The sequence below is a fragment of the Mesorhizobium sp. CNPSo 4661 genome (assembly GCF_057784215.1).
On sequence record NZ_JBWGIO010000014.1, the window covers coordinates 54,963 to 231,052 of the forward strand.

General features: G+C 64.4%; 162 protein-coding genes and 1 pseudogene (1 of these 163 only partly in view). 88 read left to right on the top strand and 75 right to left on the bottom strand.

Translation table 11 applies throughout. The features are described 5' to 3' along the window. From AC0YKC_RS21630 to AC0YKC_RS21660, 7 genes are all read left to right on the top strand, one after another. Positions 1-620, top strand: partial view of an aromatic/alkene monooxygenase hydroxylase subunit beta gene (locus AC0YKC_RS21630; RefSeq protein ID WP_488512477.1) — the 3' portion only. The gene continues 439 nt to the left of window position 1, outside the view; the window shows 620 of its 1,059 coding nt (coding positions 440-1,059); its start codon lies off the left edge, out of view; it ends in the stop codon at positions 618-620. Positions 621-637: 17 nt separating this feature from the next. Next, positions 638-1,006, top strand: coding sequence for an MmoB/DmpM family protein (locus AC0YKC_RS21635; protein ID WP_320297186.1), 369 nt, complete (start codon positions 638-640; stop codon positions 1,004-1,006). Positions 1,007-1,089: 83 nt separating this feature from the next. Next, the gene (locus AC0YKC_RS21640) at positions 1,090-2,112 is read left to right on the top strand and encodes an amidohydrolase family protein (RefSeq protein ID WP_320297185.1); all 1,023 of its coding nucleotides are present in this window, start codon (positions 1,090-1,092) and stop codon (positions 2,110-2,112) included. 5 nt (positions 2,113-2,117) lie between these two features. Further along, positions 2,118-2,915 (top strand): iron-sulfur cluster assembly protein, encoded by a 798-nt coding sequence (locus AC0YKC_RS21645; protein ID WP_488512478.1) that lies wholly within the window; start codon positions 2,118-2,120, stop codon positions 2,913-2,915. Between the two features lie 180 nt (positions 2,916-3,095). Further along, the gene (groEL, locus tag AC0YKC_RS21650; protein ID WP_488512479.1) at positions 3,096-4,727 is read left to right on the top strand and encodes a chaperonin GroEL; all 1,632 of its coding nucleotides are present in this window, start codon (positions 3,096-3,098) and stop codon (positions 4,725-4,727) included. 36 nt (positions 4,728-4,763) lie between these two features. Continuing rightward, complete coding sequence (locus tag AC0YKC_RS21655) at positions 4,764-5,807, top strand: NAD(P)-dependent alcohol dehydrogenase (RefSeq protein ID WP_320297182.1); 1,044 nt, start codon at positions 4,764-4,766, stop codon at positions 5,805-5,807. A gap of 68 nt (positions 5,808-5,875) precedes the next feature. Then, complete coding sequence (locus tag AC0YKC_RS21660; RefSeq protein ID WP_320297181.1) at positions 5,876-6,565, top strand: MIP family channel protein; 690 nt, start codon at positions 5,876-5,878, stop codon at positions 6,563-6,565. Positions 6,566-6,631: 66 nt separating this feature from the next. On the opposite strand, the gene AC0YKC_RS21665 is transcribed toward AC0YKC_RS21660, so the two are convergent. The 4 genes from AC0YKC_RS21665 to AC0YKC_RS21680 all read right to left on the bottom strand — a co-directional run bounded on the left by AC0YKC_RS21665 (position 6,632) and on the right by AC0YKC_RS21680 (position 11,086). Beyond that, positions 6,632-8,710, bottom strand: a complete 2,079-nt coding sequence (locus tag AC0YKC_RS21665) for a sigma-54-dependent Fis family transcriptional regulator (protein ID WP_488512480.1) — start codon at positions 8,708-8,710, stop codon at positions 6,632-6,634. Positions 8,711-8,809: 99 nt separating this feature from the next. Beyond that, entirely contained in the window at positions 8,810-9,283 is a 474-nt protein-coding gene (locus tag AC0YKC_RS21670) for a hypothetical protein (protein WP_320297180.1), read from the bottom strand. Between the two features lie 278 nt (positions 9,284-9,561). Beyond that, positions 9,562-9,978, bottom strand: coding sequence for a MaoC family dehydratase (locus AC0YKC_RS21675; protein ID WP_488512481.1), 417 nt, complete (start codon positions 9,976-9,978; stop codon positions 9,562-9,564). A gap of 91 nt (positions 9,979-10,069) precedes the next feature. Further along, positions 10,070-11,086, bottom strand: coding sequence for an aldo/keto reductase (locus AC0YKC_RS21680; RefSeq protein WP_488512482.1), 1,017 nt, complete (start codon positions 11,084-11,086; stop codon positions 10,070-10,072). Positions 11,087-11,245: 159 nt separating this feature from the next. Here AC0YKC_RS21680 and AC0YKC_RS21685 point away from each other — a divergent pair, with 159 nt between their 5' ends. Genes AC0YKC_RS21685 through AC0YKC_RS21700 form a run of 4 tightly spaced genes read left to right on the top strand, consistent with a single transcriptional unit; the run spans position 11,246 to position 15,213 of the window. Continuing rightward, the gene (locus tag AC0YKC_RS21685; RefSeq protein WP_488512483.1) at positions 11,246-12,391 is read left to right on the top strand and encodes an acyl-CoA dehydrogenase family protein; all 1,146 of its coding nucleotides are present in this window, start codon (positions 11,246-11,248) and stop codon (positions 12,389-12,391) included. Next, the gene (locus AC0YKC_RS21690) at positions 12,388-13,170 is read left to right on the top strand and encodes a 3-ketoacyl-ACP reductase (RefSeq protein ID WP_434723522.1); all 783 of its coding nucleotides are present in this window, start codon (positions 12,388-12,390) and stop codon (positions 13,168-13,170) included. Before AC0YKC_RS21685 ends, AC0YKC_RS21690 begins: the two co-directional genes overlap by 4 nt. Positions 13,171-13,195: 25 nt before the next feature. After that, positions 13,196-14,344: a dihydrodipicolinate synthase family protein gene (locus AC0YKC_RS21695; protein WP_488512601.1), complete on the top strand. Its 1,149-nt coding sequence runs from the start codon at positions 13,196-13,198 to the stop codon at positions 14,342-14,344. Between the two features lie 8 nt (positions 14,345-14,352). Beyond that, on the top strand, positions 14,353-15,213 hold the full coding sequence (locus AC0YKC_RS21700) for a sugar phosphate isomerase/epimerase family protein (RefSeq protein WP_488512485.1): 861 nt from the start codon (positions 14,353-14,355) through the stop codon (positions 15,211-15,213). A gap of 140 nt (positions 15,214-15,353) precedes the next feature. On the opposite strand, the gene AC0YKC_RS21705 is transcribed toward AC0YKC_RS21700, so the two are convergent. Continuing rightward, positions 15,354-16,124, bottom strand: a complete 771-nt coding sequence (locus AC0YKC_RS21705; RefSeq protein WP_488512486.1) for an enoyl-CoA hydratase/isomerase family protein — start codon at positions 16,122-16,124, stop codon at positions 15,354-15,356. Continuing rightward, a complete protein-coding gene (locus AC0YKC_RS21710; protein ID WP_488512487.1) occupies positions 16,121-17,692 on the bottom strand; it encodes an acyl CoA:acetate/3-ketoacid CoA transferase in 1,572 nt (523 codons plus the stop codon). The genes AC0YKC_RS21705 and AC0YKC_RS21710 overlap by 4 nt, the downstream gene beginning before the upstream one ends. Before the next feature lie 114 nt (positions 17,693-17,806). Between AC0YKC_RS21710 and AC0YKC_RS21715 the strand changes: the two genes are divergently transcribed. Continuing rightward, positions 17,807-18,628, top strand: coding sequence for an aldo/keto reductase (locus AC0YKC_RS21715; RefSeq protein WP_488512488.1), 822 nt, complete (start codon positions 17,807-17,809; stop codon positions 18,626-18,628). A 145-nt stretch (positions 18,629-18,773) separates the two neighbouring features. Here the strand turns inward: AC0YKC_RS21715 and AC0YKC_RS21720 are convergent, their stop codons facing one another. The 7 genes from AC0YKC_RS21720 to AC0YKC_RS21750 all read right to left on the bottom strand — a co-directional run bounded on the left by AC0YKC_RS21720 (position 18,774) and on the right by AC0YKC_RS21750 (position 27,595). Further along, complete coding sequence (locus AC0YKC_RS21720) at positions 18,774-20,378, bottom strand: GMC family oxidoreductase (RefSeq protein ID WP_488512489.1); 1,605 nt, start codon at positions 20,376-20,378, stop codon at positions 18,774-18,776. Next, a complete protein-coding gene (locus AC0YKC_RS21725) occupies positions 20,378-21,874 on the bottom strand; it encodes an aldehyde dehydrogenase family protein (RefSeq protein ID WP_488512490.1) in 1,497 nt (498 codons plus the stop codon). Before AC0YKC_RS21725 ends, AC0YKC_RS21720 begins: the two co-directional genes overlap by 1 nt. A gap of 66 nt (positions 21,875-21,940) precedes the next feature. Next, positions 21,941-22,972, bottom strand: a complete 1,032-nt coding sequence (locus AC0YKC_RS21730) for a zinc-dependent alcohol dehydrogenase (protein ID WP_488512491.1) — start codon at positions 22,970-22,972, stop codon at positions 21,941-21,943. Between the two features lie 8 nt (positions 22,973-22,980). Next, entirely contained in the window at positions 22,981-23,922 is a 942-nt protein-coding gene (locus AC0YKC_RS21735) for an ABC transporter permease (RefSeq protein ID WP_488512492.1), read from the bottom strand. An 8-nt stretch (positions 23,923-23,930) separates the two neighbouring features. Beyond that, a complete protein-coding gene (locus AC0YKC_RS21740) occupies positions 23,931-25,436 on the bottom strand; it encodes a sugar ABC transporter ATP-binding protein (protein ID WP_488512493.1) in 1,506 nt (501 codons plus the stop codon). Between the two features lie 7 nt (positions 25,437-25,443). Beyond that, on the bottom strand, positions 25,444-26,409 hold the full coding sequence (locus tag AC0YKC_RS21745; protein WP_488512494.1) for an ABC transporter permease: 966 nt from the start codon (positions 26,407-26,409) through the stop codon (positions 25,444-25,446). Between the two features lie 73 nt (positions 26,410-26,482). Then, the gene (locus AC0YKC_RS21750) at positions 26,483-27,595 is read right to left on the bottom strand and encodes a sugar ABC transporter substrate-binding protein (RefSeq protein WP_320297166.1); all 1,113 of its coding nucleotides are present in this window, start codon (positions 27,593-27,595) and stop codon (positions 26,483-26,485) included. Positions 27,596-27,834: 239 nt separating this feature from the next. Here AC0YKC_RS21750 and AC0YKC_RS21755 point away from each other — a divergent pair, with 239 nt between their 5' ends. Beyond that, positions 27,835-28,494 carry a TetR/AcrR family transcriptional regulator gene (locus tag AC0YKC_RS21755; protein ID WP_320297165.1) on the top strand — a complete coding sequence of 220 codons (660 nt, stop codon included), beginning with the start codon at positions 27,835-27,837 and terminating at the stop codon, positions 28,492-28,494. Between the two features lie 12 nt (positions 28,495-28,506). Here AC0YKC_RS21755 and AC0YKC_RS21760 read toward each other — a convergent pair whose 3' ends face one another. From AC0YKC_RS21760 to AC0YKC_RS21780, 5 genes are read right to left on the bottom strand one after another with little or no spacing between them, the layout of a single operon-like run. Next, a complete protein-coding gene (locus AC0YKC_RS21760; RefSeq protein WP_434723511.1) occupies positions 28,507-28,668 on the bottom strand; it encodes a hypothetical protein in 162 nt (53 codons plus the stop codon). Beyond that, the gene (locus tag AC0YKC_RS21765; protein WP_488512495.1) at positions 28,640-29,341 is read right to left on the bottom strand and encodes an RraA family protein; all 702 of its coding nucleotides are present in this window, start codon (positions 29,339-29,341) and stop codon (positions 28,640-28,642) included. The genes AC0YKC_RS21760 and AC0YKC_RS21765 overlap by 29 nt, the downstream gene beginning before the upstream one ends. Then, positions 29,341-30,456 (bottom strand): mannonate dehydratase, encoded by a 1,116-nt coding sequence (locus AC0YKC_RS21770; protein WP_488512496.1) that lies wholly within the window; start codon positions 30,454-30,456, stop codon positions 29,341-29,343. Before AC0YKC_RS21770 ends, AC0YKC_RS21765 begins: the two co-directional genes overlap by 1 nt. A 2-nt stretch (positions 30,457-30,458) precedes the next feature. Beyond that, positions 30,459-31,244: an SDR family NAD(P)-dependent oxidoreductase gene (locus tag AC0YKC_RS21775; RefSeq protein WP_488512497.1), complete on the bottom strand. Its 786-nt coding sequence runs from the start codon at positions 31,242-31,244 to the stop codon at positions 30,459-30,461. A gap of 13 nt (positions 31,245-31,257) precedes the next feature. Further along, positions 31,258-31,992, bottom strand: a complete 735-nt coding sequence (locus AC0YKC_RS21780) for a FadR/GntR family transcriptional regulator (protein WP_434723508.1) — start codon at positions 31,990-31,992, stop codon at positions 31,258-31,260. Between the two features lie 188 nt (positions 31,993-32,180). Between AC0YKC_RS21780 and uxuA the strand changes: the two genes are divergently transcribed. From uxuA to AC0YKC_RS21855, 15 genes are all read left to right on the top strand, one after another. Then, entirely contained in the window at positions 32,181-33,365 is a 1,185-nt protein-coding gene (gene uxuA, locus AC0YKC_RS21785; RefSeq protein ID WP_488512498.1) for a mannonate dehydratase, read from the top strand. Positions 33,366-33,548: 183 nt separating this feature from the next. Then, positions 33,549-34,628 carry an ABC transporter substrate-binding protein gene (locus AC0YKC_RS21790; RefSeq protein WP_488512499.1) on the top strand — a complete coding sequence of 360 codons (1,080 nt, stop codon included), beginning with the start codon at positions 33,549-33,551 and terminating at the stop codon, positions 34,626-34,628. Then, positions 34,628-35,479 carry an IclR family transcriptional regulator gene (locus tag AC0YKC_RS21795; RefSeq protein WP_488512500.1) on the top strand — a complete coding sequence of 284 codons (852 nt, stop codon included), beginning with the start codon at positions 34,628-34,630 and terminating at the stop codon, positions 35,477-35,479. Before AC0YKC_RS21790 ends, AC0YKC_RS21795 begins: the two co-directional genes overlap by 1 nt. Positions 35,480-35,506: 27 nt before the next feature. Then, positions 35,507-36,538: a sugar ABC transporter substrate-binding protein gene (locus AC0YKC_RS21800; RefSeq protein WP_434723505.1), complete on the top strand. Its 1,032-nt coding sequence runs from the start codon at positions 35,507-35,509 to the stop codon at positions 36,536-36,538. A gap of 224 nt (positions 36,539-36,762) precedes the next feature. Further along, positions 36,763-37,746: an ABC transporter permease gene (locus tag AC0YKC_RS21805; protein ID WP_488512501.1), complete on the top strand. Its 984-nt coding sequence runs from the start codon at positions 36,763-36,765 to the stop codon at positions 37,744-37,746. After that, entirely contained in the window at positions 37,736-39,268 is a 1,533-nt protein-coding gene (locus AC0YKC_RS21810) for a sugar ABC transporter ATP-binding protein (protein WP_488512502.1), read from the top strand. The genes AC0YKC_RS21805 and AC0YKC_RS21810 overlap by 11 nt, the downstream gene beginning before the upstream one ends. Before the next feature lie 63 nt (positions 39,269-39,331). Next, positions 39,332-40,327: an ABC transporter permease gene (locus AC0YKC_RS21815; protein WP_488512503.1), complete on the top strand. Its 996-nt coding sequence runs from the start codon at positions 39,332-39,334 to the stop codon at positions 40,325-40,327. A 1-nt stretch (position 40,328) separates the two neighbouring features. Beyond that, positions 40,329-41,114, top strand: coding sequence for an SDR family NAD(P)-dependent oxidoreductase (locus AC0YKC_RS21820; protein WP_488512505.1), 786 nt, complete (start codon positions 40,329-40,331; stop codon positions 41,112-41,114). Positions 41,115-41,132: 18 nt separating this feature from the next. Further along, on the top strand, positions 41,133-42,338 hold the full coding sequence (locus AC0YKC_RS21825; protein WP_488512506.1) for a CaiB/BaiF CoA transferase family protein: 1,206 nt from the start codon (positions 41,133-41,135) through the stop codon (positions 42,336-42,338). Positions 42,339-42,340: 2 nt separating this feature from the next. Continuing rightward, positions 42,341-43,129, top strand: a complete 789-nt coding sequence (locus AC0YKC_RS21830; RefSeq protein ID WP_488512507.1) for an enoyl-CoA hydratase/isomerase family protein — start codon at positions 42,341-42,343, stop codon at positions 43,127-43,129. After that, entirely contained in the window at positions 43,126-44,904 is a 1,779-nt protein-coding gene (locus AC0YKC_RS21835; protein ID WP_488512508.1) for a CoA-transferase, read from the top strand. Before AC0YKC_RS21830 ends, AC0YKC_RS21835 begins: the two co-directional genes overlap by 4 nt. A gap of 10 nt (positions 44,905-44,914) precedes the next feature. Continuing rightward, positions 44,915-45,763, top strand: a complete 849-nt coding sequence (locus tag AC0YKC_RS21840) for an SMP-30/gluconolactonase/LRE family protein (RefSeq protein ID WP_320297148.1) — start codon at positions 44,915-44,917, stop codon at positions 45,761-45,763. A 328-nt stretch (positions 45,764-46,091) separates the two neighbouring features. Then, a complete protein-coding gene (locus AC0YKC_RS21845; protein ID WP_488512509.1) occupies positions 46,092-47,075 on the top strand; it encodes an ABC transporter substrate-binding protein in 984 nt (327 codons plus the stop codon). A gap of 190 nt (positions 47,076-47,265) precedes the next feature. Further along, entirely contained in the window at positions 47,266-48,069 is an 804-nt protein-coding gene (locus tag AC0YKC_RS21850) for an ABC transporter permease (RefSeq protein WP_320297145.1), read from the top strand. A gap of 122 nt (positions 48,070-48,191) precedes the next feature. Then, the gene (locus tag AC0YKC_RS21855) at positions 48,192-48,950 is read left to right on the top strand and encodes an ABC transporter ATP-binding protein (protein ID WP_488512602.1); all 759 of its coding nucleotides are present in this window, start codon (positions 48,192-48,194) and stop codon (positions 48,948-48,950) included. Between the two features lie 305 nt (positions 48,951-49,255). Here the strand turns inward: AC0YKC_RS21855 and AC0YKC_RS21860 are convergent, their stop codons facing one another. Both AC0YKC_RS21860 and AC0YKC_RS21865 read right to left on the bottom strand, forming a co-directional pair. Then, positions 49,256-50,875 carry a GMC family oxidoreductase gene (locus AC0YKC_RS21860; protein ID WP_488512510.1) on the bottom strand — a complete coding sequence of 540 codons (1,620 nt, stop codon included), beginning with the start codon at positions 50,873-50,875 and terminating at the stop codon, positions 49,256-49,258. A gap of 20 nt (positions 50,876-50,895) precedes the next feature. Further along, positions 50,896-52,527, bottom strand: a complete 1,632-nt coding sequence (locus AC0YKC_RS21865; RefSeq protein WP_488512511.1) for an amidohydrolase — start codon at positions 52,525-52,527, stop codon at positions 50,896-50,898. A 291-nt stretch (positions 52,528-52,818) separates the two neighbouring features. Here AC0YKC_RS21865 and AC0YKC_RS21870 point away from each other — a divergent pair, with 291 nt between their 5' ends. The 5 genes from AC0YKC_RS21870 to AC0YKC_RS21890 are packed head-to-tail and all read left to right on the top strand — an operon-like array spanning position 52,819 to position 57,724. Beyond that, a complete protein-coding gene (locus tag AC0YKC_RS21870; protein ID WP_488512512.1) occupies positions 52,819-54,093 on the top strand; it encodes a flavin-containing monooxygenase in 1,275 nt (424 codons plus the stop codon). A 34-nt stretch (positions 54,094-54,127) separates the two neighbouring features. Continuing rightward, positions 54,128-54,544, top strand: coding sequence for a RidA family protein (locus AC0YKC_RS21875; RefSeq protein ID WP_320297141.1), 417 nt, complete (start codon positions 54,128-54,130; stop codon positions 54,542-54,544). 5 nt (positions 54,545-54,549) lie between these two features. Then, positions 54,550-55,224 (top strand): DUF1028 domain-containing protein, encoded by a 675-nt coding sequence (locus tag AC0YKC_RS21880; RefSeq protein ID WP_488512513.1) that lies wholly within the window; start codon positions 54,550-54,552, stop codon positions 55,222-55,224. A 23-nt stretch (positions 55,225-55,247) separates the two neighbouring features. Next, positions 55,248-56,738 carry an aldehyde dehydrogenase gene (locus AC0YKC_RS21885; protein WP_488512514.1) on the top strand — a complete coding sequence of 497 codons (1,491 nt, stop codon included), beginning with the start codon at positions 55,248-55,250 and terminating at the stop codon, positions 56,736-56,738. Between the two features lie 50 nt (positions 56,739-56,788). Beyond that, positions 56,789-57,724 (top strand): LysR family transcriptional regulator, encoded by a 936-nt coding sequence (locus tag AC0YKC_RS21890; RefSeq protein ID WP_320297138.1) that lies wholly within the window; start codon positions 56,789-56,791, stop codon positions 57,722-57,724. A 6-nt stretch (positions 57,725-57,730) separates the two neighbouring features. On the opposite strand, the gene argE is transcribed toward AC0YKC_RS21890, so the two are convergent. Beyond that, complete coding sequence (gene argE / locus AC0YKC_RS21895) at positions 57,731-58,888, bottom strand: acetylornithine deacetylase (protein ID WP_488512515.1); 1,158 nt, start codon at positions 58,886-58,888, stop codon at positions 57,731-57,733. Positions 58,889-59,158: 270 nt separating this feature from the next. Between argE and AC0YKC_RS21900 the strand changes: the two genes are divergently transcribed. The 6 genes from AC0YKC_RS21900 (at position 59,159) to AC0YKC_RS21925 (ending at position 66,306) form a co-directional block, all read left to right on the top strand. Beyond that, on the top strand, positions 59,159-61,228 hold the full coding sequence (locus tag AC0YKC_RS21900) for an oxidoreductase (protein ID WP_488512516.1): 2,070 nt from the start codon (positions 59,159-59,161) through the stop codon (positions 61,226-61,228). Positions 61,229-61,522: 294 nt separating this feature from the next. After that, a complete protein-coding gene (locus tag AC0YKC_RS21905; RefSeq protein ID WP_488512517.1) occupies positions 61,523-62,563 on the top strand; it encodes a proline racemase family protein in 1,041 nt (346 codons plus the stop codon). A 222-nt stretch (positions 62,564-62,785) separates the two neighbouring features. Further along, entirely contained in the window at positions 62,786-63,778 is a 993-nt protein-coding gene (ftsZ, locus tag AC0YKC_RS21910) for a cell division protein FtsZ (protein ID WP_320297134.1), read from the top strand. Between the two features lie 222 nt (positions 63,779-64,000). After that, positions 64,001-64,288 carry a YciI family protein gene (locus tag AC0YKC_RS21915; RefSeq protein ID WP_488512518.1) on the top strand — a complete coding sequence of 96 codons (288 nt, stop codon included), beginning with the start codon at positions 64,001-64,003 and terminating at the stop codon, positions 64,286-64,288. A 16-nt stretch (positions 64,289-64,304) separates the two neighbouring features. Next, positions 64,305-65,366: a maleylacetate reductase gene (locus AC0YKC_RS21920; protein WP_488512519.1), complete on the top strand. Its 1,062-nt coding sequence runs from the start codon at positions 64,305-64,307 to the stop codon at positions 65,364-65,366. A 31-nt stretch (positions 65,367-65,397) separates the two neighbouring features. Then, positions 65,398-66,306: an intradiol ring-cleavage dioxygenase gene (locus tag AC0YKC_RS21925; RefSeq protein ID WP_488512520.1), complete on the top strand. Its 909-nt coding sequence runs from the start codon at positions 65,398-65,400 to the stop codon at positions 66,304-66,306. Between the two features lie 303 nt (positions 66,307-66,609). Here the strand turns inward: AC0YKC_RS21925 and AC0YKC_RS21930 are convergent, their stop codons facing one another. Then, complete coding sequence (locus AC0YKC_RS21930) at positions 66,610-68,106, bottom strand: aldehyde dehydrogenase family protein (protein WP_488512521.1); 1,497 nt, start codon at positions 68,104-68,106, stop codon at positions 66,610-66,612. Between the two features lie 327 nt (positions 68,107-68,433). On the opposite strand from AC0YKC_RS21930, the gene fghA reads away from it, so the two are divergent. From fghA to AC0YKC_RS21945, 3 genes are all read left to right on the top strand, one after another. After that, positions 68,434-69,267, top strand: a complete 834-nt coding sequence (gene fghA / locus AC0YKC_RS21935; protein WP_488512522.1) for an S-formylglutathione hydrolase — start codon at positions 68,434-68,436, stop codon at positions 69,265-69,267. A gap of 163 nt (positions 69,268-69,430) precedes the next feature. Continuing rightward, complete coding sequence (locus tag AC0YKC_RS21940) at positions 69,431-69,883, top strand: DUF2231 domain-containing protein (RefSeq protein ID WP_320297128.1); 453 nt, start codon at positions 69,431-69,433, stop codon at positions 69,881-69,883. A 40-nt stretch (positions 69,884-69,923) separates the two neighbouring features. After that, positions 69,924-71,216 carry a PQQ-dependent sugar dehydrogenase gene (locus AC0YKC_RS21945; protein WP_488512603.1) on the top strand — a complete coding sequence of 431 codons (1,293 nt, stop codon included), beginning with the start codon at positions 69,924-69,926 and terminating at the stop codon, positions 71,214-71,216. A gap of 11 nt (positions 71,217-71,227) precedes the next feature. On the opposite strand, the pseudogene AC0YKC_RS21950 reads toward AC0YKC_RS21945, so the two are convergent. The 3 genes and pseudogenes from AC0YKC_RS21950 to AC0YKC_RS21960 form a co-directional block, all read right to left on the bottom strand. Next, positions 71,228-71,365, bottom strand: a pseudogene (locus AC0YKC_RS21950) (LysR family transcriptional regulator); the annotation flags it as partial. A 100-nt stretch (positions 71,366-71,465) separates the two neighbouring features. Then, on the bottom strand, positions 71,466-71,963 hold the full coding sequence (locus tag AC0YKC_RS21955) for a peptide deformylase (protein WP_434723482.1): 498 nt from the start codon (positions 71,961-71,963) through the stop codon (positions 71,466-71,468). 3 nt (positions 71,964-71,966) lie between these two features. Further along, the gene (locus AC0YKC_RS21960; protein WP_488512523.1) at positions 71,967-73,172 is read right to left on the bottom strand and encodes an ROK family transcriptional regulator; all 1,206 of its coding nucleotides are present in this window, start codon (positions 73,170-73,172) and stop codon (positions 71,967-71,969) included. 223 nt (positions 73,173-73,395) lie between these two features. Here AC0YKC_RS21960 and AC0YKC_RS21965 point away from each other — a divergent pair, with 223 nt between their 5' ends. From AC0YKC_RS21965 to otsB, 4 genes are all read left to right on the top strand, one after another. After that, positions 73,396-74,454: a glycosyltransferase family 4 protein gene (locus AC0YKC_RS21965; RefSeq protein WP_488512524.1), complete on the top strand. Its 1,059-nt coding sequence runs from the start codon at positions 73,396-73,398 to the stop codon at positions 74,452-74,454. A gap of 102 nt (positions 74,455-74,556) precedes the next feature. Then, a complete protein-coding gene (locus AC0YKC_RS21970) occupies positions 74,557-76,719 on the top strand; it encodes an amylo-alpha-1,6-glucosidase (RefSeq protein WP_488512525.1) in 2,163 nt (720 codons plus the stop codon). Positions 76,720-76,868: 149 nt separating this feature from the next. Next, entirely contained in the window at positions 76,869-78,659 is a 1,791-nt protein-coding gene (locus AC0YKC_RS21975; RefSeq protein ID WP_488512526.1) for an alpha,alpha-trehalose-phosphate synthase (UDP-forming), read from the top strand. Continuing rightward, positions 78,656-79,438 carry a trehalose-phosphatase gene (gene otsB, locus AC0YKC_RS21980; RefSeq protein WP_434723478.1) on the top strand — a complete coding sequence of 261 codons (783 nt, stop codon included), beginning with the start codon at positions 78,656-78,658 and terminating at the stop codon, positions 79,436-79,438. Before AC0YKC_RS21975 ends, otsB begins: the two co-directional genes overlap by 4 nt. 20 nt (positions 79,439-79,458) lie before the next feature. Here the strand turns inward: otsB and AC0YKC_RS21985 are convergent, their stop codons facing one another. The 15 genes from AC0YKC_RS21985 to AC0YKC_RS22055 form a co-directional block, all read right to left on the bottom strand. Then, positions 79,459-80,196 (bottom strand): ATP-binding cassette domain-containing protein, encoded by a 738-nt coding sequence (locus AC0YKC_RS21985; protein ID WP_320297121.1) that lies wholly within the window; start codon positions 80,194-80,196, stop codon positions 79,459-79,461. Positions 80,197-80,282: 86 nt separating this feature from the next. Beyond that, a complete protein-coding gene (locus AC0YKC_RS21990; RefSeq protein ID WP_488512527.1) occupies positions 80,283-81,482 on the bottom strand; it encodes an alanine racemase in 1,200 nt (399 codons plus the stop codon). A 12-nt stretch (positions 81,483-81,494) separates the two neighbouring features. Continuing rightward, positions 81,495-82,466 (bottom strand): ABC transporter permease, encoded by a 972-nt coding sequence (locus tag AC0YKC_RS21995; RefSeq protein WP_434723477.1) that lies wholly within the window; start codon positions 82,464-82,466, stop codon positions 81,495-81,497. Positions 82,467-82,509: 43 nt separating this feature from the next. Then, the gene (locus AC0YKC_RS22000) at positions 82,510-83,571 is read right to left on the bottom strand and encodes a substrate-binding domain-containing protein (RefSeq protein ID WP_488512528.1); all 1,062 of its coding nucleotides are present in this window, start codon (positions 83,569-83,571) and stop codon (positions 82,510-82,512) included. A gap of 64 nt (positions 83,572-83,635) precedes the next feature. Next, a complete protein-coding gene (locus AC0YKC_RS22005) occupies positions 83,636-84,697 on the bottom strand; it encodes a substrate-binding domain-containing protein (RefSeq protein WP_488512529.1) in 1,062 nt (353 codons plus the stop codon). A 32-nt stretch (positions 84,698-84,729) separates the two neighbouring features. Further along, positions 84,730-85,983, bottom strand: coding sequence for a M20 family metallopeptidase (locus tag AC0YKC_RS22010; protein WP_488512530.1), 1,254 nt, complete (start codon positions 85,981-85,983; stop codon positions 84,730-84,732). Next, entirely contained in the window at positions 85,980-87,194 is a 1,215-nt protein-coding gene (locus AC0YKC_RS22015) for an ROK family transcriptional regulator (RefSeq protein ID WP_488512531.1), read from the bottom strand. Before AC0YKC_RS22015 ends, AC0YKC_RS22010 begins: the two co-directional genes overlap by 4 nt. A 120-nt stretch (positions 87,195-87,314) precedes the next feature. Continuing rightward, positions 87,315-88,391 (bottom strand): ABC transporter ATP-binding protein, encoded by a 1,077-nt coding sequence (locus tag AC0YKC_RS22020; RefSeq protein ID WP_488512532.1) that lies wholly within the window; start codon positions 88,389-88,391, stop codon positions 87,315-87,317. Next, the gene (locus AC0YKC_RS22025) at positions 88,388-89,188 is read right to left on the bottom strand and encodes an ABC transporter permease (protein ID WP_434723471.1); all 801 of its coding nucleotides are present in this window, start codon (positions 89,186-89,188) and stop codon (positions 88,388-88,390) included. Before AC0YKC_RS22025 ends, AC0YKC_RS22020 begins: the two co-directional genes overlap by 4 nt. A 1-nt stretch (position 89,189) precedes the next feature. Beyond that, a complete protein-coding gene (locus AC0YKC_RS22030) occupies positions 89,190-90,050 on the bottom strand; it encodes an ABC transporter permease (RefSeq protein WP_488512533.1) in 861 nt (286 codons plus the stop codon). Positions 90,051-90,119: 69 nt separating this feature from the next. After that, a complete protein-coding gene (locus AC0YKC_RS22035; RefSeq protein ID WP_488512535.1) occupies positions 90,120-91,124 on the bottom strand; it encodes an ABC transporter substrate-binding protein in 1,005 nt (334 codons plus the stop codon). A gap of 59 nt (positions 91,125-91,183) precedes the next feature. Next, positions 91,184-92,659, bottom strand: coding sequence for an aldehyde dehydrogenase (locus tag AC0YKC_RS22040; protein ID WP_488512536.1), 1,476 nt, complete (start codon positions 92,657-92,659; stop codon positions 91,184-91,186). Next, a complete protein-coding gene (locus AC0YKC_RS22045) occupies positions 92,656-93,708 on the bottom strand; it encodes an LLM class flavin-dependent oxidoreductase (RefSeq protein ID WP_488512538.1) in 1,053 nt (350 codons plus the stop codon). Before AC0YKC_RS22045 ends, AC0YKC_RS22040 begins: the two co-directional genes overlap by 4 nt. 5 nt (positions 93,709-93,713) lie before the next feature. Then, on the bottom strand, positions 93,714-95,519 hold the full coding sequence (locus AC0YKC_RS22050) for an alpha/beta fold hydrolase (RefSeq protein ID WP_488512539.1): 1,806 nt from the start codon (positions 95,517-95,519) through the stop codon (positions 93,714-93,716). After that, entirely contained in the window at positions 95,512-96,099 is a 588-nt protein-coding gene (locus AC0YKC_RS22055) for an amino acid synthesis family protein (protein WP_488512540.1), read from the bottom strand. The genes AC0YKC_RS22050 and AC0YKC_RS22055 overlap by 8 nt, the downstream gene beginning before the upstream one ends. 239 nt (positions 96,100-96,338) lie before the next feature. On the opposite strand from AC0YKC_RS22055, the gene AC0YKC_RS22060 reads away from it, so the two are divergent. Continuing rightward, the gene (locus AC0YKC_RS22060) at positions 96,339-97,016 is read left to right on the top strand and encodes a GntR family transcriptional regulator (RefSeq protein WP_488512541.1); all 678 of its coding nucleotides are present in this window, start codon (positions 96,339-96,341) and stop codon (positions 97,014-97,016) included. A 15-nt stretch (positions 97,017-97,031) separates the two neighbouring features. Here the strand turns inward: AC0YKC_RS22060 and AC0YKC_RS22065 are convergent, their stop codons facing one another. Then, positions 97,032-98,063, bottom strand: a complete 1,032-nt coding sequence (locus AC0YKC_RS22065) for a hydroxyacid dehydrogenase (protein ID WP_434723464.1) — start codon at positions 98,061-98,063, stop codon at positions 97,032-97,034. A 145-nt stretch (positions 98,064-98,208) separates the two neighbouring features. Here AC0YKC_RS22065 and AC0YKC_RS22070 point away from each other — a divergent pair, with 145 nt between their 5' ends. The 5 genes from AC0YKC_RS22070 (at position 98,209) to AC0YKC_RS22090 (ending at position 103,079) form a co-directional block, all read left to right on the top strand. Then, the gene (locus tag AC0YKC_RS22070) at positions 98,209-99,285 is read left to right on the top strand and encodes a LacI family DNA-binding transcriptional regulator (RefSeq protein ID WP_488512542.1); all 1,077 of its coding nucleotides are present in this window, start codon (positions 98,209-98,211) and stop codon (positions 99,283-99,285) included. A 61-nt stretch (positions 99,286-99,346) separates the two neighbouring features. Further along, a complete protein-coding gene (locus AC0YKC_RS22075) occupies positions 99,347-100,336 on the top strand; it encodes a sugar ABC transporter substrate-binding protein (protein WP_488512543.1) in 990 nt (329 codons plus the stop codon). 127 nt (positions 100,337-100,463) lie between these two features. Then, on the top strand, positions 100,464-101,450 hold the full coding sequence (locus AC0YKC_RS22080) for an ABC transporter permease (protein ID WP_320297102.1): 987 nt from the start codon (positions 100,464-100,466) through the stop codon (positions 101,448-101,450). Next, the gene (locus AC0YKC_RS22085; RefSeq protein ID WP_488512544.1) at positions 101,447-102,223 is read left to right on the top strand and encodes an ATP-binding cassette domain-containing protein; all 777 of its coding nucleotides are present in this window, start codon (positions 101,447-101,449) and stop codon (positions 102,221-102,223) included. The genes AC0YKC_RS22080 and AC0YKC_RS22085 overlap by 4 nt, the downstream gene beginning before the upstream one ends. Before the next feature lies 1 nt (position 102,224). Beyond that, positions 102,225-103,079: a sugar phosphate isomerase/epimerase family protein gene (locus AC0YKC_RS22090; protein WP_488512545.1), complete on the top strand. Its 855-nt coding sequence runs from the start codon at positions 102,225-102,227 to the stop codon at positions 103,077-103,079. A gap of 57 nt (positions 103,080-103,136) precedes the next feature. On the opposite strand, the gene AC0YKC_RS22095 is transcribed toward AC0YKC_RS22090, so the two are convergent. The 9 genes from AC0YKC_RS22095 to pcaQ form a co-directional block, all read right to left on the bottom strand. Next, positions 103,137-104,798, bottom strand: coding sequence for an alkaline phosphatase family protein (locus AC0YKC_RS22095; protein WP_488512546.1), 1,662 nt, complete (start codon positions 104,796-104,798; stop codon positions 103,137-103,139). Positions 104,799-104,892: 94 nt separating this feature from the next. Next, positions 104,893-106,338, bottom strand: a complete 1,446-nt coding sequence (locus tag AC0YKC_RS22100) for an aldehyde dehydrogenase (protein ID WP_488512547.1) — start codon at positions 106,336-106,338, stop codon at positions 104,893-104,895. A gap of 39 nt (positions 106,339-106,377) precedes the next feature. Beyond that, positions 106,378-107,163, bottom strand: coding sequence for a coniferyl-alcohol dehydrogenase (locus AC0YKC_RS22105; protein ID WP_488512604.1), 786 nt, complete (start codon positions 107,161-107,163; stop codon positions 106,378-106,380). A 2-nt stretch (positions 107,164-107,165) separates the two neighbouring features. Then, positions 107,166-108,227 (bottom strand): branched-chain amino acid ABC transporter permease, encoded by a 1,062-nt coding sequence (locus tag AC0YKC_RS22110; RefSeq protein ID WP_488512548.1) that lies wholly within the window; start codon positions 108,225-108,227, stop codon positions 107,166-107,168. After that, on the bottom strand, positions 108,224-109,120 hold the full coding sequence (locus tag AC0YKC_RS22115) for a branched-chain amino acid ABC transporter permease (RefSeq protein ID WP_488512549.1): 897 nt from the start codon (positions 109,118-109,120) through the stop codon (positions 108,224-108,226). Before AC0YKC_RS22115 ends, AC0YKC_RS22110 begins: the two co-directional genes overlap by 4 nt. Continuing rightward, the gene (locus AC0YKC_RS22120) at positions 109,117-109,845 is read right to left on the bottom strand and encodes an ABC transporter ATP-binding protein (protein WP_488512550.1); all 729 of its coding nucleotides are present in this window, start codon (positions 109,843-109,845) and stop codon (positions 109,117-109,119) included. The genes AC0YKC_RS22115 and AC0YKC_RS22120 overlap by 4 nt, the downstream gene beginning before the upstream one ends. Further along, positions 109,842-110,573 (bottom strand): ABC transporter ATP-binding protein, encoded by a 732-nt coding sequence (locus tag AC0YKC_RS22125; protein ID WP_488512605.1) that lies wholly within the window; start codon positions 110,571-110,573, stop codon positions 109,842-109,844. The genes AC0YKC_RS22120 and AC0YKC_RS22125 overlap by 4 nt, the downstream gene beginning before the upstream one ends. Positions 110,574-110,601: 28 nt before the next feature. Beyond that, a complete protein-coding gene (locus AC0YKC_RS22130) occupies positions 110,602-111,918 on the bottom strand; it encodes an ABC transporter substrate-binding protein (protein ID WP_488512551.1) in 1,317 nt (438 codons plus the stop codon). Between the two features lie 179 nt (positions 111,919-112,097). Continuing rightward, the gene (gene pcaQ, locus AC0YKC_RS22135; RefSeq protein WP_320297093.1) at positions 112,098-113,015 is read right to left on the bottom strand and encodes a pca operon transcription factor PcaQ; all 918 of its coding nucleotides are present in this window, start codon (positions 113,013-113,015) and stop codon (positions 112,098-112,100) included. Between the two features lie 92 nt (positions 113,016-113,107). On the opposite strand from pcaQ, the gene pcaD reads away from it, so the two are divergent. Genes pcaD through pobA form a run of 6 tightly spaced genes read left to right on the top strand, consistent with a single transcriptional unit; the run spans position 113,108 to position 117,966 of the window. Further along, complete coding sequence (gene pcaD / locus AC0YKC_RS22140) at positions 113,108-113,920, top strand: 3-oxoadipate enol-lactonase (protein ID WP_488512552.1); 813 nt, start codon at positions 113,108-113,110, stop codon at positions 113,918-113,920. Continuing rightward, positions 113,913-114,311: a 4-carboxymuconolactone decarboxylase gene (pcaC, locus tag AC0YKC_RS22145; RefSeq protein ID WP_224522923.1), complete on the top strand. Its 399-nt coding sequence runs from the start codon at positions 113,913-113,915 to the stop codon at positions 114,309-114,311. The genes pcaD and pcaC overlap by 8 nt, the downstream gene beginning before the upstream one ends. Beyond that, the gene (gene pcaH / locus AC0YKC_RS22150) at positions 114,304-115,056 is read left to right on the top strand and encodes a protocatechuate 3,4-dioxygenase subunit beta (RefSeq protein ID WP_488512553.1); all 753 of its coding nucleotides are present in this window, start codon (positions 114,304-114,306) and stop codon (positions 115,054-115,056) included. Before pcaC ends, pcaH begins: the two co-directional genes overlap by 8 nt. Continuing rightward, entirely contained in the window at positions 115,056-115,670 is a 615-nt protein-coding gene (gene pcaG, locus AC0YKC_RS22155) for a protocatechuate 3,4-dioxygenase subunit alpha (RefSeq protein WP_320297090.1), read from the top strand. The genes pcaH and pcaG overlap by 1 nt, the downstream gene beginning before the upstream one ends. A gap of 11 nt (positions 115,671-115,681) precedes the next feature. Beyond that, on the top strand, positions 115,682-116,734 hold the full coding sequence (locus AC0YKC_RS22160; RefSeq protein ID WP_488512555.1) for a 3-carboxy-cis,cis-muconate cycloisomerase: 1,053 nt from the start codon (positions 115,682-115,684) through the stop codon (positions 116,732-116,734). A 59-nt stretch (positions 116,735-116,793) separates the two neighbouring features. Then, positions 116,794-117,966 (top strand): 4-hydroxybenzoate 3-monooxygenase, encoded by a 1,173-nt coding sequence (gene pobA / locus AC0YKC_RS22165; RefSeq protein WP_488512556.1) that lies wholly within the window; start codon positions 116,794-116,796, stop codon positions 117,964-117,966. 13 nt (positions 117,967-117,979) lie between these two features. Here pobA and pcaF read toward each other — a convergent pair whose 3' ends face one another. The 3 genes from pcaF to AC0YKC_RS22180 are packed head-to-tail and all read right to left on the bottom strand — an operon-like array spanning position 117,980 to position 120,843. Beyond that, positions 117,980-119,185, bottom strand: a complete 1,206-nt coding sequence (pcaF, locus tag AC0YKC_RS22170) for a 3-oxoadipyl-CoA thiolase (protein ID WP_488512557.1) — start codon at positions 119,183-119,185, stop codon at positions 117,980-117,982. Continuing rightward, positions 119,186-119,989, bottom strand: coding sequence for a CoA-transferase subunit beta (locus AC0YKC_RS22175; RefSeq protein ID WP_488512558.1), 804 nt, complete (start codon positions 119,987-119,989; stop codon positions 119,186-119,188). Beyond that, positions 119,986-120,843, bottom strand: coding sequence for a CoA transferase subunit A (locus tag AC0YKC_RS22180; protein WP_488512559.1), 858 nt, complete (start codon positions 120,841-120,843; stop codon positions 119,986-119,988). The genes AC0YKC_RS22175 and AC0YKC_RS22180 overlap by 4 nt, the downstream gene beginning before the upstream one ends. A gap of 105 nt (positions 120,844-120,948) precedes the next feature. Between AC0YKC_RS22180 and AC0YKC_RS22185 the strand changes: the two genes are divergently transcribed. The 13 genes from AC0YKC_RS22185 to AC0YKC_RS22245 all read left to right on the top strand — a co-directional run bounded on the left by AC0YKC_RS22185 (position 120,949) and on the right by AC0YKC_RS22245 (position 132,862). After that, a complete protein-coding gene (locus tag AC0YKC_RS22185; RefSeq protein ID WP_488512560.1) occupies positions 120,949-121,719 on the top strand; it encodes an IclR family transcriptional regulator domain-containing protein in 771 nt (256 codons plus the stop codon). 111 nt (positions 121,720-121,830) lie between these two features. Then, positions 121,831-122,556, top strand: coding sequence for a GntR family transcriptional regulator (locus AC0YKC_RS22190; RefSeq protein WP_320297083.1), 726 nt, complete (start codon positions 121,831-121,833; stop codon positions 122,554-122,556). A 2-nt stretch (positions 122,557-122,558) separates the two neighbouring features. Further along, positions 122,559-123,593, top strand: a complete 1,035-nt coding sequence (locus AC0YKC_RS22195; RefSeq protein WP_488512561.1) for an ADP-ribosylglycohydrolase family protein — start codon at positions 122,559-122,561, stop codon at positions 123,591-123,593. Continuing rightward, entirely contained in the window at positions 123,590-124,564 is a 975-nt protein-coding gene (locus AC0YKC_RS22200) for a PfkB family carbohydrate kinase (RefSeq protein WP_488512562.1), read from the top strand. Before AC0YKC_RS22195 ends, AC0YKC_RS22200 begins: the two co-directional genes overlap by 4 nt. Before the next feature lie 39 nt (positions 124,565-124,603). Beyond that, the gene (locus AC0YKC_RS22205) at positions 124,604-125,668 is read left to right on the top strand and encodes an ABC transporter substrate-binding protein (RefSeq protein ID WP_434723443.1); all 1,065 of its coding nucleotides are present in this window, start codon (positions 124,604-124,606) and stop codon (positions 125,666-125,668) included. Between the two features lie 27 nt (positions 125,669-125,695). Next, on the top strand, positions 125,696-126,565 hold the full coding sequence (locus tag AC0YKC_RS22210) for an ABC transporter permease (protein ID WP_488512563.1): 870 nt from the start codon (positions 125,696-125,698) through the stop codon (positions 126,563-126,565). Further along, a complete protein-coding gene (locus AC0YKC_RS22215; RefSeq protein WP_488512564.1) occupies positions 126,565-127,353 on the top strand; it encodes an ABC transporter permease in 789 nt (262 codons plus the stop codon). Before AC0YKC_RS22210 ends, AC0YKC_RS22215 begins: the two co-directional genes overlap by 1 nt. Next, positions 127,353-128,420, top strand: a complete 1,068-nt coding sequence (locus tag AC0YKC_RS22220; RefSeq protein ID WP_488512565.1) for an ABC transporter ATP-binding protein — start codon at positions 127,353-127,355, stop codon at positions 128,418-128,420. Before AC0YKC_RS22215 ends, AC0YKC_RS22220 begins: the two co-directional genes overlap by 1 nt. A 104-nt stretch (positions 128,421-128,524) precedes the next feature. Continuing rightward, complete coding sequence (locus AC0YKC_RS22225) at positions 128,525-129,613, top strand: Gfo/Idh/MocA family protein (RefSeq protein ID WP_488512566.1); 1,089 nt, start codon at positions 128,525-128,527, stop codon at positions 129,611-129,613. A 50-nt stretch (positions 129,614-129,663) separates the two neighbouring features. Continuing rightward, complete coding sequence (locus AC0YKC_RS22230; RefSeq protein ID WP_488512567.1) at positions 129,664-130,578, top strand: sugar phosphate isomerase/epimerase family protein; 915 nt, start codon at positions 129,664-129,666, stop codon at positions 130,576-130,578. 15 nt (positions 130,579-130,593) lie between these two features. Beyond that, on the top strand, positions 130,594-131,688 hold the full coding sequence (locus AC0YKC_RS22235) for a fatty acid desaturase family protein (RefSeq protein WP_488512568.1): 1,095 nt from the start codon (positions 130,594-130,596) through the stop codon (positions 131,686-131,688). A gap of 28 nt (positions 131,689-131,716) precedes the next feature. Continuing rightward, positions 131,717-132,031, top strand: a complete 315-nt coding sequence (locus AC0YKC_RS22240; protein ID WP_488512569.1) for a MocE family 2Fe-2S type ferredoxin — start codon at positions 131,717-131,719, stop codon at positions 132,029-132,031. A 27-nt stretch (positions 132,032-132,058) separates the two neighbouring features. After that, positions 132,059-132,862 (top strand): 3-methyl-2-oxobutanoate hydroxymethyltransferase, encoded by an 804-nt coding sequence (locus tag AC0YKC_RS22245; RefSeq protein WP_434723437.1) that lies wholly within the window; start codon positions 132,059-132,061, stop codon positions 132,860-132,862. Positions 132,863-132,880: 18 nt separating this feature from the next. Here AC0YKC_RS22245 and AC0YKC_RS22250 read toward each other — a convergent pair whose 3' ends face one another. Beyond that, positions 132,881-134,377, bottom strand: coding sequence for an HAL/PAL/TAL family ammonia-lyase (locus AC0YKC_RS22250; protein WP_488512570.1), 1,497 nt, complete (start codon positions 134,375-134,377; stop codon positions 132,881-132,883). Beyond that, entirely contained in the window at positions 134,374-135,375 is a 1,002-nt protein-coding gene (locus AC0YKC_RS22255) for an ornithine cyclodeaminase family protein (protein WP_320297071.1), read from the bottom strand. The genes AC0YKC_RS22250 and AC0YKC_RS22255 overlap by 4 nt, the downstream gene beginning before the upstream one ends. Before the next feature lie 112 nt (positions 135,376-135,487). Here AC0YKC_RS22255 and AC0YKC_RS22260 point away from each other — a divergent pair, with 112 nt between their 5' ends. The 7 genes from AC0YKC_RS22260 (at position 135,488) to AC0YKC_RS22290 (ending at position 144,848) form a co-directional block, all read left to right on the top strand. Beyond that, entirely contained in the window at positions 135,488-136,930 is a 1,443-nt protein-coding gene (locus AC0YKC_RS22260; RefSeq protein ID WP_488512606.1) for a DHA2 family efflux MFS transporter permease subunit, read from the top strand. A gap of 281 nt (positions 136,931-137,211) precedes the next feature. Beyond that, the gene (locus AC0YKC_RS22265) at positions 137,212-138,198 is read left to right on the top strand and encodes an ABC transporter permease (RefSeq protein ID WP_320297070.1); all 987 of its coding nucleotides are present in this window, start codon (positions 137,212-137,214) and stop codon (positions 138,196-138,198) included. 86 nt (positions 138,199-138,284) lie between these two features. Next, positions 138,285-139,310, top strand: a complete 1,026-nt coding sequence (locus AC0YKC_RS22270; RefSeq protein WP_488512571.1) for a sugar ABC transporter substrate-binding protein — start codon at positions 138,285-138,287, stop codon at positions 139,308-139,310. A 97-nt stretch (positions 139,311-139,407) separates the two neighbouring features. After that, positions 139,408-141,531: an ABC transporter permease gene (locus tag AC0YKC_RS22275; RefSeq protein WP_488512572.1), complete on the top strand. Its 2,124-nt coding sequence runs from the start codon at positions 139,408-139,410 to the stop codon at positions 141,529-141,531. After that, positions 141,528-142,577: an SMP-30/gluconolactonase/LRE family protein gene (locus tag AC0YKC_RS22280; protein WP_488512573.1), complete on the top strand. Its 1,050-nt coding sequence runs from the start codon at positions 141,528-141,530 to the stop codon at positions 142,575-142,577. Before AC0YKC_RS22275 ends, AC0YKC_RS22280 begins: the two co-directional genes overlap by 4 nt. Beyond that, positions 142,577-144,073: a sugar ABC transporter ATP-binding protein gene (locus AC0YKC_RS22285; RefSeq protein ID WP_488512574.1), complete on the top strand. Its 1,497-nt coding sequence runs from the start codon at positions 142,577-142,579 to the stop codon at positions 144,071-144,073. The genes AC0YKC_RS22280 and AC0YKC_RS22285 overlap by 1 nt, the downstream gene beginning before the upstream one ends. Before the next feature lie 367 nt (positions 144,074-144,440). Beyond that, positions 144,441-144,848, top strand: coding sequence for a carboxymuconolactone decarboxylase family protein (locus AC0YKC_RS22290; protein ID WP_488512575.1), 408 nt, complete (start codon positions 144,441-144,443; stop codon positions 144,846-144,848). A gap of 171 nt (positions 144,849-145,019) precedes the next feature. On the opposite strand, the gene AC0YKC_RS22295 is transcribed toward AC0YKC_RS22290, so the two are convergent. The 11 genes from AC0YKC_RS22295 to AC0YKC_RS22345 all read right to left on the bottom strand — a co-directional run bounded on the left by AC0YKC_RS22295 (position 145,020) and on the right by AC0YKC_RS22345 (position 155,255). After that, on the bottom strand, positions 145,020-145,907 hold the full coding sequence (locus AC0YKC_RS22295) for an amidohydrolase family protein (RefSeq protein ID WP_488512576.1): 888 nt from the start codon (positions 145,905-145,907) through the stop codon (positions 145,020-145,022). Continuing rightward, positions 145,907-147,043 carry a vWA domain-containing protein gene (locus tag AC0YKC_RS22300; protein ID WP_488512577.1) on the bottom strand — a complete coding sequence of 379 codons (1,137 nt, stop codon included), beginning with the start codon at positions 147,041-147,043 and terminating at the stop codon, positions 145,907-145,909. The genes AC0YKC_RS22295 and AC0YKC_RS22300 overlap by 1 nt, the downstream gene beginning before the upstream one ends. A gap of 226 nt (positions 147,044-147,269) precedes the next feature. Then, on the bottom strand, positions 147,270-148,151 hold the full coding sequence (locus AC0YKC_RS22305; RefSeq protein ID WP_488512578.1) for an AAA family ATPase: 882 nt from the start codon (positions 148,149-148,151) through the stop codon (positions 147,270-147,272). Positions 148,152-148,159: 8 nt separating this feature from the next. Continuing rightward, positions 148,160-149,164: a xanthine dehydrogenase family protein molybdopterin-binding subunit gene (locus tag AC0YKC_RS22310; protein WP_488512579.1), complete on the bottom strand. Its 1,005-nt coding sequence runs from the start codon at positions 149,162-149,164 to the stop codon at positions 148,160-148,162. Between the two features lies 1 nt (position 149,165). Then, positions 149,166-150,533 carry a xanthine dehydrogenase family protein molybdopterin-binding subunit gene (locus tag AC0YKC_RS22315; protein WP_488512581.1) on the bottom strand — a complete coding sequence of 456 codons (1,368 nt, stop codon included), beginning with the start codon at positions 150,531-150,533 and terminating at the stop codon, positions 149,166-149,168. 9 nt (positions 150,534-150,542) lie between these two features. Then, on the bottom strand, positions 150,543-151,025 hold the full coding sequence (locus tag AC0YKC_RS22320; RefSeq protein WP_488512582.1) for a (2Fe-2S)-binding protein: 483 nt from the start codon (positions 151,023-151,025) through the stop codon (positions 150,543-150,545). Positions 151,026-151,080: 55 nt separating this feature from the next. Further along, complete coding sequence (locus AC0YKC_RS22325) at positions 151,081-151,875, bottom strand: FAD binding domain-containing protein (protein WP_488512583.1); 795 nt, start codon at positions 151,873-151,875, stop codon at positions 151,081-151,083. A gap of 12 nt (positions 151,876-151,887) precedes the next feature. After that, on the bottom strand, positions 151,888-152,331 hold the full coding sequence (locus AC0YKC_RS22330; RefSeq protein ID WP_488512585.1) for an SRPBCC family protein: 444 nt from the start codon (positions 152,329-152,331) through the stop codon (positions 151,888-151,890). 127 nt (positions 152,332-152,458) lie between these two features. Beyond that, positions 152,459-153,286, bottom strand: a complete 828-nt coding sequence (locus AC0YKC_RS22335) for a helix-turn-helix domain-containing protein (RefSeq protein ID WP_488512586.1) — start codon at positions 153,284-153,286, stop codon at positions 152,459-152,461. 185 nt (positions 153,287-153,471) lie between these two features. Further along, positions 153,472-154,470, bottom strand: a complete 999-nt coding sequence (locus AC0YKC_RS22340) for an ABC transporter permease (RefSeq protein ID WP_320297056.1) — start codon at positions 154,468-154,470, stop codon at positions 153,472-153,474. A gap of 41 nt (positions 154,471-154,511) precedes the next feature. After that, positions 154,512-155,255: an ATP-binding cassette domain-containing protein gene (locus AC0YKC_RS22345; protein ID WP_320297055.1), complete on the bottom strand. Its 744-nt coding sequence runs from the start codon at positions 155,253-155,255 to the stop codon at positions 154,512-154,514. 450 nt (positions 155,256-155,705) lie between these two features. On the opposite strand from AC0YKC_RS22345, the gene AC0YKC_RS22350 reads away from it, so the two are divergent. Continuing rightward, positions 155,706-156,695 (top strand): sugar-binding protein, encoded by a 990-nt coding sequence (locus AC0YKC_RS22350; protein WP_320297054.1) that lies wholly within the window; start codon positions 155,706-155,708, stop codon positions 156,693-156,695. A 190-nt stretch (positions 156,696-156,885) separates the two neighbouring features. Here AC0YKC_RS22350 and AC0YKC_RS22355 read toward each other — a convergent pair whose 3' ends face one another. Beyond that, a complete protein-coding gene (locus AC0YKC_RS22355; protein WP_488512587.1) occupies positions 156,886-157,824 on the bottom strand; it encodes an NAD(P)-dependent oxidoreductase in 939 nt (312 codons plus the stop codon). Between the two features lie 146 nt (positions 157,825-157,970). Here AC0YKC_RS22355 and AC0YKC_RS22360 point away from each other — a divergent pair, with 146 nt between their 5' ends. Together AC0YKC_RS22360 and AC0YKC_RS22365 are read left to right on the top strand one after the other, a co-directional pair. Next, positions 157,971-158,867: an NAD-dependent epimerase/dehydratase family protein gene (locus AC0YKC_RS22360; RefSeq protein ID WP_488512588.1), complete on the top strand. Its 897-nt coding sequence runs from the start codon at positions 157,971-157,973 to the stop codon at positions 158,865-158,867. 102 nt (positions 158,868-158,969) lie between these two features. Continuing rightward, complete coding sequence (locus AC0YKC_RS22365) at positions 158,970-159,746, top strand: FadR/GntR family transcriptional regulator (RefSeq protein WP_320297051.1); 777 nt, start codon at positions 158,970-158,972, stop codon at positions 159,744-159,746. Positions 159,747-160,156: 410 nt separating this feature from the next. On the opposite strand, the gene AC0YKC_RS22370 is transcribed toward AC0YKC_RS22365, so the two are convergent. Beyond that, entirely contained in the window at positions 160,157-160,444 is a 288-nt protein-coding gene (locus tag AC0YKC_RS22370; protein WP_434723420.1) for a DUF3175 domain-containing protein, read from the bottom strand. Between the two features lie 156 nt (positions 160,445-160,600). Here AC0YKC_RS22370 and AC0YKC_RS22375 point away from each other — a divergent pair, with 156 nt between their 5' ends. From AC0YKC_RS22375 to AC0YKC_RS22405, 7 genes are all read left to right on the top strand, one after another. After that, complete coding sequence (locus tag AC0YKC_RS22375; RefSeq protein WP_488512589.1) at positions 160,601-161,833, top strand: MFS transporter; 1,233 nt, start codon at positions 160,601-160,603, stop codon at positions 161,831-161,833. A 162-nt stretch (positions 161,834-161,995) separates the two neighbouring features. Next, positions 161,996-163,024 carry an HTH-type transcriptional regulator GntR gene (gene gntR, locus AC0YKC_RS22380; protein ID WP_488512590.1) on the top strand — a complete coding sequence of 343 codons (1,029 nt, stop codon included), beginning with the start codon at positions 161,996-161,998 and terminating at the stop codon, positions 163,022-163,024. Between the two features lie 316 nt (positions 163,025-163,340). Beyond that, positions 163,341-164,465 (top strand): sugar ABC transporter substrate-binding protein, encoded by a 1,125-nt coding sequence (locus AC0YKC_RS22385; RefSeq protein ID WP_320297047.1) that lies wholly within the window; start codon positions 163,341-163,343, stop codon positions 164,463-164,465. 75 nt (positions 164,466-164,540) lie between these two features. After that, positions 164,541-166,085 (top strand): sugar ABC transporter ATP-binding protein, encoded by a 1,545-nt coding sequence (locus AC0YKC_RS22390; RefSeq protein ID WP_488512591.1) that lies wholly within the window; start codon positions 164,541-164,543, stop codon positions 166,083-166,085. After that, positions 166,082-167,062, top strand: coding sequence for an ABC transporter permease (locus tag AC0YKC_RS22395; RefSeq protein ID WP_488512592.1), 981 nt, complete (start codon positions 166,082-166,084; stop codon positions 167,060-167,062). Before AC0YKC_RS22390 ends, AC0YKC_RS22395 begins: the two co-directional genes overlap by 4 nt. Next, positions 167,059-168,045 carry an ABC transporter permease gene (locus tag AC0YKC_RS22400; RefSeq protein WP_320297044.1) on the top strand — a complete coding sequence of 329 codons (987 nt, stop codon included), beginning with the start codon at positions 167,059-167,061 and terminating at the stop codon, positions 168,043-168,045. Before AC0YKC_RS22395 ends, AC0YKC_RS22400 begins: the two co-directional genes overlap by 4 nt. Before the next feature lie 44 nt (positions 168,046-168,089). Beyond that, positions 168,090-168,593 (top strand): gluconokinase, encoded by a 504-nt coding sequence (locus AC0YKC_RS22405; RefSeq protein WP_488512594.1) that lies wholly within the window; start codon positions 168,090-168,092, stop codon positions 168,591-168,593. A 124-nt stretch (positions 168,594-168,717) separates the two neighbouring features. On the opposite strand, the gene AC0YKC_RS22410 is transcribed toward AC0YKC_RS22405, so the two are convergent. The 7 genes from AC0YKC_RS22410 to AC0YKC_RS22440 form a co-directional block, all read right to left on the bottom strand. Then, the gene (locus tag AC0YKC_RS22410; protein ID WP_488512595.1) at positions 168,718-169,863 is read right to left on the bottom strand and encodes a hypothetical protein; all 1,146 of its coding nucleotides are present in this window, start codon (positions 169,861-169,863) and stop codon (positions 168,718-168,720) included. An 88-nt stretch (positions 169,864-169,951) separates the two neighbouring features. Beyond that, a complete protein-coding gene (locus AC0YKC_RS22415; RefSeq protein WP_027167615.1) occupies positions 169,952-170,401 on the bottom strand; it encodes an RrF2 family transcriptional regulator in 450 nt (149 codons plus the stop codon). Positions 170,402-170,648: 247 nt separating this feature from the next. After that, complete coding sequence (locus AC0YKC_RS22420; RefSeq protein ID WP_488512596.1) at positions 170,649-171,635, bottom strand: sulfate ABC transporter substrate-binding protein; 987 nt, start codon at positions 171,633-171,635, stop codon at positions 170,649-170,651. A 206-nt stretch (positions 171,636-171,841) separates the two neighbouring features. Then, positions 171,842-172,882 (bottom strand): sulfate/molybdate ABC transporter ATP-binding protein, encoded by a 1,041-nt coding sequence (locus tag AC0YKC_RS22425; protein WP_320297040.1) that lies wholly within the window; start codon positions 172,880-172,882, stop codon positions 171,842-171,844. Positions 172,883-172,952: 70 nt separating this feature from the next. Beyond that, a complete protein-coding gene (cysW, locus tag AC0YKC_RS22430; RefSeq protein ID WP_488512597.1) occupies positions 172,953-173,837 on the bottom strand; it encodes a sulfate ABC transporter permease subunit CysW in 885 nt (294 codons plus the stop codon). Further along, complete coding sequence (gene cysT / locus AC0YKC_RS22435; RefSeq protein WP_320297038.1) at positions 173,830-174,681, bottom strand: sulfate ABC transporter permease subunit CysT; 852 nt, start codon at positions 174,679-174,681, stop codon at positions 173,830-173,832. Before cysT ends, cysW begins: the two co-directional genes overlap by 8 nt. Positions 174,682-174,746: 65 nt before the next feature. Beyond that, the gene (locus AC0YKC_RS22440) at positions 174,747-175,775 is read right to left on the bottom strand and encodes a sulfate ABC transporter substrate-binding protein (protein WP_320297037.1); all 1,029 of its coding nucleotides are present in this window, start codon (positions 175,773-175,775) and stop codon (positions 174,747-174,749) included. Positions 175,776-176,090: the final 315 nt, after the last annotated feature.

The window sequence follows — 176,090 nt, forward strand, 5'->3', positions numbered from 1 at the left end:
CGCTCATGCAGGCGCAGCGCTACGGCTACACGCAGATGATCAACAATGCGACGCTGACCAACTCCTCCTACAAGCTGCGGCTCGCACAGGACATCACGCTCTACCTCGCCGAGATCGGCATGGACATCGCCGGCTGGGACGACGAGCTCGGCAAGAAGCACTGGCTCGAGGACGGCGTGTGGCAGGGCACCCGCGAGGCGGTCGAGACCATCATGGGCACGGCCGACTATCTCGAGCAGTATTTCGCCATCAACATCGTGTTCGAGCCGCTGGTCGGCGAGTTGTTCCGCTCCGGCTTCCTCATGCAGGCGGCGGCGGCCAACCACGACTTCATCACGCCGCCGGTGATTTCGGCGGCCGAAGCCGACTACGAGCGCAACCTCGCCAACACCATCGACCTGATCTACCTGCTCGCCAACGACGAGAAGCACGGCGCGGCCAACAGGAAGCTGTTCCAGGGCTGGGCGAACAAGCACGGCGCGCTCGCCGACAAGGCAGCCACCGGCCTCCAGCCGATCTGGTCGATGCCGCATTCCAAGCCGGTTTCCTTCACCGACGTTCGCGCCCAATCCGAGGAACGGATCGGCCGGATCCTCGGCGAACTCGGCCTCAAGCGCTGAACAGGGGAGAAAAGATCATGTCAGTAGCAGCACGCGACGCCTCGCAGTCCAACATCTTCAAGGCGATGAAGGACATCACCTTCGAACAGACGATCTCGCACCAGTGCGGCGTCACCATGAACGACTCGGTCGAGGCCCGCGCCATCGCCGAATTCATGGGCAAGAAGCCGGGGGTCACAGTCACCTATCAGCCGGCCATGATCCGCATCGACGGCAACGGCAAGCTGATCTTCAAGATGGACGAAATCAGCGAGTATCTCGGCCGCGATATGACCGCCGAGATCTTCGAGGTCAACACCTCCACCCACTACGGCCGCATGGTGCGCATCGACGACAACACCGTGATCCTGTTCGGGAACATGGACGAGGTCTTCGAATACATCTGAGGAAGCCCCGGCGCGCTGCCTGGCGGCGCGCCGGCACCCGTCAACACGACGCCCCATCAACATGACGACTGCGGAGGCAAAAAATGTACAGGACACCTGAAGGCAAGGACATCTTCGTGGTCGACGGCCACACCCATTTCTGGGACGGCAGCCCGGAAAACCAGAAGAACATCCACGGCAAGCAGTTCATCGACTGCTTCTATGCCTATCACACGGGCCTGAGCCCGAAGGAACAGCTCTGGGAGAAGGGCAAGTTCGAGAAATACAGCGCCGACGATCTCTATCGCGACCTGTTCATCGATGGCCCGGACGACGTGGCGATCGTCCAGTCGACCTATCTGAAGGATTTCTACAAGAACGGCTTCAACACGATCGAGCGCAATGCCGAGGTCGCCAAGCGCTATCCGGAGCGCTTCATCGTCAACGGCGCCTTCGATCCGCGCGATGGCGAGAAGGCGCTTGAGTACATCCACTTCCTCAAGGAGACCTACAACGTCAAGGGCGTGAAGATGTACACGGCCGAATGGAATGGCGCCTCCAAGGGCTGGAAGCTCACCGACCCCGACGCCTACAAGTGCTTCGAGCTGTGCGAGAAGCTCGGCATCAAGAACATCCACGTCCACAAGGGCCCTACGATCATCCCGCTCAGCAAGGATGCCTTCGACGTGCATGACGTCGACCATGCGGCGACGGATTTCCAGGGCCTCAACTGGATCATCGAGCATTGCGGCCTGCCGCGCCTCGACGATTTCTGCTGGATCGCGACACAGGAAACCAATGTCTATGGCGGCCTGGCGGTGGCGCTTCCCTTCATCCACTCGCGCCCGCGCTACTTCGGCGAGGTCATCGGCGAATTGCTGTTCTGGATCGGGCCGGAGAAGATCCTGTTCGGCTCCGACTACGCGATCTGGACGCCTCGCTGGCTGGTCGAGAAATTCTGGGCCTACCAGATCCCGCAGGACATCGCCGCGGAACGCGGTGTGCAACTGACCGACGAGATCAAGGAGAAGATACTCGGCCTGAACGCCGCGCGTCTCTACAACATCGACATCGAAGCGAAGAAGAAGGCGCTGGCAAGCTCGCCTTTCAGCATCGCGGCGGAGTAGAGGCCATGGCAACCGCCAGTGTTTCCGACAGCCGCGAGAAGGAACTCTGGCGGCGCCTTGGCGAGGTCAACGACCCGGAACTCGACGAGCCGATCACCGAGATGGGCTTTGTCGAGCGGGCCGATATCATCGGTGACGGCGGCGTGGAGATCGACTTCCGCCTGCCGACCTACTGGTGCTCGCCCAACTTCGCCTTCCTGATGCTCGACGGCGTGCGCAAGGCGCTCGACCAGCTCTCCTGGTCGCCCGCCTATCGTGTCAGGCTGCACGATCACATGTTCGCCGAAGAGGTCAATCGCGGCATCGAGGAAGGCAAGACGTTCGGCGACATATTCGCCGGGCTCGCCGGCGATGAGGATATCGGCGCGCTGCGCGAGACCTTCAGCATGAAAGCCTTCAAGCGGCGCCAGGAAGCGGTGCTGCTGAACTTGAGAAGGCAAGGGCTGACGGATCGCGAGATCCTCGGCATGGACCTTGCCGCATATGATGCAGCCCGGCTCGGGCTCGGCGACGCGGCAAGGCAGAAGGCGAGATACCGGGCGGCGCTGGTCGAGCGCTTTCCGGCGCGGAGGCAGGGCGATCCGCTGTTCGTCACGTGGGAGGGGCAGAAAATCTCGCCCATGGCCCTCGATGCCTATCTCGCCGAACTGCGCAGCGTGCGCGTCAACATGGAGTTCAACGGCGCGCTTTGCCGTGGGCTCAAGCAGACCAGATACAAGGAGCTGGACGTGATCGACGGCGAGCCGACGCTGGTCGACTTCATCATGGACCGCGTGCCGGAGCGAAGCGCGCCGGCCACCTGATGCATGTCGCCCAAAAGTGCGCAGCGGTTTTGGGAGAACGACATGCATCAAAACAAAAGACTTAGAGCGCGCCGCCTGAATCCGTTTCTGCGCGACGCGCTTTAAGCAGAACCGAAGCAACGGCCTCCCTCGCACGAGGCCCCTAACCAACAACCCGCCCGTAAGGCGGAAGGAGGAGTCATGCCCAAAATTATGCTTCACAATTCCGAGGCCCGCCGTGCGCTGGCGCGTGGTGTCTTTCGGCTCGCCGCGGCCGTCGAGCCTACGCTTGGTCCCAAAGGCATGAATGCCATGATCGACCGGCCGATCGGCACGCCGATGGTGACGCGCGACGGCGTCAGCATCGCCTCCGAGATCGAGCTCCACGATCGCTTCGAGAATATGGGCGCGCAGGTCGTGCGCGAAGTCTCGATGCAAACCAACGAGGTCGCCGGCGACGGCACGACGACCGCCATCGTGCTCGCCAACGCGCTGATCCAGGGCGGCATCGCAGCGAATGAGCGCGGCGCGAAATCCGTCGATCTGTGCAAGGGCATCGAGCTTGCCGTAACGGCGGTTGTGGATGCTCTCAAGGCTTCGGCCAAGCCCGCCAAGGGCAATGGCATTCTCGCCTCCGTCGCCAACATCGCCGCGACCGACGCCAAGCTCGGCGCGCTGGTGGCGGAAGCGCATCAGCGCGTTGGCGCCGAAGGCGTCATCACCACCGACTTCAGCGTCACCACCGAGACCACGCTCGACGTTGTCGAAGGCATGTCCTTCGATCGCGGCTACCTCTCGCATCACATGGTCACGGACCAGGAGAAGATGGAGGCCGTGCTCGAGCGGCCCTTCATCCTGATGACCGATCTCAAGATCAAGGAGCCGCAATCACTAGAGACCGCGCGTCGCATCGCTAAGGAGGCCGGCCGGCCGCTCTTGATCGTGTCCGAGGAAGTGTCGCCCGAAGTCGTCGTCACACTGCTCGGCAAGCAGGGGCCTGGCAAATACCTCATCGTCCATCCGCCGGAATACGGCCATTGGCGCAAGGCGATGATGGAGGATCTGGCGATCATCACCGGTGGCAGGGTGATAGCGCGCGATCTCGGCGGACGACTAGAGGACATCACGGTCGACGATCTCGGGACCGCCGACCGGGTGAAGACCAGCTCGTCATACACCTCGATCATCCGCGGCGGTGGCGACCATAATGCGATCGCCTCGCGGCGCGCCCAGGTGCAGCGGCAATATGAAGCCGCGCCCCCGAACATAGAGCAGGACAAGCTGCGCGAGCGCCTGGCCAAACTCTCCGGCGGCACCGCGATCCTCTATGCCGGCGGCGTCACGCCGGTCGAGCAGAAGCGGACCATCCAGCTGATCGAGGATTCGCTGAACGCGGTGCGCGCGGCCTCCGAGGAGGGCGTGGTCGCCGGAGGCGGTTCCGCGCTCGCCCAGATCGCGCCGCTGCTCGACAAGGTGGCGGCCGGTGTCGATGGCGACATCGCCGAAGGCGTGCGCCTGGTGCGCTCTGTGCTGACGCGGCCGCTGTGGCGCATCGCCGTCAATGCCGGCGCCGATCCCGAAGCGGTGGTGGCCGAGGTGACGCGCATCAACGGCGGCTACGGCTACAACGCGTCCGCCGGCAGCTACCAGAACATGTTCGAAGCCGGGATCATCGATCCCGTCCGCGTCACCTACACGGCGCTCGCCAACGCGGCGTCCGTGGCGACGCTGATCCTGACCACAGAGACATTGATCGGCGATCTTGCCGAGGACGAGGACCCGACCGCCGGGCCGGCGCTCGGCGGCGGCGCGGAAAAGCTTGGCCGCGCCTGACGCGGCATTCACCGAACGATTTGAAAGGACACGACGATGAAAGCTGCCAGACTTTACGAATACGACCCGAAAATGAACGTGAAGCTCAAGATCGAGGATGTCGCCGCACCGACGATCACCGCCCCGGACGAGGTGATCGTGCGCGTCGGCGCCGCCGGCTTGTGCCGCACCGACCTCCATATCATCGAAGGGGTGTGGAAGCCGACCATGGATCCCGACGGCAGCCTTCTGCCCTACATCATGGGGCACGAGAATGCAGGCTGGGTCGAGGAGGTCGGCAGCGGCGTCAGGTCGGTCAAGCGCGGCGATGCCGTGATCTGCCACCCGTTCCGCTCCTGCGGCATCTGCCTCAACTGCCGCCATGGCGAGGACATGTACTGCGACAACGGCCAGTTCCCGGGCCTCGGCATGAACGGCGGCTTCGCCGAATACTTCATCACCAGCGAGCGCTCGCTGATCAAGCTCAACGCCAATGTCACGCCGATCGAGGTGGCGCCGCTGGCCGACGCCGGCATCACCGCCTACCGGGCAGCCAAACGAGCGGCGAAACTGCTCCGGCCGGGGAGCTATTGCGTGCTGCTCGGTATCGGTGGGCTCGGCCATATCGCGCTGCAATCGCTGCATGCGATTTCCGGCTGCCGCATCATCGCCGTCGATCGCGAGCCGGCGGCGCGCGTGCTGGCCAAGGATCTCGGCGCCGACTTCGTGCTCGATGGCGGGCCGAACGTCGTCGAGGAGGTCAAGGCGATCACCGGCGGCGGCGCCCATGTGGTCATCGACTTCGTTGGCGAGCTCGGCGTCGAGAACATCTGCTGGAAGATGGTCCGCAAGGGCGGCCAGTTGTTCGTGGTCGGCTATGGCGGTTCGGTCAACGTGCCGACCGCGCATCTGGTCATCGAGGAGATCAACATCGGTGGTAGCCTGGTCGGCAACTTCACCGAGCTTGTCGAACTGATGGAGCTCAACGCCGACGGCAAGGTGAAGATGCATTACACCGAGTACAACCTCGCCAGCATCAACACCGCGCTCGACGACTTCAAGAACCGGCGGTTCACCGGTCGCGGCGTCATCGTTCCCTGAAAAATCCTGGACCGGATGCGGTGTGGAAAAGCGCCGCCGGTCCAGATCGTCACTACCTGGAGAGGAAAATGAACAAATACATCTGTGAATTCGTCGGGACCTTCGCGCTGGTGTTCTTCGGTTGCGCGACGGTTCTCTTCATGCGCGCCGAAGTGGGGCTGCTGGGCGTCGCCATGGCGTTCGGGCTTTCGGTGGTCGCGATGGCCTATGCGATCGGACCGATCTCGGGAGCCCACCTCAATCCGGCCGTCAGCCTCGGCTTCTTCGTCTCCGGCCGGATGAAGCCGAACGATCTGATCGGCTACGTCGTCGCGCAATGTCTGGGGGCGATCGTCGCATCGGCGGTCCTCTATGTGATCGTGGAAGGGAAGGGCGGGGGCTACGACGTCGCCGCGAACGGTTTCGCCCAGAACGGCTGGTCGGCCTATTCGGCGACTTCGGCGTTCCTGTTCGAGGCGGTTGCCACTTTCCTGTTCCTGCTGGTCATCCTTCGCGCCACCGCGGAAGGTGGCGCGGGTCCTCTGGCCGGGCTGGCGATCGGCCTGACGCTCGTCATGATCCATCTCGCCGGCATCGCGGTGTCCGGATCTTCGGTCAATCCCGCCCGCTCGCTCGGCCCGGCGCTGTTTGCCGGCGGGACGGCGCTGTCGCAACTCTGGCTCTATATCGTCGCGCCATGCCTCGGCGCCGCCGCAGCCGGACTGGCCCTGCGCGGCGGCGTGATCGGTTCCGGCGAACAGGCGCCGCAGCCTGCCTGATCGGCCGCCGATCCAAATACCAATCCCATGGCGCGAATGCCATGGGATTTCCTTTTTTGCGGCTGCTCAGACGAACCCGCGTCGGATGCCGTACTGCTCGAGCTTGCGGTAGAGTGTCGGCCGGGAAATGCCGAGCCTGAGGGCGACTTTGCTCAGGTTCCCACCCTCCGCCGCAAGCGCGTTCCTGATCGCCTGCCGCTCGGCATCCTCGAATGTGCAAACCGGTGCCTCAAGCATGGCCACGGGATTGTCGCTGCGCATGGTTGTGTCGCTACCGTATCCCGTCGTGATTTCCCACGGGAGATCCTGGAGGTCGACGCTGCTGTTGCGCGCCAGAATATGCAGGCGCTCCATCAGGTTTTTCAGTTCGCGCACGTTGCCCGGCCAGCGATAGGCGAGCAGCGCGTCGAGCGCGCGGCTTGAAAACTGCAGCGGATCGCTGCCGGCCTTGGCTGCGATCTGGCGGTTGAAATGCTCGACCAGCAACAGCACGTCCTCGCCGCGTTCGCGCAGGGCGGGGACACGGATCGAAACGGCCCCAATGCGGTAGTAGAGATCGCTGCGGAAGCGACCCGCCGCGACTTCCTGCTTGAGATCGCGGTTGGTCGAGGCGACCAGGCGGACGTCTACCGGCCGCCCCCTGCTGTCGCCGATGCGGTGGACCACACGCTCTTCCAGCACGCGCAGCAAGAACGGCTGGATCTCGAGCGGCAACTCACCAATTTCGTCGAGGCTGAGCACGCCACCACTGGCTTGTTCGAAAACGCCTGCCTTGCCGTCACGTGAGGCGCCGGTAAAGGCGCCAGCCACGTGGCCGAACAATTCGCTGCCAAACAGCTCCCTGGTGATGGCGCCGCAATTCAAGGCTATAAACGGATCATTTTCCGAGCGGCCGCTGCCGGCATGGACAAGGCGGGCAAACAGCTCTTTGCCTACGCCGGTTTCGCCTTCTATCAGCAACGACGTCACACCGCTCGACCGGGCCACGCGGCAGGCGACGTCGATGGCGGCCAGCAGCGTCTCGCTTTCGCCGACGATCATCGACGTCGCTGCCTGCAGCCGTTTGTTCGTCTCGCGGTTGATCGCCGCCACGCCCGAAACGATTGGCGCGGCCGGGAACACCAGGGCCGCACCACTGAGGTTGCCGTCCAGCTTCAGCGGTGTGATGTGGCAAGACCGCAGATGCGCCGGGAGCGCCTTGGCGAGATCGCTGTTGGAACCGGACGCCGGCAGGTTCATGAGCCAGCGACCGCGGCCCGGCTCCATCGGGCCGTCCGTCATCTCGGCTGCGTCGCCATTGGGCACGTTGTTGCAGAAGATCGCCCGGCCACGGTGGTCGACGATCACCAGCCCGTCTTTGCCGCGGTAACCGGGTGCGGAGGAAATGAAGGCTTCGAGCAGGCGGGTGCGCTGCTCCTGCTGTTGCTCGGCCAGTGCCTTTTCGATCTGCCTGGCTGTGGCGGCGACAAGCGCGGTGTTGTGGGGACGGAAGATCGGCGAATAGCCCGACAGGTCAACGACGCCGACGATCTTCCCATCCAACGGGTCGCGGATCGGCGCGCCGGCGCAGGTCCAGCCCTTAATGCCAGCGCAGAAATGCTCGGCCGCGTGGACGAAGATAGGTTCGCCGGTCCAGAGCGCTGTGCCGATGCCGTTGGTTCCGACTGCGCCCTCGTGCCATTTGCCGCCGATAGCGAGATGGATGTCCATGCCATCATGCAGGGTCTTCTTGTCGCCGATAGCGTTGATCAGCACGCCTTCGCTGTCGGCGAGCACCAGCATCGCTCCTGTCCCTTCCAGCAGCGGGCCAAGAGAGGCGAACGGCCGCCGCGCCGCCGAAAGCAACTCGGCGTTGGCGCGCGTCAGATACTCGATCTCGTCGCGGTTGCTGTTGAGGGGCGCTTCGACGCCCTGCGCATTTATCCCGCCGGTAGCGCTGCGGGACCAGGAATCGTGAATCAACGAGCGGACCTGGACCGGATCGCGCGCGCATTTCGGAGGATCGGACAGGAAATTTTCCCAGGCGCGCATGGTGGCGCGCTCGTCATAGTCGATGGCGTCCAGTACCAGCTGTCCGGTGGCCGTCGGCGCACGCGCCGGAAGTGCTCCGGTCTTCATCTGGTTGGTATCGATCCCGCGTTTCATTCAGCCATCACAGAACCTTTGGGGGCACGGTATTTCTGTATGCTGTCGTGCTGCAGTCTCGCGAGCCAGGCGCGCCTGATAGTCGGTTCGCAAGATGCGTTAGGCGATGCCGAGTTTCAATCCAATGTCGGCGGCAAGCTGTTCTTCGGTGTAGGACGCCGCGAGCCGTGACCCGTCCAGGCCGGCAAGCGCTTGTGCGATGGTTTCGTCGACCGGCGAGAAATATCCGTTCTGCTTGGTCGCCAGGACGAAGACCTGCTCGCCGCCCCGGTTGCGGACATCGCCGATATGGTGAAGCTGGCGGCTTGTATTCCGGTCCACCGAGATCACCCTGCCATTGAGGGTGACGCGGATGGATGGCTCTGCCTCGGCGGCTACCGGTGAACCACCGCCGACATGGATTATCAGGCCTTCGGCTTCCGGTTTCTGGCGTGGTTTCCTGGACGCCGAATAGCCGCCGCCGCTGATCTGGTCGGCAAGGCGTACGATCGTCGAGCGGTTCTGTTCGATCAGCCGCTTGACCTGAACATCCTCACGCCGCGGGCCATCCCGCTTGGAGATGATTTCGACCATGAATCCTCCCAGATTCACCCGCCTTCTTCGTGCTCGGGTCGTATCTTCTTCTGACCTACACGACTTCGGCGAGGCTCGCCATTCGTTTGTTGGCTAGCACAGAAAATCGCGCAGCAGGTAGCAGGCGGCTGCTACAGGTCGCTCCAGACGGTCGACCATCTCGCCATCGATCTTCGCGAACCCTTCCGACCGTGAGCCGGCACGAACAGCGACCAGACAGGGTCATGAAGCTCACCATTGGGCCGTGGCCTTGACCGTTACATGTCCATCGGATGCCCTCACTTCCATTTCCATCTCGCCCTTTCCACGAGCCGTTCCGCTCGTCCCGCCGGCATCGGCACGGCGATCCGCTTGCCGTCCGGCAACTCGACCTCCTGGTTGCGAACGACGAAACGCAGGCGAAGGATCGCACGGGCTGGGTTATGAGTGGTGCGCTTGTCCGCGACCTTTACCCCGGCTTTGATAGTGTCGCCAGCGAGCACAGGGGCTGAAAATCGCCATGTCCAACCGAGCGAGGCTACCGCCCGAAACCGGGCAATGGCATCGTTCTTCAGCCCATCGACAAGAGACAGCACAAGCAGGCCATGCGCTACACGGGCAGGGAAGCCGTGCCGCAGGGCTGCCTCGTCGCTCATATGGATTTCGAACCGGTCACCGGTCATTTCCGCAAACGCCTCTATGACGGCGGCTGTCACTTCTTGGACGGCGTTTCGAAATGGTCGCCGACCTCAACGTCTTCGTTGCTCAGCTCGAAGCCTGTGAGCGATTTCCCTTGAGCGTCGGCGCTCACGCCGGCACCGGAGCGTCTTGCCGCAACAGCCCGCTCTTCTTCAGGTCTTGCCAGAACTCGCCAGGGATAGGGTAACTGAACCAGGCCAGGTTCTGCTCGAGTTGTTGGACGGTACGAGTGCCGGCGCAGAAGGACGGGATGGCCGGGTGCGCGACCACGAACTGCAAGGCGGCGGCCGGCAGCGGCACGCCGTGCGCGCGGCAGACGTCTTCGATTTTCGCCACCTTTTCCACGATATGCTTTGGCGCGGGTGAATAATTGTACTTGGCGCCTGGAATGGCACCCGTGGCCAGGATGCCGGAATTGAAGCCTCCGCCAACCAACACCGCCGCGCCGCGTTCGACGCAAAGCGGCAGGAACTCGTCGAGGGCTTCCTGTTCCAGCAACGTGTAGCGGCCTGCCAGCAGGAAGCAGTCGAAGTCGCGCTGCTTAAGGGCCTCGTGGCAAACCTGCCATTCGTTGACCCCAACGCCGATCGCCTTTACGGCGCCTTCCGAACGCAGTTTCTCCAACGCCCGCCAGCAGCCATCCATGGCCTGCCGGAAGACCTCCGGCTGGTCGACTCCACGGGTGAACCGATCGATGTCATGGATGAAAAGCATGTCGATGTGTTCAAGCGCCAGGCGCTGCAGCGAATCCTCGACCGATCGCATGGTGCCGTCGTAAGAGTAATCGAAATTCATGGTGTTCGGCGCTGCGTTCGACCACGGTGCGAAGTCGATCTGCGAGCGCTTTGCGGGCTTGAGGACCCGGCCGACTTTGCTGGCAAGGACGAACTCGTCGCGCTTCTTCCACCGAAGCGAATACCCGGCCCGCAGTTCCGAAAGGCCGTGGCCGTACATCGGTGCGGTGTCGTAGAAGCGCACGCCCGCGTCCCAGGCGGTCTGGATCATGGTATCCGCGGTCAGCTCGTCTATGGGCTGAAGGAAATTGCCGATAGGAGCGGTCCCGAACGCGAAGGCCGTAACGTTGAGGCCGGACCGGCCGAATACGCGCTTGTCAGACGGCTTCATGATATCCTCCCTTAGTAACCATCTGGTTATTTATATTCAAGTTCGGGCAGCGTCGCAAGCACTTGTAGCGGCAACGCAACGCGATGCGAAGTCCGCCGCTTGACGCAGGCGGCGATTCCAGCATAGTAGTAACTAGATAGTTACATAAGGAGGTCGGCCGTGCCGCTGAGTGAAACGCAGCAGCAGGTGCGCGAGATGGCGCGCCAGTTTGCCGAGGATGTCATTCGTCCGGTTGCCGAGGCGCTTGATCGGGATGAGCGCTTTCCAGGCGAGATATACGAGCGGATGGGTGAGCTCGGTCTCTTCGGCATCGGCGTCCCGGAGGTCATGGGCGGCCCTGGCTTCGACACGCTTACCTATGCGCTGGTGATGGAGGAACTGTCGCGCGGCTATGCGTCCGTCGCCGATCAATGCGGGCTCGTCGAACTGATCAGCACCTTGCTTGTTCAGCATGGCACCGAGGCGCAGCGGCAGCAGTGGCTGGGGCCTGCCATGCGCGCCGAGAAGAAGGCTGCCTACTGCATCACCGAGCCTGAAGCCGGCACCGATGTTTCCGGGATACGCACCACCGCAAGGCGCGACGGGGAGGGGTGGCGACTGAACGGCGGCAAGATCTGGATCCACAACGCACCGGTCGCCGATGTCGGTTTCGTGTTGGCGCGCACCGACAAGGATGCGGGCCGTCGTGGCATGTCGATCTTCATCGTCGACCTGCACGCCAAGGGAATAGAGCGCGGGCCGAAGGAACATAAGATGGGTCAGCGGGCCAGCCAGGTCGGCGCGCTCAATTTCAACGACGTCGTTCTGGGTCCTGAAGCGCTGCTCGGAGAAGAAGGCCGCGGCTTCCACATGATGATGAGCGTGCTTGACAAGGGGCGCGTGGGCATTGCCTCGCTGGCTGTCGGCATAGCGCAAGCGGGGCTCGAGGCAGCGGTCGACTATGCCCAGCAGCGGCGTCAGTTCGGCAAGCCGATTGCCGACTTCCAGGGCGTGCAATGGCTGCTTGCCGACATGGCGAAGGACATCGAGGCGGCTCGTCTGTTGGTGCGCAGCGCCGCCGAGAAGATCGATGCGGGGGAGAATGCAACAAAGGCCTGCTCGATCGCCAAATGTTTTGCGGGAGACATAGCCGTGGCGCGCACCGCCGATGCCGTGCAGGTCTTCGGCGGCTCCGGCTACATACGCGGCTTCGAGGTCGAGCGCCTCTATCGGGACGCCAAGATCACGCAGATTTATGAAGGCACGAACCAGATCCAGCGCATGATCATCGCCCGCGAGCTTCTCAAGCACGGAGCCCGGGCGTGACAACGGGATCGCGCCATGCGGCGTTCGTCACGGGATCGAGCCGCGGCATCGGGCTGGCGGCGGCATTGGAGCTCGCCCGGCGCGGATTCGGCGTGGCGCTCAACGGTCCGGCCGACGACGAGGAGCTGAAATCCGCCGAAGCCGCGGTCGCGGCGCTGGGCGTTCCGGTCGCGCGTGTCGCCGGCGACGTCGCCGATCTGGGCGTGCACGAAAGCATGCTTGACGCCGCCGAGGCCGTTGTCGGGCCCCTGTCGACACTGGTCAACAATGCCGGCGTGTCGGTCATCTCACGTGGCGACCCGCTCGATGTCACGGAAGAGAGCTATGATCGCTGCCAGGCAATCAACACAAAGGCGCAGTTCTTCCTGTCGCAGCGCTGGGCCAGGCGGTTGGTCGCCCGCAGGCGCGATGACGGCCGCTTCTACAGCCTGATCAACGTCTCTTCCTCCAATGCCACGGCGGTGGCGGAGCCGCGCTCGGAGTATTGCGTGTCGAAGGCCGGATCCGCCATGGTCAGCCAGGTCTTCGCGGTCCGCCTTGGCCGCGAGAACATAGCCGTCTACGACATCAGGCCCGGTCTGATCGAGACGGCCATGACCAGGGCGGTCAGCGAAACCTACCGCCGCCGCATCGACGAGGAGGGGCTGACATTGATCCGCCGCCTCGGCAAGCCGGAAGATGTCGGTCGCGTCATGGCGACGCTTGCTGCGGGCGACCTGCCATACACGACCGGGCACGTCATTGCCGTCGACGCGGGCATGTTGGTGCCGCGGTTTTGACTGCGGCGCCGCCAGGGAGAACCCCATGATTATCCAACTGCCGGACACCACAGGCAAACTTTTCGATTATCGGCTTCAGGGCAAGGCGGTTGCCGCGGCGCGATTGTCGCCGGACGCGGCACGCACCGTGCTGTCGGCGGCCCACGTCGTGGCTGATCCTTTCAGCGCCAGCGATCCCGGCGGCCCCGCCGCCATCGACTGGAATGCCACGATGGCATTCAGGCGTCACCTCGACGGGCTCGGTCTCGGCATCGCCGAGGCAATGGACACCGCGCAGCGTGGCATGGGCCTCGACTGGCCTTCGGCCTTGGAGCTCATCCGCAGGACCAGGAAGGAACTGCCGGACGCGCTCGTCTTCAACGGCGCCGGCACAGATCAGCTCGGACCGGGCGATGCACGTTCGCTCGACGATGTCCGGCGAGCCTATTTCGAACAGGTCGAGGCCATTCAGAAGGTCGGCGGCAGGTTGATCGTCATGGCGAGCCGGGCACTGGCGGCCGTGGCACGTTCGCCGGACGACTATGTATCGGTGTATGGCGATGTGCTCGCGCGCTGCGACCGTCCGGTGATCCTGCACTGGCTGGGAGAGATGTTCGATCCGGCCCTCAAGGGCTATTGGGGGACGGACCGCTTCGAGGATGCGCTCGAGACGGTGTTGGCGATCATCGCGGACAACACCGCCAGGATCGACGGTATCAAGATTTCGCTTCTCGACAAGGAGAAGGAAATCGCGATGCGCCGCCGTCTGCCCGCCGGCGTGAAGATGTACACCGGCGACGACTTCAACTACCCGGAGTTGATCGCGGGCGACGAGCAGGGATTCTCGCACGCTCTTCTTGGTATCTTCGACCCTTTGGCGCCGGCCGCCGCCTACGCCATCGACCGGCTCGGCCGGGGCGATACCCAGGCATTCCACGCCACGCTGGATCCGACCGTGCCGCTCGCGCGCCTGATCTTTCGTGCGCCCACCCAATACTACAAGACGGGGGTCGTCTTCCTTGCCTGGCTGAACGGGTTCCAGGATCATTTCGTAATGCTCGGAGGCGCTCAGTCGATGCGGCCGCTGCCCTATTTCGTGCAGGTGTTCAAGCTGGCCGACGAATGCGGCCTGCTTGCGGATCCCGAACTGGCTGTCGGACGCATGCGCAAGCTGCTTGCGCTCTATGGCCTCTGATCGGGACCATGCGCGACTTCACGAGTGACCATTCCGCCCTGGCGCTCAACACGGCGACGCTCGGCCACAATCTGGACGGCTATGGCGCGGGCTGGTCGATCGAGCGTGTCATCGATGCATGCGCTGAACGCGGCCTGCGCGGCATTGTCTTCTGGCGCCGCGAAATCGGCAGCCGCGCCGTCGAGATCGGCGACCAGGTTCGCGCGGCCGGCATGGATGTGGTCGGCCTGTGCCGCGCGCCCTATCTCACCGGCCCGTTGGCGCTGCCGGGCCGCGAGGCGATCATGGACGATTTTCGTGCCGCAATCGACATGACTGCCGGTCTCGGCGCACCTGTCCTGACCATCGTCACCGGTGGGGTCGAGCCGGGAACGAAAGGCATCGGCGAAAGCCTCAAGCTGGTTGCGGATCGTGTCGCCGAGGCAGCGCCCTACGCGGCGGCCAGAAGCGTTCGCCTGGCCCTCGAGCCGCTGCATCCGGTTTACGGCGGCGACCGGTCCTGCCTGGTGACGATCCGTGACGCGGTCGATCTTTGCCTTGCCGTTGATGCGCCCAATGTGGGTGTCGCGGTCGACGTGTACCACGTCTGGTGGGATCGCACGCTTGCGGACGAATTGCTGCGAGTCGGGCCGAAACGCATTTTCGGCTATCACCTTTGTGACTGGCTGACGCAGACACGCGACGTGCTGCTCGACCGCGGCATGATGGGAGATGGAGTGGCCGACCTGAAGGCGATCCGCGCGGCGGTGGAGGCAGCCGGCTATGCCGGGCCGTGCGAGGCGGAGGTGTTCTCGGCGCAAAACTGGTGGAAGCGTGATCCCGGGGATATCCTGGATGCCTGCGTGGAGCGTTTCCGCTCCGTTTGTTGAAGACAGGGGCTGAACAGCCGCGATAGACCCGCCGAAGTCCGGGAAGGTATGTGGCTGCGAAGTTGTCGGTCACCGGCCCATCAACCGCGGCGGTTTCCTACGCCTTGACCGGGCGAGGGCGCGTTTCCGCGGCTGTAGTGTCAGTCACCAGACCGGCGGCTCTTCTCCCGGAAAGCCGCCAGACCCCGCCGAAGATCTTCACTGGCGGCTGCGATACGTCCGGCAAACGCATCCAGCACGCGCTCCTGTTCCTCGCCTTCAGCGGCATTGATGAGCATCTTGGCGAGCTCGGTGGCGGTAGCGGACCTGCCTGCAACGACAGCGGCAAGCTTCCCAGCTGCGGTCATGCCAGCCCCTTTGTCGACGACCTTATCGACAAGCGACAACCTCAAGGCCTCATCGGCGGAATAGACCTCGCCGAAGATGGACATGCGCCGGATCAACTGTGGGCCGAAGCGGCGAGCCGTGCGCTGGGTGCCTGACCAGCCGGGTATGATCCCAAGGCTGGTTTCAGGCAGGCCGATACGGGCGTGGCTTTCCGCGATCCGATAGTCGGCACAGGCTGCGAGCTCCAGCCCCCCACCAAGGCAATGGCCATTGAGGACGGCAATGACCGGTTGCGAGAGCCTGGCGAGAGCGTCGAAGCCGGCATGGCCGTCGCGAATCCAGTGGCGCGCGAACTGCTCGGCGCCGAGCGCGCTCCAGGCGGCGACGTCGCCGCCCGCGCAGAAGGATTTCTCGCCTTCGCCGGTCAGGATCAGCACCTTCGCCGCGGAGCGCTCCACAGTCCTGCACAACGGGACGAGCGCATCGACCATCGCGGCATCAAGCGCGTTGAGCTTCTCAGGCCTGCGAATGGTCAGCCGGGCGACCGCGCCGTCGAAGCTGAGGTCGAGACGGGGATCGCTCACAGCCGCAATCCTATCGGCTGCTCAAGGAACAGCGCCTTGTCCATCAGCTTGAGCCCAGGCGAGACCGCGAGAGGAGACGCCGCCTGCCGCAGAACGTCACGCTCGAGGTCGAGCCCGGGGGCTATTTCCGTGACGACCAGGCCGTCGGCTGTCAGGCGGATGACGCACCGTTCCGTCACATAGGTGACGTCCTGGCCCTGGCTGACGGCGCGCGCGCCTGAGAAGCTCACCTGGTCCACTTTCGGGACGATCTTTGCGACCTTGCCTTCCTTGTCGATGACCAGCTTTCCGTTCTCCAGCCGCATCTTCGCGCCGGCGTTGAAGTTGCCGGAGAACACGATCTTGCGCGCTCGCGAGGTGATATCCACGAAGCCGCCGGCGCCGGCGGTGCGATGCGGCGTGGAGGAAAGACGCGAGACGTTGACGGATCCGTCGGAGCCTATTTCGAGGAACGACAGCAAGGAGCAGTCAAAGCCTCCGGCCTGGAAGTACGTGAAAAGGTGCGGGGAGGCGACGAAGGCCTCCGCGTTGGAGGCGCAGCCGAACTTGAAGTCGAGCAATGGCACGCCGCCTACCGGACCTTGTTCGATTACCCAGGTGACGGCGCCATGCAGGCCTTCCTCGATCAGGATGCGAGGCACGTTGGCGGAGATGCCGAAGCCGATGTTGACCGCCCATCCGGCCCGAAGCTCCTGAGCGACCCGGCGCGCGATGACCTTGGAGACATTGTATTCCGGTGTGCGGAACGTGCGGAGCGGCCGGAACAGTTCTCCCGATATCGCTGGATCATAGGCGGTCGCCGTTGTTTGCAGTTGGTCGGGCGCCTCGACGATGAAATCCACCAGGATGCCGGGCACCTGCACATCGTGCGGCCGCAATGTGCCTTGGGCGGCGATGCGTTTGACTTGCGCAATGACGATGCCGCCGCAATTGTGCGCCGCAAGCGCCATTTCCATGGCGCCGAGAGTCGCGCCTTCCTGCTCGAAGGTGAGGTTTCCCTTCTCGTCCGCCGTGGTTGCCCGGATGACCGCCACATCTGGTTTGAGGGGCGGGAAATGGAGCCACGTCTCGCCATTGAACTCCACGCGCTGCACGATTGGCGACTTCCGCGCCGCGGCGTTCATGGCTCCGCCCTCGAGTGCCGGATCGACAAATGTGTCCATGCCGACCTTGGTGAGTACGCCCGGGCGGTGCGCCGCGCCCTCGCGCAGCATGTCGAACACGATGCCGGAGGGGAAGTTCCAGGCCGCCACATCCTCGGCAAGGATACGCTGCCAGATCAGCGGCGGCTCGGCATTGGTGGGGCCCGACGGGTATGAGCCGCCGATAATGCGGCCGATCAAGCCCGGCAAGGCGATGTGGTCGACCCCCTTGGTGCCGAACATGTCGCCGGCGGCAATCGGATGAATGGTGGTGATATCGCGCGGCGCCCCTTCGGCTGCGAAACGTTTGCCAAGGGCTTCCAGAACGGCGTCCGGGCAAAGCAGACCGGACGACGAATTGACCGCTACCACCGCTCCGTCGCCGATCGCGGCGACGGCCTGCGCTGCCGACCTGACTTTGCTCACGCTTCCTCTCCATAAGGCTTGGCAATAAGTAACTAGATAGTTATATCTGTGATATAGCCGCCTGCGGCTTTGAAGGCAAGCTCTGCGCCGGCGACAACCAGTGGGAGGATTTCGATGAACATCATGTTCCAGAAGACGAACCAGCGGATGTTTGGAACTTTCCCTCTTAAGGGGGATACGCTGCGCGCGGCGATCGAGGCTGCGATCGATGCGGGTTACCGGGCATTCGACACGGCTCAGGCTTATGGCAATGAAGCCGACACGGGCCTGGCCCTGGCCGAGAGCGGTATACGCAGGGACGAGCTCTGCATCACGACAAAGGTCGCAGTGGAGAACTTCTCGCAAGAGCGGTTCATACCATCCATCGAACAGTCCTTGCGGGATCTGAAGCTGGATCGTGTCGACATCCTGCTGCTTCACTGGCCGACGCCGGGAGGCGACATCAAGCTCTCACTTGAACTGCTTCAGGAGGTCCAGCAACGGGGGTTCGCCAGCACCATCGGCGTTTCGAACTACACGGCGGCGATGATGCGGCAGGCGGGGCAGATCACCGGCGTGCCGCTCGTGACCAATCAGGTGGAATTCCATCCGCTTCTTGACCAGCGCAAGCTGCTTGCGGCCGCGAGCGAAACGGGTATCCCTCTGTCATCCTATTGCTCGGTCGCGCGCGGCGAGGTCTTCAAGCATCGGCTTTTCGCAGATATCGGCGCCACATACGGCAAGTCGGCCGCCCAGGTCGTGTTGCGCTGGATCCTGCAGAAGGGTTTGCCGATCAACACGATGTCCACCAAGCCAGACAACATCCGCTCGAATTTCGACGTGATGGACTTCACCTTGTCGAGTATCGACATGGGCCGCATCGACGCCATGAATGCCGTCGGTTATCGCGTTGTTGGGAAGCGGTTGATCCCATATGCGCCGGATTTCGACGCCTAGGGCATTTCACCGTTTCATGGAAACGGTGAATGCCCTATCTCTTTGTTTTGACGCAATTTCGGACGGAAAACCGCGTCACACTTTTCCTGAAATTGCTCTAGGCGCGCGAACAGGGAGCGATCAGGTCCGAGGTGACAGGCAAACGCTAGCGGTTGCCTCGGATCAGGTCCGATGCATGCTCGCCGATCATGATTGTCGCCGCATTGGTGTTTGAGCCGACCAAGGACGGCATTGCCGAGCTATCGCAGATGCGGATGCCGTCCAACCCGTGCACTCGCAGTTGAGGGTCGACCACGGACATCGCATCCTTCCCCATCTTACAGGTGCAAGTAGGGTGATAGGAGGTACGACCGTAGCGTCGCGCATAGGCTTCATAGTCCGACTGCGAGCGCACGCTTGTGTCAGGGAAGCGGAGCTCCTTGATGAATTTGCGCAGCGAGGGCTGATTGACGATCTCCCGGCTGATCTTGAGGCCTTCGACCGACACTCTGAGGTCGTCGGGGTCCGCGAGGAAATTGGGATCGACGACCGGATTGTCGCGCGGATCCGGCGAACGGAGCGTCACGGTTCCACGCGATTTCGGGCGTAGCGTGTAGCTGTTCAAAGTGATGCCGGACGATCCCTTCGGGACCGACGGCACACCCGCCTCCGCGCCAGCGCCCGCCAGGAAATGGAATTGCAGATCCGGAACCGCTCCCGCGCTGCTCGCCGAAGAGTGCCAGAAAGCGCCGCCCTCGACCACGTTCGACGTTATCGGTCCCGTCTTGAACAGCGTGTATTGGATGCCCGCCCACAACATCCAGTGCAGCTTGTTGTACTTGTCGAGCGAATAGTGGCCCTTCAGCTCGGCTACGATGTCGATGCCAAAGTGATCCTGAAGGTTCTGCCCTACGCCCGGAAGATCCCGGATCGCTTCGATGCCGTGACGACGCAGGTGGTCGGCAGGGCCGACGCCGGACAGCATCATCAGCTTCGGAGTGCCGATCGCACCTGACGTCACCAGAACCTCGCCGTCGGCATTGACGACCTTCCGCTCGCGACCAACCGAGTATTCGACACCGACCGCCCGGCTACCTTTGAAGACGACGCGATGGACTAGGGCCCCGGTGATCAGGGTAAGGTTGGGGCGCCCCAGGACGGGCCTAAGGTAGCCCACGGCGGCCGAGCAACGACGGTTATTGCGGGTCGTGATCTGGTAGATTCCGGCGCCTTCCTGCTTCGCGCCATTGAAGTCGGGATTGTAAGGCAGTCCGTATTCCTGACAGCTTTGGACAAAAGCGCGCGAAACCACATTTGGATCGGGTATGTTTGACACACCGAGCGGGCCATCGGTGCCGTGCAAGCTGCCGGAGAGGATGGTGTTGCCCTCCGAACGCAGAAAATACCTTTGGACGTCCTTGAAGGCCCAACCGTCGGCGCCTTCCTCGTTTGCCCACCGGTCGTAGTCGCTGGCATGCCCGCGGGTGTAGACCTCTGCATTGATCGAAGAGCCGCCGCCCAGCACCTTTGCCTGTGCATAGGGGATCTCACGATTGTTGGCGTGCTTCTGCGGCGCAGTAACCAGCCCCCAGGTGAGGGGGCCCGTGGTCATTTTGGCGAAGCCGACCGGCATGTGGATGTAGGGATGGCTGTCCTTGCCGCCAGCCTCGATGATGCAGACCCTGACAGCCGGATTCTCGGACAGGCGCGCGGCAAGCACGCAACCCGACGAGCCTGCGCCGACGATCACATAGTCGAAACCTGTCGTCATCACTTGATCCAATGTGCGCGCTTGCCGATTTCGATGTGGACGGACTTCACCTGTGTGTATTCCTCCACGCCGTACATGCCCGCTTCCCGCCCCCAGCCGGACTGCTTGAATCCGCCAAGCGGCATCTCGGGCCCGCCGGCCATGATCGTGTTCACCCAAAACCGGCCGGCGCGCACACGCCGCGTCACCACCAGCGCCTTGTCTATGGTCTTGGTCCACACGCTGGCAGCCAGGCCATAGACCGTGTCGTTCGCGAGGCTGATGGCCTCCTCGAGGGTGTCGAAATGGAAGGACGACAGGACAGGCCCGAAGATTTCGTCCCGGGCAATCGACATTGCGGGCGTGACACCGGAAAACAGCGTCGGCACGATATACTGGCCGCCGCCGAGATCCAGGGCCTGCCCACCGGCGACAAGTGTCGCCCCTTCAGCTTTGCCCTTGTCGATATAGCCCAGGATGGTTGAATTCTGCGCATCTGTGGTGATGGCTCCGACCTGCGTCTTCGTTTGCAGCGGATCGCCGACAACGATCTTGGCCATCTTGGCGGCAAGGATTTCCTCGAACTCGCGGGCAACAGAGCGTTCGACGATGACGCGGCTGGACGACACGCAGCACTGGCCCGTGTTGAAGCTTATGCCGAAGGCCGCGCCGTCGGCCGCGTCCTCAAGATCACTGTCGGCGAAAACGATGATGGGGTTCTTGCCGCCGAGCTCCAGGCCGAGTTTCTTGAAATTCGAATCGGCCGCAGCGTGCACGCAAGAGCGGCCTACGGATGTCGATCCGGTGAAGGAAAGCATGTCCACGTCGGGATGCTCGGTCAGAGCCTGGCCGATCGTCCGGCCCGAGCCGGTGACGACGTTGTAGACGCCGTCAGGCGCGCCGGCTTCGGAAAGGATCTCGCCAAGCAGCAGTGTGGTCGCGGACGTGACCTCCGAAGGCTTGACGACAACGGTGCATCCGCTGGCCAGGATGAAGGGAACGCGCTCGCACAGGATCAGGAAGGGGAAGTTCCATGGCGTGATGAGGCCGACCACGCCGACTGGCTCGCGCAGCACCATGCCGAAGAGGTTGTCGCCGAGACTGTTGAAGCTGTCGCCATGCAACAGCCTGGCGGCGCCAGCGCCAACCTCGAAGCACGCGATGCAGTGATCGATCTCGCCGCGCGCCTGGGAGATCGGCTTGCCGTTCTCGAGGACTTCCCAATAGGCGATTTCATCACGGCGGCGGCGCAAAATATCTGCCGTTCTCAAAAGCACCGCCGCACGGTCAGCCCCCGGCAATCCCGCCCACCGGCGATCCTCGAACGCGCGACGCGCCGCGGCCACGGCCGCATTCAGATCGTCGACCGTGCATTTGGGGGTAAGCGTCACCGCCACGCCATGCCCCGGCGACCTGCGCTCGAACATGGCGCGGCCCTTGCGCCACGAGCCGTCGGACCAGAATCCGAATTCGCGCGGCGCATCCGGCAGGGTTGCGCGGTCCGTGAAATCGAGCATGGAATGCCTCCGTTCTGGCAGTGCGCCGGCTCTCCGCGATCCGTTGCAAGCGGGTCGCGCCGGCTCCTAGTTCAATACGATTTGCGTCTTCAAATCCTGGGGCCGCTCGGCCAGGGTCTCGAAGGCTCGCTGGATGTCATCGAGCGGGAAGCTTGCGCGTGTGAACGCCTCGGTGCGAAAGCGGCCGTGCGACAAAAGTGTCAGCGCATCATGCATGTCTTCTCCCATGCCGGCGACGGAGCCCTTGAGACTGTTCTCCTCAAGGATGGTGCGCAGGATATCGAGCGGCACCGTGTCGCGCGGCCCGGTGAGACCGAAGAACGCGACATGGCCGCCCTTGCGGATGAGCTCGAATGCGAGCGCATAAAGCCGTGCCGAGCCGACGCTCTCGATCACCAGGTCCGCCCCGCGTCCACCGGTCCTGGCCAGGACCTCCGCCTTCAACCGGGCAGGATCGGCAACGGCTGCATCCGCGCCGGCTTCAAGGGCCAGACGACAGCGGTCTTCCGACAAATCGGCGACGATAATTGGCGCTGCGCCGCACAAACGCATCATCTGGACATGCAGGTTGCCGATCGGTCCGGCGCCGAGGATCACCACCGACTGGCCGAAGCTCGTGCGCGCCTTGCGCGCCGCGCGCACCACGCACGATACCGGCTCCGTTAGAGCCAGCACCTCGGCCGGTACATGGTCAGGGGCCGGCAGGACGAGCCTGGCCGGCAGGCAGACATATTCCGCGAAGGCGCCGTCACGGCCGATGCCCGCCTGCGTCATCGACGGGCAGTTCAGGATTTCGTTGCGGCGGCACCAGTAACACTGACCGCAGCCGATATTGACGTCCGCGACGCAGGTCGTGCCTGGCTTGATATGCGTGACGTGCTCGCCCGTCGCCGCCACGGTCCCGGCAAACTCATGGCCAGGCACCAGCGGCAACCGATCCGCAGCATAATGCCCATTGAAGATATGGATGTCGGTGCCGCATATGCCGGTCCGCGAGACGCGGATCAGGGCGTCTTCGGGGCCGACCTCCGGAACGGCGACTTCGCGCACGTCGAAACGGTGTGGAGCGGTCAGGACGGCGGCGCGCATCGTTGCCATGACATCTCTCACTTCACTGTGCGGAGCTTGGAGCGGTCGATGGTGAGCGCGATGGCGGCGATCAGCACAAGGCCGAAGACCATCTGCTGCTGTGTCGCGGCGATGCCGAAGTAAAGCATCGATGCCCGGATCACGGCCACGATCAGCGTCCCGATTGCGGTGTTGAGCACGCCGCCGACACCTCCCGTCAGCGGCGTCCCGCCGACAAGCACCGCGACGATTGCCGGCAACAGGAAGCCGTTGGCGATCGTTGGCGCGCCGCCCGACAGTTTGACGGAAAAGAGCAGCCCGGCCACCGCGGCCAGCGCTCCGGAGATGGCGAAGGCAAGGATCTTGTAGCGGGCGACGTTGAGGCCAGATGCGGCCGCGGCCAATTCGCCGGCGCCCACGGCCTTGAGCGCCCTGCCAAGCGTCGTGCGCCGCTCTATGATCAGGCAGATCGCCAGCAAGGCGAGCGCGATGAAGAACTCGTGCGGCACGATGCCGGTTCGACCGATCATCCAGCCGAAGGTCTCGTTGCGCTGCATGGCGTCCATGTTCAAGGCGCGGTTGCCCGACAACCATTGCGCCACCGAGAAGCACACGCCGCCGACTGCCAGCGTGGAGATGAAGGAGGGCACGTACATGCGGGTGGTCAAGTAACCGGAGAGGGTGCCCAGCACGAACCCCGCGAGGATGCACAATGCCGCGACCCATATGCCCAGCGACGCCAGATAGACCGACGCGACGACGGTGATCATGTTCGCCATCGACTGCGCCGACAGGTCGATGCCGCCGATGTAGATGGCGAAGGTCAATCCCAGCGCCATGATGAACAGTGGCACGATGTCGCCGGCGAGGCTCAAAAGATTGGCCGGTTTCAAGAAGCTCGGATCGGCGATGCCGACAATCGTGACCAGGACCAGGAGGGTGATCCAAGGGAAGTGCGGCTTGAGGCGTTGGATATCCATCGATGCCCTCAGATCATGTAGTGCAGAAGGTCGTAGAGCGACGGCTTCGAGCCGGGCGCGCAGTCGAAGCGTTTCTGGATCTCGCCGTCCTTGATGACGACGATAGTGTGGGAAAGGCCGATCGCCTCCTCCAGGGTGTCGGCGACCAGGACGACGCCGACCCCGGCGTCGCACATTTCCCTGATCATGTCGTAGACATCCTCCTTGGCGCCGATATCCAGGCCGCGGGTCGGATGGTCGAGCAGCATGATGTCGGAGCCGCCCGACCGCCATTTGGCCAGCACGACCTTCTGCTGGTTGCCGCCGGAAAGGTTGCCGCAGTCTGCATATTCGGAGCTTGCCTTGATGGCGAGCTTGCGGATCCATCTCCTGGCAAGGTCGCGCTCGTTGCCGACATCGAGCCAGCCCGCCCGTGCGTAGCGCGGCATTTGCGAGAGCGTCATGTTCTCGTAGACATTCATGCCGGCGACGATGCCCTCGATCTTGCGTTCGCGCGGCACATAGCCGACGCCACGCTCCACCGCGCCTTGAGCGGTCAGCCTGGAAACCGTCTTGCCCTTGATTTTCAGGGTGCCTTTGGTGGGCGTGCGCATACCGTAGATGGTTCGAAGGATTGCCTCGCGACCGGAGCCCTCGGTGCCGACCAGGCACAGCACTTCGCCGGCATGCAGCGTCAGCGAGATGTCGCGGACCTTCCCGGGCAGGCTGACGTTCGACAGTTCGACCAGCGGCTTCGCCGCGTCGTAGGGCTTTTGCCGCTGTTCCCGGTAATATTCCTTGTCGACGTGGCGTCCGACCATCTTGTGCTGGATCGCCTCCGGTGTCGCCGCGCCGCGCGAGACGACGTCGACCACCTGGCCATCTTTCATCACGTAGATGCGGTCGGAGAGCTCCATCACCTCATCCATGCGATGAGACACGAAGATGAACGAGGCGCGCGTCGTCAGCTCCCGCACGAGCTTGAACAACAGCTTCACCTCTTCCTCCGCCAGCACCGAGGTCGGCTCGTCGAGCAGGACGACCAGATGGCCCTGGACCCGTTCCTCCAGGGTCAGCACCTTGGCCAGTTCGACAAGCTGGCGCTGCGCGAAGGAAAGACTTGAGGTGACCGTGCGCGGGTCGATGTCGAGCTTGACCTTGGCAAGCTGTTTGCGCGCGGCTTTGGCCACGGCCTTCCAGTTGACCACGCCGAAGCGCGAAAACTGGTCCTCATAGCCCAGGAAGATGTTCTCCATCACCGACAGGTTGGTGATCAGCGATTGCTCCTGGAACACCATGCCGATGCCTCTCTCCATGGCGTCGCGCGGGCCGCTGAACCGGACAGGCTTGCCATCGATGAGGATTTCGCCGCCATCGGGCTGATAGGCGCCGTAAATGACCTTCATGAGCGTGGATTTGCCGGCGCCGTTCTCGCCCACCAGCCCGACGATCTCGCCGCGGCTGATGGAGAAATCGACGGATTTCAGCGCCCTGACCCCGGGAAACTTCTTTTCGACGGCTTTCAATTCGTACATGGCGTCCTCACTTGACGAACGCGACCGAGCGCCGGTCCGTCGACAGGATGACCGCGATGATGACAAGCAGCCCGAGAACGGCGGCCTGCAGGAAGTCGGGCAGGCCTATGACAACCATGCCGTTGTTGATCACGGCGACGATCAGGACGCCGACGAGGGTGTTCCACACGCCGCCGATGCCGCCCCAGAGCGCCACGCCACCAACCACGACCGACGTGATCGACATGAACATGAAATTGGATCCGGTGACCGATTCCGCCTGGCCGAGTTTCGCCACCTGCAGGACTGCGGCGATTGCGTAGAAGAAACCGGCAAGCGAAAACCCGGCCATCCGCACCTGCTGCACCCGTACCCCGGAGGCATGGGCAAGGTCCTCACCGCCGCCGACCGCGTAGAAATGGCGCCCAAGGCGGGTATGCGCCTGGATGAACCAGGCCAGAACGAGACACAGGCCCGCGACATAAACCATCAGGGGAAACCCCAGGATGCGCCAGGTCAGCAACGCGCGGAACGTCGGGTCGTTGAATTTGACGATGTCGCCGCCGGTCAGCAGGATGGCGGCGCCCGTGCCAACGAAACCGAGGGCGAGACTGGCCATGAAGGATGGTATCTTCAGCTTGACGTGAACGAGGCCATTCACCAGGCCGATCGCGGCGCCGACGGCCAGGATGACCGGTATCGCTATCCAGCCGCCCGAAGCCAGCGTTCCACCGAACGCCAGCATCAAGAAGCAGAACAGGACAGCCGTCAGCGAAACGACACCCTCCATCGAGAGGTCTATGGAGCCCATGACGATGATGAAGGTCACGCCGACAGCGACCATCAGCGCGGGCGCGGCCGCAATCGCAATGCGCGCGAAATTGCGCTGCGACAGGAACGAGGGGTTTATCGCTGTAAACAGCACTATGAGCGCAAGAAGCACCAGGAAGGGTGCCCAGCGGATCGCGTTCTCGCGCGTGAGGATGCGTGGCAACTCCGGCCTCCCGTCCAAGCGTGCCGTTGTAGGGGGAGCGGCCCATTTAAGGGCCGCCCGATCGAGCTTCGGCTCACTTGTACTTGATCTGGCCGTTGCCCGGACCCCAGAAATCCTTCCAGTTGTAGGCAGGAACGGAATCGAGATATTTGGCCTTGAAGTCCGCGGCATCCTTTTTGGAGATGAGGATCGTCGGACCGTAGAATTCACGATGTTCCTTCGGCTCCTCGGAGGGTTTGAAGGCGCCGGTCGCGGCGTAGTAGGCAAGCGCCGCCGTGATGCCGCCGCCCCAGTGCGGATTGGTGAAGACGGTCGCCAGAAGCTTGCCGTCCATGACGAGTTTCACGGCCTCCGGATTTCCGTCATAGGCGACGATCGGCATATCCTCGATGCCTTCCGCGCGCAGGGCCTCGATCACGCCGTAAGCGATGTTGTCGTTCGCGCAGTGGACGCCGGTGATCTTGTCGCCGAAACGGGTCAGGAAAGACGCCATCAGCTCCGTGCCCTTGGTCGTGTCCCAATCGGCGGGCTGGGCATCGAGAAGCTCGATGTTGGGGAAATCTTTCAGCGCATTCTTCAAACCGTTCAGGCGCTCGATGGCCGGATTGTTGGCGGCAATGCCCCCCAGATGCACGACGCCACCCTTGCCCCCCATTGCTTCGAACAGGATACGCGCCGTCTGCTCGGCCGGCTTTTCGTCCGACCAGGTCATGTGCGAGACGTAGTTATCGCCGATGTCCCACGGGTGCAGGTCGTCGGTTTTGTTCCAGATCGTGGAAATGTAGGCGCCGGCATCGCGTACGGCCTCAACCACGGGACGGGCGTTCGGACTGTCGTTGGCGTCGCAGGCGATCGCGCACTTGCCGCCGGTCTTGGCCAGGAACGCCTTGATGTCGGCCAGCGACTTCTCCGAAGATCCCTCGTTGATCAGCGAGACGAGAAAATCCTTCGGCTTGCCGATGGATTCCACAAAAGCCTCCCCGCCTGAGACGATCGAGTTCCAGTAAGCCGAGGCGCGGTCGCGGTAGGACCAGGCGATCGCCGGGTCCGTGAGAGCCGCACGAGCGGCGCCGCCGCCGAAAACGAACGGCGTTGCCATCGCTCCCATGCCAGCAGCGGTGGCGAGCAGGAAATTGCGCCGGCTGACGGTCTCGCGCTCGATGAAATCCTTGATGAAAGTCGACATGCTTCCTCCCATTTGGCAACGGCCCGCAGGGGCGCGGGCGTCTATTGGGCAATCGAGAAACCTGGCCATCCAATCGCCCTCCCGATCGCATAACGCACTATCTAGTTACTTCTTAAGGACGCGTGAGTCAAGCGGCGGCGCGATCGATGGCCTGTTGACTTCTCGTCCAATTGAACTGACTTTCAGCGGCATCAGCACCGCCGCCTGCGCACGGGACGGCAACCAAAGGAGCGGCCGAAGTGGACGCCACGCCCGACAAATCGAAGAATGGCGGCAAGAAGAGACGGCTGCGGGATGCCGAAGCAACCAAGCTTCGCATACTGGAGGCGGCAAAGAGTGACTTTGCCAAGAACGGCCTCGGCGGTGCGCGCGTTGATGTCATCGCAGCGAAGGCCAAAGCCAACAAGCGTATGATTTATCATTATTTCGGCAGCAAAGATGGTCTTTTCCAGACGGTGATCGAGAATGCCTATCTGGACATCCGTAGCGCTGAACAGAAGCTTCATCTCGATGATTTGGAACCTAGGGAGGCCTTGGAGCGTCTGGTCAGGTTCACCTGGCAATATTACTTGAAGAACCCTGAATTCATCACCTTGGTCAACAGCGAGAACCTTCATCGAGCCAAGCACGTGAAGAAGTCCGAGTTGATCAAGACGGCGAGTCGCAAATTCGTCGCCATGGTCTCCAGCATACTTGAGCGGGGTGTGAGAAGCGGGGATTTTCGCGCCGGGATCGATCCCGCACAATTAAATATTACGATCGCCGCGATCGGTTATTATTACATAACGAACCGTTTTACGGGATCAATTATTTTCGAGCGCGACCTGATGGATAAGAACGCTCTCAATGAACGCCTTGAGTTCAATATAGACACCATTATCAGACTTGTGAGTGCCTGACTTTTATGGTGGCTAATTCGGCCAGACCCACAGGCTCTCGATATGAGCGACCAGCATTTCCATGCCGGACAGCCGATAGACGGTGAAGTGGAAGTCGCGATTGTAGCGGAATGAAAGTTCCGGATCGCCGGCCGGCCGCGACCTTTCACATGATGCCGAAGGTCTTGTAGGCATCCACCGCGCTCATCCCCTCGCGGATCGCCTTGGCGACGAGCTTTTCTCCACGGACTTTTTCGAGGGCGAGGCGCACCACCTCTTCCTCGGCTTCTGCGGGGATAACAAGAACGCCTTCCTTGTCGCCGAACAGCAGCGTTCCCGGCTCTATGCGCACGCCGCCGATTTCGAGCGCGCAGCGATAGTCGACGACCTTGCCGCGCACACCCTGGTCCTGCGCGTACCAGCCGGTGCAGAAGCAGGGAAATCCCAGCGCCTTGATGCCATCCGTGTCGCGGGCGAAGCCGTCGACCAGCGCGCCATGCGCGCCGAGGATCTTCGCGCGGGTTGACATCAACTCGCCCCACAGCGCGTAGCGGGGCGAGGCGCCGCTGGCGACGTAGATCTCGCCGGGCTTCAGGTCGTCGAGCGCTTCGAACATCAGCCCGAACGGCTTCGCCATCAGCGGATTGCGCGTCGGTCCGTCGGACGGGAAGATATCGGTCTCGAGCACTGGCATGGCCCGGCCGAGCAGCCGCGTCTTCTCGTCGACGGGCCTGAACACCGGCGGCAGGAACTGATGCTGCAGCCCCAGCGTGTCCATCACGTCGCCGACCACAGCGACGAAGAGCTCTTCCTTGAACAGGCGGTACATTTCGGCGTCGTCGGCATAGAGGGGCGTCGATCTGTTCATCACGCTTGCATCCGGATGTTGGTGGATTGAGCGGCGCGGGAAGGTCCGAGCGCCGCGGCGTTCTGCACCAGCGCGCGCATATAGCCGAGCGCAAAGGCCTTTCCCGCATGCCAGGGCGCGTCGCAGGACATTTCCGGCGTGTGGTCGGGGATGATGACGCCTTCATAGCTTTCGTCGCGCAGGATGCGGACGATTTCGGCCATGTCGATGTCGCCGTCGTCGACGAAGGTTTCGTGGTAGTTCGGCACCTTGCCGCGTACGTTGCGGAAATGGATGTAGCCGATGCGCTTGCGTCGGGCGAAGCGCCGGACATGTTCGTAGATCTCGTCGGTGTCGGGCATCTCCTGCAGCGAGCCGAGACAGAGCTCCAGCCCGTTGGACGGCGACTCCACGATGTCCATCAACCGGTCGTATTTCTCCGGACGGTTGACCAGCCGCGCCGTGCCGCGCAGCGCTTCGGCCGGCGGATCGTCCGGATGCGCGGCGAGCACCACGCCGGCTTCCTCGGCCACCGGAACGACTTCCCGCAGGAACGCGCCGAGCCGCTGCCAAAGTTCATCGCTGCTCACTCTCACAGGTTCAGCGCCCGGCCGGCCGGCGCGGTAGCGCATGTTCCAGACTACGCCGTCGGGCAGGGGCAGGTCAGGATCGATGGCCGCAAGGTCGAGCCCGACCGACATCGCCTCGCCGCGCGCGAAGGGGCCGCGCGACCAGCCCCAGACGCCGGCAACGGAGAAGTTGTAGCCGATGCACGGAATGCCGGCACGCCCGGCGTCGCGGATAAGCCGCTTCAGCCCTTCGATCTGCTTCGCCTGATCGGGACCGTCGAGCAGAATGTCGGACCAGAAGCGCGGCGAGAAATTCTCGATCGCGGCGATTTCCAGACCGTTGTCGCGCACGGTGCTGACCAGGCCGGCAAAGTCCTCATAGGTCCACAGTTCGTCGGTGGAGCAATCGCCCCAGCCTTCCTTCTCGTTGCCGGCGGACAGCGAAGGATCGCGGCCGCGAAAATAGTTGGTGAGGTGGGCGACGATGTGGGTGGCGCCCGCCTGGCGAGCAAAGCGGAAATTGTCGGGGGTCAGCGATTCCCGGTAAAGGCCAAGACCGATCTTCATGGTCATTTCACGCCAATGCCGGCGGTCAGGCCGCCGTCGATCTTATAGTCGGCGCCGGTGCAGAAGCCGGCCTTGGAAGAGCACAGAAAGGCGATGAGTTCCGCCACTTCCTCGGGTTCGCCGATGCGGCCGAGCGGATGGGCCGCGCCGAAGCGCCTGTAGGCCTCCTCGACATCGGCATCGCTGCCTTTGTCGCCACGCGCGGCCTTCTCCAGGATCGGCGTGCGGATCGAGCCCGGGCTGACCGAATTGACCCGGATGCCAGCGGCCGCGTAGTCGAGCGCCAGCGAGCGTGTCAGCGTATGGATGGCGCCCTTGGTGGTGGCATAGGCGGCGACGTTCTGCTGGCAGGCGAAACCCTGCACCGAAGCAACGTTGACGATCGCGCCGCCGCCGCGCTTGATCATTTCCGGAATGCCGAAATGGGCGGTCAGATAGATCGAGCCGACATTGACGGTCATCGCCTTGTTCCAGGTTTCCCAATCGGTCGTCGTCGCGGTGCCATAGGGATGGACCGCCGCCGAATTGACGATCACGTCGAGACCACCGAAGCGCTCGACGCCGGCAGCGACGGCGTCGCGAACCTGGCCTTGTACCGAGACGTCGGTGTCCACGACCAGCACGCCGGCACCGGTGCTTTCCAGCTCCGCTCTCATTGCCGCATTGGCCGCGCCGTCGATGCCGCAGGCGACGATCGCAGCGCCGCCGGCGGCGAGGCGCCTGGCGGTTGCGAGACCGATCCCGGTCGTCCCGGTCACCAGCGCGACCTTGCCTTCAAAATCCTTCATTGCGGGAACTCCTTCAGTCGCTGTCGGAACCCGGCTCTTCCGGCAGGAAGCGCAGGGCGAAATCGAGATGGCGGCTCATCAGATAGGCGTAGGCCAGCCTGTCGCGTGCGCGGAGCGCGGCGATGATCTCGCCATGCGCGGCGCGGGTGTCGGCCAGCACCGGTCGCATTTCCTTGCCGATGGTCATGATCCTCAGGATCACGGGCGACAGGAAGGAATACATGTCCGTCAGCATGCGGTTGCCCGCCAGACCGATCAGCGCCATGTGGAAATTGAAATCGTTCTCGGCGGCTTCCTCGATCGAGCGGCTGTCGACGATCCGGGCGTTGATCTCGTCCAGCGTATCGATCTGCTCGCTCGTGGCATTGAGCACGATGTGGTCGCCGATGCCGACCTCGATGATGCGTCTGAAACCCTGGATGTCCGCAAATGACGAGCGCGAGACATCCATATGCGCGGCGAAGAAATTCTGGATGGCGATGCTCTGCCCGTCGGCGAGCACAGCGCCGACACGCGGCTTGGGCTCGATCAGCCCATAGGTGCGGATGGTGCGCAGCGCCTCGCGCACCGTGTTGCGGCTGGCGCCGGTGATCTCGCTGAGCTCGCGTTCGGTCGGCAGAACATCGCCGACATTGAGTTGTCGCGCGCGAATAAGGTCGAGGATCCGTCCGGCCGCGGTGTCGACCGCGGACCTGCCGCTGGCACGGCGGGCGACGATGTTGTCACGCGCGGCCTGAGTATCTTCCACCGTCGATCCTCCTAAATTGTTGGACCAACATATCGCATGGTTTGAGGAAAACAACAGATTTTGGGAGCTCCTTGGTCGAATTTTCCGTTGCCTCGCCGCAAACCGATCTCTCGAAGCCTTGAAATTTTTAATTTGACTCCTGTTGTGGTCCAACAATAAGTTCCGGCCATTCACAGAGGGAAGCGGCAATGGAACAGTGCTGGCGCTGGTATGGCCCGGACGATCCGGTGACACTCGATCACGTCAAGCAGGCGGGCGCGACAGGCGTAGTCTCGGCCCTGCACGACATCTATGACGGGCGCGTCTGGCCGCTGGAGAACATCCTCGAGCGCAAGCGCATCATCGAGGCGGCGGGGCTGACCTGGTCGGTGGTCGAGAGTATTCCGGTCCACAACTCGATCAAGATCGGCTCGCCGGAACGGCTCCGCTATGTCGGCCACTACAAGGATACGATCCGCGCCTTGGCGAAGGCCGGCATCGCGACGATCTGCTACAATTTCATGCCAGTCGTCGACTGGACCCGCACGGATCTGGCCTACCGCCTGCCGACGACGGGTTATGCGCTACGCTTCGACGCGATCGATTTCGCGGCCTACGACCTGTTCGTGTTGAAGCGCCGCAATGCCCGGGACGGCTACACGCCCACCCGCGTCGCCGAGGCAGAAGCGCGGCTGAAGGAACTCGGCGACGAGAAGATCGACAGGATCGAGCGAAACCTTATCGCCGGCCTGCCCGCCACCGAGCGCGCCTACAACCGCGACAGCTTTCGCGAGGCCCTGGCCGACTACGATTCGATCGGGCCGAAGGAATTGCGCGAGAACCTCGCCTGGTTCCTGCGCGAGATCATTCCGGTGGCCGAACAGGAAGGGGTGCGCATGTGCATCCATCCCGACGATCCGCCATTTTCGCTCTACGGCCTGCCGCGCATCGTCTCGACCGCCGACGATGCGCGCTTCATCCTCGATGCCGTCGACAGTCCGGCCAATGGCCTGACCTTCTGCACCGGCTCCTACGGCACGCGCGCCGACAACGACATCGTCGCCATGGTCAAGGCGTTCGCCGACCGCATCCATTTCGTCCATCTGCGCAATGTCACCATCGAGGATGACGGCTCGTTCCACGAGGCCGAGCATCTCGAGGGCGGCACCGACATGGCGCTTGTCATCCTCGCGCTGATGCAGGAGGAGGCGCGCCGCCGCAAGGAAGGCCGCGCCGACTGGCGCATTCCGATGCGGCCCGATCATGGGCACCTGCTCGCCGACGACATCGGCAAGACGAAGATCAATCCCGGCTATTCGCTGATCGGCCGGCTCAAGGGCCTTGCCGAACTGCGCGGCATCATGCGCGCCGTCGAGAGGTTCGGCCTGGCTTGAGGCTGCGGCCGGGAGGGGAGTTGGTTTTGCGTATGTAAAAACTATTTGCCCAGGTGAAAATAACTGCTACTGGTCTGCGGGGCCGGGCACGCGCCCGGTTCGAGGGAGGAATTGCCGGATATGACAAGACTGCGCGGTCTTGCGTGGGATCATCGACGTTGCTGGGGTCCGCTGGATGCCAGCGTGGCGCCGTATCGCGCCGCCAATCCCCGCCTGGAAATCGAATGGGACCGCCGCAGCCTCTATGAGTTCGGCGAGGGCGCGCTTGGCCCTGTGCTCTCGGCCTATGATCTGGTGGTGTTCGACCATCCCTTCATCGGCGACATCGCGCAGGACGAGCTGATGGTGCCGTTCGACGCGTATCTGTCGGCGGAACAGGTCCGCTTTTTCGAGCAGGATTCGGTCGGTCCGTCCTGGCGGTCCTACAAGAAGAACGGGCGGCAATGGGCGCTTCCGATCGATGCCGCCTGCCACGTCGCCTCCTATCGTCCGGACCTTCTGGAGCGCTACGGGCCGGTGCCGCGTACGCATGAAGAAGTCGTCGCGCTCGGCCGGCTGGCGCGCAAGGACGGAAGGTGGCTTGGCCTGCCTTTCGTGGCGACGGACGCGATGTGCCTGCTTCTGACGCTTGGCGACCCGCAGGAAGACGGTGAGCACTTCATCGCGCCGGACATGGTCGAGACGGCCGTCGGGCAATTGCGCGAGCTTGCGGCGCTGTCGCATCCGAACTCGTCCGGTTGGAATCCGATCCGCTGCTACGACCACATGATCGCGCATGACGACGTCGTCTATGTGCCGTTCGCCTTCGGCTATGTGAACTACGCCGCGAAAACCGACAGGCCGTATCTGCGCTTTGCCGATGTGCCGACCGTGCGATCGGCCGGCGCGCTGCTCGGCGGCGCCGGCATCGGCGTCAGCGCACAGTCGAAGCACAAGCAGCATGCGATCGACTACGCGCTGTTCCTGTGCTCGCCCAATTATCAGCGCGGCGACTATGTGAAATCGGGCGGACAGCCGGGATCGCTGGCGGCCTGGAAGGACGCCGAGGTCAATCGTCTCTCCGGTGATTTCTTCTCCTCGACGCTGCGCACGATCGGCTCGTCCTATCTGCGTCCGACGCATCCGGGCTTCATCGCCTTCTTCCGCGACTGCGCGCCGCGCGCGGCTGCTGCGATCGCCGGCGACATCTCGGCCGCTGAACTCGCCGATCACGTCAACCGCCTCTATCGCGAAACCAGGCAACCGGAACGGAGCGTCGCGTGATGGCCGCCGGTATTGCCGAAACGCTTGAGGAAAGCGAAAGCGGCCGCAACGGATATCGCGTGCCGGCGGTGGAGAAGGCGCTCGACGTGCTGGAGTTCATGGCCTCCAGGGCCGAAGCGCTGACCCAGACCGAGATCGCCACCGGCATGGGCCGCTCCATCCACGAAATCTACCGCATCCTGCTCTTGCTGGAGAAGCGCGGCTACCTCTTCCGCACGCAATCGGACCGCTTCCGGCTGTCGCTGAAACTGTTCGAGCTGGCGCATATGCATCCGCCGGTGAACAGGCTGGTCGAATCCGCGCTGCCGGTGATGCGCGAATTGACCGCCAATGCCGACCAGAGCTGCCACCTGGTGGTGCGCGAGGGGCAGAACGCGCTGGTGGTGCTACAGATCGATTCACCGCTGCCGATGCGTTACTCGGTCGCACTCGGCTCGCATTTCCCGATCCTCGAAACCAGTTCCGGCGCGGTGCTGCTTGCCCATTCGAACCGGACCGAGCGCGACCGCATCGTCGAGCGCATCGTGGCCGCCGGCGAAGGGCAGGGGACGCGCGAAGAGATCGAGGCGCGGCTGAACGAGGTGGCCAGGCTCGGCTACGAGATGCGCGCGTCACTGGCCGTCGAGGGCTGCACCAACATTTCCATGCCCGTGCGCGATCATGTCGGCGCGGTCATCGCCGCGCTCACGGTGCCACTGCTGCCGCAGAAGGCGGCGCGCTTCGACCGCCAGACCGTCTTCGAGCGAACCCGGGCCGCCGCCGAGAAGATATCGGCCGCGCTCGGTTGGGGCGAAGCCAACAGCTCTTCACGTGCCGACCCGGAACGGCGGGATTACCCGTTCAGCGACTGAGACAAACGAAAACCCTGGGAGAGAAAAATGCACTGGTCCAAATCAATCCTGCTCGCATCCGCGGCCATGCTGGCGATCGGCGCGGCGGCGGCGCATGCCGAGAACATGCCCAAGCACATCGGCTACGTCACCAACTACGCCACGCATGAGTGGTACCAGAACGTCATCAAGGGCATGAAGGCGCACGGCAAGGAACTGGGAATCGAGGTCGAGGTCCAGGACGCCAATCTCGACATCGCCAAGCAGGTCGCCGCGGCCGAGGACTTCATCGCCAAGGGCGTCGACGTGCTGATCATCACCCCGGTGAATGAGGAAGGCGTGGTGCCGCTGCTGCGCCAGGCCAAGGCCGCCAACATCCCGGTGGTGCTCGAGGGCAACCCGGTCAAGGGCATGACCACCATGGTCGCCATCTGCGACTACGACACCGGCTATTTCTCCGGCGTCGAGGCGGGCAAATATGCCAAGGAAAAGCTCGGCGGCGTCGCCAAGGTGATGAATGTCGGCTTGCCGTTGCTGTCGGCGACGGTGCTACGCTCACAGGGCTTCATGGACGGGCTCAAGACCATCGTCCCCGACGCGGTCATGGTCCACGACCTCGACGGCGGCGGCAATCCGGACCGCGCGCTGGAAGTGTCTTCGGCGGCACTCGCCAAGAACTCCGACGTCAACATCATCTACGGCATCAACGACTCGTCGTCGCTCGGCGGCCTGCAGGCCTGGAAGGCCGCCGGCAAGTCGCAGGACGGCCTGCTGACGGTCGGCACCGGCGGCGAAGGGCTCGCCTTCATCAACGCCATGCAGAACGAGCCGTCCTACCGCATCGAGGCCGCCATGTTCCCGGAGAAGGAAGGCTTCACGACCATCGACGCGGCGGTCAAGTTGTTCAACAACGAACAGGTGCCGGAGCACATCGTCAGCCCGACCGCGCCGATGACTGGCGACGACTGGAAGAAATACTATGATTACGACGGCTCGGCCCGCACCATCAAATGGGACGCCGTCAACGCGCTGCAGCCGCCGGCAAAGTGCATGAAGACCTCGGCCGACCTGAAGAAATAGGCCGATCGACACGGTCCTTCCCGCGTCGCGGGAAGGGCTACCAGCCAGGCGTCGATGGCCCGCGAAGGCACGGCGCCGGCGCCTGACCTTAGAGCCGGATGATTTCAGGTCTGTTCGACCTGAAATCTGAATCCGTCTCTAAATCCAAGAGATAGAGCATGATGTCGTCCGAAAACCGCTTCACACTTTTCGGCATCATGCTCTAGCGACGGGAATGGACTGACATGAGCGAGCTAACACACGCTTCCGCGCAGAAGCGTTTCATCGGCGGCCAAGTTCTCGGCAGCAGCCAGCTGGTGCTGGGCGCGATCCTGGCGGTGCTTTGCATCGCCATCTCGATCGCGGCGCCGCAGTTCTACTCGGAGGCCAACATCATCGCCATCCTGCGCCAGTGCGCGCTGGTGCTGATCGTCGCTTCGGGCATGACCATGCTCATCATCACGGCGGAAGTCGACCTGTCGGTCGGCGCCTCGCTTGCCTTTGTCGGCTGCATCGGCATGGCGGTGCTCAATTCCACCCACAGCCTCGCGCTCGGCATGCTGGCGGCACTTGCCTTTGCCGGCGGCGTCGGCCTGTTCAACGGGCTCGTCGTCACCCGGCTCAGGGTGAACTCGCTGATCGCCACCATCGGCACCATGATGATGCTGCAGGGCGGCGTCTATCTGTTCACGCGCGAAGCGGTGCAGAACCACAATCAACTGGCAAGCTTCACCGATCTCGGCGCCGGCTATGTCGGCGCCGTGCCGGTCCCCGTCATTGTGGCGGCGCTGATCTTCATCGTCGCCTATGTGACGCTGCGCTTCACCACGCTCGGCCGCTACCTTTACGCGGTCGGCGCCAATGAAAAGGCGGTGCGCCTGTCCGGCTTGCGTTCGGAACGGCTCAAGCTGCTTGCCTTCGTCGTCACCGGCCTGTGCGTGGGCGTCGCCGGCATGATCCTGTCGTCATTGATGAATGCCGGCCAGCCGACTGCCGGGCGCGGCTTCGAGCTGACGGTGATCGCCGCCGTCATCCTCGGCGGCACTAGCCTGCTCGGCGGCCGCGGCTCGCTGTTCGGCACGCTGCTCGGCGTTCTGGTGCTGAAGGTGATCGACAACGGCATCATCATCCTCGGCTGGAACCAGGACCTGCAGATGGTGGTGCCGGGCATCGTCATCATCCTGGCGACCTATCTCGACATCATCCGGAACAAAGCCAATGTCCGTTGATTTCCTCCACCCCGGCGAAGGCGCGGCCATCGACACGAATGTGTCGGCGCTGGAGATGCGTGGCATCGGCAAGCGGTTTCCGGGCGTGGTGGCGCTGGACAATGTCGACTTCACGCTGGAGCCCGGCAAGATCCACGCCCTGATGGGCGAAAACGGCGCCGGCAAGTCGACGCTGATCAAGATCATGGCAGGCGTCTACGGCAAGGATGCCGGCACGGTCCGCATGCGCGGACGCGAGGTCGACATCAAGTCGCCGCGGGACAGCCTCAAGGAAGGCATCAAGGTCGTCTTCCAGGAGATCGCGTTGATCTCCGAATTCACCGTCGCGGAAAACATCTTCCTGGAAGGTTATCCGACCGGCAGGACCGGCTCGATCGACTGGAAGAAGATCCGCGCGGACTCGGCGGCGCTGTTCAACCGCATCGGCTTCAACGTCGATCCGGCGGCGCGGACGGGATCGCTGCCGGTCAGCCAGCAGCAGATGGTCGAGATCGCCCGCGCGCTCGCTCATGAGGCGCGCGTGGTCGTGATGGACGAACCGACATCCTCGCTGACGCCGAACGAAGTCGCGCTGCTGTTCACCGTCATCCGCCGCCTGGCATCGCTCGGCATCGCCGTGGTCTATGTCAGCCACAAGCTCGACGAGGTGTTCGAGATCGCCGATACGGTGACGGTGCTGCGCGATGGACGCCACATATCGACCAAGCCGATCGGCGAGCACACCAACGACACGCTGATCCAGGACATGATCGGCCGGCGCATCGACAACCTCTTTCCCCGCCAGCGCGGCGCGGCGGGCAGCAAGGTGGCGCTGTCCGTCGAGAAGCTCAGCACGGCGAAGAAGCTCATCGACGTGTCCTTCGAGGCGCGCGCCGGCGAGGTGCTCGGCTTTTTCGGATTGATGGGCGCCGGCCGCACCGAGCTCGCCAAGGCGATGGTCGGTTATGACCCGATCACTTCGGGCGCGATCATGGTCGACGGTCGGCGCCTTGCGCCGCACGACACGCGCACCGGGGTGCGGCTCGGCATCGGCCTGCTCACCGAGGACCGCAAGAGCGAAGGCCTGATGGGCGAGCTGCCCGTCTACCAGAATGCCAGCCTCGCCTCGCTCGGCGGGTTCGCCCGATTGGGCTTCGTCGACAAGGCGAAGGAGCATCAGGCGGTGCAGGACTATGTCGACCGCTTCCGCATCAAGACGCCCAGCCTGTTCCAGCAGATCAAGAACCTGTCGGGCGGCAACCAGCAGAAGGTGCTGATCTCGCGCTGGCTGATGCGGGGCCTGAAGGTCATCGTCGTCGACGAGCCGACGCGCGGCATCGATGTCGGCGCCAAGTCGGAAATCTTCGCGCTGATCGACCGGCTCGCCGGCGAGGGCCTGGCGGTCGTCATGATGACCTCGGAGATGCCGGAGCTGCTTGGCCTCGCCGACCGTATCGCGGTGATGTGCGAGGGCCGTCTGACCGCTGTCATGTCGCGCGAGGAAGCCACGCAGGAAAAGATCCTCAATGCGGCGATCGGATAGAACCATGGCGCATCGCCGCAGCATTGTTTGCGATACGCGCCATTCCCTCGGAGGAGGCAAGCGATGAGCCTTGCAAGCACGGCTTCCGCAAAAGACCAGCCATCCATGCTGGCGCGGCTCTTTGCCCGGCAGGAGCTGGCGCTGCTCGTGTGCCTGATCCTCGTGCTGGCGTTCTTTTCCGCCACGGTCGAGAATTTCTTCTCCGTGCGCAACATGACCAACGTGCTCGGGCAGGCCTCGCTGGCGCTCACCGCCGGCATCGGCTGCGCCATCGTCTTCATCTCCGGCGAGGTCGACATCTCGATCGGCTCGCTGCTGGCGACCATCGCGCTGCCGCTGATCATCATCATGAACGACACCAACTCGCTGCTGCTCGGCGTCAGCGGCGCGCTGCTGTTCGGCCTGATCATCGGCGTGGTGAACGGCTATCTCGTTGCCTATGCCGGCATCAACTCGCTGATCGTGACGCTGGGCACGATGTTCATCATGCGGGGCGGCGTCTATCTCTACACCGGCCAGCGCGCGATCCCCGACGACGCCAGCCTCGACAGCTTCATCGCGCTCTCCGACGGGCGTCTGTTCAACATCATCCCGTACTCGGCGGTGATCGCCATCGTGCTGCTTGCCGCCTTCGGCTACATGATGCAGCACCGGCCGTTCGGGCGGCAGATCTATGCCGTCGGCGGCAACCAGGAAGTGGCGCGGCTGGCAGGCTACGACGTGCGGCGCGTCAAGTTCATCTGCTTCATCATCAGCGCGCTGCTGGCGACGGTCGCCGGCATCATCCTGGCGGCGCGTGTCGGTTCGGCGCAGCATACGGCGGGATTGAATTTCGAATTCCAGGTCGTCGCCGCGACGGTGCTCGGCGGGGTGAGCCTTGCCGGCGGCATCGGCAGCCTGACCGGCATGGCGCTCGGCGTCCTGATCCTGCAGTTCCTGTCCAACGGCCTGCGCGGGCTCGGGCTGCCGACTGAATGGCAGCTGGTCATCACCGGCATGATCATCATTGCGGCGGTCGCCTTCGACGAAGCGAAGCGCCGGCGCGCGAATGGAGGCTGACATGGCTCGTCTCGACGGAAAAACTGCCGTCATCACCGGTGCGGCCGACGGCATCGGCCACGCGATCGCCGAGGCGATGGCGCGGGAAGGGGCGCATGTCTTCCTCGGCGACATCGCCGACGACGCCGGCGAGAAGTTCGCCGCAGCACTGCGCGCTGCCGGCCGCAGCGCCGACTACGTCCATTGCGACGTCTCCCAGGAGGCCGATATCGCCGGCCTGATCGACAGCGCCGTCAAGAAGACCGGACATCTCGACGTCCTGGTCAACAACGCCGCCATCGCCATCGGCGGCATGCCGGTGCACGAGATGACCGACGAGCAGTGGCACAGGCTGATCGCGGTCAACCTGACCAGCGTCTTCCGCGGCTGCAAATACGCGCTGCCGCACATGATCGCGCAGAAGTCGGGATCGATCATCAACATGGCCTCGGCGCAGGGCCATATCGGTCTCGATGGCTGGACCGCCTATGCCGGCGCCAAGGGCGCGGTGATGGCGATGACGCGCCAGATGGCGGTCGAGTTCGGCCCGATGAACATCCGCGTCAACTCGATCTCGCCGGGCACCATCAACACGCCGATGAACGACAGGCTGATCAAGGAGATCGGCGGCAGCCTCGCCAAGGCCTGGGTCAAGATGCATCCGCTCGGCCGCATCGGCCAGCCCTCGGAAGTGGCCGAGGCCGCCGTCTATCTGGCTTCCGACGCAGCCGGCTTCACCACCGGCACCGATCTGCGCGTCGATGGCGGGCTGACGGCCGCGCCCCGCTACGTTCCCGAACTGCTTTGAAACGAAACGAGACATGAAATGAACAAGGCCCTCGAAGGCGTCCGCATCCTCGACTTCAGCCATCTGCTGCAGGGACCGTTCGCCACACAGCTGCTCGGCGACATGGGCGCCGATGTCATCAAGATCGAGCGCGCCGGCGCCGGCGACATGTTCCGCGGCATGACCTTCTTCGCCAAATGGGTGGGCGGCTCCGAGAGCCCGAACTTCCTTGCCTGGAACCGCAACAAGCGCTCCATCGCGCTCAACCTGAAGAGCCGCAAGGTGCACGCCATCATCATGGAGATGGCCCGGACCGCGGACGTCGTCGTGCAGAATTTCCGTCCCGGCGTGCTGGCCAAGCTCGGCTACGGCTATGAGGACTTCAAGGCCGTCAATCCGCGCATCATCTATTGCTCGGGTTCGGGCTATGGCGAGGAAGGCCCTTATGTAGAGCGTCCTGGACAGGACATGCTGATCCAGGGCCTTGCGGGGCTGATCGCCAACACCGGCCGCGGCGACCAGGCGCCGGTTCCGGCAGGCGCCGGGCTTGCCGACCAGATCGGCGCGATGAACATGGTCTATGGCATCCTGTCGGCGCTCTACTATCGCGAGAAGACCGGCAAAGGGCAGAAGATCGAGGTCAACCTGCTGGCCGGCCTCTTGGCGCATCTCAACCAGGAATATGTCGCCGTGCTCAATCTCGGCGAGGATTTCGTGCGGCCGAATTCCGGCATCGGCCATCCCGGCATGCAGGCGCCATTCGGCATCTATGAGACGAAGGACGGCGGCTATGTGTCGATCGCCATGAGCCCGTACAAGACGCTCTATGAGGTGCTGGAAGCGCCGCAGCTCGCCGTCTACGACGACCTCAAGACCTTGTTCGACAAGCGCGACGAAGTGTTCGAGAAGGTCAATGCCGAGACCAAGAAATTCGCCACGCAGGATCTCTTGGCGCGGTTGCTCAAGGCCGACATCTGGTGCGCCGAGGTGAAGGATATCCGCCGCGCGGCGGAAGACCCGCAGGTCACGCATATGGGCATGATCACCAGCTACGATCATCCGCGCGGCGGCAAGGTGCGGGTGGTGGCGCCGGCGGTCAAGATGAGCGAGACGCCCGCGACCATCGAGCGGCCGGCGCCGCTGGTCGGCCAGCACGGCCGTGAGATCCTGGCCGAGTTCGGCCTGTCGAAGGACGAGATCGCGGCGCTCGAGGCGTCCGGCGACATGACCGTGGACGCGGCCTGACGATGCGCACCTACCAGACGCTCACCGTCGAAATCCAGGGCCGCGTCGCGGTCGTCACCTTCCGCCGCGCCGACCAGCTCAACGCCATGAATCGGATGATGCAAGGCGAGATCACCGAGGTCTTCGAGGCGCTGTCCTCCGACGCGGGCGTCGGCGCGATCGTGGTGACCGGCGAGGGGCGGGGCTTCATGGCCGGCGCCGACATCAAGGAATACGCTGCCCAGACGGCGGCCGAGTTCGACACGTTCCAGGCTGCCGGCACGCGCATGTATGCGGCGATCGAGGAGAACCGCAAGCCGGTGATCGCGGCGGTCAACGGCTTCGCGTTGGGCGGCGGCATGGAGCTGGTGCTGTGCTGCGACATCGTGATCGCCAACCAGTATGCGAAACTTGGGCTGCCGGAGATCAAGCTCGGGCTGATCCCCGGCGGTGGCGGCACGCAGCGCAGCGTCGCCAGGCTCGGCCGCAACCGCGCCAATTTCCTGCTGATGACCGGCGCGATCGTGCCGGCCTCCGAATTCGTCAGCGCGGGCCTGGTCAACGAGATCGTCGATGTCGAAAGGCTGATGCCGCGCGCGCTTGAACTGGCCGGGATGATCGCCGCCGAGCCGGCTGCCGCGATCGAAGGTCTCAAAGTCCTGACGGGGCATGCGGAGTCGGGCGATCTGGCCGATGGCCTCGCCATGGAGCGTAACATACTGGGCGGCCTTTACCGCAGCGAGGTTGGCCAGCGGCGCGTCAGGGAATTCGCCGAGAGGAGCGCGATCAAGGTGAAAAAGGCCGGGCCGTGAAGATCGGCGATCGAACTGCATTGTCTCTGGTCAAGCCGAACCGGCCGCGCTTCACCGATGTCGAGGGGTTGGCTGCAATGGTCGGCCATGGCGACGCTTTCGGCGTCGGCGGTCATCATTTCGCCCGACTGCCGATCGCCTTGCTGCGTGTGATCGCCAAGACCGGTGTGAAAGACTTGCACTACGTCTCCTGGGCTGGCGGCTTGCCGCTCGAGCTGCTGCTCGAGGCGGGCGCGGTGGCGGAAATCGAGCTGTGCTTTTCCAGCCTCGACATCTTCGGGCTGCCGCCGAAATTCCGCGCGGCCGCCGAGAGTGGCGCGATCCCCGTCCGCGACTGGACGGCCCTGGCCATGATCCAGGCGCTGCGGGCGGCGCAGCAGAACCTGCCGTCGATGCCGTTCCAGCTTCCTCAAGGGTCCGACATGCTGGCGCGCGTGCCGGGCGCGATCGCCAGGCCCGATCCGGTGGCGGGGACCGATACCGGATTTGTCCCGCCGCTCAGGCTCGACACATTTGTCGTCCACGCCCAGCGCGCCGACGAAAGCGGCAATGTCGAGATCATCGGGCCGCGGGCGCTGGACTTCGCCATGGCCGGCGCGGCGCGCCAGGTGCTGGTCACGGTCGAGGAGATCGTGCCGGTTGGGGCACTGCGCCGGGACGGCCGCCAGAGCATCCTCACCCGCAATCAGGTTTCGGCCATTGCGCTTGCGCCGGGCGGCGCCTATCCGGCCTCGTGCCTGCCATTCTACGTCACGGATTATCAGGCCTTGTCGGAGGCCTTCGCGACGAAGGACGCAGCTCTGTCGGATAGGCTCGGTCTGCCTTTAGGCGGCCTGCCGGAGCGGCTTCAAAGAGCGGCCAAGGTCACCGCCGAAATGGTCCTCGCGATGCCTGCATTGTCGCAGGGCGAAGGGGAAGCAACCGTCGACGAGATCATTGCCGCGCGGATCGCGGCCGAGCTCGACAATGAGAGCTTCGCCAGCGCCGGCGCGGTGTCGCCGCTCGCCAATGTCGCCTATCGGCTGGCCAAGGCGACGCATGCGCCTGACATGATCATCGCGACGATGAGCTGCGGCCACCTCGACGTCGCGCCGAGCCCGATGGTGCTGTCGCTGATCGAAAGCCTCGATTGCGAGACGGCCGTGGCGCATGCCGGCGGCGACGACACCTACTCGACCTACTACCAGGCGGGCGCGGTGACGCATGAGATCGTCGGCGCCGCGCAAGTCGACCGGCACGGCCGCGTCAATACCATCGCGCTGCGCAAGCCGAGCGGCGGTCTGATCCGGCTGCCGGGGCAGGGCGGCATGGCCGACGTCGCCAACATGCATCGCGACTACCTGCTCTACGTTCCGCGTCATTCGGTCCAGTCGCTGGTCGACGCGGTCGAGATCGCGAGCTCGGCGCGCGGACTGCTGACGCCGTCCGAACGCGAGCCGATGGGCTATTGCACAGGCAAGGCGCTGGTCTTCACCGATCTCTGCATCTTCCGGCTCGACCAGGCATCCAGGAAATTGATCGTCATCGAAACCATGCCGGGCGTCACCCGGCCGCAGATCGGTGAAGCCACCGGTTTCGAAGTGACATTCGATGCCGATTGCCGCGAGGTGCCGGTGCCCTCCAGCGATACGCTTGCCGTGCTGCGAAGCCGCATCGACCCGCTTGGCCTGCGGCGCCTGGAATTCGTCAGCGCCAAGGAGCGTGGCGCGCTCATCGCCGAAATCCTCGCGGCCGACCGCGCGATGGTCGAACGCTGCATCGCCGCGCAAAGCTGAGAAACGTTCCATGGCAAAACCGTTGCTCGATATGTCCGCCGCCCGCGTCTTCTTCGACGGCATCTTCACCGACCCGCGCGTCGCGCATCCGGAAGGCGTGGCCGTCCATCGCGACGGATCGATCTGGTGCGGTACCGAGACCGGCGATCTGCTGAGACTGGCGGCAGACGGCGGCTCGGTCGAGCGCATGGGCGGCACCGATGGCTTTCTGCTTGGCATTGCCTTCGACAGCGCCGGCAACTGCTTTGCCTGCGATCTCAGGCATGCCGCGATCTTCCGTTGGGATGCCGCGACAGGTCGCATGGAGCGGTTCGCTTCGTCCGGCATCCGCGTGCCCAACTATCCGATCGTCGACGAGGCGAGAGGCTGGCTCTTCGTTTCGGACAGCGTCGGCGAGGACAATCGCTCGGGCATCTTCCGTTACGATCTCAAGACGGGCGAGGGCGGCCTGTGGTGCCGGGACGCGATGTCGTTCGCCAATGGCATGGCCATGGCGCCGAACGGCAACGGCCTCTATGTGGTGGAAAGCAACGCGCCCTGTATCAGCCACGTTCCGATCCTTGCCGACGGCAAGGCTGGGGTCCGGCAGGTCGTGGTCGAAGACGTTCGCAATGTTCCAGACGGGCTCGCCTTCGCTCCCGACGGCTCGCTGCTGATCTCATGCTACGAGCCGAGCCGCATCTATCGCTGGCGAAAGGAGCAAGGTCTCGAAGTATTGATCGAGGATCCGGCCGCGACGACGCTGGCGCATCCCACCAACATCGCCTTCAAGGGCGACAAGCTCTACACCGCGAACCTTGGCCGCTGGCACATCACCGAGATCGATCTGGCGGCGATTGCGGGCTTGAGCGGCGCCTGAACCGCCAAAGATAAGACGGCGCCGCCGCGGAAGAGGCGTGACTGTCGCGCCTTGCGCCTTCGATCGGGCGAGCGTCGCCACCGCAAGAATTCCCTTGGTCGACAAGCCGTTCACGGCCACGCGAGGCCGGCTGCTTCGGTTTCGGCGAAGCAAAGGACAGAAAAAGACTTCTTTTTGCGATCCGGCCCGGATGCTCTCTTGCGTGACCTAGAAGAAGGCCCGCCTGGGAGGGCGACGCATAACAAGAGAGCAGCTGCCGAAACGACAGCCTGGCATACGCCACTCCAATGAGGTCGATGCCGGTAACAGCCATAGGGGAACTACGACGATGAAGACATTCCGAAATTGCCTGATGACCGCGGTCAGCGCAGGCCTGCTGGGCCTAGGGCTTGCCGGTCCCGCCAACGCCGGCGCCATTCGCCTCGGCATGACCACCTGGGTGGGCTATGGGCCGCTGTTCCTTGCCCGTGACCTTGGCTACTTCAAGGAAGCCGGCGTCGATGTCGACCTGAAGATCATAGAAGAATCAGCGCTTTACATGGCGGCGGTGGCCGGCGGCGATCTCGACGGCGCTGCCTCCACCGTCGACGAGCTGATGAAATACCGCTCGGACGATCTCTGCTTCAAATATGTGGTGGCGCTCGACGACAGCCATGGCGGCGACGGCGTCGTCACGCAGGCCGACGTCAAATCGCTCAAGGATTTGAAAGGCCAGCCCGTCGCCTTGAACGAGGGCTCGGTTTCCGAATTCTGGTTCAACGTGCTCCTGAAGAAGGAAGGCATGACCGAGGACGATGTCAGCGTCACCAACATGACCGCCGACGACGCCGCGACGGCCTTCATCGCCGGCCAGGTTCCCGCCGCGGTGACCTGGGAGCCACACCTCACCGAAGTCCGCAAGGGCGGAAAGGGCAAGGTGCTGATCGATTCCACCACCACCCCTGGCCTGATCGTCGACGTGATCGCGCTCAAATGCGACCTGATCGAGAAGCATCCCGAAGATGTGAAGGCCCTCATCAAGGGCTATTACAAGGCGGTCGAATACATCAAGACCAACCCGGACAAAGCCTATGAGATCATGGCCAAGGGCATTGGCGGCTATCTCGAGAAGCCCGAGGATTTCGCGGCCGGCGCCAAGGGCGTGCGGTACTACGACCGCGCCCGCAACCTGGAATTCTTCGGCACGCCGGAGAAGAGCGAAGCGGCCGACCTGGTGAATTTCGCGCAGGACATCTGGGGCAAGGCCGGCAAGCTCAAGATGACGATCGACTCGAAGACCATCCTCGACACCGATTTCATCAAGGAACAATGAGCCTTCGGGATCGCGGGGGTCGGCCCGTCCGGGCCGATCCCCGTTTCTCGAACGTCTGAGCTTCGCGCCTGGATCGTTTCACCGTTTCATGGAAACGGCGAACCGCTCCATCTCTTGTTTGACGCAATTCCGAGCGGAAAACCGCCCTCACTTTTCCTGGAATTGCTCTAAAATCAACGGAGGCCATCTTATGGCACAAAGGCGGACGGCGTGGACACGCCTGACGACCCCATTCGCCAACATTCCCGCCAGCACGGCAACCACGCTGGCGCTGGCGATGTGGGTGGTCGTGATCGGCGGCTGGGCATTGCTGTCCTACGGCCGCGTTGTACCGAACATGTTCCTGCCGACACCTGGAACCGTGCTCGAGACGACCTATCGCATGTCCCTGGACGGCAGCCTCTTCTACCACACTTTGACCAGCGCCAAGGTGGTGATCCTGGGCTTCATCGTGTCCTCGGCGATCGCTGTGCCGCTGGGACTGTGGATGGGGACCTACCGGGCGGTGCAGGCGCCGCTCGAGCCGCTGGTCAATTTCATCCGCTACCTGCCGGTGACCTCGTTCGTGCCTCTGTTCATCCTGTGGATCGGCATCGGCATCGAGCAGCGCATAGCGGTGATCTTCTTCGGTACGTTCTTCCAGCAGCTGGTGATGATCTCCGACTGCGCGCGCGGCGTCTCCAGGGATCTGGTCAACGCCTCCTACACTTTGGGCACCAAGCGCTCAGAAGCGGTGTGGCACGTCATCTTCCCCGCAGCGCTTCCTGCGATCCTCGACACGCTTCGCGTCACCATGGGCTGGGCCTGGACCTATCTGGTCGTGGCCGAGCTCGTCGCGGCGTCGAGCGGCCTCGGCTATATCAGCCTGAAGGCGATGCGCGGCTTCCAGGTCGACGTGATCTTCATGGCGATCGCCGCGATCGGGCTTCTGGGCCTGATCACCGACACGGCATTCCGCATTCTCCGGGCAAGGGTCGCGCCATGGGCACCTTGATCTTGAACGCATCCTCGCAAACCGCAGCCGGATCAAGGGTAGTGATGACCGAAACCATCAAGGCAAACAATCCAGACGGCCTGGCCTCTGCCAATGTCGATGCGCGCGCCGCCGGGACCACGATGGCCATCGAGGACGTGACACTGCGCTATGGCGACGCCAACGGCGTGCTGGCGCTGGACGATGTGTCGCTGAAGGTGGCCAAGAACGAATTCTGCGTCATCGTCGGCCCTTCGGGATGCGGCAAATCCAGCCTGCTCTACCTTGCCGCCGGCCTCAACGACGCGACCTCGGGCGTAATCAAGGTCGACGGCAGGGAAGTGATCGAGCCCGGCCCCGACAGGGGCATGGTGTTCCAGAGCTACACCTTGTTTCCCTGGCTCACGGTGCGCGCCAACATCGAATACGGGCCGAAGCGCAAGGGGCTGCCCGCGGAGCAGCGCAGGCAGATCGTCGACCAGTATCTAAACGAGGTCGGCCTTACGCCCTTCGCGGACCATTATCCCGCGCAGCTGTCCGGTGGCATGAAGCAGCGCGTGGCGATCGCGCGCGCCCTTGCCAACGACCCGGCCGTCCTCCTGATGGACGAGCCGTTCGGCGCGCTCGACAGCCAGACGCGCGGCACCATGCAGAAGCTGCTCCTGCGCGTCTGGGAGCGACAGCAGAAGACGGTGCTCTTCGTCACCCACGATATCGACGAGGCGCTGGTGCTGGGCGATCGCGTCCTGGTGATGACTGCGCGGCCCGGCAAGATCAAGGCCGAGATCACGGTCGACATCCCGCGGCCGCGCTCGATGGACGTGATCCTCGAGCCTGACTTCATCGCGCTCAAGCGCCGCATCCTCGGCCTTCTGCACGACGAGATCGACGAGGATCACTAGGTCTCCAGCACAGAAATTTTGATGGCTCGGGATGTGTTTCCGTTAGCATGTTGCATGCCTTGGGAGACTGGCCGAAAACGCCTATCAGTTCGTCATTCTCGGGCTTGACCCGAGAATCCATTCCGTGACGCCTGCCATGGGGCACAGCGGAGCAGAATTCTTCACTGCGGCGACGCCTCGGTGTCACGGCATGGATTCCAGGGTCTGCGCGCGTCGCTTCGCTCCTTGCTCCGCCCTAGAATGACGACGTTTTGGAGGGACTTAAGCCAGTTCCGGACGTTGCGACGGCTCACCGAAACATCGACCTACTTGCCGCCGTTGCGCGCCAAGCCGAGGATCATCTCGGAAGCCTTCTGCCCGATCATCATGCTCGGCGCGTTGGTGTTGCCGCCGATCAGCTTCGGCATGACCGAAGCGTCCGCGACTCGGAGCCCGTCCAAGCCGCGCACCTTGAGCGTCGCCGGATCGACGACGGCCATCGCGTCCGTTCCCATCTTGCAGGTTCCCACCGGGTGATAGACGGTCAGCGCCTCGGCGCGCAGATAGGCCAGGATCTCGTCGTCGCTGCGGACATCCTTGCCCGGCAACATCTCCTTGCCGCGCACCGCGTCGAACTCTGGCGAGGCAAAGATCTGGCGCGCGATCTTGATGCCTTCGACCAGCACCATGGCGTCGTCTTCATGCGTGAAGAAGCGGTGGTCTATGAGGACGTCCCGCCGAGCGCTGTCGGGTGACAATTTGATCTCGCCGACGCTTTTCGGCCGAAGCACGCAGGTGTGAATGGCGTAGCCGTGGCCGTATTCGATCAGCCTGCCGCGATGGCTGCGATAGCCTGGCACGAAGTGGAACTGGATGTCGGGCAAGCCGTTCGCATGCCTGGTCTTGGCAAAGCCGCCGGCTTCGACATAGTTGGTGGTGAGCATGCCCTTGCGGCGCGCGAAATACTGGAAAGGCGCGGCGGCGATACGGGGCAAGTTTGCGATCGACAGGCCGAGCGTCCTGGTGCTCCTGGAGCGCACGGTGATCATGCCGTCGATGTGGTCCTGCAGGTTCTTGCCGACGCCGGGCAGGTCGAGAACCGGCGTGATGCCGATCTGCCGGAGCTCGGCTGCTGGACCGATCCCTGAATCCATCAGGATCTTGGGCGAGTTGATGGCGCCGGCCGAGAGCACGATTTCGCGACTGGCCGAGAGCGTCTTCTGCTGGCCCTCATGCCGCACGCGTATCCCCTTGGCGCGCCCCTCGGCGATGACGAGGTCGATCACCTCGCATTCGCTGAGCAGCGTCAGGTTCCTGCGGTCGAGCACCGGACGCATGAAGGCGCTGAAGCTGCTGAAGCGCTGACCCCTGTCTTGCGTGACGTTGTAGATGCCGAGGCCGAACTGGCTTTCAGCATTGAAGTCGGTGTTGGCGGGCAGGCCGGCATTTTTCCCGGCATTGACGAACATGCCGGAAAGCTCGTTCGGATCGCGCGGATTGTCGACCAGCAATTCGCCGTCGCTGCCGTGATAGCGCGGGTCCTGGCCGAGCAGATTGCGCTCCAGCTTCCTGAACACGGGCAGCACGTCGCGGTAGGCCCAGCCGGCGCAGCCGAGTCCGGCCCACTCGTCATAATCCTCGGCGGCGCCGCGAATATAGACCATCGAGTTGATCGAGCTCGAGCCGCCCAGCGCCTTCCCGCGGTTGACCGGAATGCTGCGGTTGTTGAGTTCAGGCTGCGGCACGCCGACGAAGCAATAGTCGTAGTTCGGGTTGCTGTAGAGCGAGAGGATACCCGCCGGCACCTTGACGCGCAGGCTGTCGTCGCTGCCGCCGGCCTCGATCAGGCATACTTTCGCCGACGGATCGGCGCTCAGCCGATTGGCGACCACGCAACCGGCCGAGCCGGCGCCGACGACGATGTAGTCAAATTCCGCCGCTTCCATCCAACCCCCAAGACGCGGTCTCAAGCCGCGGGCTCTTCCCAGACCGATCTGCCGCCGACGATCGTTTTCAGCACCTTGATATCCGCGATCTTGTCCGGCTCGACCCGCAGCGGATCATCCGAAAGGACGATGAAGTCGGCGAGTTTGCCCGCTGCCAAGCTGCCTTCATCGTTTTCCCGGTGGCCGGCAAAGGCTGCCCCCAGCGTATACGCTTGGAGCGCCTCTGCGACGGTGATCCTCTGCTTCGGGACCCAACCGTCTTTCGGCTGGTGATCCCGGCTCTGGCGCAGCACCGCATTGCGAATGCCGATGAGCGGATTGAGGTCGACGATGGGCCAATCGGTTCCGAACGCGACGGCGCCCGAGGCGTCGATGATGGAGCGAACCGGAAAGGCCCGGGGCAAGGATTTGGAGCCGACGCGCACCTCCCAAAGCCCTTCCATCCCGAGCCATTGGTCGCGCGGATAGATCATGGAGGGCTGGAAGCTCGCTATCGCACCTGTCTCGGCAAAACGCCCGATGTCGCGCGCGGTGGGTATTTCGCAATGTTCTACCCGCGGCCGGTGCTGCCGCGAGCGTTCGCCGTCCGCGGCATAGGCGTCGAGTGCCATTTCGATGGCTCCCGTGCCGATCGCGTGCGTCCAGACCTGAAAGCCTTCCTGCTGCGCGCGGCTGACGGCCGCGTTGTAGACGGCTGCTTTCCACAAACATGTTCCGGTCTCGCCCGGTTTGTCGGCATAGCCCTGAGGCATGAAGCCGGTGTGGGATTCCAGCACGCCGTCCAGGAAGAATTTGATAACACGCCCGTCGAGAAAGTCAGGGGCGAGGTCAGCCCTCCATCCGGATACGCGCGCAATCACCTCGTCGAGGTTCGACTCCGGATTTACAATGCTCGAAAGCGTGAACCGCAGGCTCAGCTCACCATTCGCGCATATCTCCGCCAGCAGGGGGACTGCTTCGTCATCCATCCCTGCGCTCTGGACCCGCGATAGTCCGAGACGGTTCGCTTCCTTGATGGCGGAGAGCAGCGCCGATCGCAGATCCGATTGCGAGGTTTGGGGGAGCAGCGCTTCAAACTTGGACCACGCTTTCTCCTTCAGCCAGCCGGTCGGCTCGCCCCTCGCATCCCTCACGATCTCGCCACCTTCGGGATCTGGCGTGTCTCGCGTGATGCCGGCAAGTTCCATAGCCTTGCTGTTCACCCAGGCGGCGTGCGCCATGCCGGAGCGGAAGAAAACGGGGCGATCGGCAACGACTTGATCGAGAAGCGATTTGTGGAAGCCGCCTTCGGGGAGATCGGGGTAGCCGTAACTGAATTCGCTGCCCACGATCCATGGGCGATCGGGATGGGCCTGCGAATGGGCCTTCAGCCGGGCAAGGACGTCGCCGAACGTCTTTGCCTCGCGCAACCGTACTTCATCGAGATATTTGCTTCCCCAGGCGAAATGGACATGGGAGTCGATGAAGGCGGGCATTGCGAACCGGCCTTGAAGATCGACGAATTCGGCATTCGCGGAGGCCTGCGCCCTCACGAATGACCAGGAGCCGACAGCCGCGATGCGTTCGCCGCGAACCAGCATCGCCTCGGCAACGGGGTTCGCCGCATCGACCGTGTATAGCGCGCCGTTTGCGTAAAGGGTCTCTCGCGCCATTTCACTCTCAGCGGTCGTCGCTCTAATCCGGGTGACGCAGGGAACCACCAAATCCAAGGCGCAAGAATTACTTTTTCCAGCACCCGTGCTTAGGGTCTGCCTAAGCTTTTCCCAATATCCGGAAGCGGTTTGCCGATCATGATCGCCGGAAACCCACGGCCCCGCTTCAGCGTTTAGGGATAAGCTAAGCACTGACACATGAAATCATAATTTTCGCTCCGCCGGCCCGTCACTAAAAGCAAACCGGACCTCCATCACAGCGGCGAAAGCCCTATCGAAAGAGACGTGGACATGTCGGTTGAGAAGGTAGACACGCTCGTCGTCGGCGGCGGCCAGGCCGGGGTGGCGATGAGCGAGCACCTGAGCAAATGCGGGGTGCCTCATCTCGTCCTCGAACGCGGCCGGATCGCCGAACGCTGGCGCTCGCAGCGTTGGGACTCCCTGGTTGCCAACGGTCCGGCCTGGCATGACCGGTTTCCAGGCATGGAGTTTCCCGTGACTGGCCCCGACGGCTTTCCTTCCAAGGAGGAGGTCGCCGACTATTTCGTCGCCTACGCAAAGCAGATCGACGCGCCGATCCGCTGCGGCGTCGAGGTCAAGCTCGTGCAAAGGAATGTCGGCCGTCCGGGATTCCGCGTCGAGACCTCGGATGGCGTGATCGAAGCCAACAGCATCGTTGCCGCGACCGGCCCTTTCCAGGTCCCCGTCATCCCGCCGGTTGTCCCAAAGGAAACCGGCATCCTGCAAATCCATTCCAGCGCCTACCGCAACCCGGCGCAGCTGCCGAAGGGCGCGGTGCTGGTGGTCGGGGCGGGATCCTCGGGCGTGCAGATTGCCGACGAGCTCCAGCGCGCGGGACGGCGCGTCTATCTCTCGGTCGGGCCGCATGACCGTCCGCCGCGCGCCTATCGCGGCCGCGACTTCTGCTGGTGGCTGGGCGTTCTCGGCAAATGGGACCTGGAGACCCCGGGACCCGGCACGGAGCATGTGACGATTGCGGTCAGTGGCGCGCGCGGCGGCGAAACGATCGATTTCCGCCGTCTGGCCGCGCAGGGGCTTACGCTGGTCGGCATGACGAAAACGTATCAGGACGGCGTCATGACCTTCGCGCCGGATCTCGCGAAGAACATTGCCCGCGGCGACGCCAGTCTGATGTCGCTGCTGGACGAGGCCGACGCCTATGTCGCCCGCAATGGTCTCGACCTTCCGGAAGAACCAGCTCTGCGCAAAATCGACCCGGATCCGGACTGCGTGACCAATCCGATCCGCGAGCTCAACCTGGCCGAGGCCGGGGTGGCGACGATCATCTGGGCGACGGGCTTCGCCGTCGATTACAGCTGGCTGAAGGTCGACGCTTTCGACGAGAAGGGCCGGCCAAGGCATCAGCGCGGCGTCTCGGTCGAGCCCGGGATCTATTTCCTCGGGCTGCCCTGGCAGTCACGCAGGGGCTCGAGCTTCATCTGGGGCGTCTGGCATGATGCCAAGCACGTGGCCGACCGCATTTCGACGCAGCGCAAATATCTGGCATACCACGCCGCCGCGACGCGCGAACCCGTGGACGCCTGACCAAAGCTGCGAGCCCGACCTCATGGAGACCAAGATGGCGCATACGAGAATTCGTAAATTCAACACCAAGGACACCTATCCCGAGCAGAAGCTCGACAATGATCTCTGCCAGGCGGTGGTCACGCGCGGCGGCCGGACCGTCTATCTGCGCGGGCAGTGTCCGCAGGACCTAGACACGGCTAAGAACATCGACAGTCATGATCCGGTCGAGCAGACCCACAAGGTCATGCAGAACATCAGGCAGCTCATCGAGGAGTGCGGCGGCACGATGGAGCATCTGGTGAAGGTGGTGGTCTACATCACCGACGTGCGCCATCGCGAAGCCGTCTACCGGACGATGGGCGAGTACATCAGGGGCGTCCACCCGGTTTCGACCGGCCTGGTCGTGTCGGCCCTGGCGCGGCCCGATTGGCTGGTCGAGATCGACGGCACCGCCGTCATTCCGGACTGAGCGCCATGACCTTCTCCATCGTCGCACGGTGCAGGCGCACAGGCATGTTCGGCGTGGCGGTGTCCTCGTCGTCTCCCGCGGTCGCGGCGCGTTGCGTCTATGCGCAGGCCGGCGTCGGCGCGGTTGCCAGCCAAAACGTCACCGACCCTACGCTCGGACCTCGGGCGCTGGAGTTGATGGCGCGCGGCGCCTCCGCCACAGAGGCCGTCGCGATCCTGAAGCGCACGGGCGCTTTTATCGAATACCGGCAGATACTGGCTGTCGACGCCGCGGGCGTCAGCGCGATCCACTCCGGGCCGAAGGCGCTCGGCATCTGGGCCGAGGCGCGCGGCGAGGACGTCGCCTGCGGCGGCAACCTGCTTTCGAATGACGGCGTCCCGCAGGCCATGGTCGACGCCTTTCTCGCTTCGGAAGGGCACCTTGGCGACCGGCTGATCGCCACGATGCGCGCCGCGCTCAAAGCCGGCGGCGAGGCCGGGCCTGTCCGCTCCGCCGGCATGAAGCTGGTGCGCGATGTGTCCTGGCCTGTCGCCGACCTGCGTTGCGACTGGACGGAAGCGTGTCCGATCGAGCAGCTGGCGGGGTTGTGGGATATCTACAAGCCCCAGCTCGATGCCTATGTTACCCGCGCCCTCAACCCGTCCGATGCGCCGAGCTACGGCGTGCCCGGTGACGAATAGTCCGACCCAGTCCTGGAGCCAGCATGAGCGAACTCAGCCATAAGGAGTGGGTCGGCAAGGCGTCCGCGATCCGTTTTCGCGACAAGGCCTTCATCGATGGCAAGCCGGTGCCGGCGCGCTCCGGCCGGACCTTTGCCAGCGTCAATCCGGCCACGGGGGCGACGCTCGCCGAGGTCGCCTCCTGCGGCGAAGAGGACATCGACCGTGCCGTTGCCGCGGCCCGGCGCAGCTTCGAGGCCGGCGTGTGGTCGCGAACGGCCCCCGCGCATCGCAAGCAGGTGCTGCTGCGGCTGTCGGAGCTGCTGCGCGAGAACTTGCCGGAGCTTGCGCTGCTGGAATCGCTGGACATGGGCAAGCTGGTCAAGGACGCGGCCACCATCGACGTGCCGGGCTCGGCGGCGATCTTCCAGTGGTACGCCGAGGCGATCGACAAGGTCTATGACGAGGTCGCGCCGACGGGCCAGGGAGACCTCGCTTTGGTGCGGCGCGAGCCGCTCGGCGTCGTGGGCGCCGTGGTGCCGTGGAATTTCCCGCTCGACATGGCGACATGGAAATGCGCGCCGGCGCTGGCCGCGGGCAATTCGGTGGTGCTGAAGCCGGCCGAGCAATCGCCCTTCTCTGCGCTCAGGCTGGCGGAGCTCGCCATGGAGGCGGGCCTGCCCGCCGGCGTGCTCAACGTGGTGCCCGGCCTCGGCGAGACCGCCGGCCAGGCGCTTGGCCGGCATATGGATGTCGATTGCCTCGCCTTCACCGGGTCGACTGCCGTCGGCAAGCTGTTCCTGCAATATTCCGGCCAGTCGAACATGAAACAGGTCTGGCTGGAGACTGGCGGCAAGAGCCCCAATCTGGTGTTCGCGGATTGCGGCGACCTGGACGCTGCGGCCGACATGGCCGCCTTCGGCATCTTCTTCAACCAGGGGCAGGTCTGCTCGGCCAATTCCCGGCTGCTGGTGGAGCGCGGCATCAAGGATGCGCTGGTCGAGAAACTGGCGGAGCGCGCGGCGGCGACGCAGCCCGGCGACCCTCTCGACCCGGCGTCGAGGATGGGGGCGATGGTGGATGCGCGGCACGCCGCGACCGTGATGCGATTCATCGATGGCGGCAGGAAATCGGCACGATTGGTGACCGGCGGCGGTCGAATCTCGGTCGACGGGCGCGGCAGCTTCGTGCAGCCCACCATCTTCGACAATGTTGCGCCGGAGGATCCGCTTGCCCGCGACGAGATATTCGGCCCGGTGCTATCGGTCATCGCCTTCGACAGCGAAGAGGAGGCGCTGCGGATTGCCAATGACAGCGTCTACGGGCTGGCGGCATCGCTATGGACCGACAGCCTGTCGCGGGCACACCGCATCGCGGAAAGACTGCGCGTCGGCACGGTTTCCGTGAACACCGTCGATGCGCTGAGCCCGATGACGCCCTTCGGCGGCTTCAAGCAGTCCGGCTTCGGGCGCGACCTGTCGCTGCACGCGCTCGACAAGTACACGGCGCTGAAGACCACCTGGATCAAGTACTGAGGAGCGGCCACGACTTGATTGCCGCAACCAAACGGGCATCATAGAGGCCCATGCCGCTCCGCTTCACACTCAGACAGCTCGAGTACTTCGTCGCCGTTGGCGAAGCGGGTTCGATTGCCAAGGCGGCCGAGCAGGTCAATGTCTCGCCGCCGTCGATCTCGGCCTCGATCGCCCAGCTCGAAGCGGAGTTCGGCGTCCAGCTCTTCGTGCGCAAGCACTCGCACGCGCTGGCGCTGACGGCGGGCGGACGCCTGTTCCTCAAGGAAGCCGCGCGGCTGCTCAACGATGCGGATGCGCTGCACGACATTGCCGGCGATATAGCCGAAAAGGTGCGCGGGCCGCTGGCGATCGGCTGCCTGCTGACATTCGCGCAGATCGTGCTGCCGGCGCTGCGCCGGAAATTCGAGGACGCCTATCCGGATGTGCGCGTCAGGCAGTTCGAGCGCAACCAGGGGCAGTTGTTCGAAATGCTGCAGCGTGGCGAAATAGACGCAGCACTCACCTACGACCTCGAACTGTCGCAGGACATGACGTTCGAGCCGCTGATGCAGCTGCCGGCCTATGTGATGCTGCCAGCCGCGCATCGCCTGGCGGGCAGGGCGGGGATTACGCCCGAGGAGCTGGTCGACGAGCCGATGGTGCTGCTCGATCTGCCTTATAGCCGCGAATATTTCCTGTCGGCTTTCCAACCCAAAGGGCTGCGGCCCAGGATCGCCGAGCGCACCGGCGACATCGCCGTGATGCGCACGATGGTCGCCAACGGCTTCGGCTACGGCATCGCCAACATGCGGCCGCTCAACACCATGTCGCCGGACGGCAAGCTGCTGGTCTTCGTGCCCTTGCTGGGTGACATCAGGCCGCTGATGATGGGAATTGCGCTGCCGAATGCCGAGCACCGCACGCTGACGGTTCAGGCCTTCATCGACCATTGCCGCCGCTTCGTCGTCGAGCAAGGCGTCTTCGGCACGGAACGCATCGTCAAGTGAGGAAGATCACGGCCAGCCGTCGGCGAGCCGTGACAGCAGTCTCTCCAGCATCTCGTCGCAGCGCCGCAATTGCTCGACGCTGACATATTCGTCCGGCTTGTGCCCCTGCGCCATCGAGCCTGGTCCGCAGACGACGGCAGGCGTGCCGAGATCGCGGCTGAACAATCCGCCTTCCGTGCCGAAAGCGACCTTCATCGTGTCGTTGGCGCCGGTCAGCGATTTGACGAAGGCGACGGCTTCCGAGCTGGCCGGCGTGTCGAGACCCGGATAGGTGTTGGTGATCTCGATGTCGATCGCGGCTTCGGGGGCGATCGAGGCGGCGTCGGCGGCAATGCGCGTCGCGGCACTGCGCAGCCTGTCGAGAATGCCGGCGGCATCGTCGGCGGCGACATTGCGGATCTCGAAATCGACCTGGCAGAGATTGGGCACGATGTTGAGCGCCACCCCGGCATTGATCTTGCCGACATGCACGGTCGTGTAGGGGATGTCGTAGTCGCCGTCGCGCGCGCCTTCGCGCGCCAGCCGATCCTGTTCGTCGCGCAGGGCGCGCACGAAATCGCAGCCGAGATGGATAGCGTTGAGCGCCAACGGGGCGAGCGCCGAATGGCCTTCGCGTCCCCTGCAGAGGGCGCGCGCCGCGAGCTTACCCTTGTGCCCGGTCGCCACTTGCATGTTGGTCGGCTCGCCGACGATGCACAGCAGCGGCCATTGGGGTGCTGCACTCAACATCTCGATCAGGTCGCGCACGCCGAGACAGCCGATTTCCTCGTCGTAGGAGAGCGCTAGATGCAAGGGCGTGCGAAGCGCCATTTTCGAGGCCTTGATGCAGGCAGCAAGGGCGCAGGCCACGAAACCCTTCATGTCCGCCGCGCCGCGCCCGAAAAGCCTGCCGTCGCGCTCGGTCATCGCGAATGGCGGCAGCGTCCAGTTCTGGCCGTCGACGGGAACGACGTCGGTATGGCCGGACAGCATGATGCCGGGCCTGTTGGCCGGGCCGATGGTGGCAAAGAGATTGGCCTTGTGGCCGTCGGCGCTGTGGATGAGCTGGCTGGCTATGCCGTTCGCTCCGAGAAGGTCGGCCGCATAGCCGATGAGGTCGAGGTTGGAGTCGCGGCTCACCGTCGGGAAGGCGATCAGCTTTTCGAGGATCCTGATGCTGTCCATGTTTCTTGTCCCGTTGCCACAGCCGGCTGTGTAGCACCGTGCCGCCGTCGCCCTGAAGTCGCATTTGGCTCAGCGCCGGTTCATCTGAGGCTAATCCATGCAAGGGCGATTAGGCGCGTCCTAATCCGCGCAGAAGAAATCCGTAGTTTTCCCGCGCCGGTGCCAACTTATGAGTAGTCTCCTTGTTGGAGCATGATCTTTTCCTAAAATCGGTTCCCACTTTTCGGGATCATGCTTTAGGCAGCGCCGAGCCGACAGGAAGGAAGCACCATGCGCGACCCACGCTACGACATTCTGTTCGAGCCGATGAAGATCGGACCGGTGACGGCCAAGAACCGCTTCTACCAGGTTCCTCATTGCAATGGCGGCGGTTATCGCGATCCGTCGGCCGCGGCCGAGATGCGCCGGATGAAGTCCGAAGGCGGATGGGGCGTCATCTTCACCGAGCAGACGGAGATGCACCACACCTCCGAGATCACGCCCTTCATCGAGCTGCGCCTGTGGGACGACGCCGATATCCCGGCGCTGGCCAAGATGGCCAAGGCCATGCACGAATATGGAGCGCTCGCCGGCATCCAGCTCGCCTATTCCGGCATCAACGGTCCCAACCTCTACACCAAGGAGGTCCCGCGCGGGCCGTCGGCGCTGCCGATCCGCACCTTCACCAACGATCCGGTGCAGGCGCGCGCCATGGACAGAGACGATATCCGCGACCTGCGCCGCTGGCACCGCAATGCCTTCAAGCGCGCGAAGCAGGCGGGTTTCGACCTGGTGTGCCTCTACGGCGCGCACGGCTTCGGCATCATCCAGCATTTCCTGTCCACCGCCACCAACCAGCGCAGCGACGAATATGGCGGCTCGCTGGAGAACCGCTCGCGGCTGATGCGCGAGCTGATCGAGGAAGGACGCGACGCGATCGGCGACACCTGCGGCCTGACGCTCAGGCTGTCGCTGGACGAGATGATCGGCGAGCTTGGCTTCGCCAATTCGGAAGTCCGCGACATGATCGAGATGCATGCCGAGCTGCCCGATCTATGGGACCTCGCGCACGGCGCCTGGGAGGATTGCTCGGGGCCGTCGCGGTTCAAGGAAGAGGCGGCGCAGGAGAGCCTGGTCTCCGGCATCAAGAAGCTGACCTCGAAGCCGGTCGTCGGCGTCGGCCGTTTCACCTCGCCGGACGTGATGGTGAGGATGATCAAATCGGGCACGCTCGATTTCATCGGCTGCGCCCGCCCGTCGATCGCCGATCCCTTCCTGCCGAAAAAGGTCGAGGAGGGACGTATCGAGGACATCCGCGAATGCATCGGCTGCAACATCTGCATCACCGGCGACATGACGATGTCGATCTCGCGCTGCACGCAGAACCCGACCTTCATGGAGGAATGGCGCAAGGGCTGGCATCCGGAGCGCATGCAGGCCAAGGGCGACAGCGACAGCGTTCTGATCGTCGGCGCCGGGCCCGCCGGACTTGAGGCCGCCCGCGCGCTCGGCCTGCGCGGCTACCAGGTGGCCATTGCGGAAGCGGGCACCGAGCTTGGCGGCCGCGTGGCACGCGAGTGCCTGCTGCCGGGTCTCTCGGCCTGGGGCCGAGTGCGCGATTATAGGCAGTATCAGCTCAGCCAGATGCCCAATGTCGAGATCTACTTCGAAAGCCGGCTGTCGGCGGACGACATCCTGTCCTTCGGCTTCCAGAATGTCGCCATCGCCACCGGATCGACCTGGCGGCGCGACGGCGTCGCGCGCGCCCATATCGTGCCGATGCCGATCGACGCCGCGATGCCGGTCTACACGCCCGACGATCTGATGGACGGCAAGGTGCCGGGCGGCAATGTCGTGCTGTTCGACGACGACCACTACTACATGGGCGGTGTGCTGGCCGAGCTGATGGCGCGCCGGGGCGCGAAGGTGACCCTGGTGACACCTTCGGCCTATGTCTCGGACTGGACCCGCAATACGCTGGAGCAGGGGGCCATCCACCGTCGCCTGGCGGAGCTCGGAGTTGACATCGTGCTGAACAGGACCGTCACGAGCGTCGTTTCGGGCGGTGTCGCGACGGCTTGCGTCTACACCGGCGCGAAACAGGACATGGCCGCCGATGCCGTCGTCCTGGTCACGTCGCGCAATCAGGAGGACGACGTCTGGCGCGCACTGAAGGCCCGGGAAAACGAATGGGCCAACAATGGCATCCGTTCGGTCAAGGTCATCGGCGATGCGCAAGCGCCAGGGCCGATCGCCTGGGCCACCTATGCCGGCCATCGCTTCGCCCGCGAGCTGGACGAAGCCGATATCGGCGACGCGCTGCCTTTCCGGCGTGAGGTGACGGCGCTGGCGGACGGATAGCGCCGACACGGGAGCGCTCTATGGCGGCGTCAAGGGACCGCCGGCCGATATCACGGGTGGTCTCTCAGCCTTGCGCGCCGAGGTGGCCCGGTCGCCGCAGAGGACCGGCGTTCACGGCGCAAGGTCCCGCCACTTCCGAAGGGTTTTCCGCCATTTCGTCATGCGCCGGCAAGCAGCCGGAAAAACATTGGCGGTCATTCTCGGATTCTCCTTGAGGCTGGCGCGCAGATTGATCAGTTTGTCCGGAACGCTACCGCTTGCGATGCGGATAGTCGCGATCGACAGGGAGAAACAATGCGCACGAAAACCAGCATCCGCGTCGTCGGCTGCCATGCCGAGGGCGAGATCGGCGATGTCATCGTGGGCGGCGTGCTGCCGCCCGCGGGCCGCACGATGATGGAAAAGATGATCACGATGGAACGCGACCACGACCATATCAGGCGCATGCTGATCTGCGAGCCGCGCGGCAGCGTTGCCCGGCATGTCAATCTCCTGGTGCCCTCGACGCGCGAGGATTGTGCCGCGGGCGCCATCATCATGGAGCCGACCGAATATCCGCCGATGTCCGGCTCCAACACGATCTGCGTCGCCACGGTGTTGCTCGAGACCGGCATGGTGCCGATGCAGGAGCCGGAGACGCGCTTCAAGCTGGACATGCCGGGCGGCGTCATCGAGGTGCGCGCTGAATGCAGCGACGGCAAATGCCTGTCGATCACGCTGCGCAATGCCCCCGCCTTCGCCGAGCGCCTCGATGCCAGTATCGAGGTGGAAGGGCTGGGCACGATCAAGGTCGATATCGCCTATGGCGGCATGTTCTACGCGATCGTCGATGCGCCCGCGCTCGGCTTCTCGGTCACGCCCGACGAGGCCCGCGAGCTGGCCGTGGCCGGCGAGAAGGTCCGCCGCGCGGCGCGCGAGCAGCTCGATGTCGTGCATCCGCAGTTCGACAATGTGCGCGGCGTGTCGATCGTGCAGTTCGCCATGCCGTTCCAGGGGCCGGGCAAGGTCACGCGCAACACCTGCATCGTCTCGCCGGGGCGCTCGGACCGCAGCCCGACGGGAACCGGCACCTCGGCCCGCATGGCGGTGCTACAGGCGCGGGGCCAGATGAAGGAAGGCGAGGTGCTGATCCACGAATCGATCATCGGCTCGCGCTTCACCGGCAAGATCCTCGAACTCACCGAAGTCGCTGGGCGCAAGGCGATCGTGCCCCAGATAACGGGCAGGGCCTGGATCACGGGCGAGCACCATTATTATCTCGATCCGACGGATCCCTATCCGCAAGGCTACGTGCTGTCGGACACCTGGGGCACCTCGACTTCGGTGACGCAATAGATTTCCTGCAACGACGTCGGCTCGACTCAGTCGAGCGCCTAGGCGCTTTCCAGCGCTTGGAAGGGGCGTTTGCGCTTGCAGAATGTCAGCGGACCTTGCAGGGAGGCCCCCGCTCTGATTCCCTGCGGTTGGTGGGGATCACCTGATTCGTGTGCTCGTTGCTCCGGTTTCCGCATAGTCGCGCGGCGGAGCAGCGGGTGCTTTCGCTAGAAAGATGAAAAAATGACCGCCAAGCCGGAAATCCTGGAGATGAGACCCAAGATCACCGTTGTCGGGGTCGGCGGCGCCGGCGGCAACGCCGTCAACAATATGATCGCCGAGGGACTGCAGGGCGTCGAGTTCGTCGTCGCCAACACCGACGCCCAGGCGCTCACCATGTCGAAGTCGTCGCGGCTGATCCAGCTTGGCGCGCATGTGACCGAGGGCCTGGGCGCCGGGTCCTTGCCCCAGGTCGGAAGTGCTGCCGCGGAAGAATCCATCGACGAGATCATGGATCATCTGGCGGGAACGCATATGTGCTTCATCACCGCGGGCATGGGCGGCGGCACCGGGACGGGTGCGGCGCCCGTGATCGCGCGTGCGGCGCGCGATGCGGGAATCTTGACGGTGGCCGTCGTCACCAAGCCTTTCATGTTCGAAGGCAAGCGTAGGACTCAAGCCGCCGAGGAAGGCATCGAACGTCTGCGCGAGAGCGCCGACACCGTGATCGTCATCCCGAACCAGAACCTGTTCAGGGTCGCCGATGCCAGGACCACCTTCGCCGACGCCTTCGCCATGGCGGACCGCGTTCTCTATGCGGGTGTCGGCTGCATTACGGACCTCATCGTCAAGGAAGGCCTGATCAATCTCGATTTCGCCGACGTGAAGTCGGTGATGCGGGATATGGGCCGAGCGATGATGGGAACCGGCGAGGCCTCCGGGGAGGGGCGCGCCAAGATCGCGGCCGAGGCGGCGATCGCCAACCCGCTCCTCGATGAAGCCTCCATGTCCGGCGCCAGGGGACTGCTCGTGTCGATCTGCGGCGGCATGGACATGACGCTGTTCGAGGTCGACGAAGCCGCGACGCGGATAAGGGAGGAAGTCGACGCCGATGCCGACATCATCGTCGGCGCCATCTTCGACCAGGCCCTGGCGGGAAAGTTCCGCGTGTCCGTCGTCGCGACCGGCCTGCGCAAGAGCGCGGAGATCGCCCAGTTCGAGCAGCGGATCGCCTGAGACCACGGCGACCTCGCGGCCGCGCTTGTCCCCCGACGGCACGACGCAATTGGCCGATATCCATTTCCGGCGGCGAACAATTCGGGGACCGCATCGGCCGGCATCTGTCCATTTTGGACCAATTCAGCGGCCTGTTCGACAGGCACCGGTTTAAGTTCCGGCAGGGAGGAGTAGAACTTAGCGACGATCGATGAAGCGTCGCGCCTGCCCGGGAGAACTATCTTGCTCTTTGCCGTCCACTGTCTCGACCATGCCGATGCGCTTCAGCGCCGGCTCACCAATTACGATGCCCACAAGGCCTATCTTGCCGCCGGCTCGGTCGCGACCGTGATCTCCGGGCCGCTGGTCGCGGCGGACGGCGCAACCATGATCGGCTCGCTCTTCGTCTTTTCCGCTGAGAGCATCGAGGATGTGAAGGCATTCAACGCCGGCGACCCATTCAATGCCGCCAATGTCTGGCAGAGCGTCAGCATTAATCCCTTCCTGATGCGCGTCGACAATCGCGGCTGACGGAAGGAGGGCTCAAGTGAAAAGCTTTGTCTATAACGGCCAGCCGGCACGCGTCGTCTTCGGATCGGGTACGATCGCAAGGCTGCCGCAGGAGATCGACCGTCTGGGGTTGAAACGCGTGCTCGTGCTGGCGACGCCGCCGCAGGAGGCCAACGCCCGGCGTCTTGCCGGATCGCTCGGCGGTGCGGCGGCCGGAGTCTATGCCGGGGCCACGATGCACACGCCCGTGTCGGTGACCGAGGACGCGCTGCGGGTCGTGGCGGAACTCAAGGCCGACGGGCTGGTTGCGGTGGGCGGCGGCTCCACGACGGGCCTCGCCAAGGCGATCGCCTTGCGCACCGACCTGCCGCAGATCGTGATGCCGACGACCTATGCCGGCTCGGAAATGACGCCGATCCTCGGCGAGACGAAGGACGGCGTGAAAGTCACCCAATCGAGCCCGAGGGTGCTGCCGGAAGTGGTCATCTACGACGTCGACCTGACGATGACGCTTCCCGCTTCCTTGTCGGGAACCAGCGGCATGAACGCCATCGCCCATGCCGTCGAGGCGCTCTATGCGAGGGAAAGCAATCCGGTGATAGATCTGATGGCGACCGAGGCCATTGGCGCACTGGTGAGCGCCTTGCCGGTCATCGCCGAGAAGCCGCATGACCGCGATGCGCGCTCCAAGGCGCTCTATGGCGCCTGGCTCTGCGGCATCTGCCTCGGCTCGGTCGGTATGGCGCTGCATCACAAGCTTTGCCATACGCTGGGCGGCAGTTTCGATCTGCCGCATGCGGAGACCCACACGATCGTGCTGCCGCATGCGCTGGCCTACAATGCGCCTGCCGTTCCGGCCGTCATGCAAACCTTGCGGGCGGTGCTGAAGACGGACGATCCCGCGATGGCTCTCTACGATCTCGCGGGCAGGATCGGCGCCAGGCGCGCGCTCTCCGAGATAGGCATGCCGGCCGACGGGATCGACATAGCGACGGACCGCGCGCTGGCCAATCCCTACTGGAACCCGCGGGCGCTGGAGCGAGAACCGATCCGCGCTCTTATCGCGCGCGCCTATGCCGGCGAGCGGCCGCGGGCCTGAGAAGCTGAATGTCCCTGGAGGAGTTATCGCCATGACAGGCATCGCGGACGCCGCTCGACCGAAATATCCCTATTTCGAGGAAGAGACCTCGGTCGACGTGGTCAACGCGCGCATGGGACCGGATGTCGACCCGCGCCTGAAGGAGGTCATGGGTGTGCTGGTCAAACATCTGCATGCCGCCGTCAAGGAGATCGAGCCGACGCATGAGGAGTGGCTGCAAGGCATCAAGTTCCTCACCGATGTCGGCAAGATGTGCTCCGACTGGCGGCAGGAGTTCATCCTTCTCTCCGACACGCTCGGCGTTTCCATGCTCGTCGACGCGATCAATCACCGCCGCCCGAACGGCGCTACGGAAAACACCATCCTCGGGCCGTTCTATGTGCCCGAGGCGCCGCGCTACGAGCACGGCGCGAACATCTGCCTCGACGGCAAGGGCGAGCCGATGGTGGTGCGTGGGCGCGTGCTCGACACGCAAGGCAAGCCGATCGCCGGCGCGCTGATCGACGTCTGGCAGACCAATGACGACGGCTTCTACGATGTCCAGCAGAAGGACGTGCAGCCCGGCTGGAACCTGCGCGGCGTCTTCACCACCGACGAGAAGGGCGAATACTGGTACCGTTCGGTCAAGCCACGCTACTACCCGATCCCCGACGACGGACCCGTCGGAAAGATGCTCGCCGCGCTCGGGCGTCATCCGAACCGCGCGGCGCATGTGCACTACATCGTCAGCGCGCCGGGCTATGACCCGGTCATCACCCACATTTTCGCGCCCGACTGCCGCTACCTCGCCGAGGACGCCGTCTTCGGGGTCAAGGATTCACTGATCGCCGATTTCATCAAAGTCACCGACCGGGAAAAGGCGAGCGAGCTCGGTCTCGAAGCGCCGTTCTGGTCCGTCGAATGGGATTTCGTCCTGGCTCCCAAGACAGCGGGGACTTGAAGCTGGCCAGTTTCGTCCAAATTGGACAAAAGCTGCCGCGGGCCACCTGATCGGCGTATCCTTCCTCCCGGGAAGGAGAGTGTGCGGATGAACGATCACGAGTTCCTGCGCGTCTATGATTTCGTGGATCGCCTGCGCCGGCCTTTCCTCGGCGTCACTGCGATTTGCAGGCCGTCCTCATCTGAATATCGGCATACCCCGTAAAGCACATCGCGCTGAAACGGATTCAGGCGACGCGCTTTAGGTCCTTTGTTTGATGCATGTCGTTGCCGCAAAACCGAGGTCACTTTTGCGCGACATGCATTAGTCGGTCTGGATCCAGACCGCCTTCGTTTCCAGATATTCGTGCAGATGCTCGACGCCGCCTTCGCGGCCATAGCCGGACATCTTCATGCCGCCGAACGGCACGGCCGGGTCGATGGCGTGGTACATGTTGACCCAGACCGAGCCGGCCTTGACGCGGCGCGCGAGCTTGTGCGCGGTGCCGAGATTGGTGGTGAAGATACCAGCCGCCAGACCATAAGGCGTCGCATTGGCGCGCGCGACGGCTTCATCCAGCGTGTCGAAGGGCATCGCCGAGATGACCGGTCCGAAGATCTCTTCGCGCGCGATGGTCATCTTGTCCGACACCGCGCCGAAGACGGTCGGCGCGATGAAGTTGCCGCCGTCATAGAGCTCGCCCTTCAGCCGCGAGCCGCCGGCGACCAGCCGGGCGCCTTCGTCGCTGCCCGCCTTGATGTAGCCTTCGACCTTGCCGGCCTGCCTCGCATTGATAAGCGGCCCGATTTCCGTCTCCGCCTCGATGCCGTGGCCGATGCGCAGCTTGCCGGCGAACTCGGCGACCCGGCGCACGAACTCGTCATGGATCTCGCGCGCTACGAACAGGCGCGATCCGGCGATGCAGATCTGGCCTGAATGTACGAACACCGCCATCGCCGCGACCGGCACGGCCTTGTCGATATCGGCATCGCGGCACACGATGATCGGCGACTTGCCGCCAAGCTCCAGCGAAACGCGCTTCAGGTTGGTGACGCCGGCGCGGGCGATGGCCTGGCCGGTCAAGGTCGAGCCGGTGAAGACGATCTTGTTGACATCGGGATGCTCGGCGAGCCGCGCGCCGGCCTCGGCGCCGGTTCCGGTGACGATGTTGACGACGCCGTCGGGCACGCCGGCCTCCTGCATCAGCTTGGCGATCAAAAGCGGCGTCAACGATGCGTCTTCCGACGGCTTGAGCACGATGGTGCAGCCGGTGGCCAGGGACGGCGCGATCTTCCAGATCGAGGCTGCGGTGGGCGCATTCCAGGGGATGATCGCGCCGACGACGCCGACCGGTTCGCGACGGGTGAAGGTGACGATCTCGCCGGGCATGGAATTGTCGATCGCCTCGCCATGCAGCGCGGTCGCCATGCCGCCATAGAAGCGCAGCATGCCGATGACGCGGCGCCGGTTGGCCAGCGTGCGGGTGATCGGCAGGCCCATGTCGAGCGTGTCGGAGACGCTGAGCTCTTCCCAATGCTTCTCGAACAGGTCGGCGATCCTGAACAGCACGCATTGCCGCTCGTAGGGCGAGAATTTCGACCAAGGCCCCTCGAAGGCCGCGCGCGCCGCGGCCACCGCCGCGTCGATATCGGCGGCCGAACCACGCGGCACGGTCGCCAGCACTTCGCCCGTCGCCGGGTTCAGCGCCTGCATCACCTCACCGGACTGCGCCGCGACCCACTTGCCGGCGATGAACATCGGTCGGAATTCGCCATGGTAGAGGGTGGTGGCCTTCGCCCTCGGGTCGAAGTTCAGCGTCATCGTCTCCTCCTCACGAATTCCGACGCGACTATTACTCCCGCCGAGGGCGACCTCAAACAAGGAAAGCTAAAAGGGCGTCCTACATCCGGATGATGCAGCGCGATTGGGGAGGGCGCGGACGGGATCTGGGTATCCAATCATGGCGGCCGGTAGCTCGACGGCGCGGTATCGAGCGTCGATGCGACCGGCCCGGACTTGATCGCTCCGGCGGGCTAACCGGACGCAAGCCTCATCGCGCCGTCCATCCGGTTTGCCGAGGCGGCAGGTTGCGCCGATCGTGCCCGGCGGTTATGCCGGGTCAGGATTTCCTGACGAGAGGCAGAGTTGATGAAGGTCGTTTCCACCTCCAAATCGCATGGCGGCGTCCAGGGCGTTTACTCGCACACCTCCGACGTCTGCGCCTGCGACATGACCTTCGCCGTCTTCGTGCCGCCGCAGGCCAAGGACGGGCCGCTTCCGGTCCTGTGGTACCTGTCGGGCCTCACCTGCACGCATGCAAACGTCATGGACAAGGGCGAGTACCGGCGGCTGGCATCCGAGCTCGGGCTCGTCATCGTGTGCTCCGACACCAGCCCGCGTGGCGCCGACGTTCCCGACGAGAAGGACAATTGGCAGTTCGGCTGCGGCGCCGGCTTCTACCTCGATGCGACGCGGGAGCCCTACGCGAAGAATTACCGCATGTATTCCTACATCACCGAGGAATTGCCGGCGCTCGTTGCCGCCAATTTTCCGGTCGACATGTCGCGCCAGGCCATCTTCGGCCATTCGATGGGTGGACATGGCGCCCTGACCATCGCGCTGAAGAATCCGCAACGCTACCGGAGCTGCTCGGCTTTCGCGCCGATCGTGCAGCCGTCGACGGCCAACTGGTCGCGGCCTGCTTTCGAAAGATATCTCGGATCGGACGAAAAGAGCTGGCGCGCCTATGATGCGACGCTGCTGATCGAGGATGGGAAGCGCTTTCCGGAATTCTTCGTCGACCAGGGCGCGGCGGACGGCTTCCTGCAGGAGGGTCTTCGGCCATGGCTGCTCGAAGAGGCCTGCAAGAAAGCAGGGATCGATCTGACCTTGCACATGCAGGAGGGCTACGACCACTCCTATAATTTCATCTCGACCTTCATGGACGATCACCTGAAATGGCATGCCGGCCGGCTTGGGTGATTGTCGTCCGCAAAATGTTCGCCCGGCCACCTCACGGCCTATTCCGCGCCCGCCATGGCTGACAATCGGGCGTTCACCTTCTGGTGAGCGCGCGAATTTTCGCCGGAACATTCGCCTTTTCGCGCTGTTGAGTTTCGACCGCAGCGCGGAAAGGAGCGTTCGCATGGACAATCCGCGATCCACGGCAAGCATAGCCGGCCATCCCATACACCCGATGCTCGTCACCATCCCGATTGCCTGTTTCGTCGGAACGTTGCTCACCGATATCGCCTACTGGCGGACAGCTGAAATGACCTGGGCCAATTTCTCGGCCTGGCTCCTGACCGTGGGTGTCATCGTCGGTATCCTGGCCGCCATCGCCGGGCTTACGGACTTTCTTGGGGGCCGCAAGATACGTGCTCAGCCGACGGCATGGCTGCACATGGCCGGCAACGTCGTCGTGCTTGTCCTTTCCTTCTTCAACATGCTGATCCACACGCGCGACGCATGGACATCCGTCGTGCCGACCGGGCTGATCCTGTCGGCGCTGGTGGTCGTGATCCTGATCTTCACAGGCTGGCTCGGCTGGGCGCTGGTCTATCGCCATCATGTAGGAGTGGCCGATGAGACGGTTTGACAGCGCGATCAAATGGACGACCGCGGCGCTTTGCTGCGTGATGGCCCTGGGCGTTGCCGGCTGCAGCGACGACAACACCGATCCGAATGCCCAGATCGGCCCGAATCCGAAGCTGCCGGAGATAAACCAGTACCTGTTCCCGCCGATGCATCTGGCCTCGGTGGTCGGCTGGAAAAACGACGAAAAGCCGACCGTCGCGCAAGGCCTGCATATCGAGGCCTTGGCCAAGGGGCTTCAGCATCCGCGCTCCCTTTACGTGCTGCCCAACGGCGACATTCTGGTGGTGGAATCCAAGGCGCCTCCCGAGGCCTCGGCCAAGCGTCCGAAGGATATCGTCATGGGCTGGGTCGAAGGCTGGGTCACCTCCGGCGGGGACACCGGGCCTAGCAACCGCATTACGCTCCTGCGCGACACCAACGGCGACGGCGAGCCAGATTACCAGGGCGTGTTCCTCGACCATCTCACCTCGCCCTTCGGCGTGGCGCTGGTCGGCAACGACCTTTATGTCGCCAACACGGACGCGATCGTGCGCTATCCCTACCAGCCGGGCGACACCAAGATCACGGCGCCCGGCAAGGTGCTGACGGAACTGCCCGGCGGGCCGATCGATCACCACTGGACCAAGAGCCTGGTCGCGAGCCCTGACGGTTCGCTGCTCTATGTTGGCGTCGGTTCGAACAGCAACATCACCGAGAACGGCATCCAGGCCGAGAAGGACCGCGCCGCGATCTGGGAGGTGGACCGCGCCACCGGCCGCTCGCGCATTTTCGCCAGCGGGTTGCGCAATCCAAACGGCCTCTCCTTCGAGCCTCAAAGCAAGGCGCTTTGGACCGTGGTCAATGAGCGCGACGAGCTCGGGCCGAACCTCGTGCCGGATTATATGACCTCGGTGAAGGACGGCGCCTTCTATGGCTGGCCCTACAGCTATTACGGCCAGCATGTCGATCCGCGCGTCATGCCGCAGCGGCCGGACATGGTAGCCAAGGCCATCCCGCCGGACTACGCGCTGAGCTCGCATGTCGCGCCGCTCGGGCTTGCCTTCTACACCGCGAGCAACCTGCCGCAATCCTATCGCGGCGGCGCTTTTGTGGGCGAGCATGGCAGTTGGGACCGCTCCCGCTTCAACGGTTACAAGGTGGTCTTTGTGCCTTTCAGCGGCGGGCATCCAAACGGCATGGCGCAAGACGTCGTGACCGGCTTCCTCAACGACAAGGGCGAGGCGAGAGGCCGTCCGGTCGGCGTTGCCGTCGACAAATCCGGCGCGCTGCTGATTGCCGACGATGTCGGCAACACGGTGTGGCGGGTGACCGCAGCGGCGCCCGGATCCACGTAAAAGCCAGGCTCAATGTCGAGGAAGGCGCGCACCAGCTTGCCGCCGCTGCGTTCGCGCAGGCAGATCTGCGCTTCGTCCATCAGCGTCTCCGGCGCGTCGATCGCAATCGGCACCAGCCGCGAGTCGTGGCCGAACTCGGCCGCCGAGACGGTCGCGCATTTCGTGCTGATCTCCGCCTTCACCTTCTGCTGCCGCTGCTCGGGTTCGAACGCGTCACCGGCCGTCAGACGAGTGCGTAGCCTCAGCAATCTAGGATGCCCGCAGTTTGCCGTAGCGTTTGATCAGGCGCTCGCGCTTCAAGCGTGACAGCCTGTGCGTCCAGAAGAGCCCGTCGAGCTGGTCGATCTCATGCTGGTGGCAGGCCGCCAGCAGACCCTCGGCGTCCTCGAACCGCTCCTTGCCCTCGAGATCCTGATAGCGAACCCGCACGCGGGCGTGCCGCTCGATATCCTCCGTCACACCGGGCATCGAAACGCTGCCTTCCGCATGGCGGATCATTTCGGTCGACGCCTCGACTATCGACGGATTTACAAAAATCCCGGACTTGGAGGAGGAAGGAAGTTGGATCGCCACCACACGTTTCAAAATGCCGATATGCGGGGCGGTGATACCAATCCCGGGCGCAGCATACATGGTGTCGAGGAGATCGATGGCGAGACGGAACAGCTCGACGTCGAACCGTTCGACGGGATCCGCGACCGCGCGCAGCAGGGGATCGGGAAATTTTATGATCGGGTGGACTGCCATGTATCAGCTCACAGGCTTCTGCAGCACGTCGAATTGCGGGTTGGTTTCCGAGAAAATCGGCAAGGCCGCGGCGCCGAGCACGGAGGTGTCCTTGCCCGCGGCGCCGACCAGCACTCGCGGGGTCATGCGGGCGCTGGTCGAGCTCACAGAGAGATGCAGCGGTTCGAGTCGGCTGGCCAAAGCCTCGATCACCGGCAGCGGCATGAAGCCGCCGAGCACGACGGTCTCGGGATCGAGCGCCATTTCCAGGATATCGATCGCCTGCCGCAACGGATCGACCGCCTCGGCGAGCCAGGCTTCGAAACGGCTGTCGCCCTTTGCCAAAAGCTCTTCCAGCAGGTCGGGAGAGGCATGGTCGGGATCCGGCAGGTCGAGCCTGTCATAGGCCGCGCGCAGCGAAACGTAGCGCTCCAGGCAGCCGCGCTTGCCGCAGTCGCAGGGCAGGCCGCCCGGCCTGACGATGATGTGGCCGATCTCGCCGGCATTGTGGCGGCTTCCCTTGTAGAGATGGCCGTCGAGAAAAAGGCCGGCGCCCAGGCCTGTCCCGATGAAGAGGTAGACGAAACTGCCGAGCTTGCGGGCAACGCCATAAAGCCGCTCGCCGATAGCCGCCGCGGTGGCGTCGTTTTCGACGGTGACGGCGATACCTGTCAGCCGCTCCAGTTCGTCGGCCACCGGAAAATCATGCCAGCCGGGGAGCGCCGTTGGGCCGACCGACGTCATGCCTTCGACGCCGAACGGCCCGGGCATCGCCATGCCTATGCCGAGCAGCTTCGCCCTGTCGAGCCGGGACGTTGCGATCAGGTCGCTCGATATCCCGGCAAGCAGCGGCATGGCCTGCGTGGGCGTCGGCCGGTCGACATGTCTCTCGATGCGGGCGCGCATGGTTCCGGAGAGATCGGTGACGACGCCGACGGCCAGCTGGTGGTCGAGCTGCAGGCCGATCGAATAACCGCCATCCGGGTTGATGGAGTAGGGGACGGCGGGTTGGCCGCGCGCGCCTTTCAGCGTTGCTTCAGGGCGCAGCAGCCCGGCCGTTTCCAACTCCTCGACGATGTTGGAGATGGTCTGCGACGACAGCGCCGTCAGCCTTGCAATCGCCGCCCGCGACAGCGCGCCGTTGGTGCGGATCGTTTCGATCACCACACGCCGGTTGTGCGATTTCGCCTGCTCGAGGTTAGTGCCGGAGATGGCTTTCTTGAGGGTCATTCGGTACTTACCAGTCACGGAAACTGTAGATTGCTACTTCAGAAAATCAAGTTGATTTAATTACTTAGCGCTAGGCATCACTTTTAGAACGAGGCGAGGTTGAAAGCCCTGGCCGACCTGTCATGCCCTGTCGAGCGGATATCGATCGTGCCCCGCGACCAATTGGGCAGGAACGATCTCGCGGCTGACGCATTTTGCCTCGCATCAACAGCCGAGGGACCAGATGCGCATAGCCCATGTCGCGCCGCTTTATGAATCCGTGCCGCCGAAACTCTATGGCGGGACCGAGCGGATCGTCTTCTACATCACCGAAGCGCTGGTCGAGCTCGGCCATGATGTGACGCTGTTCGCGAGCGGCGATAGCGAGACGTCGGCGCGGCTGGTGCCTGGACGCGACCAGGCAATACGCCTCGACGCGCGGCCGAAGAAGTCGGAGATCGCTGCGCATCTGGCCATGCTCGCCGATGTGCGCGAGCGCGCCGACGAGTTCGACGTCATCCATTTCCATCTCAGCCACTTCCTGCATTTCCCGTTCTTCGAAGAGATCGCGGGACGGACGGTGACGACGCCGCACGGCCGGCTCGACTATGTCGACCTGGCGCCGGCCTATAAGCGCTTTCCGCGTTTCCCGATGATCTCGATTTCGCAGAGCCAGAAGCGCGGCCTGCCGGACGCGAACTGGCTGGCCACCATCCATCACGGACTACCGCTCGATGCCTACCGGCCGACCTGCGAACCACAGGGGGAAGAGCCGTATCTCGCCTTCCTCGGACGCCTGTCGCGCGACAAACGGCCGGACCGCGCCATCGAGATCGCGCGGCGTTCCGGGTTGAAGCTGAAGCTGGCGGCCAAGATCGGCGACGACGACCGCGCCTATTTCCGCGATAACATCGAGGCGCTCATCGACGGTGACCGCATCGACTATGTCGGCGAGATCACCGAGGACGAGAAGGCTGAGTTTCTCGGCAATGCGGCAGGCCTGCTGTTTCCCATCGACTGGCCGGAGCCGTTCGGCCTCGTCGCGATCGAGGCCATGGCCTGCGGCACGCCGGTGATCGCCTGGAACAACGGCGCCTTGCCGGAGATCGTCGACAATGGCGTCACCGGTTTCGTGGTGGACAGTGTAGACGATGCGGTAGCGTCGATGCCAGCACTTCTCGATCTCGACCGGCGGCGTGTGAGAGCCGTCCTCGAGAAGCGGTTCTCGGCGACAAGAATGGCGCGCGACTATCTTGCTGCCTATATGCGCCTGACCGGCATGCCGGAGGCCAAGGCCTCCTGACCTTCACTGCGCCAATCTACGAGATAGAGCATGATGTCGTCCGAAACCGCTTCACACTTTTCGGCGTCATGCTCCAGGGCGGGGCAAACGAAGAGGTGACGAATGACGGAGCTCGACGAGCGCAAGCTCGATCCTGCCGTGGCCCTTTCCTCGCTTGACGAGACGGCGCCGCGGGAACCGCACCGGCTTTTTGCCCTCAAACAGGGCGACTGCTTCGCCGTCGCCGATGCCTATGGCGACATCAGGGGGGCGGGCGACGGGTTCTTCCGCGACGACACGCGAGTGCTGTCCGAATTCCGGCTGACCATCGGCGGCAGGCAGATGTCGCTGCTCGGCGCATCGCTCAGCCAGGACAATGTGCTGTTCACGTCCAACCTGACCAACCTGCCGATCAAGAGTGCCGGCGGGCGCGATATCCCGCAGGGCGCGATCCATATCGAGCGAGTCAGGCTCATCTGGCAGGACAGGTTGTTCGAGCGGATCACGCTTTCCAACTACAGCCGCGAGCATTCCACCATCACCGCCTCGCTGCACTTCGCCGCCGATTTTCGCGACATGTTCGAAGTGCGCGGCTCGACGCGGGTGAAGCGCGGTACGACGCATGTCGCCAAGACCGACAAGACTTCGGTGCTGCTCGGCTATGACGGTCTGGACGGCCTGCCGCGGCTTTCCGCGATCTCCTTTTCGCAGGCGCCGGACCAGTTGAGCGACAACCGCGCCGATTTCCTCGTCGCGGTGACCAAGCGCAGTCAAAAGGTGCTCTATATCGAGGTTGGCCCGGAGATCGCCGATGCGCCCGACCGCGACCGCTTCCGCGCCGCGGCGGCACGAGCCCGCTTCGGCATGCGCGCCAAGCGCAGGCACGGCGCCACAGTGCACAGCTCGGGTCGCGTCTTCAACGATTGGGTCGAGCGCGCCCGCGCCGATGTGGCGCTGCTCACCACCGAGCTTTCCACCGGGCCTTACCCTTATGCCGGCATTCCATGGTTCTCGACGGCGTTCGGACGCGACGGCGTGATCTCGAGCCTGCAGATGCTTTGGCTCAATCCGGGCCTGGCGCGCGGCGTGCTTGCCTTTCTGGCCGAGCACCAGGCGACCGAGACCTCGCCCTTCAGTGATTCCCAGCCGGGCAAGATCATGCATGAGACCCGCAAGGGCGAGATGGCGGCGCTGCGTGAGCTTCCTTTCGGCCGCTATTATGGCGGCGTCGACACCACGCCGCTCTATATCCATCTGGCTTCTGCTTATGCCGACCGCACTGGCGACATGGCCTTCATCGACAGGCTTTGGCCATCGCTCAAGGCCGCCGCCGAATGGACGGAGGAGGCAAGCCGCGCCACCGGTTTCGTCACCTACCAGCGCGCCGCCGAATCCGGTCTCGCCAACCAGGGCTGGAAGGACAGTTTTGACTCCGTCTTCCATGCCGATGGGCGCATCCCTAAGGGGCCGATCGCGCTGGTCGAGGTGCAGGGCTATGTGTTTGCCGCCTTCCGCGGCCTGGCCGCGCTGGCGCGCCGCCGCGGCGAGTTCGCCGACGCCGAGCACTGGGAAAACCGGGCCGAGGAAATGCGGGTCGCGGTGGAACGCGACTTCTGGCTGGACGACATGAATTTCTATGCACTGGCCATCGATGGCGAGGGCCAGCCCTGCAAGGTGCGCACATCAAATGCGGGACACCTGCTTTTCGTCGGGCTGCCGCAGCCTGAGCGCGCCAAGCTGGTCGCCGAGCAGTTGCTGTCGGCGTCTTTCCATTCCGGCTGGGGCTTGAGGACGCTCGCCGACGATGCGGTGTTTTTCAACCCGATGTCCTACCATAACGGCTCGATCTGGCCGCATGACACGGCGCTTTGCGGCGTCGGCCTCGCGCGTTACGGTGAACGCGACAGCGTGGTGCGGCTGATGAGCGGCACTTTCGAGTCGGCCGTGCATTTCAACATGCGGCTGCCAGAACTGTTTTGCGGGTTCGCTCGGGCCCCAGGCGAAGCGCCCATCGCCTATCCCGTCGCCTGCCTGCCACAGGCCTGGTCGGCCGGTTCCACCTTCATGCTGATGCAGGCCTGTCTGGGCCTGGAAATCGATGGCTGGAAAGGCGAATTGCATGTCACGCGCCCAAGGCTGCCGATCGGCATCGACACCCTCGTGCTCCGGCATCTGAGCGTCGGTGACAAGGCCGTCGATTTGACCTTCCAGCGGGTAGGCGACCGTGTCGCCGCCTTCCTCTCCGATCGTCATGAAGGCCAGGTGCCGCTTATCGTGCGGACTTAGAAGAAGGCGTCGCAAGTCCGCGTTCAACAATCGGAAAATGTCGGAACCGACCGGCGGTTTGTGCGTTGCACACCTGAACCGGTCTGCCCGTCCGCAGCAGGCAAGAACGAAAAACAAAGAGCGACAGCCGGAGGCAACCTGGCGTTTCAATGACACAATATGGCGTTGACCTGTTTTTGGTCCTTATTCTCGCAAGCCTCGGACTTTCCGCTCTCGCGATCTTCATTTCGGTATCCCGGCGTCGTCACCATTCGAGGGCTGCTGCTTCGCAAGCTTCCGGCGACGACTTCGCCGCCGAGACCGCGCGCAAGGTGCTGCGCGAATTCGAGAAGAACGGGCAGTCCGTCGACGCGGCTCTGGTCACATGGTCCCCGGATACGCTGCGCAAGATCCTCGCCGACGAACTGCCGGATGCGCAGGTGATCGTCGTGTCCAATCGCGAGCCTTATATCCACAACGAAACCAAGGACGGCGGCGTCGAACTCGTCGTTCCGGCGAGCGGGCTGGTCTCGGCACTGGAGCCGATCACGCGCGCTTGCGGCGGCACCTGGATCGCCTATGGCGGCGGCAGCGCCGACCGGACGGTGGTGGACAGGAACGATCGCGTGCAAGTGCCGCCCGAAAATCCGTCCTACACGCTGCGCCGCGTCTGGTTGAGCGACGACGAATATCAAGGCTACTATCTCGGCTTCGCCAATGAGGGCTTGTGGCCGCTTTGCCATATCGCGTTCACGCGTCCGATCTTTCGCGAGTCGGACTGGGAGGCCTATGAGGCCGTCAACCGCAAATTCGCCGAGACGGTGGTTGCCGAGGCGCGTAACGAACGACCGATCGTGCTGGTCCAGGACTACCACTTCGCGCTGTTGCCGCGCATGATCCGCGAGCGGCTGCCCGAGGCGATCGTCATCACCTTCTGGCATATCCCCTGGCCGAACTCGGAAGTGTTCAGCATCTGCCCCTGGCGCGAGCGCATCCTCGACGGCCTGCTCGGCAGCTCCATCATGGGCTTCCACACTCAGTTCCACGCCAACAACTTCACCGAAAGCGTCGACCGCTTCATGGAAAGCCGCATCGAGCGGGCGGACGCCGCAGTGTCCTATGGCGGCCAGGTGACGCTGGTGCATTCCTATCCGATCTCGATCGAATGGCCGGCCGAGCTCCTGAAAGCCCTGCCCAGCGTCGAGGAGTGCCGGGCGCGTGTTCGCAGGCGGTTCAACATTCCGGCGGACGCCAAGCTCTGCGTCGGCGTCGAACGTCTCGACTACACCAAGGGCATCCTCGATCGCTTCCACGCATTGGAGGAGCTGTTCATTCGTCATCCCGAAACGATCGGCAATGTCGTCTTCCTGCAGATCGCGGCGCCCAGCCGGGGCACGCTGCCGGCTTACAAGCATCTGCATGAGGAATGCCTGCGCTATGCCGAGGAACTCAACCAGCGCTACGGCGGCCAATCCTACCAGCCCGTCGTCATGGTCGCCGAGCACCATTCGCAGGCGGCGGTCTACGAACTCTATCGCGCCGCCGACATCTGCCTCGTCACCAGCTTGCATGACGGCATGAACCTTGTCGCCAAGGAGTTCGTGGCGTCGCGCGACGACGAGCAGGGCGTGCTTTTGCTCAGCACCTTCGCCGGCGCCTCGCGCGAATTGCTGGAGGCGCTGATCGTCAATCCCTACGACGCGGCGATGATGAGCGAGGCGATGTTGCAGGCGCTGACCATGGGACCGGACGAGCAACATGAGCGCATGCGGCGCATGCGCGATATCGTGCGCGACAACAATGTCTTCCGCTGGGCCGGCAGCATGCTGCTCGACGCGGCGCGGCTCAGGAAGCGCGGCGACCTCGACCGGGTCACGGCTTTATACGAGCGGCCGGCAGGGCCCACCGGCGACAATGTCGTTTCCATGTTCGAACGCAAACAGGCAGTCGGATTCCGATGAATAGTCAAGCAGATCTCACCCCGACGCTTCCCGAAGGCCGCTGGGCGCTTTTCCTCGACATCGACGGCACCTTGCTGGAGCATGCGGCGCATCCCGATGCGGTATCGGTCAGCGACGAGTTGCGGCAATTGCTGCAGACGATCGAGCATCGTCTCGACGGAGCGCTCGCCTTCATCACCGGGCGCTCGATCGCCGCTGTCGACCATCTGTTCGATCCGCTGAAGCTCAGGATCGCCGGCCTTTACGGGCTGGAGCACAGACTTCTGCCGGATGGAGAGATCGAGGCCGCCGATGCGCCGGCGGATATGGCGGCGCTTGCCGATGAGATCGAGCTGGAGCTAGCAAGCAAGGCTGTCTATGTCGAGCGCAAGGGTCCTGTGCTCGCCATCCACACGAGAGCAGCACCCCAGCTTCTGGCACGGGCGACGGAACTGGTCGAGGCAGCGCTCAGCCGGTTGCCGCAAGGCTACCGCGTCATCGCCGGCAATGCCGGCGTCGAGCTGATGCCCCTCGAAGCCGCCAAGGGCGCCGCGATCCGGCGCTTCATGCAGCTCGATCCGTTCACCGGCAGGCGCCCGGTGTTCCTCGGTGACGACACGTCCGACGAGAACGGCTTCGACACGGTCAATGCCGCCGGCGGGATTTCGATCCGCGTGAAGCCGCAAGGCGAGACCGCGGCGCGCTTCGCCATCGAAGATGTCGCCAGCGCCATTGCCTGGCTCGAAGCCAATTTCGGCGAGCCGGTCGCGCAAACGGCCCGCGGCAATCTCGTCGCCTAAGTCGGCCAGGCGCTACGCGGCTACTGTTGCTGCAAGCCCGTGATCATGGCGATGATCTCGTTCTTGTCGGTCTTCTTCGTCTCGCGCACGCCGATCTGCTTGCCGCGCCTCAGGACACAGATGCGGTCCGACAGCTTGAACACCTGGTCGAGGCTGTGGCTGATGATCAGGATGCCGACATTGCGCTGCTTCAGCGACAGAACGATTTCTTCCACTTTCGCTGTCTCGGCAACGCCGAGCGCGGCCGTCGGCTCGTCGAGCAGGATCAGCTTGCTTGCCCAATGCGTCGCCCTGGCGATCGCCACGCCCTGGCGCTGACCGCCGGAGAGGTCGCGGATGGTGGCATGCGCGGAAGGGATGCGCACATCCAGTTCCTTCACCAGCTTTTCCGTCTCGGCGATCATGCGGCGGCGGTCGAGCAGGCCGAAGCGGTTCAGCGGCTCCCGGCCGAGGAACATGTTCATGTAGACGGTCTGCTGGTCGGCCAGCGCGAGGTCCTGATAGACCACCTCGATGCCGTGCGCGCGCCCCATGGTGGCGTTCGACATCGTCACCGGCTTGCCCTCGATGGCAATCGTGCCGGAGGAGGGCGGATGCACGCCCGAGACGATCTTGACCAGCGTCGACTTGCCGGCGCCGTTGTCGCCGACAAGCGCCACGATCTCGCCCGGGAAGACCTCGAGCGAGAAGTTCTCGATCGCGGTGATGCCGCCGAAATTCTTGCGGATGTCCTGAAGCTGCAGGATGGGCGCGCTCATCGCATTCTCCTTCGTTGGAGCATGATCTTGTCCGAAAACCGGTTTCCACTTTTCGCTGACGCGGTCCTTCGGTTCGGGATCATGCTCTAGACAGGCCAGGCATAGGGTTCGCCAAAGCCGTTCTCGATGGTTTCGACCTTCGGATTGCCCTTCGAAATGCCGGAGACGCCGACAACATAGGCGCGGGTGACGAAGGCCTGGCCGCGGAAGCCGAAGACGGCGCTGTCGCCGGGCTTCGGCGCACGTGCGCCGGAGGCGTCGATCATGGCGTAGTAGTCGATCGCCGAAGGCGGCGGCACCTCGACGCTTTTGAGCGCGGAAGCGGCGGTGGTCGGTTCGGCCGAGACAATCGCCTTGACGTCATAGTCCGGGAAGATCGGGTCGATATAGAAGCCGCCGCCGAAGCAGTAGGCCTTGCCGCCCGACAGATGCGAGACCTCGGTGAGATAGAGCACGGCAGGCAATTCCGGCAGGTCCTCCATGACATGCAGCGCCGTGGTGCCGTGCAGGCCGTTGCCGGGCTCGCACTGCGTGGCGCCGGCTTTCGCCAGCGCGGCCAGCATGACGCTCGACGTCGTGCCCGGCGCATTGATTTCGATCTCCTTGCGGCCCGCCTTGGCGAGCGCCTCGGCGGCCTTGCTCAGTGTCGCCAGATTGGGCGTCGGCAAAACCTTTCGCGCGGCATGGTCGAAGAGCAGGGCAGGGAAGGTGGTGATGCCGGCGAAGCGGCCGCCCGGAACGGCATCGAGCCGGTTGGCGATTGCGACAACCTCGCCGGCGTCGAAGCCGCCTTCATGGCCGCGGTAGAAAATGTCGCCTTCCGCCGCGATGCGGGCGAGCAGGTTCTGGACATAGCCGGCGGCCTTGGCGCCCTTGGCTGCCTCCTCGGCCTTGGTGTCGTTGAAGACGGTCCAGTAATCCGGCTTGAACGTCCTTGCCGCAGCATCGGCTTCGAATTTCGCGATCTGCTGCAGATGGCCGAGATGGCCAAGCTTCATCCCGGCCTTGTGCGTGGCGCGCGCGCAGGCCATGTCGACCGCTACCGCGCGTTCGATGCCGCCGCGCATCACCGCCTTGCAGAACGAGCTCGAGCGTCCGACCTGCTTGGTCATGGCGAAGACCTTCAGGCCGAGCCGGTCGGCTTCGTCCCTGAGGACCTTGGCATTGTGCTCGACCGTATCGAGATCGAGCACATAGGCGTTGGCCGGCAGCTTGCCCTGCTGGTGAAGGCCGATCGCTGCTTCGATGAAGGCGGGGTTGCGGCGGCGCAGAACGTCGAGAAACATGGGTCGATTCCTTCAGCGGGATTTGTCGCGCAGCGACACGGCGACGGCGGTGAGGATGATCAGGCCGCGCACGATCATCTGGTCGGAAACCGAAAGCCCCATCAGGATCAGGCCATTGTTCAACATGCCCATCATCAACGAGCCGACGAGCGCGCCGACGATCGAGCCCTTGCCGCCATTGAGCAGCGTGCCGCCGACGATGACGGCGGCGATGACCGTCATCAGATCGGTTTCGCCAAGCGTGTATTTCGCCGCCTGCAGGCGGCCTGCGTAGAGCAGTCCGGCAAGCCCCGCGAGCCCGCCGCTGATGGTGAGCACGGCAAGCCTGATTTTCGGCACGCTGATGCCCGAAACGCTCGCCGCGCGGGCATTATCGCCGGTCGCCAGCACATGCGCGCCGAAACGCGTCTCACGGTAGACGAGGTGGCCGATGGCGATGGCGATGGCCGTCCACCAGATCAGCGACGGTACGTCGAGCAGGGAGCCCGAGCCGAAGAAACCGGTGAAGGCTTCGTTGGTGACCGAGATCGAACGCAGGTCGGTCATCGAGCGCGAGACGCCGGCGAACAGGCCCATCGTCGCCAATGTCACCAGGAACGACGGCAGCCTGACATAGGCGACCAGCGCGCCGTTGATGAGGCCGATGAGGATACCGGCACCCAGGCCGACGGCGATGCCCGCCGCCATGCCATAGGAGGCGATGGTGACGGCGGCGGCGAGCGCCGCCACCGCCACGATCGAGCCGATCGAAAGGTCGATCTCGCCGGCCGACATGACGAAGACCAGGCCGATCGCCATGATCGTCACCGGCGCCGTCTGCAGCACGATGTTGGAGAGGTTGCGCACTGTGAGGAAGCCGCCGTCCCTCAGCATGAAGGCGAAGAACAGGAAGATCGCCAGGAAGCCGAGATAGACGACATATTGCTGCAGATTGAAGCGGCTGGCGAAGCTGCCCACCTCGGTGCCGGTGTTGGCGCTGGTCATGTTTGATCTCCGATGGTGCGTGCTTCGCAGCCTGCCACGCCGTTTACTTCATGGCGTCCGCGATGATCGCGGGCACATCCCTGTTGAGCGACTTCTTCCAGCCATCCTTCACCGTGTCCTTGGTGACGGCGATGGAATCGACCGCGTAGAAAGGCTCGGTCTTCAGGCCGACCAGCGAGCCTGCCGAGGCACGCGCCAGCGTCACGCCGATGCTGTAGGCCTCGTCGGCGACAAGGGCCGCGATGTTGCCGCCCTTGACCATGTCGAGCGCGGCCGGTTCGTTGAGGTCGAGCGTGACGATCTTGGTGTGCTTGTTGCCGGCGCCGCGCAATGCGGAGAGCACGCTGAGAGCCGGCTCCGCCCAGGTGACATAGATGCCGTCAAGGTCCGGATGCTGGGTGATCATCGCCTGCGCTATATCCTCTGAGCGCGCCGGGTCGGCCATGCCGGCCTCGGCGGCGATCTTCATGTCGGGATAATCCTGCTCGATGGTCTTCTTGAAGGCGCCGTCGCGCTGGTTGGTCACGTAGAAATCGGCGTCGTGGAAGATGTAGCCGACCTTGCCCTTCTTGCCGAGCGCCTCGGCCATGGCGATGCCGGCCTTGTTGCCCATCTGGAAGAGGTCGTCGGAAACGATGGTGACGTAATCCGTGCCCTGCTTGTAGCCGGCCGGGCAATTGTCGACGAAGCCAAGCTTGACGCCGGCCTGGCGGGCCGGATCGTAGACGGAGGCGGCGGTCGCCGGATCGACCGGGAGCGATAGGATGATCGACGGCTTCTTGGCCATCACCGTCTCGACATCGGCCTTCTGGCGCGCGGCGTCGAAACCGGCGTCGGTCTGCGCCACCACTTCGATGCCGAGACGCTTGAACTCGTCGCGCGCGCCGGCGTTTACGGCGTTGGTGTACTCGCTCATCTCGTGCCAGACGAGAGCCGCGGTGAACTTGCCGTCCTTGATCTGCTGCTCCTGCGCGGCCGTCAGCGTGAGCGAGGCCGCCGGGACCGGTTTCTCGCCGTTCGGGCCGGTGGTGACGCCTTCGGCGGCGAAGGCGTGAGCGGCGAACAGGCTCGCCAATATGGTGATGATGCCCAATGCTTTGCGCATGTCAGTTCCCCTTTTTGTTCAGGAAGAGAGCTCCGGCCCGGTAAGCCGGGCCGGAGCGTCGGCTTCACTTCGCCGCGTCGAGCACCGACTGAGGCGCGTCGCGGTTGAGCGAGTCCTTCCAGCCCTGGGAGACATTCTCCTTGGTCACGGTCAGCGCCGGCGCGACGACGAACGGGGGCGTCTGCTGGGCAAGCAGCGACTTCATGCCGGAGGTGGCCATGGCGCGGCCGAGCTCATAGGCCTTGTCGGCGACGAGTGCGGCGACATTGCCGCCCTTGACCATGTCGAGCGCGACCGGCTCCGCAAGGTCGAGCGTGACGATCTTCGTGTGCCTGTTGCCGGCGCCGCGCAGCGCCGAGAGCACGCCATCGGCCGGCTCGGCCCAGGTCACATAGATGCCGTCGAGATCGGGGTGCTGCAGCAGCATGGCGTTGGCCAGTTCCTCGGCGCGGGCCGGGTCGGAAATGCCCTGTTCGGCGACGATCTTGATGTCGGGATAGTCCTTCTCGATGGTCTTCTTGAAGGACTGGTCGCGCTGGTTGGTGACGTAGTAATTGGCGTCGTGGAAGATGTAGCCGACCTTGCCCTTGCCGCCGATGGCCTTGGCCATCGCGTCGGCCGCCTGCTTGCCCATCTGGTAGAGATCGTCGGTGACGATCGAGGCGTAGTCGGTGCCTTGCTTGTAATCCTTGGGCAGGTTGGACAGGAACACCAGCTTGACGCCGTCCTTGACCGCCTGGCGGAAGGCCTCGGCGGAGGTGACGGGGTCGAGCGGCAGCGCCAGGATGACGTTCGGCTTTGCGGCTAAAGCGGTCTCGATGTCGCTGCGCTGGCGGGCGGCGTCGAACTGCGCGTCGGTCTTGACCGCGATCGAGATGCCGGCGCGGGCGAACTCGTCGGTGGCGCCCGCGGTCACCGCGTTGGTGAAGTCGGAAGAGGTGTGCCACAGAAGGGCTGCCTTATAACCCTTGTCCTTCAGCGCCGCGATGTCGGCATCGCTCAGCGTCAGGCTGGAACTCGGGGTGGCGGTCTCGCCCTGCGGCCCGACCGTCTGCGCGTGAGCCGCGCCGGCGGCCAGCATCAACCCGCCGGCCAGGGCGGCGGCAATCCATTTCTTCATCAGCATGTTTCAGTCTCCCATTTCGCTTCGTTGGTCTTTCAGTCGGCCACGCCGCAATAGCGGGCCATGAAGGCGGCGAAGCCGACGATGCCGGCGAGGTGTTCCTCGACATCGACGTGCTCCTCGAACGTGTGGCAGTTGCGGATGTCGCCCGGCGCGCAATAGACGGCGGGAATGCCGAGCCGATTGACGAAGAACGAGGATTCCGACCAGAAGGGCGCGCCCTCGATCACGCCGCGCCCGCCCATGGCTTTAGCCATCGAGTCCGAAAGCAGGGCGACTTCGGCGCGCGTCTCGTCGATCTCGGCGGCGGTGCCGCCCAGCCTGTGGTCGCGTCCGGCCGGATAGGCGAACTCCACGGTGATCTCGGGATCGGTGATGGCGCGGCGTACCGCGGCCTCGATCTCGGCGGCGGCGCTGTCGAGGGATTCGCCCGGCAGCAGCTTGCGGATCAGCGACAGCGTGCATCGCTCGGGCACGGCGATATAGCCGCCGCCGGTAAGGCCGGTGATCAGCAGGAAGCCGCGCCCGGTGAGCTTGTGCTCGGCGCGGGCGGCCACCTCATCAGAGTGTTTCCACAGCGCGGTCATTGCGGCGTGGGCGGCGCGAAGGGCGTCCTTGCCAAGCTCCGGCACGCCGAAATAGGCCGACTTGCCGGTAATCGTGATGTCGGTGATGAAGAAGCCGATCTGCGCGGCGTAGACGGCAAGCCGAGTCGGCTCGACATAGACGGTGAAGTCGGGCGTCGCGACCTCGCCGGCCTCGATGCGGCCGACGAAATGCTTGATGCCGGCAGAGACGCCGGTGCCGGGCTGGCCGCTTTCCTCGTCGCCGACGAAAGCGAAGGCGACGTCGCCCTTGAGGCGGATGCCGGCCTTGTCGAGCAGCGAGAGCGCCGCCAGCGAGGCGGTGATGCCGGCCTTGAGATCGCCCGAGCCGCGGCCCCAGACTGCCCCGTCGATGATGGGCGCGCCAAACGGATCCTCGCGCTCGGTGCCGGCCCAATGCTCCCGCCAGCCGTCGACATGAACGGTGTCGGTATGGCCGATGAAGAGCAGGCGCTGGCCCTGGCCAGTTCCCTTGCGCTCGCCCCAGATGTTCGGCCTGCCGGGCAGGAAATCCGCTCGGCTCAGGCCGCTCAGTCCCAGTTCGCGCATTTTCGTTTCGAGGAAGTCGACGAAATTCGCCTCGTTGCCGGTGATGCTGTCGCGTCCTATCGCGCCCCGAAACAGCGCCAGGGCCTGGTCGGCATCGAAAGCGGCGCGCAGCCGGGTTGTGATATCGCTGGTCACAGCACGACCTCCTTCAGGGCAGCCGCCTGGGCGGTGGGAAGTGAAATGCGGCCGTCCGGCGCGTCGACGCCGAAGAGTGTGTTGTGCAACTGGCCAAGCCCGATCGCAGCGGCGCCGATAAGCGCTGCCCGCGCGCCCAGTTCGCCGGCCTCGACGGTGACGGGATAGGGGAAGCAGAGCGGTATCAGGGCCTTGACGCGCGAGAGGATCTCCGGCCTGAGGCCGATCGAGCCACCAAGTATGACCTTTTGCGGATTGGCGACGGCGGCGATCGCGGCGATGCCTTGCGCCAGATAGCGCGCCGTCTCGTCGAGCACGGCGAGCGCTGCCTTGTCGCCCTTTGCGGCATTCTCGAAGATCGCCGGGACCGCGACCTGGGTGCCGGTCAGGGATCTGTAGCGCTCGGTCATCGCGTGCGTCGCCACCACTCGCTCGAAAGCACCGGTGCGCAGCGATTCCGCCGCGAACGGATCGGCGCCGATCGGCATGAAACCGATTTCACCTGCCGCATGGGTGGCGCCGCGCACCAGATGGCCGCCCAGCATCAGGCCGCTTCCGACGCCGGTGCCCAGCGCGATATAGGCGAGGTTGTCGATGCCCTGGCCCTGGCCCAGCCAATTCTCGCCGAGCACGGCGAGATTGACGTCGTTCTCGATCATCACCGCGACGCCGAGCGCCTTCTCGAACGCGTCAAGCACATTCATGGCGTCGAAGCCGGCGATGTTGGGCGCGAGCATGATGCGGCCGGTCGCGGGGTCCGGCGCGCCCGGCGCGCCGATGACGGCAAGGCGAATCTTCTTGCGGGGGATGCACTCCCTGGCCGCGGCCTGGAAGGCAAGTGCTGCGATCTGGTCGATGATGAACTGGCCGCCGCGCGGATCGGTCGGCGTCGCCGCTTCGGCGAAGATCTGGCAGGCGAGATCGGTCAGCGCCACGCGAACCTTGGTGCCGCCCAGGTCGACGGCGATGATGTAGGCGGCGTCGTGGACAAGCTCATAGGTGACCGCGGTGCGCCCGACATGGCCGCTGGTGCGTCCTGTCTCCTGCACCCAGCCTTCCTGCTCGAGGCCGCGTACGATTTCCGAGATCGTCTGCTTCGAAAGGCCGGTGAGCTTGGAAATCGACGCCCGCGATATCGGCCCGCCCTGGACGATCGCCTCCATGACGGAGCGTTGCGAGAACTGGCGGGAAATACGCGGCAGGTCGCTCACAGCAGGGCCTCGGATTAATTCGTTCTGTCACCGAACTTATTATTCAAGCATTTGCTTGTCAACAACCTTGTTGTGGCACTGGGAACGACGATCGGAGGGTGGATGCTGGCGGAGCTCTGCTCAAGCGGGAAACAGGAAAGCCGCGCCCGGATCGAAAAACACCGGGCGACGGGACGATGCAACATCCTGCGCGGCGAGCGCCGAAGATGTCGGCCGGATGTCGATTTCCTGTCCGGCGCTCGTGCGCGCCACAATGCGCCGGCGCTCGCCATAGAAGGCGACGTCGACGATCTCGACCGCAAGCTCGGCATTGTTCGGCGAGCGCTCCAGGCGAAACGCTTCCGGCCTGATCATCAGCCTGGTTTTCTGTCCGGGGGCGAAACTGCCATTGGCATTTATGCCGGAGACAAGCGCGCCGTCGGCGAGGCGGATGGTGGAAGCGCCGCCCACCGTTTCCAGATGCTCGGCGGCGAGGAAATTCGAGTTGCCGATGAAGCCGGCGACGAAATCGGTGGCCGGCCGTAGATAAAGGTCCTCGCCTGTGCCGATCTGCTCGATACGGCCATCGCGAAACAGCGCGATGCGGTCCGACAGATGCAGCGCTTCTTCCTGGTCGTGCGTGACGTAAAGGATGGTGACGCCGGTCTCGCGATGGATGCGGCGGATTTCGGCCTGGATCTCCTCGCGCAGCTTCTTGTCCAGCGCCGACAGCGGCTCGTCCATCAGCAGGATCGGCGGATCGTAGGCCAGCGCGCGGGCGAGTGCGACGCGCTGCTGCTGGCCGCCTGAGAGCGCCGTGGGCAGGCGCTCGGCGAAGCTTTCCAGCCGCACCAGCGACAGCATGTCGGCGACCTTGCGCTTGACCTCGGTGTCGGGCCGGCGGCGGACGCGGAGCGGGAAGGCGACGTTTTCGGCGACGCTCAGATGCGGGAACAGCGTGTAGCGCTGGAAGACCATGCCGATGTTGCGCTTGTGCGAAGGCACCGACAGCAACGACTTGCCTTGCAGCCGCACGTCGCCGGAGGTCGGATCCTGGAAGCCGGCGATGGCGTAGAGCGTCGTCGATTTGCCCGAGCCCGACGGTCCGAGGAAGGTCAGGAACTCGCCCTTGGGAATATCCAGCGTCACATCGTGAACGGCGGTGAAGGCACCGAATGCCTTGCGCAATTTGCGGATCGAGAGAAAGGGTTGGGTCATGTCTGCAGCTTTCGACGCAAGAGTGCCGTCACGATCATCAGGGCCAGCGTGAGCCCAACCAGCAGGCTGGAAGCGGCGGCGATCACGGGCGTGAGGTCCGAGCGGAGGCTCCCCCAGATCTTGACCGGCAATGTCTGCAAGGTTGGGCTCGCCATGAAGATCGCCACGACCACCTCATCCCAGGAGGCCAGGAAGGAAAAGATCGCGGCGGAGAAGATGCCGATGCGGATCGACGGCAGAGTGATGCGGAGCTTGGCCTGAAGCGGGCTCGCGCCGCAGACGATTGCGGCGTCCTCGATCGACTTGTCGAAGCCTTCGAGCGCGGTGGCGATCGGGATGATGGCGAAGGGCAGCGCAAGCACGGTGTGGGCGACGACGAAGCCGACGGTCGTGCCGCCAAGCCCAAGCCTCAGGAAGAAGGCATAGATGGCGATGGCGAAGACGACGACCGGCAGGACCATCGGCGTGAGCAGCAGTCCACGCAGGATCTCGCGGCCGCGGAACTGGCCGCGCACCAGCGCGAAGGAGGCGAGCAGACCGATGGCAACGGCGAGGATTGCGGTCATCGTGGCGATGCGGGCGCTGGTCAGCGCTGCCTCGATCCAGGACGGATCGGCAAACAGCTCCTGATACCATTTCAGCGTCCAGCCGGGTGGCGGGAAGGCCAGCCAGCGCGACGAGCCGAAGGAGAGCAGGACGATGAAGACCACCGGCAGCAGCAGGAAGGCCGCGACCAGTGCCGTGAAGGCGAGCAGTGCTGCCTTCAGCCAGCCGAGGCGATCATAGTCGAGCAGCATCTCAGGCGCCTCCCGTCGTGCGTCTGGCGCCGACAAGGCGCAGCTGCAGCGCATAGAGCGCCATGGTGACGACGAGCAGGATGAAGGCGGCAGCGCTGCCCAGCCCCCAGTTGAGCAGCGACTGGATCATCTGCGCGATCATTTCGGCGAGCATCATGTTCGACGTGCCGCCGAGCAGCGCCGGCGTGACGAAATAGCCGAGCGACATGACGAAGACCATCAGCCCGCCGGCGGCGATGCCGGGAAGCGAGAGCGGCAAAAGGATGCGGCGGAAGGCGGCAAGCGGGCTGGCACCACAAAGCGCGGCGGCGCGCAAAGTCATCGGGTCGATGGCGCGCAAGGTGCCGACCAGCGGCAGGATCATGAAGGGCAGCATGATGTAGACCATGCCGATGGTGACGCCGGTGAGGTTGTTGATGAGTGGCAGCGGCTGGTCGATGATGCCGGCGCCCATCAGCGCCCGATTGATGACGCCGGTGCGCTGCAACAGCACCATCCAGGCATAGGTGCGGGTCAACAGGTTCGTCCACATCGACAGAATGATGATGCCGAACAGGATCGAGGTGAGCGCCGGCGGCATGATCGCCAGCATCCAGGCGACCGGGAAGGCGACGAGCACGGTGACGATGGTGACGACGAAGGCGACGAGGAAGGTGTTGAAGAACACGCGAGCGTACGTGCCGTCGCCCAGCAGCGCCGCATAATTCTGCAGCCCGAGGGCGGGGTCGGTGACGCTGCGCAGTAAAAGCGCCAGCACCGGCACGACGAAGAAAAGTCCGATCAGGATCAATGCCGGAAGCAGGCCGCCGAGGCCTGCCGGTATCCGAGGGGTTGCGATCCCTTGCTGTGCTTCCACCGACATGGCGGTAATCCCGGATTGCGGGTCGGGACGGCGAGCGCCGCCCCGATCCTCGTCAGGAGGAGACGCGCCTCACTTCGCCTGCCAGGCGTACCAGCGCGTGGCGATCTCGTCGCGATGCTCGGCCCAGTAGTTCATGTCGAGGTTGATCTGACCGTCGACATGGGCGTCGGGCAAGCCCTTGACCACGTCGGCGGGCATCTCCGCCTTGGCCTTGGTGTTGATCGGCGCGTAGCCGCTTGCTTCGGCGAATTTCGCCTGACCGGTCGGGCTGGTCGCCGCAGCGAGGAACTTCATCGCCGCGTCCTTGTTCTTGGCGCCCTTCGGCACGACAAGCACATCGGCTGCGGTGAGGTTCTGGTTCCAGGAGACGCCGACATCGGCGCCGTCCTTCTCCAGTGCGAAGACGCGGCCGTTCCAGAGCTGGCCGAAGGCAGCTTCGCCCGACGCAATCAACTGCTGCGACTCCGCGCCGCCGCCCCACCAGACGATGTCCGACTTGATGGTGTCGAGCTTCTTGAAAGCGCGGTCGAGGTCGAGCGGATAGAGCTTGTCGGCCGGAACGCCGTCGGCGAGCAGCGCGATCTCGATCACGCCCGGCGCCGACCATTTGTAGAAGGTGCGCTTTCCCGGAAATTTCTTGGTGTCGAACATGTCGGCCCAGCCTGCCGGCTCGCCGGAGACGGCGCCCTTGTTCCAGGCGAGCACGAAGGAATAGTAGAAGCTGCCGACGGCATTCTCATTGCTGAAGCGCGGGTCGAGATCGGCCTTCGGCACGACGGCGAAGTCGATCGGTTCGAGCAGGCCGTCCTTGGCCGCCTTGATGGCGAAATCCATCTCGACGTCGACGACGTCCCAGGTGACGTTCTTGGCGTCGACCATGGCCTTCAGCTTGCCGTAGTCGGTCGGCCCGTCCTGCAGCACCTTGATACCGGACGAAGCGGCGAAGGGTTCGGCCCAGGACTTGGTCTGGGCTTCCTGCGTCGTTCCGCCCCAGCTGGTAAACACCATCTCATCGGCCTTCGCGGCCGTGGTCACTATCAGCCCGGCAAGGATGCCGGCGAAAATCAGTTTCATCTCGTTCTCCTCTGATTGGTTTGTGCCGTTTCTTGTTCTTGTCAGTCCAACCTTCGTCTTCAGCGCATGACGAAGGGATCGGGGATCGGGTCGTCCGAGGTGCGGATCCACACCGATTTCGAGCGCGTGTAATCGCGGATGGCGTCGAGGCCGCCTTCGCGACCGAGGCCGGAAAGGCCATAGCCGCCGAAGGGCACCAGCGGCGAGACGGCACGGTAGGTGTTGACCCAGACCACGCCGGCATGGATGCCGCGCGCCATGCGATGCGCCTTGGCGAGATTCGAGGTGAAGACGCCGGAAGCGAGCCCAAAGGGCGTGTCGTTGGCCAAAGCCAGCGCGTCGGTCTCGGCCTCGAAGGCGAGTACGCTCAGCACCGGGCCGAACAGCTCTTCGCGCACGCAGGCGAGGGCCTGGTCCTGCGCCTCGATGATGGTCGGTGCGTAGTAGTATCCGTCGGTCTTGTCCTGCGGCCGGGCTCCACCGGTGACCAGTCGCCCACCCGCTGCGATGCTCTCCGCAACGATCGTCTCGATTCGCTCTCGCTGACGCACGGTCGCCAGCGGACCCATCTCGGTTGCGGGGTCCTGCGGATCGCCGATGACGATGGCTTCAGCCTTGCGCTTGAGCCGCGCGAGGAAATCGTCCTTGACCGAACGCTCGACCAAAAGCCGCGAGCCGGCAACGCAGCTCTGGCCGGTGGCGGCGAAGATACCGGCGACGACGGCATTGGCGGCGCTGTCGAGATCGGCGTCGGCGAAGACGACGACCGGGCTTTTGCCGCCGAGCTCCAGCGTCGTATAGGCGAGGTTCTCGGCCGTGTTGGCGACGATCCGCCGGGCGGTCGAGGGACCGCCGGTGAAGGCGACGCGGGCGACGAGCGGATGGCTGGTCAGGCGATGCCCGCAATCATGGCCGAAGCCGGTGATGATGTTGACAGGGCCGGCTGGAAAGCCGGCTTCGCTAACCAACTCGGCGAAGGCGAGCAGCGGCGCCGGGCCATCCTCGGAGGCCTTGAGCACGACGGTGCAGCCGGCGGCCAGCGCCGGGCCGAGCTTCACCGCCGACAGGAAAAGCTGCGAGTTCCACGGCACGACAGCGGCGACGACGCCGATCGGCTCGGGCCGAACCGTCACTTCCATGTCGGCCTTGTCGATCGGGATGAAGGCGCCTTCGTGCTTGTCGGCCAGCCCGCCATAATAGCGGTAGTAGTCGCCGACATAGGCGATCTGGGCGCGCGTCTCGCGGATGATCTTGCCAGTGTCGCGCGTTTCCAGCTCGGCCAGCCGGCCGGCATTGGCGGCGACGAGATCGCCGAGTCTCACCAAAAGCTTGCCGCGCGCCGTCGCGGTCATCGCGGCCCAGGGGCCCGAGCGCAGCGCCCGGTGCGCGGCTTCGACGGCGCGGTCGGTATCGGCAACGGAAGCGGCCGGCATCGTCGCCCAGGGCTTGCCCGTGGACGGATCGATGCTGTCGAAGCTGGAGGCGGCTTCGACGAACTGGCCGTCTATGTAGTTCCTGAAGGCGATATTGGTCATCGCGACCCTGCCTCCTGGAAGGCCGGCATCACCTTGTCGATGAACAGCTGCAGCGATTTCTTCTTGCGCTCATGCGTAAGCCCGCTGTCGATCCAGATCGAGTATTGGTCGTAACCCTGCGCCTCGTAGGTCTTCAGCCTGGCGATCACCTCGTCGGCCTGGCCGATGACGAGGTTCTCCCGGATCTTGTCGGGCGCGTATTGCGGCATGGCCGCGATCTCGTCCTCGGTCAGCGGCTCCAGCACGCCCTGGCGCACCGGCTTCTTGTTCTGGAACCAGGCGCCGAACTGGCAGTAGAACTGCGACAGGTCCCGCGTCAGGCGGTCGGCGTCGGCGGCGTCCTCGGCCACGAAAGTATGCATCAGGAGCATGATCTCCGGCCGTGGGATGTCCGGATGGGCCTGGCAGGCGGCATTGAAACGCTCCATCAGGCTCGCGACCTCGCCATCGCCCGAGGCAAGCGGCGTGACCTGGACCTGGCATGCGTTGGCCACCGCGAAGTCGTGCGAATTCGGGTCACGCGCCGCTACCCAGATCGGCGGGTAGGGTCTTTGCAACGGCTTGGGCGAGGAGGTCGTCGGCGGAAACTGCCAGAACTCGCCGGTATGCTCGTAGTCGCCATCCCAGAGGCCGCGGATCGCCGGGATGATCTCGCGCATGCGCTGGCCGGCGCCCCAGGCATCCAGCCCCGGGAAGACGCGCTGGTATTCATAGCTGTAGGCGCCGCGCGCGATGCCGAGGTCCAGCCTGCCGCCGGTGATGACATCGGCCATCGCCGCCTCGCCGGCGAGTTTGATCGGATGCCAGAAGGGCGCGATGATCGTGCCGGTGCCGAGACGGATGGTTTTCGTCTTGGCGGCGAGATAGGCGATGTTGATGAACGGGTTCGGCGAGATGGTGAATTCCATCCCGTGATGCTCGCCGATCCAGGCGGCCTCGAAGCCGGCCTGCTCCGCCAGCAGGACGAGTTCTTCCAGTTCCGCCAGCAGTTCGGAATGCGGCTTGCCGAGATCCGTACGCTCCATGTGGACGAAAAGCGAAAATTTCATCGATCTCACCGCTGGCCGGAATGGATTGGGCCGGAATGGATTGGCGCCGACGGCGCGGGCTTGGCGAGCGGCCGGACCTCGCCTTCGACCTCGTTGCCGATATAGACGCCGAACGTGTCTTCGGCCCGCTCGCGCGCATAGCGGGCGAGCATCGAGCGGACAGCCGGGTCGGCGATCTTCAATTCGGCGATTCGTTCGATCTCGACAAAGCGGATCTGGCCGTCGCCTGAGGCAGGGGCGTCCACCGTTCCGCGATAATAGACATGCGTGCGCGAGGCGTCCGTCGCGTCGTCCCATACCGCATAGAGGAAGCCGAGCTCGGCATCGATCGCCTTGGCGGCAAGTTTTCCCCTGAGGCTGCGTGGTTCGTTCGCAGCGCCCAGACCGTGCCCGGCCGGCAATTGGTATGACCCCGCGGCGGTCTCGAAGAAGAGCACGCGACCTTCGTTCTCCAGGATGGCGCCGACCTCAGTTCCGGGCGGAGCCGCCGCCGCAAGCGCTTCCTGGCTGAGGCCGGGCGTGACATAGGCGCCGCGGCAGTAGCCGAGAGGCTGGGCGCCGTTATGGGTGAAGTCATGGACGCGGCCGATGAGGATCGAATGGTCGCCGGCATCGACCAGCTGTTCCATGGCGCAATCGAATACCGCGACCGAACCCTCGATCAGCGGATTGCCGGTCTGTCCGGACTGCCATGCCACGGATGCGAACTTGTCCGCGGCCTTCGAGGCGAAGATGCCGGACGCGGCCTTCTGGGCTTCCGCCAGGATGTTGATGGCAAAGCCTCTCGAAGTCGAGAAGGCCTGATGCCCCAGCGCCTTCTTGGCGATGCAGACCAGCACCAGCGGCGGCTCGAGCGAGACGGAGGTGAAGGAGTTAGCGGTGAAGCCGCGCGGATCGCCGGCCTCGTCGACCGTGGTGACGATGGTGACGCCGGTGAGGAAGGAGCCCAGCGCGCGCCGGAATTCCATGGCATCGAATGCGGGACCGGACTCGGTCCTTTCGTTCGCCACTCCATCGAGAAACTCGGTGATGTGCTGAGTCACTTCCTTTGGCGAAGCGATTGTCATCATGTGCTTTTCGCCGTTCAGCACCAGGCATTGACCCAAAGGCGCCAGCCGCGCCATCGCAGCCGACATGGCAGGCGTGGAGTTGCGATCTTCCGATCCGGTCATGAACAGCGAGGGCGTCGCGAGGTCGGCCAGCCGATCAGCGTGCGCGGTGTCGGCATTGGCAAATAGGCGGTAGGTGCGAGCATAGCCCTCGGCATCGACGCTTTCGAGCGCGGTCCGCGCCGTCGCGGCCGCGTCGGAAAGAGCCGGCGGAATCGGATTGCCGAACCAGCGCGCGATCGTCGCGGCGATGGCCGACGGATCGCCGGGGCCGCCAAGCGCTGCCGCCCGTTCGCGCACCGCCTGCGCCAGTTCAGGCGGGCGTCGGAAGACGGCATTGAGGCAGACGAGGGAGCCAACACGCGACGGGTGGCGCAGCGCGATCTCCTGCGCGACCAGCGCGCCCATGGAATGGCCAACGACCGCGACGCGCTCGAGGCCGAGATGATCGAGCAGACCGATCGCCTGGTCGGCGAAATCGGAGAGCTCGGCGTTCTGCGGCGGCAGCGGCGAGGCGCCGTGGCCGAGCATATCGATGGCAACCAGGTCGAAGCGATCCCGCATCAATTCGATCTGCGGCTGCCAGATCGCGGCATCCATGCCGACGCCATGGATAAACAGGACCGGCCCGCCGGAGCCGGCGCGGATGAAGCCGCTGCCGTCGGGTGCCTTGCCGCGGACCAATGCGCCGGCGTCAGCCATGCAGGTCTCCGAGTTCCTTCAGATCCTGGTAGCGGTCGCCGATGCGGTGATGCGGGCGGCCGCCGATCGAGGCGCCGAGCGCCACGACCAGCTCGTCTGGAGCCGGGGCGTCGCCGATCTGGAAATGCACGGTGAGATAGTGAGAGCGGCGGCCTTCGTCGCTCTTGTCCATCAGCGGGATCATGATCGGTGTGTTCGGGCCGCCGCGCAGATTGGTGAAGGCGAGGTAGGTCTTGGCGCCGACGGCGCGGCGATAATGATTGCCGAAATGCAGCGTGTGGATCAGCGCCGACGCATGCTCGACTTCGCCCGACGTACCGCAGAGGGCGGCCTTGCCGTAGCCTTCGATCGCTTCGCCGGAACCAGCGATACCGATGATCTCATTGGTCAGCGTTTCGCCAAGCACCGGCGCAAAGGCGCGGATCTCGGGCGAGAGATCCTCGGTGAAGCCGCGGCCGGCCCAGGGGTTGGCGAGCACCGCGGCCACACCGATCAGGCGTAACGGCCTTGGCGCCGCCTTGCCGCCCTCGATCAGCGTGTTCTCGGTATAGGTCACGATCTTGCGGATGGCCGGCTGCATGCAATTCCTCGGGATGGAGCCGCTCGCGGCCGCATCAATTTTTGTATCGTCTTATGGTATACCATGCTATGGAGTGCCGCGTGCCTTGTCAACCGGTCATGGAATCTGTTTTTGTGACGAGGTAAGCGCCTCGCCGTTTCGGGGAAACGGCGAACCGCTCCAACTCTTTGTTTTGACGCAATTCCGGACGGAAAACCGCTTCGCACTTTTCCTGGAATTGCTCTGAGGATTCGGGAAAAATGGCTGACGACACGCTTCGCATCGACCGCTCCGCCAAGACGTTGAGGACGCTGGCGCTGGAGCGTATGCGCGAAGCGATCATGGATTTCCATTTCCAGCCCGGCGAAAGGCTGGTCGAGCGGCCGTTATGCGACCAGCTCGGGGTCAGCCGCTCGGTGGTGCGCGAGGTGTTGCGGCAGCTGGAGACCGAAGGCCTGGTGCAGATGATACCCGGGCACGGACCGGCCGTCGCAAAACCCGATCTCGGCCGGACCGACGAGATCTACGAGTTGCGCGCGCTGCTGGAAGGCATCGCGGCGAAGGCGTGCGCCACATCGGCCACCGACGATCAGATCGCGCTGCTCGATGCGGCGCTGGCGAAGCTGCTCGATGCGTGGGCGTCGGGCGTGCCGGCCGAGGTGATGCGGGCGACGGGGAGCTTCTACGAGGTGCTGTTCGAAGCGGCCGACAAGCGCATCGCCTGGGAGATCGTCACCGGCCTCAATGTCCGCATCAACCAGCTGCGCTCGATGACGATCCTGTCGCAGAACCGCCGCGAGCCGGCGATCGCCGAAATGCACGCGATCATGGATGCGATCCGCTCGCGCAAGCCGGAGGCGGCGGAGGCCGCGGCCCGGCGGCATGTGGAGACGGCCTGGCAAATCGCGCGCGACGCGCTTCGGCTGGGTTCGCTTTAGACGGCTTGTTCGAGCTCAATTCCGGTCGACCGGCTTGGAGCGCATGCGCGAGACCGTTTCTCGCTCGGCGCGCTTGGAGCGCAGCGGCGGGAGGCCGCGGTCGACGAGGTCCATGTCCTCCAGCACCATGTCGCCCATGCGCTTGAAGGCGATGTCGAGGGCACCGGCGCGGTGCGCCGAACGCAGGAAGCCGGGGAGGGCACGGACAGGATGGTCCCTGGCCAGCGGCTCTTCGGGAAAGACGTCGCTTGCGGCGACGATATGGCCGCTCTTCACAGCCGCCATCAATGCGGCGAAATCGACGACGCCGGCGCGGCTGAGCAGGATGAAGGCGGCGCCCTTGCGCATCTTGGCGAATGAGTCCGCGCCGAGGAAACCCTGGTTCTCGCTGGTGACGGAAGCGACGACGAAGACGAAGTCGCTTTGCGACAACACCTCATCCAGCGAGGCCGGCTCGACGCCGTTGTCGATCAGGATCGATGGCGGCAGCCACGGATCGTAGACCCTGATGCGGGTGCGAAAGCCGGTCAGCAGGCGGTTGAGCGCGCGGCCGAGATCGCCGAAGCCGATGATGCCGACATCGGCGCCGGAGAGGAGCCGCGCGGTCTGGTTGCCGTCGCCGCCCCACAGCTCCTTGCCTTGCCGGAAGGCGAGGTCGGCATCGACGATGTTGCGCGCAAGGTTCAGCGCCATGGCGAGGCCAAGCTCGGCGACCGGCTCGGCAAAGACCAGCCCGGTGGTGACGACATGGATGCCGCGCGCGAACAGCGTCTCATAGGGCATGTTGTTGAGGAGATTGGTCTCGACGTTGAAGATGCAGCGCAGCGCCTTCAGCTTCTCCAGCGTCTCGGCTGAAATCGGCGGCTGGCCGATGATGTAGCGTGCCTCGGCCAGTGTCTCGGCGGGCAGGGCGGAAACGCCGTCCGGCGTGGTCTCCACGATGCGATAGTTCTTGCGCAGCCGCGCCAGCTGCGGCGGCGTGAAGATCAGGTCGAGCGTGCGCGGTTCGGGCGCGCTGATGACCAGCGGCAAGGCTTTGTCGGACATGGTTTCCTCCCGGGGCGCGATTGGATCGCGTCAATCTGACATCTCAAGTCTTACTCTCGATGAAACGATTTACAACTGCGAAAAATCGATTTACCGTTTGGATTAGTGGGGCAGCACGCGGCTGCCTGCCCTCGGGAGGAGGTCAATGGCGCATCAGGGAGCCCAGCAGCGGCGTCCGTCGATCCACGACGTGGCAAGCCATGCCGGCGTGTCCGCGGCCACCGTCTCCAAGGTGCTGGCCGGCGTCACGACCGTGAGGCCGGAAAACGCGCAGCGTGTCTTCGATGCGGTCGAGCGTCTGGGCTATCGCGTCGATCCGCTTGCGTCGGACATGCGCAGGGCCAAGCGCCGCATCATCGGTGCCATCATGCCGGAATTCGAAAGCGAGTTCTTCGGCCAGATGGTCACCGAGCTGGAGGGGCTTGCCGAGCAGCGCGGCTACACGCTGGTCGCGGCGTCGAGCCGTGAATCCGAGGCGCGCGAGAAGGAAATCCTCGCCCGCATGCATGACTGGCGCGTTGCCGGCGTCGTGCTGGCGCCGGTGCGCAACGAGCACGGCCCGGCCGCAGCCTTCATGAAGGCCAACGGCATGACCGGCGTGCTGATCGACCGCGTGCTCTCCGACGACGCCTTCGATACGGTCTCCGCCGACAGCGCGGCCGCCAGCGCCGAGGTGGCGCGGATGCTGGTCGGCAAGGGCCACAGCCATATCCTGGTCATCGGCCTTGCCGAGCAGGCGGCAACCGTGCGCGCCCGCCTCGAGGGTTTTCGCGCCCAGGCGCTGGCGCTCAACCCGTCGGTGCGCATCGACGTCATCACCGCGGAAGTCAGCGTCGAGCCACTCAGATCCTCGCTTCGCGATTACTTTGCCAGAGGCGAGCGGCCGACCGCCGTTTATTCGCTGCTTTTGAAAGGCACGCTTGTCGCGCTGTCCGAATTCCGCCGGCGCGGCTGGCATTGCCCGAACGATATCTCGCTGGTCGGCTTCGACGACGCGGAATGGATGCAAGTGACATGGCCGGCGATCGCCGCCGTGGTGCAGCCGGTGCGCCAGATCGCCAGCGAGGCGATGAACCTTCTGTTTCGAAGGGTCGAGGGTGCGGCGGGGCCACCCACGGCGCGCCTCGAGCCCTGCCAGGTGTTGATGCGGGAATCCGTTGGCTCGCCAGGCAGCGGTCCGCATTCCGGGGGAGGAGACCGACAACAGCCCCCATTGTCGTGAACGGTAGCATGCGCCGGCCCTGGCCGAGGCATCCGGCGCCAAGGATCAAACGGAGGATAGAATGACATCGCATTTCCTAAAGATAAATCGATTTACCCTTGCCGTGGGCGTCGCGCTGGCGTTCTCCGCCGCCGGCGCCGCCAAAGCCGAGGACGGCGAATATGGCGTGCTGATGAAGACGCTGGCCAACCCGTTCTGGGGCGCGATGGCGCAGGGCGTCGCGGACGGCGCCAAGGAAGCCGGCGTGAAATATTTCCAGCAGGCGGCCGAGAGCGACCAGGCGGCCGAGCCGCAGCTCAACCTGTGCAACACCATGCTCGAGCGCAAGCCGGTAGCGATGATCACCGCCGCGATCAACTCGACCAACCTTCTGCCTTGCCTGAAGTCGGCGCAGGACGCCGGCATCAAGATCGTCGACCTCGACAACAATCTCGACCAGGCGGTGCTCGACAAGGAAGGCGTCAAGGTCACCTTCCACATCGGTTCCGACAACATCGCCGCCGGCGCGCAGGGCGCCGAATACCTCGCCAAAAAGCTCGGCAAGGATGCCAAGGGTCCAGTGCTGGTCATCGAGGGCCTCTCCGGCAACATCACCGGGGAGAAGCGCGCCAAGGGCTTTGCCGACAAGCTGAAGGAACTGGCGCCCGGCCTTGAAATCGTCGCCTCGCTGCCGGGCGACTGGGATCGCGGCAAGGCTGCTTCCATCGCCACCGACACGCTGACCGCGCATCCCGACCTCGTCGCCATCTTCTGCGCCAATGACGGCATGGCGCTCGGCGCGGTCGAGTCGGTCTATGCGGCCGGCAAAGGCCCACAGGTGACAATCATCGGCGTCGATGGCAATTCGGACGCGGTGAAGTCGATCAAGGAAGGCCGCCTCAATGCCTCCGTGGCGCAGCTTCCTTATCTCGTCGGCAAGCAGGCGGTGGAAAACGTCAAGAAGGCGCTGGCCGGCGAGAAGGTCGAGGACAGCATCGCCGTGCCGACGCTGGTGCTGACCAAGGACGTGATCGACGCCGGCAAGGAGCCGATGCTGCAATATGTGAAGTAAGTAGGAAATAGGCAGTAGGCAGTAGGGGAAGTAAGCGGTTCGTGCCGCTCGGATCGCTCTCATATTTTCCCTACTGCCCAAGCCCTATTGCCTACTGCCTTACTGCCCTCTCTTAAGGTGCAAAGACATGGCTTCTGAACAGCCCGGCTTCTGGGCTCGGGTGCAGCGCGCATCCGTCGAAAGGCTCCACATCAGGCTGGAGTCGCTGGTGGTGCTTCTGGCGCTGAGCACGGCGATGGCGCTCTTGTCGCCCTATTTCCTGTCGCTCAGCAATTTCCTCAACATCCTTTTGGCGACCTCGACGATCGGCGTGCTGGCGATCGCCGCCACTTTCGTCATCGGCTCGGGCGGGCTCGATCTGTCGCTCGGCTCGGTGATGGGCTTGGCCGGCGTCGCGGGAGCCTTCATGGCGGTCAATCTCGGCTGGCCGTCGGTGCTGGCGGTGATCGCCTGCATCCTTGCCGGCGCGATCGCCGGCTACGTCAACGGGCAACTGGTCACCCGTGCCTTCGTGCCGGCCTTCATCGTCACGCTCGGCATGTTGGGCCTGGCACGCGGTCTGGCGCTGGTCATCTCGCAGGGCAGGGCGATCTATGGCCTGCCGCCCGAGATCGTCTATATCGGGCAGGGCCGGCCGTTCGGCGTCCCGATGCCGGTGATCATCCTGGTGCTCACCGCGATCGTCGCGCATGCCGTGCTTGCCTACACGCGCTTCGGCCGCCACACGCTGGCGCTGGGCGACAGCGAGGGCGCGGCGCGCGCGGCCGGCATCCGCGTCGAGCATCACCGCCGCATCATCTACACGCTGTCCGGCGCGCTCGCCGGTCTTGCCGGCCTGCTCTTCACCGCACGCGTCAACGCTGGCGATCCGACCGCCGGCATCAATTACGAGCTCACCGCGATCACGGCGGCGATCATCGGCGGCACCAATCTGTTCGGCGGCCGCGCCTCGATCCTCGGCACCATGATCGGCGCTCTGATCATGGGCGTGCTGCAGAACGGGCTGACGCTGCTTGCGGTGCAATCCTACTACCAGCAGATGGCGATCGGCGCGGTGCTGATCCTGGCCGTGTTCATTGACCAGTACCAGGTGCGGAAGGAGTCACGCGTATGACCCTGCTTTCGCTTCGCGGCATCCGCAAGAGTTTCGGCGCGGTCGACGTGCTGCATGGCGTCGACCTTTCGGTCGCGGCCGGCGAGGTGGTCGGGCTGGTCGGCGACAACGGCGCCGGCAAGTCGACGCTGATGAAGACCATCACCGGCATTTACCGCGCCGACGCCGGCTCGATCAAGTTCGACAGCAAGGACATCCTGGCGCTGGATCCCGGCCAACGCCGTCGCCTCGGCATCGAGATGATCTATCAGGATCTTTCTTTGGCCAAGCAACAGGACGTCGCCTCGAACATCTTCCTTGGACGCGAGCCGACCAAAAGGCTGTTCGGCCTTTTCCCCGGCTTCGTCGACAAGGGTGAAATGGATCGCCAGGCCGCCAGGATGATCGAGCGTCTAGGCGCGCATCTGCCGTCGATAAACCGGTCGGTCGGTTCGTTCTCCGGCGGCCAGCAGCAGACGGTGGCGATCGCGCGTGCGCTCACCTTCAACCCGAAGCTCGTCATCATGGACGAGCCGACCGCGGCACTCGCCGTGCGCGAGGTGCAGAGCGTGCTCGACCTCATCCGGCGGCTGCGCTCGGAAGGCATCGCCGTCATCCTGATCTCGCACCGGCTGAACGACGTGCTGTCGGTCACCGACCGCATCGTCGTGCTGCGGCACGGCAGGGCGGATGCCGATCTCGTAACCGCCAACACCAACATGAACGAAGTCGTCAGCCGCATCGTCGGCGGCGGCGACATTGCCGCAGCGGCGGCGCATGAGCAACGAGGCTGACATGAACACCTTCGGACTGCATACTTTCGCCATCGCTCCGGTCTGGGACCTCGCCCGCATCGAGCCGCAGATGGACCGGCTGAAGGAGCTCGGCATCGGGCTGATGGAGATCCCGCTGCTCAGGCCCGAGGAGATCGACACCAAGCGCACGCGGGGCTTCGCCAACCATTATGGCGTGCAGCTCATCCCCTCGCTCGGCCTGCCACGCGCGCTCGACGTGGTCGAGCGGCCGGACGAGGCGCTGGATTTCCTGCAGCCGGCCTTCAAGGTCTGCAACGAGGTGGGCGCCGAGGCGCTCGGCGGCGTCAGCTACGGCACGATCGGCAAGACCACCGGCCGGGCGCCGACGCGGCGCGAGATCGACGGCATGTGCCGCTTCCTCGAAAGGGCAGCGAAATCGGCGAAGTCACGCAGCCTCAAGCTCGGCATCGAGCCCTGCAACCGCTACGAGACGCATCTGATCAACCGCGGCATCGACGCGGCGCGCATCATCGAACGGGTGGGCGCCGATAACATCTTCATCCATCTCGACACCTACCACATGCATATTGAGGAGGAGAGCTTTGCTTCCGGCTTCGAGGCGGCGGCGCCTTATCTCGGCTATGTGCATGTCTCGGAAGCCAATCGCGGCGTGCCCGGGCGCGGCATGCTCAACTGGGCGGCCTGCATGAAGGCGATCGCCGACATCGGCTATCAGGGCGCGATCACGCTCGAAAGCATGAATCATGTCGATGTCGACATCGCCGGTGGGCTGGCCGTATGGCGCCCCGTGGCGGAAGATCCGCGCGACGTGATCGAGGTCGGCCTGCCGTTCCTGCGTGAGGAAGCGAGGAAGGCCGGGCTGACGCTCGGCTGAAGCAATTCCAGGAAAAGTGCGCAGCGGTTTTCCGGCCGGAATTGCGTGGGACAATCCTTACTTGCCCTGCCGGCGCGCCAGCCATTTGCGGCGCGCCTCCTGCTGCTCGGCAAGCTCGGCCTCGTCCCAGTAGCCGATGAGCACGCCGGAGCCGACGATCGGATCGAAATGCGCGATCTTGTCGTCGATCTCGGTCAGCCATTCGTCGGGTACGGTGATGCGGTTGTTGGGCAGCGCCAGCCAGCGCATCAGCGCTTTCCTCAGCCTTTCGATATCGGCGGCCGACGCCGGGTCGCGGCCGAGGTCGCGCAACTCGCCCGGATCGTTCCGCAAGTCGAAGAACATCGGCTCCACGCCTTCGCCATGGACGAGTTTGAAGCGGCCGTCGGTGATCATGTAGAGCTTGCAGTTCGAGACCGGCATGGCGAGCTTCAGCCGCGCGGCATCGCCGCTGTAGTCATACTCGCTGACGGCATGGTCGCGCAGGCTTTTGCGTTCGCCCGACGTGAGCGGCAGCAGCGATCGCCCTTCGAGGATATGCGGCTTGGCCTTGCCGCCGAAATAATCGAGGAAAGTCGGGGCAAGGTCGATCATCTCGACCAGCGCGTCGGAGGTGGTTCCGCGCGTCGCGTCGGCTTCGGGGCGCGGATCGTAGACGATCATCGGCACCTTCGCTGCGACGTCGTGGAAGAGATATTTCTCGCCGAGCCAATGGTCGCCGAGATAGTCGCCATGGTCCGAGGTGAAGACGATCAAGGTGTTCTCGAACAGGCCGCGTTTCTCCATGAAGCCGAACAAATGGCCGAGCTGGTCGTCGATCTGCTTGATGAGGCCCATGTAGCAGGGGATGACGGTCTCGCGGACCTCGTCACGCGAGAAATTCCTGGAGTAGCGCTCCTGCTGGAAGGCCTCGAAAACCGGATTGGGCGAGGCGCGCTCCGCCTCGCTGCAGATTGGCGGCTGGATGTCGGCCTTGTCGTATAGGTCGTGATAGGGCGCCGGCACGATATAGGGCCAGTGCGGCTTGATGTAGGAAAGATGCGCGCACCAAGGCTCGCCCTTGGCCTCGGCGTCCTCGATGAAGCGCATGGCGCGGCGCGTCATGTAGGGCGTCTCTGAGTGTTCGTCCGGGACACGCGCCGCCTTGTCGGCATGGACAAGCAGCCAGCCGTTGAAGTTCTCGCCATTCTCGCCTTCGCCGGAATTCGCCCAATGCTCCCAGGGATTTTCGGCGTCGAAGCCGTGCTCGCGCAGATAGGTGTCGTAGACCGGATCGGGGTCGTAGCTGGTCGAGGGATGCAGGCCGTCATCGCGCTCGAACGGCTCGAAGCCGCATTCGGCGACCCGCACGCCGATGATGGAGTGCTTGGCGATGCCGAGCCGCTCCATGCCTTCCTCGTCGGCTCTCATATGCGTTTTGCCGATGAGCGCGGTGCGCACGCCAACCTCGCGCAGATGATCGCCCAGCGTCGGCTCGCCGACCCTGAGCGGCACGCCATTATGTGTCGAGCCGTGCGAGCGGACATAACGGCCGGTATAGGCGCTCATGCGCGAGGGGCCGCATACCGTCGACTGCACATAGGCATTGGTGAAGCGCACGCCGCGGCTGGCGAGCCGGTCGATGTTCGGCGTCTTCAGGCTCGCATGTCCGGCGCAGCCCAGATAATCGAACCGCAGCTGGTCGCACATGATGAAAAGGACGTTGCGTTTGGAGGTCATTGTTATCCGTCTGAGTGGCTCTCGGACGGATGGTAATGCCAGAACGGCGAGCACTTTTCCAACTGCTTGGCGATGGTCCGAAGGGATGGCTCCCTCAGAATGGATAGTGCTGTCCCGGATCCTCGATCGTCACCCAGCGCAGATCGGTGAATTCGGCGATCGAGGCCTTGCCGCCGAAGCGGCCGTAGCCCGAGCCCTTGACGCCGCCGAAGGGCATCTGCGCCTCGTCGCCGACGGTCGGGCCGTTGATGTGGCAGATGCCGGCCTGGATGCGCGCCGCAATGGCCATGGCGCGACGGATGTCGCGGCTGAAGACGGCGGAGGACAGGCCGTATTCGGTGTCGTTGGCAACGCGCACCGCTTCGTCCTCGCCTTTCACGCGAATGACCGGCTTCACCGGGCCGAAGGACTCTTCCGCATAGACGCGCATGGCGGGCGTCACGTGATCGAGCAGCGTGGCTTCCACGACCGTGCCGGCACGCTTGCCGCCGGCCGCAAGCTTTGCGCCCTTGGCGGTCGCGTCGGCGATCAGCTCTTCCATCTTGTCCGCCGCCTGGCTGCTGATCAGCGAGCCCAGCACGACATGACCGCGCGGGTCGCCGACCGGAAGTTTCGAGGCACGCGCGGCGAGCTTGGCGACGAATTCGTCGGCGATCTTTTCGTCGACGATGAGACGCTCGGTCGACATGCAGATCTGCCCCTGATGCATGAAGGCGCCGAAAGTCGCGGCATTGACCGCCGCGTCGATGTCGGCGTCGTCCAGCACGACGAGCGGGGCCTTGCCGCCGAGCTCGAGCAGCGCGGGCTTGAGGTGCCGTCCGGAGAGCTCGGCGATGATGCGGCCGACCTTGGTCGAGCCGGTGAAGTTGATGCGCTTCACGGCCGGATGCGCGATCAGCGCCTCGACGATTGCCGCCGCGTCCTTCGGGTCGTTGGTGACGACATTGACCACGCCCTTGGGCAGGCCGGCCTCGACCAGCACCTGGCCGATCAGGCGATGCGTGCCGGGGCACATTTCGGAGGCCTTCAACACCACCGTGTTGCCGCAGGCGAGCGGCATGGCCAGCGCACGCGTGCCGAGGATGACCGGCGCATTCCAGGGCGCGATGCCGAGGCAGACGCCGGCGGGCTGGCGGATCGCCATGGCGAGCGTGCCGGGCTTATCGGACGGAATGACCTCGCCGGAAATCTGCGTGGTCATCGCAGCCGCCTCGCGCAGCATGTTCGACGCCAGCATGACGTTGAAGCCGGCCCAGGGGCCGGTGGCGCCGGTCTCTTCCATCATCAGCTTGGTGAACTCGCCGACTTTTGAAGCCATCACATCGGCCGCCTTCAAGAGCAGCGCTCGGCGTTCGCCAGGCCCGGTCTTCGACCAGGTATCGAAGGCAGCGGCCGCGGCATCGGCGGCCGCGTTGGCGTCGGCGATGCTTGCGGCGGCGGCGCGCGTCGCGAGCTTGCCGGTGAACGGGTCAAGGCGTTCGTAGGAGGCTTTGCCGGTCGCCGCCCGCTCGTCGCCGTCGATCAGAAGTCCGATGTCCATGGTCACTCCCTCGCTCGCGATCGAGCGTTGCAGATTGTCTCAGAAGCCGAGCACTTCGGCGTTTATAGATGCTTCGAGGCCGCCGTCGACAGGCACGTTGGCGCCATTGATCCAGCGCGCGCCGTCGGAGCACAGGAACAGCACCACCGGCGCAATGTCGCCCGATGTGCCGGCGCGACCGACCCGCGCGATATCGCTGTCGACGCGGGCATCGCCAAGCACGGAGCGGAATTGTTTGAGGATCGGCGTCTCGACCGGGCCTGGGCTGACCGCGTTGACGCGGATGCCACGGCTCTTGAACAGCTCCTGATGCGCGGCGCGGAAGGTCCAAAGAAGCAGCAGTTCCTTCGACACCGGATAGCCTTCCTCGTTCTTCACCGCATGGTCGGCGATCACCTTGGCGACGTCGGGAAAGCCTTCGATGCCGACCATCGAGGCGGCGCGGTTCAGATTGGCGCGCCAGCCGAAGCCGGCGATCGAGGCGACGTTGACGATGGCGCCACCTTCGCGAAGCCTTGGCGCCAGCGCCTCGGAAAGCGCGCGCAGGCCGTAGAAGTTGACGGCGAGCGTCGGCGCCGCACCGGTGTTGCCGGAGAGGCCGGCGACGTTGCAGAGAGCGTCGAGGCGCTGCGGCAGCCGCGCGACGAGATCGTCGACACCGGCCTTGGACGAGATGTCGGCCTTGACGAAGATGCCTTGATGTTCAGCCGGCTCGCGCAAATCGACGCCGATCACGTCGGCGCCGAGCTGGCCCGCCAACTCCGCGGTGCGCGCGCCGATGCCCGAAGCGACGCCGGTAATGAGGATCGTTTTGCCGAACAGGATGCTCATGCCTTCTCCCGAGAATTGGTGGTCTGTAGCGGCGAAGCAATCTCGCCGGTCGGATTTGATGCGCCGGCGGGAAGCCTGACGCGGTAGCCGACGGACAGCAGTCGCCAGCCGAAGCGTTCTTCCAGCGTGCCCCAGAAACCGCGCGGTAAAAACAGCGAGAAGACCAGCGCCGTGGCGCCGAGCCCGATCAGGTACCAGACGCCGGTGCCGCCGAACCAGGTTTCGATGAGGAAGAACAGCAGCGCGCCGAGGATGGCGCCTTCGAAGGTGCCGATACCGCCGACCAGCACCATGAAGATCATGTAGGCGGTCCACTGCACGCTGAAATAGGTTTTTGGCTGGAAGGTGATCGAGGTCGCCAGCCACAGCGCGCCGGCGACACCGATGCCGAAGGCGGCAAGCACGAAGAGCAGCCGCTTGGTGCCGGTGACGCGCACGCCGACGGAGGCCGCCGCATCCTCATTGTCGCGGATGGCGCGGATGGCGGCGCCGGTGCTGCCGCGCAGCAGGCCAAACAGGATGGCAAGCAGCGCGGTCATTGAGGCCAGCGCCAGCCAGTAGATCGTCAGCCTGCGTGTCGAAGCATCGTAGACGTTGAGCGAGATCAGCGACGTGCCGGTCTCGCCCTGGATCAGCCGATCCAGATTGACAAGGAGGTGGGTGAGCGCCGCGATCACCCACATGCCGATGGCGAATTCGCCGTTCCTCAGGCGCAGCATGAACAGCGAAATCGGCCAGGAAACGGCGCCGACGATGACCGCCGAGACGAACAGCGAGACGAACGGGTTGAGCCCGGCATCGGCGAGCCGGATGGCGAAATAGGCGCCGAGGCCGAAGAACACCTGCTGGCCGACCGAGACCAGTCCGCCGAAGCCTGCAAGTGCGTTCCACATCGCGGCGAGGATCACATAGATGAACAGCGCCGTCATGCGGTCGACGGCGCCGGCGGAAAGGAACTGCGGCGCGATGGCTAAAAGCAGGATGATGGCAACGACGCCGATGCCTGCGATGCGCGAGGCGGCGGTGCCGCGCTCGATGACGGGGGAGGTGGCGCTCATGACGCCTTCCCCGTGGAGATGCGCAGCAACCCGCGCAGGCCGAGGCCGGAGGTGTAGAGGCGGATGAACAGAACGATCAGGAAAGCGACATGGCCGCCGATGAGAAAACCTTGCGGATGTATCTTGGCGCCGAGCGTCTGGGCGAGCGCCAGCACGATGCCGCCGATCAGCGTGCCCCAGAGTGAGCCGGCGCCGCCGATGACGGCCGCCTCGAAGGCGAACAGAAGTTGCGTGGCGCCGGCATAGGGGTCGAAGGTGGCGCGCATGCCGAGGAAGGCGCCGGCGAGACCGACCGTGACCATGGCGATCGCCGCGGCGATGGCGTTGGCGCGGCGCGCATCGACACCGACAAGGCCGGCGGTGTCAGGGTCTTCCGAAGTTGCACGGATCGAGCGGCCGAGCCCGGTTCGGGTGAGGAACAGCTGCAGCCCGCCAAGCAGGACGACGGCGGCGACGAAGATGATCACCGCCAGCTTGCCGACATAGATGCTGCCCGGCCATTCCCAGGAATCATAGGACAGGCTGCCTATGAAGGGCGCCAGCGAGCGCGTGTCGGCGCCGAACTGCTCGAACAGCACATTGTCGATGACGATCGCGAGGCCGAAGGTGGTGAGGATCGGCAGCAACGCGCCGCCACGCGCGCTGCGCTCGAGCAGGAAGCGCTGCAATGCCCAGCCGATCGCAGCCATCAGCGGCAACACAATGGCGAGGCCGTAGAAGGGCGGGATGTGGAAGCGCGAGGCGAGCAGCCATAGCGCGAAAGCCGACAGCACGGCGAGGCTGCCATGCGCAAGGTTGATGATGCGCATCACCGAGAACATGAAGGACAGGCCGCAGGCGATCAGCGCGTAATAGCCGCCGAGCAGGATCCCCTGGACGATCTGGTTCATCATGCCGGCACGCCTCCGGCGCCTTTCCGGTGCAGGCCGAAATAGGCTTTTGTCACCTCGTCGCGCGAGACGGTCTTGCTGTCGCCGGCAAGCGCGATCCTGCCCTCCAGCATGCAGATGACCTTGTTGGACACGGAGAGCGCGCGGTTGAGGTCCTGCTCCACGAGGACGATCGTCGTGCCGGAGCTGATCAGACCCTGCAGCGAAGCATAGACGCGATCGACGACCAGCGGCGACAGGCCGAGCGAGACTTCGTCGAGCAGGAGCAGGTCGGGGTTGCTCATCAGCGCGCGGCCGATCGCGGTCGCCTGCTGCTCGCCGCCCGAAAGATGTCCGGCCTTGGCGTGGCGGCGCGGCTTGAGGTTGGGGAAGGTTTCGAGCACGCGCTCGACGCTCCACTCGCCGGGACGACCGGCGCTGCGGCCAAGCAGGAGGTTCTCCTCGACCGTCATCTGCACGAAGAGCCGCCGGCCTTCCGGCACCAGGGCTACGCCCTTGCGGACACGTTCATGCGAAGGCACGCCGGAAAGGTCGGCGCCGTCGAAGACCACTCGGCCCGAGGCTGCCTGGTGCGCGCCCGCGATTGCGCGAAGCAAGGTCGTCTTGCCTGCGCCGTTGGCGCCGACCAGCGCCAGCGTCTCGCCGCGTTCGACGCTGAAGCTGACGCCGCGCACCGCCTGCAGCAGGCCGTGGCGGACAACCAGATCCTCGACCGATAGCAGGCTCATTTCGGGCCTCCGCCGAGATAGGCGCTGATCACATGCGGGTCGGCCATCACCGCCTGCGGCTCGCCGTCGGCGATGATCTTTCCGGCATCCATGCAGATCAGACGCTCGGCCACCTGCAAAAGGATGTGGACGATGTGCTCGATCCAGACGATGCCTATTCTGCGGCGGCGCAATTCGCGGATGGTCTCGACGAGTTCACCTGCCTCGCCGTCGGTCAGGCCGCCGCCGATCTCATCCAGCAGAAGCAGGCTCGGTTTTGCGGCGAGCGAGCGCGCCAGCTCCAGCCGTTTGCGGTCGAGCAGGCCGAGCGTCTCGGCGCGCCGGTTGGCGACGCCAAGCATACCGCACAGCTTCAGCGAGCCGAGCGCTTCCTCATAGGCCTCGTCGCGGCCGAGCCCGGCGCCGTGCGAGGCGGCGACGAAGACATTCTCGAAAGCGGTCATGCCGCCGAAGGGTTTCGGCACCTGATGGGTGCGAACCAGACCCAGCCGGCATCGCCGCGTTGCCGGCAACGCGGTCACGTCATCGCCCTTGAAGGCAATCGTTCCCGCACTTGGCGGATAGGCGCCGGAGAGCACGCTGAGCAGCGTCGTCTTGCCGGCGCCGTTCGGGCCGACGATGCCGACCGCCTCTTCGGCACCCATGGCGAAGTCGATGTCGTCCAGCACCACAAGCGCGCCGAAGCGCTTGTGGATGCCGGCGGCGCTGAGGATCGCACCGTTGGGCATGGCGTTCACGATGCGGTCCCTCGAAAGATCAACCGTTATAGGGCTGGAGCTTGGCCCCGACCGGCACTTTCGGGTCGGTGGCGTTCTCGGTCACGACATAGTCCAGCGGGAATTTCGAGCCTTCCTTGGCGGCGACCCACTGCGTGCCGATGATCGGGCCGGGCGAGACGTTGGCGACCGGGCCGCTGGTGAAGTCGACCTTGCCAATCATCGTCTCGGTCTTCAGCGTGCTGAGCGCCTTGGCAACTGCAGCCTTGTCCTTGGCGTTGGCGCTTGCCTTCAGGGCTTCGAAGCCGGCATCGAGCAGCGACATCGAGGCGCCGAGCTGCTGCGTCCATTGCTTGCCGCTTGCCGCCTCGTAGCCGTCCGCAAGCTCCGTGCCGGAGACCCCGGTCAGCGGCGACTTGTAGGGGAACGCCTTGTGCCAATAGGCGGCGCTCGAAATCTTCATGCCGAGGTCGCCGAGCGCCTCGATATCCGATGGGAACAGGCCGGTCTTGGCGACCTGGGCGATCTTGATCTGCCTTGTCAGGCCTTGTTGCGCGGCCTGGCGCCAGAAGGCGGCGAAGTCGGGCGGGATCGGGAAGGAGTTGAAGATCTCGACGCCTTCCTGCTTGAACAGCGCGATCTGCGAGGAATAGTCCGTGGTGCCGGTCTCGTAGGCGCCGGGATCGACGATGGTGAAACCCTGCTTGGCGAGCAATGGCGCCAGATGGGCGCGGATGGCGTTGCCGTCGGCGTCGTTGGGATACATGACGCCGACCTTCTTGTTGGTCTCGATCAGGTTCCACTGCGAGATATAGGCCTTGAAGAACTCCTCGACGCCGAAGCCGAAATGATAGGTCCATTTGAACGGCGAGGGCTGGCCCGGCTTGGCGCCGCGGCCGAAATACCAGGCCTCCCAGGGCATGACGGTGGAGAGGCAAGGCACGCCGGCCGCCTCGCAGGCGTCCGCCACCGGATTGATCACCTCAGGCGTGGAGACGGCGAGCATCAGGTCGATAGCCTGGTTGTTGATCAGGTCCTTGGCGAGCTGGCCGGCGCGGGACGGATCCGACTGGGTGTCCTGGTCGAGGATATCGACGCTGTATTTCTTGCCGCCAAGCTCGATGCCGTTGGCCAGGGCCTTGCGGGCGAGATCGAGCACGTAGCCGTCGGTCTCGCCGAAGCCGGCGAGCGGGCCGGTGCGCGGGCTGACGAAGCCGACCTTGAGCGTGTCGGCGGCTTGCGCGAAGGCCCTGCCGCGGCCGAATGCCAGCGCCGCGCCGCCGGCCACCGAAGTGGCGATGAACTGGCGCCGTGAAATGCCCGACAGGGCGGGTTTGCTGCCGATACTATGAGACATCTGCTCCTCCCTCAGTTGCCGTTCGACACGACGGCAAACGGGTCTTCCGTTTGCTGCGGACGGCACGGCTTTCGATCCTCCGATGCCACATTGCACTAGCGGTTTGGTTCGGTAAAATGATATTTTACGGTGTTTCATTAACCTCTGGGTTAGTGGAACTCGAGCCGATACGCCGATCGTCAAGCGTGGTGCCGTGCTGCCTCGCGGATCGTCTGCAACAGGATGGTGAAGGCGGGCGAGGGTGCGGTGTCGGTGCGCATGGTCAAGCCCACCGGTCCCTTGGTCTCCGCCGTATCCACCGGCAAGGCGACGAAGGCGCCGCTGGCGATCTCGTTGGCGACGACGCCGGCCGAGATGATCCATACCGCATTGCTCTGGCGCATGAAGGAGCGGCCGAAGGAATCGGAAACCGTTTCGATTTCCGTGGCCGGCGCGGTCATGCCATTGGTGATGAAGAGCCGGTCGACGAAAGGCCGGATGACGGATTCCCGCGTCGGCATCAGGACGGGAAACTCGTCGAGCCGGGCGAAGACGTCGGCGTCCGGCTCGGCCAGGGGATGCCCGGCGCGCACCACGAACAACACCTGCTCCGAATAGAGATGCTCGAAGAAGAAGCCGGTCATGTGCTCCGGCGCCGCGAGGCGGCCGACGACCAGGTCGAGCGCGCCGATGCGCAGTTGTTCGAGCAGCACGGCATTTTCGCCGGTGACGATCTTGAGCGCGGCCCCGGTGTTTTCCTCGAGGAACAGGCTCATGGCGAGCGGCATGACGCGCGCCGAAACGGTCGGCAGCGCGCCGATGCGGATCGGGTCGCGATTGAGGGCGCCGTCCTGGCGCACGGAATCGACGCCGCGCTTCAGCGCCGATATCGCCGAACCGGCGTGCCCGAGGAAGATCTCGCCGAGACGCGTGACGCGGATACCGCGCCCGTCGCGCTCGACCACCGCGACGCCGAGTGCTTCTTCCAGTTCGCGCAAGGTCTTGGTTACGGCCGGCGCGCTGACATTCAGGAAGTCGGCCGCGCGCGCCACGCTGCCTTGCCGCGCGACTTCGAGAAACGCCTGCAGGTGGCGGAAGCGGATCCGGCTTTCGGCCATGGTTCGATAACCTCAGAGTTAATGAAACGCCGCAAAATATCATTTTACCGAACCAAACCGCTCGTGCAATGTGGGTTTGGAGGATAGAAATCGTGCCATTCGTCAGCATAGGCGGCGTCGCGCTGCATTACCGCCATATCGAGGCAGCCGGCACGTCGCGTCCGATCATCTTCATCAATTCGCTGGGCACCGACTTCCGCATCTGGGACGACGTCGTCGCGGAACTGACCGGCGAAATGCCGATGCTCGTCTACGACAAGCGCGGCCATGGGCTGTCGGATATCGGCGGCGGCGTACGCTCTATCGACGACCATGTTGACGATCTGGTCGCCCTCATCGACCATTTCGGCTTCGACAAGGTCGTGCTCCTCGGCCTGTCCGTCGGCGGCATGATTGCGCAGCGGCTCTATACCCGCCACCCCAAATGCGTAGAGGCGCTGATCCTCAGCGACACGGCACATAAGATCGGCACCGCCGAAAGCTGGAACACGCGCATCGCGACCGTCGAGCGCGACGGCATCGAGGCGATCGCCGAAGGCATCATGAAAGTGTGGTTCACGCCGGAGTTCCATGCCAGGCGTTCGGCGGATCTGGCCGGCTGCTGCAACATGCTCACCAGGCAGGCTCTGCCTGGTTACATCGGTACCTGCATGGCAGTCCGCGATGCCGATTTCACCGACAGCGCGCGACGCATTGCGGTGCCGACGCTTTGCATGGTCGGCGACCAGGACGGTTCGACGCCGCCGGATCTTGTCCGCTCGCTGGCCGGACTGATCCCCGGCGCGCGTTTCGAAGTGATCCGCAATGCCGCGCATATCCCGTGCATCGAGCAGCCCGCAGCGCTCGTCACGTTGATCCGCGATTTCGTCGCCTCGTTGCCTGGGGGAAAGTCTGCTCATGGATGATGTCACGAAGAACCGCTACCGGACCGGTCTCGAGGTCCGCCGCGCCGTGCTCGGCGATCCGCATGTCGACCGCGCCGAGGACGCCGCGACCGATTTCGACCGGCCGTTCCAGCAGTTGATCACCGAAGCCGCCTGGGGAACGGTGTGGGCGCGGCCCGGCTGGTCGAAGCGCGAGCGCTCGATTGTGACGCTGGCGCTGCTTGCGGCGCTCGGCCATGACGAGGAAGTGGCCATGCATGTGCGCGCCACCGCCAATACGGGCGCATCGCGCGACGACATCTGCGAGGCCTTCCTGCATGTCGCGATCTATGCCGGCGTGCCGGCCGCCAACCGCGCCTTCAAGATCGCCAAGCAGGTGTTCGCGCAGATGGACGGAGCCGCCCATGGCTGAGCCCGGCTCCAACCGCGCGCCGGAAACCGGCGCCTTCTTCCAGCGCGACCGCCAGTGGCATCCGCCGGCGTTCACGCCGAACTACAAGAGCTCGGTGCTGCGCTCGCCGCAGAAAGCGCTTTTGTCGTTCGACAACACGCTGTCGGAATTGACCGGCCCGGTGTTCGGGCACGCGATGCTGGGCGAGCTCGACAACGACCTGATCCATAATTTCGCCAAGCGCGGCGAGAGCGCCATCGGCGAGCGCATCATCGTCCATGGACGCGTGCTCGACGAGCGCGGCAAGGGTGTGCCCGGCGTGCTGCTCGAATTCTGGCAGGCCAATGCCGGCGGCCGCTACCGTCACAAGAAGGACGGCTATCTGGCACCCCTCGATCCGAATTTCGGCGGCTGCGGCCGCGCGATCACCGGCGAGGATGGCGGCTACGCCTTTCGCACCGTCAGGCCCGGGCCGTATCCCTGGCCGAACGGGCCGAACGACTGGCGGCCGGCGCATATCCATTTTTCGGTGTTCGGCCACGGCTTCGCGCAGCGACTGATCACGCAGATGTATTTCGAGGGCGATCCGCTGATCTGGCGTTGTCCGATCGTCGGCGGCATTTCCAACAAGGCCGCGATCGAAGCGCTGATCGCCGCGCTCGACATGAACTCTACCATCCCGATGGACGCGCTCGCCTACAAGTTCGACATCGTGCTGCGCGGGCGCCGCTCGACGCTGTTCGAGAACCGGCCGGAGGGCAATTGATGGCGCAGTCGCTCGACCGGCTGAAGGAGAGCCCTTCGCAGACCGCCGGACCCTATGTGCATATCGGGCTGACGCCCAATTTCTGCGGCATCGGCGGCGTCTATGCGAGCGATCTCGGTTCGACCATGGTCAATGGCGAGACCAGGGGCGAGCGCATCGAACTCCGCATCCGCGTGCTCGACGGCACCGGCACGCCGCTGAAGGATGCGCTGGTCGAGATCTGGCAGGCGGATGCCGAAGGCCTCTACAATTCGCCGACGGAATTGCGCGGCGCCGCCGATCCGAACTTCCAGGGATGGGGCCGGCAGCCGACCGACATGGAAACGGGCGTCTGCCTGTTCAAAACGATCAAGCCGGGCCGGGTGCCGTTCCGCGACGGGCGGCTGATGGCGCCGCATATCACGCTGTGGATCGTGGCGCGCGGCATCAATATCGGCCTGAACACCAGGCTCTATTTCTCCGACGAGGAGAAGGCCAATGCCGAGGACCCGATCCTTGCGCGCATCGAGCATCGCCTGCGCGTGGCGACGCTGATCGCCGAACGCCAGGGCGACACTTACGTCTTCGACATTCATCTGCAGGGCGAAAAGGAGACGGTCTTCTTCGACAGCTGACCGTGGCGGCCATGACCGTTTCGCCCTTCGATCACCCGCTGCTATCCGGCCTGCTCGGCGACGAGGAGGCGGCCAAGCATTTTTCCGTCGAAGCCGACATAGGCGCCATGCTCCATTTCGAGCGGGCGGTGGCCGAGGCGGAAGCCGAGCACGGCGCGATCCCCAGCAATGCGGCGGCGGCGATCGTCAGGGCGCTGGCGGCGTTCCGGCCGGACACGGCGAAGCTGCGCGCCGGCGTCGCCATGGATGGCGTCGTGGTGCCGGAACTGGTGCGCCAGGTTAAAGCCGCTGTCGGCGCGCCGCACGATGCATATGTGCATTTCGGCGCCACCAGCCAGGATGTGATCGATACGTCGCTGGTCTTGCGCCTGCGGCAGGTCGTCGACCATATCGGCCTGTTGCTTGGCGAGAACGTCGTTCGCCTCGCCGGTCTTGAGCTGGAGTTTGGAAATCGTGAACTCATGGCGATGACGCGCATGCAGCCGGCAATTCCAATAACAGTACGCGATCGGATCGTTTCGTGGCGGGCGCCACTCGAACGTCACCAGGAACGCTTGAAAGAGCTCTCCGGCCGGCTGCTGGTGCTGCAGTTCGGCGGTGCAGCGGGAACGCTGGAAAAGCTCGGCGACAAGGCCGCCACCGTGCGCGCCGCTCTTGCCGCGAAGCTCGGTCTTGGCGATGCGCCGCAATGGCATAGCCAGCGCGACGCGCTCGCCGAGCTCGCCGGCTGGCTATCGCTGGTGACCGGCGGCCTCGGCAAGTTCGGGCAGGACGTTGCGCTGATGGCGCAGACGGGCTCCGACATCAGACTGTCCGGTGGCGGCGGCTCGTCGGCGATGCCGCACAAGCAGAATCCGGTGAAGGCGGAAGCCCTGGTGGCGCTGGCGCGCTTCAATGCCGTCCAGCTCTCCGGCATGCACAACGCGCTGGTGCACGAGCAGGAGCGTTCGGGCGCGGCCTGGACGCTGGAATGGCTCCTCCTGCCACAAATGGTCGTGGCGACCGCGGCCGCGCTCAGGCTTGCCGCCGAGTTGGCCGCGCAGATCGAGAGCCTCGGGCGCTAACGCATGTCGCCCAAAAGTGCGCAGCGGTTTTGGGAGAACGACATGTGTAAAGGGATCTGATGCGCACGAAGGTCGCTATCATTGGGTCCGGACCGTCCGGTCTGCTGCTCGGCCAGTTGCTCGCCACCATTGGCGTCGAGACGATCATCCTCGAACGGTCCAGCCGGGAACATGTGCTCGGCCGGGTACGAGCGGGCGTGCTGGAGCAGGGCACGGTCGACCTTCTCGGCGAAGCGGGCGCGGCGGACAGGCTGCATGCCCAGGGCCTGCCGCATGAAGGCATCTCGCTCGCCTTCGACGGCCGCGCGCATCGCATCGACATGACGGCGCTCACCGGCGGCAAGCATGTCACCGTCTACGGCCAGACCGAGGTGACGCTGGATCTGATGCAGAAGCGCGAAGCAGCGGGTCTCCTGACCGTCTTCGAAACGTCGAATGTCGCGCTGCATGATTTCGGCGGCGCGTCGCCCTTCGTGACCTACGACAAGGACGGGCTCACGCATCGCATCGATTGCGACTTCATCGCCGGTTGCGACGGCTACCACGGCGTCAGCCGCCGCTCGGTGCCGGAAAGCGCGTTGAAGACGTTCGAGCGGCACTATCCGTTTGGATGGCTGGGCGTGCTGGCCGAAGTGCCGCCGGCCGACCACGAGCTGGTCTATGCCAATCACGAGCGCGGTTTTGCGCTCTGCTCGATGCGCTCGCCACAGCGCAGCCGCTACTATGTGCAGGTTCCGGCCGACGAACGCGTCGAGGCCTGGTCGGACGACCGCTTCTGGGACGAGTTGCGCGGGCGCCTGCCGCCGCAGATAGCGGCCGCCGTCACCATCGGGCCATCCTTCGAGAAGTCGATCGCGCCGCTGCGCTCCTTCGTTGCCGAGCCGATGCGCTTCGGCCGGCTGTTCCTGGTCGGCGACGCCGCCCATATCGTGCCGCCGACTGGCGCGAAGGGCCTCAACCTCGCTGCCAGCGACGTGCGCTATCTGTTTGCCGGACTTCGTGAATTCTATAACGGGAAATCAGAGGCTGGGCTCGACGCTTATTCGTCCAAGGCGCTGGCGCGCGTGTGGAAAGCGGTGCGCTTTTCCTGGTGGATGACGACGATGCTGCACCGTTTTCCGGAGACGGGCGAGTTCGGCCAACGCATCCAGGAAGCCGAGCTCGACTATCTCGTGCATTCACAAGCTGCATCGACCGCTCTGGCCGAAAATTACGTCGGTCTTCCTTACTGATCAGCCGCCGCGCTCAGACGCGTTCGAGCGCGATGGCGATGCCCTGGCCAACGCCGATGCACATGGTGGCCAAAGCCAGCTTGCCGCCGCGCTCGCGCAGCTCGAGCGCCGCCGTGCCGGTGATGCGCGCGCCGGACATGCCGAGCGGATGACCGAGCGCGATCGCGCCGCCATTGGGGTTCACATGCTCCGCCTTCTCGGAAATTCCGAGTTGGCGGAGCACGGCAATGCCCTGGGAGGCGAAGGCTTCGTTCAATTCGATGACGTCGAATTGTTCGGGCGTCAGGCCGAGGCGGGCGCAAAGCTTCATGGTAGCCGGCGCCGGGCCGATGCCCATGATGCGCGGCGCCACGCCGGCGACGGCGCCGCCGAGGATACGGGCGATCGGCGTCAGCCCATGCTTCTTCGCCGCTGCTTCGGATGCGATGATGAGGGCGGCCGCGCCGTCATTGACGCCGGAAGCATTGCCGGCGGTCACCGTGCCGCCCTGGCGGAACGGCGTTGGCAGTTTGGCCAGCGCCTCTATGGTGGTGCCGGCGCGGGGATGCTCGTCCTTCGAGACGACGATCGCGTCACCCTTTCTCTGCGGGATGGTCACCGGCGTGATCTCTTTCGCCAGCCGGCCATTTTCTTGCGCGGCCACCGCCTTGTCCTGGCTGCGTACGGCGAAGGCGTCCTGGTCGGCCCGGCTGACGGAAAAATCCTCGGCGACGTTCTCGCCGGTCTCCGGCATGGAATCGACGCCATACTGCTTCTTCATCAGCGGGTTGACGAAACGCCAGCCGATGGTGGTGTCGTAGATCTCGGCATTGCGTGAGAAGGCGGTGTCGGCCTTCGGCACGACGAAGGGCGCGCGGCTCATCGATTCCACGCCACCGGCAATCATCAGCTCGGCCTCGCCTGCTTTGATGGCGCGCGCGGCGATGGTGGCGGCATCCATGCCAGAACCGCACAGGCGGTTGACGGTCGAGCCGGGAATGTCCTGCGGCAGGCCGGCAAGCAGCAGCGCCATGCGCGCGACGTTGCGGTTGTCCTCGCCGGCCTGGTTGGCGCAGCCATAGACGACGTCATCGATGGCCGCCCAGTCGACGCTGGAATTGCGCTCGACCAGCGCCTTCAACGGAATCGCGCCGAGATCGTCGGCGCGGACGGAGGACAGAGAACCGCTGAAGCGGCCGATGGGCGTGCGGATGTAATCGCAGATGAAGGCCTCAGTCATTTATGCAGCTTTCCCTTTGGCGGTCCCTTGATGCGCCGCCTTGGTGCGGGCCTGCAGGTCGCGCAATGTCTTCAGCTCGAGTTCCGTCGGCGCCGGCGTCTCGTCAAGGGCCTCCGCGAATTTTACGACCCAGCCACAAGTCTCCTGCACCTGCTCACGCGTGACGCCGGGATGCAGCGACACCACCGTAAATTCCTTGGTCACCGGGTCGGGCTTCCAGATGGCGAGGTCGGTGATCAGCAAGGTCGGGCCGGCCGTGTCGATACCGAGGCGCTTGCGGTGATCGCCGCCGTCGCCATGGCCGAAGGAGGTGAAGAAGTCGATCTTCTCGACCATGCCGCGCTTCGACTGTGCCATGGTGATGTAGACCTGCCTCGACGAGGTGGCGATCTCCGGCGCGCCGCCGCCGCCGGGCAGGCGGGTCTTGGGATGCGCATAGTCGCCGATGACGGTGGTGTTTATGTTGCCGAATCTGTCGAGCTGTGCGGCGCCCAGGAAGCCGATCGAGATGCGGCCGCCCTGCAGCCAGTAGCGGAACATCTCCGGCACGGCGACGGTGGTGACCGCCGTCTCGCACAATTCGCCGTCGCCGATCGACAGCGGCAACACGTCGGGCGCGGTGCCGATGGTGCCGCTCTCGTAGATCAGCGTGATGTCGGGCGCATGCGTCAGCCGCGCGACGTTGCAGGCGGCCGACGGCGCGCCGATGCCGACGAAGCAGACATCGTCGCTTTTCAGCGCGCGGCTGGCGGCGATCGTCATCATCTCGTTCGGGGTGAAGCCCATATCCTTCGCGTCGCTCATGCGGCCTTCCTCAGATGCTCGACGCGGCCGGCAAAGTCGTCGGCGCTGCTCTCGATGACGTTCTTCCGGATCCACGCCTGGAAGCGGTCGCGGTCGGCGGCGATCTCGTCCCATTCCAGATAGGCGGCGTTGTCGCGCTCGTAATAGCCATGCGTGTAAGAGGGGTGCGAGCCGCCGGGCACGACCGAAATCGCCGCGATCGTCCAGTTCGGCAACACGGTGAGGTTGGGGTGGAGGTCGTCGAAATTGTCGACCACGTCCTCGACCGTCACCACGGCGCGCCTTGCGGCAAGAACGGCCTCCTTCTGGATGCCGATGATGCCTTCGACCAGCACATTGCCTTTCCGGTCCGCCTTCTGCGCGTGGATGAAGGTGACGTCGGGCCGGATCGCCGGAACGGCGGCAAGCACTTCGCCGGTGAAGGGGCAGGTCACGGATTTGATGTTCGGATTGACCGCGGCGAGACCGGCGCCGCGATAGCCGCGAAACACCGCGCAGGGCAGGCCGGCGGCGCCCGCCTCGTAGGCATTGGCCATGCCGGCGTGGCTGTGCTCCTCGACCTCGATGGCGCGCGGAAAGCCGTTCTCGATAGCGTCGCGGGCGCGCCTGAGCAGGCCGACGCCCGGATTGCCGACATAGGAGAAGACGACCTTCTTCGCCATGCCCATGCCGATCATCTGGTCGTAGATCAGGTCGGGCGTCATGCGGATCAGCGTCAGCTCACGAAAGCCCTGGCGGATCGCCTCATGCGCGGCGGCGGTCGGGATCAGATGCGTGAAGCCCTCGAAAGCGACCGTATCGCCGTCATGCAGATTCTCCGCGACCGCCTCTTTCAGCGGCAGGAACTTCACCATCCTTAGGCTCCGTGGTGCAAAAGTTCGTATTGCGAACATGTGTTTTATATGGGATACTTTTAGCTCCAATCTTTGCATAGAGTCAACGCCGGCCTGGAGACGTTCGTGGAAGAGGAATCCATTTCACGCGACCATGTCGGTTCGCTGGAACGCGGCCTGGCGGTGATGGAAATCCTCGCGCGCCATCCGGCCGGCATGACGCTGACCGAGATGGCCGAGGAGGCGGATCTCACCCGCGCGGGAGCCCGGCGCTTTCTGCTGACATTGGTAGCCACGGGCTATGCGACGCAATCCGGCCGGCTGTTTTCGCTGTCGCCGCGCTTGCTGACTGTCGCGCGGACATGGCTTGGCGGCGCTTCGCTCTGGACCTTCGCGGCGCCCATCATGCGCGAGGTGGCGGGGAAATTCGACGAAGCCTGCAATGCGGCCGTGCTGTCGGGCGAGGATGTCGTCTATGTCGCGCGCATCCCTGGACGGCGCATCCTGAGCGTCGCGCTCGATGTCGGCACGCGGCTGCCGGCCTACTGCACCTCGATGGGGCGGGTGCTGCTTTCCGGCCTGTCGGCGGATGAGTTGAAGACCTTCCTTGCCGAGGCGGCCATCAAGCGGCGGACGCCGAAGACGATCACCGGCCGCGCCGCACTCGGCAAGGCCATCGACAGGGCGAGGGCGGATGGCTTCGCCATCGTCGACGAGGAGCTGGAGCTTGGCCTGCGCTCGATTGCGGTGCCGATCGTCGATCGCGCCGGGCGCACCGTCGCGGCCATCAACGTCTCGACGCAGTCGGCGCGTTTCTCGGTCGAGGCGATGGAGCGCGACATCCTGCCGGTGCTGCGGCAGGCCAGGCAGCGCGTCGAGGAATTCTTCTTCGTTTGACGACCAGCCGATGTTTGACAGGCAGCCGATCGTCGGGCCGAAGCCCGTTGACGCTTCATTTCAGATACGCTAATGAACAGGATTATACAGGTTCACTGAACAGGTATCGATATGGCCCGTCGCGCGATGCAGCTTACTCCCGGCACGGGCAAGCCCGAGCAGATCGCGACGGTTCTGGAGCATGAGATACGCTCCGGCCTGCTTGGCTTCGGCGACCGCCTGCAGAGCGAAAGCGAGCTCGTCCAGCGCTTCTCCGTCAGCCGCAACACGGTGCGCAAAGGGTTGGAAGAACTCTCCAGCCGGGGGCTCATCACCACCAAGGTCGGCATCGGCTCCTTCGTGACCTTCGACGGCATGCCGGTCGATGACGCGATCGGCTGGTCGCGCGCGCTTGCCAATGCGGGCGCCAATGCCGAGACCCGCACATTGCGGCTCGAGATCATCGAGGACGCGGAACTGGCGGCCAGGCTCGGCGTGGACAGCTCGTCCTTCATTGCCGTCGACCGCGCCCGCACCAATGCCAATGACGGCCACGCCATCTCGATCGAGCGCAGCCGCCTGCCGCTGTCGCCCGAATTGGAGGACATACCCCTGCGCGGCCTGCGCGAAGGCACGCTGCACCAGACGCTGCGCGGGGCAGGGCTGGTGCCCGACCACGGCGAGGAGTGGGTCGATATCGAGATGCTGAGCGCCGCCGACGCCGCGATCCTCGATTGCGCGCCCGGCACGCCGTTCCTGCGCACACGCCGCCTGACGCGCGCCGCCGACGGACGCGCGATCGAATTCGTCACCAGCCTGCTCAACCCGGCGCATTTCGCGCTTCACCTGGAGTTCTGAGCATGGCGGACGCTGCCTTGATCGATCGGGCCATGGGCGCGTTGATCGGCGGGGCGCTGGGCGATGCGCTGGGCATGCCGACGCAGCTTCTGTCGCCGGCCCGCATCGCAGAGGTCTACGGCCATGTCGAGGATTTCGTCGCGCCCGCCGCCGACCACCCGGTGTCGAAAGGACTGCCGGCCGGCGCGATCACCGACGACACCGAGCAAGCGCTGCTGCTTGGCCGCATCCTGGTCGAGTCCGGCGAGCGTTTCGACCATGCGCGCTGGGTCAACGCGCTGCTCGACTGGGAGCGCGACGTCAAGGCTCGCGGCAGCTACGACCTGCTCGGACCGTCGACCAAGCGCGCCATCGACGCCATCAACAGCGGCGTGCCGGCCGAGGAGGCTGGACGCAGCGGCGACACCAATGGCGCGGCAATGCGCATCGCGCCGGTCGGCATCATGATGCCGCCGGAGCCGCTCGATGCCCTGGTCGCCAAAGTCGCGGAAACGTGCCGGGCCACGCACAATACCTCGATCGCCATTGCCTCGGCCGTGGCAGTCGCCGCAGCTGTCAGCCTCGGTGTCTCGGGTGGCGACTGGCGCGCCGCTTCCGGCCATGCGGTCGCAGCCGCGAGACTTGGTGCTGCGCTCGGCCATTGGGTCACCGGCGGTGATATCGCCGCGCGCATTTTCTGGGCGCAGGCGCTCGTTCGGGGCAAGGCGGAGAAGGAAGCAATCAAGCTGATCGTCGACCTGATCGGCACGGGCGTCGCCAGCCAGGAATCTGTGCCGGCGGCATTCGCGGTGCTGGAGGTCGCGCAGGGCGATGCATGGCGGGCCGCCGTGATCGCGGCCAATCTCGGCGGCGACACCGACACGATCGGGGCGATTGCCGCCGGCATGGCCGGCGCCTGCTCCGGCCTGTCGAAGCTGCCGCGGGATCGCATCGCCCAACTGCATGGCATCGACATCGCGGATGTCCGCGCGCTGGCCGAGGATCTGGTCGCGGCGCGGACGGCCAAGACCGGTCCAGGCAAGGAGGACGCGGCGTGAGCGCACGGCTCGTCCATGTCGGCAGCGCGGTGGTCGACTATGTCTACCGCATCGACGCCTTGCCGGCGCCGGGCACGGAAAAAACCGCGACGAGCTATGCGCGGGTCGCCGGCGGCGGCTTCAACATGATGGTCGCGGCAAGCCGCACCGGCATGAAGGTGGTGTTCGGCGGCCAACTCGGCACCGGGCCGGACGGCGATTTCCTGCGTGCCGCCTTCGCGGCTGAAGGCATCGAGACGCTGACGCCGCCGTCGCCTTTCATGGACAGCGGCAATTGCGTCGCCATGATCAGCCGCGACGCCGAACGCACCTTCGTCTCCTGGCCGGGCGCCGAGAGCCGGTTGACGCTCGACATGATGAAGCCGGTCCAAGCCGTTCCGGGCGATTGGGTTTTCACGTCGGGCTATACGCTGAGCTATCCCGGCAGCCGCGACGCGCTCACCGACTGGATCGAGGCGCTGTCTGCCGGCATTCCCTTCGTCTTCGATCCGACTCCGGTGATCGCCGATATTCCGCGGCCGATCCTGGACAGGGTGCTGGCGCGCACGACCTGGCTGAGCTGCAACACCAACGAGGCCGCGGAGATTGCCGGCGCCGGCGATGCCCAGACCGTCGCCATCCGGTTGCTCACCGAGCATTGCCCCAGAGCCGAAGGCGTCGTCATCCGTGCCGGCGCGCATGGCTGCCTGGTGCGCATGGCCGACGGCGGCACCCGTACGGTGCCGGGGTTCAAGGTGGAGGCGGTCGACACCAATGGTGCCGGCGACACGCATATCGGGGCCTTCGTCAGCGCCTTGGCGCGCGGCATGTCGTCCTGCGAGGCGGCCCGCTATGCCAATGCGGCGGCGGCTCTTTCCGTCACCCGCCATGGCGGGTCCTCGGCGCCCACCGGCGAAGAAATCCAGGAATTCCTGAGCCATGGCGATCAAGCAACGACCGCGCCTGGCCAGGCGAAAGCGACTGCAACTTAACAAGCCCGTCAATCGGGCAAACAATGAGAGGAAAAGAACATGCGCATGCCCAGACTGACCGCTTTTCTGACGGCTACCGCCGTCTTCGTTTCCGCCTTCACGCTGGCAGCACAAGCCGCCGAGGAAGTGCACGTGCTCAACTGGAAAGGCTATGGCGCCGACGAGCCATGGGCGGTCGCCAATTTCGAGAAGGCGACCGGCTTCAAGGTGGTCAACGACTTCTTCAACTCCGAGCAGGAGATGCTGACCAAGATCCGGACCAATCCCGGCCTCTACGACGTCGTCATGATCAATGCCGCCTTCAACGACCAGGCGATGGCCGGCAAGCTGATCCAGCCGATCGATGTCTCGAAACTTTCCAACTATGCCGATATCGCCAAGGACAAGGCCAGCTCGCCGATGCTCAACCATGACGGCAAGGTCTATGGCGTGCCGTGGGTGTGGGGCCTGACGGCGCTGGCCATCAACGAGAAATCCTTCGACAAGCCGCCGACGAGCATCGCCGAGATGTGGGACCCGGCGCATAAGGGCCGCGTCATCATCCGCGACGACGCTGTCGAGGCGGTCCAGTTCGGCGCGCTGGCATCGGGGCAGAACATCAACGACATCAAGGATATGGACGCGGTCAAGGCGAAGCTCACCTCGCTGATGCCGCAGATCAAGACCTTCTGGAGCTCGGAGAACGACTGGAACCAGATGGTCGCCTCCAACCAGATCGACATCGGCACCTATTGGAGCGGCTCGGCCGACCGCGCAAAGACGCATTTCAAGCTGCCGGTCTCGCTGGTCATCCCGAAGGAAGGCTCGGTCGCCTGGCTCGACGCTTTCTCGATCCCCGTCGGTTCCAAGAACGTCGCCGGCGCCGAGGCCTTCATCAACTACATGATCGATCCGAAATTCTATGTCGAATGGGTCACCAAGGTCGGCGCGCCGGTCTCCGCCAACACCAAGGCGGTCGAGGCTCTCCCCGAGGACGCCTTCAACCGCAAGGTGATGGGCAGCCCGGACGTCGCCAAGCGCATCCAGTTCCAGGCGCCGGTCACCGACGAGCAGCGCGAGAAATACCTGGCGCTGTGGCAGGAGCTGAAGGTCAACGTGAAGTAACAGGCGTCTTTCGGGAGGAGAGGCAAAATGGCTGACCAGCTTGCGGTCGGTTCGCGCCGCGGACTGAAGCCGGCCCTGCCGCTTCTCCTTCCCGCCTATCTGTGGCTGACGGTGGCGATCTTCCTGCCGCTGTCGGCCATGGTTTTCTTCTCCTTCATGACCGACCTGCCGCTGGCAGGCAAAGGGTGGTCGTTCACGCTTGGCAATTACGCCGCCTTCTTCTCGCAAAGCCTCTATTCGCGGCTTCTGCTTTCATCGCTGCGGCTCGGCCTCGAGGTGACGCTGTGGTGCGTCGTCATCGGTTATCCGGCGGCCTATGTGCTGGCCAAGGTGCTGAAGGGCCGCAGCCGCGAGGCGATCTTCCTGCTCGTCATCCTGCCGTTCTGGTCGAACGGGCTGGTGCGTATCTTCTCCTGGGCCATGGTGCTGCGCGAAGGCGGCATCCTCGACACGGCGCTGAACGCTGTGCTGCCGTTCAAGATCAACATCGATCTCATGTATTCCTATCCCGCCGTCATCATCGGCCTGGTGCACTCCTATGTGCCCTACATGGTTCTCACCTGCTATCTCACGCTGCAGGCCATCGACGATTCGCTGATCGAGGCGGGCCGCTCGCTCGGCGCTTCGCGCCGGCAGGTGCTGTGGCGGGTGATCATCCCGCTGTCGATGCCGGGCCTGATCGCGGGTGCCGCGCTGATCTTCGTGCCGGTCGTCGGCTCCTTCATGGAGCCGCGCATCCTCGGCGGCCGCACCGGCACCTTCTATGGCACCGTCATCGAGGACCAGTTTGTCGCGGTGTTCAACTGGCCGCTGGGTGCCGCACTTTCCTTCATCCTGCTCGCGGTCGTGCTGATCATCCTGGCGCTGGCCGCACCTGTCCTGCGGAGAGCCGCGTGATGGCGGCGACGCGCATCCTCGAATGGCTCGGGCGTTTCTACATCGTGCTTTTGCTCGGCTTCCTCTATCTGCCGATCATCATCATGGCGGCTATGTCCTTCAACGCCTCGCCCTTCTACCAATTGCCGTTCGAGTGGACGACGGACTGGTACGCCTCGCTCTGGCAGAACGAGCAGCTGATCGCGGCGACCTGGAACAGCATCGAGATCGCAATCATCACCACCTTGATCTCGACGGTGCTGGGTTCGATGGCCTCGCTCGCGCTCTACCGCTATGAGTTTCGCGGCAAGAAATTCCTGCAGGCGCTGCTCTTCCCGCCGATCGCCATTCCGTGGCTGATCACCGGCACGGCGATGCTGATCTTCTTCTTCGGCGTCGGCATCGGCCGCGGGCTCATCGCCATCCTGCTCGGCCATGTCGCGCTGGCGCTGCCTTATGTCATCGTCGTCGTGTCGGCGCGGCTGCAGACCTTCGCGCCTGAACTGGAGGAGGCGGCGCGCTCGCTGGGCGCCAACCAGTGGCAGGTGACCATGCGCGTGACCTTACCCTGGATCATGCCCGGCGTGATCGCCGGCGGGCTCTTTGCCTTCGCCGTGTCGTTCGACCAGTTCGTCGTCTCCTACTTCCTGTCGACGCCCGGCCAGACGACGCTGCCGGTCGAAATCTACGCCGCGATCCGCAAGGGCTTCACGCCCGAGATCAACGCGGTCTCGACCATCATCATTGTCGTGTCGATGGCGCTGATGCTGCTCACGGCGCGCTTCTTCAAATTCGGCGGAGAGAAGTAATGGCTGGCGTCCAGGTCGCGAACGTCTCCCGCAGCTTCGGCGCACACAAGGCGCTGGATGATGTGTCGATCGATTTCGCCGACGGCGGCTTCTACGCGCTGCTCGGTCCCTCCGGCAGCGGCAAGACCACGCTGCTGCGCCAGATCGCCGGCTTCGACTTTCCGGATGCCGGGCGCATCGCCATCGGCGGTGAAAGCGTCGAGCGCGTGCCGGTCGAGAAGCGGCGCATCGGCATGGTGTTCCAGAACTATGCGCTGTTTCCCAATATGTGCGTCGCCGACAATGTCGCCTTTGGCCTTTCGGTGCGCGGCGAGGCGAAGGCCACGATCGCGGCGGAGGTGCAGCGCGCGCTTGACCTCGTGCAGCTCGGCAAGCTTGGCGGGCGCAAGCCGCACCAGCTCTCCGGCGGCCAGCGCCAGCGCGTTGCGCTGGCGCGGGCTATCGTCACCAAGCCGCGCGTGCTTCTGCTCGACGAGCCGCTCGGCGCGCTCGACAAGGCGCTGCGCGTCGACATGCAGATCGAGCTGAAGCGCATCCAGCGCGAGATCGGCATCACCACGATCTTCGTCACGCATGACCAGGAAGAGGCGCTGACGATGAGCGACCGCATCGGCATATTGCGCTACGGCAGGCTGGTGCAGGAAGGCCCGCCGGAGGAGATCTACGACAGGCCGCAAAGCGAGTTCGCAGCGACCTTCCTCGGCGACGCCAACATCTTTCGCGGTGACGCGACCGGCTCCGGGATCAAGCTGCCGGACGGCACAACGATCGCGGCTTCGACCGGCGCATCGGTGCCGGCCGGCGCCAAGGCGAGCTGCGCGGTCCGGCCCGAGCGCATCCGGATTTCCACCGGCGCGGCAAAGCCCGATCCAGCCAATGCCAACACGCTCAAGGGTCAGGTCTCGAAACGCATCTTCGCCGGCAACAACAGCACCTATTTCGTCGACCGTGACGGCCAGACGCTGAAGGTGATCGTCCAGAACACAGGGGCCGAGAGGCTGGCCGAAGGCGAGCCGGTGGTGCTCAGCTGGTCACCGGACAGCACGGTGCTGATCGCGGCGAGCTGACCGACGTGGCCGAGCCGCCATCAGACCCTGATGGGAAATGATGGCACGGGACTTGGCTGAAGTCCGGACCATAGCGTTATATCCAGTCCTCGACGGAGGAATGGATGGCGAGCATGGGTTTCGAGCCGGACGTTGAAGTCCGGGTCAAGGACTACCGGATCGGCTGCATCGGCGCCGGCATGATCATGGCCGAATGCCATCTGGCCGCCTATCATGAAGCCGGCTTTCCCGTGGTGGCCATCGCGTCGCGCACGAAGGCCAATGCCAAGAAGGTGGCCGCCCGCTGGGGTATTGCGACCGTCCACGATACGCCTGAGCAGCTGATCGAGAACGGCCGCGTCGAGATCGTCGATCTCGCTTTCCCGCCCGACCAGCAGCCGGCGCTGATCCGCCATGCGCTGAAGCAGCCGCACGTCAAGGCGATCCTGGCGCAGAAGCCGCTGGCGCTCTCGGTGGAAGAAGCGGTTAAGCTGCGCGACGAGGCAGCCGCCTCGGGCAAGATCCTCTCGGTCAACCAGAACATGCGCTACGACCAGTCGATGCGCGTCCTGAAGCAGATCATCGACAGCGGCGCGCTGGGCGAGATCGTCTTTGCCGAGATCGACATGCACGCGATCCCGCACTGGCAGACGTTCCTGGCCGAGTACGACCGGCTGACGCTCGCCAATATGAGCGTGCACCACCTCGACGTTCTGCGTTTCCTGTTCGGCGATCCGGACGACATCACAACGCTGACGCGCAAGGACCCGCGGACCAGGTTCGAGCATTCCGACGGCATCACGGTCTCGACGCTGCGCTTTCCCTCGGGCGTGTTCGCGGTGTCGCTGGAAGATGTCTGGTCCGGCCCGCGCCAGGAAGGCTATCGGGACGACCAGCATATCGCCTGGCGCGTCGACGGCACCAAGGGCGTCGCCAAGGGGACGATCGGCTGGCCGAAGGGCATCGCCTCGACCTTGACTTACGCCTCGACCGAGACGACGGGCGGTGAATGGGTGACGCCGAGTTGGGAGACGATGTGGTTCCCGCACGCCTTCATCGGCGTGATGGAACAGCTCCAGCATGCGCTGAAGACCGGCACGCCGCCGGCGCTCTCCGTCGCCGACAACGTCAAGACGATGGCGCTGGTCGAAGCCGGCTACCGGTCGATGGCCGAAGGCCGCACCATTAAGCTGTCCGAAATCCGCATCGACTGAGGCGGCTGAAGGCAAGGCAACAGAATCGCTTACCGGGAGGACTTCAGCTCATGATGCAGGCGGGTATCTTCACAGGCTACTTCCCTTACGAGCTCGAGGAGGTCGCCAGGCGCATCCGCGCGCTCGATTTCAACACAGTGCAGCTCGACCTGCATTTCAAGGATATCGACCTGTCGGCCGGGCAGATCACCAGGGACAAGGCAAGGAAAGTGCGCGACACGTTCCGCGACCACAACCTGCCGGTCTGCTGCCTGTCCGGCTACACCAACATCATCCATCCGGACAAGGCGGAGCGGGAGAAACGGCTTGCCTACCTCAAGGAGATCATCCGCAACGCACGCGAATTCGGTTCGCCCTATGTGATCTCGGAGACTGGCACCTACAACACCGAGTCCGACTGGGTGCACCACCCGAAGAACAAGACCGAGGAAGGCTTCGAGGAATGCCGCAAGGTGATCTCGGACCTTGCCCAGACGGCTTACGATCACGGCGCGGTGTTCCTGCTCGAGACCTATGTTAACAACGTCGTCGGCTCAGTCGAGGAGACAGTAAAAATGTTCGCGCAGGTCGACCACCCCGGTCTCGGCCTCTTGATGGATCCGACCAATTATTTCGAGGCGCATAACATCGACCGTATGGATCAGGTGCTGAACCAGGTGTTCGACACGCTGACTGACAAGATCAGGATAGCGCATGCCAAGGACGTGAAGCGCGCGGGCAGCGACAAGACCGAGAAGCATGCCGATATCGGCGACGCGGACGCGCATGAGGGACTGACCTTCCGCGGCGTCGGCGAGATCGAATTGCCGGCGCCGGGGCTCGGCGCGCTGAACTATGACCTCTACCTCAAGCGGCTCAGCAAGAAGCATCCGAACATCGCGGTCATCATCGAGCATCTGTCGGAAGACGACGTCCCGCGCGCGAAGAAATTCCTCGACGGAAAATTTCGCGCCAACGGGCTTTGATTGCGAGGAGTGGCGATGACGATGGCCCGCACCAAGCGCGACTACAGTCTTGTCGGCGAAAGCACTCGGCTTGCGATCGAGACCGGGCTGGCCTCGGCGGAATGGTATCACACCGACGTGGCGCGCAAGACCATGAAGGAGTTGATGCAGCGCTCGGACGGCCCGGCAATCCGCGACACCATCATCTGGATCGTCGCGATCCTGGGCTCGGCCGCCGGAATCGTCTGGTTCTGGGGCAGTTGGTGGATCGTGCCGTTCCTGTTCGTCTATGGCCTGCTCTACGGCTCGTCGAGCGACTCGCGCTGGCACGAATGCGGCCACGGCACCGCCTTCCGCACGCGCTGGATGAACGACGTCGTCTATCACGTCGCCTCGTTCATGCTGATGCGCAATCCGGTGCAGTGGCGCTGGAGCCATGCGCGCCATCACACCGACACCATTATCGTCGGCCGCGACGCCGAAATCGCGGTGATGCGGCCGCCGGACCTGATCAAGGCGGGCTTGGCCTTCACCGGCATCCTCGACTTCCGCTATTCGCTGCCGACGCTGGTGCGCCAGGCCTTCGGCACATTGTCGGACGACGAGAAGAGCTACATCCCGGAGATGGAGCAGCACAAGGCGGTGACCGCGGCGCGCTGGCACATGGTCGTGTATGCCGCGACGATCGCTGTCGCGATCGCGCTTGGGTCATGGATACCGCTGGTGCTGATCGGCCTGCCGCGCCTCTACGGCACCTGGCACATGGTGACGACGGGGCTGCTGCAGCATATCGGGCTCGCCGACAACGTCACCGACCATAGGCTCAACACCCGCACCGTCTACATGAACCCGATCAGCCGGTTCATCTACTGGAACATGAACTACCATGTGGAGCATCATATGTTCCCAATGGTGCCCTATCACGCGCTGCCCAAGCTGCATGAGCTGATCAAGCACGATTTGCCGGTGCCGAGCCCGTCGATGTGGCATGCCTATCGCGAGGTCTGGCCGGTGCTGCTTAGGCAGCTGAAATACGAGGACTACTATCTGAAGCGCGAATTGCCGCCGACGGCCAAGCCCTATCGCGGCGAGTTCCACGATCTCGACATAACGGCGGCCGCCGCCGAATAGGCGTCGCGCAGCAAGCTGGAGACGGACGATGGCGGAGTGGGTCGAAGCATGCGCGGTGGGCGATGTGGACGAAGAGGATGTGATCCGCTTCGACCATGGCGGCCGCACCTTCGCGATCTATCGCTCGCCGGACGACGCGTTCTTCGCGACCGATGGGTTCTGCACGCATGAAAAGGCCCATCTCGCCGACGGGCTGGTAATGGACGACATCATCGAATGCCCCAAGCACAATGGCCGCTTCAACTACAAGACAGGCGAGGCCAAGGGCGCGCCGGTCTGCGTCAACCTCAAGACCTATCCGGTCCGGGTCGAGGCCGGTAAGGTGATGATCGATATCGGCTGAAAGCCGCCAGACAGACAGGATGTACCGATGAGCCGAAAGAGACCGACCGTTGCCGATCTGCGCGCCATGAAGGGCAAGCGGCAATTGACCATGCTGCGCGTGCTGACGCTGGAAGAGGCCGAGGCTGCCGAGCGGGCAGGGGTCGATATCGTCTCGGTGCCGCCGGAACTGGTGCTCAATCCGCAATACCGCGATGCCGCGCCCGGCCTCTTCACCATGCCGGGCGAGAACTTTTTCGAGATCGGCACGGCCGACGATTTCGTGCGCTGGTCGTTCCGGCTCTACAAGGCCGGCGCCGACGCCGTCTATTGCAGCGCCGGCTATGCCACCATCAAGCGCATGGCCGACGACGCCATCCCCGTTATCGGCCATGTCGGTCTCATTCCCTCCCGCGCGACCTGGACCGGCGGCTTCAAGGCGGTCGGCAAGACCGCGGACACCGCCATGCAGGTTTTCGAGGCGGTCAAGCAGCTGGAAGCCGCCGGCGCCATCGGCGCCGAGATCGAGGTGGTGCCGGTGGAAGTCGCGAAAGCAATCTCCGAGCGCACCCCGCTGATCATGCTGTCGATGGGCGCGGGCACGGGCTGCGACGCGCAATATCTGTTCGCCGAGGATATTCTCGGCACCAATCGCGGTCACATGCCGCGCCACTCGAAGGTCTATCGCAACTTCGCCGCCGAATACGACCGGCTGCAACAGGAGCGCATCGCGGCGTTTTCCGAATATGTCGCCGACGTCAACAGCGGCGCCTATCCGGAGGACAGGCATATCGTGCACATGGACCCGGACGAGCTCACCCTGTTCATGAAGAAGGTCGACGCAAAGGCCTGATCCAAGAATCGAAAAGCTTCAGCCGGCAGCCGGCGGACATTGCCAGATTCCGCTGACGAGGGCGGCATAAAGCGCTTCGGCATCGATGCCCAGTGGCCTGTCTTCCTTGAGCGTCGCCACATGCGAGCGCACGGCCGCGTGGATTGCGCCCGTGGCCGGTGCCAGCGCCATGCCCTCGCGCAAATCGACGGCCTGCGCCGCGGCCATCAGCTCGAAGGCGATCAGCCGCCGCCACAGAACGATCATCTCCGCGCATTTGGCGACGGCGAGCGGCGTCTGCGTGGCGTGATCCTCGACGCCCTCGGATACGGGCAGGAAATCGAGCATCACCGGATTGGCCTTGTGGCGGATCGCGGCCAGGATCGCCGTCACCGACTTCTGCAGCGGAACGAAGCCGGCGGAAGCGCCTCCGACCGGCGACAGATATTTCGGCAGGCCGTGGCGGGTCGAGCCGGTAAGCTGGATGAAGCGCGCCGCTGACGCGGCCGCGCATTGGGCGATCGCCAGGCCAAGCGTTTCGAAGGCGAGCGCCAGCGACGCGGTGTGGAAGTTGCCGGTCGACATGACCAGCTCATCCTCGGCAAGCACCAGCGGATTGTCGGCGGCGGCGTTGAGCTCGATCTCGACCGCCAGCCTGGCATGGTCGATCGCCTGGGTCAGCGCGCCGTGGATCGAAGGCATGCAGCGGACCGACAGCGGGTCCTGGATGGTGGTCGGCGCCGGCGCTTCGTCGCGCGCCAGCAGGTCGCGCAGCGCCTTCGCAGCAAGCTGCTGGCAGGCGCCCGGGCGTGCCTGATGCTGGCGCGGATCGAGGATGGTGCGGTTGGCGCCAATGCCTTCCATCGTCAGCGCGCCGGCCTGCTGCTGCTGGTCGAGCGCCGACAGCGCATCGGTCAGCGCCAGCGCTCCGGCGCCGGCGGAAACCGCCGAGGCGTTGATCAAAGAGAGGCCGTCCTTCGGCGAGAGCGTGACGGGCGCGAGCCGCGCCATCATCAAAGCCTTGGCGGCAGGCATGCGGCGGCCCTGATATTCCGCTTCACCTTCGCCGATCAGCACCCTAGCGATCGCCGTCATCAGCAGGAGGTCGCCGGCGCCGATCGAGCCCAGCGACGGCATCACCGGATGCACGCCGGCATTGAGCGCCTCGACCAACGCCGCGAACACGCGCGGCGACAGGCCCGAGCCGCCGGAAGCGAGCATCGCAACGCGGGCGAACATCGCCGCCCGCACCGCCGGCATCGGCAGGGCCTCGCCGACGGCGGCGCTGCGGCCTTCGATCAACTGGCGCTGGAAAGCGCTCGAGTCGCCTTCGACCGCGGTGCCGAGATTGGCGCCAAGACCTCTGTTGAGCCCGTAGATCTGCTGGCCGCCGGCCGCGGCGGCATCGAGGACCTGGCGAGCCTTGTTGAGTTTTTCGAGGACGGCGGACGTGACCTCGACCTTGCAGGCATTGCGCGCGGCGGCGACCACATCCTCGATGCTGACGCCGGCGCCGGTGAGAACGAGCGGGCTCATGCGAAGCGCAGCCTCTGGCCGATGCCGTTTTCGCCGGCCTTGGCGAGCATGGCCTTGCCGAGCGCGATATCGGAGAGCGACAGGCCGCGATGCCAGAACAGGATCGTCTCGCCATCGCTTTGCCGGCCGGGTTTGAGGCCGGCGGCGATCTGGCCGAGCTCCGCATGCAGCGTCGCCTCGCTCAGCCGTCCCGTCTCGACATGGGCGCGCAGCGAGCCGAACTTGCCGCCCTTGCACTGCCCCCAGTCGTCGACGACGATCTTCTGCATGATGTCGGTGAGCGACAGTTCGACCGCGCTCATCGTGCCGTAGGGCACCACCAGCGCGCCCCGCTTGATCCATTCGGTCTTGAGCAGCGGCTGCGGCTCCGGCAGCCGCGAGGCCTCGACGACGATATCGGCGCCTTCGACACAGCTTTTCCAGTCGGCCACCGCCAGGACCGGCTTGCCGAGGTCGGCGGCGAGCTTCGCGGCGAAGGCGTCGCGGCTTTCCGGCCGGCGCGAATGGACGCGGATCTCGTCGAAGTCGAAGAGATGATCGAGCAGGCGCACATTCCAATAGGCGGTGCCGCGCGCGCCGATGTGGCCGAGCACCTTGGACGACTTCTTCGCCAGATGCCGGGCGCCGATGGCGGTAACGGCGCCTGTGCGCATGTCGGTGATGACGGTGGCGTCGAGGATGGCGCGCGGCGTGCCGGTGCGTGGATCGAAAAGATTGAGGATGCCGAATTCCGACGGCAGGCCGTGCTTATAATTGTCGACATAATCGCCGACGATCTTCACGCCGGCGGCATCGAGCGGCGCCACATAGCCGCGCAGCACGTTGAAGTGGCCATGAAAGGACGGGTCGGGCTCGAGATGGACGCGCGGCTCGATCACCGTCTGGCCCTTACCCTGCGCGACGAGCCCGGTTTCGACGGCGCCGATGATCTCGGCGTCGGTCATGGCCAAAGCTTCGATGTCGAGAGCATTGAGGTAGTCGATATAGATAGGCTTCATGCGGTTTCCTCGGCCACCCCCGGGCTCATCCATAACAGGCGAAACGGCGACACGGAAGTTTGTTGGATAAGCTCTGGACGGGACCGGGCTTATGCTGTTCAACCAGCGCGTCATGACCAGCATTCCCGACAACGAGGCCGTGTCCCGGCCGATAGATTCTGCAAGGCAGTCCCGGCGCGTCGCGCTGATCGTGGCGGTCGCCTTCTTCATGCAACTGCTGGACTCGACGATCATCTCGACGTCGCTGCCGCAGATGGGGCAGTCCTTCGGCGTGCCGGCGGTGGCGATGAGCATCGGCATCACCGCCTACATGCTGACCATGGCGGTGTTCGTGCCGCTGTCGGCCTGGCTTGCCGACCGGTTCGGCGCGCGCAACATCTTCCTCGTCGCGATTGCGCTGTTCACGCTGGCCTCGATCGTCTGCGGCTTTTCGCAGAGCCTGACTGAGTTCGTCGCCGCCCGCATCGTGCAGGGCCTTGGCAGCGCGCTGATGACGCCGGTAGGCCGCATCCTGGTGCTGCGCAATGCCGAAAAGTCGGAGCTGCTCAACGCCACGGCGCTGATCACTTGGCCGGCCCTGTTCGCGCCGGTGGTCGGGCCGGTGCTCGGCGGCTTCATCACCACCTATCTCTCCTGGCACTGGAACTTCTTCATCAACGTTCCGCTGGGGCTGGCCGGATTTGCGCTGGTCGCCCGCTTCGTGCCGGGCGATCGTGAATCCGAGGCGAAACCATTCGATTGGCCGGGCTTTTTCCTCACCTCGCTCGGCCTTGCGGTGATGCTTTACGGGCTTGAACGCCTGGCGCATCCCGAGGACGGCTTGCTGCCGACGATAGGCTCCATCGCCATCGGCATCGTGATCGGCTGGCTCGCCGTGCGCCACCTCTTGCAGGTCCGGCATCCGCTGCTCGACCTTTCGGCCTTCAAGATACTGACCTTCGCGATCTCGACGCTTGCCGCGGGTACGGTCTTCCGCGTCGCGATCAACGCCACGCCCTTCCTGCTGCCGCTGCTGTTCCAGGTCGGCTTCGGCCTGCGTCCAGTCGATGCCGGCCTGTTGGTGCTGGCCTATTTCCTCGGCAATCTCGGCATGAAGACCGTGACCACGCCGACGCTCAGGCGCTTCGGCTTCCGCACAGTGATGGTGGTGAACGGGGCGATCGCATCGCTGGCGATCATGGCTTGCGGCGCGATCTCGCCGCAGACGCCGCTGCCGCTGACCGTCGCGCTGATGCTGGTCGCCGGTCTCACGCGCTCGATGCAATTCACCGCGCTGAACACGCTTGCCTTCGCCGATATCGGCGCGCCGCAGCGAAGCTCGGCCGCGACGCTCTCCAGCATGCTGCAGCAGATGGCGATGCTGTTCGGCGTGGCGATCGCGGCGGCGATCCTCAATTTGTCGCAGATCGTCAGGCACGAAGCCGTGCCCGACCTCGTCGATTTCAGAATCACCTTTATCGCGATCGGCCTGCTCGGTCTCGCGGCGGCGATGCGCTTCCTGGTCCTGCCGGCCAATGCCGGAGCCGAGGTTTCTGGCCATTCGACGAACAATTGAGGTCGCGCCGGCCGCATTTCGCGGACTTAAATTGCGTCGGCCCAGCTGCCATCGAACAGTCTCTTCCGCCAGCCGAGCGATCGGGGGCAACGGATTGCCAAAAGCACAGGAGTTTCCGGCTATTGCGCCAGTTTCGGCAATCGATGCGTCCACTTGGAAAATAGTCGGAGAGGCGCGGTTATTGAACGCGGATTCATTTGACGAGCCACTGTCGAGCCGATTAGCTTTCGTGCGGGATGGGGGCCGGCACGGCCTTGCCGTCGGGGCGAAAGACACTAGCGATGAATGGGATCGGCTGGCCGAACTGGAGGCACCTTAATCAGGAGGGCATCGTCTTTGCCATCGCCATCCTGCTGTTCGCCGCCGCCGCGCTGGGCCTGCCCGGGTTCCTGACCGCTGACAATCTGGTGGCCATCGTCCGCTCGGTCTCCGTGCTCGGCATCCTGGCGCTTGGCATGGCGGTCGTCATCATCGGCCGCGGCATCGACCTGTCGGCGGTGGCGATCATGGCGATGTCGGTCGCCTGGTACCTGCAACTGCTCAACACCGGAACCTCGGACGGGCTCGCCTTCGTCTACGTGCTGGCGGGCGTTTTAGCCATCGGCCTGCTCAACGGCTTTCTCGTCGCCTATGCCGACGTGCCGGCGATCTTCGTGACGTTGGCCACCGGCTCCTTCGTGTTCGGCTATGTGCGCTCGCAGCTGATCACGCAGGATGCCGTGCCGGTGCCCGGGGGGCACTGGGTCGAGTTGCTCGGCGGCGTCCGCTTCCTCGATATTCCGGTCGAGGTGTTCGTCTTCGCCGGGCTGGCCTTCCTGGTCTTCCTGTTCCTGCGCTACACCAAATGGGGCCGCTTCATCTATTTCGCCGGTGACAATCCGGTCGCCGCCCGCAACATCGGCGTTCCGGTGCGGCCAATGCTTGTGCTGCGCTACGTGCTGTCGGCTTTCGTGGCCCTGATCGCCGGCCTGCTGACGGCGGCCAGCCTGCATTCGATCAACACCCGCATCGTCAATTCGACGCTGCTCTACGACATCGTGCTGGTGGCGGTGATCGGCGGCATCGGCCTGTCGGGCGGCAGGGGCGGGGTGCGCAACGTGCTGGTAGGGGCGGCGCTGATCGGCATCCTGCTCAACGCCATGACCATCATCGATATTCCGCTGCTCTACCAGAACCTGATCAAGGCGGCGATCCTGCTCGGGGCCATCATCGTCGACGGCATCATCAATCCGCGCGACGAGCAGACGGCGCAACAAGGCGACATTTAGAGCAGATGGACTAGCCCATATGCTCAGGGGTACCCGGAGCGATCGCGACGATTGGCCGGCAGCAATCGAAACCAGAGGGATATGACATGAGACTGTTCAGAACATTGATAGCCGCTGCCACGGCGCTTGCCGTCACCGCCTTCGTGGCGCCGAGCTTCGCCGCCGACGATCCGGGCCCCGCCGCCTATGCCAAGTCGCTCAACGGCAAGCGCGTCATGCTGGTGCCGCTGGCGATGGGCTTCGACCTGGCGCAGGGCTGGGCGCATTATCTGAAGAAGGAAGTCGAGGCCTGGGGCGGCACGTTCGAGACGCGCGATCCGAACTGGGTGGTCGACGCCGGCGCGCAGGCGATCACCGACGCCATCGCTTCCGACACGCGGCCCGACGTGCTCATCATCCATGCGCCCGACCTCAACTCCTATTCGAAGCTGATGAAGAAGGCGCAGGCCGCCGGCACCTATGTGCTGCTGGTCGACAATCCGGCCAACTTCCCGGCCGACGCCTTCGTCGGCAGCGACTGGGACAAGCTCGGCCAGCTCGAAGCCGAAGCGGCGATCAAGGGCTGCGGCGAGAATTCGTCGAAGAAGATCGGGCTGGTGCAGGGCGACCAGGCGAACTCGTCGAGCCTCTACCAGTATGCCGGCATCATGAAAGTGCTGGAGAAGCATCCCGACTTCCAGGTGGTGGCAAAGCCGGACTCGAACTGGGACGCGACGACCTCGCGCAACGTGACGACGACGATGCTGCAGCAGCACCCGGACATCTGCTCGATCATCGACTTCTGGGACGGCGACGCCACCGGCGCCTCAGCCGCGATCCGCGACGCCAAGCTCGACGGCAAGGTGTTCCTGGTCACCACCGGCGGCGGCGAAAAGGCGGCTGACTGCGACAAGCTCGTGGACGGCACCTATGGCGCCGTGGTGATGACCGATCTTGCCCGCCAGTCGGGCGACATGAACGCCATCATCAAGTTCCTGCTGCAGAGCGGTCAGCCTGCCGGCACCTCGCACAGCTACATCTACACGCTGGAGAAGGCGACGACCAAGGCCGACCTCAAGCCCGACAGCTGCTGGGACTTGAAGGCGCTGCAGGCCGAAGCGGCGGCGAAATAAGCCGCCGCCCGAGAGCATCCCACGAGGTGGCCGGATCGGTCCGGCCACCTCTTTTCCCGTTGCCCGTTCTTTTCCCGTTGAATGACAGCAGCAGCCGATGAATTTTCGTGAACGCCTCCAGGCCTGGCGCTACAATCTCGTGCCCGACCATCTGGTCGGCGAGATCCTGACCAAGCGCTGGACCGACAACGCCATACCTTTCCTGGCGCTGGTGGCGACGCTCGGCGTGTTCGGCTCGATCATTCCGGGCTTCTTCAAGCTCACCTCGTTGCAGGAATCGACCCGCCAGCTCGGCGAGTTCTCACTGGTGGTGATAGGCATGACCGTGGTGATGCTGGGCGGCGGCATCGATCTTTCGGTCGGCTCGATCTTCGCGCTGTCCTGTTTTTCCGCCGTCTACGTCTTCTTCATCCTCGAGCAGTCGATCTGGCTGGCCCTGGCCGCCGCACTTTGCACGGGGCTCGTCTTCGGCGCCATCAACGGCTACCTGGTCGGATATCTGAGGCTGCGCGCCTTCCTCACCACGCTGGTCACCTTCATCTTCGGGCGGGCGCTGTTCGACATCCTCGTCACCACCTATGCCGCCGACGTGCAGCTTTCGCAGGCTTCCTCCGATGTGCTCGACTTCATAGGCGACGGCACGTTCTGGGGGCTGTCGGTCTCGGTCTGGTTGGCGATCATCCTGGCCATCGTCACGCATGTCGCGCTGACGCGATCGCGCCCCGGCTGGCATGTGCTGGCGGTGGGTGGCTCCCGGCGCTCGGCGCACAATGCCGGCATCCGCGTGCGCCGCACCGTGTTCATGACCTATGTCTTTTCCGGTTTCTGCGCCTCGATCGGCGGCTTCCTCATCGCCTGCCGGTTGAGCGGTGCGGGGCCGGGCACCGGCCTCAACCTCGAGATCATGGCGCTGACGGCGGCGGTGGTCGGCGGCGTCAGCCTGGGCGGCGGACGCGGCTCGGTGGTCAAGGGCCTGATGGGCGCCATCATCGTGCTCACCATGACCAACGGCCTGATCCGGCTGGGCTACGGCACCGGCACCAACCAGATGGTGCTCGGCATCCTTTTGGCCGTCGCCGTCACCATCGATATCCGCTGGCTGAAGAACCGCCACAAGGTGCTGAACGAGGTCTATGTCGCGCCGGTCTACCTCAAGATGGGCGAGACGCAATCAGCCGCGCCCGGCTCCGGCACATCCTACGAGCTCGACAACCGGCTGTCGGCGGCGGACCATATCGGGCTCGGCGAGCTGGAGGGCCCGGAGGACGTCATCCTCGACCGCGACGACCACCTCTACTGCGGCACGCGCCATGGCGAGATCGTCCGCTTCTTCGCGCCTGACTACAAGCGTTCCGAGGTCTTTGCCCATATCGGCGGCTTTCCGCTGGGCCTGGCCTTCGACAGGCAAGGCAATCTGATCAGCTGCGTCGGCGCCATGGGGCTCTATTCGGTCTCGCCGGAGCGGGATGTGAAGCGCCTGTCGGCGGAGACGGCGCGCTCGTGGACCTCGATCGTCGACGATGCGCGGCTGCGCGATCCCAACGATTGCGACATCGCGCCCGACGGCCGCATCTATTTCACGGATTCGACGAAGCGCTATGACGCCCACGATTGGGCGCTGGACTCGATCGAGAACCGCGCCACGGGCCGCCTGTTGGTCTATGACCCGAAGGACGGGTCGACCAAGACGCTGCTCGACGGTTATCGCTACACCAACGGCGTGTGCATGGCACATGACGGCAAGTCGCTGTTCTTCGCCGAAAGCTGGGCCTGCCGCGTGCACCGCTACTGGCTGGAAGGGCCGAAGGCGGGCACCGCCGAATGCGTCATCCGCGACATGCCGGGCTATCCCGACAACATCAACCGGGCTTCCGACGGCAATTACTGGATGGCATGGCTCGGCATGCGCACGCCGAGCTTCGACCTGTCGCTGCGCCACCCCGACATGCGCAAGCGCATGACGCGGCGCCTGCCGCAGGACGAATGGCTGTTCCCCAACATCAACACCGGCGGCGTGGTGAAGTTCAACGAGAAGGGCGGCATCGTCGAGACGCTCGGCGATCTTTCAGGCAACGCGCATCCGATGGTGACCTCGATGCGCGAGCACAAGGGCTATCTGTTCGTCGGCGGCATCCTCAACAACCGCATCGGGCGCTACAAGATCGCCGGCGCGAACCCGAACTGGACAAGCCCCGCTTCCTATTGGGGAGCAAAGCGATGATCCTCGATCCGATCCTGGATGTGTTTCGTGGCAAGGCGGTCACCATCCCCCCGCTCGACGGCGCCTTCCGTCCCAACACGCGGCTCGACGACCTGCCGGCCTTCGCCGAACTGACCGAACCGGACAATCTTTTGGCGGCCGACGGGCGTCTGCTTGTCTCCAGCGGCAATGCCATCCTGGCGGTTACGGCCGGTTTCGAACCCGTGGGGATCGAGACCTTTCAATCCCCCGTCTCCGCGCTGGCGCTGTCGCCATCGGGCGACCTGACGGTCGGGCTGGAAAGCGGCAAGCTGCTGATTGCCGGCAAGGAGGTCTCGTTGCCTGCGGAGATCCGCTGCATCACGGCGCTTGCCTATGCGGATGATGGCACGCTGTGGCTGGCCAATGGTTCGGCACAGCACCTGCCGTCGCAATGGGCGGCCGACCTGATGAAGAAGGGCGCATCTGGCTCGCTTTGGTCGCGAGCGGCGGGCGGAGATTTTCGTAAAGTGGCCGGCGACATCGCTTTCCCTTACGGACTATATCCCACCGGCGCGGATGTGGTGGTCAGCGAGAGCTGGCGCCATCAACTGGTTCGCTTCGGCGCGACCGGCAACCGCGGCACGCCGCTGACGCATCTACCCGGCTATCCCGCGCGGCTGTCGCCGGCATCGGATGGTGGCGCGTGGCTGACGCTGTTTGCGCCGCGCAACCGGCTGATCGAGTTCGTGCTGCAGGAAACGCATTATCGCCAGGACATGATCGACCAGGTGCCGCCGGCCTACTGGATCGCGCCGGCACTGGCCTCCAACCGCAGCTTCCTCGAGCCGCTGCAATGCGGTGGCATCCGCACCATGGGCATCCACAAGCCGTGGTCGCCCACCCGTTCCTACGGTCTCGTGGTCAGGCTCGACCGGGACATGCAGCCGCAATTCAGCCTGCACAGCCGCGCCAACGGCACGCGCCACGGCATCTGCAGCGTGGCGGAACAGGACGACCGCCTGTTCGTCGCCTCGAAGGGCGGCGATTGCGTGCTGGCGCTTGACCTTGCGCCGGGAGGCTTCTGATGGATCCGATCGTGCGCCTGGAGGACGTGACGAAAACCTACCGCGGCGTGCCGGCGGTGAAGAATGTCAGCTTCGATCTGAGGAAGGGCGAGATCCACGCGCTGCTCGGCGAGAACGGCGCCGGCAAGTCGACGCTGACCAAGATCATCGCCGGCGTCGTCGACGCCACTTCGGGCAAGATGTTCCACAAGGGGCAAGAGATCGCCTACGCCTCGCCGCATGCCGCGCTGGAAGCCGGCATTGCCATGGTGTTCCAGGAGACCAGCCTGGTGCCGTCGATGACGGTGGCGCAGAACCTCTATCTCGGCACCGAGAAATTCCTCAACAGGCTGCGCGGCACCTACATCTCGGCGCAGCAATTCCTGCAGTCGCTGAACTTTCCGGTCGATCCCAACGCGATGGTGGCGACGCTTGGTGCTGCCAAGCGGCAGATGGTCGAGATCGCGCGCGCCGTCCACCACAATGCCGAGATCATCATCTTCGACGAGCCGACGGCGACGCTGACGCCGGAGGAGAAACGCCATTTCTTCGCGCTGATCCGCCGCCTTAAGGCGCGCGGCGTGTCGATCGTCTTCATCAGCCATGCGCTGGAAGAGGCGCTGATGATCGCCGACCGCATCACCATCCTGCGCGACGGCGAACTGGTGATCACCGACGAGACCTCGGCCTTCGACCGCGACAAGATCGTTGCCGCCATGGTCGGCCGCTCGCTATCGGGGCAGATCTACCGCCAACGCGACGAGACGAAACTGCGCAAGGCCGGCAAGAAAGTGCTCTCGGTGCAGGACATCTCGATGAGCAACATCGTGCGCAACAATTCCTTCTCGATCTTCGAGGGCCAGATCACCGGCGTGTTCGGGCTGATCGGATCGGGCCGCACCGAGACATTCAAGATCGTCTCGGGCATCTACAAGCGCGATTTCCTGCGCGGCGGCGCGATCGAGCTCGACGACAGGCCGGTGCGCTATCTGGTGCCGAGTGAGGCCGTGGCAGACGGCATCGTCTACGTCACCGAGGACCGCAAGAGCGAGGGTATCTTCGAGACGATGGGCATCGCCGAGAACCTGTTCGGCGGCCTGCTTGCAGCCGGCCGCGAAAAGGCCTGGGTGATAAACCAGCAGGAGATGCGGCAGCTTTCGGCCGAATGGACCAAGACGCTCAACATCAAGGCGATCAACGACAATGCCCGCGTGGTCGAGCTCTCCGGCGGCAACCAGCAGAAGGTGGTCATCGGCAAGGGGCTGGTGCAGCAGCCGCGCATCGTCATCCTCGACGAGCCGACGCGCGGCGTCGATGTCGGCGCCATCGCTGAAATCCACCAGATCATCAACCGCTTGGCCGACGAAGGCCTCGCCGTGGTCGTTATCTCGTCCTACCTGCCGGAGATCATGAACCTGTCCGACCGGATTCTGGTTTGCCGGCAAGGGCGTATCGTCGAGGAGTTCTCTCCGGCGGAGGCGACGGAGGAGAAGATCATGTATGCGGCAGTGCACTAGGGTGTGGCTGGTGGACACCTTGATAATTGGCCGGAGCCTCCGCGACGTCGTCATCCACGGGCGGAGCAAGGAGCGAAGCGACGCGCGCAGACCCGAGGATCCATGCCGTGACGTTTAGGCGCCGCTACGGTCCAGAATTCTGCTCCGCTGCGCTCTTCGCGCGAGGTCGCGGCATGGATTCCAGGGTCTGCGCGCGTCGCTTCGCTCCTTGCTCCGCCCTGGAATGACGATGTTGAGGTGCTTCGATAACCTACGCGGCAGTGTGCTGTTTCGAGCCAAAAGCTCAATCGGACAAACAGGTTAGCCATCTATGCGCAATGCTTGATTCAACAACCTCGACCAACGCCTCAAACGAAAGGACCACGCCATGGCCACCACGAAACTGCTCAGCGATGCCGAGGTCGAAAAGATTCCGGCGGTGAAGGCCGTGTTCGACGATATCCGGGCGACCCGCAAATCCGACTTCGTCAACAATTTCTGGCGCGGGCTCGCCAATGATCCGGCGTCGCTGAAGCGGGTTTGGGAGCAGCTCAAGGCGGTGATGGTCGCCGACAGCGCCATCGATCCGCTGACCAAGGAAATGATCTACATCGCGGTCTCGACCGCCAATGGCTGTTCCTACTGCATCCACTCGCATACGGCAGCGGCGCGAGCCAAGGGCATGACCGACGCGCAGCATGGCGAGCTGGTGTCGATCATCGGGCTCGCAGGCCAGACCAACCACCTGGTTACCGCCATGCAGATCCCGCTCGATCCGCAATTCGAGATGAAGTGAAGCGCCGACTTCCCCTTCTCCCCTTGTGGGAGAAGGTGGCCGAGCGAAGCTCGGACGGATGAGGGGTGCTCCAGGGAACGCCAGCGTCTCACTCCGCTGGAACACCCCTCATCCGTCTCGGCGCTTCGCGCCGATCCACCTTCCCCCACAAGGGGGGAAGGAAGGAAAGCGCTACACTGGCCGATACACCTTCTCTGCCGTGTTCCAGAAGATATCCGCCTCGGCCTTCGCGCCGTGCCTTGCGACCGCCGCGCGGTGCGCCTTGATCAGCTCGGCGTGGCTGGTCCACAACTTCTCGATCGGGAAGTTCGAGCCGAACATCAGCCGGTCGCTGCCGAGGATGTCTATCGCGTTGTCGACGATGTAGGCGATGAGTGCCGGGTCGTTGCGGTGGACGAAAGTGCCGAGCCCCGACAGTTTTGCGTAGAAATTGGGCGCTGTGGCGAGTGTGCGCAGGCCGGCCTTCCAGGCTTCGGTCGTTTCCGGCTCCATGCCGGTCAGCATGCCGGCATGGGTGAGGATGAAATTCGTCTCAGGGTTTTCGCCGACCAGCGTCAGTCCGTCCTTCATCTGCGCCGGGAAAAGCTGCAGGTCGAAGGAGAGGCCGTAGTCCTTCAGCCGCGCCACATTGGCGCGCACTTTCGGATCGATCACCTGATCGGCCGAGGCGGCGAAGCGGAAGGCGGGAGTCTCATGCCAATGGAGCTGCATGCGCACGCCGCGCAGCAGTCTGTATTTCATCAGCCGGTCGATTTGCGGGCGGACATCGTCGATCGTCACGTCGGCGTAGCCGACGATGGCGTGCGGCCAGCCGGTCTCGTCGGCGGTCTTCTGCAGGAAGGCCACTTCCTTCTCGAAATCCTCCTTGGCCCAGTTGGTCTGGACATAGACGGCTTTCTCGACGCCCGAGCCCTTCTGGTCTTCTAGGAACTCCGTGATCGGATAGTCGCGGCGGATCGGCTCGTAGGGGCCGAAGATGCGCGGCACCATCGGTCCGACCAGCCAGGGCTGGTCCTTTTGGCGCCAGATGTGGAAATGCGCGTCGATGGCCTTCTGCATCACGATATCCTTTTCCAGATGACTGAAGCCGCAGGCGCGGGGCGGGCGAGCGACAGGATGAAATCAGTCAGGCCTTTGACCGACGAGCCGTCGACCAGATCGTCGAGCACCGGCAGGATGGCGCTGAGCGCCGACGTCGCCGGGCGAAAGCGTGGATCGCCGGCGAGCGGGCTCGCCAGTGATAGCCGGAAGGCGCGGGCGCTGAACCGCCGCATCGCGGTTTCGAGGTCGGCATGGTCGCCGCGTTCCAGGCCATCGGACAGGATGACGACGCAGGCGCCGCGTACAAAGGCGGAAAAGCGCGGCACCGAAAGGAAGGTGAGCAATGTCGGGCCCATGCGGGTGCCGCCGTCCCAATCGTCGACGAGCGCCGCGGCGCGGGCGAGCGCCTGCTCGCGGTCGCGGATGCGCAGCGCTGAGGTGATGCGGGTGAGACGCGTGCCGAAGGTGAAGATCTCGGCGCTATCCGCGCCTTGCACGGCGGCGTGCGCGACCTTGAGGTAATCGGCGGTATGCAGTTTCATCGAACCGGAGACGTCGATGAGCAGCAACAATTTTCGCGATACGATCTGCCGGCGGCGCAGCAGCGGCGAGGGGATGTCGCCATCGGCGCTGACGATTTCGCTGAGCGAGCGCCTGAGGTCGAGCGTGCCGCGCGAGCGGGTGCGCATGGTGCGGAAGGAACGGCGCGCGGGCAGGGCCGACGCCAGCTTGCGGCGGAACTGGCCGAGGCCGTCGGCGTCGCGCTGGAAATCGCGGCTGCTCAGTTGTTCGAGCGCCGAGGAGAGCTCGCCGCCTTTCTCCTGGCGAGTGGCCTGGTTCTCTTCCTCGCGCGTGCCGCGATCGTCCTTGACGCGGGTCTCGTCGTCCTCTTCGCCTTCGATCGACGGCTTGGCGTCGCCGTAGAAATAGGTGCGGAAATGAGCCACGAATTCGCCGCGGCGGTCGGGCGAGGGCGCCAGCGTTGCAAGGGCTGCCTCGCGGATGTCGCTCATCGAGCGTGGGCCGAGCAAGGTGACCGCTTGCATGAAGCTGGTGACCTGTTCGGGGGCAATGGCAAAGGCGTGGCCGCGCAGCAGCCGGGCGAAGCCGAGGAAGGGGGCCGCGGCGGGGGGCAAGCTTTCCGGACGCCTCATTCCTTCGCGCCCCTCTCTGTCCTGCCGGACATCTCCCCCTCTAGGGGCGAGATTGGCAGCTTGGGCGGTTCGCTCTTTCCTGCAACGTCGGCGATTGGCGAAAGCCGGCGTGCCATCTGATCTCCCCCCAAGAGGGGGAGATGTCCGGCAGGACAGAGAGGGGGGCTGTCCCGCCAGCGTCGCGCATTAGCCCTGGGGTATTGCGCCAGCGCGTTGCGATTATCCATCACCCCAGCGCCTCCTCGACAATCCTCCCCAGCTCCGGCGCGATCGCCGACAAATCCTCCTCGTCCTTGATCAGCACGCCGATGGCGCGGCGGAAGGCTTGCGGCCACGGGCTGCCGCCTTTCTCGAGGATGGTCGCGGCGTTCGCCCATTCGACCGCCTCGGCGATGCCCGGCGGCTTGGCCAGGGGCCGCGCGCGGATCTCCTGCACGGCATTCGCCACCGCGCGCGCGGTCGCCTCGGCGACACCGCCCGAGCGCAGCATGATGATCTCGGCCTCGCGCTCAGCGTCGGGATAGCCAATCCAGTGATAGACGCAGCGCCGGCGGAGCGCCTCGGCTAGCTCGCGGGTTCGGTTCGAGGTCAGGATGACGATGGGCTGCGTCGCGGCGCGGATGGTGCCGCGTTCCGGGATGCTGATCTGGAAGTCGGAGAGGAATTCAAGCAGCAGCGCTTCGAACTCATGATCGGAACGGTCGATCTCGTCGACCAGCAGCACGCGCTGTTCTGGCGTCCGCAGCACCTGCAACAGCGGCCTCGCGATCAAAAATCGGTCGTCATAGATATCGATCTCGTGCTCGCCGGCATGACGGATGGCGAGCAGCTGGCGCTGGTAGTTCCATTCGTAAAGCGCATGCCCGGCGTCGATGCCTTCATAGCATTGCAGGCGCACCAGCTCGCGTCCAAGCAGCTCGGCGACCGCCTTTGCGGCTTCGGTCTTGCCGACACCAGGCGCACCTTCGAGCAGCAACGGCTTGCCCAGGCGGATCGCCAGGAAGATCGCGGTCGCCAGGCTGTCGTCGGCCAGATAGCGCGAGGCGGCAAGGCGCTCGGCTATCGCCTCCGGCGAAGCCGCGACTTCAACGGCGTCGGCGTTTGCCATCTTCCCCCTCAGCCCGCGGCCTGCGCCTTCAGCGCGCGCAGGATCCGCTCGGGCGTGATCGGCAGCGTGTCGATGCGAACCCCGACCGCGTCGAAGACGGCATTGGCGACGGCCGGAATCTGCGGATTGGCGCACATCTCGCCCGGTCCCTTGGCGCCGAACGGCCCGTCGGCCGAGGGGCGCTCGAGCACGATGATTTCGGTCTCGGCCAGATCGCCGGGGCCCGGCATCAGATATTGGTTGAAGTCGGTGCCGCCATGGTCGCGGTTCGGATAATTGGGTTCGGTCGTCTCGTAGAGGGCGTGGCTGATGCCCATCCAGGAGCCGCCGACCAGCTGCTGCTCGACCATCTTAGGGTTGAGCGCGCGGCCGATCTCGAAGACGTTCTTCACCGTCAGCACCGTCACCTCGCCGGTCTCGTCGTCGACCTCGACCTCTGCCACCGTGCAGGCATGGGCGTAGCAAGTGGAGGGCTTCATCGCGCCGGTCTCCTTCTCCGGATAGGAGCGCGGGATCAGGAACATGCCGCGGCCGGAGATCGAGCGGCCGCGCTTGAAATGCGCCGACAGCGCGACATCGAAGATCGAGATCGATTTCTGCGGCGCGCCCTTCACCTGGATGTTGCCCTGGCCGTCGGTTTCGAGGTCGGAGGCGTTCACCTCAAGCTCCTCGGCCGCCACTTCCAGCATCACCTGGCGGGCTTCCTTGGCGGCCTGGATGACAGCGTTGCCGGCGCGATGCGTGCCGCGCGAGGCGAAGGTGCCCATGCAGTGCGGGCCGGTGTCGGTGTCGGCGGTGTCGACGACGACGCGGTCGGTCGGCACGCCGATCGTCTCGGCGCAGATCTGCGCCATGATCTGCTTCATGCCCTGTCCCAGATCGACGCTGGAGAGCGTGACCATGAAGTTGCCGGTGGGCGTCGAATGCACCAGCGCTTGCGTCGGGTCGCCGCCGAGATTCATCCCGGTCGGATAGTTGATCGCGGCGACGCCGCGTCCACGCCGGATCGCCATCTCACGCTCCCTTCCTGTAGGAGGACATCGCCATGTATTTTTCCGCCACCGGCCAGTTGGCGGCGCGCGAGGCTTCCTGCATGCATTCGATAAGCGCGGCACCCTCGGTCGGCTGGCGATGCGCCTTCATGTCGCCGTCGCGATAGGCGTTGATGAAGCGGAATTCGAGCGGGTCCATGCCGATCAGTCGCGCCAGCTTGTCCATCTGCACTTCCAGCGCGAAGTCGCCGATGGTGACGCCGAAGCCGCGCATGGCCGACGAAGGGGTGCGGTTGGTGTAGACGCAATAGGTGTCGATCCAGACATTCGGGATCGTGTAGGGACCGGGATAGTGCGCCGCACCCTTCTGCGCGCCATAGGGCGAGTGGCGCGAATAGGCGCCGGCATCGGTGTAGCCGGTCACCTTGCGCGCGACGATGCGGCCGTCCTTCATGACGCCGTCCTTGATGACGACTTTTTCGGCCGCGCGCGGCGAGGAGATCTGCATCTCCTCCTTGCGGCTGTAGATGAAGGAAACCGGGCGTCCGGTTAGCTTGGCGCCGAGAATGGCGATCGGCTCGACGATGACGTCGACCTTGCCGCCGAAGCCGCCGCCGACGGTGCCGCCGACGAAATGCAGCTTGGAGCCCGGCATCTGCAGGATGATCGAGGCATTGTCGAGCGTGAAGAACATCGCCTGCGTATTGGTGTAGCAGGTGAAGCGGTCATTGCCTTCAGGCGCCACCACGCAGCCGGTGGTTTCCGTCGGCGCGTGCTCGATCGGCGAGGACTGGTAGGACTGTTCGAGGATGTGGTCGGCCTGGGCAAAGCCCGCCTCGACATCGCCGAAGCGCACCTTGCGGCATTCACCGCTGTCGTAGAGATAATAGTTCTGGCCGTGATATTCGTTGACCAGAGGCGCGCCAGGCTTCAGCGCCTCCTCCATGTCGAAGACGGCGGGCAGCACCTCATAGTCGACCTTGACCTTGGCGGCGGCTTCCTGCGCCGCGCGCTCGGTCTCGGCCAGCACCGCCACCACGGCCTCGCCCTTCCAGCGCACCTTGCCGTCGGCAAGCACGGTCTCGTCCTCGGGACCGACCTGGATCAGGATCAGGATGGTGTAGACATTGTGCGGCACGTCCCTGGCGGTCAGCACGCGCACGACGCCCGGATGCTTTTCCGCTTCCGACGTGTCGATCGAGTGGATGCGGGCGTGGTGGTGCGGGCTGCGCACCATCTTCAGATGCAGCATGCCGGGGAAGTTGCGGTCGGCGAAATAGGCTGTCTTGCCGGTGACATGTCCCGGTGAATCGAGCCGCGGACGACCCTGGCCGATCTCATGCAGGCCGTCCTTGCGGACATCGGCGAAATAATCCTTGCGCAGTTCCATGGCTGTTCCTCAGGCGGCGTTCTGCGAGTTGGCGCGCGCGGCGATGAGCACCGCCTGGATGATCGGCTCGTAGCCGGTGCAGCGGCAAATGTTGCCGGACAGCGCCTCGACGACATCCTCGCGGCTGGGGTTCGGCGTACGGTCGAGCAGCACCTTCGCCGCCATGATCATGCCCGGCGTGCAGAAGCCGCATTGCGTGGCGAAGGCATCGAGGAAGGCGCGCTGCAGCGGATGCAGCACACCGCCTTCGGCGAGGCCGGCCGTCGTCTTGATGTCGGCTCCGCCGCAGGTCTCGGCCAGCGTCAGGCAGGAGAGCCGCAACTCGCCGTCGATGATGACCGAGCAGGCGCCGCAGGTGCCCTGATGGCAGCCGCCCTTGGGCGAGGTGTCGCCGATCTTGTCGCGCAGCGCATGGAGCAGCGTCGTGCCGCTTTCGACGAACTCGGCTTTCTCGGAGCCATTGAGTGTGAATTGGACAGGTACCTTCGCCATTTTTCCTCCCTGCGCGCCTGCCCGGATAACCGGACAGACGCGCGTCCCCCACGGATTAATTCGACAAGAGCCGGCCGAGGTGGACCGGCAGGACTTCGGCGCGATACCAGGCGCTGGCGATCGGGTCGGTGATCGGCGCGATGCCTTCGCTCGCGGCGGCCAGCGCCGGTGCGATTTCCTGCGGCGTGAGCTTGCAGCCGAGCAGCGCCTTCTCCGCTCCCTTGGCCCGTATCGGCCTATCGGCCATGCAGCCCAGCGCGATGCGCGCGGCAGTCACCGTGCCGTCAGCTGTGCGTTGCAGAAGCGCTGCGATGCTCAGCACCGAGACCCCCTTCGGCTTGACGCGCGACACTTTCATGAAGCGGAAGCTTTCCGCCTTGGGCAATGAGAAACCGACAGCCGTGACGATGGCGCGGCTGGTGTCGCGGCCGGCCAAAAAAGTTTCGATCGGCAGTTCGCCGTCCTCGGTGACGACGGCCGCATCCATCGCCAGCAGCGCCACCGCGAAATCGCCATAGGGAGCGGGGGCAAACAGATTGCCGCCGACGGTCGCCATGTTGCGGATCGCAGGTCCGCCGACGGCGCGCGCGGCCGGCGCGAGCGCGGCGAGCTCTGGGTGGCGGGCAATTGCCGCCATGGTGACCGAAGCGCCGAGCCGGACTTTTCCGCCGGAGACCGCGATCTGCGAGAGGCCGGGATCGTCGACGCGGATCAGGCTGGAGACGAAAACGTCACCTTCATTGGCCGCGCGGATGACGAGTGTGCCGCCGCCAAGATAGCGGGTGCCCGACACCTGCAGCGCGGTGTTGGCGTCTTTCACGCTCGAAAAGGTCCGTAGCGCAAGCGACATGGCGGGCCCCCGTCAGCTCTGGCCGGAGAAATGCGCCTTCAGGGCGTTTAAACCGCCCTGGAAGACGTTGGCGCCCATGCCCTCGGCCAGCTTGTCGGCTTCCTCGGGCGCGGCGTCGAAGCTTGCGCTCCATTCGGCATAGGTGCGGTTGCCGTCGGTCACGCGGCGCAATTGCAGCGTCGCCTTGTGGTTGGTCAGCGGCTGCGGCGTCTCGAGGATCGAGTAGCTGACCAGGAAGTTCTCATCGGAGAAGTCCAGCAGCTTCTCGCGCAGCTTTGCGCCGCTGACCAGCGTGAAGTTGCGCACGCAGCCGATCGTGGTGGCGTCCTTGCCGTCCTCGATATGGCTTTCCACCATGCGCGGATGCCAGCCCGGCAGGCCGTTGAAGTCGCGGATGCGCGCCCAGACCTGCTCGACCGGCGCGTCGATGACGCTGGAAATGGTGACTTTCGCCATAGGCTGGTTCCCTTGCAAAGATCGGGAGAAGGCTAGGGCGGCCGATGAGCCGACGCTTATCAATGCGTCTTGAGCGCGTATCAACCAGTCGGAAAAAGTGGCGACGGATCAGCCTTGAAAAGGCGCCTCAGGATATCGCCCTTGCGGCTTCGCGGTAGAGCGTCGGCGGCACGCCGACATGGTCGCGGAAGAAGCGCGAGAAATTGCCCTGGGTGGTGAAGCCGAGATTGCAGGCGACCGAGATCAGCGGTGCCTCGGACCACTGCAACTGGCGCACGGCTTCCTCCATGCGCAGCGTGTTCCAGTAGACGTTCGGCGTCAGGTTGGTCTGTTCCTTGAAGAGCGCGAAAAAGTGCGGCCGGGAGAGGCCGACCGAGCGGGCGACGTCGTCGAAGGAGATGCGCTCGCAGACATTGGCCCTCATCAACTGGATCGCCTTGCGGACGCGGAAATCGAGCATCGTGTTGATGCGCGCGCGGGCTATCTGCGGAGCGGATATGTCCGCCGCGTCGAGCACTGAGTCGATGAAACGCTCGATCTCGTAATTGGCGACGTCGTCGATGCTTTCATTGTCGGTCAGGTGATCGAGCAGGTTCGCCGCCGCCTGATGCAGCCATGGCTCCAGTGTGATCGCGGCTTGCGTGAAGAGCGGCGTCGACGACGGCAGGTCGCGGCGCCGGCGCGCCCAATCGGGGTCGATGTAGAAGGCGAGGAACAGTCCGGGCCTGCCATCATGCGATAGCGCGTGGCTGTGCGGCTGGAACGAATTGATACCGGCCGCGGTGCCCGGCCCAAGCCGCACCGTCTCGCGGCCGATGGTCATTTCACCTGCCGTGCCTTCCAGCCAGATGATGAGATGTGCCTCGCCATGGGCATGGGTGACGAAGTCGTTGGCGACATTCAGCACGGAAACATGTCCGAACCGGCCCCAATAGAGCCTGATCGCGTCCGTCATGGGTAACGCTCCTCCCGCGGGCGACTGGCCTCCCTTCGCCTGCCCAAGGATAGTGCGGCCGGGGTGCGGTCGCGTCAAGGCAGGCAGGCGCGGCGGACCTTGCGTTCAAAGCGCCCGGACGTATTTTCAGACTGAGCGATAGGGCGGCATCCCCCTTCTCCCCTTGGGGACAAGGGGACGCCGGCTCAGTCGCTGCGGCGGAAATTGCGGATACGGTCGAACAGCACCGCCAGGATGATCGCGCCGCCGATGAAGGTGCCTTGCCAGAAGGCGTTGATGCCGAGCAGGCCGAGGCTGTTGCGGATCACCTCGATCAGCGCGGCGCCGACGATGGCGCCGATCGCGGTGCCGACGCCGCCTGCGAGATTGGCGCCGCCGATGACGGTGGCGGCAATCACCTGCAGCTCCATGCCGTTGCCGAGATTGGTGGTGACGGCGCCGAGCCATCCGGTCTGGATGATGCCGGCAAGCCCTGCCGACAGCGCCGAGATCATGTAGACGGCGACCTTGATCTGCTTGACGGGAACGCCGGTCAGCGTCGCCGCGTGCTCATTGCCGCCGATGGCGAAGATATGCCGGCCGAATTTGGTCCAGCGCAGGATGAAGCCGGTGATCAGCGCCAGGACGATCATGTAGAGCACCGGGTTGGCGATGCCGAACAGCCAGGCGCCGCCGCCCAGCGCCAGAAGTTTCTGGTGATCGGGCCCGAACTGGAACACCACCGTGTTGTTGGACGCGACCATGGCCAAGCTGCGCGCCACCGACAGCATGCCGAGCGTGACCACGAAAGGTGGAAAGCCGAGATAGGCGATGAGCATGCCGTTGAAGGCGCCGACGACCAGCGCGGTGGCGATCGAGGCCAGGATGCCCACTTCGATCGAATAGCCGGCATGCATGGTGACGGCTAGCACCATCGAGGAAAGGCAGAGCACCGAGCCAACCGACAGATCGATCCCGCCGGTGATGATGACGAAGGTCATGCCGAGCGCCACGATAGCGGTGAAGGTGACGTTGCGCGTGATGTTGAAGAGGTTCTTCGACGTGGCGAAGGAATCGGTCGCGACGGACAGGAACAGGCAGGCGAGGACGACCGCGATCACCACCCAGAAGGTCTGGTTGGAGAAGAGCCGCGACAGGAAGGTGTGCTGCTTCTGCGCGATCGTCTGGTCAAGGGTGACTGCCATTATCGACCTTTCCTGAGGCGTTGGACGCCCGATGCACGCGACTACGCAACCTGTTCGATGGCGCCGGTGATCAGCCCGGTGACTTCCTCGGGCGAGCTCGATGCGATTTTCTTGTCGGCCACCTTGCGGCCGCGTCGCATGACGATGACGCGATCGGCGACGTCGAACACATCGGGCATGCGGTGGCTGATCAGCACCACCGCGATGCCCTGGTCGCGCAGGTGGCGGATGAGGTTCAGCACTTCGGCGACCTGCCGGACCGAGATCGCCGCGGTCGGCTCATCCATCAGCACGATCTTGGCCTGCGACAGCATGGTGCGGGCAATCGCCACCGCCTGGCGCTGGCCGCCCGACATCTGCTTGACGAGATCGCGCGGCCGCGTCTCGGACTTCAGCTCGGCGAAGAGCTGTCCGGCGCGCTTGTACATGGCGCCATAGTCGAGGATGCGGAATGGTCCCAGGCCCTTGCGCAACTCACGGCCGAGATAGACGTTGGCCGCGGCCGTCAGGTTGTTGCAGAGCGCGAGGTCCTGGTGGACGATCTCGATGCCGTGCTGGCGCGCATCGGCGGGCTTGTGCATGACAAGCTCCTTGCCCTCCAGCTGCATGGTGCCGTGGCTCGGGCGGAAATTGCCGGCGATCATCTTGACCAGCGTCGACTTGCCGGCGCCGTTGTCGCCCATCAGGCCGACGACCTCGCCGGCTTCCAGCGAGAACGAGACGTCGTTGACCGCCTGGATGGCGCCGAAATGCTTCGAGATGTTGGCGAGATCGAGAACCGACACCAGCCTTATGCCTCCCCACTTGTTGCACAGCTATCGCCGGCCCGGCCGGCGCCGCTTGCGTCCTGCCCCGTCCATCTCCTCCCGAACGGCGCATTCACGCATTTAGGCGAAAGCGGACGAGGGCGTCAATCAATTGTCAGACGATTAATTTCGAGACTCGACAAAAAATCTGTTTTGTAGGACAAATAGGAATTGACGCTGGCGAAAAGCCGATATTAGCTAAGTCTCGGAGGAAGACCTTGCCCATCGTCCGTCTATCCGGCGGAGGCGGGCAAATGGTTTGAAGATCAAGGATCCGGCTGCGCCGGTATTCGGGCAAACGGATCGGCAAATGCTTATCAGCACGGCCCAGGACGCGAGCGTCAGAAAGTGCTCGCCGTGGTTCCTGCGCATCCGGGCTGATCAGTGTGGCGGGCACGCGGTGTCCGTCTGTTTCAAGGGAGGACTGATATGAGGAAAACACTTTTGCTCGCCGCCGTCGCCGCCATGGCGTTGGGCGCCGGGCCGGCTTTGGCCAAGAAACAGCTCGTCATCGTCGTGAAGGGTCTCGACAATCCGTTCTTCGAAGCCATCCATCAGGGCTGCGAGAAGTGGAACAAGGAAAACGCCAGCTCGGAATATGAGTGCTTCTACACCGGTCCGGCATCGACCTCGGATGAAGCCGGCGAAGCGCAGATCGTGCAGGACATGCTGAGCAAGCCAGACACGGCGGCGATGGCGATCTCGCCGTCGAACGCGCCGCTGATCGCGCAGACGATCAAGAGCGCCAATCCGTCGATCCCGATCATGACCGTCGACGCCGACCTTGCCAAGGGAGACGCAGCCCTTCGCAAGACCTATCTCGGCACCGACAACTACCTGATGGGCAAGAAGATCGGCGAGTACATCAAGAAGGCCAAGCCGAATGGCGGCACGATCTGCACCATCGAGGGCAATCCGGCGGCCGACAACATCCTGCGCCGCGCGCAAGGCATGCGCGATGCGCTGTCGGGCAAGGAGGGCCTTGCGGCACTTGCCGGCGAAGGCGGCTGGACCGAGGTCGCCGGTTGCCCGGTGTTCACCAATGACGACGGCGCCAAGGGCGTGCAGGCGATGACCGACATCCTCGCCGCCAATCCGAAGCTCGACGCCTTCGGCATCATGGGCGGCTGGCCGCTGTTCGGCGCCCCGCAGCCCTATCGCGACCTGTTCAAGCCGATGGCCGACAAGATCGCCAAGAACGATTTCGTCATCGGCGCCGCCGACACGATCGGCGACGAGGTGGCGATCGCCAAGGAAGGCCTGGTGACCGCGCTGGTCGGCCAGCGGCCGTTCGAAATGGGCTACAAGGCGCCTTCGGTGATGCTCGACCTCGTCGGCAACAAGAAGGTCGACGATCCGGTCTTCACCGGCCTTGACGAATGCACCAAGGAAACAGCCGACACCTGCATCCAGAAGTAGGCGCCGCTGCATCCGAAACCATCGAAAAGGAGGGGGCGCCCACAAGGCGCCCCCGATTTCTTTCAACGCCAGCTTGTCCTGTCGACAGGGCAGGGCGCGCTTGCCGCTCCTTTGTTTACGCAATTCCGGCCGGAAGGCTACGGCGAAGGCGCCGAGCCCAACCGCTACGCGCTTTTCCTGGAATTGCTCGTCAGATCTTCTGCTTCACGCCGTCCTTCGAAGGCATCAGGTCGACGCCGTTGAGCTTGCCGATATGGGTTGCGAGCATCGGCACATACTGCTCGGCGGGGCCGGTGGCGAAGGCGGTCGCAAAGGAATTCTTGGTGGCGTTGCCGAGCGGGTTGGCGATACCGGCCGCGCCCGCCATCGATTCCAGATAGGTCAGGTCCTTGAAGGCATTGGCGATGCTGAACTTGTGGGCGTCGCGGTCGCCCTCCAGCGTCCAGCGCATGAAGGTCTGGTAGAAGCCGCAATCCATGCGGCCGTTGCGGATGACGCTGTCGAAGCGCGGCGGCGAGATGCCGACTTTCTCGGCCAGAGCCAGCGCCTCGGAATAGATGGCGGCATAGCCCAGCGAGATGAAGTTGTTGAGCAGCTTCATGCGGTGGCCGTCGCCGGTGTCGCCGATATGGACGATGCGGCCGGCCCAGGTCTCGATCACCGGCTTCAGCCTGGCGAACACCGCGTCCGGCGCGCCGACCATGGCGTCGAGCGTGCCTTCCCAGGCCTCCTTCGGCGTGCGGCTGAGCGGCGCATCGACATAGTCGACACCGAGCGCCTTGAGCTCGGCGGCGAGCGCCACGGTCGAGACCGGATCGGAGGTCGAGCAATCGACGACGACCGAGCCTTGTTTCAGGCCCTCTTTCAGTCCGCCGGGACCGCGGATGATCACCTCCACCTCGCGCGAGCCGGTGACGCAGATGAAGACGATGTCGGAGGCAGCCGCCACTTCCTTGGACGTGGCCACCTCCCTGGCGCCGCGCCCCAAAAGGTCTTCCGCCGGCTTGCGGTTCTTGCGGCCGAGAAAGGTCAGCGGATAGCCCTGGTCGACGATGTTCTTGGCGATGCCGTGCCCCATCAGGCCAAGGCCGATGAAACCGATGTTCTCGCGGGCAGCGGTGGTGCTCATGTCGTCTCTTCCCTGTCTTTCGTGGTGACGGTCGCCCGCGCCCGGGCGATTGCCGAGAAGGTTTCCGCGGATCGCGGTGGCGGGCGATTGCGGAATACCATATTGTCTGACAATACACATAATTTCCGAGCATTGTGGAGAGCAAAATGACGAAGCGGATCATGTTCACCGGCGGCAGCGGCAAGGCTGGCCGGCATGTCGTCGAGTATCTGGTCGAACACGGCTGCCAGGTGCTCAACATCGACACCAAGCCGCTCGACAATCCGAAGGTGCGCACGCTGATCACCGACATCACCGACAGCGGCCAGGTCTTCAACGCGCTGTCGAGCTATGCGGGGCTGCATGAGTTCGACCCATCGCTGCGGGCGCAGCCGGTGGACGCAGTGGTGCATTTTGCCGCCATCCCGCGCATCATGATCACGCCCGACAACGAGGTGTTCCGCATCAACGCGATGGGCACCTACAATGTCATCGAGGCGGCGGTGAAGCTCGGCATCCGCAAGGTCATCATCGCCTCCTCGGAGACGACCTACGGCCTGGTCTTCGCCAACGAGCCGCGCAATCCGACGCATTTCCCGCTCGACGAGGACTATGACGTCGACCCGATGGATTCTTACGCGCTGTCGAAGATCGTCAACGAGAAGACGGCGCGGGCCTTCGCGCTGCGCAGCGGCTTCGACATCTATGCGCTGCGCATCGGCAACGTCATCGAGCCGCATGAATATTCACTGTTCCCGAAATGGTTCGCCGATCCCGGCTTCCGCAAGCGCATCGCCTGGAGCTACATCGATGCGCGCGATCTCGGCCAGATCACCTTGCGCGCCATCGAGAAGGATGGGCTGGGCTACCAGGTGTTCAACGCGGCCAATGACGACACCTCTTCGGACCTGCCGACAGCGGAGCTGTTGAAGCGCTTTTATCCAGGCGTGCCGGTCAAGGTGGAGCTTGGCGAATATGAGACGCTGCTTTCGAACCGCAAGGCGCGGGATGTGCTTGGCTTCCGGCCCGAGCACAGCTGGCGCAAATACGTCAAAACGGCGTGAGGCGGCGGCAAATGCCTGTTGATCTGTGCACATCTTCGCGGGTTACCGCAAAGCGGGCCTGCCGTGCTTGACAGCTTCTGAAAACGGGATTTTCTGGGCTATATGCGGGACGCGAAGCCGAACAACGAAAAGAAGCCGACGAAGGCCGTAGCCGCGGAGCGTCCGGCCGGCGTTCGACGGGCCAATGCGCCGCGCATGCCGGGCGCCAGCGTGCATACGTCCTTGGCCAGCGAAATTGGTCTTCGGATCGTGCGCGGCGACTATCCGCCGGGCACTATCCTGCCCAATGAAGCGAAATGGTCGGAGACCTTCGATGTCAGCCGCTCGGCGGTGCGCGAGGCGATCAAGATGCTGATGGCGAAGAGCCTGCTGGCCTCCCGGCCGAAGATTGGCAGCTGGGTCGAGCCGAAGGAACGCTGGAACCTGCTCGACCGTGACGTGCTGTCCTGGTACGCGACGTCTCCAGACCGCGAGGTTTTCCTCAAGACTGTGCAGGAGTTCCGCCATATCATCGAGCCGGAGGCAACGGCCTTCGCGGCGCTGCGGCGCACCGAGGAGCAGATGGCCGAGATCAGCCAGGCCTGCCGCGAGATGGGGGAGGCGACCAACCTGCAGGAGCGGACCCGGGCCGACACGCGTTTTCACCTCGCCATCCTCAGGGCTTCGGGCAACGACCTCTTGGTGCCGCTCGGCGTCCTGATCGAATCCGCCTTCGACCATCTCTTCACCTACACGACGCGCGAACTGGACGATCTGCAGCACGCCCAGAAGCTGCACGAGGCGATCGAGCGGAACATCCGCCTGAAGCGGCCCGATGCGGCGCGCAACGCGGTCCGCAAGCTGCTGGCGAATACCGACGAAGTCATTCAGTCTCGTTAAGGTCTTGTACTGGGCCAGTTCTCCAGCACAGAAACTTTGACCGCTGCCCATGCGTGCGTTGGCAGATCCCATGCCTTGGCGGTTGGCCGAGACGCGCCTATCGCGGTCGTCATCCACGGGCGGAGCAAGGAGCGAAGCGACGCGCGCAGACCCGAGGATCCATGCCTTGACTTGGAAGCGCCGCGGCGGTCCAGAATTCTGCACCGTTGTACACTTCGGTCGAGGTAACGGCATGGATTCTAGGGTCTACGCTTCGCTTCGCGTAGCTCCGCCCTAGAATGACGAGATTTGGGGGTCTTCAGCTCATCGCCAGCGTTTGCGCTGACTACCCCAACGGACGTTGATAGCCTTGCCCGACAAGTCTGCAATCCCTGTGTTGAGGAACTGGTGCTAGCCGCTCCCAGCAACCCTCATCCCTGCTTCTCGCGGCCGAAGGCGGCGCGGAGTTCGTCCTTCGCTTTTTCCAGCACCTTCTTGCGCTCTTCGGGCAGGTTCTTGCCGGCCCGGTTGATGTAGAAATTCAACATCGACATGGCGGACTGGAACGGCTCGGCCTTGCGGCGGTCGCTGTGCTCGGCCGAACGTTTCAGTGATGCGGCGATCTTCCTGGCGTCGTCGGATTCGAAGACGTGGTCTTCGAGGTCCATCGCGTTGCTGTGTTCGGTCACGTCAGCTGACCATTTTTTCGTAGCGGTCATGGCGAACTCCTTCCATCAGGCAAACTCCGTGAGGCGAGGCGGGTTCCCGGTTCTGGAGCCACCGATTTGCCGGTCGTGGCGCTGCTCGGTCCGGGAAATGCGCCGATAGTGCGGTTCAAACGCGCGATCTCGAAGAAATCGCGCACAGGAGACGCCGTGACGACAGTTCCAGCAAACGCGGCAAACAGCGCCGGCGTCGACAGTGTCTATGCATGGACGCGGCTAGCCGTCTCCCTGCTGCTGGCCACGATCGGCGGCGTCGGCACCTGGGCGGTGGTCGTGGTCCTGCCCGCGGTGCAGGCCGAATTCGGCGTCGACCGCGCCGCCGCCTCGATGCCCTATACCGCGACCATGGTGGGGTTTGCCGCCGGCAACGCGCTGATCGGGCGCGCCATCGACCGCTTTGGGTACTGGATACCGGCACTTGCCGCTTCGCTCGCGCTTGGCGCGGGTTTTCTGTTGGCGTCGCTCGCCAATTCCATCCTGGGCGTCACGCTTGCTCAAGGCCTGCTGATCGGCGTCGGCTGTTCGGCGATCTTCGGGCCGCTGATCGCCGACGTCTCGCACTGGTTCAGCCGCCGCCGTGGCGTCGCGGTGACGGTGGCGGCGTCAGGTAATTACATTGCCGGGGCGGTCTGGCCGACGATCATGCCTTACGTGATGCAAGGCCATGGCTGGCGCTTCACCTATGCGGCGATCGGCGTCGTCTGCCTCGTCACCATGGTGCCGCTGGTCTTGCTGTTGCGCCGACGCGCGCCACATGAAGGGACTTCCGGCGCGCCGCGCGGCCGGCCGGTGCAGCCGATCTCGCTGTCGCCTGCGCAATTGCAGGTCCTGCTGGTGATTGCCGGCTTTGGCTGCTGCATGGCGATGTCGATGCCTCAGGTGCATATCGTCGCCTATTGCATGGACCTCGGCTACGGCGTCGCGCATGGCGCCGACATGCTGTCGATCATGCTGGCGGCCGGCGTCGTCAGCCGCATCGGCTCCGGCTTCCTCGCCGACCGCATCGGCGCGGTGAAGACGCTGCTGATCGGCTCGGCGCTGCAGTGCCTGTCGCTGCTGTTCTACATCCCCTTCGACGGGCTTGCCTCGCTCTATGTCGTCTCGCTGGTCTTCGGCCTGTCGCAAGGCGGGATCGTGCCTTGCTATGCCATCATCGTGCGCGACTATATGCCGGCAAAAGAGGCCGGCCAGCGCGTCGGCATCGTGCTTATGGCGACGATCTTCGGCATGGCGGTGGGCGGCTGGATGTCGGGCTGGATCTACGACCTCACCGGTTCCTACGCCGCCGCCTTCCTGAACGGGATCGGTTGGAACCTCGTCAACCTCGGAGCCATCGTGCTTTTGATGTGGAAAGCCAACCGACGCGCTGCCGCGATCGCCTGACGTATCGATAGGCCTGGCGCCGAAGTCGGGTTGCTTGACAATGGTCGGCGCATGCGCGACCCCAATCGGCAATGCTGACTTGGTGGGCTGACTTGGTGGCGCGATGACACGGACGCCGATCCTGATGGTGCGGCCGCGCGTGGCAGACGGGGGGACAAGGCGTTGACCAAGCCGCGTTCCCGTCGTGGCGGCGGCCGTCCGACCATTGCCGATGTGGCGCGCAAGGCCGGTGTCGGCGCGATCACGGTGTCGCGCGCGCTGCGTGAGCCCGGGCGGGTGTCGGAGGATCTGCGACGGCAGATACAGGCCGCGATCGACGAACTCGGCTACGTGCCCGACCCGAATGCCCGCGCGCTTGCCTCGGCGCGGGCGGAGGTGTTCGGCGTGCTGGTGCCTTCGCTGACAAACAACGTCTTCGCCGAAGTGGTGCGCGGCATCTATGACAGCCTTACCGACAGCCCGTTCCGCATCCAGATCGGCAACACCCATTATTCGGGCCTCGAGGAAGAGCGGCTGTTGCAGGTTTTCGGATTGCAACGCCCGGCGGCGCTGATCGTGGCCGGCATCGACCAGACGCTTGGCGCGAGACGCCTGCTGGAGAATGCCGGCTGTCCGGTGGTGCAGGTGATGGAAACCGGGCCGGACCCGATCGACATGATGGTTGGCTTCTCGCATTTCGACGGCGGCAAGACGGCCGCCGAGCACCTTCTGCAAGCCGGATATCGCAAGATCGGCTTTATCGGCGCGCGGATGGATCCGCGTTCGCAACGGCGGCTTGCCGGCTATTGCGCCGCCATGGAGGCCGCCGGGGAGTTCGATGCGCGGCTGATCACCACGACGCCCGTGCCGTCAAGCGTGTCGCTGGGGCGCGAGTTGTTCCGCGACGCGCTGGCCAAGATGCCGACGCTGGATGGCGTATTCTGCAACAATGACGATATCGCGCTCGGCGTTCTGTTCGAATGCCATCGCGCGTCGCTCGACGTGCCGAAGCAGATCGGAATTGTCGGCTTCAACGATCTCGACATGATGCAGGTGTCGTTTCCCTCGATCACCAGCGTGCGCACGCACCGCTATGAAATCGGCACCCGCGCCGTCGCCATGGCGCTGGCGGCGATAGCCGGAAACCGGCCGGACCGGCGGATCGTCGACCTCGGTTTCGAGCTGATGCGGCGCGAGAGCACCCAGCGCTGACAACACGGAAAATCGGGCTCTGAATAACACGGAAAAATGACGAAGGCGGCGCTTTACAGCCTCGTATGGTAGCGCTACCATTTGTCTGTAAAATCAACATCCGGCGGGGATCTGCTTTGTTTATTATACATAAGCAACAGCCAATGCTTGTTTTTTATGTATAATATGATAGTTCTCTAAATTGCCGGGAGTGTTGAGGGGGAGAGGAGGATCAGGGCGACGCGCTCGTCCCGTGAGGGCGTTTGGCCGCGCGGAGGATGCCAGCCTGTAGCGCCAGGATTCATTACAAGCAGAACTGCAACTGGGAGGAATATCGATGATCAAGTCACTCGTTGGCGGCGTCATTGCCGCCACTGCATTCGTCATGCTGGGTTCGTCGGCGATCGCCGGACCTGAAGTGGTCAAGGGACCCGCGGCCGAGCCGGATTGCTTCGCGCCCTGGGCGGCCGACACGCAGTTTTTCAAGTTTCCGAAGAAAGACGGTCCTTACCGTATCGCGCTTGCCAACGGCTACATCGCCAACACCTGGCGCATCCAGATGATCCAGACGGCCAAGGCCTATGCGGCGCAACCCGATGTCGCCAAGAAGCTCAAGGAATTCAAGGTCGTGTCGACCGGTGAGGATGTGCCGGCGCAGATCTCGGCGATCAACAACTTCATCGATTCCGGCTTCGACGCAATCGTCGTCAACGCCCAGAATCCAACCGCCTTCGGGCCGGTCATCAAGCGCGCCAAGGAAGCCGGCGTCGTCCTCGTCGCCTTCGACAACATCCTCGACACCAAGGACGCCATCAACGTCAATGTCGACCAGAAGGGCCTCGGCGAGCTCTGGGGCAAATGGCTGGTCGCGCACGTGCCGAACGGCGGCAAGGTGCTCGAGGTCCGCGGCGTTGCCGGCACCTCCGTCGACACCGACCGCCACAACGGCATCCACGAGGTGCTCGATGGATCGGGCAAGAAGTGGAACGTCACCGAGGTCGTCGGCAAGTGGGATGACGGCGTGGCGCAAAAGGCCACGGCCGATGCGATCGCTACCAGCGGGCCTTTCGACGGCATAACCGGGCAAGGCGGCGATACCGGCATCGTGCAGGCGATGATCGACGCCAAGCATCCATTCGTGCCATTCGGCGGCGAGACCGAGAATGGCTTCCGCAAATTCTGTGCCGCGCATGCGGGCGACGGGCTGAAATGCTCGTCCGCCGGCACCGGTCCGGCCCAGGTGGCGGTCGCCATCAAGACAGCGATCTCCGCGCTCGAAGGCAATGTCGTGCCGCAGTCGGTCAAGCTGCCTTTGGCAATCGTCGAGGATCCGAACTTCAAGGCTGGCCAGGATTATTTCCCCGACCAGTCCGACAACTTCTTCGTCGGCAACTCCTTCCCGACCTGCGGCATCAATTTCACCGCGCAGGAAATCATGGGCCAGACCAAGGAAAACAAATAGTCTGACTGGACGGTGTCGCGGCGAGCCCGCGGCACCGTCTCCTATCGCCAAATCGAAACCGGCCGGGGAGGGCTGATGGACGGCGCGGCTCCGCTCTTCCGCATGGAGGGCATATCCAAGCGCTATGGCGGCGTGCGGGCCTTGGAAAAGGCCGACCTGACGGTGACCGCCGGCGACATCCACGCCATTCTCGGTGAGAACGGCGCCGGCAAGTCGACGCTGATCAAGGTCATGGCAGGCGTCGTGGCGCCCGACGAAGGCACGATGACGCTCGATGGGCGCGCGGTGAGTTTCGCTTCGCCGGCCGCGGCCAATCAGGCCGGCATCGTTTGCATCTTCCAGGAACTGTCGCTCATTCCCGAATTGAGCGTCGCCGACAACATCGTCATTTCCGACCCACCGAAACGCTTCGGCATGATCGACCGCAAGGCGCAGAGGCGCATCGCCGAACAGGCGCTGGCGCGTGCCGGCGCTTCCGACATCCATCCGCGCGCCCTGGTCAAGGACCTGCCGCTGTCGCGCCGGCAGATGGTGGAGATCGCCAAGGCGCTGGCCCGCAAGCCGCGCATCCTGATCCTCGACGAAGCGACCTCGGCGCTGACCGCGGCGGATGTCGCCAAGGTCTTCGAGGTGTTGAAGCGGCTACGCTCGGAAGGGCTGGCGCTGCTCTACATCTCGCACCGCATGAACGAGATCGCGGAACTCGCCGACCATTGCACGGTGTTCCGCAACGGCCGCAACGTCGCCAGCTACGCCGCTGGCTCGAAGAGCGACAATGAGGTGGTCGAGCTGATGATCGGCCGCGAGTACAGCCATATCTTTCCGCCGAAACCCGCTGTCGCTCCGACCGCGACGCCTGTACTCGAAGCGCGCAACCTCTCCTGGGCAGACCGGCTCGACAACATCTCGCTGAGTGTCAGGGCAGCGGAAGTCGTGGGCCTCGGTGGTCTCGACGGGCAGGGGCAGCGGGAATTGCTGCTCGCCTTTTTCGGCGTGCTGCGTGGCCTTTCAGGCGAGATCCTGATCGACGGTAAACCTGTTTCGATCGCCAGCCCGACCGCGGCCAGCCATGACCGCATCGGCATGGCGCTGATCCCCGAGGATCGCAAGACCGAAGGGCTGATGCTGCCGATGACGGTGCGCGAGAACCTGTCCTTCGCAGCGCTCGACAGGTTGTCGAAAGCAGGCATCATCGACCGCGCCGCCGAGCAGCGGCTGATCGACGACATGGTCGGGCTGCTCGCCATCAAGACGGCGGGCCTCGACATTCCTGTCGGCGCGCTGTCCGGCGGCAATCAGCAGAAGGTGGTCATCGCCAAATGGCTGATGCGGCAGCCGCGCATCATCCTGCTCAACGATCCGACGCGCGGCATCGATGTCGGCACCAAGCAGGAGCTCTACCAATTGATGCGCAAGCTGGCGGATGCCGGCGCCGCGATCCTGTTCTATTCGACCGACTATGACGAACTGATCGGCTGCTGCGACCGCGTGCTGGTGCTCTATGACGGCGCGGTCAAGCGCGAGCTGGTCGGCGACGCGATCACCGAGCACTCGCTGATCGCCAGCGCGCTCAACATCCATGACGATGATACCCGCATCGGGCTGGGAGGGAAGGCGTGAAGGACTGGCGCTACTTAATGGCCGAGCAGCGCGGGACGCTTTTAGCCTTCGGCATCTTCATCGTCATGTTCGCCATCTACAGCGCGAACCATCCAGCCGGCTTCACGGCCAATGTCGTGCAGACGGCCGCCAACAAGGGCGTGTTGCTCGCTTTCGTCGCCATGGCGCAGACATTGGTGGTGATCACCGCCGGCATCGACCTGTCGGTCGGCATGATCTTCACGCTGACCAACTGCATGGCTTCCTGGCTGGTGGTCGGCACCGGTCTCGAAACCGCCTTCGGCGCGTTGGCGGTGCTCGGCACCGGGCTCGCCTGCGGGGCGGTCAACGGCGCCATCGTCATCTACGGCCGATTGCAGCCGATCGTCGCCACCATCGCCACGGGCGCCGTCTTTTTCGGTCTGGCGCTGCTTTTGCGTCCGGTTCCCGGCGGCTCGGTCAACGAGGACCTTGCAGATTTCCTGACCGGGCGTTTCTTCGGCGTGGTGCCGGCAAGCCTCGTGGCGCTGCTCGTCGTCGTGCTTGTCGTCTGGGTGCCCTTCAGCCGCTCCGAACTCGGGCGCGCCGCTTATGCGGCGGGCTCGTCGGAGACCGCGGCTTACATGTCCGGCGTGCCGATCCGCAGGGGCAAGTTTCTTGCCTACACGCTTGCCGGCCTGCTGGCGTCGATCGGCGGCCTGTTCCTGACCTTCTTCACCTATACGGGGGAGGCGGCCTATGCCAGCGGCAACGCCTATACGTTGTTTTCGATCGCCGCCGTCGTGCTTGGCGGCGTCTCGCTGTTCGGCGGCAAGGGTAGCGCCATCGGCGCGATCTTCGGCGCGCTCGCCTTCCGCACCATCGGCGACCTCTTGTTCGTCTTCGATTTCGATCCGCTCTGGCAGCCGCTGTTCCAGGGCGTTATCCTGTTGATCGCGGTCAGCCTCGGCGCCTTCGCGCTGTTTCGGGTGCGCAACCGGCTGGAGTGGTTCCTGTGAGCGAGACGACGCTTGGCGGCATTGCCGGCCGCATGCCCAAGTTTCTGCGACGAGCCGATCCGGCTGTCGTCACCGCCTTTGCCTGCATCGTGCTGCTGCTTTTCCTCGGCAGCCTCTATTCGCGCAGCTTCCTATCGCCTGAATATCTGCTGCAGCAGTTGAAGGTCGCATCCTTCCTCGGCGTCATCGCCACCGGGATGATGCTGGTCATCCTGCTCGGCCAGATCGACCTCTCCGTGCCATGGGCTGTGGCGGCAGGCGCCATGATGGCCTGCGCGGCGGCCGCCTACGGGTCGGTCGGCATTGCTCTCGCCATCCCCTTCGGCGTCCTGTGCGGCGTGGCGATCGGCATCGTCAACGGCATCGGTGTCGCCTATCTGCGCATCCCCTCGATGATCATAACTCTGGCTACCAACGCGGTCGCGCAAGGGCTGATGGTGGTCTACACGGGCGGCTTCTCGCCACAGGATTCGGCGACTGCGGCTATGCGCTATCTGGCGACCGGCTTCACCATTCCGGGCGTTCCCAATGCCGTCATCATCTGGGCGCTGATCGGCGCCGCGATGGTCTTCGTGCTGACCCGCACCAGCTTCGGCCGCGCCGTCTACGGCATCGGCAACCGCGAGCGCGCCGCCTACCTTTCCGGCATCGACACGCGCCGCATCGTGATGATCGCTTTCGCCGTCTCCGGCGGCCTGTCGGCCTTTGGCGGCGTGCTTCTGGCCGGCTACGCGTCCAAGGCGGCGCAATCCATGGGCGATGCCTATCTGCTGCCGTCGATCGCCGCCGTCGTGCTTGGCGGCACGTCGATCCTGGGCGGGCGCGGCTCCTATCTGGGCACCGTGGCCGGCGTGATCCTGATCACGCTCCTGCAATCGATCCTCTCGGTCATGCAGATGCCGGAAGCGGGGCGGCAGATCATCTATGGCGTCGTCATCGTCGCCATGCTGCTGCTCTACGGGCGCGCGCCGGCTAGCCGCTGACCGTGGATGAGGCCAGCGCAAGACCGCGGACCCCGGAGCTTCGCATGAACGATCTTCGGACGGCGCCGGCCATTGTCGTGATGGGTGTTGCGGGTTGCGGCAAGACGGCCGTCGGCGAGGCGCTCGCCAAGGCTCTCGGCGCCGACTTCATCGAAGGAGACCGGCTGCATCCGCCGGAGAACGTGGCGCGCATGGCGCGCGGCGAGCCGCTGACGGACGCGCTGCGCGAGGGCTGGCTCGACGCCATAGGCGAGCGTATCGCGACCTCGGTTGCCGGCAAACGGAAAGCGGTGGCGGCGTGCTCGGCGCTGAAGCGCGCCTATCGCGACCGGCTGAGCCGCTTCTGCCCGGACACAGTCTTCCTCTATCTGAAGATCGATCGCGAGACCGCCTGGCGGCGCGTCGCCAATCGCAAGGGCCATTTCATGCCCGCAAGCCTGGTTGACAGCCAGTTCGCCACGCTGGAAGAGCCGGCGGCCGACGAACGGGCCGTGACGGTCGACGGAACGCGAAGTGTTGCCCAGATTCTGAAAGGGATCGTGAGTTAATGCATGTCGCGCAAAAGTGACCTCGGTTTTGCGGCAACGACATGCATCAAACAAAGGACCTAAAGCGCGTCGCCTGAAAATCCGTTTCAGCGCGCCGCGCTTTAGGGCAGCAGCCCCGGGCGCTTCAGGCGCCGTCATTGCCGATCGCGGCCTCGGTTGGCCGCTCGGTCAGCCGCGTGGCGCTCGACCAGGCCATCATCTGCTCCGGACAGAGTTTGAGCGTTTCCAGCATATGGTCGCGCTTCGACAGGATGTATCGCGCCTGGACTGCGAGGTTCTTCGCGGTGGTGTCCCTTGCCGGCGCCGCCGTCATCTGTGGACCCGCGCTCAGCACGTTGACGATCGCCCGATACTGGCGAAAGGGCACTGTCTCGATGGTCGCCATATGAAATAGCGCCGCACCCGCGCGCGCGGCGAAGTTTGCCGGCGCCGAGGCAAGGTGGGTCCAGCCGCGTTCGCCCATGGCGGCCTCGGTGAAGGCGGAGCCGGCATAGACGGTGTTGGTCATCAGCACCACGCCGTTTGCCTTCAGGGTCTTCTGGATGCGCGTGGTGACCTGATAGGCGTCGGTGCGCTCAAAGACGATCCGGCTTTTCAGGAAGCGGTTCTCGACCTTGACCAGCGGCGGGTTGATCACGCGCAGGCCGAAAGTGCTGGGGGAGAAGCCGTGGTACTGCGCGCTTACCTGATGGGCATCGACACCGGCTTCATGCAGGGCGCGCTTGCCGATGATCGTCTGCGCCGCGAACTGGTCGCACCATATGATGGCGCCGCGACCGTTGCGCAAGGCCCCTTGCAGGGCCTCGAGGCCTTCCAGCCTGATCGCCGGCGACCAACGCCAGCCGGCGACGAGATGCGCCGCAAGCACCAGCCGTCGGGTATGAAGAGCGGCAAGCTGTGCTTCGAACATGCTTTTCGTGTCGACGGCATCGCCGAGCACGGCCTTCACCGCGACGTCGTAACGGGCAAAATCCTTGCGAAAGTGGCGCTTGCGCCTGAACCCGGACGCCCAGCCGCAGATGGGGCCCCACCAGGAGACCGGCAGCGTCGCGGCCACGCCGAGATAGAAACAGGACAACAGGCTTTCGCGCAGGTCCTGATTGGAGAAGCGACGCAGCTTTCCGGGGCGGACAATCTTGCGGCTGAAGAAACGAACAGACTCATTGCGCTCCGGCACCGGAACATCGGCAATGATCTCGGTGTGATAGATGTCGCTCGACGATGGCTGCCGGTTGGCTTTGCGGGAATTGCCGAGCCAAGGCAGCCTCATGCGTCAGAGCCCCGTTTCATCCTCAGCCGCTTTACTGCGTAGAGAGCGGGCAAGCAACCGATTGAGCTGCTGTCAGGACCGGGTCGCTTCAAATCTGCGAGGTGAGTTCCGCCGGAAAATCGTCGTTGTCGGCGTCGCGCATAGCGGCGAGGCTTCGGTTGTCGAGCACCTCGGCGATCGCCTGGCGCACTTCCAGCATCATGTGGCGAACCTGGCACGTGGCCTCGTCGCAATCCTCGCAGCGCTGGTATTGCGTGCGGCTGGCGCATGGGATCGGCGCCAGCGGGCCGTCGAGCACGCGCACGACATGGCCGATCTTGATCTCGGAAGCAGGCCGGGCGAGGCGATAGCCGCCTTCCTTGCCCTTGCGGCTCTGGACGAAACCGGCATTGCGCAACTCGCCCAGGATCGCATCCAGGAATTTCTTCGGGATGTTGTTGGCGACGGCGATGTCGTTGACGAATGCAAGCTGGCCAGCTGGCAGGCTGGAAAGATGCACGAGGGCCTTGAGGCCGTATTTGCCTTTTTTGGTCAGCATGCCCGATTCAGTTCATCAAACCCCAATGGGCCTGCATCTGGCGGTTGTTTGTGTGCAAATCATGACAGTTTGACCGTCTAACGCCGCCTGGCCCAATAATTTGCCAGGCAGCTTAGGCACAAACGCGTTGATTCTTCGTAACGTTTTTCACGTTGGGTCGGGATTTCCCCTGCGAACTCATGCGACCCGCTTACAACAAGAAAGCGGCAAAGCCGGCTTCCCTGCTCTTCCTGATTGTGCAGCTTTTTCAGCGGCTGCCATAGGCCTGATCGAGCAGCCCGCCCGCGGCGAAATGCTCCTTCTGCACCTTGTCCCAGCCGCCGAACACGTCCTCTACCGTCAGCAGCCTGACGTCCGGAAAGTCGGCCTTGTGCTTGGCGGCGACCGTCGCGTCGCGTACCCGCAAGCCGTTCCGGGCCGCAATCTCCTGGCCGTCGGCCGTGTAGAGGAAGTCGAGATAGGACTTGGCGAGATCGCGGCTGCCATGCTCGTCGGCGACCTTGTCGACGACCGCTACGGGGAACTCGGCCAGCAGGCTGACCGAAGGCGTGACCTGCTCGAACTTGTCGTCGCCATACTCCTTGCGGATGCCGCGCGTCTCCGACTCGAAGGTGATCAACACGTCACCGATCTCACGCTGGACGAAAGTGGTGGTGGCGGCACGGCCGCCAGTGTCGAAGATCGGCACGTTGTTGAAGAGCTTGGTGATGAACTCCTTCACCTTGGCATCGTCGCCCTTGAAGGCTTCCTTGGCGTAGGCGGTGGCGGCGAGATAGGTGTAGCGCGCATTGCCGGATGTCTTCGGGTTTGGGAAAATCACCTGCACGTCGTCCCGTACCAGATCGTTCCAGTCCTTGATGTGCTTGGGATTGCCCGCGCGGACAAGGAACGAAGGCAGCGAATAAAAGGGCGAGGCGTTGTCCGGGAAATCCTTCTGCCAGTCGGCCGAGACCAAGCCCTTCTTGACCAGGAAATCGACGTCGGTGACCTGGTTGAAAGTGACGACATCGGCGCCAAGACCTTCGGCGATGGCGCGCGCCTGCGCCGAGGTGCCGGCATGCGACTGATCGATGGTGACGCCGGGGCGCTTGGCGATGAAGGCCTTGTTGATGTCGACGAACAGCTCGCGGCCGACGTCATAGGAGGCATTCAAAAGCTTGTCGGCCGACCAGGCTTGGGAGGACGCGAGGACGAGGCCGGCAAAAGCCGCGAGGCCGAGCAATAGACGCTTCATGAAAAGGGACTCCTTGGAAATGGGTCGAAGCTATGCCGCGACCATAGTCGGGAAAGCCCGGTCCGACGAGGCATGCGCCCAGAGAGGCGAGCGAGGGTTTGGAAAATATCTCGTCGAAACAGCGCTTTGCTAGGATTTTCTTCCAAGCAGATTCATGGATGGCGCCAGGCTGGGGCGCCGGAGCCGGCGTCAGGGTGATAGACAGATCAGGACGTGGGAAAAAGCTTCCAGCGTCGTGGCCTGAAAGCCACCCGGCTCTTCTGCGCGGCGGGATGGTCGACAGGCAGCTCGATTTCGACGCGCTGGCGCTCGCCGCCGATCTCGAGCTCAACCCTTCTGGTGCCGGCGACGCGGCGGCTGGCGGCAACAGTGCCGGCGATGCAGCCGCTGCAGCCGTCGAGCAGATCGACGTCATGCGGGCGGAAGTGGAGCACCGCCTCGCCGGACGGCGCATGCGGCGCCTGGAGGCCGATCGGCCGGTCAGCGATCCACACCTCGCCGTTCTCGACCCGGACCGGCAGCGAGCTGGACTCGCCGATGAAGGAGTAGACGAAGGGCGAGTTCGGCGTGTCGTAGATATCGTCGGCGGTGCCGACCTGCTCGATGCGGCCCTGGCTCATGACCACGACGCGGTCGGCGAGCTCCAACGCTTCTTCCTGGTCGTGCGTAACGAACACGGTCGTGTGGCCGGTGCGGTCATGGATCTCGCGCAGCCAACGGCGCAACTCGCGGCGAACCTGCGCGTCGAGCGCGCCGAACGGTTCGTCGAGCAGAAGCACCTTCGGCTCGATCGCCATGGCGCGGGCCAAAGCCACGCGCTGGCGCTGGCCGCCGGAAAGCTGCGCCGGATAGCGCTTTTCCAGCCCCGACAGCTGGACGAGGTCGAGCAGCTCCAGCGCGCGGCGGCGGATTTCCTGCCCCGACGGCCTTGCGGCGCCGTGCCGGACCTTTAGGCCGAAGCCGATATTGTCGGCGACCGTCATATGGCGGAACAGCGCGTAATGCTGAAAGACGAAGCCGACATTGCGCTCCTGGATCGACTTCTGCGAAGCGTCTTCGTCGCCGAAGAAGATCGCGCCCTTGGTCGGCCGCTCCAACCCGGCGATCAGGCGAAGCAGCGTCGTCTTGCCGGAGCCCGACGGGCCGAGCAGCGCGATGAGCTCGCCGGACTTGATGTCGAGCGACACGTCGTGGAGCGCCGGAAACCGCTCAAACTCCTTGCGCACGTTGACGACGCGAACTTCCATACAATTCCCTCGGTTCGTTCATGCTGCCGTTATTCCCAAAACGCCAGGCATTCGGGCGACAGCTATTTCTTCAGTGTCCGCGCGTCGCGGCGATCTCGGCGCCGTAGCGCATCTCGAGAAGCGTTTTCAAGACCAGCGTCACCAACGCCAGGCCGGCGAGCAGCGAAGCGACGGCAAAAGCGCCGACGGCGTTGTACTCGTTGTAGAGGATCTCGACATGCAATGGCATGGTGTTGGTGAGGCCGCGTATGTGGCCTGACACGACCGAGACCGCGCCGAACTCGCCCATGGCGCGTGCGTTGCAGAGCAGCACGCCGTAGAGCAGCCCCCATTTGACGTTGGGCAGCGTCACATACCAGAAAGCCTGCCAGCCGCTGGCACCGAGCGAAAGTGCTGCCTCTTCGTCGCCATTGCCCTGTTCCTGCATCAACGGGATGAGCTCGCGCGCGACGAAGGGGAAGGTGACGAAAATGGTTGCCAGAACGATGCCGGGCACGGCGAACAGGATCTGGATGCCATGCGCCTTCAACCAGGCACCGAGCAGCCCTTGCGCGCCGAACAGAAGCACATAGACCAGGCCCGAGATGACCGGCGAGACCGAGAAGGGCAGGTCGATCAGCGTGGTCAGGAAGGCCTTGCCCTTGAACTCGAACTTGGCGATGGCCCAGGCGGCCGAAAGGCCGAAGACGAGATTGAGCGGAACCGAGATCGCCGCCACCAGCAAGGTCAGCCGGATGGCGGAGCGCGTGTCGGCATCGCTGAGCGATTGGAAATAGGCGCCGACGCCCTTGGCGAAAGCCTCCTTGAACACGATGATCAGCGGCAAAAGCAGGAAGATGCCGAGAAAGACGAGCGTGACAACCGTCAGCGTGATGCGGACGGGGCGGCTTTCCGTGACCGCGGCCGAGCGGCTCTCGTGGTGCGGCTCGTAGGATTTGATCTCGGGATCAGCCATAGCGCTTGCGGCTCCATGTCTGCACGAGGTTGATGACCAAGAGCATCGCAAAGGACAGCGCCAGCATGATCGCGGCGATCGCGGTTGCGGCCGGGTAGTTGTATTCCTCCAGCCGGATGACGATCAGAAGCGGCGCGATCTCGGATTTGTAGGGCAGGTTGCCGGCGATGAAGATGACCGAGCCGTATTCTCCAACGCCACGCGCGAAGGCGAGCGAGAAGCCGGTGATGATGGCTGGTGCAAGACCGGGCAGAAGCACACGGCTGATGATCTGGAAGCGGCTGGCGCCAAGCGTCGCCGCTGCTTCCTCGACCTCCTTGTCGATCTCTTCCATGATCGGCTGGACGGTGCGCACGACGAAGGGCAGGCCGATGAACACCAGGGCCACGACGATGCCGAGCGGGGTGTAGGCGACCTTGAGGCCGAGAGGCATCAGCAATTTGCCGAGCCAGCCGGTCGGCGCATAGAGCGTGGTCAACGCGATGCCGGCGACCGCGGTGGGCAGCGCGAAGGGCAGATCGACCATGGCATCGACGATACGCCGGCCGGGGAAACGGTAGCGGACCAGCACCCAGGCGACGAGCGTCCCGAAAACGACATTGACTGCCGCGGCTATGAAAGCCGTGCCGAAGCTGATCTTGAGCGCCGTGAGGGTGCGCCGGTCGGTGGCCAAAGCCCAGAAATCGGTCCAGCCGAGCGCGGCCGAGCGCCAGATCAGCCCGGAGAGCGGGATGAGGATGATGAGCGTGAGGTAGGCAAGCGAGAAGCCGAGCGTCAGTCCGAAACCCGGAATGACACTCGGCTGCCTGAATCGCCACCCCGCGTGAGCGGGTGCTGTGGTCATGCTGTTCTGGATCGTCCCTTCTTACTCAACCAGATTGCAGTCGCCAGTCTTTGAGGCTCGGCCTCTCACTGGGCCGGCTTGTAGATCTGGTCGAATATACCACCGTCACCGAAATGGTAAGGCTGCGCTTTCTTCCAGCCGCCGAATTGCGGGTCGTCGATGGTGACCAGCTTGATCTCAGGCAGCTTGGCGAGGTCCTCGGCCGGAACCAGTTCGGGCTTGGCCGGGCGATAGTGGTTCTTGGCGATGATGGTCTGGCCCTCCTTCGAATAGAGATAGGAAAGATAGGCTTCGGCCACCTTGCGCGTGCCCTTGGCGTCGACATTGGCGTCGACGATGGCGACCGGCGGCTCGGCCAGGATCGAGGTCGGCGGGTAGACGATGTCGAAATTGTCGGCGCCGAATTCGTCGAGGGCCAGATAGGCGTCGTTCTCCCAAGCGATGAGCACGTCGCCCAGGCCCTTCTGGGCGAAGGTGACGGTCGAGCCGCGGGCGCCGCTGTCGAGCACCGGGGCATTGGCATAGAGCTTGCCGACGAATTCCTTCGTCTTGGCCTCGTCATTGCCGTCATGCGCATTGGCGTAGGCCCAGGCCGCCAGATAGTTCCAGCGCGCGCCGCCCGAGGTCTTCGGGTTCGGCGTGATCACCTGGACGCCGTCCTTCACCAGATCGCCCCAGTCGTGGATACCCTTGGGATTGCCCTTGCGCACCAGGAAGATGATGGTCGAGGTGTAAGGCGCTGAATTGTTTTCGAATTTCTTGCGCCAGTCGGGATTGATCTTCTTCGACTTCGAGACGATGGCGTTGATATCGCCTTCGAGCGCCAGCGTCACGACATCGGCGTCGAGGCCATCGATCACCGCGCGGGCCTGGGCGCCGGATCCGCCATGCGACTGCTGGATAGTGACCGTCTCGCCGGTCTCGGCCTTCCAGTGCGCGGCGAAGGCCTCGTCATAGGCTTTGTAAAGCTCACGTGTCGGATCGTAGGACACGTTCAGGATGGTGGTGTCGGCAAATGCGAAACCGAGCGTGCCGAACTGGACAGATGTGGCGACCAGCGCGCCGAGCAGTTTCCTGAAATGAGGTTTGGTCATTCCCGCCTCCGTTGAACTGCTGCGAACTCTACCGAGTTTATAGAAATTAGATGCATTGAATGTTGCCTTTTTCACCTCCTCGAAGCAATTTTTCGCCGGATGTCCGCCGATCGAAGAAATATCTTCCTCAAACTGGCGAGCCGATGAGTCCTCGCCAGCCGGCCTAATTAGAGCGGGATGGGATTACCACCGGTCATATCCAGAGTTTGCGAAGTAGTTTGAGCACTCGATCGGTGTGACACCGTTGAGGATCTGTCCGATCGCCTGGCAGACGGTTTCGACCGTGCGACTTGCGGCCTTTCTGAGCCAGTGCTT

Bases quoted from the DNA above. Each gene is read 5' to 3' on its own strand.
- AC0YKC_RS21635 (WP_320297186.1), top strand. From the start codon at position 638: ATGTCAGTAGCAGCACGCGACGCCTCGCAGTCCAACATCTTCAAGGCG.
- AC0YKC_RS21640 (WP_320297185.1), top strand. From the start codon at position 1,090: ATGTACAGGACACCTGAAGGCAAGGACATCTTCGTGGTCGACGGCCAC.
- AC0YKC_RS21645 (WP_488512478.1), top strand. From the start codon at position 2,118: ATGGCAACCGCCAGTGTTTCCGACAGCCGCGAGAAGGAACTCTGGCGG.
- groEL (WP_488512479.1), top strand. From the start codon at position 3,096: ATGCCCAAAATTATGCTTCACAATTCCGAGGCCCGCCGTGCGCTGGCG.
- AC0YKC_RS21655 (WP_320297182.1), top strand. From the start codon at position 4,764: ATGAAAGCTGCCAGACTTTACGAATACGACCCGAAAATGAACGTGAAG.
- AC0YKC_RS21660 (WP_320297181.1), top strand. From the start codon at position 5,876: ATGAACAAATACATCTGTGAATTCGTCGGGACCTTCGCGCTGGTGTTC.
- AC0YKC_RS21665 (WP_488512480.1), bottom strand. From the start codon at position 8,710: ATGAAACGCGGGATCGATACCAACCAGATGAAGACCGGAGCACTTCCG.
- AC0YKC_RS21670 (WP_320297180.1), bottom strand. From the start codon at position 9,283: ATGGTCGAAATCATCTCCAAGCGGGATGGCCCGCGGCGTGAGGATGTT.
- AC0YKC_RS21680 (WP_488512482.1), bottom strand. From the start codon at position 11,086: ATGAAGCCGTCTGACAAGCGCGTATTCGGCCGGTCCGGCCTCAACGTT.
- AC0YKC_RS21695 (WP_488512601.1), top strand. From the start codon at position 13,196: ATGATTATCCAACTGCCGGACACCACAGGCAAACTTTTCGATTATCGG.
- AC0YKC_RS21700 (WP_488512485.1), top strand. From the start codon at position 14,353: ATGCGCGACTTCACGAGTGACCATTCCGCCCTGGCGCTCAACACGGCG.
- AC0YKC_RS21715 (WP_488512488.1), top strand. From the start codon at position 17,807: ATGAACATCATGTTCCAGAAGACGAACCAGCGGATGTTTGGAACTTTC.
- AC0YKC_RS21720 (WP_488512489.1), bottom strand. From the start codon at position 20,378: ATGACGACAGGTTTCGACTATGTGATCGTCGGCGCAGGCTCGTCGGGT.
- AC0YKC_RS21725 (WP_488512490.1), bottom strand. From the start codon at position 21,874: ATGCTCGATTTCACGGACCGCGCAACCCTGCCGGATGCGCCGCGCGAA.
- AC0YKC_RS21730 (WP_488512491.1), bottom strand. From the start codon at position 22,972: ATGGCAACGATGCGCGCCGCCGTCCTGACCGCTCCACACCGTTTCGAC.
- AC0YKC_RS21735 (WP_488512492.1), bottom strand. From the start codon at position 23,922: ATGGATATCCAACGCCTCAAGCCGCACTTCCCTTGGATCACCCTCCTG.
- AC0YKC_RS21740 (WP_488512493.1), bottom strand. From the start codon at position 25,436: ATGTACGAATTGAAAGCCGTCGAAAAGAAGTTTCCCGGGGTCAGGGCG.
- AC0YKC_RS21750 (WP_320297166.1), bottom strand. From the start codon at position 27,595: ATGTCGACTTTCATCAAGGATTTCATCGAGCGCGAGACCGTCAGCCGG.
- AC0YKC_RS21760 (WP_434723511.1), bottom strand. From the start codon at position 28,668: ATGCCTACAAGACCTTCGGCATCATGTGAAAGGTCGCGGCCGGCCGGC.
- AC0YKC_RS21765 (WP_488512495.1), bottom strand. From the start codon at position 29,341: ATGAACAGATCGACGCCCCTCTATGCCGACGACGCCGAAATGTACCGC.
- AC0YKC_RS21770 (WP_488512496.1), bottom strand. From the start codon at position 30,456: ATGAAGATCGGTCTTGGCCTTTACCGGGAATCGCTGACCCCCGACAAT.
- AC0YKC_RS21775 (WP_488512497.1), bottom strand. From the start codon at position 31,244: ATGAAGGATTTTGAAGGCAAGGTCGCGCTGGTGACCGGGACGACCGGG.
- uxuA (WP_488512498.1), top strand. From the start codon at position 32,181: ATGGAACAGTGCTGGCGCTGGTATGGCCCGGACGATCCGGTGACACTC.
- AC0YKC_RS21795 (WP_488512500.1), top strand. From the start codon at position 34,628: ATGGCCGCCGGTATTGCCGAAACGCTTGAGGAAAGCGAAAGCGGCCGC.
- AC0YKC_RS21800 (WP_434723505.1), top strand. From the start codon at position 35,507: ATGCACTGGTCCAAATCAATCCTGCTCGCATCCGCGGCCATGCTGGCG.
- AC0YKC_RS21805 (WP_488512501.1), top strand. From the start codon at position 36,763: ATGAGCGAGCTAACACACGCTTCCGCGCAGAAGCGTTTCATCGGCGGC.
- AC0YKC_RS21810 (WP_488512502.1), top strand. From the start codon at position 37,736: ATGTCCGTTGATTTCCTCCACCCCGGCGAAGGCGCGGCCATCGACACG.
- AC0YKC_RS21815 (WP_488512503.1), top strand. From the start codon at position 39,332: ATGAGCCTTGCAAGCACGGCTTCCGCAAAAGACCAGCCATCCATGCTG.
- AC0YKC_RS21820 (WP_488512505.1), top strand. From the start codon at position 40,329: ATGGCTCGTCTCGACGGAAAAACTGCCGTCATCACCGGTGCGGCCGAC.
- AC0YKC_RS21825 (WP_488512506.1), top strand. From the start codon at position 41,133: ATGAACAAGGCCCTCGAAGGCGTCCGCATCCTCGACTTCAGCCATCTG.
- AC0YKC_RS21830 (WP_488512507.1), top strand. From the start codon at position 42,341: ATGCGCACCTACCAGACGCTCACCGTCGAAATCCAGGGCCGCGTCGCG.
- AC0YKC_RS21840 (WP_320297148.1), top strand. From the start codon at position 44,915: ATGGCAAAACCGTTGCTCGATATGTCCGCCGCCCGCGTCTTCTTCGAC.
- AC0YKC_RS21845 (WP_488512509.1), top strand. From the start codon at position 46,092: ATGAAGACATTCCGAAATTGCCTGATGACCGCGGTCAGCGCAGGCCTG.
- AC0YKC_RS21850 (WP_320297145.1), top strand. From the start codon at position 47,266: ATGGCACAAAGGCGGACGGCGTGGACACGCCTGACGACCCCATTCGCC.
- AC0YKC_RS21855 (WP_488512602.1), top strand. From the start codon at position 48,192: ATGGCCATCGAGGACGTGACACTGCGCTATGGCGACGCCAACGGCGTG.
- AC0YKC_RS21860 (WP_488512510.1), bottom strand. From the start codon at position 50,875: ATGGAAGCGGCGGAATTTGACTACATCGTCGTCGGCGCCGGCTCGGCC.
- AC0YKC_RS21865 (WP_488512511.1), bottom strand. From the start codon at position 52,527: ATGGCGCGAGAGACCCTTTACGCAAACGGCGCGCTATACACGGTCGAT.
- AC0YKC_RS21870 (WP_488512512.1), top strand. From the start codon at position 52,819: ATGTCGGTTGAGAAGGTAGACACGCTCGTCGTCGGCGGCGGCCAGGCC.
- AC0YKC_RS21875 (WP_320297141.1), top strand. From the start codon at position 54,128: ATGGCGCATACGAGAATTCGTAAATTCAACACCAAGGACACCTATCCC.
- AC0YKC_RS21880 (WP_488512513.1), top strand. From the start codon at position 54,550: ATGACCTTCTCCATCGTCGCACGGTGCAGGCGCACAGGCATGTTCGGC.
- AC0YKC_RS21885 (WP_488512514.1), top strand. From the start codon at position 55,248: ATGAGCGAACTCAGCCATAAGGAGTGGGTCGGCAAGGCGTCCGCGATC.
- AC0YKC_RS21890 (WP_320297138.1), top strand. From the start codon at position 56,789: ATGCCGCTCCGCTTCACACTCAGACAGCTCGAGTACTTCGTCGCCGTT.
- argE (WP_488512515.1), bottom strand. From the start codon at position 58,888: ATGGACAGCATCAGGATCCTCGAAAAGCTGATCGCCTTCCCGACGGTG.
- AC0YKC_RS21900 (WP_488512516.1), top strand. From the start codon at position 59,159: ATGCGCGACCCACGCTACGACATTCTGTTCGAGCCGATGAAGATCGGA.
- AC0YKC_RS21905 (WP_488512517.1), top strand. From the start codon at position 61,523: ATGCGCACGAAAACCAGCATCCGCGTCGTCGGCTGCCATGCCGAGGGC.
- ftsZ (WP_320297134.1), top strand. From the start codon at position 62,786: ATGACCGCCAAGCCGGAAATCCTGGAGATGAGACCCAAGATCACCGTT.
- AC0YKC_RS21925 (WP_488512520.1), top strand. From the start codon at position 65,398: ATGACAGGCATCGCGGACGCCGCTCGACCGAAATATCCCTATTTCGAG.
- AC0YKC_RS21930 (WP_488512521.1), bottom strand. From the start codon at position 68,106: ATGACGCTGAACTTCGACCCGAGGGCGAAGGCCACCACCCTCTACCAT.
- fghA (WP_488512522.1), top strand. From the start codon at position 68,434: ATGAAGGTCGTTTCCACCTCCAAATCGCATGGCGGCGTCCAGGGCGTT.
- AC0YKC_RS21940 (WP_320297128.1), top strand. From the start codon at position 69,431: ATGGACAATCCGCGATCCACGGCAAGCATAGCCGGCCATCCCATACAC.
- AC0YKC_RS21945 (WP_488512603.1), top strand. From the start codon at position 69,924: ATGGCCCTGGGCGTTGCCGGCTGCAGCGACGACAACACCGATCCGAAT.
- AC0YKC_RS21955 (WP_434723482.1), bottom strand. From the start codon at position 71,963: ATGGCAGTCCACCCGATCATAAAATTTCCCGATCCCCTGCTGCGCGCG.
- AC0YKC_RS21960 (WP_488512523.1), bottom strand. From the start codon at position 73,172: ATGACCCTCAAGAAAGCCATCTCCGGCACTAACCTCGAGCAGGCGAAA.
- AC0YKC_RS21965 (WP_488512524.1), top strand. From the start codon at position 73,396: ATGCGCATAGCCCATGTCGCGCCGCTTTATGAATCCGTGCCGCCGAAA.
- AC0YKC_RS21970 (WP_488512525.1), top strand. From the start codon at position 74,557: ATGACGGAGCTCGACGAGCGCAAGCTCGATCCTGCCGTGGCCCTTTCC.
- AC0YKC_RS21975 (WP_488512526.1), top strand. From the start codon at position 76,869: ATGACACAATATGGCGTTGACCTGTTTTTGGTCCTTATTCTCGCAAGC.
- otsB (WP_434723478.1), top strand. From the start codon at position 78,656: ATGAATAGTCAAGCAGATCTCACCCCGACGCTTCCCGAAGGCCGCTGG.
- AC0YKC_RS21985 (WP_320297121.1), bottom strand. From the start codon at position 80,196: ATGAGCGCGCCCATCCTGCAGCTTCAGGACATCCGCAAGAATTTCGGC.
- AC0YKC_RS21990 (WP_488512527.1), bottom strand. From the start codon at position 81,482: ATGTTTCTCGACGTTCTGCGCCGCCGCAACCCCGCCTTCATCGAAGCA.
- AC0YKC_RS21995 (WP_434723477.1), bottom strand. From the start codon at position 82,466: ATGACCAGCGCCAACACCGGCACCGAGGTGGGCAGCTTCGCCAGCCGC.
- AC0YKC_RS22000 (WP_488512528.1), bottom strand. From the start codon at position 83,571: ATGCGCAAAGCATTGGGCATCATCACCATATTGGCGAGCCTGTTCGCC.
- AC0YKC_RS22005 (WP_488512529.1), bottom strand. From the start codon at position 84,697: ATGCTGATGAAGAAATGGATTGCCGCCGCCCTGGCCGGCGGGTTGATG.
- AC0YKC_RS22020 (WP_488512532.1), bottom strand. From the start codon at position 88,391: ATGACCCAACCCTTTCTCTCGATCCGCAAATTGCGCAAGGCATTCGGT.
- AC0YKC_RS22025 (WP_434723471.1), bottom strand. From the start codon at position 89,188: ATGCTGCTCGACTATGATCGCCTCGGCTGGCTGAAGGCAGCACTGCTC.
- AC0YKC_RS22030 (WP_488512533.1), bottom strand. From the start codon at position 90,050: ATGTCGGTGGAAGCACAGCAAGGGATCGCAACCCCTCGGATACCGGCA.
- AC0YKC_RS22035 (WP_488512535.1), bottom strand. From the start codon at position 91,124: ATGAAACTGATTTTCGCCGGCATCCTTGCCGGGCTGATAGTGACCACG.
- AC0YKC_RS22040 (WP_488512536.1), bottom strand. From the start codon at position 92,659: ATGACCAATATCGCCTTCAGGAACTACATAGACGGCCAGTTCGTCGAA.
- AC0YKC_RS22045 (WP_488512538.1), bottom strand. From the start codon at position 93,708: ATGAAATTTTCGCTTTTCGTCCACATGGAGCGTACGGATCTCGGCAAG.
- AC0YKC_RS22050 (WP_488512539.1), bottom strand. From the start codon at position 95,519: ATGGCTGACGCCGGCGCATTGGTCCGCGGCAAGGCACCCGACGGCAGC.
- AC0YKC_RS22055 (WP_488512540.1), bottom strand. From the start codon at position 96,099: ATGCAGCCGGCCATCCGCAAGATCGTGACCTATACCGAGAACACGCTG.
- AC0YKC_RS22060 (WP_488512541.1), top strand. From the start codon at position 96,339: ATGGCTGACGACACGCTTCGCATCGACCGCTCCGCCAAGACGTTGAGG.
- AC0YKC_RS22065 (WP_434723464.1), bottom strand. From the start codon at position 98,063: ATGTCCGACAAAGCCTTGCCGCTGGTCATCAGCGCGCCCGAACCGCGC.
- AC0YKC_RS22070 (WP_488512542.1), top strand. From the start codon at position 98,209: ATGGCGCATCAGGGAGCCCAGCAGCGGCGTCCGTCGATCCACGACGTG.
- AC0YKC_RS22075 (WP_488512543.1), top strand. From the start codon at position 99,347: ATGACATCGCATTTCCTAAAGATAAATCGATTTACCCTTGCCGTGGGC.
- AC0YKC_RS22080 (WP_320297102.1), top strand. From the start codon at position 100,464: ATGGCTTCTGAACAGCCCGGCTTCTGGGCTCGGGTGCAGCGCGCATCC.
- AC0YKC_RS22085 (WP_488512544.1), top strand. From the start codon at position 101,447: ATGACCCTGCTTTCGCTTCGCGGCATCCGCAAGAGTTTCGGCGCGGTC.
- AC0YKC_RS22090 (WP_488512545.1), top strand. From the start codon at position 102,225: ATGAACACCTTCGGACTGCATACTTTCGCCATCGCTCCGGTCTGGGAC.
- AC0YKC_RS22095 (WP_488512546.1), bottom strand. From the start codon at position 104,798: ATGACCTCCAAACGCAACGTCCTTTTCATCATGTGCGACCAGCTGCGG.
- AC0YKC_RS22100 (WP_488512547.1), bottom strand. From the start codon at position 106,338: ATGGACATCGGACTTCTGATCGACGGCGACGAGCGGGCGGCGACCGGC.
- AC0YKC_RS22110 (WP_488512548.1), bottom strand. From the start codon at position 108,227: ATGAGCGCCACCTCCCCCGTCATCGAGCGCGGCACCGCCGCCTCGCGC.
- AC0YKC_RS22115 (WP_488512549.1), bottom strand. From the start codon at position 109,120: ATGATGAACCAGATCGTCCAGGGGATCCTGCTCGGCGGCTATTACGCG.
- AC0YKC_RS22120 (WP_488512550.1), bottom strand. From the start codon at position 109,845: ATGAGCCTGCTATCGGTCGAGGATCTGGTTGTCCGCCACGGCCTGCTG.
- AC0YKC_RS22125 (WP_488512605.1), bottom strand. From the start codon at position 110,573: ATGCCCAACGGTGCGATCCTCAGCGCCGCCGGCATCCACAAGCGCTTC.
- AC0YKC_RS22130 (WP_488512551.1), bottom strand. From the start codon at position 111,918: ATGTCTCATAGTATCGGCAGCAAACCCGCCCTGTCGGGCATTTCACGG.
- pcaQ (WP_320297093.1), bottom strand. From the start codon at position 113,015: ATGGCCGAAAGCCGGATCCGCTTCCGCCACCTGCAGGCGTTTCTCGAA.
- pcaC (WP_224522923.1), top strand. From the start codon at position 113,913: ATGGATGATGTCACGAAGAACCGCTACCGGACCGGTCTCGAGGTCCGC.
- pcaH (WP_488512553.1), top strand. From the start codon at position 114,304: ATGGCTGAGCCCGGCTCCAACCGCGCGCCGGAAACCGGCGCCTTCTTC.
- pcaG (WP_320297090.1), top strand. From the start codon at position 115,056: ATGGCGCAGTCGCTCGACCGGCTGAAGGAGAGCCCTTCGCAGACCGCC.
- AC0YKC_RS22160 (WP_488512555.1), top strand. From the start codon at position 115,682: ATGACCGTTTCGCCCTTCGATCACCCGCTGCTATCCGGCCTGCTCGGC.
- pobA (WP_488512556.1), top strand. From the start codon at position 116,794: ATGCGCACGAAGGTCGCTATCATTGGGTCCGGACCGTCCGGTCTGCTG.
- pcaF (WP_488512557.1), bottom strand. From the start codon at position 119,185: ATGACTGAGGCCTTCATCTGCGATTACATCCGCACGCCCATCGGCCGC.
- AC0YKC_RS22175 (WP_488512558.1), bottom strand. From the start codon at position 119,989: ATGAGCGACGCGAAGGATATGGGCTTCACCCCGAACGAGATGATGACG.
- AC0YKC_RS22180 (WP_488512559.1), bottom strand. From the start codon at position 120,843: ATGGTGAAGTTCCTGCCGCTGAAAGAGGCGGTCGCGGAGAATCTGCAT.
- AC0YKC_RS22190 (WP_320297083.1), top strand. From the start codon at position 121,831: ATGGCCCGTCGCGCGATGCAGCTTACTCCCGGCACGGGCAAGCCCGAG.
- AC0YKC_RS22195 (WP_488512561.1), top strand. From the start codon at position 122,559: ATGGCGGACGCTGCCTTGATCGATCGGGCCATGGGCGCGTTGATCGGC.
- AC0YKC_RS22205 (WP_434723443.1), top strand. From the start codon at position 124,604: ATGCGCATGCCCAGACTGACCGCTTTTCTGACGGCTACCGCCGTCTTC.
- AC0YKC_RS22210 (WP_488512563.1), top strand. From the start codon at position 125,696: ATGGCTGACCAGCTTGCGGTCGGTTCGCGCCGCGGACTGAAGCCGGCC.
- AC0YKC_RS22215 (WP_488512564.1), top strand. From the start codon at position 126,565: ATGGCGGCGACGCGCATCCTCGAATGGCTCGGGCGTTTCTACATCGTG.
- AC0YKC_RS22220 (WP_488512565.1), top strand. From the start codon at position 127,353: ATGGCTGGCGTCCAGGTCGCGAACGTCTCCCGCAGCTTCGGCGCACAC.
- AC0YKC_RS22225 (WP_488512566.1), top strand. From the start codon at position 128,525: ATGGCGAGCATGGGTTTCGAGCCGGACGTTGAAGTCCGGGTCAAGGAC.
- AC0YKC_RS22230 (WP_488512567.1), top strand. From the start codon at position 129,664: ATGATGCAGGCGGGTATCTTCACAGGCTACTTCCCTTACGAGCTCGAG.
- AC0YKC_RS22235 (WP_488512568.1), top strand. From the start codon at position 130,594: ATGACGATGGCCCGCACCAAGCGCGACTACAGTCTTGTCGGCGAAAGC.
- AC0YKC_RS22240 (WP_488512569.1), top strand. From the start codon at position 131,717: ATGGCGGAGTGGGTCGAAGCATGCGCGGTGGGCGATGTGGACGAAGAG.
- AC0YKC_RS22245 (WP_434723437.1), top strand. From the start codon at position 132,059: ATGAGCCGAAAGAGACCGACCGTTGCCGATCTGCGCGCCATGAAGGGC.
- AC0YKC_RS22250 (WP_488512570.1), bottom strand. From the start codon at position 134,377: ATGAGCCCGCTCGTTCTCACCGGCGCCGGCGTCAGCATCGAGGATGTG.
- AC0YKC_RS22255 (WP_320297071.1), bottom strand. From the start codon at position 135,375: ATGAAGCCTATCTATATCGACTACCTCAATGCTCTCGACATCGAAGCT.
- AC0YKC_RS22260 (WP_488512606.1), top strand. From the start codon at position 135,488: ATGACCAGCATTCCCGACAACGAGGCCGTGTCCCGGCCGATAGATTCT.
- AC0YKC_RS22265 (WP_320297070.1), top strand. From the start codon at position 137,212: ATGAATGGGATCGGCTGGCCGAACTGGAGGCACCTTAATCAGGAGGGC.
- AC0YKC_RS22270 (WP_488512571.1), top strand. From the start codon at position 138,285: ATGAGACTGTTCAGAACATTGATAGCCGCTGCCACGGCGCTTGCCGTC.
- AC0YKC_RS22275 (WP_488512572.1), top strand. From the start codon at position 139,408: ATGAATTTTCGTGAACGCCTCCAGGCCTGGCGCTACAATCTCGTGCCC.
- AC0YKC_RS22280 (WP_488512573.1), top strand. From the start codon at position 141,528: ATGATCCTCGATCCGATCCTGGATGTGTTTCGTGGCAAGGCGGTCACC.
- AC0YKC_RS22285 (WP_488512574.1), top strand. From the start codon at position 142,577: ATGGATCCGATCGTGCGCCTGGAGGACGTGACGAAAACCTACCGCGGC.
- AC0YKC_RS22290 (WP_488512575.1), top strand. From the start codon at position 144,441: ATGGCCACCACGAAACTGCTCAGCGATGCCGAGGTCGAAAAGATTCCG.
- AC0YKC_RS22295 (WP_488512576.1), bottom strand. From the start codon at position 145,907: ATGCAGAAGGCCATCGACGCGCATTTCCACATCTGGCGCCAAAAGGAC.
- AC0YKC_RS22300 (WP_488512577.1), bottom strand. From the start codon at position 147,043: ATGAGGCGTCCGGAAAGCTTGCCCCCCGCCGCGGCCCCCTTCCTCGGC.
- AC0YKC_RS22305 (WP_488512578.1), bottom strand. From the start codon at position 148,151: ATGGCAAACGCCGACGCCGTTGAAGTCGCGGCTTCGCCGGAGGCGATA.
- AC0YKC_RS22310 (WP_488512579.1), bottom strand. From the start codon at position 149,164: ATGGCGATCCGGCGTGGACGCGGCGTCGCCGCGATCAACTATCCGACC.
- AC0YKC_RS22315 (WP_488512581.1), bottom strand. From the start codon at position 150,533: ATGGAACTGCGCAAGGATTATTTCGCCGATGTCCGCAAGGACGGCCTG.
- AC0YKC_RS22320 (WP_488512582.1), bottom strand. From the start codon at position 151,025: ATGGCGAAGGTACCTGTCCAATTCACACTCAATGGCTCCGAGAAAGCC.
- AC0YKC_RS22325 (WP_488512583.1), bottom strand. From the start codon at position 151,875: ATGTCGCTTGCGCTACGGACCTTTTCGAGCGTGAAAGACGCCAACACC.
- AC0YKC_RS22330 (WP_488512585.1), bottom strand. From the start codon at position 152,331: ATGGCGAAAGTCACCATTTCCAGCGTCATCGACGCGCCGGTCGAGCAG.
- AC0YKC_RS22335 (WP_488512586.1), bottom strand. From the start codon at position 153,286: ATGACGGACGCGATCAGGCTCTATTGGGGCCGGTTCGGACATGTTTCC.
- AC0YKC_RS22340 (WP_320297056.1), bottom strand. From the start codon at position 154,470: ATGGCAGTCACCCTTGACCAGACGATCGCGCAGAAGCAGCACACCTTC.
- AC0YKC_RS22350 (WP_320297054.1), top strand. From the start codon at position 155,706: ATGAGGAAAACACTTTTGCTCGCCGCCGTCGCCGCCATGGCGTTGGGC.
- AC0YKC_RS22355 (WP_488512587.1), bottom strand. From the start codon at position 157,824: ATGAGCACCACCGCTGCCCGCGAGAACATCGGTTTCATCGGCCTTGGC.
- AC0YKC_RS22360 (WP_488512588.1), top strand. From the start codon at position 157,971: ATGACGAAGCGGATCATGTTCACCGGCGGCAGCGGCAAGGCTGGCCGG.
- AC0YKC_RS22365 (WP_320297051.1), top strand. From the start codon at position 158,970: ATGCGGGACGCGAAGCCGAACAACGAAAAGAAGCCGACGAAGGCCGTA.
- AC0YKC_RS22370 (WP_434723420.1), bottom strand. From the start codon at position 160,444: ATGACCGCTACGAAAAAATGGTCAGCTGACGTGACCGAACACAGCAAC.
- AC0YKC_RS22385 (WP_320297047.1), top strand. From the start codon at position 163,341: ATGATCAAGTCACTCGTTGGCGGCGTCATTGCCGCCACTGCATTCGTC.
- AC0YKC_RS22390 (WP_488512591.1), top strand. From the start codon at position 164,541: ATGGACGGCGCGGCTCCGCTCTTCCGCATGGAGGGCATATCCAAGCGC.
- AC0YKC_RS22405 (WP_488512594.1), top strand. From the start codon at position 168,090: ATGAACGATCTTCGGACGGCGCCGGCCATTGTCGTGATGGGTGTTGCG.
- AC0YKC_RS22410 (WP_488512595.1), bottom strand. From the start codon at position 169,863: ATGAGGCTGCCTTGGCTCGGCAATTCCCGCAAAGCCAACCGGCAGCCA.
- AC0YKC_RS22415 (WP_027167615.1), bottom strand. From the start codon at position 170,401: ATGCTGACCAAAAAAGGCAAATACGGCCTCAAGGCCCTCGTGCATCTT.
- AC0YKC_RS22420 (WP_488512596.1), bottom strand. From the start codon at position 171,635: ATGAAGCGTCTATTGCTCGGCCTCGCGGCTTTTGCCGGCCTCGTCCTC.
- AC0YKC_RS22425 (WP_320297040.1), bottom strand. From the start codon at position 172,882: ATGGAAGTTCGCGTCGTCAACGTGCGCAAGGAGTTTGAGCGGTTTCCG.
- cysW (WP_488512597.1), bottom strand. From the start codon at position 173,837: ATGGCTGATCCCGAGATCAAATCCTACGAGCCGCACCACGAGAGCCGC.
- cysT (WP_320297038.1), bottom strand. From the start codon at position 174,681: ATGACCACAGCACCCGCTCACGCGGGGTGGCGATTCAGGCAGCCGAGT.
- AC0YKC_RS22440 (WP_320297037.1), bottom strand. From the start codon at position 175,775: ATGACCAAACCTCATTTCAGGAAACTGCTCGGCGCGCTGGTCGCCACA.